199 protein-coding genes, 13 tRNA genes, 6 rRNA genes, 1 other RNA gene and 22 pseudogenes (2 of these 241 cut by a window edge) are annotated in these 230,686 nt (G+C 49.6%); 98 read left to right on the top strand and 143 right to left on the bottom strand.

The annotated features are described in order from the left end of the window. From NL324_RS04975 to trmB, 3 genes are all read right to left on the bottom strand, one after another. Positions 1 to 630: the start of a DHA2 family efflux MFS transporter permease subunit gene (locus NL324_RS04975; protein ID WP_253306573.1), read on the bottom strand. It extends 921 nt beyond the left edge of the window; 630 of the gene's 1,551 nt are visible here — the first part of the coding sequence; its start codon is at positions 628 to 630; its stop codon lies off the left edge, out of view. Beyond that, on the bottom strand, positions 620 to 1,771 hold the full coding sequence (locus NL324_RS04970) for an HlyD family secretion protein (protein ID WP_253306572.1): 1,152 nt from the start codon (positions 1,769 to 1,771) through the stop codon (positions 620 to 622). Before NL324_RS04970 ends, NL324_RS04975 begins: the two co-directional genes overlap by 11 nt. A 127-nt stretch (positions 1,772 to 1,898) precedes the next feature. Next, entirely contained in the window at positions 1,899 to 2,609 is a 711-nt protein-coding gene (gene trmB / locus NL324_RS04965) for a tRNA (guanosine(46)-N7)-methyltransferase TrmB (RefSeq protein WP_253306571.1), read from the bottom strand. 69 nt (positions 2,610 to 2,678) lie between these two features. Here trmB and mutY point away from each other — a divergent pair, with 69 nt between their 5' ends. From mutY to mltC, 4 genes are read left to right on the top strand one after another with little or no spacing between them, the layout of a single operon-like run. Then, complete coding sequence (gene mutY / locus NL324_RS04960; protein ID WP_253306570.1) at positions 2,679 to 3,731, top strand: A/G-specific adenine glycosylase; 1,053 nt, start codon at positions 2,679 to 2,681, stop codon at positions 3,729 to 3,731. Between the two features lie 6 nt (positions 3,732 to 3,737). After that, positions 3,738 to 4,013 carry an oxidative damage protection protein gene (locus NL324_RS04955; RefSeq protein WP_436298256.1) on the top strand — a complete coding sequence of 92 codons (276 nt, stop codon included), beginning with the start codon at positions 3,738 to 3,740 and terminating at the stop codon, positions 4,011 to 4,013. Positions 4,014 to 4,044: 31 nt separating this feature from the next. Further along, positions 4,045 to 4,686, top strand: coding sequence for a transglycosylase SLT domain-containing protein (locus tag NL324_RS04950; RefSeq protein ID WP_253306568.1), 642 nt, complete (start codon positions 4,045 to 4,047; stop codon positions 4,684 to 4,686). A gap of 3 nt (positions 4,687 to 4,689) precedes the next feature. Continuing rightward, positions 4,690 to 5,763 (top strand): membrane-bound lytic murein transglycosylase MltC, encoded by a 1,074-nt coding sequence (gene mltC / locus NL324_RS04945; RefSeq protein WP_253306567.1) that lies wholly within the window; start codon positions 4,690 to 4,692, stop codon positions 5,761 to 5,763. Positions 5,764 to 5,804: 41 nt separating this feature from the next. Here mltC and NL324_RS04940 read toward each other — a convergent pair whose 3' ends face one another. Further along, positions 5,805 to 6,233, bottom strand: a complete 429-nt coding sequence (locus tag NL324_RS04940) for a type II toxin-antitoxin system HicB family antitoxin (RefSeq protein ID WP_253306566.1) — start codon at positions 6,231 to 6,233, stop codon at positions 5,805 to 5,807. Positions 6,234 to 6,752: 519 nt separating this feature from the next. On the opposite strand from NL324_RS04940, the gene uvrY reads away from it, so the two are divergent. The 7 genes from uvrY to NL324_RS04905 all read left to right on the top strand — a co-directional run bounded on the left by uvrY (position 6,753) and on the right by NL324_RS04905 (position 13,909). Continuing rightward, positions 6,753 to 7,397, top strand: coding sequence for a UvrY/SirA/GacA family response regulator transcription factor (uvrY, locus tag NL324_RS04935; protein ID WP_253306565.1), 645 nt, complete (start codon positions 6,753 to 6,755; stop codon positions 7,395 to 7,397). A 6-nt stretch (positions 7,398 to 7,403) separates the two neighbouring features. Next, positions 7,404 to 9,284 (top strand): excinuclease ABC subunit UvrC, encoded by a 1,881-nt coding sequence (gene uvrC, locus NL324_RS04930; RefSeq protein ID WP_253306564.1) that lies wholly within the window; start codon positions 7,404 to 7,406, stop codon positions 9,282 to 9,284. Between the two features lie 62 nt (positions 9,285 to 9,346). Then, the gene (pgsA, locus tag NL324_RS04925) at positions 9,347 to 9,901 is read left to right on the top strand and encodes a CDP-diacylglycerol--glycerol-3-phosphate 3-phosphatidyltransferase (protein ID WP_253306563.1); all 555 of its coding nucleotides are present in this window, start codon (positions 9,347 to 9,349) and stop codon (positions 9,899 to 9,901) included. A gap of 151 nt (positions 9,902 to 10,052) precedes the next feature. Then, entirely contained in the window at positions 10,053 to 10,640 is a 588-nt protein-coding gene (rsxA, locus tag NL324_RS04920) for an electron transport complex subunit RsxA (protein WP_253306562.1), read from the top strand. After that, entirely contained in the window at positions 10,637 to 11,230 is a 594-nt protein-coding gene (gene rsxB, locus NL324_RS04915) for an electron transport complex subunit RsxB (protein ID WP_253306561.1), read from the top strand. The genes rsxA and rsxB overlap by 4 nt, the downstream gene beginning before the upstream one ends. Beyond that, positions 11,230 to 12,894 (top strand): electron transport complex subunit RsxC, encoded by a 1,665-nt coding sequence (gene rsxC, locus NL324_RS04910; protein ID WP_253307129.1) that lies wholly within the window; start codon positions 11,230 to 11,232, stop codon positions 12,892 to 12,894. The genes rsxB and rsxC overlap by 1 nt, the downstream gene beginning before the upstream one ends. Further along, entirely contained in the window at positions 12,884 to 13,909 is a 1,026-nt protein-coding gene (locus tag NL324_RS04905; RefSeq protein WP_253306560.1) for an RnfABCDGE type electron transport complex subunit D, read from the top strand. The genes rsxC and NL324_RS04905 overlap by 11 nt, the downstream gene beginning before the upstream one ends. A 63-nt stretch (positions 13,910 to 13,972) precedes the next feature. Here the strand turns inward: NL324_RS04905 and NL324_RS04900 are convergent. The 3 pseudogenes from NL324_RS04900 to NL324_RS04885 form a co-directional block, all read right to left on the bottom strand. Next, a pseudogene (locus NL324_RS04900) lies at positions 13,973 to 14,212 on the bottom strand (zinc ribbon domain-containing protein); the annotation flags it as partial. A gap of 37 nt (positions 14,213 to 14,249) precedes the next feature. Then, positions 14,250 to 15,415 (bottom strand): annotated as a pseudogene (locus NL324_RS04895) (IS3 family transposase). 78 nt (positions 15,416 to 15,493) lie between these two features. Next, positions 15,494 to 15,985: pseudogene (locus NL324_RS04885) on the bottom strand (RNA-guided endonuclease InsQ/TnpB family protein); the annotation flags it as partial. Between the two features lie 13 nt (positions 15,986 to 15,998). Here NL324_RS04885 and tnpA point away from each other — a divergent pair. Further along, positions 15,999 to 16,274, top strand: a pseudogene (gene tnpA, locus NL324_RS04880) (IS200/IS605 family transposase); the annotation flags it as partial. 164 nt (positions 16,275 to 16,438) lie between these two features. On the opposite strand, the gene NL324_RS04875 reads toward tnpA, so the two are convergent. The 8 genes from NL324_RS04875 to sctE all read right to left on the bottom strand — a co-directional run bounded on the left by NL324_RS04875 (position 16,439) and on the right by sctE (position 21,703). Next, positions 16,439 to 17,905 carry a hypothetical protein gene (locus NL324_RS04875; protein WP_253306559.1) on the bottom strand — a complete coding sequence of 489 codons (1,467 nt, stop codon included), beginning with the start codon at positions 17,903 to 17,905 and terminating at the stop codon, positions 16,439 to 16,441. A 223-nt stretch (positions 17,906 to 18,128) separates the two neighbouring features. Continuing rightward, complete coding sequence (locus tag NL324_RS04870) at positions 18,129 to 18,410, bottom strand: EscG/YscG/SsaH family type III secretion system needle protein co-chaperone (protein WP_253306558.1); 282 nt, start codon at positions 18,408 to 18,410, stop codon at positions 18,129 to 18,131. Further along, positions 18,407 to 18,634, bottom strand: a complete 228-nt coding sequence (gene sctF, locus NL324_RS04865) for a type III secretion system needle filament subunit SctF (RefSeq protein WP_253306557.1) — start codon at positions 18,632 to 18,634, stop codon at positions 18,407 to 18,409. Before sctF (NL324_RS04865) ends, NL324_RS04870 begins: the two co-directional genes overlap by 4 nt. 100 nt (positions 18,635 to 18,734) lie before the next feature. After that, positions 18,735 to 18,950 (bottom strand): type III secretion system needle filament subunit SctF, encoded by a 216-nt coding sequence (gene sctF / locus NL324_RS04860; protein ID WP_253306556.1) that lies wholly within the window; start codon positions 18,948 to 18,950, stop codon positions 18,735 to 18,737. Between the two features lie 20 nt (positions 18,951 to 18,970). Next, entirely contained in the window at positions 18,971 to 19,399 is a 429-nt protein-coding gene (sseE, locus tag NL324_RS04855) for a type III secretion system effector protein SseE (protein WP_253306555.1), read from the bottom strand. Beyond that, positions 19,396 to 19,806, bottom strand: a complete 411-nt coding sequence (locus tag NL324_RS04850) for a hypothetical protein (protein ID WP_253306554.1) — start codon at positions 19,804 to 19,806, stop codon at positions 19,396 to 19,398. The genes sseE and NL324_RS04850 overlap by 4 nt, the downstream gene beginning before the upstream one ends. Positions 19,807 to 19,849: 43 nt before the next feature. After that, complete coding sequence (locus NL324_RS04845; protein ID WP_253306553.1) at positions 19,850 to 20,383, bottom strand: hypothetical protein; 534 nt, start codon at positions 20,381 to 20,383, stop codon at positions 19,850 to 19,852. A gap of 27 nt (positions 20,384 to 20,410) precedes the next feature. Further along, positions 20,411 to 21,703: a type III secretion system translocon subunit SseC family protein gene (gene sctE, locus NL324_RS04840; RefSeq protein ID WP_253306552.1), complete on the bottom strand. Its 1,293-nt coding sequence runs from the start codon at positions 21,701 to 21,703 to the stop codon at positions 20,411 to 20,413. Positions 21,704 to 21,790: 87 nt separating this feature from the next. On the opposite strand from sctE, the pseudogene NL324_RS04830 reads away from it, so the two are divergent. After that, positions 21,791 to 22,956: pseudogene (locus NL324_RS04830) on the top strand (IS3 family transposase). 28 nt (positions 22,957 to 22,984) lie between these two features. Next, the gene (locus NL324_RS04825) at positions 22,985 to 23,713 is read left to right on the top strand and encodes an inverse autotransporter beta domain-containing protein (protein WP_253306551.1); all 729 of its coding nucleotides are present in this window, start codon (positions 22,985 to 22,987) and stop codon (positions 23,711 to 23,713) included. Positions 23,714 to 23,750: 37 nt separating this feature from the next. Here the strand turns inward: NL324_RS04825 and NL324_RS04820 are convergent, their stop codons facing one another. Then, positions 23,751 to 24,689, bottom strand: coding sequence for an IS3 family transposase (locus NL324_RS04820; protein ID WP_253307079.1), 939 nt, complete (start codon positions 24,687 to 24,689; stop codon positions 23,751 to 23,753). After that, a complete protein-coding gene (locus NL324_RS04815; RefSeq protein ID WP_253305847.1) occupies positions 24,617 to 24,916 on the bottom strand; it encodes a transposase in 300 nt (99 codons plus the stop codon). Before NL324_RS04815 ends, NL324_RS04820 begins: the two co-directional genes overlap by 73 nt. Before the next feature lie 119 nt (positions 24,917 to 25,035). Between NL324_RS04815 and NL324_RS04810 the strand changes: the two genes are divergently transcribed. Together NL324_RS04810 and NL324_RS04805 are read left to right on the top strand one after the other, a co-directional pair. Beyond that, positions 25,036 to 26,535 (top strand): Ig-like domain-containing protein, encoded by a 1,500-nt coding sequence (locus NL324_RS04810; RefSeq protein WP_253306550.1) that lies wholly within the window; start codon positions 25,036 to 25,038, stop codon positions 26,533 to 26,535. A 43-nt stretch (positions 26,536 to 26,578) separates the two neighbouring features. Next, a complete protein-coding gene (locus NL324_RS04805) occupies positions 26,579 to 26,995 on the top strand; it encodes a CesT family type III secretion system chaperone (RefSeq protein WP_253306549.1) in 417 nt (138 codons plus the stop codon). Between the two features lie 36 nt (positions 26,996 to 27,031). On the opposite strand, the gene ffs is transcribed toward NL324_RS04805, so the two are convergent. From ffs to NL324_RS04775, 6 genes and pseudogenes are all read right to left on the bottom strand, one after another. Continuing rightward, positions 27,032 to 27,127: signal recognition particle sRNA small type (gene ffs, locus NL324_RS04800), an RNA gene on the bottom strand. A 564-nt stretch (positions 27,128 to 27,691) separates the two neighbouring features. Then, positions 27,692 to 28,951 carry an FAD-binding oxidoreductase gene (locus tag NL324_RS04795; protein WP_253306548.1) on the bottom strand — a complete coding sequence of 420 codons (1,260 nt, stop codon included), beginning with the start codon at positions 28,949 to 28,951 and terminating at the stop codon, positions 27,692 to 27,694. 9 nt (positions 28,952 to 28,960) lie between these two features. Continuing rightward, entirely contained in the window at positions 28,961 to 29,485 is a 525-nt protein-coding gene (locus NL324_RS04790; RefSeq protein WP_301282740.1) for an IS630 family transposase, read from the bottom strand. Continuing rightward, the gene (locus NL324_RS04785; protein WP_253305868.1) at positions 29,452 to 29,970 is read right to left on the bottom strand and encodes a helix-turn-helix domain-containing protein; all 519 of its coding nucleotides are present in this window, start codon (positions 29,968 to 29,970) and stop codon (positions 29,452 to 29,454) included. Before NL324_RS04785 ends, NL324_RS04790 begins: the two co-directional genes overlap by 34 nt. A 34-nt stretch (positions 29,971 to 30,004) precedes the next feature. Then, complete coding sequence (locus NL324_RS04780; RefSeq protein ID WP_253306547.1) at positions 30,005 to 30,193, bottom strand: hypothetical protein; 189 nt, start codon at positions 30,191 to 30,193, stop codon at positions 30,005 to 30,007. 100 nt (positions 30,194 to 30,293) lie between these two features. Then, positions 30,294 to 30,485, bottom strand: a pseudogene (locus NL324_RS04775) (chorismate-binding protein); the annotation flags it as partial. 64 nt (positions 30,486 to 30,549) lie between these two features. On the opposite strand from NL324_RS04775, the pseudogene NL324_RS04770 reads away from it, so the two are divergent. Next, positions 30,550 to 30,768: pseudogene (locus tag NL324_RS04770) on the top strand (helix-turn-helix domain-containing protein); the annotation flags it as partial. Positions 30,769 to 30,840: 72 nt separating this feature from the next. On the opposite strand, the gene vapC reads toward NL324_RS04770, so the two are convergent. Together vapC and vapB are read right to left on the bottom strand one after the other, a co-directional pair. Beyond that, the gene (gene vapC, locus NL324_RS04765) at positions 30,841 to 31,263 is read right to left on the bottom strand and encodes a type II toxin-antitoxin system tRNA(fMet)-specific endonuclease VapC (protein WP_253306546.1); all 423 of its coding nucleotides are present in this window, start codon (positions 31,261 to 31,263) and stop codon (positions 30,841 to 30,843) included. Continuing rightward, the gene (gene vapB / locus NL324_RS04760) at positions 31,263 to 31,493 is read right to left on the bottom strand and encodes a type II toxin-antitoxin system VapB family antitoxin (RefSeq protein WP_253306545.1); all 231 of its coding nucleotides are present in this window, start codon (positions 31,491 to 31,493) and stop codon (positions 31,263 to 31,265) included. The genes vapC and vapB overlap by 1 nt, the downstream gene beginning before the upstream one ends. Before the next feature lie 372 nt (positions 31,494 to 31,865). Between vapB and metG the strand changes: the two genes are divergently transcribed. The 3 genes from metG to NL324_RS04745 are packed head-to-tail and all read left to right on the top strand — an operon-like array spanning position 31,866 to position 35,860. Continuing rightward, complete coding sequence (gene metG, locus NL324_RS04755) at positions 31,866 to 33,914, top strand: methionine--tRNA ligase (protein WP_253306544.1); 2,049 nt, start codon at positions 31,866 to 31,868, stop codon at positions 33,912 to 33,914. A gap of 52 nt (positions 33,915 to 33,966) precedes the next feature. Beyond that, positions 33,967 to 34,563: a 5'-deoxynucleotidase gene (gene yfbR / locus NL324_RS04750; protein WP_253306543.1), complete on the top strand. Its 597-nt coding sequence runs from the start codon at positions 33,967 to 33,969 to the stop codon at positions 34,561 to 34,563. Continuing rightward, complete coding sequence (locus NL324_RS04745; protein ID WP_253306542.1) at positions 34,550 to 35,860, top strand: anti-phage deoxyguanosine triphosphatase; 1,311 nt, start codon at positions 34,550 to 34,552, stop codon at positions 35,858 to 35,860. Before yfbR ends, NL324_RS04745 begins: the two co-directional genes overlap by 14 nt. Here NL324_RS04745 and hda read toward each other — a convergent pair. Beyond that, entirely contained in the window at positions 35,855 to 36,568 is a 714-nt protein-coding gene (gene hda, locus NL324_RS04740) for a DnaA inactivator Hda (RefSeq protein ID WP_301282775.1), read from the bottom strand. The genes NL324_RS04745 and hda overlap by 6 nt on opposite strands. 259 nt (positions 36,569 to 36,827) lie before the next feature. Here hda and purM point away from each other — a divergent pair, with 259 nt between their 5' ends. The 3 genes from purM to NL324_RS04725 all read left to right on the top strand — a co-directional run bounded on the left by purM (position 36,828) and on the right by NL324_RS04725 (position 39,897). After that, a complete protein-coding gene (gene purM, locus NL324_RS04735) occupies positions 36,828 to 37,874 on the top strand; it encodes a phosphoribosylformylglycinamidine cyclo-ligase (protein ID WP_253306541.1) in 1,047 nt (348 codons plus the stop codon). A 19-nt stretch (positions 37,875 to 37,893) separates the two neighbouring features. Then, positions 37,894 to 38,535, top strand: a complete 642-nt coding sequence (gene purN / locus NL324_RS04730) for a phosphoribosylglycinamide formyltransferase (protein WP_253306540.1) — start codon at positions 37,894 to 37,896, stop codon at positions 38,533 to 38,535. A 141-nt stretch (positions 38,536 to 38,676) separates the two neighbouring features. Continuing rightward, a complete protein-coding gene (locus NL324_RS04725; protein WP_253306539.1) occupies positions 38,677 to 39,897 on the top strand; it encodes an MFS transporter in 1,221 nt (406 codons plus the stop codon). Here NL324_RS04725 and hemH read toward each other — a convergent pair. The 3 genes from hemH to htpG are packed head-to-tail and all read right to left on the bottom strand — an operon-like array spanning position 39,886 to position 43,531. After that, complete coding sequence (hemH, locus tag NL324_RS04720; RefSeq protein ID WP_253306538.1) at positions 39,886 to 40,857, bottom strand: ferrochelatase; 972 nt, start codon at positions 40,855 to 40,857, stop codon at positions 39,886 to 39,888. The two genes, NL324_RS04725 and hemH, sit on opposite strands and share 12 nt — an antisense overlap. Before the next feature lie 33 nt (positions 40,858 to 40,890). Further along, complete coding sequence (locus NL324_RS04715; protein ID WP_253306537.1) at positions 40,891 to 41,544, bottom strand: adenylate kinase family protein; 654 nt, start codon at positions 41,542 to 41,544, stop codon at positions 40,891 to 40,893. Between the two features lie 34 nt (positions 41,545 to 41,578). Continuing rightward, positions 41,579 to 43,531 (bottom strand): molecular chaperone HtpG, encoded by a 1,953-nt coding sequence (gene htpG / locus NL324_RS04710; RefSeq protein WP_253306536.1) that lies wholly within the window; start codon positions 43,529 to 43,531, stop codon positions 41,579 to 41,581. A 383-nt stretch (positions 43,532 to 43,914) separates the two neighbouring features. On the opposite strand from htpG, the gene NL324_RS04705 reads away from it, so the two are divergent. From NL324_RS04705 to NL324_RS04665, 9 genes are all read left to right on the top strand, one after another. Further along, entirely contained in the window at positions 43,915 to 44,214 is a 300-nt protein-coding gene (locus NL324_RS04705) for a transposase (RefSeq protein ID WP_253305847.1), read from the top strand. Further along, complete coding sequence (locus NL324_RS04700) at positions 44,130 to 45,080, top strand: IS3 family transposase (RefSeq protein WP_366516351.1); 951 nt, start codon at positions 44,130 to 44,132, stop codon at positions 45,078 to 45,080. Before NL324_RS04705 ends, NL324_RS04700 begins: the two co-directional genes overlap by 85 nt. A 114-nt stretch (positions 45,081 to 45,194) precedes the next feature. Further along, positions 45,195 to 45,548, top strand: coding sequence for a hypothetical protein (locus NL324_RS04695; protein WP_253306535.1), 354 nt, complete (start codon positions 45,195 to 45,197; stop codon positions 45,546 to 45,548). Next, positions 45,529 to 46,953, top strand: a complete 1,425-nt coding sequence (locus NL324_RS04690) for a type III secretion system protein SepQ (RefSeq protein ID WP_253306534.1) — start codon at positions 45,529 to 45,531, stop codon at positions 46,951 to 46,953. Before NL324_RS04695 ends, NL324_RS04690 begins: the two co-directional genes overlap by 20 nt. A 35-nt stretch (positions 46,954 to 46,988) precedes the next feature. Beyond that, positions 46,989 to 47,321, top strand: a complete 333-nt coding sequence (locus NL324_RS04685; RefSeq protein WP_253306533.1) for a FliM/FliN family flagellar motor C-terminal domain-containing protein — start codon at positions 46,989 to 46,991, stop codon at positions 47,319 to 47,321. Continuing rightward, complete coding sequence (gene sctR, locus NL324_RS04680) at positions 47,308 to 47,958, top strand: type III secretion system export apparatus subunit SctR (RefSeq protein ID WP_301282758.1); 651 nt, start codon at positions 47,308 to 47,310, stop codon at positions 47,956 to 47,958. Before NL324_RS04685 ends, sctR begins: the two co-directional genes overlap by 14 nt. Continuing rightward, positions 47,955 to 48,224: a type III secretion system export apparatus subunit SctS gene (gene sctS / locus NL324_RS04675; RefSeq protein WP_253306532.1), complete on the top strand. Its 270-nt coding sequence runs from the start codon at positions 47,955 to 47,957 to the stop codon at positions 48,222 to 48,224. The genes sctR and sctS overlap by 4 nt, the downstream gene beginning before the upstream one ends. After that, positions 48,225 to 49,004, top strand: a complete 780-nt coding sequence (sctT, locus tag NL324_RS04670) for a type III secretion system export apparatus subunit SctT (protein ID WP_253306531.1) — start codon at positions 48,225 to 48,227, stop codon at positions 49,002 to 49,004. Further along, positions 48,997 to 50,049 carry an EscU/YscU/HrcU family type III secretion system export apparatus switch protein gene (locus tag NL324_RS04665; protein WP_253306530.1) on the top strand — a complete coding sequence of 351 codons (1,053 nt, stop codon included), beginning with the start codon at positions 48,997 to 48,999 and terminating at the stop codon, positions 50,047 to 50,049. The genes sctT and NL324_RS04665 overlap by 8 nt, the downstream gene beginning before the upstream one ends. Before the next feature lie 60 nt (positions 50,050 to 50,109). Here NL324_RS04665 and NL324_RS04660 read toward each other — a convergent pair whose 3' ends face one another. Then, entirely contained in the window at positions 50,110 to 50,364 is a 255-nt protein-coding gene (locus NL324_RS04660; RefSeq protein WP_253306529.1) for a hypothetical protein, read from the bottom strand. Positions 50,365 to 50,516: 152 nt separating this feature from the next. Next, positions 50,517 to 51,713 carry a type II secretion system protein gene (locus tag NL324_RS04655; RefSeq protein ID WP_253306528.1) on the bottom strand — a complete coding sequence of 399 codons (1,197 nt, stop codon included), beginning with the start codon at positions 51,711 to 51,713 and terminating at the stop codon, positions 50,517 to 50,519. Between the two features lie 706 nt (positions 51,714 to 52,419). Between NL324_RS04655 and NL324_RS04650 the strand changes: the two genes are divergently transcribed. From NL324_RS04650 to nhaA, 3 genes are all read left to right on the top strand, one after another. Then, a complete protein-coding gene (locus NL324_RS04650; RefSeq protein WP_253306527.1) occupies positions 52,420 to 53,100 on the top strand; it encodes a hypothetical protein in 681 nt (226 codons plus the stop codon). A 221-nt stretch (positions 53,101 to 53,321) separates the two neighbouring features. Next, positions 53,322 to 54,083 carry a 7-cyano-7-deazaguanine synthase QueC gene (gene queC / locus NL324_RS04645; RefSeq protein WP_253306526.1) on the top strand — a complete coding sequence of 254 codons (762 nt, stop codon included), beginning with the start codon at positions 53,322 to 53,324 and terminating at the stop codon, positions 54,081 to 54,083. Between the two features lie 580 nt (positions 54,084 to 54,663). Then, the gene (nhaA, locus tag NL324_RS04640) at positions 54,664 to 55,842 is read left to right on the top strand and encodes a Na+/H+ antiporter NhaA (RefSeq protein ID WP_253306525.1); all 1,179 of its coding nucleotides are present in this window, start codon (positions 54,664 to 54,666) and stop codon (positions 55,840 to 55,842) included. A 16-nt stretch (positions 55,843 to 55,858) separates the two neighbouring features. Here nhaA and NL324_RS04635 read toward each other — a convergent pair whose 3' ends face one another. Further along, positions 55,859 to 56,434, bottom strand: a complete 576-nt coding sequence (locus NL324_RS04635; protein WP_253306524.1) for a hypothetical protein — start codon at positions 56,432 to 56,434, stop codon at positions 55,859 to 55,861. 293 nt (positions 56,435 to 56,727) lie between these two features. Continuing rightward, positions 56,728 to 56,994 carry a 30S ribosomal protein S20 gene (gene rpsT / locus NL324_RS04630; protein ID WP_253306523.1) on the bottom strand — a complete coding sequence of 89 codons (267 nt, stop codon included), beginning with the start codon at positions 56,992 to 56,994 and terminating at the stop codon, positions 56,728 to 56,730. Between the two features lie 223 nt (positions 56,995 to 57,217). Between rpsT and murJ the strand changes: the two genes are divergently transcribed. The 10 genes from murJ (at position 57,218) to NL324_RS04580 (ending at position 69,539) form a co-directional block, all read left to right on the top strand. Beyond that, positions 57,218 to 58,795 (top strand): murein biosynthesis integral membrane protein MurJ, encoded by a 1,578-nt coding sequence (murJ, locus tag NL324_RS04625; protein WP_253306522.1) that lies wholly within the window; start codon positions 57,218 to 57,220, stop codon positions 58,793 to 58,795. Positions 58,796 to 58,908: 113 nt separating this feature from the next. Further along, positions 58,909 to 61,743, top strand: coding sequence for an isoleucine--tRNA ligase (gene ileS / locus NL324_RS04620; protein ID WP_253306521.1), 2,835 nt, complete (start codon positions 58,909 to 58,911; stop codon positions 61,741 to 61,743). After that, positions 61,743 to 62,237: a signal peptidase II gene (gene lspA, locus NL324_RS04615; protein WP_253306520.1), complete on the top strand. Its 495-nt coding sequence runs from the start codon at positions 61,743 to 61,745 to the stop codon at positions 62,235 to 62,237. Before ileS ends, lspA begins: the two co-directional genes overlap by 1 nt. Positions 62,238 to 62,313: 76 nt before the next feature. Then, positions 62,314 to 62,787 (top strand): GNAT family N-acetyltransferase, encoded by a 474-nt coding sequence (locus tag NL324_RS04610; protein WP_253306519.1) that lies wholly within the window; start codon positions 62,314 to 62,316, stop codon positions 62,785 to 62,787. Positions 62,788 to 62,880: 93 nt separating this feature from the next. Next, entirely contained in the window at positions 62,881 to 64,068 is a 1,188-nt protein-coding gene (locus tag NL324_RS04605) for a nucleotide sugar dehydrogenase (RefSeq protein WP_253306518.1), read from the top strand. After that, positions 64,065 to 65,165: a non-hydrolyzing UDP-N-acetylglucosamine 2-epimerase gene (gene wecB / locus NL324_RS04600; RefSeq protein ID WP_253306517.1), complete on the top strand. Its 1,101-nt coding sequence runs from the start codon at positions 64,065 to 64,067 to the stop codon at positions 65,163 to 65,165. Before NL324_RS04605 ends, wecB begins: the two co-directional genes overlap by 4 nt. After that, entirely contained in the window at positions 65,162 to 66,283 is a 1,122-nt protein-coding gene (locus tag NL324_RS04595; RefSeq protein WP_253306516.1) for a glycosyltransferase family 4 protein, read from the top strand. The genes wecB and NL324_RS04595 overlap by 4 nt, the downstream gene beginning before the upstream one ends. Beyond that, entirely contained in the window at positions 66,252 to 67,919 is a 1,668-nt protein-coding gene (locus NL324_RS04590; protein WP_253306515.1) for a glycosyltransferase, read from the top strand. Before NL324_RS04595 ends, NL324_RS04590 begins: the two co-directional genes overlap by 32 nt. Continuing rightward, positions 67,912 to 68,835 carry a radical SAM protein gene (locus tag NL324_RS04585; protein ID WP_253306514.1) on the top strand — a complete coding sequence of 308 codons (924 nt, stop codon included), beginning with the start codon at positions 67,912 to 67,914 and terminating at the stop codon, positions 68,833 to 68,835. Before NL324_RS04590 ends, NL324_RS04585 begins: the two co-directional genes overlap by 8 nt. Continuing rightward, on the top strand, positions 68,832 to 69,539 hold the full coding sequence (locus NL324_RS04580; RefSeq protein ID WP_253306513.1) for a polysaccharide deacetylase WbmS family protein: 708 nt from the start codon (positions 68,832 to 68,834) through the stop codon (positions 69,537 to 69,539). The genes NL324_RS04585 and NL324_RS04580 overlap by 4 nt, the downstream gene beginning before the upstream one ends. Here NL324_RS04580 and NL324_RS04575 read toward each other — a convergent pair. From NL324_RS04575 to miaB, 6 genes and pseudogenes are all read right to left on the bottom strand, one after another. Beyond that, positions 69,522 to 70,466: a 2-phosphosulfolactate phosphatase gene (locus tag NL324_RS04575; RefSeq protein WP_253306512.1), complete on the bottom strand. Its 945-nt coding sequence runs from the start codon at positions 70,464 to 70,466 to the stop codon at positions 69,522 to 69,524. The two genes, NL324_RS04580 and NL324_RS04575, sit on opposite strands and share 18 nt — an antisense overlap. A 304-nt stretch (positions 70,467 to 70,770) precedes the next feature. Beyond that, on the bottom strand, positions 70,771 to 71,952 hold the full coding sequence (locus NL324_RS08280; RefSeq protein WP_301282757.1) for an SEL1-like repeat protein: 1,182 nt from the start codon (positions 71,950 to 71,952) through the stop codon (positions 70,771 to 70,773). A gap of 163 nt (positions 71,953 to 72,115) precedes the next feature. After that, positions 72,116 to 73,630, bottom strand: coding sequence for an apolipoprotein N-acyltransferase (gene lnt, locus NL324_RS04560; protein ID WP_253306511.1), 1,515 nt, complete (start codon positions 73,628 to 73,630; stop codon positions 72,116 to 72,118). Next, positions 73,627 to 74,514 (bottom strand): CNNM family magnesium/cobalt transport protein CorC, encoded by an 888-nt coding sequence (corC, locus tag NL324_RS04555; protein WP_253306510.1) that lies wholly within the window; start codon positions 74,512 to 74,514, stop codon positions 73,627 to 73,629. The genes lnt and corC overlap by 4 nt, the downstream gene beginning before the upstream one ends. Beyond that, entirely contained in the window at positions 74,507 to 75,001 is a 495-nt protein-coding gene (gene ybeY, locus NL324_RS04550) for an rRNA maturation RNase YbeY (RefSeq protein WP_253306509.1), read from the bottom strand. The genes corC and ybeY overlap by 8 nt, the downstream gene beginning before the upstream one ends. 46 nt (positions 75,002 to 75,047) lie before the next feature. Continuing rightward, positions 75,048 to 76,367: pseudogene (gene miaB / locus NL324_RS04545) on the bottom strand (tRNA (N6-isopentenyl adenosine(37)-C2)-methylthiotransferase MiaB); the annotation flags it as partial. Positions 76,368 to 76,464: 97 nt separating this feature from the next. Here miaB and NL324_RS04540 point away from each other — a divergent pair. After that, the gene (locus tag NL324_RS04540; protein WP_253306508.1) at positions 76,465 to 77,649 is read left to right on the top strand and encodes an FAD-dependent monooxygenase; all 1,185 of its coding nucleotides are present in this window, start codon (positions 76,465 to 76,467) and stop codon (positions 77,647 to 77,649) included. Positions 77,650 to 77,719: 70 nt separating this feature from the next. Here the strand turns inward: NL324_RS04540 and NL324_RS04535 are convergent. The 7 genes from NL324_RS04535 to NL324_RS04505 form a co-directional block, all read right to left on the bottom strand. Then, positions 77,720 to 77,794: transfer RNA gene (locus NL324_RS04535), tRNA-Gln, on the bottom strand. Positions 77,795 to 77,815: 21 nt separating this feature from the next. Next, positions 77,816 to 77,890: transfer RNA gene (locus NL324_RS04530), tRNA-Gln, on the bottom strand. A gap of 37 nt (positions 77,891 to 77,927) precedes the next feature. After that, positions 77,928 to 78,013 (bottom strand) — tRNA-Leu (locus NL324_RS04525). 3 nt (positions 78,014 to 78,016) lie between these two features. Continuing rightward, positions 78,017 to 78,093, bottom strand: a tRNA-Met gene (locus tag NL324_RS04520). A 152-nt stretch (positions 78,094 to 78,245) separates the two neighbouring features. Continuing rightward, positions 78,246 to 79,880 (bottom strand): cation:proton antiporter domain-containing protein, encoded by a 1,635-nt coding sequence (locus NL324_RS04515; protein ID WP_253306507.1) that lies wholly within the window; start codon positions 79,878 to 79,880, stop codon positions 78,246 to 78,248. Between the two features lie 415 nt (positions 79,881 to 80,295). Next, positions 80,296 to 80,445, bottom strand: coding sequence for a hypothetical protein (locus tag NL324_RS04510; RefSeq protein ID WP_253306506.1), 150 nt, complete (start codon positions 80,443 to 80,445; stop codon positions 80,296 to 80,298). Positions 80,446 to 80,459: 14 nt separating this feature from the next. Then, positions 80,460 to 80,738: a sugar phosphate isomerase family gene (locus NL324_RS04505; RefSeq protein WP_253306505.1), complete on the bottom strand. Its 279-nt coding sequence runs from the start codon at positions 80,736 to 80,738 to the stop codon at positions 80,460 to 80,462. Between the two features lie 180 nt (positions 80,739 to 80,918). On the opposite strand from NL324_RS04505, the gene NL324_RS04500 reads away from it, so the two are divergent. The 4 genes from NL324_RS04500 to NL324_RS04485 all read left to right on the top strand — a co-directional run bounded on the left by NL324_RS04500 (position 80,919) and on the right by NL324_RS04485 (position 84,423). Further along, a tRNA-Ala gene (locus NL324_RS04500) sits at positions 80,919 to 80,994 on the top strand. Positions 80,995 to 81,147: 153 nt separating this feature from the next. Further along, a tRNA-Thr gene (locus NL324_RS04495) sits at positions 81,148 to 81,223 on the top strand. Between the two features lie 222 nt (positions 81,224 to 81,445). Further along, a complete protein-coding gene (locus NL324_RS04490; protein ID WP_253306504.1) occupies positions 81,446 to 82,252 on the top strand; it encodes a collagenase in 807 nt (268 codons plus the stop codon). 158 nt (positions 82,253 to 82,410) lie between these two features. Further along, complete coding sequence (locus NL324_RS04485; protein WP_253306503.1) at positions 82,411 to 84,423, top strand: leucine-rich repeat domain-containing protein; 2,013 nt, start codon at positions 82,411 to 82,413, stop codon at positions 84,421 to 84,423. 84 nt (positions 84,424 to 84,507) lie between these two features. Here NL324_RS04485 and speG read toward each other — a convergent pair whose 3' ends face one another. Together speG and NL324_RS04475 are read right to left on the bottom strand one after the other, a co-directional pair. Next, positions 84,508 to 85,044, bottom strand: a complete 537-nt coding sequence (speG, locus tag NL324_RS04480; RefSeq protein ID WP_253306502.1) for a spermidine N1-acetyltransferase — start codon at positions 85,042 to 85,044, stop codon at positions 84,508 to 84,510. A gap of 7 nt (positions 85,045 to 85,051) precedes the next feature. Continuing rightward, the gene (locus tag NL324_RS04475; protein ID WP_253306501.1) at positions 85,052 to 85,252 is read right to left on the bottom strand and encodes a hypothetical protein; all 201 of its coding nucleotides are present in this window, start codon (positions 85,250 to 85,252) and stop codon (positions 85,052 to 85,054) included. A 260-nt stretch (positions 85,253 to 85,512) separates the two neighbouring features. Between NL324_RS04475 and NL324_RS04470 the strand changes: the two genes are divergently transcribed. From NL324_RS04470 to NL324_RS04450, 5 genes are all read left to right on the top strand, one after another. Beyond that, positions 85,513 to 87,114, top strand: a complete 1,602-nt coding sequence (locus NL324_RS04470) for an NAD+ synthase (protein WP_253306500.1) — start codon at positions 85,513 to 85,515, stop codon at positions 87,112 to 87,114. A 114-nt stretch (positions 87,115 to 87,228) separates the two neighbouring features. Beyond that, positions 87,229 to 88,491, top strand: a complete 1,263-nt coding sequence (gene glyA / locus NL324_RS04465) for a serine hydroxymethyltransferase (RefSeq protein ID WP_253306499.1) — start codon at positions 87,229 to 87,231, stop codon at positions 88,489 to 88,491. A gap of 457 nt (positions 88,492 to 88,948) precedes the next feature. Beyond that, positions 88,949 to 89,419, top strand: a complete 471-nt coding sequence (gene ribH / locus NL324_RS04460) for a 6,7-dimethyl-8-ribityllumazine synthase (RefSeq protein WP_253306498.1) — start codon at positions 88,949 to 88,951, stop codon at positions 89,417 to 89,419. Next, positions 89,419 to 89,880 (top strand): transcription antitermination factor NusB, encoded by a 462-nt coding sequence (nusB, locus tag NL324_RS04455; RefSeq protein ID WP_436298240.1) that lies wholly within the window; start codon positions 89,419 to 89,421, stop codon positions 89,878 to 89,880. Before ribH ends, nusB begins: the two co-directional genes overlap by 1 nt. A gap of 31 nt (positions 89,881 to 89,911) precedes the next feature. Then, positions 89,912 to 90,394: a phosphatidylglycerophosphatase A gene (locus NL324_RS04450; RefSeq protein WP_253307125.1), complete on the top strand. Its 483-nt coding sequence runs from the start codon at positions 89,912 to 89,914 to the stop codon at positions 90,392 to 90,394. 438 nt (positions 90,395 to 90,832) lie between these two features. Here the strand turns inward: NL324_RS04450 and NL324_RS08275 are convergent, their stop codons facing one another. Beyond that, the gene (locus NL324_RS08275) at positions 90,833 to 90,964 is read right to left on the bottom strand and encodes a hypothetical protein (protein WP_301282756.1); all 132 of its coding nucleotides are present in this window, start codon (positions 90,962 to 90,964) and stop codon (positions 90,833 to 90,835) included. A gap of 371 nt (positions 90,965 to 91,335) precedes the next feature. On the opposite strand from NL324_RS08275, the gene gcvH reads away from it, so the two are divergent. From gcvH to recR, 19 genes and pseudogenes are all read left to right on the top strand, one after another. Continuing rightward, the gene (gcvH, locus tag NL324_RS04445) at positions 91,336 to 91,731 is read left to right on the top strand and encodes a glycine cleavage system protein GcvH (RefSeq protein ID WP_253306496.1); all 396 of its coding nucleotides are present in this window, start codon (positions 91,336 to 91,338) and stop codon (positions 91,729 to 91,731) included. Positions 91,732 to 91,962: 231 nt separating this feature from the next. Beyond that, entirely contained in the window at positions 91,963 to 92,436 is a 474-nt protein-coding gene (greA, locus tag NL324_RS04440; protein ID WP_253306495.1) for a transcription elongation factor GreA, read from the top strand. 81 nt (positions 92,437 to 92,517) lie between these two features. Then, complete coding sequence (rlmE, locus tag NL324_RS04435) at positions 92,518 to 93,144, top strand: 23S rRNA (uridine(2552)-2'-O)-methyltransferase RlmE (RefSeq protein WP_253306494.1); 627 nt, start codon at positions 92,518 to 92,520, stop codon at positions 93,142 to 93,144. A gap of 60 nt (positions 93,145 to 93,204) precedes the next feature. Continuing rightward, the gene (gene ftsH / locus NL324_RS04430) at positions 93,205 to 95,142 is read left to right on the top strand and encodes an ATP-dependent zinc metalloprotease FtsH (RefSeq protein WP_253306493.1); all 1,938 of its coding nucleotides are present in this window, start codon (positions 93,205 to 93,207) and stop codon (positions 95,140 to 95,142) included. 69 nt (positions 95,143 to 95,211) lie between these two features. Then, positions 95,212 to 96,030 (top strand): dihydropteroate synthase, encoded by an 819-nt coding sequence (folP, locus tag NL324_RS04425; protein WP_253307124.1) that lies wholly within the window; start codon positions 95,212 to 95,214, stop codon positions 96,028 to 96,030. Beyond that, complete coding sequence (glmM, locus tag NL324_RS04420) at positions 96,027 to 97,364, top strand: phosphoglucosamine mutase (RefSeq protein ID WP_253306492.1); 1,338 nt, start codon at positions 96,027 to 96,029, stop codon at positions 97,362 to 97,364. Before folP ends, glmM begins: the two co-directional genes overlap by 4 nt. A 203-nt stretch (positions 97,365 to 97,567) precedes the next feature. After that, a complete protein-coding gene (secG, locus tag NL324_RS04415; protein WP_253306491.1) occupies positions 97,568 to 97,900 on the top strand; it encodes a preprotein translocase subunit SecG in 333 nt (110 codons plus the stop codon). Positions 97,901 to 97,924: 24 nt separating this feature from the next. Beyond that, a tRNA-Leu gene (locus NL324_RS04410) sits at positions 97,925 to 98,009 on the top strand. 92 nt (positions 98,010 to 98,101) lie between these two features. Then, positions 98,102 to 98,178: transfer RNA gene (locus NL324_RS04405), tRNA-Met, on the top strand. A gap of 122 nt (positions 98,179 to 98,300) precedes the next feature. Then, positions 98,301 to 98,756, top strand: coding sequence for a ribosome maturation factor RimP (gene rimP / locus NL324_RS04400; protein ID WP_253306490.1), 456 nt, complete (start codon positions 98,301 to 98,303; stop codon positions 98,754 to 98,756). Positions 98,757 to 98,778: 22 nt separating this feature from the next. After that, on the top strand, positions 98,779 to 100,266 hold the full coding sequence (gene nusA, locus NL324_RS04395; protein WP_253306489.1) for a transcription termination factor NusA: 1,488 nt from the start codon (positions 98,779 to 98,781) through the stop codon (positions 100,264 to 100,266). 23 nt (positions 100,267 to 100,289) lie between these two features. After that, positions 100,290 to 100,587: pseudogene (locus tag NL324_RS08405) on the top strand (translation initiation factor IF-2 associated domain-containing protein); the annotation flags it as partial. A 233-nt stretch (positions 100,588 to 100,820) separates the two neighbouring features. Next, a pseudogene (gene infB, locus NL324_RS04390) lies at positions 100,821 to 102,995 on the top strand (translation initiation factor IF-2); the annotation flags it as partial. Positions 102,996 to 103,086: 91 nt separating this feature from the next. Beyond that, positions 103,087 to 103,497 (top strand): 30S ribosome-binding factor RbfA, encoded by a 411-nt coding sequence (gene rbfA / locus NL324_RS04385; RefSeq protein ID WP_253306487.1) that lies wholly within the window; start codon positions 103,087 to 103,089, stop codon positions 103,495 to 103,497. Positions 103,498 to 103,501: 4 nt separating this feature from the next. Further along, positions 103,502 to 104,431, top strand: a complete 930-nt coding sequence (gene truB / locus NL324_RS04380) for a tRNA pseudouridine(55) synthase TruB (protein WP_253306486.1) — start codon at positions 103,502 to 103,504, stop codon at positions 104,429 to 104,431. Positions 104,432 to 104,539: 108 nt separating this feature from the next. Next, a complete protein-coding gene (gene fldA, locus NL324_RS04375) occupies positions 104,540 to 105,079 on the top strand; it encodes a flavodoxin FldA (protein WP_253306485.1) in 540 nt (179 codons plus the stop codon). A gap of 4 nt (positions 105,080 to 105,083) precedes the next feature. Further along, complete coding sequence (fur, locus tag NL324_RS04370) at positions 105,084 to 105,551, top strand: ferric iron uptake transcriptional regulator (RefSeq protein ID WP_253306484.1); 468 nt, start codon at positions 105,084 to 105,086, stop codon at positions 105,549 to 105,551. Between the two features lie 28 nt (positions 105,552 to 105,579). Further along, positions 105,580 to 107,514: a DNA polymerase III subunit gamma/tau gene (gene dnaX / locus NL324_RS04365; protein WP_253306483.1), complete on the top strand. Its 1,935-nt coding sequence runs from the start codon at positions 105,580 to 105,582 to the stop codon at positions 107,512 to 107,514. A gap of 57 nt (positions 107,515 to 107,571) precedes the next feature. After that, entirely contained in the window at positions 107,572 to 108,174 is a 603-nt protein-coding gene (recR, locus tag NL324_RS04360; RefSeq protein ID WP_253306482.1) for a recombination mediator RecR, read from the top strand. 371 nt (positions 108,175 to 108,545) lie between these two features. Here the strand turns inward: recR and NL324_RS04355 are convergent, their stop codons facing one another. The 4 genes from NL324_RS04355 to NL324_RS08270 all read right to left on the bottom strand — a co-directional run bounded on the left by NL324_RS04355 (position 108,546) and on the right by NL324_RS08270 (position 111,289). After that, positions 108,546 to 109,520 carry an IS30 family transposase gene (locus NL324_RS04355; protein WP_253306481.1) on the bottom strand — a complete coding sequence of 325 codons (975 nt, stop codon included), beginning with the start codon at positions 109,518 to 109,520 and terminating at the stop codon, positions 108,546 to 108,548. A gap of 88 nt (positions 109,521 to 109,608) precedes the next feature. After that, positions 109,609 to 110,244 (bottom strand): IS3 family transposase, encoded by a 636-nt coding sequence (locus NL324_RS04350; RefSeq protein ID WP_253306480.1) that lies wholly within the window; start codon positions 110,242 to 110,244, stop codon positions 109,609 to 109,611. Positions 110,245 to 110,300: 56 nt separating this feature from the next. Further along, complete coding sequence (locus tag NL324_RS04345) at positions 110,301 to 111,155, bottom strand: IS3 family transposase (protein ID WP_253306013.1); 855 nt, start codon at positions 111,153 to 111,155, stop codon at positions 110,301 to 110,303. A gap of 11 nt (positions 111,156 to 111,166) precedes the next feature. Then, positions 111,167 to 111,289: a hypothetical protein gene (locus NL324_RS08270; protein WP_301282755.1), complete on the bottom strand. Its 123-nt coding sequence runs from the start codon at positions 111,287 to 111,289 to the stop codon at positions 111,167 to 111,169. A 49-nt stretch (positions 111,290 to 111,338) separates the two neighbouring features. Between NL324_RS08270 and NL324_RS04340 the strand changes: the two genes are divergently transcribed. After that, positions 111,339 to 111,515 (top strand): transposase, encoded by a 177-nt coding sequence (locus NL324_RS04340; RefSeq protein WP_253306479.1) that lies wholly within the window; start codon positions 111,339 to 111,341, stop codon positions 111,513 to 111,515. On the opposite strand, the gene NL324_RS04335 is transcribed toward NL324_RS04340, so the two are convergent. The 12 genes and pseudogenes from NL324_RS04335 to NL324_RS04275 all read right to left on the bottom strand — a co-directional run bounded on the left by NL324_RS04335 (position 111,479) and on the right by NL324_RS04275 (position 121,354). Then, a complete protein-coding gene (locus tag NL324_RS04335; protein WP_253306478.1) occupies positions 111,479 to 111,919 on the bottom strand; it encodes an IS3 family transposase in 441 nt (146 codons plus the stop codon). The two genes, NL324_RS04340 and NL324_RS04335, sit on opposite strands and share 37 nt — an antisense overlap. Positions 111,920 to 111,975: 56 nt before the next feature. Then, a pseudogene (locus NL324_RS04330) lies at positions 111,976 to 112,350 on the bottom strand (IS3 family transposase); the annotation flags it as partial. A gap of 45 nt (positions 112,351 to 112,395) precedes the next feature. Continuing rightward, a pseudogene (locus NL324_RS04325) lies at positions 112,396 to 113,561 on the bottom strand (IS3 family transposase). A 147-nt stretch (positions 113,562 to 113,708) separates the two neighbouring features. Then, positions 113,709 to 114,989, bottom strand: coding sequence for a FliI/YscN family ATPase (locus NL324_RS04315; protein WP_436298239.1), 1,281 nt, complete (start codon positions 114,987 to 114,989; stop codon positions 113,709 to 113,711). Between the two features lie 16 nt (positions 114,990 to 115,005). Beyond that, positions 115,006 to 117,024 (bottom strand): EscV/YscV/HrcV family type III secretion system export apparatus protein, encoded by a 2,019-nt coding sequence (locus NL324_RS04310; RefSeq protein WP_253306477.1) that lies wholly within the window; start codon positions 117,022 to 117,024, stop codon positions 115,006 to 115,008. Next, on the bottom strand, positions 117,021 to 117,404 hold the full coding sequence (locus NL324_RS04305; protein WP_253306476.1) for a type III secretion apparatus: 384 nt from the start codon (positions 117,402 to 117,404) through the stop codon (positions 117,021 to 117,023). The genes NL324_RS04310 and NL324_RS04305 overlap by 4 nt, the downstream gene beginning before the upstream one ends. Positions 117,405 to 117,423: 19 nt before the next feature. Then, the gene (locus NL324_RS04300; RefSeq protein ID WP_253306475.1) at positions 117,424 to 118,482 is read right to left on the bottom strand and encodes a TyeA family type III secretion system gatekeeper subunit; all 1,059 of its coding nucleotides are present in this window, start codon (positions 118,480 to 118,482) and stop codon (positions 117,424 to 117,426) included. Continuing rightward, positions 118,479 to 119,216 carry a FliH/SctL family protein gene (locus tag NL324_RS04295; protein ID WP_253306474.1) on the bottom strand — a complete coding sequence of 246 codons (738 nt, stop codon included), beginning with the start codon at positions 119,214 to 119,216 and terminating at the stop codon, positions 118,479 to 118,481. Before NL324_RS04295 ends, NL324_RS04300 begins: the two co-directional genes overlap by 4 nt. Further along, complete coding sequence (locus NL324_RS04290; RefSeq protein ID WP_253306473.1) at positions 119,213 to 119,875, bottom strand: type III secretion system domain-containing protein; 663 nt, start codon at positions 119,873 to 119,875, stop codon at positions 119,213 to 119,215. Before NL324_RS04290 ends, NL324_RS04295 begins: the two co-directional genes overlap by 4 nt. Next, complete coding sequence (sctJ, locus tag NL324_RS04285; RefSeq protein ID WP_253306472.1) at positions 119,868 to 120,680, bottom strand: type III secretion system inner membrane ring lipoprotein SctJ; 813 nt, start codon at positions 120,678 to 120,680, stop codon at positions 119,868 to 119,870. The genes NL324_RS04290 and sctJ overlap by 8 nt, the downstream gene beginning before the upstream one ends. An 8-nt stretch (positions 120,681 to 120,688) precedes the next feature. Beyond that, positions 120,689 to 120,991 (bottom strand): type III secretion system inner rod subunit SctI, encoded by a 303-nt coding sequence (gene sctI / locus NL324_RS04280; RefSeq protein WP_253306471.1) that lies wholly within the window; start codon positions 120,989 to 120,991, stop codon positions 120,689 to 120,691. A 141-nt stretch (positions 120,992 to 121,132) separates the two neighbouring features. Further along, the gene (locus NL324_RS04275) at positions 121,133 to 121,354 is read right to left on the bottom strand and encodes a hypothetical protein (RefSeq protein WP_253306470.1); all 222 of its coding nucleotides are present in this window, start codon (positions 121,352 to 121,354) and stop codon (positions 121,133 to 121,135) included. 144 nt (positions 121,355 to 121,498) lie between these two features. On the opposite strand from NL324_RS04275, the pseudogene NL324_RS04270 reads away from it, so the two are divergent. Next, positions 121,499 to 121,624, top strand: a pseudogene (locus tag NL324_RS04270) (ATP-binding protein); the annotation flags it as partial. Here the strand turns inward: NL324_RS04270 and NL324_RS04265 are convergent. From NL324_RS04265 to gmhB, 14 genes are all read right to left on the bottom strand, one after another. Beyond that, positions 121,599 to 124,172 (bottom strand): SEL1-like repeat protein, encoded by a 2,574-nt coding sequence (locus NL324_RS04265; protein ID WP_253306469.1) that lies wholly within the window; start codon positions 124,170 to 124,172, stop codon positions 121,599 to 121,601. The pseudogene NL324_RS04270 and the gene NL324_RS04265 overlap by 26 nt on opposite strands. A 320-nt stretch (positions 124,173 to 124,492) precedes the next feature. After that, on the bottom strand, positions 124,493 to 125,431 hold the full coding sequence (locus NL324_RS04260) for an IS3 family transposase (protein WP_253307079.1): 939 nt from the start codon (positions 125,429 to 125,431) through the stop codon (positions 124,493 to 124,495). Continuing rightward, positions 125,359 to 125,658, bottom strand: a complete 300-nt coding sequence (locus tag NL324_RS04255; RefSeq protein WP_253305847.1) for a transposase — start codon at positions 125,656 to 125,658, stop codon at positions 125,359 to 125,361. Before NL324_RS04255 ends, NL324_RS04260 begins: the two co-directional genes overlap by 73 nt. 74 nt (positions 125,659 to 125,732) lie before the next feature. After that, positions 125,733 to 126,836: an inverse autotransporter beta domain-containing protein gene (locus tag NL324_RS04250; protein ID WP_253306468.1), complete on the bottom strand. Its 1,104-nt coding sequence runs from the start codon at positions 126,834 to 126,836 to the stop codon at positions 125,733 to 125,735. A gap of 371 nt (positions 126,837 to 127,207) precedes the next feature. Then, positions 127,208 to 127,714: a PI-PLC domain-containing protein gene (locus NL324_RS04245; protein WP_253306467.1), complete on the bottom strand. Its 507-nt coding sequence runs from the start codon at positions 127,712 to 127,714 to the stop codon at positions 127,208 to 127,210. Between the two features lie 31 nt (positions 127,715 to 127,745). Next, positions 127,746 to 128,141 (bottom strand): glycerophosphodiester phosphodiesterase family protein, encoded by a 396-nt coding sequence (locus NL324_RS04240; protein WP_253306466.1) that lies wholly within the window; start codon positions 128,139 to 128,141, stop codon positions 127,746 to 127,748. 126 nt (positions 128,142 to 128,267) lie between these two features. Beyond that, the gene (locus NL324_RS08265) at positions 128,268 to 128,576 is read right to left on the bottom strand and encodes a ComEA family DNA-binding protein (RefSeq protein ID WP_301282753.1); all 309 of its coding nucleotides are present in this window, start codon (positions 128,574 to 128,576) and stop codon (positions 128,268 to 128,270) included. 97 nt (positions 128,577 to 128,673) lie between these two features. Further along, positions 128,674 to 130,554 (bottom strand): peptidylprolyl isomerase, encoded by a 1,881-nt coding sequence (gene ppiD / locus NL324_RS04230; RefSeq protein WP_253306465.1) that lies wholly within the window; start codon positions 130,552 to 130,554, stop codon positions 128,674 to 128,676. Positions 130,555 to 130,721: 167 nt separating this feature from the next. Continuing rightward, positions 130,722 to 130,994 carry an HU family DNA-binding protein gene (locus tag NL324_RS04225; protein WP_253306464.1) on the bottom strand — a complete coding sequence of 91 codons (273 nt, stop codon included), beginning with the start codon at positions 130,992 to 130,994 and terminating at the stop codon, positions 130,722 to 130,724. A gap of 127 nt (positions 130,995 to 131,121) precedes the next feature. Continuing rightward, the gene (lon, locus tag NL324_RS04220) at positions 131,122 to 133,494 is read right to left on the bottom strand and encodes an endopeptidase La (RefSeq protein ID WP_253306463.1); all 2,373 of its coding nucleotides are present in this window, start codon (positions 133,492 to 133,494) and stop codon (positions 131,122 to 131,124) included. A 183-nt stretch (positions 133,495 to 133,677) separates the two neighbouring features. Beyond that, on the bottom strand, positions 133,678 to 134,955 hold the full coding sequence (clpX, locus tag NL324_RS04215) for an ATP-dependent Clp protease ATP-binding subunit ClpX (RefSeq protein ID WP_253306462.1): 1,278 nt from the start codon (positions 134,953 to 134,955) through the stop codon (positions 133,678 to 133,680). Between the two features lie 59 nt (positions 134,956 to 135,014). Continuing rightward, positions 135,015 to 135,659, bottom strand: coding sequence for an ATP-dependent Clp endopeptidase proteolytic subunit ClpP (gene clpP / locus NL324_RS04210; RefSeq protein ID WP_253306461.1), 645 nt, complete (start codon positions 135,657 to 135,659; stop codon positions 135,015 to 135,017). A 102-nt stretch (positions 135,660 to 135,761) separates the two neighbouring features. Further along, positions 135,762 to 137,051, bottom strand: coding sequence for a trigger factor (gene tig / locus NL324_RS04205; RefSeq protein ID WP_253306460.1), 1,290 nt, complete (start codon positions 137,049 to 137,051; stop codon positions 135,762 to 135,764). Between the two features lie 202 nt (positions 137,052 to 137,253). Next, the gene (gene gmhB, locus NL324_RS04200) at positions 137,254 to 137,805 is read right to left on the bottom strand and encodes a D-glycero-beta-D-manno-heptose 1,7-bisphosphate 7-phosphatase (RefSeq protein ID WP_253306459.1); all 552 of its coding nucleotides are present in this window, start codon (positions 137,803 to 137,805) and stop codon (positions 137,254 to 137,256) included. Between the two features lie 187 nt (positions 137,806 to 137,992). Here gmhB and NL324_RS04195 point away from each other — a divergent pair, with 187 nt between their 5' ends. From NL324_RS04195 to NL324_RS04185, 3 genes are all read left to right on the top strand, one after another. Further along, positions 137,993 to 139,708 carry a proline--tRNA ligase gene (locus NL324_RS04195; protein WP_301282752.1) on the top strand — a complete coding sequence of 572 codons (1,716 nt, stop codon included), beginning with the start codon at positions 137,993 to 137,995 and terminating at the stop codon, positions 139,706 to 139,708. A gap of 83 nt (positions 139,709 to 139,791) precedes the next feature. Continuing rightward, on the top strand, positions 139,792 to 140,142 hold the full coding sequence (locus NL324_RS04190; RefSeq protein WP_253306458.1) for a diacylglycerol kinase: 351 nt from the start codon (positions 139,792 to 139,794) through the stop codon (positions 140,140 to 140,142). After that, entirely contained in the window at positions 140,130 to 141,692 is a 1,563-nt protein-coding gene (locus tag NL324_RS04185; RefSeq protein ID WP_253306457.1) for a phosphoethanolamine transferase, read from the top strand. Before NL324_RS04190 ends, NL324_RS04185 begins: the two co-directional genes overlap by 13 nt. A 303-nt stretch (positions 141,693 to 141,995) precedes the next feature. Here NL324_RS04185 and NL324_RS04180 read toward each other — a convergent pair. From NL324_RS04180 to NL324_RS04160, 5 genes and pseudogenes are all read right to left on the bottom strand, one after another. Continuing rightward, positions 141,996 to 142,181: pseudogene (locus tag NL324_RS04180) on the bottom strand (IS1 family transposase); the annotation flags it as partial. A gap of 170 nt (positions 142,182 to 142,351) precedes the next feature. After that, positions 142,352 to 143,884: an Npt1/Npt2 family nucleotide transporter gene (locus tag NL324_RS04175; RefSeq protein ID WP_301282751.1), complete on the bottom strand. Its 1,533-nt coding sequence runs from the start codon at positions 143,882 to 143,884 to the stop codon at positions 142,352 to 142,354. 395 nt (positions 143,885 to 144,279) lie between these two features. After that, complete coding sequence (recD, locus tag NL324_RS04170; RefSeq protein ID WP_253306455.1) at positions 144,280 to 146,148, bottom strand: exodeoxyribonuclease V subunit alpha; 1,869 nt, start codon at positions 146,146 to 146,148, stop codon at positions 144,280 to 144,282. Continuing rightward, a complete protein-coding gene (gene recB / locus NL324_RS04165; protein ID WP_253306454.1) occupies positions 146,123 to 149,686 on the bottom strand; it encodes an exodeoxyribonuclease V subunit beta in 3,564 nt (1,187 codons plus the stop codon). Before recB ends, recD begins: the two co-directional genes overlap by 26 nt. Positions 149,687 to 149,971: 285 nt before the next feature. Next, positions 149,972 to 150,115: pseudogene (locus NL324_RS04160) on the bottom strand (IS110 family RNA-guided transposase); the annotation flags it as partial. Positions 150,116 to 150,239: 124 nt separating this feature from the next. On the opposite strand from NL324_RS04160, the gene NL324_RS04155 reads away from it, so the two are divergent. Both NL324_RS04155 and NL324_RS04150 read left to right on the top strand, forming a co-directional pair. Next, positions 150,240 to 151,574, top strand: a complete 1,335-nt coding sequence (locus NL324_RS04155; RefSeq protein ID WP_253306453.1) for a hypothetical protein — start codon at positions 150,240 to 150,242, stop codon at positions 151,572 to 151,574. A gap of 192 nt (positions 151,575 to 151,766) precedes the next feature. After that, positions 151,767 to 152,531 (top strand): annotated as a pseudogene (locus NL324_RS04150) (IS982 family transposase); the annotation flags it as partial. Between the two features lie 39 nt (positions 152,532 to 152,570). Here the strand turns inward: NL324_RS04150 and NL324_RS04145 are convergent. The 5 genes from NL324_RS04145 to NL324_RS04125 all read right to left on the bottom strand — a co-directional run bounded on the left by NL324_RS04145 (position 152,571) and on the right by NL324_RS04125 (position 155,396). Continuing rightward, on the bottom strand, positions 152,571 to 153,509 hold the full coding sequence (locus NL324_RS04145) for an IS3 family transposase (RefSeq protein ID WP_253307079.1): 939 nt from the start codon (positions 153,507 to 153,509) through the stop codon (positions 152,571 to 152,573). Beyond that, positions 153,437 to 153,736 carry a transposase gene (locus NL324_RS04140; protein WP_253305847.1) on the bottom strand — a complete coding sequence of 100 codons (300 nt, stop codon included), beginning with the start codon at positions 153,734 to 153,736 and terminating at the stop codon, positions 153,437 to 153,439. Before NL324_RS04140 ends, NL324_RS04145 begins: the two co-directional genes overlap by 73 nt. A 102-nt stretch (positions 153,737 to 153,838) precedes the next feature. Beyond that, the gene (locus NL324_RS04135; RefSeq protein WP_253306452.1) at positions 153,839 to 154,207 is read right to left on the bottom strand and encodes a transposase; all 369 of its coding nucleotides are present in this window, start codon (positions 154,205 to 154,207) and stop codon (positions 153,839 to 153,841) included. 80 nt (positions 154,208 to 154,287) lie between these two features. After that, a complete protein-coding gene (locus NL324_RS04130; RefSeq protein ID WP_253306451.1) occupies positions 154,288 to 155,103 on the bottom strand; it encodes an IS3 family transposase in 816 nt (271 codons plus the stop codon). Then, entirely contained in the window at positions 155,100 to 155,396 is a 297-nt protein-coding gene (locus NL324_RS04125) for a transposase (protein WP_253306450.1), read from the bottom strand. The genes NL324_RS04130 and NL324_RS04125 overlap by 4 nt, the downstream gene beginning before the upstream one ends. Before the next feature lie 166 nt (positions 155,397 to 155,562). On the opposite strand from NL324_RS04125, the gene NL324_RS04120 reads away from it, so the two are divergent. From NL324_RS04120 to NL324_RS04110, 3 genes and pseudogenes are all read left to right on the top strand, one after another. Continuing rightward, positions 155,563 to 155,844: an IS3 family transposase gene (locus NL324_RS04120; protein ID WP_366516363.1), complete on the top strand. Its 282-nt coding sequence runs from the start codon at positions 155,563 to 155,565 to the stop codon at positions 155,842 to 155,844. After that, a pseudogene (locus NL324_RS04115) lies at positions 155,838 to 156,176 on the top strand (IS1 family transposase); the annotation flags it as partial. The gene NL324_RS04120 and the pseudogene NL324_RS04115, both read left to right, overlap by 7 nt. A 16-nt stretch (positions 156,177 to 156,192) precedes the next feature. Beyond that, positions 156,193 to 156,678 (top strand): annotated as a pseudogene (locus tag NL324_RS04110) (Mu transposase domain-containing protein); the annotation flags it as partial. A gap of 106 nt (positions 156,679 to 156,784) precedes the next feature. On the opposite strand, the gene rrf (NL324_RS04105) reads toward NL324_RS04110, so the two are convergent. The 4 genes from rrf (NL324_RS04105) to NL324_RS04090 form a co-directional block, all read right to left on the bottom strand. Continuing rightward, positions 156,785 to 156,900, bottom strand: a 5S ribosomal RNA gene (gene rrf / locus NL324_RS04105). 76 nt (positions 156,901 to 156,976) lie between these two features. Further along, positions 156,977 to 159,908, bottom strand: a 23S ribosomal RNA gene (locus NL324_RS04100). Positions 159,909 to 160,027: 119 nt separating this feature from the next. After that, positions 160,028 to 160,103 (bottom strand) — tRNA-Glu (locus tag NL324_RS04095). Between the two features lie 117 nt (positions 160,104 to 160,220). After that, positions 160,221 to 161,766: ribosomal RNA gene (locus NL324_RS04090) — 16S ribosomal RNA — on the bottom strand. The 16S, 23S and 5S rRNA genes sit together here with 1 tRNA gene alongside, the layout of an rRNA operon. Positions 161,767 to 162,241: 475 nt before the next feature. Between NL324_RS04090 and NL324_RS04085 the strand changes: the two genes are divergently transcribed. After that, positions 162,242 to 163,066 (top strand): hypothetical protein, encoded by an 825-nt coding sequence (locus NL324_RS04085; RefSeq protein ID WP_253306448.1) that lies wholly within the window; start codon positions 162,242 to 162,244, stop codon positions 163,064 to 163,066. Between the two features lie 27 nt (positions 163,067 to 163,093). Next, a pseudogene (locus NL324_RS04075) lies at positions 163,094 to 164,259 on the top strand (IS3 family transposase). Between the two features lie 179 nt (positions 164,260 to 164,438). On the opposite strand, the gene murI reads toward NL324_RS04075, so the two are convergent. After that, complete coding sequence (murI, locus tag NL324_RS04070; protein ID WP_253306447.1) at positions 164,439 to 165,287, bottom strand: glutamate racemase; 849 nt, start codon at positions 165,285 to 165,287, stop codon at positions 164,439 to 164,441. A 245-nt stretch (positions 165,288 to 165,532) separates the two neighbouring features. On the opposite strand from murI, the gene typA reads away from it, so the two are divergent. Beyond that, entirely contained in the window at positions 165,533 to 167,350 is a 1,818-nt protein-coding gene (gene typA, locus NL324_RS04065) for a translational GTPase TypA (RefSeq protein WP_253306446.1), read from the top strand. A gap of 303 nt (positions 167,351 to 167,653) precedes the next feature. Here the strand turns inward: typA and NL324_RS04060 are convergent, their stop codons facing one another. Genes NL324_RS04060 through purE form a run of 6 tightly spaced genes read right to left on the bottom strand, consistent with a single transcriptional unit; the run spans position 167,654 to position 174,128 of the window. Beyond that, complete coding sequence (locus NL324_RS04060; RefSeq protein ID WP_253306445.1) at positions 167,654 to 169,102, bottom strand: TrkH family potassium uptake protein; 1,449 nt, start codon at positions 169,100 to 169,102, stop codon at positions 167,654 to 167,656. A 3-nt stretch (positions 169,103 to 169,105) separates the two neighbouring features. Next, on the bottom strand, positions 169,106 to 170,497 hold the full coding sequence (gene trkA / locus NL324_RS04055; protein WP_253306444.1) for a Trk system potassium transporter TrkA: 1,392 nt from the start codon (positions 170,495 to 170,497) through the stop codon (positions 169,106 to 169,108). Between the two features lie 26 nt (positions 170,498 to 170,523). Continuing rightward, on the bottom strand, positions 170,524 to 171,831 hold the full coding sequence (rsmB, locus tag NL324_RS04050) for a 16S rRNA (cytosine(967)-C(5))-methyltransferase RsmB (RefSeq protein WP_253307123.1): 1,308 nt from the start codon (positions 171,829 to 171,831) through the stop codon (positions 170,524 to 170,526). Between the two features lie 13 nt (positions 171,832 to 171,844). Continuing rightward, on the bottom strand, positions 171,845 to 172,519 hold the full coding sequence (locus tag NL324_RS04045) for a Vat family streptogramin A O-acetyltransferase (RefSeq protein ID WP_253306443.1): 675 nt from the start codon (positions 172,517 to 172,519) through the stop codon (positions 171,845 to 171,847). Positions 172,520 to 172,557: 38 nt separating this feature from the next. Next, a complete protein-coding gene (gene purK / locus NL324_RS04040; RefSeq protein WP_253306442.1) occupies positions 172,558 to 173,631 on the bottom strand; it encodes a 5-(carboxyamino)imidazole ribonucleotide synthase in 1,074 nt (357 codons plus the stop codon). Next, positions 173,628 to 174,128, bottom strand: a complete 501-nt coding sequence (purE, locus tag NL324_RS04035) for a 5-(carboxyamino)imidazole ribonucleotide mutase (protein ID WP_253306441.1) — start codon at positions 174,126 to 174,128, stop codon at positions 173,628 to 173,630. Before purE ends, purK begins: the two co-directional genes overlap by 4 nt. Before the next feature lie 627 nt (positions 174,129 to 174,755). On the opposite strand from purE, the gene NL324_RS04030 reads away from it, so the two are divergent. Further along, the gene (locus NL324_RS04030) at positions 174,756 to 175,313 is read left to right on the top strand and encodes a hypothetical protein (protein WP_253306440.1); all 558 of its coding nucleotides are present in this window, start codon (positions 174,756 to 174,758) and stop codon (positions 175,311 to 175,313) included. A 189-nt stretch (positions 175,314 to 175,502) separates the two neighbouring features. On the opposite strand, the gene NL324_RS04025 is transcribed toward NL324_RS04030, so the two are convergent. Both NL324_RS04025 and NL324_RS04020 read right to left on the bottom strand, forming a co-directional pair. Next, positions 175,503 to 176,243, bottom strand: a complete 741-nt coding sequence (locus NL324_RS04025; RefSeq protein WP_253306439.1) for a UDP-2,3-diacylglucosamine diphosphatase — start codon at positions 176,241 to 176,243, stop codon at positions 175,503 to 175,505. 37 nt (positions 176,244 to 176,280) lie between these two features. Continuing rightward, positions 176,281 to 176,781 (bottom strand): peptidylprolyl isomerase, encoded by a 501-nt coding sequence (locus NL324_RS04020; protein WP_253306438.1) that lies wholly within the window; start codon positions 176,779 to 176,781, stop codon positions 176,281 to 176,283. 135 nt (positions 176,782 to 176,916) lie between these two features. Here NL324_RS04020 and cysS point away from each other — a divergent pair, with 135 nt between their 5' ends. The 4 genes from cysS (at position 176,917) to NL324_RS04000 (ending at position 179,422) form a co-directional block, all read left to right on the top strand. Continuing rightward, positions 176,917 to 178,314 carry a cysteine--tRNA ligase gene (gene cysS, locus NL324_RS04015; RefSeq protein ID WP_253306437.1) on the top strand — a complete coding sequence of 466 codons (1,398 nt, stop codon included), beginning with the start codon at positions 176,917 to 176,919 and terminating at the stop codon, positions 178,312 to 178,314. Between the two features lie 82 nt (positions 178,315 to 178,396). Further along, positions 178,397 to 178,636, top strand: coding sequence for a type II toxin-antitoxin system Phd/YefM family antitoxin (locus NL324_RS04010; RefSeq protein ID WP_253306436.1), 240 nt, complete (start codon positions 178,397 to 178,399; stop codon positions 178,634 to 178,636). Beyond that, entirely contained in the window at positions 178,636 to 179,022 is a 387-nt protein-coding gene (locus NL324_RS04005; protein WP_253306435.1) for a type II toxin-antitoxin system VapC family toxin, read from the top strand. Before NL324_RS04010 ends, NL324_RS04005 begins: the two co-directional genes overlap by 1 nt. A 133-nt stretch (positions 179,023 to 179,155) precedes the next feature. After that, positions 179,156 to 179,422, top strand: a complete 267-nt coding sequence (locus NL324_RS04000) for a type II toxin-antitoxin system Phd/YefM family antitoxin (RefSeq protein ID WP_253306434.1) — start codon at positions 179,156 to 179,158, stop codon at positions 179,420 to 179,422. 60 nt (positions 179,423 to 179,482) lie between these two features. Here the strand turns inward: NL324_RS04000 and NL324_RS03995 are convergent. Beyond that, a pseudogene (locus tag NL324_RS03995) lies at positions 179,483 to 180,648 on the bottom strand (IS3 family transposase). Between the two features lie 96 nt (positions 180,649 to 180,744). Here NL324_RS03995 and NL324_RS03985 point away from each other — a divergent pair. Next, a pseudogene (locus NL324_RS03985) lies at positions 180,745 to 180,999 on the top strand (type II toxin-antitoxin system RelE family toxin); the annotation flags it as partial. 729 nt (positions 181,000 to 181,728) lie between these two features. On the opposite strand, the gene NL324_RS03980 reads toward NL324_RS03985, so the two are convergent. The 20 genes from NL324_RS03980 to NL324_RS03885 form a co-directional block, all read right to left on the bottom strand. Then, positions 181,729 to 182,421, bottom strand: coding sequence for an AMIN domain-containing protein (locus NL324_RS03980; protein WP_253306432.1), 693 nt, complete (start codon positions 182,419 to 182,421; stop codon positions 181,729 to 181,731). Further along, entirely contained in the window at positions 182,421 to 185,822 is a 3,402-nt protein-coding gene (locus NL324_RS03975) for a type VI secretion protein IcmF/TssM N-terminal domain-containing protein (RefSeq protein WP_253306431.1), read from the bottom strand. The genes NL324_RS03980 and NL324_RS03975 overlap by 1 nt, the downstream gene beginning before the upstream one ends. 39 nt (positions 185,823 to 185,861) lie before the next feature. Then, positions 185,862 to 186,530 (bottom strand): DotU family type IV/VI secretion system protein, encoded by a 669-nt coding sequence (locus NL324_RS03970; RefSeq protein WP_253306430.1) that lies wholly within the window; start codon positions 186,528 to 186,530, stop codon positions 185,862 to 185,864. A 1-nt stretch (position 186,531) separates the two neighbouring features. Further along, complete coding sequence (gene tssK / locus NL324_RS03965) at positions 186,532 to 187,929, bottom strand: type VI secretion system baseplate subunit TssK (protein ID WP_253306429.1); 1,398 nt, start codon at positions 187,927 to 187,929, stop codon at positions 186,532 to 186,534. After that, positions 187,930 to 188,619: a type VI secretion system lipoprotein TssJ gene (tssJ, locus tag NL324_RS03960; RefSeq protein ID WP_253306428.1), complete on the bottom strand. Its 690-nt coding sequence runs from the start codon at positions 188,617 to 188,619 to the stop codon at positions 187,930 to 187,932. 7 nt (positions 188,620 to 188,626) lie between these two features. Beyond that, on the bottom strand, positions 188,627 to 189,031 hold the full coding sequence (locus tag NL324_RS03955; RefSeq protein WP_253306427.1) for a DUF4150 domain-containing protein: 405 nt from the start codon (positions 189,029 to 189,031) through the stop codon (positions 188,627 to 188,629). Positions 189,032 to 189,041: 10 nt separating this feature from the next. Beyond that, a complete protein-coding gene (locus NL324_RS03950; protein ID WP_253306426.1) occupies positions 189,042 to 189,686 on the bottom strand; it encodes a DUF3540 domain-containing protein in 645 nt (214 codons plus the stop codon). Further along, positions 189,683 to 190,747 (bottom strand): pentapeptide repeat-containing protein, encoded by a 1,065-nt coding sequence (locus NL324_RS03945; RefSeq protein WP_253306425.1) that lies wholly within the window; start codon positions 190,745 to 190,747, stop codon positions 189,683 to 189,685. The genes NL324_RS03950 and NL324_RS03945 overlap by 4 nt, the downstream gene beginning before the upstream one ends. Further along, on the bottom strand, positions 190,734 to 194,255 hold the full coding sequence (locus NL324_RS03940; protein ID WP_253306424.1) for a DUF2169 family type VI secretion system accessory protein: 3,522 nt from the start codon (positions 194,253 to 194,255) through the stop codon (positions 190,734 to 190,736). Before NL324_RS03940 ends, NL324_RS03945 begins: the two co-directional genes overlap by 14 nt. Positions 194,256 to 194,263: 8 nt before the next feature. Next, entirely contained in the window at positions 194,264 to 194,887 is a 624-nt protein-coding gene (locus NL324_RS03935; RefSeq protein WP_253306423.1) for a hypothetical protein, read from the bottom strand. An 86-nt stretch (positions 194,888 to 194,973) separates the two neighbouring features. Continuing rightward, on the bottom strand, positions 194,974 to 195,588 hold the full coding sequence (locus NL324_RS03930) for a hypothetical protein (RefSeq protein WP_253306422.1): 615 nt from the start codon (positions 195,586 to 195,588) through the stop codon (positions 194,974 to 194,976). Positions 195,589 to 195,620: 32 nt separating this feature from the next. Beyond that, positions 195,621 to 197,222, bottom strand: coding sequence for a type VI secretion system Vgr family protein (locus tag NL324_RS03925; RefSeq protein ID WP_253306421.1), 1,602 nt, complete (start codon positions 197,220 to 197,222; stop codon positions 195,621 to 195,623). Then, the gene (tssH, locus tag NL324_RS03920) at positions 197,219 to 199,861 is read right to left on the bottom strand and encodes a type VI secretion system ATPase TssH (protein ID WP_253306420.1); all 2,643 of its coding nucleotides are present in this window, start codon (positions 199,859 to 199,861) and stop codon (positions 197,219 to 197,221) included. Before tssH ends, NL324_RS03925 begins: the two co-directional genes overlap by 4 nt. Before the next feature lie 2 nt (positions 199,862 to 199,863). Continuing rightward, complete coding sequence (tssG, locus tag NL324_RS03915) at positions 199,864 to 200,832, bottom strand: type VI secretion system baseplate subunit TssG (protein ID WP_253306419.1); 969 nt, start codon at positions 200,830 to 200,832, stop codon at positions 199,864 to 199,866. After that, on the bottom strand, positions 200,796 to 202,499 hold the full coding sequence (gene tssF, locus NL324_RS03910) for a type VI secretion system baseplate subunit TssF (protein WP_253306418.1): 1,704 nt from the start codon (positions 202,497 to 202,499) through the stop codon (positions 200,796 to 200,798). The genes tssG and tssF overlap by 37 nt, the downstream gene beginning before the upstream one ends. A 9-nt stretch (positions 202,500 to 202,508) precedes the next feature. Further along, positions 202,509 to 202,925 carry a type VI secretion system baseplate subunit TssE gene (tssE, locus tag NL324_RS03905; protein WP_253306417.1) on the bottom strand — a complete coding sequence of 139 codons (417 nt, stop codon included), beginning with the start codon at positions 202,923 to 202,925 and terminating at the stop codon, positions 202,509 to 202,511. A gap of 35 nt (positions 202,926 to 202,960) precedes the next feature. Then, complete coding sequence (tssD, locus tag NL324_RS03900; RefSeq protein ID WP_253306416.1) at positions 202,961 to 203,455, bottom strand: type VI secretion system tube protein TssD; 495 nt, start codon at positions 203,453 to 203,455, stop codon at positions 202,961 to 202,963. Positions 203,456 to 203,508: 53 nt separating this feature from the next. Then, positions 203,509 to 204,993, bottom strand: a complete 1,485-nt coding sequence (gene tssC, locus NL324_RS03895) for a type VI secretion system contractile sheath large subunit (RefSeq protein WP_253306415.1) — start codon at positions 204,991 to 204,993, stop codon at positions 203,509 to 203,511. A 3-nt stretch (positions 204,994 to 204,996) separates the two neighbouring features. Beyond that, positions 204,997 to 205,491: a type VI secretion system contractile sheath small subunit gene (gene tssB / locus NL324_RS03890; RefSeq protein ID WP_253306414.1), complete on the bottom strand. Its 495-nt coding sequence runs from the start codon at positions 205,489 to 205,491 to the stop codon at positions 204,997 to 204,999. Between the two features lie 11 nt (positions 205,492 to 205,502). Next, on the bottom strand, positions 205,503 to 206,600 hold the full coding sequence (locus NL324_RS03885; protein ID WP_253306413.1) for a TssA family type VI secretion system protein: 1,098 nt from the start codon (positions 206,598 to 206,600) through the stop codon (positions 205,503 to 205,505). A gap of 314 nt (positions 206,601 to 206,914) precedes the next feature. On the opposite strand from NL324_RS03885, the gene NL324_RS03880 reads away from it, so the two are divergent. Further along, positions 206,915 to 206,989 (top strand) — tRNA-Arg (locus NL324_RS03880). 832 nt (positions 206,990 to 207,821) lie between these two features. Here the strand turns inward: NL324_RS03880 and NL324_RS03875 are convergent. The 11 genes from NL324_RS03875 to hemG all read right to left on the bottom strand — a co-directional run bounded on the left by NL324_RS03875 (position 207,822) and on the right by hemG (position 216,926). Continuing rightward, positions 207,822 to 208,760 carry an IS3 family transposase gene (locus tag NL324_RS03875; RefSeq protein ID WP_253307079.1) on the bottom strand — a complete coding sequence of 313 codons (939 nt, stop codon included), beginning with the start codon at positions 208,758 to 208,760 and terminating at the stop codon, positions 207,822 to 207,824. Next, entirely contained in the window at positions 208,688 to 208,987 is a 300-nt protein-coding gene (locus NL324_RS03870; protein ID WP_253305847.1) for a transposase, read from the bottom strand. The genes NL324_RS03875 and NL324_RS03870 overlap by 73 nt, the downstream gene beginning before the upstream one ends. A 285-nt stretch (positions 208,988 to 209,272) precedes the next feature. Beyond that, positions 209,273 to 209,761: a non-heme ferritin gene (gene ftnA / locus NL324_RS03865; protein ID WP_253306412.1), complete on the bottom strand. Its 489-nt coding sequence runs from the start codon at positions 209,759 to 209,761 to the stop codon at positions 209,273 to 209,275. Between the two features lie 48 nt (positions 209,762 to 209,809). Next, entirely contained in the window at positions 209,810 to 210,814 is a 1,005-nt protein-coding gene (gene hemB, locus NL324_RS03860) for a porphobilinogen synthase (RefSeq protein ID WP_253306411.1), read from the bottom strand. 66 nt (positions 210,815 to 210,880) lie between these two features. Further along, positions 210,881 to 210,956: transfer RNA gene (locus NL324_RS03855), tRNA-Trp, on the bottom strand. Positions 210,957 to 211,029: 73 nt separating this feature from the next. Continuing rightward, positions 211,030 to 211,106: transfer RNA gene (locus NL324_RS03850), tRNA-Asp, on the bottom strand. A 75-nt stretch (positions 211,107 to 211,181) separates the two neighbouring features. Further along, positions 211,182 to 211,297, bottom strand: a 5S ribosomal RNA gene (gene rrf, locus NL324_RS03845). A gap of 76 nt (positions 211,298 to 211,373) precedes the next feature. Beyond that, a 23S ribosomal RNA gene (locus tag NL324_RS03840) occupies positions 211,374 to 214,305 on the bottom strand. Between the two features lie 119 nt (positions 214,306 to 214,424). After that, positions 214,425 to 214,500 (bottom strand) — tRNA-Glu (locus NL324_RS03835). Between the two features lie 117 nt (positions 214,501 to 214,617). Then, a 16S ribosomal RNA gene (locus NL324_RS03830) occupies positions 214,618 to 216,163 on the bottom strand. Between the two features lie 232 nt (positions 216,164 to 216,395). Continuing rightward, the gene (gene hemG / locus NL324_RS03825; protein ID WP_253306410.1) at positions 216,396 to 216,926 is read right to left on the bottom strand and encodes a menaquinone-dependent protoporphyrinogen IX dehydrogenase; all 531 of its coding nucleotides are present in this window, start codon (positions 216,924 to 216,926) and stop codon (positions 216,396 to 216,398) included. 52 nt (positions 216,927 to 216,978) lie between these two features. On the opposite strand from hemG, the gene tusA reads away from it, so the two are divergent. Next, positions 216,979 to 217,260 carry a sulfurtransferase TusA gene (tusA, locus tag NL324_RS03820; protein ID WP_253306409.1) on the top strand — a complete coding sequence of 94 codons (282 nt, stop codon included), beginning with the start codon at positions 216,979 to 216,981 and terminating at the stop codon, positions 217,258 to 217,260. Here tusA and NL324_RS03815 read toward each other — a convergent pair. Continuing rightward, complete coding sequence (locus NL324_RS03815) at positions 217,243 to 217,899, bottom strand: DNA-3-methyladenine glycosylase family protein (RefSeq protein ID WP_253306408.1); 657 nt, start codon at positions 217,897 to 217,899, stop codon at positions 217,243 to 217,245. The genes tusA and NL324_RS03815 overlap by 18 nt on opposite strands. A gap of 80 nt (positions 217,900 to 217,979) precedes the next feature. Here NL324_RS03815 and glyQ point away from each other — a divergent pair, with 80 nt between their 5' ends. Together glyQ and glyS are read left to right on the top strand one after the other, a co-directional pair. Continuing rightward, complete coding sequence (gene glyQ / locus NL324_RS03810; protein ID WP_253306407.1) at positions 217,980 to 218,888, top strand: glycine--tRNA ligase subunit alpha; 909 nt, start codon at positions 217,980 to 217,982, stop codon at positions 218,886 to 218,888. 20 nt (positions 218,889 to 218,908) lie between these two features. Then, a complete protein-coding gene (gene glyS, locus NL324_RS03805) occupies positions 218,909 to 220,990 on the top strand; it encodes a glycine--tRNA ligase subunit beta (protein ID WP_253306406.1) in 2,082 nt (693 codons plus the stop codon). 89 nt (positions 220,991 to 221,079) lie between these two features. On the opposite strand, the gene NL324_RS03800 is transcribed toward glyS, so the two are convergent. The 4 genes from NL324_RS03800 to NL324_RS03785 all read right to left on the bottom strand — a co-directional run bounded on the left by NL324_RS03800 (position 221,080) and on the right by NL324_RS03785 (position 227,450). Continuing rightward, entirely contained in the window at positions 221,080 to 223,467 is a 2,388-nt protein-coding gene (locus NL324_RS03800; protein ID WP_253306405.1) for a tetratricopeptide repeat protein, read from the bottom strand. Further along, positions 223,454 to 223,732 (bottom strand): hypothetical protein, encoded by a 279-nt coding sequence (locus NL324_RS03795; RefSeq protein ID WP_253306404.1) that lies wholly within the window; start codon positions 223,730 to 223,732, stop codon positions 223,454 to 223,456. Before NL324_RS03795 ends, NL324_RS03800 begins: the two co-directional genes overlap by 14 nt. A gap of 177 nt (positions 223,733 to 223,909) precedes the next feature. After that, positions 223,910 to 224,830: a hypothetical protein gene (locus NL324_RS03790; RefSeq protein ID WP_253306403.1), complete on the bottom strand. Its 921-nt coding sequence runs from the start codon at positions 224,828 to 224,830 to the stop codon at positions 223,910 to 223,912. Between the two features lie 127 nt (positions 224,831 to 224,957). Beyond that, complete coding sequence (locus NL324_RS03785) at positions 224,958 to 227,450, bottom strand: hypothetical protein (protein WP_253306402.1); 2,493 nt, start codon at positions 227,448 to 227,450, stop codon at positions 224,958 to 224,960. 482 nt (positions 227,451 to 227,932) lie between these two features. Here NL324_RS03785 and NL324_RS03780 point away from each other — a divergent pair, with 482 nt between their 5' ends. Further along, positions 227,933 to 228,679: a phosphatase PAP2 family protein gene (locus tag NL324_RS03780; protein ID WP_253306401.1), complete on the top strand. Its 747-nt coding sequence runs from the start codon at positions 227,933 to 227,935 to the stop codon at positions 228,677 to 228,679. On the opposite strand, the gene NL324_RS03775 is transcribed toward NL324_RS03780, so the two are convergent. The 4 genes and pseudogenes from NL324_RS03775 to waaA all read right to left on the bottom strand — a co-directional run. Then, complete coding sequence (locus NL324_RS03775) at positions 228,666 to 228,920, bottom strand: hypothetical protein (protein WP_253306400.1); 255 nt, start codon at positions 228,918 to 228,920, stop codon at positions 228,666 to 228,668. The two genes, NL324_RS03780 and NL324_RS03775, sit on opposite strands and share 14 nt — an antisense overlap. Before the next feature lie 28 nt (positions 228,921 to 228,948). Then, positions 228,949 to 230,114, bottom strand: a pseudogene (locus NL324_RS03770) (IS3 family transposase). Positions 230,115 to 230,188: 74 nt separating this feature from the next. Continuing rightward, positions 230,189 to 230,638 (bottom strand): NlpC/P60 family N-terminal domain-containing protein, encoded by a 450-nt coding sequence (locus tag NL324_RS03760; RefSeq protein ID WP_253306399.1) that lies wholly within the window; start codon positions 230,636 to 230,638, stop codon positions 230,189 to 230,191. A 27-nt stretch (positions 230,639 to 230,665) separates the two neighbouring features. Further along, positions 230,666 to 230,686 carry the 3' end of a lipid IV(A) 3-deoxy-D-manno-octulosonic acid transferase gene (waaA, locus tag NL324_RS03755; RefSeq protein ID WP_253306398.1) on the bottom strand. Its footprint extends 1,242 nt past the window's final position, so the window shows 21 of its 1,263 coding nt (coding positions 1,243–1,263); the start codon falls outside the window, past its right edge — the gene reads right to left on this strand; its stop codon occupies positions 230,666 to 230,668.

Here is a 230,686-nt window from a genome sequence, read left to right as displayed (position 1 = left end):
GGTATCAATCGGCTGACGGGTGATCACCGATTCCCGATCTTTGAGTGTTAGCCAGGTCATAAGCAGTGCCAGGAGTCCTACCGGAATATTAATAAAAAAGATCCAACCCCAGTGATAGTTATCACTGATCCAACCCCCTAAAATAGGGCCACAAATAGGGGCGATCACTATCGTTAATGCCCATAATGACAAGGCCATCGCCCGCTTTAATGGCGGATAATTATTGAGTAATAAGCTCTGCGCTAGGGGCACTAGAGGCCCCGCTGCAATGCCTTGTAGTACCCGGAAAAACACTAAGCTCGCTAAGCTATTGGCCACACCACACAGCCATGAGCTCACAATAAATAACAGCATTGACCAGAGGAATAATTTGACTTCACCCAATTGCTGCGCCAACCATCCCGACAGCGGCACAGCAATGGCATTAGCCACACCAAAGGCGGTGATTACCCAAGTCCCTTGGGTGGTGGCCATCCCTAAATCACCAGCAATCGTCGGTAGAGCGACATTGGCGATGGTGGCATCCAGGACCTGCATAAAGGTTGCCAAGGACAATCCCAGGGTCATCCAAACCAGCGAAGCACCTTCCAAAGGTTTTCTTGTCGAGGACTCAGAGAGTTCACGCGACATTGCTAGTGATAATCTCAATAATTAATTGTTTAACCGGCGTTAAATCAATGGGGGGTATCGCTTGAGAGCAGCTTACTGGTTCTTGAACTTCAGTGGGCGTTACTTCGGTAGTCTGCTGAGTATGCACTTTGACTGTGGTCGATAAGCCAATGCGGAGGGGATAACGCTTGAGCTGCTGGCGGTCTAAGGCAATTTTTACGGGAATACGTTGCACCACTTTGATCCAGTTTCCCGTGGCATTTTGTGGCGGTAATAGCGACAAGCTACTGCCAGTACTAGCATATAGGCCAGTGACTACCCCGGCATAGTTGACTTGGATGCCGTAGAGATCGCTGGTAACCCCGACGGGCTGGCCAATACGCATCGCTTTTAATTGGGTCTCTTTAAAATTAGCCTCTATCCAGCGCCGCTCTAATGGCACCACCATCATCAGTGGTGTACCGGCAGCAATCTGGGTACCTAGCTGAACGCTCCGGCGGACCACCTGGCCAGTCACTGGAGTCACGATACGGGTGCGTTGTAACGTTAGCCAAGCCTGCTGGAGTTGAATGGCTGCCTCGAGTACTCCGGGCTGCTCTGCTAAGGGGGTATCCAGCAACAGCGCTTGACTCGCTCTCAGGGCTTCAGTGGCTATTTTTAACGAAATCTGTGCTTGCTGTACGGTTTCACGGGTATGTTGCACGGCTTCTTGACCAATGGCCCCTCGTCTTCCTAACAGGGTACGACGTTGGAGATCGCCCTCCGCTTGCTGTAATACCAATCGCTGTTGGACTACTTTAGCCGCTAGCTGTTGTCGCTCTAATAGCCGGCTATGCGTTTGCCGTACACACTGTGCTAAAGCTAACTTGGCACGTTCGAGGATTTGCTCAGCGTCCACAGGATCCAACTGGACCAGCAGATCACCAGCCTGCACTACATCAGTCGTATCAGCAGCCACCAGCTGCACCTTTCCGTTGATTTGGGCGGTAATTGGGATCTGATCCCCGACGACATAGGCATCATTGGTCTCTTGATAGTGTCGTGCGTTTAACCACCAATAGATCCCATAAATCAGCGCTGCTACAGCAACAACACTCCCTAGATAGCACAACGCCCGGCGACGCCGCTGAAATAACTGGGGTGAATTAATGTCAGTGACCATGCAACACTCCAGAGTGTGAACAAACGATGGTGAGTGAAAGGCAACCAGTAGCCAGGCATCACGCCAGTAGCCCCTGGTATTACTTTGGGGTGTCTCACAGCATCCTGCAATCCTTTTATCTGAACGATTAAAGCCGCTGAAATAAAAGATCCCACACATCATGACCTAACCGATGGCCACGCCGCTCAAATTTAGTGAGCGGCCGCCAGGCTGGACGAGGGAGATACTCCCCAGTAGCCGCTACATTTTGATAGCCACTATGTGTCTGCAGACTATCCAGCATCTGTTGTGCATAAGGGTACCAATCAGTCGCTAGATGGAGCAGACCGCCCACCTTAAGCTTTCGCTGCAGCAAGTCAATAAAAGGGCGTTGTACTAAGCGCCGTTTATGATGGCGCGCTTTGGGCCAGGGATCGGGGAAGAACAGCTGTAGTCGATCGACCACCTGATCAGCTAGCCGTTCAGTGAGCACCAGCACTGCATCCTGCTTGATCACGCGAATATTGGTCACCCCGGCCTGTTGTGCGGCCGCTAAACAAGCCCCCACCCCCGGTAAGTGCACCTCAATGCCTAGAAAATTATAGTGGGGCTGTGCACAAGCCTGGGTGACTAAACTCGCTCCCATGCCAAAACCGATCTCAACCACCAGCGGCGCTTCACGACCAAAATGGGCAGTGAGGGGTTCTAGGGGAAGCTGATCGTCAATACCCATCAAAGGCCAGTAGCGCTGCAACGCCTGCTGTTGCCCCTGGGTAAAGCGCCCTTGGCGACGTACAAAACTGCAGATGGCACGATGAGTCCGCAGTGGCGACTCATCGGCTGTAGGGTTGTGCTGCAAGTCACTATCCTCTAGGGTGGTTCCATGGAATAATAAGCCATTTTAACACCAAATCGGCTACCTGTTTCCATGCCATCCGCTGCTTTTTCAGCCCGACTACTGCAATGGGCACAACACCAGGGTCGAAAAGATCTTCCCTGGCAACGTGATCCTAGCCCTTACTCCATCTGGCTCTCTGAAATCATGCTACAGCAGACCCAGGTGATGACTGTCATCCCCTACTTTGAACGCTTCATCACTCAGCTACCCACCTTGCAAGCTTTAGCGCAAGCACCGCTCGATCAGGTGCTCCATCTCTGGAGTGGCTTGGGCTATTACGCCAGAGCGCGTAATCTCCATCGGGCTGCACACACTATCCTCAGCCAGTATCAAGGTCGATTCCCTGATGACTTTAATGCGCTGACTGCTCTGCCTGGGATCGGTCGCTCAACAGCTGGGGCCATCCTATCCCTCGCCTTTGGACTGCCCTACCCCATTCTTGATGGGAATGTTAAGCGGATCTTGGCCCGATATTATGCCATTGCCGGCTGGCCTGGCGACCCCCAAGTGGCACGACAGCTGTGGGCCAAAAGCAGCCAGGTGACCCCGCGCCAACAAGCTGGCCCCTTTAATCAGGCGATGATGGATTTAGGATCACTGATCTGCACCCTGCGGCGCCCTGGCTGTCACGACTGCCCTCTGCAATCAGGCTGTCAAGCCTATAGGACCCAGCGTTGGCAGGAGTACCCTGGAAAACCGCACAAGGTGAGCAGACCCAAAAAAGTGGCTTGGTTTGTACTACTCCAATACCACCACACCCTCTGGATGGTGCAACGACCACTCAGTGATCTCTGGGGTGGACTCTTCTGTTTCCCGCAATTCGACACTCCTCAAACGGTACTACAGTGGTTACAGCAACAGCAAATCCCCAGTAATGCTCAACCGCTCCCTGAGATACAACACCAGTTTACCCATTTTCAATGGATTATCCGACCGCTGCATCTACAGTTAACCGAAAAACCCAGGGCGCTAGAGTGTGCCTCTGGGATCTGGTATAACTTAGCCAAACCCGCTAGGATTGGCGTGGCAACCCCTATCCAACGCCTACTACAATCCTTAATGGCTGCTCGAGGAGTTCAGTGAGTCATGATGACCAATCGACTGATAGTCTGTGCCTATTTAAAACGTCAAAGCCCCGGATTAGACGCACCGCCCTATCCAGGTCCTCTAGGAGATCGTCTCTACCAGGAGATCTCCCAAGAAGCTTGGGCGATCTGGCAAGCGAAGCAAACCATGCTGATTAATGAAAACAAGCTGACGATGTTTAAACCAGAGCATCGGCGGCTGCTGGAACAAAAGATGGTTCAGTTTCTGTTTGAAGGAGAGCCTATCAACCTGGCTGGTTATGTCCCACCACCCGCTTGATCGCCAACAACCCGCACACTCAAGATTGGTGATGCTGATGAGACCGCTACTACCGCTCCTCCTAGGTCTGCTGTTATTAACACCAGCTTCGGCAATCAGCACCCCTAGACGAATAAACAATCGAACGCCGCACGCCCGTCCAGCAGCGGATACCCAACAGGCAGCAGCCCGCTATCGCCGCCTGGTTCATCAATCAGCCAAGCGCTATCAGGTTGATCCCCGCTTAATCTTAGCCATTATTGAAATTGAATCTAACTTCAACCCACGCGCCGTGGGGTTCCAAAACGGTTTTGGCTTAATGCAAGTGGTCCCCGATACGGCAGGGCGCGAGGTGTTTGCACACCTGAAAAAACGCTCTCACCAACCGACCCGTCGTTATCTGTTTGAGCCACAGCGTAATATCGATGTTGGAACCGCCTATCTTCACCTGCTACAAACACGCTATTTGGCCAAAATAAAGCACCCTCGTACCCGGCAGTATGCGGTGATTGCCGCCTATAATGGCGGGCAGGGCAACCTCTTCAAAACCTTCTCGAATCATCCGCAGAAAGCCATCCACGCGATCAACCAGCTGACACCCGATCGCTTTTACCAGCGGATCATCCAGCGTCATCCGCTGGCCTACACCCGAGCTTATCTGGCCAAAGTTACCCAAGCTCAACGCAGGTATTGACCGGTGAAAACAGCCTATACGCTCCTAATCAGCTGTTTATTAGCTGCCTGTGTCCCACTTCAAGAGCCGCTGCCCTTAGTAAAAGATACCCATGGCTTTGAGATCTTAGTGGGGCAATTGGCACATCATATCGAGGAGCAGTGGGGGCCGAATGAAGTGGTGATCGCTGGATCAAAAGATTATGTCAAATATAGCAACCACTACCAGACACGCGCCCATATCAATTTTCAAAAAGGCATCCTCACCGTTGAAACCCTGACAGGAGAGGACCCGCAGGCCTGTTTGCGCCGTGCCATGAGGCAGATCCTGTTAATGGGTGAAGAGGCTTGTCATCGTCATCTCTTTGATGATCAGGAGACGCTAACCAGCCTCCATCCTTTTCTCTACGAGCAGGTTCTCGATCACCAGCACCGACCGATAGCGACGCCAGCTCAGGCAGAGTGTTTTATCAATAACCTGCTGAAATATCGATTGAAGCAGCGCATCAGTCACGGGCGACCCATTCTCATGCTGAGAGTACCACTAGCCCCTAACCACCTGAATCAACGGGCACAGAAATATTTGCGGCCGGTACAACAAGCAGCACGCCATTATCGGCTTGATGAGAGTCTTATTTTGGCGATTATCCAGACGGAGTCGAGTTTTAATCCCTACGCCATCAGTGGAAGCCAGGCGCTCGGCTTAATGCAGGTGAAGCAGGAGAGCGCCGGTCGCGATGTCTTTACCCATATCAAACGGCGACACGGCAAGCCCTCCCGCAGCTACCTATTGAATCCCAGTAAAAACATCGATACCGGAGCAGCCTACCTTCACTTACTCCACACCCGCTACCTTGGCAAGATACGCCACCCGCTATCACGGCGCTATGCAGCGATAGCAGCCTATAATGGTGGAACTAGCGGGGTATTACGCACCTTTTCTGCGGATCAACAGACCGCACTGGCCATGATTAATCAATTATCACCTGATCAAGTTTACCAAACCTTGCTGACACGCCACCCCTCCTCTCAGGCGCGCCACTATCTTCACAAGGTACAACGTGCACAGCAACACTATCGACGGCACTTGCCCTCTTAAGTCGGCTGATAGACCTGGATCGGCTAAAATAGCCTGCCAGGTCATTTATCACGACTGACTTGTAACAATAGTTTTCGACCCAGTTGAGAGAGTGCAGACTCTACAGACTCGATTTTTGAGGAGTGCTGAACATTAATTAACCGATCAACCTGTGGGAGATGGACTCCCAACAGCCTTGCAAGATCGGTTTTACGAGTTCCACTTTCAATCATGGTATTCCATAACGCAGTTTTTGCGGCCACTAACACCGGCAAGACAATCACCCACTCACTTTTTTCTGGCGCAGAGGCTACCGGTACTGGACGACGATGCTCAATATAATTGGCGATAGTTGTCACCAGGTTATCGACCACTTTAAGTGATGCCTGCTCTTGTGTATTGCCTTCTGACAACATTTCTGGAAGATCACGACACGTCACTGAGTAAGCTCCCTGCGTATCCCGTTTTAATTTCACCGGGTAATTGAACATTCTCTCCTCCTGATACTGGACAAAGGTTCGCCAGCTTTTTTGTTTATTATTTCAACTAATTTCATAAATATCGGCGCTAGGTTATGAAATTCTTTATCTCGAACTGGATTGTATTCAACGACGGCGTGTTCACCTGGAGACGCTGATTTCCTCAACAAATTCGTTGTGCTGTACCCGTCAACAGAGGGCGGTATTGCCCCTCATCGGGAGAAACTAGCCGTAATATTCAAGCCTGGTAGCGATCCAATTGCAGTAACGCGTCAGTTTTCAAAAATACTTACTTAAACAAGTTATTAACAATAATTCATATAATCATTATCCTTTATAATAAGTATCTAAAACGCATTTTTAACTAATATCATACTGTACATACAACCCCCATATGTAACAAATTATTTAATAAACGTTAAAGAGTCGTCTCGGGCAGGCTGCTCGAGGTTAGTATTTAATAATCCTCAAAAATCAAGTAGTATAGCCGGGGCAACAGGGTCGGTACTGGTAGACTGTAAGGGAGGGATCTTGATTAACGTGTTTCTGGTGGATGATCATGAATTAGTCCGTACTGGCATACGACGCATCTTGGAGGAAATCCGAGGCATGAGTGTGATTGGCGAAGCCAAAAATGGCGAAGAGGCGGTCAGATGGTGTCGTCACCATCAAACGGATGTGGTGTTGATGGACCTCAACATGCCAGGCATTGGCGGCATAGAGGCCGCGCGCAAGATATTGCGCCATTCGCCGGAGGTCCGCCTGATTATTTTAACGATTTACACGGAGAACCCCCTGCCTGCTAAAATCATGCAGGCTGGTATCGCCGGCTATCTCAGCAAAGATGTATCACCCGAAGAGATGACCAATGCCATTCGTACCGTCCATTTAGGACAACGTTATATTGCGCCGACTATTGCGCAACAGATGGTCTTAAGTCAGTTTGCACCAGTAGTCGATAATCCCCTGAGCCTACTTTCAAAGCGTGAACTGCAAATTATGCTGATGCTGACCCAGGGACAAAAGGCGAGTAGCATCGCCGATCAACTGAATTTGAGCCCTAAAACGGTTAATAGTTATCGTTATCGCATGTTTACTAAACTCAACATCAGCAGCGATGTTGAGCTGACCCACCTAGCCATTCGCCACAGTCTGTTAATGTCCGAGCGCTTATAAGCTTGAATGATTCCCCGCTTTGATTTCCGACAATTTTTAAAGACTGTACCGACACAGCCTGGTGTTTACTGTATGCAGGATGCGCAAGGACGTATCCTTTATGTAGGGAAAGCCAATAATTTAAAGCAACGCTTAGCCCACTATGGTTATCAACAAACCAAGCACTCCGACAGTCACTCAAAGCCTGCTCCAACGACTAAAACCGCCGCCTTGGTCGCTGCCATTGCAGTCATTACCATCACGGTAACCCATACAGAAACTGAAGCGCTGTTACTGGAATACAACACCATTCAACAGCACAAGCCCCGTTATAATGTGCTGCTGCGTGAGGAGGGTGACTACCCGTTTATCGTATTGACTAGCGGTAAGCACCCACGTTTAATCTATCATCGAGGCTCCAAACGCACAGCCGGTGAGTACTTTGGCCCCTTTCCCAACCCCCAGGCCGTGCGTGAGACCTTAGCGTTATTACAGCGCCTCTTCCCCCTGCGACAGTGTGAAGATTCAGTCTACCGCAATCGAACTCGCCCCTGCTTACAATATCAGATAGGGCGCTGTTTAGGTCCCTGTATTCCTGGGCTGGTCAGTGAGTCTACCTACCAACAGCAGGTTGACTGTGCACGCCTGTTTTTACAAGGAAAAGATCAGCAGGTGCTCTCCACCTTGGTCGCACGCATGGCAGTAGCCAGCCAAACGCTGCAATTTGAAACTGCAGCCCGTTTGCGTGATCAGATCCAGGCCATTCGCCAGGTATTAGAGAAACAATTTGTTACAAATAGCCGTCACCAAGCGGCCGATGCGATCAGTATCGTGCAGCAAGCGGGGGTAGTCTGTGTGCAGGTGCTCATGCTGCGTCATGGAAAGCTGCTAGGGAGTCGTAGCTACTTCCCTATCGTGCCTCTAGACCGCACACTCTCCGAAATCGCTCAGACTTTTATCACGCTCTACTACCTGCCAAGCCAACGGGCCATCGTCTTGCCAGACCAAATCTGGCTTGATGTTCCCTTGCCTGACAGCCGCCCATTAGCACGCACTTTAAGTGCTATTCTGCAGCAGCCCTTGGTGATTTATCCCCAGCCGCGCGGGGACCGCGCCCGTTATCTGCAGTTGGCCCATACCAATGCCGTAGCGGCGCTTCAGAGCAGAGTCGCCCAACGCTCTACCCAGCAGCAGCGCCTGAAAGCACTGCAACAATTATTGGCGCTGCCGCCGCTAGAGCGACTGGAGTGTTTTGATATCAGTCACACCCTGGGAGAGAAGATGGTGGCCTCGTGTGTTGTCTTTAATGCGGGCAGCCCCTTAAAGGCGGAATATCGTCGCTACACCATTACAGCGGTCACACCGGGCGATGATTGTGCCGCCATTGCACAAGTACTCCAGCGCCGTTACACGCCCCCCCTGGATCCAGAAAAAATCCCCTGTGTCGTCCTGATCGATGGTGGCAAAGGACAACTCAACGCTGCGCAAGCAGTCTTCAATGGCTTGATAAACCGTTGGGGAGAACGCCCACCCCCCCGGCTGCTTGCCATCGCTAAAGGCCCAGGCCGTAAGCCTGGGCTAGAAACCCTGTTTTTGACCACCGATACTCAAGGCTGTCAGTTATCAGCCACTGATCCAGCGCTACACCTGCTGCAACACCTACGGGATGAAGCGCACCGGCATGCCCTGATGGGACATCGCCAGCAGCGGGCTAAGGGTCGTCGTACCAGTCGCTTACAGCAGATCCCCGGGATCGGCCCTAAAAGGCGGCAAGCCCTGCTACTCTACCTGGGTGGCTTACAGCCGCTACTCAAGGCCAGCGTCGAGGAGATCGCCGCCGTCCCGATGATTTCACGTCGATTAGCTGAAAAAATTTATACAGCCCTACAAGGTGAAATAGCGTTATAATCACTCTAAAATTAATCCAACCTTAGCTATATCATCGGATAGTGATTGACATCCCCTAGACTATGCAAACCAATATTCCAACGCTCCTCACGCTATTTCGCATCGGTTTGATCCCTTTTTTTGTACTATTTTTCTACCTGCCAGTGATCTGGGCCCCCCTGGCTTGCACACTGCTCTTTATCTTGGCGGCGCTCACCGATTGGTGCGACGGCTTTTTAGCCCGTCGTTGGCAACAAACCACCCCTTTCGGCGCTTTCTTAGATCCGGTGGCCGATAAAGTGATGGTGGCGGCGGCGATGGTGCTGGTGGCGGTTCATTACCACACGTGGTGGATCACCTTACCCAGTATCACTATGATTATTCGAGAAATTATTATTTCGGCGCTGAGAGAATGGATGGCTGAGCTTGGCAAACGCCGCACGGTAGCCGTGACCTGGATTGGCAAAATCAAGACCGCTACACAAATGGTCGCATTGGTGCTGCTGCTCTGGCGCCCGTCACTCCTGCTAGAGCGCTGTGGCTTTATTGCCCTGTATGGGGCGATGCTGCTCACATTCTGGACGATGTGCCATTACCTGCACGCTGCACGCCAAACGCTGATGACGCCCGATACCTAAAACAGTGCCAGGCAGCCGCTGCTGATCTAGTTTATTGGCTGGCTGTAGGCTTTGGGCCGCTACTAGGTTACAATCGGCTGCTTGGTCTCTCCCCTGATCGACCCTGCTGAGATAGACAGGTCTCTCTCAGTTTAACTAGGGCTGTTTCCACATGCGCGACACCCTGCTGCTGTTACTCAGTACAGTACTGGTCAATAATTTTGTGTTGGTCAAATTTCTTGGCCTCTGCCCCTTGATGGGGGTCTCTAAAAAACCAGAAACTGCCCTAGGTATGGGCGCGGCAACCACTTTTGTCTTGACGACAGCCTCTGTAGTCACCTATCTATTGGAGCGTTACCTGCTACAACCCTTTGGCTTGGTACCGCTGCGCACCCTGCTGTTTATCCTAGTCATTGCGGTGGTGGTACAATTTACCGAGCTGGTGGTACGACAAACGCACCCACTGCTCTATCAGCTGTTGGGGATCTTTTTGCCGCTCATCACCACCAACTGTGCGGTCCTGGGGGTGGCGCTGCTGAATAGTCGCTCCGCTCATACCTTCGTACAATCTATCGTCTTGGGCCTAGGGGAAGCGCTCGGATTCACCCTGGTCTTGGTGCTATTTTCCCTGTTACGGGAGCGACTGCGTGTGGCTGATGTGCCCTTGCCGTTTCGCGGCAACGCCATTGCTTTGATCACCGCCGGCTTAATGTCACTGGCCTTTATGGGATTTAGCGGTTGGGGCCGTCCACTAGGATGAGTTGGGCCACCGCGGTACTCGCCGTAGCCCTGCTGACTGGGCTTGCTGGGCTACTATTGAGCATAGCCGCACACGCCTGCCAAACGACCAGCGATCCACTCGTAGCTTCGATTGACGCCTTACTGCCACAGACCCAGTGTGGCCAGTGTGGTTATCCTGGCTGTCGCCCCTATGCTGCGGCGGTGGCACAGGGCGAAGCGATTAACCAGTGCGTGCCGGGTGGCCGGACCGTGGTGTTACAGCTGGCTGAGCTCCTCAACCGAGAACCACCCGCCGTGCCACTGAGCGATCCAGCCCCGCTCACGATACCGATTAAACGGGTCGCCTGGATTGATGAGGCGTTTTGTATTGGCTGCACCAAATGTCTGCAAGCCTGTCCGGTCGATGCCATTATCGGCGGTGCTAAGGTCCTGCATACCGTGTTGACCGACTACTGTACCGGCTGTGATCTCTGTGTAGCGCCCTGCCCGACTCAGTGTATCGAGATGTTACCGCTCGATCAGTTACTGATGAAGTGGCCTCTGCCGCCATCCTCCTCCACGGCAGTAGCCGATCCCCCGCCCGCCGCCAGCGCAGGACTCACCCCGTGATGCTACTGGAACAGACGGCGCTCAAGCGCTTATCAGCTGGCCTGCAACCGCCCGATCACAAAGCCTGTTCTACCCAGCATGCCATCCAGCGGCTGCCACTCGCTAAACAATTGGTTATTCCATTACAACAACATGCGGGGCCACCCGGCCAGCTAGTCGTCCAAGTGGGCCAACAGGTCCATAAAGGCACGCCATTCACTCAAGGGTTCGATCGCGCTACGCTACCCGTCCATGCACCCACTTCAGGCGAGATCACAGCGATTCGCCGCTACCAGGATCCCTTTCAGAGCAACTCGACCCTGCCCCCCCCGCTCTGTATTGAACTCCAAGCCGATGGCCAGGATCACGGTCAGTGGCTAGCGCCACTGCCACACTATCTGGAGCAGCCAGCGAGTGGGTTAATCACACGAATTGGTGCTGCCGGCATCGCGGGCTTGGGGGGGGGCGGTTTTCCAAGCAGTGCCAAGTGGCCGGGCGCGCCTCGACCACTGCCCTTACTGATCATCAATGCGGTGGAGTGTGAGCCCTATATCACTGCTGATGACTGTTTGATCCGGGAACAGGCTCAGGCGATCATTCAAGGTTGTCATATTTTGCAACATATTTTAGCACCACAGCAGTGTGTCATCGCCATTGAGGATAATAAACCGCAGGCGCTCGCTGCCCTGCAACAGGCCCTAGCGACCTCGAAGTCGCTAGGTGACTGGTTGCAGCTCCGTGTTCTGCCCACCCAGTACCCTTCAGGGGATGCACGGCAGCTGATCTGGATGCTGACTGGCCGAGAAGTGCCGCTAGGACAGCATAGCAATCAGATCGGGGTGGTGATGCATAATGTCGCCACGGTGTTTGCCATCCAGCAAGCGATCATCGCCGGCAAACCGCTGATTGAGCGGGTGGTGACGCTCACTGGTGAGGCGCTGCCACAGCCGGGAAATTTCTGGGTGCCGTTGGGAACCCCGGTCGCACACCTGTTGCAGCAGCTTGGTGTGCCCGATTTAAGCAGCGTGACCGTCGGGGGCCCCCTGATGGGACGACTGCTCGCTGATCACCAGGCACCAGTGATTAAAACCACCAACTGTCTATTAGTGCGCCCACCCCTTAGCCCCACAGCGCAGGCTGAGGAGCAGCCCTGTATCCGCTGTGGGGAGTGTGTGACGGTCTGCCCCGTGGGGCTACTGCCACAACAGCTCTATTGGTTCAGTCGTGGTCAACAGCATGAGGCAGCTCGTGCTCACCACCTCTTGGCCTGTATTGAGTGTGGCGCCTGTAGCGCTGTCTGTCCCAGCCATATCCCTTTGGTTCAGTACTATCAACAGGAGAAAGCCCAGTTGCGCACACTGGATCAACAAGTACAACAGGCACAGCAAGCTAAAACCCGCTTTGAAGCCAAACAACAACGCCTGGCAGCACAACAGCAGGCGCGCCAACAGCAACGGGCGGCGCTGGCGACAGCAGTAGGACCCGACGCTGCAGTGCTAGCCGCCACCCCGAGAGCTACCACGCCGCTCACCACTGCCGAGCGCCCAACAGCACCACACGCGGTGACCGCTACCGGGGATCGACAAGCAGCAGTGGCGGCGGCCATCGCGCGGGCTAAAGCGCGCCAAGCCAGGACTACCACGCTACCGCCTGTCGCCACCCTAGCGCCTCTAGATGTCCAGTAAGCCGCCACCCCTGCTGCAGCCCCGATCCACCCAGCAGCTCATGCGTTGGGTGCTGCTGGGCTGCCTACCCGCTATCGTGATCCAGATCATCTACTTTGGTTGGGGGATCCTGCTGCAGCTATTGATTGCCAGCAGTAGCACCCTCCTGTTAGAAGCAGCACTCCTGTGGCTGCGGGGCAGGCCACCGTGCCGTACACTAGCAGATGGTTCAGCGCTGCTATCCGGTGTGCTCTTAGCGCTGGCACTACCGCCACTAGCGCCCTGGTGGCTCGCGGTTATTGGAGCACTGTTCACCATCGTGATCGCTAAACAGCTGTATGGTGGCTTAGGGCATAATCTATTTAACCCCGCCATGGTGGGCTATGTGGCACTGTTGGTCGCCTTTCCTGGACCCATGGGCGCCTGGCCGCCCTCGCTACTGCCCGCCGGCGGTCGCCCAACCCTGGCAGCGACTAGCGCCCTTATTTTTCAAACCTCTGCCGCCAGATCCACCCCTAATAGTGACGCTGTAACGCAAGCGACCCCACTGGAGCGCCTAAAAAACCAACAACGGCTGGCGGCCACTGCTGGGGCACAGAGGTGCTCCTCACCGGATCAGCCGCCACTGGATCGCGCTTGGTTAGCACTCAATATCAGCTTTCTGCTGGGGGGGCTCCTGTTATTAGCCCAACGGATTATCCAGTGGCACCTTCCCGGCAGCTTATTAGCTAGTTTACTGCTGAGTGCGACTATGGGTTACTGGCTCAACCCGCTGGCCAGCGGCTCACCGCTGCTACAGCTGTTCAGTGGCAGTACAATGTTTGGGGCGTTTTTTATCGCCACTGATCCGGTGACTGCAGCGACCACCCCCCGGGGTCGGCTACTGTTTGGGGCCTTGATTGGGCTGTTAGTCTATCTTATCCGCCGCTTCGGCGATTACCCGGATGGCCTGGCTTTTGCCGTATTGATGGCCAATATGCTGGTGCCGTTGTTCGATCGCACCACACAGCCACGGATCTATGGACAAGCCCCTTAAGGGGGGGCTCAGGTGAACTTTGACATCCTCACCGCCCTAAAGGGCGATGATTCCTACTGCGGTTCAAGCTTGCGCCTGACTCACTTCGGCGGGTTCCTGCTTCATCGAGAGGCCTGACTGCGCCGTCTCTCCACAGGCTAACACGACATGCCCTGCCGCTAATATATTCATGGCAGCATTTAAATCAGCGTTCTCTGTATAGCCACAAACTATGCAGGCAAACTGTGATTGGCTGCTACGGTTCTCTTTGGCACTATGACCGCAGACTGAGCAGGTACGGCTAGTGTTCTGCGGCGGTACTGATCTTGCCACCTTTTTTTAGACACAGAGAAGAGAAACCTTAAGCGACCTGGGATAACCAATTTTTTTCAAAATTTACAGGAGACAGATAGCCTAGCGTTGAGTGCCGTCTCTGTCGGTTATAAAACACTTCTACGTATTCAAAAATGCTCAATTTGGCTTGTTCTCTGCTCTCAAAACGTTCAAAGTGGGTGTGCTCTGTTTTTAAGGTATGGAAAAAACTCTCTGCTACTGCATTGTCATAACAATTGCCCGTACTACTCATGCTAAGCGTTATCTGGTGATGCGCCGATACAGCCTTGAATCCTTTGCTGGTATACTGGCTGCCTCGGTCGGAGTGGTGGATGAGACCTGCAGCAGGCTTCCTCCGTGTTATTGCCTGGCGTAATGCTGCGGCTACTAACTCGGTGGTCATGTGAGCTTGCATATCCATCCCCACGATACTACGAGAGAACAGGTCCAGTACGATAGCAACATACAACCATCCCTCTTGGGTCGGAATATAGGTAATATCTGCTGCCCAGTATTGATCAGGGCGAGTGGCTGTGAACTTCTGCTTGAGTAAATTAGGCGCCACTGCGGCCTTTGGATCGACTATTGTGGTTACCTTAAATCGTTTTTTCATCTTAGCCGCAATATGGGCTGCTTTCATTAGCCGACAAACCCGTTTGCGTGAACAGCGCTCACCTCTAGCTCGTAACTCAGCATGGATACGTGGGCTACCGTAAATTTGGTTGCTTATGGTATAAACCTCTTTAATTTCAGATATTAAACGCTCATCCTCACAATAGCGCTTGGATGGCTCAGCCTTGATAAACTGATAATAGCCACTGCGGGATACACCTAACACGTTGGACATCCTCTCTACGCTGAATTCCCCAGCATGCTTTTGCATAAACTGGTATTTTACTTGCGGGCCACTGAGAAGATGCCCAAGGCTTTTTTTAGGATATCCCTCTCTTCGCGTGCTATCGCCAATTCTTTCCGCAATTGACTGAGCTCAGCATCAGACGCTTTCAGGTATCCTTTGCCCGGGAAAGCCTCTGCACCATCCTTGTTATGCTGATGGACCCACCCTGCCAATGTACTCTTGGGAACTCCCAATTCCTCGCTCAATTGACAGAGCGTTTTACCAGTGCTGTGATACAGCTTTACCGCATTCAGCTTGAATTCCTTATCATAGCTCCTTGATTCCCCTTGATTCATAACTTCACCTCAAAAAGTAACAAAAAATTATACGCTTTGTTCCTCTTCGTTGTGTCCGTTAAAGGGTAGCAAGATCAGTACCGCCAGCACCTGGCCCCCAAGCCACAACTGCTTATACTCCAGCTGTCTTCTGAGCTCGTACCAACCCTGGTCCAAAATAGATTTATTCAAGCCAGACTTAGCTTTAACCCTTTTCCCAGGTTCTGCCACTGTCCCAGTGGCCGATTTTGACATGTTTTTAATCTGCAAATCCTCAATCACTATCATCGCGTGGTTTTTGCTGATGGCACTTGAGGTTTTATGCAGATAGTCCTGTCGAATATTGGCAATGGTATGATGCAGCTGTTGAATTTTGCTTCGTTGTTTTTTCCAATGGGCACTGAATTTTACTTGGCGACTTAACTGTCGTTGCAGCCTTGCTAAACGCTGTTGCTGGGTACGGTAGCTATTAACGGGGGCATAGACTATACCATCTGACAAAGTGGCCAATCGAGCTATCCCCACATCAACCCCTACCATGCTAGTCGCCGGATGTTGTGGTGGCTCTACTGTATATTCAGTCTGCAAGGTATTTAACGAGATCTGCCGTGACTTAGAAGCAGAGCTCATAGAGATGGAAGGCGAGACTGAACATGTGCACCTGTTGGTGAATTACCCACCCAAAGTAGCGGTATCAACCTTGGTGAATAGCTTAAAGGGGGTTTCCAGTCGTATCCTTCGCAGAGACAGACCTGATATCGCCAAGCGCTACTACTATCAACAGGCCCTATGGTCTCCTAGCTATTTTTCCAGTAGCTGTGGCGGCGCTCCTATTGAGATTATTCGACAATACATTGAACAACAACAAAGACCACTGTAGGGCGCCTGATATCCTCGACCTGAAGGAGCAGGCTTTACGGCGTAATAGGGTAAAAAGCTGATAAAATCAGCGTCTATAGGGACGCTGATCCAGGTACTCTGGTCCATCATCGTAGTCTTGAGCAACCACTGCCGGACATCATCCAGGCCATACTGTCGATAGTGTTACAATACTCCCCCTTGATGTGTAATGCTGATCGCGGCTGTCTGCAAATGAGGCGGGGACGGTACCGTCCCCGATAGTGTGCTGTTATCCCCGTCTCCTAAATCACCACTCATGTGCATGGTCAGCTGTTCTACAGCACGCTCAGAAAACAGCGGCGTGGCGGACAAGCAGTCGTGCTGACTCAGCTTAGCCGATCCACTTTGCAGCGGGTATTCCAGAATCATCGAGACCGCCTCTCTCAGCTCCGGGCGCGCCTCAGCAAGGGCTTTAAACCATCTTTCGAAGCTGGATTTTAAGCTTCCATTATTTCCATACAGCTCATAGATCAGCGCTGACTGCCGTTCACACCAGGATTTTTGTGCCTCCTCATTGGGGTTGTTCAATAAATGAGCATACAACTCTAGCTGCAATAGAGCACTGAAACGTGGGTCTGGACGGCAACCCATAACGGTACTGAAGTGCTCAGTCAGCTGAGATTGTAGTACAGCAAAGCTACCATGCAGATGAACACTGCTGTCATTCAAGGAACCTAAGGCTAACAGTACCTTTAACGTAGGGGCTATTGAAAAGAGTGGCCTATCCTCCATCGGATCAATCGGGGGTACACGGGGAAATTGCTGAGGCTCATAAGCCACGCCGCGGCGGGCATTTTTAAAAGCTTCTACAAGGGTTTCTCGTTTATCTATGAAGTCAGGTAATAAGGCTCGGTAGGTGGCTTTTACATAGGGTCTACCTTCCACACATTGTTGACTCTCTACCACTATCTTCGCCAGCTGCTCTTCTCGCCAAATATCCGCGGAGGTTCTGATAGCCGTAGAGGGGGTATAGCCGCCCTCGGGGAGTAGGGCCTGCAGGGCTGGTAGTAGCGGCACCGAATAGTTCTCAACAAACCAGTGACGCGCTGAAAGCCCTTCGATGGCAGCTTCCTGAGGCATCAATCGTGCACACACCGACTCTCTAAAAGCAGCCAGTAAACCCTCTGGACAAACCGCTACCTGGGTCGTCTGCTGCCACTGTTCGATAAATCTCTGCTGCAATAACTCAACATATAAGGTGCCAACCAAAGCACTTTTTAAGGAGTCTGGCAGAGGCTCTGAGCTATCTAGATAGCTCCCTGAAGGGGTATCCTCCTCTGCGGGGAATTCGCCCAGAATACCATGCTCCACTCGGGCTGCCAGAACATTGGCTTGTGCCCGGACTGTCGGGGATGCTGGCCCCTCTTCTCCGCTAAAACCTGCATCCCATAAACTAAGCTCGAATGCCGGTTCTAAATTACTCTCCGTCACAAATTGATTAAACCGTTCTGCCAGTACTGTCTCGAGTGCTTTACCTTCTGGGAGCACGCCACCCCGGTTCATTTGTTCACCGTAAGCAGCTGCTAACCACGGATACTCTTTAAATAATTGTTGAGTGGCTTGAGACACTATCGCTTCTAAGGCTGATAACCCTTGATCAGGTGTGTTCATCTGTTCTATTCCCCCTACGCTTGCCCTCTTACAGTAATAGCTCAACCAGCAGGTTTTACTAAACCACTCCGATTGGCCGCTCTACTATTTAAGCTTTAACAGCTACTGACTCTGGGTGAGTGAGCTATACCCTGTCAATACTTCCCCATTGCAACGGCTAGACCATAACAGCTTACCAACCCTGAAGAGGCCGCATCAAAAAAGCGGGCACCCCTGGGATCTATTATTGGGGAGCTAAGCAAGCTAGCTCAGGATGAGCCTCGATAATCAATTGCCGTAACTGCAGCGCTTCAGGCGTCAGTAAAGTCGTTAAACAGAGCAGGGCGGCGGCGGGCTTTGATAGCCCAAACAGCACCAGTGCTTGGCAGATCGCCCGCGTCTCAGGCTCGGGGATCAACTCAGGAAAGGCCGCAACAATGCGCTCTGCCTGCAGGGTTAACCCATGATTAATCGCTGCGAAAGCAGTCGTCACAATCAATTGACGCGTTGCTGGCGGCAACTTCATAGTTTACTAATAATCCCGCCGATTAAATCACGAATAATCTTCACCATGGAGCTCTGATAATTAATAAAGTTAGAATATTGGTTCAGCATAAATTGGGTTTTCAACGTCTGCTGGGGATCATTTAAGCCATTCTCACTGTTCAGAGCTTCCATGGCCTGCTTAATAGCCCCCGCCGACTCCTCAGATAACTGTTCTAATTTATTAATAATTAGGGTTAAATCCATCCTACCCCCTGCATAATGACTGCTGCTATCCTAACTGGCATCGATGCCGATAGAGAGACAACCTGACTGCAGAATAAGCAGTATGTCGCAGGTTGCTTGATTATATTTTAGCGATAATCCCGCCGATAAGATCTTTATAAGTCTTTAATAGCGTACTCCCGTAGGTGAGATAGGTAGCATACTGGAACAGCTGAAATTGGTTGGCCAACATCTTCTCCGGATTGCTGATGAGACTCAGGTTTACACTGCTATTGACCCCTTGGATAGCTTGAGTAGCACCCTTTGAAACTTCTGAGACCATATTGTCTAAATCCATGAACTCTCTCCGCTAGGCTATTAATGGGTGGCCTGCCGTTGGCAGGGATAAATTAACCAGTGATCGCCCTCAATATCGGAGCGAGTCGCGCCCTGTTGTTCCAAGACTTCCGCTAACTTGCTCCGTAACCGCTGCTCGCGGGCAGTGCCAGTGGTGCGCAATAAGCCCCGTACCTCCTGAATCTCTGGGACCTGCTGTTCGATCTGGTGGATCAACGCCACAAATTCAGAGACAGCACTATGGACCCCTTGCGGCCCCTGCCGGGCCTGCAGATCACAGATCAATAACTGATGATGATCGACCTTAAAGACCAAATTTAGATAGTCGCCCTGCAGCGATCGTCCCATTTCAAAACCACTATTCGCAAAGTAAGCCACGCTAGTCTGGCACCCTTGGCTAGCGAGGTAATGGCTCAGGGCATCCAAGGCTGCCGGCTCACCTCTATTCACCAGCGCACCGCGGTGGCGATTTTGCCATACAGGTCGTTCATCTCCCGCTGAACGTCACGCATCTGTTGTGAAGCCGCCCGTGCCTGCTCATCCCGAATGCCTTGCTCGCGTTCATTGAGACTCTGCAGCCCTTTATCACGATCTGCATTGACTTTCGCCTGACTAGAGGCTGCAGTATCTTTCATGGAAACGACTTGGCCGATAGGGGTCAGTATGGCAGGGGCTTGTCCGCCTAGTTCCCCGAAACTACTTCGCGTATTATTTCTATTTATTTTTTTACTGATCGCTTCCATAGAGTCTGGGGTGCTTCCCCAGTTAGCCGGATTCTTCTTAGAATTTTTGATCTTTTGCCATTGAGAGGTGGCGTCTTTTTTATTAACTTCAGAGAAAGCCTCCCCTTCACTCATTCCTTCGTTTTTGATTAACTGATTGACTTTAAATTGCTTAGATTCAGCACTGCCTATTGCCAATAGCCCCTTTCACTTTCAGAGCCGATCCGGCTAACCCAGCAACCCCTCCAGCTATCCCTATAGCCATAGTCTTGGTGGCAGCGCTTTGGCTTTTCGTAATTGAATCCTGCTCTTTCTGATAGGCCTTCTCCTGCAGAGTGATTGCCTGTTGCTGCTGCTGGATGGCATGATCACGCTGCAGATCACGCATCTTGCTGAGCAATTTATTCATCTCTAGCATTAAACTGTTCATATCGAGGTTGGGTGCGCTTGCACAAAGGCTTAAACCTTTTTTGACCCCCTCAGCGGCAGCCAGGCTCTTCTCCAATTGCTGGCCTTTGGTGGTTTCATCCGGGCCATTCATAAAACCCTGGAAATTTTGCAAGGTATCCTGCATCTGCTGACGCAGCAGCGTGCCAGACTTTTTTGAAGCCTCTGGCGTGGCTGGCACTATTTCATCGACCTCATGAGTAGTCGTCATGGGATAATAGTCTGTAACTTTAGTGATTGTGGGTTCAGCATTAATGCGACTCATAGCAATAACCTCTCAATGATAAACCATTTAAGCTAAACTCCCGGCAATACGACTCTGTAAACCAGCGCTCTCTTTCAGTAGATCGCTGGCAATCGCAGTGGCATCCCCTTGCTGTCGATAGAGATCAGACATCCCTTGCTGTAGCTGTTTTCGTTGTTTTTGGTAATATTCTAAAAGGGTATCTAACAACCAGCTCTCATTTTGCAGTTTTTTGATCTCTGCTTGCAGCATGGCCCCTTTATAGTCGTAGTAAGTGTTCACCCCGCCTTCGACGGCTGTAGTGCCGACCGCAACGCCTTTGGCCACACCGGAGACCGTCTCCAGCCGATTTCCCGGGGCGACGAGCTTTTCGGTTTTTTTAACGATCCCTTGACCAGCTTGTTTCAGCGTTGCCCTCGGCTGTTTAATTTTATTGACCGCACTTTTCCCGAAATTTTTGATCTGATCCATGGTTTCAGTAGCCTGGGCTGGCAGTGCTTTAAACCACTCGACGAGTTTTGTTAAGGCTTTGGACATCTCTTTCAATATTCCTTGACCTAGCTGCTTTAAGGCAGCCTTCACTCCCTGTTGTCCTGCGGTTTTTACTAGAGCACTCCCCGCCGACAGGGCTGCTTTGCCTGCACTAGTCATCAACGAAGCACCACAACTCAGTATCGAACCAGCGATGGTTAGTCCTAAGGCCACTTTGCCCATCCACTCCGGAGCATCATCACCCATGGCAAGCTGTACGGTCTCGATAACCGCGGCCGCTAGGAGGGCTACGGCGCCAGCCATTGCCACTGGATTCATAGTAACGGCTGCCCATACAACACTCGCTACTGCCGTAATCCAGTTAAAAATTGCCCCGAATATCCCAGATTTTTTAGCTTTTTCCTGTGCCTCTAGCGCTTTAGCCGCCTCCTCAATCTGCTTTTGCAGCTGATTTTCCATGACTTGATTGCTCGCGGCCGCATTAATCTTTTGTGATTGCAGCATAAAAGTACCGCTAATATTATTGATCTTGATCATTAAGGTGGTCACCACCATCAACAACTGATCCATCGACGCTTGACCCACAAAAGTTTGTAATGAACCTTGAGCAGCCAACAGCGGAGAGTGCTTATCTACCAGGTTGTCTAATACTGCCTCAACTTGACTGGGTTTCACTGTGGCCGGAGCAACGCCTAGTCCAGACCACAGCAGTTCCGGGGCGAGTGAATCCTCATCCTCTTCGAACTGGCGCTCGCCCACTGTACCGTTAGCGATCGCCTGACGGGCGGCGATTAACCGCTCTGAGCGGTGCGACTGGTTGACCGAGGAGCCCGTAACCGCATGCTGCACGGAGTGCCCCTGATCTTGCTACCCTTTAACGGACACAACGAAGAGGAACAAAGCGTATAATTTTTTGTTACTTTTTGAGGTGAAGTTATGAATCAAGGGGAATCAAGGAGCTATGATAAGGAATTCAAGCTGAATGCGGTAAAGCTGTATCACAGCACTGGTAAAACGCTCTGTCAATTGAGCGAGGAATTGGGAGTTCCCAAGAGTACATTGGCAGGGTGGGTCCATCAGCATAACAAGGATGGTGCAGAGGCTTTCCCGGGCAAAGGATACCTGAAAGCGTCTGATGCTGAGCTCAGTCAATTGCGGAAAGAATTGGCGATAGCACGCGAAGAGAGGGATATCCTAAAAAAAGCCTTGGGCATCTTCTCAGTGGCCCGCAAGTAAAATACCAGTTTATGCAAAAGCATGCTGGGGAATTCAGCGTAGAGAGGATGTCCAACGTGTTAGGTGTATCCCGCAGTGGCTATTATCAGTTTATCAAGGCTGAGCCATCCAAGCGCTATTGTGAGGATGAGCGTTTAATATCTGAAATTAAAGAGGTTTATACCATAAGCAACCAAATTTACGGTAGCCCACGTATCCATGCTGAGTTACGAGCTAGAGGTGAGCGCTGTTCACGCAAACGGGTTTGTCGGCTAATGAAAGCAGCCCATATTGCGGCTAAGATGAAAAAACGATTTAAGGTAACCACAATAGTCGATCCAAAGGCCGCAGTGGCGCCTAATTTACTCAAGCAGAAGTTCACAGCCACTCGCCCTGATCAATACTGGGCAGCAGATATTACCTATATTCCGACCCAAGAGGGATGGTTGTATGTTGCTATCGTACTGGACCTGTTCTCTCGTAGTATCGTGGGGATGGATATGCAAGCTCACATGACCACCGAGTTAGTAGCCGCAGCATTACGCCAGGCAATAACACGGAGGAAGCCTGCTGCAGGTCTCATCCACCACTCCGACCGAGGCAGCCAGTATACCAGCAAAGGATTCAAGGCTGTATCGGCGCATCACCAGATAACGCTTAGCATGAGTAGTACGGGCAATTGTTATGACAATGCAGTAGCAGAGAGTTTTTTCCATACCTTAAAAACAGAGCACACCCACTTTGAACGTTTTGAGAGCAGAGAACAAGCCAAATTGAGCATTTTTGAATACGTAGAAGTGTTTTATAACCGACAGAGACGGCACTCAACGCTAGGCTATCTGTCTCCTGTAAATTTTGAAAAAAATTGGTTATCCCAGGTCGCTTAAGGTTTCTCTTCTCTGTGTCTAAAAAAAGGTGGCAAGATCACTATCGAGTTCCCCCGCCCCTCTGGCCAGTGAGCAGCAAATCGCTACCCTGCTGCAACAGAGCGCCAGTGTACGGGGCGAACGCTGGTTTAGTCAATTTGGACGCGCTCGAATAAACCTCGGGAGTAACTACCGCTTTAAACAGTTTCACGGGGAGCTAGCACTGCTGGTGCCCCTCGATGAGTCCTGCTCGCGACCGCTGACTTTTAGTCAATTGGGGATACACTACTATGATAGCCAACCGGTAGCCAATATTGGACTAGGGCGGCGTCATCTTATTCAAGATTGGCTCGTGGGTTATAACGCCTTTTTAGACCAACATCTGAAGCGCCCCCACTCGCGTTTAGGCGTTGGGGCAGAGCTGTGGCGCGATTATCTGAAATTTTCTGGCAATGGTTATTTTGCGGTTAGTGGCTGGAAAGAGTCTAAAAAGGTGGAGGGCTATCAAGAAAAAGCCGCCAGTGGCTTTGATCTCCGTGCGCAAGGTTATTGGCCGAGCTATCCCCATCTGGGGGCACACTTGCTGTTTGAAAACTACTTCGGCGACCAGGTCGCGCTATTTGACAAACAGCGTGAGGATCGGCAGAAGAATCCGCTGGCCGCTACCCTCGGCATCCACTACACCCCAGTGCCCCTGTTCACTATCGGCGTCGACCATAAAATAGGCCGTAAAAGCAAAAAAGAGACCCGATTGACCTTACAATTCGATTATCTCTGATCTTGCCACCTTTTTTTAGACACAGAGAAGAGAAACCTTAAGCGACCTGGGATAACCAATTTTTTTCAAAATTTACAGGAGACAGATAGCCTAGCGTTGAGTGCCGTCTCTGTCGGTTATAAAACACTTCTACGTATTCAAAAATGCTCAATTTGGCTTGTTCTCTGCTCTCAAAACGTTCAAAGTGGGTGTGCTCTGTTTTTAAGGTATGGAAAAAACTCTCTGCTACTGCATTGTCATAACAATTGCCCGTACTACTCATGCTAAGCGTTATCTGGTGATGCGCCGATACAGCCTTGAATCCTTTGCTGGTATACTGGCTGCCTCGGTCGGAGTGGTGGATGAGACCTGCAGCAGGCTTCCTCCGTGTTATTGCCTGGCGTAATGCTGCGGCTACTAACTCGGTGGTCATGTGAGCTTGCATATCCATCCCCACGATACTACGAGAGAACAGGTCCAGTACGATAGCAACATACAACCATCCCTCTTGGGTCGGAATATAGGTAATATCTGCTGCCCAGTATTGATCAGGGCGAGTGGCTGTGAACTTCTGCTTGAGTAAATTAGGCGCCACTGCGGCCTTTGGATCGACTATTGTGGTTACCTTAAATCGTTTTTTCATCTTAGCCGCAATATGGGCTGCTTTCATTAGCCGACAAACCCGTTTGCGTGAACAGCGCTCACCTCTAGCTCGTAACTCAGCATGGATACGTGGGCTACCGTAAATTTGGTTGCTTATGGTATAAACCTCTTTAATTTCAGATATTAAACGCTCATCCTCACAATAGCGCTTGGATGGCTCAGCCTTGATAAACTGATAATAGCCACTGCGGGATACACCTAACACGTTGGACATCCTCTCTACGCTGAATTCCCCAGCATGCTTTTGCATAAACTGGTATTTTACTTGCGGGCCACTGAGAAGATGCCCAAGGCTTTTTTTAGGATATCCCTCTCTTCGCGTGCTATCGCCAATTCTTTCCGCAATTGACTGAGCTCAGCATCAGACGCTTTCAGGTATCCTTTGCCCGGGAAAGCCTCTGCACCATCCTTGTTATGCTGATGGACCCACCCTGCCAATGTACTCTTGGGAACTCCCAATTCCTCGCTCAATTGACAGAGCGTTTTACCAGTGCTGTGATACAGCTTTACCGCATTCAGCTTGAATTCCTTATCATAGCTCCTTGATTCCCCTTGATTCATAACTTCACCTCAAAAAGTAACAAAAAATTATACGCTTTGTTCCTCTTCGTTGTGTCCGTTAAAGGGTAGCAAGATCACTCCTCGATCTCCCCTGGGAGTATCAAATTGATCCGCATAAAGTGGCCGCCTCTCGTACCCTCAACATTGGGAAGTATGACTGGGTACAGCGGAATAATCGTTTAGTGCTCCAATACCGTCAACTAGCACCCATTAGTTTACGCCTTCCCCCTTCGGATCAATTGGTAGGTTTTCCGGAGGAGAAGATCCCTCTAGCCGCTACGGTAGAGGCGCGTTTTGGCTTTAAAGCGATTAACTGGAACAGTGAGGCGCTCACCGCAGCCGGGGGAACTATTAAACACTTGGGGGATACCCGCTATGAAGTTATTTTACCAAAAAAACCGGGGCGCTACCCGCTGATCGGCATTGCCGTGGATCAACAGGGTAACCAATCCACGGCTGCCACCACAGAAATCACGGTAAAACAACTGATTACCTTAACGCTTCCCCGTCAGCTGTTTGGCGGACCAGAAGAGACACTCCCCCTCGAGGTTCAAGTGGAAGCACACTTTGGCTTTAAAGAGATCACTTGGGATGACCACGTGCTCACCGAAGCCGGAGGAGCCGTTAAAACCTTGGAGGATGGGCGCTATCAGATTACCTCCCCTAAAGCGCCGGGAAGCTATCTATTGACCGGCATTGCCGTGGACAAACAAGGGAATAAATCCAGTGCTGCCACTACCGAACTGGTCGTCAGTGATGTGGTGTTAAAACTACCGCCGCAAGTACACGGTACGCCAGACGGCACCGCTGATTTGCCTATAGAGGTGTTCGCATCCAACGGCTTCAAAGAAATTCGCTGGGAGGCCGCTGAATTTAAAAAAGATGGTGGCGCTCTTTTTGCAACGCCTGGTGAAGAGCATGAACACTGGAGTCTAGATTTACCCAACCAGGAAAAAACCTATATCATCACTGGTATCGCTGTTGACAAAGCAGGTAATCACTCCCGACCAGCCACGGTGCAAGTGATTGTTAAAAAAGAGCTTTCTGCAGTCAAAATCGAGGGCCCAGAAACTAAAGAGTTACCTGCTACCTGGCTGTCTGGAGAGACCATAGAATTGACGGCTAGCGGCGGTGATGGTACGTATGCATGGACAACTAGTGATGACACGGTAGCGTCCATTGATGATAAGAAGGATGGCCACTGTATCGTCACGATCAAAAAGACTGGGGCAGCGACGATTAAAGTCACTAGTGCCGGTGACACTGCATCCTATACAGAACTAGAGGCAGAGCAGCCTCTCTTACAAGCCATGGATAATACGCTACGCAATTACCTAGAGTCTGAGGCGTATTGTAAGGATAAAGGAGGTTCGCTCCCAAATGACCAGATTCTAAAGGATATTTTACAAGTCAGACTAAAAGAAGTTGAATCGTGGGCCAGAAAGACCTTTGAACCAGTCGAAAATAAAAAATTTATTTCCTGGGTAAAAGATGAAGAACCAGGTAAGGAAGGTGAAGGGAATTGGAAACGACCTGGATATGATTTAGCCACGGGCAAACCTTATATCCAACTGGAGGGTGCCCAAGAACTATGTACCATCTGTCAATTTAACCCTTAACTAACGGACTCGCGGCCACCGTACACGCTGTGAAGGACTCTCTATGTCAAGCCGTGCTGAAGCCCTACTGAGTGATCTGAGTCAATCGATTGGCATTAAAGATCTCGCCTTTGATGAGCAACGGATGTGCTCCTTTATTATCGATGATCACTACCGCGTCACCCTGCTCGCCAGCAGTGATGAGTCCCTATTGATCTATGGAATTTTAGGCAGTTATCCCGATCCCGACCCCGATAACTTCGCGCTAGAGCTGCTGACCACCAATCTGCTGTTTGCTGAGGTCAACGGGCCTTATGTCTCGTTTGAACCGATCTCACGGACCCTACTGCTGGCGATCTCTCTACCGTTGGATGAGCTGGACGTGGCCGCCCTGGAGGCGCAGATAGAGTATATGGTGCAAAATCAGGAGCACATCACTAAGACCTTGGCAGAGCGCAATATCGTGCTCACCCTGCGTTAGCCGGCTAGCCGTAGTAGACCTTTGAAAGGTGGGGGGGCTACCCAACGCATCTCAGCACCTGTTCAATTTACGACGGCTGCTTCCTTCCGGACCTGACCGAGTTGATAAATGAACAGTGCTGGAGGACCGATAGCTCCCCCATAGCGCACAACGCTTTACCGACTGTGCGGGCGCATTATCGCGCATTGCTATCGATAACGCAATCCCTATGCGCTTCCACAACAGTAGACCTCACGGCGTCGCGGCCTAAGCGTAGAAGTTTGCACTTACTCTGTTAATCCAGCTCAAACTGACTCCAGGCTAACGGGCTGCTCTTCTCCTCAAGGGGTGCTGGCGTGTTTGCTTCAATGGTCATCTTTGTGGTTAATCCTGCTGCGGCCATCCCAGCTATCGCGGAGAGTCTAGTGGCTTGGGTTGCGGTTATTGGGTTGATCGGAGTAAGGGCGTAGGAGAACGACATATTTTTATAAAAACGGGCGAACAGCAGTCGTCAATGATGGGGTGATGTTCGGTGACTGCAGTGCCTATTTCTTAAGGGGTTTAAAACCTGCCATTATACAGCAATAAACGATAATAGAAGCAGCTGCTTCTGGCCTTCAACCGTATGAACTGTGATTTAGAACACTTCTCTTCCGAAAGCCCACTGTGAAGATGGGTATAGCCAGCGGGTTGTCATGGTGGTAGTCAGTGGATTGGTCAATGATCGGGTAAAAGGATATCACCCAGGTAGTTTTTGTAAAATTGATTCATAAAAACGCCTTGGGGATTGTAGCGCTTGATCAACGTTTTAAACTGCTGCTGTTGGGGGTAAGCAGTGCTAAATTGCTGCTTGGTTTGATAAGCACGGTAGGGTAAGTAGTAGCTACCCCCTAACGCTAGTGCCCGATCAGTGATTTTTAAAACAGTGGTGCGGAGTTCACGTTCAAAAGCTACGGTTTTAGGACCACGGAAAAACATCACAAAAGCTATCCGCTCTTCCGGCGCATAACGCAGCAAACTTTCCTGATCGGGCTGTAGGTCCCTGATGGTGATATTCATCAGTGGCTTGCTGAGATCCGGGTGCAGTGACTGCAAAAAATCCACAAAAGGTTTAAATTGTTGCAGAGGAATAAAAAACTCTTGTAGGAGATCAACCTGTTCTGAGTTCTGGGTCACGTAGTTACTGGTCGTGTGATATAACAACTGGTTGCGTGATAAATACTGATAAAGTTTGCTCAACCAGCTACTGGACTCTAGCAGCCACCGTAGTTTTTTGAAAAAATTGCTGCCATAGGTTTGTGCGAAAAACCAGTTGGTGATGCCTTGGTACCATTGATGATCGGTCATGGTACTCCCGGTTAGCGGCTGATCCTGATTTTCGTAGAGACGCACGATAATGCTGCGCAGAAAATGGTCTCGATGTAAGGAGAAACGCCCAAAAAACAGCTCTGCTTGTTGATTTTGTTTGATCTGCTGATAGAGAGGTAAAAAATCGGTGGACTCAATGACCCACTGTTTAAGCTGGTAGGCGCCGTTACGGGTTACTTTCAGATCGACATCGATGATAATACCCAATAGACCATAGCCCCCTATCACCGCCTTAAAAAGCTCAGCGTGCTGGTGACGGCTACAATAGCGCAGCGTGCCATCGGCCAGCAGTAGGTGGAGACCTTCGACTGTGCCAATAATCGGCGGTTTATTGAACTGCCAGCCGTGCGCATTAACTGCAATGCTACCCCCCACGCTAAAATCACAGTCTGATTGCACTACCGCCAGTGACCATCCTAAAGGATCTAAGTACTCAATCACCTGTTTCCACCGAGCACCCGCTTGGATGCGGATAACATCCGGAGCAACCATACTCATATGATTGAGTGCTGAGAGATCAAGCACCACCCCATCATCGTTTAGGGTATGTCCGCCTTGGCTATGCTGTGTTCCCCGTAGAGAAATTGTACGGTGCTGCGCAGTACTCATTTTGATAAGTTATCGCGAAAAATTAACTGCAAAAATATTGCCATAAGAGCTCAACAAGCGGTTAATTTCTGTATTGATAGTTTGTTTACTCCAGGTTACCAAGCGGCGCCAATGATACTTAGCTTGTTTCCAAACTATCTCAATCAAATTAAGCTCTGGACTATAAGCGGGAAGATAAAGAAGTACCATATTGTTCTCCACGAACCACCGTTTCAATGTCTCTTGCTCAATGCCATGATGAATACTGGCATTATCTAATACCACAAAGGTATAGCGTTGCTCACCCTTCTGGGCAATATCCTCTAAAAAGTCAACGACCTCTTTTCTTGTCACATTTTGCTCAATAATCTTATGGGACAAGGTGTTAGCTGAAAAATCTAAAGCCCCCAGTACCGAACGTCTGCAGTGTGGTTTTGGTTCTACCCGATGCGGCTGCCCTCTAGGTCCCCAACCATTCTGAACAGGAGGGGTAGAGGAAAAACCACTTTCATCAAAATAGATCAAACGATATTTGTTGTCTTCACGGGAGAGCAATTTGAGCCTTGAGAGTACAGCTGATTTTGCAATGTAACAGGCTTCATCACGTTTTTTTTAAGTGAATAACGTGATCTTTTATAGGAGAGCCCTTGCTCTTTAAGCGCCGAAGCGAGTGTTTCTAGCGTGCAAGGTAAGGCACCATGTTCAGCTTCCACTCGTTTGGCTATGCCTGCTAAACTCAATGATTCCGAGCATGCAGCGTCGACAGCACTGGCAACCATTTCTGGCGACAGCGCTCGTGGTCGGCCGCCGTTATATTGACAAAGCAGGCCACAAATACCTGCTCGGCGCCACCTATGGATCCAGTTATACACCGCTCGAAAACTAACCAAAAGCTCCTTGGAAACTTCAACCGGTTTGAGTCCCTTGGCTAGTAGTAACAGTCCAGCTCCTCGCATCCTGGTCTCTCTATAATGATGGTTTAAAGATAGTTGTTGTAATGTAAAGCGCTCAGTTTCTGTCAATTTTATGGACAATTTCATTGGGCAACAGCATGCAGAGTGAAAATTCATATCTTTAGCATAACTCATTGCATTTCATTTTTATAGAGCACTTAACACGGCGCATAAACTGCACACTGTTCTGCTGAGGCACCATGATAATTTCAGGCGTTTGGGTCGACACACTCGCAGAGGTATCCTTGATCCCGTGTGCTTGGAAATTGATCACTAGGAGCGCTAACATCCCTAACAGGTAGTAGTTCATACTTTAGCTAACAGTTCCTTGTTTTTCCGGTTTGAAATAGGAGGAGACTCTGCTGAACGATACCAGAAAATTAACGGTTATTGGCATTTAAATTGTCCGGTTAAGCCAGTTTTCTGTTTCTCAGCTCCCCAAACTTCAGTAGCGGTAAGATTTTATTCAGCTTATCAAAGGTCTCTTGGTATTCAGCCTCCACCTCACTATCAGCGATAATGGCGCCACCAGCCCAGCAGTACAGCCGGTTTTTTTCGGCGAGCAGCGTTCGGATAGCGATATTCGTATCCAGCGTTCCGCAACAACGGTTATCCGTTTCGATAGTTGCACACACTAAACAACATCAAATTAAGCAGAATAACCTCATGCTGTACAGTACTGAAAAACTCATTAAAAATAAAGTTGGGCTACTGAATCTTGCTGAAGAGCTAGGAAATATATCCAAAGCTTGTAAGATCATGGGTTATTCTAGAGAGAACTTTTATCGGGACCAGGAAGCAGTGGCTGAGGGTGGCGTTGAAGCCCTGCTGGATAAGAGTCGTAGAAAACCCAATTTAGCCCATCGAGTTGATCCACCACTTGAAGATCATAACACCAATAGAAATTTATACCGGACGCCGTGTTGCGCTTATTGCGTGAATCCAGCTTTTAGCCGATCACTCCATGGGGCCATCACCTGAAGGGGTCCAGTCTACGGATCGTAGACCTGGGACACGTTCAAATTCACGTAGGTTGTTAGTCACTATGATCAACCCTTTAGAGCGAGCATGCCCTGCAATCATCTGGTCGTAAGGCCCTATACTCTTACCGTTCCTGGCTAATTCAGCTCTGAGTTGACCGCTATGCTGAGCAGCCGAAGCATCATAAGTGAGCACCTCAAGACGTGCTGAGAAGCCTTCTATAATATCTAGGTTCTTTTTTTTATTTGCCGATTTTTCAGCACCGTAAATAAGCTCCATCAACGTAATAGAGCTGATACAAATCTGCCCATGATGATATTTGAAAGTGTCACAGACTTCACGAGGTTTGTTTTTAATGGTGAATATACAGATATTGGTATCAAGCAGATACTGAAGCATCAAAATTCCTCGCGAATCTGATCGGTTGATTGTTCACGTATGGCCATGAAATCGTTATCAGCAGGTGGCCCATCAAACCAGGTGTCCCATATTTCTCCAGCAGGAGTAATGATACGAGTTCGACCTATAGCGACTATATCAACCCGTTTCACATCATCAGGCAAGGCTACCGCTTTAGGTAATCTTACTGCCTGGCTGCGATTGCTTTTAAAGATAGTAGTTTGTTCCATAGGTATCCTTTCATTATCTATGGGTCTCAGGTATATCCAATAGTAGCATATCTTTAGGATATGTCAAAGGGATATACATCAACTGGTTGCCACCATACTGTCGTAAAACAGTTGTTTTGCGACACCCTACCCCACCGTCCCGATTTTATCGAAAAAACCCCTCAAAAATAGATGGCAAACCAGGTTGCAAATTGATAGTGTAGGGAAATAAAAATTTTATGGTTTTCCGGCTAGGTTGGTTGGTTACTGATGAGTGTCATCCAATGCCGATCGTCAAAGCTAATCTCTCCCCGAACCAGTCCATACCGAGTTTACGCCACGGCTTCCTAAGCCATGGGTGAAAGATAACCCCGTTAAAATACCGTTAAACCGATGATTGACAAGACTAGAACCCTATTAGTAACCACGGCCCTCTCCTACGCCAATGGAGCGATTCATCTGGGACACCTGTTAGAGCAGATCCAAGCCGATATTTGGGTGCGCTTTCAGCGCCTACAGGGCCACCGGGTCCTCTTTATCAGTGGCGATGATACCCATGGCGCCCCAGTGATGCTCCAGGCCGAACGGCTGGGAGTGACTCCCGAGCAGCTGATTGCCCAGATGCAGGCGGAGCATCAGCGCGATTTTAAAGCCTTTTCAATCAGTTTTGACCACTACCACACCACCCATAGCCCGGAAAATCAGCAGCTGCTGGAAACCATTTATCACCGGCTACAACAACAGGGGGTGATCACCAGCCAGACCATTGAACAGCTGTATGATCCGCAACAGCAGCAGTTTCTCTCCGACCGTTTTATCCAGGGCCACTGCCCTCGCTGCGAAGCAGCCGATCAATATGGCGATCACTGCGAGCAGTGTGGCGCCACCTATGAGGCTACAGAGCTGCGCCATCCCCACTCTACCCTGACCGGTGCGGTGCCCGTGCTCCGACAGAGCGACCATTTTTTCTTTGATCTCCCCGCCTTCAGCGATTGGTTACAGATCTGGACCCGCTCAGGGAGTCTGCCCGATACGATGGTGAATAAACTGCAAGAGTGGTTTCACTGTGGTCTGAAACCGTGGGATATTACGCGGGATGCCCCCTATTTTGGCTTTGCCATCCCGGACGCTCCTGACCAATACTTCTACGTCTGGCTCGATGCGCCGATAGGCTATATGGCGATCTGCCAGCATTTTTGCCAACAACAGCCAACCCTCTCCTTTGAACAGCTCTGGAGCCCGGAGAGTACCGCTGAGCTCTACCACTTTATCGGCAAAGATATCGTCTACTTTCACAGCCTGTTCTGGCCGGCGGTCTTAAAGAGTGCCGGCTTCCGCTTGCCCACTAAAATTTTTGTACATGGGTTTGTCACGGTGAATGGCGCTAAAATGTCCAAATCCCGCGGTACCTTTATTACAGCACACACCTATCTCCAGCACTGTGATGCGGACTATCTGCGCTACTACTACGCGGCTAAAACCATGGCAACCATTGAGGATCTCGATCTCCATCTGGAAGATTTTAGGCAGCGCGTCAACAGTGATCTGGTCAATAAAATCGTCAACTTAGCCGCCCGCTGTGCCAGCTTTATTCAGCAGCAATTTGATCACCAACTGGCCGCCACCTTGTTTGATCCACCGTTATATCAGATCTTTATGGATGCTGAGCCGCTGATTGCTGAAGCTTATAACAGCCGTGACTGTGCGAAAGCGATTCGCCAGATCCAGCAATTGGCCGATCGGGCCAATGCTTTTATCGATCAACAAACCCCCTGGCAGCTGGCCAAACAGCCGGAACAGCGTGAACGACTCCACGCGGTCTGCTCGCTCGGTATCCACTGCTTTCGGCTATTGATGATCTATCTGAAACCAGTGGTCCCCTCGTTAGTCCAACGGGCCGAAGGCTTTTTAAACGAGGAGCTGACCTGGACAGCCATTCACCAGCCGCCCTTGCTCAACCACCGTCTGAACCCTTTTACACCGCTGTTACGGCGCCTGGAACCAGGACAGATCAAGGCAATTTTGGCGGAGAGCGCCTCGGGATCTGTGGTGACCACCGCGCCAACTCCCCCACCGGCCGCTGCGGATAGTTCAGCCTATGAACCCCAGGCCACGCCGATTACGCTGGATGACTTCAGTCGGGTCGATCTCCGAGTCGCGCGCATTCTGCAGGCGGACCTGGTGCCCGGTGCCGATAAGTTGCTAAAGCTGCAGCTCGATGTGGGAGCAGGAGAGACCCGCCAGGTGTTTGCCGGCATTAAAAGTGCTTACCCACCCGAGGCGCTGGAGGGGCGTTTAACCATTATGGTAGCCAACTTAGCGCCTAGAAAAATGCGCTTTGGGATCTCAGAAGGCATGGTGCTGGCCGCGGGGGCTGGTGGCAGCGAGATTTTCCTCCTGCAGCCTGACAGCGGTGCACAACCTGGGATGCGGGTGAAATAACCGCTACACGGGTGTTACCGATTGATTGCCATCTCTTGTGTGTGAGTCCACCATGAACCAGAGCCACTTTACTGCTTATCTGTTCCGCCTCAAGCTCATTAACCGTTGGCCCTTGATGCGCAATGTGCGCACAGAAAATGTGGCAGAACATAGCTGGCAAGTCGCTTGTGTTGCCCATCTGCTGGCACTGATTGATAATCGCTACTTTGATGGCGCACATCAACCGGCCGAGATAGCCCTACTGGCACTCTATCATGATGTGAGTGAAGTCCTCACCGGTGATCTGCCAACGCCGATTAAATACCACAATCCACAGATCGCCACGGAGTATCAAAAAATTGAAAAGATGGCACAACAGAAGCTGCTCACGCTGCTGCCAGAGGCGCTGCACGCCGATTTTCAACCGCTATTAACCACCCATCAGGATGAGGCGGCTCAACGGTTAGTCAAGCAGGCTGATATGCTCTGCGCCTATCTAAAGTGTTTAGAGGAGCTACAGGCCGGTAATCATGAATTTAAAGCGGCCAAAACGGTGATACAAACCAAATTAGCGACCTGGCAAAGCCCGGCGGTAGCGTACTTTATGCGCCACTTTGTCCCCAGTTTTAATCTCTCATTGGATGAGCTTAATCAAAATGAGAGCCTCTGATCATAACCCTTGGGCCGCCCGCTGGGGCCGCGAGCAGCACGCTCGCCGGGATGATTGGCGCTCCCCCTGTGAACGGGACTACAGCCGTATTTTGCACTCGGCTGCCCTGAGGCGGCTACAGGGAAAAACCCAAGTATTCGGCGCTGGACAGCATGATTTTTATCGCACTCGCCTAACCCACTCGCTAGAGGTGGCACAAATTGGCGTCGGCTTACTCACCCAGCTGCAGCACTGCTATCCAAATGAGGCCGCGCACCTGCCTGAGCCACGGCTTATCGAAAGCCTGGCACTGGCCCATGATATCGGGCATCCCCCCTTTGGTCATGGGGGAGAAACGGTACTGAATACCCTGATGCAGCCCTACGGGGGCTTTGAGGCCAATGCACAAACCTTGCGCATTGTCACCCAGTTGGAGCCCTATAGCGAGCAGCACGGGATGAACTTGACCCGGCGTACCCTGCTGGGGTTATTAAAATATCCACGACTACGAGCCCCTAGTCTGCCTGTGGATCGCCCGACCGTGCCCCCTCAACCCCCGTTGACACTGTGCAAACCGCTCAAAGCGCTCTATCAAGAGGAGGCAGCCTGCTTGGCGTGGATTCTCCAACCGCTGAGTCACCGTGATCAACAGCGCTTAACCCGAAACCCTGAGCCCTCAACCACCCCGCTGGTGATCTTAGATTGTGCAATCCTATCGCTAGCCGATGATATCGCTTACGGGATCCATGACTTAGAAGATGCCATTGTGTTGGGATTGATTACAGCACAGCAGTGGCAGTCGATTGCACAGCCGCTGATACTGTGTGGTGATCCCTGGTTAACAGCGCAGCTACCAACGCTCACCCAGCAGCTGTTTTCCGGCGAGCACCACCAACGTAAACAGGCCATTGGGGCCTTGGTCAACCGGCTGATCAGCGATGTGACCCTACAACCGTTCGAACCAGCCTTTGACACGCCACTGTTTGCTTTTACAGCCACCCTAACCCCGCCCCTCAATGAGGCGTTAATACTCTGCATGCAGCTGGTCGACCACTTTGTCATCCAGAATACGCTGGTGCAACGCTTAGAGTATCAAGGGCAGCAGCTGATTAGAGGGCTGTTTGCGGCCTTCAATAGCGAGCCGGAACGTCTGCTACCGGAGCATAGCCGCCAGCGTTGGCAGCGAGCTGCTGAACAGCCAGGCAATCCACAGCGGGTGATCGCCGACTATATCGCTGGAATGACGGACGGCTTCGCGCAGCAGCTCTACCAGCAGCTCTTCATGCCAACAACCGCCAGCGCTATCTGGCCCTTATAAATGAAGGATGGTTTTAACAAAGGGAATGGTGAGTTTACGATGGGCTACCATCGAGGCTTGATCCAGGCAATCCAGGACGCCAAATAGTGATCGCAGATCACGGCGTAACCGTTTAATCAAAAACTGCCCCACATCCTCGGGCAGTTCAAATCCCCGCCAGTGGGCTCGCAGTTGTAAAGCTTGTAATTTATCCTGATCGGCCAAGGGCTGCAGCTTATAAATTGGCCCCCAATCGAGCCTAGAAGCGAGATCAGCGAGCGTTAGTTTCAGTTGCCGTGGTGCTTGATTAGCCGCCATCAGCAGTCGAGTGCTCCCCTGCTCCCGGATGCGATTATAGAGATCAAACAGCGCTAATTCCCAAGCGCTATCTCCAGCAATCGCCTCTACATTATCAATACAGACCAAGGCTAAATGCTCCATACCCTCTAGTAGATCCGGTGAGAAACTCTGGCGTCTGTCTAAGGGAAGATAAGTGACGGCACTCCCTTGGGTTGACAGTTGTGCACAAGCAGCCTTTAATAGGTGGCTTCGGCCTGCACCGGGGTGTGACCAAAAATAGAGATAGCCACCGCGCTGCTGCAGGCAAGTGGTGATAGCCTCCAGTAACTGCCGGTTTTTCCCGGGGTAAAAATTAGCAAACGTCTCATTATCTGGGAAATAGAGCGGCAACGACAACTGTGTGGGATGATCCAGAGGGACCTCAGTCAATGACACTGTCATACCAGCGATTTTAACATGAACCTAGCAGACAGGAAAACAGCAGCCTCTTTTACACCCTGAAACGAAAGAGAGCAGTAGAGAATTCCCCCTATTTTGTTAGAATGAGCGCTCATTCAATCAGAGGCTAACCCCGCCCAGCGGTTGCCACCTGCTCGAATGAGCGCTCCCCACGCTATAGCTGCCCACGACGCGCTGAGGAGCTCATACTGACTTGCCAAAACGGCACCACCATCAGTAGGGGACCCTTGTGGCCACACCTCCGTTAAATTATAAACAAGCGGGTGTCGATATCGATGCCGGCAATGCGTTAGTCCGACGTATCGGGCCCTTGGCCAAAAAAACTCATCGACCGGAAGTCATCGGCGGGCTCGGCGGATTTGCGGCGCTCTGTGCCATCCCACCACAGTACCGTGAACCAGTACTGGTTTCGGCGACCGATGGGGTGGGAACCAAATTGCGCTTAGCCATTGCCCAAGCGCAGCATCACACCATCGGCATCGATCTGGTCGCTATGTGTGTCAATGATCTGATTGTTCAAGGCGCTGAACCCCTGTTTTTCCTCGATTACTATGCGACCAGTCGTCTAGAGGTTGAAATCGCCACCCAAGTGATTGCCGGCATTGCTGAGGGTTGCCAACAGGCACGCTGTGCGTTGGTCGGTGGGGAAACTGCTGAAATGCCCGGCATGTATCACCCTAGCGAGTATGATCTGGCGGGTTTCTGCGTCGGCATCGTCGAGCGCTCGCAGATAATGGATGGCAGCCAAGTCTGTGAGGGGGATCTCATCCTGGCGCTCGCTTCCAGCGGTCCCCATGCCAATGGCTTCTCCTTAATCCATAAAATTTTAGAAAGCGCCACGGTTGATCCCGCCACCGCACTGCTGGAAGGGCGGCCTTTAGTGCAGCATCTGCTGGAACCTACCCGGATTTATGTCGCTTCAATACTGAATTTGCTCAAACAGTGTGACATCCATGCCCTAGTGCATATTACCGGCGGCGGTTTTTGGGATAATATCCCGAGAATCTTACCCAATGGATTACAAGCGGTCCTTGAGCAAGCCAGCTGGTCATGGCCCGCCCTCTTTCACTGGATACAACAACAGGGGGAGATCACTTTGTATGAAATGTACCGCACCTTTAACTGTGGCGTCGGCATGCTGGTGATGCTGCCAGCCGCCCAAGTGGATAGCGCCCTGACGCTACTGCACGATTTAGGTGAGCAGGCTTGGATCATCGGTAATATTGTCAAACGCGAGGGGCCGCAACCGGTGATTATCCGCTCCAAAACCGCTTGATCAGTCGGTGAGCTTCATCATGAAAAAAATAGTGGTGCTGATCTCAGGCCAGGGCAGCAATCTGCAAGCACTGATCGAAGCCTGCCAACAGGGCCGTATCCCGGCACAGATCAGCGCCGTCATTAGCGATCAGCCACAAGCCTACGGCTTGACTCGGGCAGAACAGGCCGGGATCCCGGCGGTGGCGCTAAGCCGCCCAGCCCTTCTGAGCCGGGCCGAATATGATCACTTATTAACCCAGACGGTGGCGGCTTATCAACCTGATCTCGTGGTACTGGCTGGTTTTATGCGCCTCCTGGGGGCCACGTTTCTAGAGGAATTCCCTCAGCAGATCCTGAATATTCATCCCTCATTACTCCCGAAATATCCGGGATTGAATACACATCAGCGAGCCCTGGAGAGTGGTGATCGGCAGCACGGGGCGACCGTACATTTTGTCACCGCTCAGCTCGATGGGGGTCCTATTGTGTTACAAGCTCGAGTGCCGATTGACCCCCAGGATTCTCTGGAGACGATCAGCGCCCGAGTTCAACAACAAGAGTGGCAGATTTATCCCTTGGCAGTGCGTTGGTTTATCGAAGGTCGGTTGTGCATGCGGCAAGGATTGGCTTGGCTTGATCAGCAACCACTACCACCACTAGGATCATCAATAGTGCTCTAGTGGCGATCGATAAGGCATCCCTCACTGCTGTAAACGTTTGAAAACAGCTTCCCCCTCTAGCCTAGGCAATTTGTCCGCTAGATGGCCCAATCATGACTAGACTATAACAGCGGCCTACCGCTAATTTGGAATACAACACCTATGTCAAAGTCCCTGATGAGTAAGCCTCCTACAGCGTTGACTCTAGCCATTGTGGGCGGTATTAGCCTTGTTCACTTGCTTAACGATCTAGTCCAATCCTTAATTGTAGCGATCTATCCCCTATTAAAAAGCGAGTTTGCACTCTCCTTTAGTGATATCGGTTTGCTTACATTCACTTATCAAATGGCCTCCTCCTTTCTACAACCGCTCATTGGTTGGGTGATTGATCGCTATCCCCAGCCCTATGCACTGTTGGTCAGTATGCTGTTGCTATTGATTGGTCTCACTCTGATCGCTTGTTCTGCCGATTTTTACCTCCTAGTGTTCGCAATTACTTTAGCGGGGGTTGGATCCGCTATTTTTCATCCCGAAGCTTCACGACTCACCCGGATGGCCTCCGGTGGTCAGTACGAGTTAACGCAATCACTCTTTCAGCTCGGAGGTAACTTTGGAAGCATGCTCGGCCCTTTAGCAGCCCTAGTGATTATTCCTTATGGCAGACTGGCTATCCTGTGGTTTACGGTGGCGGTGCTCATGGCTTTCTCTATGCTGCTACCCATTAGCCACTGGTCAAAACAACCCACTCAACAGTTCGCGAACCTTAGCCATTGTGGACGCTACGATCCTGCTTTCAGGTGGTCTGCCGTGGCCTGGCCACTGGGATTGCTCCTGCTGCTCATGTTTACCAAATATATTTATTTATTCAGTTTTTATAGTTACTATATTTTTTACCTCATGGATCACTTTCAACTCCCTATCTCCGCCGCGCAACTTAAATTCTGCTACTTTCTGCTCTCTGTAGCCGTGGGGACCCTCATCGGTGGCCCCTTGGCGAAGCGCCTAGGTCGTAGAGTCGTCATCGTGGGATCTATGCTAGGAATTATTCCGTTGGCACTACTCCTTCCTTACGTTCACTTGGCGTGGACACTGCCGTTAACCCTACTGATTGGCGTGATTTTAGCCTCTGCTTTTTCAGCCATTTTGGTCTATGCACAAGAATTAGTCCCTGGCAGGATAGGGATGATTTCTGGACTGTTCTTTGGTTTTACCGCCGGAATGGGCGGCATTGGCGCAGCGCTCCTAGGCCAGTTAGCAGACAAAACAGGCCTTCAGTCTGTTTATCACTGCTGTTCCTATTTCACCCTTCTGGGACTCACTGCACTGCTGCTCCCCAAATCTGCGCCTAAGCGCCCAGTTATTCAGCCGCCATCAACCCGCTAAGGTCTCGGTGACCAAGGCCTGTAATAGTTGGATATGGGCCGAAGTATCATTGAGCGCCGGGATATAGTGGAAACTCGCTCCGCCAGCTTTTAGAAAAATGTCCCGCGCCTCCTGAGTGATCTCTTCTAAGGTCTCTAAACAGTCACTCGAGAAAGCAGGACAGATCACCTGGAGGTTCCGTACCCCCTGCTGAGCTAAACGGTGTAACTGTTCAACGGTATAGGGCTGTAACCAAGCAGCGTAGCCAAACCGAGATTGATAGCTCATGGCCCACTGCTCTGGGAGCAGCGATAGCTTAGCGACCACGGCCTCAGTGGTCGCTTGGCAGCGTTGTGGATAGTCATCCCCCTGCTGCACATAGCGCTGTGGGATGCCATGATAGGAAAACAGTAGCCGATCCGGTGCGCCGTGCTGTGAAAAAGCCTGCTGGATCGACTGCTGTAGTGCCTGAATAAACAGTGGGTGTGTAGCATAATCACGGATAAAGTGGAGTTTAGGCAAGCGACGATAACGCTGCAGGGCTTGTGCTAAACAATCCCACACCGCTGCGGTGGTGGTGCTAGAGTATTGCGGAAACAGCGGCAGCACCACTAGCGCTGTGATCCCTTGTGCCAACAAGCGCTCTAAGGCGCTGGCCAGTGAAGGCTCGCCATAGGTCATCCCTAACCCGACCGGGATCTCCGAACCTAAACAGGCGGCTAGCGCCTGTTGTTGACGGCGGCTATACACCAGCAGCGGCGATCCTTCGGGTAACCAGATTGCCTGATAGCGCTGAGCCAGCTTGGCGCAGCGCCGCGGCAGCACCACACCATACAGTAGGGGATACCATAAGCAACGGGGCAGATCGATCACCCGGCGATCACTTAAAAACGGCCCCAGAAAGGCTCTAATGGCCTTTGGCGTCGCCGCACTAGGGGTCCCTAAGTTGACCAGCAGTACACCCGCTTTGGTAAGACTCATTCCTCTTAGCTCCTACTCACTCACCTAGGGAAGTTAGGCTGTCTGCTGTGGGAAGAGTGCTAACAGCTGCGCACTGACAGCCACCGCTGGCTGATTAGCCTCAAGCGCTACATAACGCGTTCTGCCTTGTAAAGCCTGTTGCTGATAGTAGGCGATCAACGGGACGGTCTGTGCTTGGTAGATCATTAACCGTTGCCGAATGGTCGCTTCATCATCATCAGGCCGCGTGTTTAAGGGCTCTCCAGTGATATCATCTCTATCAGCCACCCGGGGTGGCTGATAGTCGATATGATAGAGCCGTCCTGAAGGCCTATGCACGCGCCGACCGCTCAAACGCCTGATCAAGACCGCCTCGGGTACCGCTAAGTGGACCACCTGATCGAGCTTGATCCCCGCCTGTGTGAGCGCTTCTGCTTGCGCTAAGGTACGTGGAAAGCCATCCAGCAGACAGGGGCGGTCGCCTGCTTGCTGCAACCGCTCCTCGACTAACGCAATCATCAGGCGATCAGGCACCAATTGTCCACTGGCCATCATCGCTTGCACTTGGATGCCCAGTGGACTCTGCTCACGAACTGCAGCGCGCAAGATCTCTCCCGTGGCAATGTGGATAAAGCCCAACCGTTCCACCAGCACCTGCGCTTGGGTGCCTTTGCCAGCCCCAGGAGCGCCTAATAAAACAACGCGCATATGCTCTCCTCTCTTCCGGCCAGCTTGACCGTCATCAGGCGCTCATTAACAGCCGGTTGAGTCGCTGAATAAAACGGTTAGGATCCTCTAAACTGCCCTGCTCCGTTAATAGCGCTTGTTCAAACAGCAGCTCTATCCACTCAGCAAAGAGATCTTCATCCGGGATCTCTGCCGCCCGCCGAACCAGGGGATGGCTGGGGTTGAGCTCTAAATTGTACTGAACCTCTGGGGCCTTCTGTCCTGATGCTGCTAATAATTTCGCCATCTGCGTGGACATAGCATCGCCTTCAGTCGTCACCACTGCTGGCGTATCGGTCAACCGTTGCGTCAAACAAACCCGTTTCACCCGTTTCCCTAACAGCGTTTTGACGCGCTCCACGAGTGGTGCCAACTCACTCTCTAAGCTTTTGTACTCCTCCGAGCTCGTTTCGGTGAGTTTGTTTAGCTCCAGATCTGCTTTGGTGATCAATTGAAAAGACTTGCCTTTAAATTCTGTCAAGTATCCCATCATCCACTCATCGATGCGATCACATAACAGCAGCACTTCCCAATTTTTCTTACGGAACAGCTCTAAATGCGGACTACTTTTGGCCGCAGCATAGCTGTCGGCAGTTAAGTAGTAGATCTTCTCCTGCTCAGCCGGCATGCGCGCTATATAGTCGTTGAGGCCCACCGTATAGCGTGCTGACAGCTCAGTGGTGCTGCTCTCATGCGTTGAGGCGAAGCGCAATAGCTGAGCCACTGCTTCCCGATTGCTATAATCTTCGGCAATCCCCTCTTTCAGCACACTGCCAAACTGCTCCCAAAATTGCTGATATTTCTCAGACTCCTCACCGGCCAACTTCTCTAACAGTTGCAATACCCGTTTAGTACAGGCGCTCCGTAGACTCTGCGTCATGCGATTATCTTGCAAAATTTCCCGAGAGACATTCAATGGCAGATCATTGGAATCGATGATCCCTTTGACAAAGCGCAGGTAGGTCGGCATAAACTGTTCGGCATCATCCATGATGAAGACCCGCTGAACATACAGCTTCAGGCCCTGTTTGCGATCACGATTCCAGAGATCCCAAGGGGCCTTGGCTGGAATATAGAGTAGGCTAGTGTACTCCTGCTTGCCCTCGACTCGGTTATGGCTCCAGAGGAGTGGATCGGTGAAATCATGGGACACATGCTGATAAAAGGCACGATACTCCTCATCGCTGATCTCACTTTTGTTACGGACCCACAACGCCTGAGCTTTGTTGATACGCTCCCAGACTATTTCCGTTTCGCTGCTGGAGGCTGCAGGCTCCTGAACTGCCTCGTCATCCCCCTCCACAGCACTGCTACTGTCGGTTTTTTGAGTTTTTAGCTCTACGGGCAGAGCGATATGATCGGAGTATTTGCCAATAATAGAGCGCACCCGCCAGTCATCTAAGAACTCCTCTTCCCCTTCACGCAGATGCAGGGTGATCTCAGTACCGCGATCCGCTTTGGTGATTTGCGCGACCGTATACTCCCCTTCCCCACTCGACTCCCACAACACCCCCTGTTCCGCAGGGAGACCTGCAGCCCGGGTAGCGACTGTGACTTTATCTGCCACGATAAAAGCGGAGTAAAAGCCCACCCCAAATTGGCCAATGAGCTGTTGATCTTGGGAAGCTGAGCTGCCCATAGAGGCCAAGAACTCTTTAGTCCCTGACTTAGCAATGGTTCCCAAATGGTCAATCACCTCTTCACGGCTCATGCCGACACCATTATCACTGATCGTCAAGGTACGTTCTGTCTTATCACACCATAAACGGACCCGCAGCTCCCCCTCACCCTCATACAGATCAGCATCAGAGAGCGCTCGAAACCGCAATTTATCAGCAGCATCCGAAGCATTGGAGATCAATTCACGCAAAAAAATCTCTTTATTAGAGTAGAGCGAGTGAATCATTAACTGTAGTAACTGTTTAACTTCGGATTGAAACCCGCGGGTTTCTCGTTCTGTCCCCTGCATTCCCCTACCTCAATTCATAATTGACCATTCGAAAGTGGCGGCCACTCAAAGCGCGCGCTAGAGTATATAGGGCCCGACTAGCGCTATTTCAAGCGATGTCGTGAAGTTGAAAGTGTTGCAGAGTCTTTTATCCACTAGGCCATGAGCCCAAAAGTGCTAAAAAGCTAACTGATCTTGACCCGATTTGATGGACACATCGAAAAGAAACGAAGTGGTCTGTCCCGGAAAAAGTTCGCACCGAATTTACAGTGTAAAATATCGTCGCTGACAATTATAAAATGATTTTATAGCGTCAAATATGTAAGCTGATCTTGCTACCCTTTAACGGACACAACGAAGAGGAACAAAGCGTATAATTTTTTGTTACTTTTTGAGGTGAAGTTATGAATCAAGGGGAATCAAGGAGCTATGATAAGGAATTCAAGCTGAATGCGGTAAAGCTGTATCACAGCACTGGTAAAACGCTCTGTCAATTGAGCGAGGAATTGGGAGTTCCCAAGAGTACATTGGCAGGGTGGGTCCATCAGCATAACAAGGATGGTGCAGAGGCTTTCCCGGGCAAAGGATACCTGAAAGCGTCTGATGCTGAGCTCAGTCAATTGCGGAAAGAATTGGCGATAGCACGCGAAGAGAGGGATATCCTAAAAAAAGCCTTGGGCATCTTCTCAGTGGCCCGCAAGTAAAATACCAGTTTATGCAAAAGCATGCTGGGGAATTCAGCGTAGAGAGGATGTCCAACGTGTTAGGTGTATCCCGCAGTGGCTATTATCAGTTTATCAAGGCTGAGCCATCCAAGCGCTATTGTGAGGATGAGCGTTTAATATCTGAAATTAAAGAGGTTTATACCATAAGCAACCAAATTTACGGTAGCCCACGTATCCATGCTGAGTTACGAGCTAGAGGTGAGCGCTGTTCACGCAAACGGGTTTGTCGGCTAATGAAAGCAGCCCATATTGCGGCTAAGATGAAAAAACGATTTAAGGTAACCACAATAGTCGATCCAAAGGCCGCAGTGGCGCCTAATTTACTCAAGCAGAAGTTCACAGCCACTCGCCCTGATCAATACTGGGCAGCAGATATTACCTATATTCCGACCCAAGAGGGATGGTTGTATGTTGCTATCGTACTGGACCTGTTCTCTCGTAGTATCGTGGGGATGGATATGCAAGCTCACATGACCACCGAGTTAGTAGCCGCAGCATTACGCCAGGCAATAACACGGAGGAAGCCTGCTGCAGGTCTCATCCACCACTCCGACCGAGGCAGCCAGTATACCAGCAAAGGATTCAAGGCTGTATCGGCGCATCACCAGATAACGCTTAGCATGAGTAGTACGGGCAATTGTTATGACAATGCAGTAGCAGAGAGTTTTTTCCATACCTTAAAAACAGAGCACACCCACTTTGAACGTTTTGAGAGCAGAGAACAAGCCAAATTGAGCATTTTTGAATACGTAGAAGTGTTTTATAACCGACAGAGACGGCACTCAACGCTAGGCTATCTGTCTCCTGTAAATTTTGAAAAAAATTGGTTATCCCAGGTCGCTTAAGGTTTCTCTTCTCTGTGTCTAAAAAAAGGTGGCAAGATCAAGGGGCGACTACCGCAGCCCTCATTATCAGCCCAGCGCTCCTTTTCTGGTTGGTTACAGCCGCCGCTTGAAGCAGTGGACAGCGCTTTACAGCAAGCGTTTGAGGAAGAGAGCGAATCCCAACGTCACCGGCGCCAGCAAATGATAGTACAGGCGCTACAACAACCGGGTGATCGCTACTGTGATGCCCTACGCGTGATCAGTCGAGGGGCAGGGATCAGTTTAACCTGGCAGTTGATCAACGGGCCGTTGGCTGGACTACTGATTAAGGCTGAATTGGCTGGCGGGCAGCTGCAGCTCTCATTATCGGTGAGTGAGTGGCGTCACTACCACTGTTTATTAGAACAAAAACCCCACTGGTTAACCCTACTCAACCGTGGTGTTTATGCTGTATCGGTGGAGGTGCACTATGTGGTGTCCGTCACATAGTTCAGCCTGGATCGCCTTGAGTCAACACATTGGTCATGGACGTGTTCAAGCTCAGGGAAGGCTACGATTGACGATGGAACGGCAGGGGGGGGTGGGACTGATATGGTCCTTGACGGTGGCAGGGCAGCGCTGTCGGGCTTGGTGTGAGGAGACTGCCTGGTGCCAGTGGATAGCGCCATTACTGTCTGTGCCGGCGTTAGCACAGATCGATCAATCGCTATTAACCCCGTTAGCACTCTGGAGTTGGCAGCCATTGCTGGGGCACTTGGCTGATGAGCCGGCGGATGGTGCGACGTCGCTGCAGATCAAACCACCCACCGAGGGTACTCTAGCTGAAGCGTGGGATCCCAAGCTGATCTTAGTGCGTGAGGATGAGGCAGAGCTGGCACTGCGTCTACTGGATTGGCCTGCCCAGTGGTTAATAGAGCACAGTCGCTCCTGGAAACCACTGACCGGCGGTGCCCGGGTGCCGCCACTGGCCATCAGTGTGGTAGCCGGGTGGTGCCGCCTGCCCGATCAAGCGCTAGAGAGGATAGGGTTAGGGGAAGGGCTGAGACTCAGCGGTCCGGTCGACTTATGGCACGGGGAAGCTTGGTTATTTCAGGAGCAGCCATTGGCCAGAGTACGCTTTACGAATACACAGCAAGCCGTAGTAGAGGCCATCATGGCAGAGCAGAGTGACTGGCCACCGGAGATCGGCAATGCTGTACAGGCCTTGTCGATCACCGTTGTGGCAGAGATTGGACAGCTGTGGGTGCCGTTAGAACAGCTGGCGGCGCTGCAGGTGGGCGAAGTCCTGCAAGGAGAGTCGTTGTTTGAGGGCGCCGTCCGTTTAAAGGCCAATGGTCGTTATCTGGGGAGTGGCCAGCTGATTGAAGTCGGCGGCCATTGGATCGTACAGATTGACGGCTGGTTTAACCAACCGCCGCTGCTGACAACCCCCCAGGAAGAGCCTCTAGAGAACGCTTCGATAGCGGCGGCAGTAGAAGTGGTAGAAGCAGTAGGAGAAAAGAGAGCAGCGGCAGCCTCGACGACCGAGGCAGCCACTGAAGCAGTAACGACCCTAGGCGATGACCTAGCAGAAAGCGGTGAAGAGGAGAGTACAGTGGAAAGAGAAGCGGCTAGGGTCGTTGAGCCAGGCGTCCCGGCCAGGAGATCAGCTCAGGGTACGGGGCTTGAGCAGCACGAAAAGCCCGTTAGTGCTCAGGTCCCATTAACGCCGCCTGTGCCTGCCACGGGGCAGAGCCTACCCGTCACCGCATTCGAACCGGCGGACACGCCTTCCCCACCGGTCGTGATACCCCCCAAGCCGCCGCGCGCCCCTAAAGCACTCCGATCGGCCATGAACAGTATGGCCAAGGCGGTGGTGGGGCGTCGTAAACCGGGTAAACCCTCAACGGTCTAGCCCAGCACTTTTTATGAAGAGGTCGATGAGCCCTTATGCAGTACTCTGATGAGCCGAGCAGCCCCCCAGCAGCATTGGATCCTGCTGACACCGCACGGATAAGGCACTCGACTGAGCAGCGGCAGGGCACCCCCCAGCCTGCGGTACGGTTTGCCGTGACAGTAGAGTGCCTGGTCACGCAGTTAACCCTGGAGCAGTTGCGATCGCTGGCGCCTGGGCAGCCGTTAGTGCCCTCGATGCCGCTAACGCCTGACGATCTGATCCTGCAGATCAACGGCAGCCGCTTGGGGCGGGGAAGCTTATTGACGCTTGATAAGCGCTGGGCAATACGAATTACTCAGCTAGGAGCTGCTGGTGAAGCTATTTGAACAACCCTACTCACTGATTGCCCTACTCACACTACTGTCACTGCTGCCGCTATTGATCGTCATGGGGACCACCTTTTTAAAAATAGCCGTAGTCTTGTCGCTGCTACGCAACGCCCTAGGGATCCAGCAACTGCCGCCGAATATGGCGATTTATGGCCTATCCCTGATCTTAACGCTGTTTATCATGGCCCCGGTGGGTCTAGAGATCAGCGATCACTTAGAGAAGCAGCCGTTGGATTGGCAATCCCCACAACTGTTTCAACGGCTTGATCGTGAGGTATTACAGCCCTACCGCCGGTTTTTAATACGGCATACTGATCCTAAGCAGATCTGCTTTTTTAGCAATGTTGGCCAGCAGGTGTGGCCGGAGCAGTATCGCGCACGGTTGCCTCAGGATTCGCTACTGGTTTTAATGCCCTCATTTACCCTCAGTCAGTTGGTAGAGGCGTTTAAAATAGGACTACTGCTCTATCTACCCTTTATTGCCATTGATCTGATTGTCTCCAATATTCTGCTGGCGATGGGGATGATGATGGTCTCGCCGATGACCATTGCTTTACCTTTTAAACTGCTGATTTTTATCTTAATTGATGGCTGGCAGCAATTGTTGAATCAACTAGTGTTGACCTACGCATGAGTGAACGACTCATTGTCCAGATGGCCATCCAGTTGTTGTGGTTGATATTACTACTGTCGTTGCCCATTGTGATCACCGCCTCGGTCGTTGGGTTGTTGGTGAGTCTATTTCAGGCACTGACCCAGCTACAAGATCAGACGTTACAGTTTTTGATTAAATTGGTTGCCGTGAGTATCACCTTAGTGGTGACCTACCCTTGGATGGGGGAGACTTTACTGAACTATACCCACTTAGTCTTTAAACAGATTGTGCAGATGGCGCCTTAGATGGAGCAGTGGCTCGCTCTACTGCCATCAGTGGCGTTGAGTACTCTTCGGCCGCTGGGACTGTTTCTGTTTTTACCGATGTTTAGCGCGCGTTGCCTAGGGGGGGCTTTGATGCGCAACGCCATCGCTTTAGTGATCGCTTTACCGGTGATCCCTTTGAATATGGCAGTGGCCCCTGTGGGTCCCCAAGATCTGGGGCTACTGCTGCACTATTATGGGCATGAACTATTCATTGGAATGTTGATTGGTTTTGCTGCTGCCATTCCATTTTGGGCCCTAGATATTGCCAGTTTTATTATTGACACGATGCGGGGGGCCTCCATGGGGACCTTACTAAATCCGTTGTTAGGGGCACAATCGTCGATTTATGGGCTATTGTTCTTACAGCTCTATGCTGTGCTATTCCTGGGTTTTGGCGGTTTTCACCAATTGTTAACCACCCTGTATACCAGCTACACTGTGTTAGCGCCGGGGCGCTGTTTAGTCCTGGATGAACACCTATTCCTGTTTCTCAAGCAGTGGTGGCTATTAATGTACCACTTAGGGGTTGGTTTTGCGCTACCAGCCATGCTGATTATGGTGCTGGTTGATGTCGCCATGGGACTACTGAATCGCTCGGCGCAACAGTTGAACGTATTTTTTTTAGCGATGCCGATTAAAAGTGTCTTAGTGTTGCTGTTATTGATAGTGAGTTTAGAGAATGCGCTACAACTCTATCGACGGCACACGATGACGATCACGGAACAGGTGTTACAGCTGCTGAGTTTTCTGCGTGAGTGAAAAAACCGAAAAGCCGACCGAGAAACGCATTCGAGATGCCCGTAAAAAAGGGCAGGTGATCAAAAGCCAAGAGTTGGTCGTGGGGGTGCAGCTAGCAACGCTGCTCTGCTACTTGATTTTTATAGGCCCCGATTTTTTTAGTGCTCTGCAGCGCTTCATTGAGACTGCATTAGAGGCCTTAAGCTTACCGATACGACCAGCGCTCTCCAAAGTGATGGGCGCTTTTTTCAGTGTGATGTTACGCTTTATCGGCGGCATGATAGGACTATTAATCCTAGTGACCTTAGCCGCTCTGCTGGGTCAAGTGGGCTTTTTGCTGTCTACCGAGGCCTTGACCCTCAAATTAGAGAAGCTCAACCCGGTCACCAACCTGCAGCAGCTATTCTCGTTACGCAGCTTGTTTGAGGTCGCCAAAGCGCTGTTTAAGTTCATACTCTTAGGGCTGATTTTTACCTATATTTTGCGTCAGTATATTGGCACTTTTCAATTTCTACCAGCCAGCGGGCTAGGGGCTGCCCTGCCAGTGGCCGCCACCTTGATAAGCTGGCTCTGGGGCACCTTGGTTGGCTGCTATGTGGTATTTGCCCTAGCCGATTACGCCTTTCAGCGGCATAGCATGATGAAGCAGCTGCGCATGTCGAAAGATGAGATCAAGCGCGAGTATAAAGAGTCCGAGGGCAGCCCGGAGGTGAAGTCACGACGTCGTGAAGTGCATCGGGAAATCCAGAGTGGTAGCCTATCGGTGAAGGTTAAGAAATCGACTGTTTTGGTCAAAAACCCCTCGCATATTGCTATCTGCCTCTATTATCGTTCGGGAGAGAGCCCACTACCCCAAGTCTTAGAAAAAGGAGTCGATCAGCAAGCCCTGCAGATGGTGGCATTGGCGCTGCAGTTCGGCGTACCGGTGGTTGAGGATGTCTCATTAGCCCGTACCTTGCTGGAGGAGGTTGAGGTGAATCACTACATTCCCGAACATCTCTTTGAGCCGGTCGCCGCGCTGCTCCGTCTGGTCATGGGCTTGAGCTATCGTAACCCGGAAGCGTAATCCTCTTTTGATCGGCAATTAACGTGCATCACAACCGTTAGTGGCGCGCGGCCGGGGGACTCAGGAGCAAGTCTGCTTAAATTGGCCTATCAGACGTGTCAGTTGCTGACGAGAGTCGCCAGTGATTTTTATGAGGTCAGCGATCACCATCCCCTTACTGCGCTTGTTGAGGCCACTGTAAGCGAATTTAGACAACGTCTTACTGATAGTTTGATAAACACTCCTCTTATCTTCATCGATACAGAAAATGACTGGCTGAGTGCCCGCCAGAAAGCTGGATAGTTGCTGAATGGTACTAACTTCATGAACGTTCATGATGGTTTTCATCTCTTCATCATGAGCAAAAATTGGCTTTTTGTCACTTTTGGGCTCATTTCAGGTTAGAAAGAACCCCGCCTTCAGACTCATTTCATATGGGATAAGACTACCAGTCGATAACAATTAGCCAACTCTTTTACTTAAAATGATCATTTCCATCTTTTTACTTCCTGTGGAATACCATCAGCACAGATTGCCAATATCCTCATACCACTACCACGCATTCCCATTAAAAACAAAGCTCCCTCCCGTTCTTTAGCGCCACATATCTCAACTATATCTTGTAAATGTCCGGATTGGTCAAATATCTCTATAAAAGGAATTTTTATATACTGATTGCCTACCTCACTAAAAAATCCTCGATAGTTACTGATTGTACCTCTACCCAATGTCGCATAGGGGTATATAGAGGTTTTTAGTGCCCAAGGAGTTATAGACGTAAAAACATTTTTATTTTTAACATTGATTGATGGATTTCTGTTATCTATTTTAATTTCATTACCATCACGAGCTATAGTAAATTCCAATCGATCACCACTTAGTAAAGATTCAATTCCACCAAAATCAGTATTATAGGTGTCTTTCATACTTAGCATAGGGGTACCATTGACATCTAAAGTAATTTTTTTTGTACTACTTTTGTTATAGGGGTTCTGTAAGGTAATAGTTCTCGAGGATACAGTAGATCGTGCTATTCCATCTTTCAAATTGAGTGAATGATTATCTATTTCTAAATCAGTTTCCATCCTATTGTATTCAGGATGATCGGGGAAATTTATGCGCCGCAAGAATTTCCCAGCATCCATCACATCATGATCACTGAAGACTAGATAGCTCGCTAGATGACCGGGTTTTAATGAAAAACCCTTTAAAAACCAATTTCCTTGGTTCCCGACAATTTTATCTTTATCAAGCGTAGAAACATAACCAGCAAAGCTGCCTGCTTGAGCAACAATTTGTCTCATTGATGATTCACTAATCGTTTGTCCTTGCTCAGTGGTGATCAGCACCTGCAATACACCTTTATCTTCAAAAGCGCTAATTCTATAGTCTTGATTGTAATTATTTTTTTTAATAAATTGATCAGACAAATAACCTTGCATGATCAAATCTGATAAATCAATGCTCCTAGGTAAATTTTCTTTAAAATATTGATAATGATCCTGCACATACTGTTGAGTGGCTTTTGTCAAATTATTCAACTGGTTGGCAGTGATCTGATTGATGCTACGTTCGGCATTCTGAATGATGTAGCGTGATCCAAGGCCCATGAGACTGATAACTACACTCATCCCGATAACGGCTTCAATTAAATAAAAACCTCGTTGCAGTCTATTTTTTATCACAAATGTTACCTTTCATTTACTATTAGACATAAGATACGAAAATATTTATCTTTTATCGAGTAATCGCTTATGACTTACCTTATTACACACACGTAACCTCTGCTGTCTTCAGGTAACCTTTACCAGAAAAGGATTCTCTATCTAATTGAGGTAAATCCAATACTATGAAATTAGTATATTTATATATTCGATTGTCCATAGAAGTCTATGTTGGCGCTTGATATTTTGTGGTGGTACCCTCTGTCGACTGATAGGTTATGATTTTTATCAAAAAATAAGGGGTAGTGGAGTATATTCCAATCCTTAATTCAACTACTTTGTAGTTAACCTATTCACTCCCGTTATCTGAAGGTAACCATTTGATAAAAAAGGAAAAGTATCAATCAGGTGTCGCAATACTGGCAGCAGATGCTCTTTGTTTATCCTTTTACAAAATAGTGTGATTGGGTAGTAGCGTAGGAGATAAAATAGGGACACCACCTGAGTGGTGAGTCATCCGCGCGGTCAGCATAATAGGGGCATCAGTTAACAGAAGTTATTGAATTCAAAGCGGTAAAAATAGGGTGTGGTCTGGACTAGTTGCTGATTGCAGGCCAACCGAAGATCAATCATACGCTTGAGAGAGCACGCCACCGATAGGTAAAGCCATGAGCACCCCTATCGCTGTTGTTGCTAAAAACAGTTTAATTTTAATGAGGAAACGGTTATGACCCAGAATGAGATCACGGTAGCAGTTTACCCTAGCTATGTTCCGACCTATTCACCCTCTGAGCCTGCTGATAGCTATGGCTATAGTGATTCTAGCGACAGAGTGTATCATCACCTTGATTCAGCCAATGGCTTACTGTGGGATCATAGCACCAGTGCCTCAGACTTGGGAGAGCAACGTCACAACCGCTCTTTAGAGCCTCGTCGAGTAAAAGCGATGCCGCCAGTAGAGAGTGCCACCCTACAGACTTTGAAAGAGCGTCTGGACGGTGTAGCACAGACAACCCGTCAGATGATAGCGGGTGCTCAACTGATTGGGCAAAGGGTGGGTGCCGTGACGACGCCTATTCTCGGTTCGTTAAGCCGAGGCGTGACGCAAACCGTGGTGGATGCCAAGAGTTATGAGAGCTGGGCTACGGATCATGTAGAGAGCTGGGGTTGGAATGAGACGAAGTTTGGTTATGCGTGTGGTTTAGCCGTTCGTGGTGCGAGCACCTTGGTTGGCGCTGCTGTGGGGCTGGCGCATGGTGTCTGGGCTGGCGGAAAACAGGCCCATGATAACTACCATAGTGAGGGTGTTCTGAAGGGGGGCTGGCAGGCGATTGCCAATGCTTTTTACGCCTGTGAACCGACCCGTTTTGCCAACGCCGCTGAGGATAGTCACGCTCACGTCTATTGACACTAGAGCGGTTTGCCACCGAAGGCTAGCTAATCTCAGGTTCAACTCAGTACCCTTGGCGGTTGGAACAGGGGCTAGAGAATGCATTGATTGTCCCCGGAGTCAGTCAGCTGCGCACTACTAGCACAGCAGTTCACAACAGTTCTGCTTTACGGGGGGCGCAGTCGTTCGGTAAGATCAACAGACACTGTATAGCCTCACTAAAAAAAGTTTTTAAAACTATGTCTTCTGATCACTCTCCAGCCACTCATCGTCCTCTGGTCGTCCTATTCAGCGGCGGCCAGGATTCGACCACCTGTTTAATCCAGGCGTTACAGCAGCCTGACGTGAGCTCCCCCCAGCAGGTTCACTGCCTGACGGTGGATTATGGCCAGCGCCATCAAGCAGAGATTGCGGTCGCCCAGAGACTAGCGCAGCAGTTTGGGATTATCCATCATCGACTGCTGGACGCTAGCATCCTGACACAATTTAGTGACAATAGCTTGACGCATCAACAGCTCGCGGTGCCGAACCAATTAGCGGGCGGCGTTCCTAACACCTTTGTTCCCGGGCGTAATATTCTATTGCTGACTTTAGCGGCCATTTATGCCTATCAAGTGGGGGCTGAGCGGATCATCACTGGGGTGTGTGAGATTGATTTTTCTGGTTATCCTGATTGTCGGGATGCTTTTATCCAAGCCTTGAATCCCGCCTTGAGCCTAGGACTAGGACGGCCAGTGCAGATAGAGACGCCATTGATGTGGCTGAGTAAGTCGGAGATCTGGGCATTAGCTGATTACTATGGTCAGTTGACGCTAGTGCGCCAGCAGACCCTGACCTGTTATCACGGCAAGCTGGGCGGCGGCTGTGGCTGCTGCCCAGCTTGCCAGCTCCGTGCCCGTGGCTTACAACAATACCTCAGTGATCCACAGCGTTATCGGGATAGCGTCACGGCTAAAATGGAGTTCGCAGGGTGTGCATCATCAGATCCCAGGAATTGTTAACAGACTAAACTGTAGGTTAATAGTTCCCGCGGAAGATGTTGTGGACGCCGGTTCTCCTCAAGGTGTGGCCGCACCAGGGGCTCACCGAGTTCGGGTAAACTCATTGCTGCTGAGGCTGCCTGAAGTGAGAGGATTGCTAAAGGGCTACAGAACAGTAACCTCTGGAACAGCCTCTTCCGTGAATTGTGCCGCGTCATCTTTTTGATTAATCCTCTCGGCATAACCCTAGAAGTCTAATCGGTCACAATAGGATTGAAACAGACCGCTCCGAGGGCCGCTGATCCTCCAGGGATCCTGGTCTATGGCGGGATTCACTTGTCTAACGCTACAGAGTAAAAGTAGTCGATGCCCTATGGAATACAAGATCCGGCCGTCATGTAGGTAAAATATTTTTTAAGATCATTAAACAGGGTTTAATCAGTTTATTATGGTGTTTTGTAGTGAATAAATTGGCCTGCAGCAGTGAAGTATGGACCTCCAGTCACCACAGCGGCCCCTAATGGGCCGCTGATCATCGGCTCTGGTGTGGGTTTGTGTTAGAATGACCTCCGTAAACGATTGCTAGGAGAAAGGAGTTGCAATGAGGGCTGTGATCCGTCGGTTTCTTAAATTAGAGGCCTCTGGCGGGATTTTGCTGATGATGGCCACCCTATTGGCCTTAGTACTCGCCAATAGTGCGGCGAAGAGTGGTTACCAAGCCTTCATTCAATATCCCATCGGTCTTACGATCACACACTGCCATCGGCCGTTACTCTGGTGGATTAATGATGGGTTGATGACCCTATTCTTTCTACACGTCGGTTTAGAAGTCAAGCGGGAGCTGCTGGTTGGTGCCTTAGCCAGCCGATCCCAAGCGGTCCTACCCGTCATGGCCGCATTGGGGGGCATGATCCTGCCAGCGCTCATCTATCTGGGCTTCAATGCCCAGGATAGCCTAGCACACGCTGGTTGGGCCATCCCAGTAGCCACAGATATTGCTTTTTCTCTCGGGGTACTGGCGCTACTGGGCAGACGGGTTCCCAGTGCCTTAAAGGTTTTTCTATTGGCGTTGGCGATCATCGATGATCTGGGGGTCATTGTCATCATTTCGCTGTTTTATACTCATCAGCTATCCCTACTGCCGTTAGCGGGTGTGCTGGTGATCCTGCTGTGGTTACTCTTGCTCAATCGCCGCGGGGTTACCGCCATTACCCCCTATCTGTTGCTGGGGGGAGTCCTCTGGCTGGGACTGTTGCTGTCAGGGATCCACGCTACCTTAGCTGGGGTTGTGGTGGGGTTTGTTATTCCGGTGTGTCGTCAACCCTCTTCCGTTGCAGTCGGCCCCGCTCAACGGTTAGAGCAGCGGTTACACCCCTGGGTCGTCGAGCTGATTCTGCCGCTATTTGCTTTTGCCAATGCAGGCGTTGCCCTGCAGGGGATCCAGTTAGAACAGCAGAATATCGCGCTGCCCTTAGGTATTATCCTGGGGCTACTGATTGGCAAGCCTTTGGGGGTTTTTAGTTTTAGTTGGTTGGCAGTCCGTTTACACTGGGCCAAGCTGCCTGAGGGCGTGCAGTTCTCCGAGATTTTTGCAGTTGCCGTGCTGTGTGGTATCGGTTTTACGATGTCGATCTATATCACCACCTTGGCCTTTGAATCACTCCCAATGGCCTACGGCGGCTATGCTCGTTTGGCTATCTTAATCGGCTCAACTACCGCCGCCGTGAGCGGCTACAGCTTGTTAAATCATCGGCTGCCGAAACCTGTCAAAACGCCTTGACCTCTCTACCGATTGTTTAGTGGCAGGATAATCCGAAGCATTGAGGATTGTTGAGGTCTATACGGAGAGAAACCTCGATACGAGCTGGTGTTTTGGTTGATTGTTTGCTTCCTATATTGACCTCATCCGGCACCTCAGTGGATAGGAAGTTTACCCTATGGAGGTTTATAGTGGTCATCAGTTGAAGAAGCGCGTTGAGTATTTCACTAGGATCATCCTTCGACAGCTGGATGGGTTGAGACCTTCCCCGGTCCATATCCATATAGATCGCCTCGGTAGAGTTCAGATCCGCCTCACGAATAGGCGCATCTCTATTACTGTTCAGAGTGGATTGAGAGCGGTTCATCTCCATATAAATCGGCTCGTCAGAATGGCGTATCTCCTCATAAATCGGCTCTTCAAAAGTGAGTGGCTCTTCATAATCAGCGTTTAGTGTTTCGTTATCAATCAGCCCGTCAGAATGGGATATCTCCTCATAAACTGGCTCCTTGCCAGTATTTTCCAGAAAGGTAGTCAGGGCTGCTCCACAGTTTTTTGAGAGTAATGATAAATATTTTCTTAACCCAAAGAGGTATTTTGTTAATAAATGCACTCTTTATTTATTTTTTAATTAAAAATTTGATAACAATAGTATCATTTTTAAAATATTTGTGTAACCTAAAACAATCAACTAATGGGATTATTTTTACACGCTGCTGATGACAAGAGATTTATCGAGGTAACGAGAGGGTACAGCACCATGATGACTAGCAGCGGCTGCTAGGCTCCTGATAGGGAGCTCATTCAGCCACGAGCTGTCACCAGCGGCCGTTCATTTACGGAAAGCAGGCTTTGACCCCTTCGGTTTGAAGTTCTCCTCGCCGACGAGGCTAGCGCCTTAGGAGACTAAGCACCCATGGCTTTGATATGCGCCATTAAAGTCGATTTGTGACGGGCGGCTTTATTTTTGTGAATCAACCCCTTGGTCGCTAGGCGATCGAGAATGGGTTGCATCGTGCTAAAGGCTTGCAGCGCTTGTGCTTTATCTTGGGAGGCGACCGCAGCGTAGACCTTCTTAATAAAGGTACGCATCATAGAGCGGCGGCTGGTGTTATGTTTCCGCTGCTCTTCCGATTGGATAGCGCGTTTCTTTGCAGACTTAATATTAGCCAAAGTGAGAACTCCTTACTGTGGTTCTAGCCCATTGTTTTCTTGGGGCGACAGCATGCCTGTTTTACCGCCGGCTGTCAATCGCTGCCGCCGCTACCGCCGCGGATCAGCCAGTCAGCCTGGTATAATCCATGGAGTCCCGTTATGATGTCGGGGATACAGTAGACAATGCCGGGCGCTCCTCACCATCAGCACTAGCGCCCACAACACTAATGAGAATGGTATCTTGAGTCAACAACTGATCCGCCAGGGCTTGGTGGTGAGCAGTATGACCCTGCTCTCGCGGCTTTTGGGCATGGTGCGGGATATGGTCTTTGCCCATGTGGTTGGCGCTGGGGCCTCGGCTGATCTCTTTTTATTTGCCAACCGTATTCCCAATTTTTTTCGCCGGCTGTTTGCCGAAGGGGCCTTCTCCCAAGCCTTTGTCCCCGTCTTAACGGAGTATCAGCAGCGGGGTGATCGGCACTCGACTCGCTGCTTGATCCAACGCGTTTCTGGCACCCTGGGCGGGGTAGTGACCCTGGTGACGCTGGGTGCCATGCTATTAGCACCCCTGGTGACGCTACTCTTTGGTTTTGGTTGGTTTATGGCGTGGTGGCAGGGGGGGGCGGAGGCTGCTAAGTATCCACTCGCTAATCAGTTATTGCGGCTGACCTTCCCTTACTTATGGTTTATTACGTTTGTTGCCTTCTCCGGGGCTATTTTAAATACCCTAGGAGTGTTTAGCGTCGCCGCTTTTTCTCCAGTGCTCCTCAACATCGCGATGATCGGCTGTGCCCTCTGGTTGGCGCCACAACTCGCCGAGCCCGCTATCGGCTTAGCCATCGGGGTGTTTCTCGGTGGGCTACTACAATTTCTGTTTCAATTGCCCTTTTTACGCCGCGCGGGACTGTTGGTTTGGCCTCGTTGGGATTGGCAGGATGCCGGGGTCCGCCGAATAGGCCAGCTGATGTTACCGGCGCTATTTGGCGTCTCGGTCAATCAGATCACCGTGTTAATCAACACTGCCATTGCTAGCTTTATGCAGACTGGCGCGATCAGTTGGCTCTACTATGCCGAACGGCTGTTAGAGTTACCTTTGGGGGTTATCGGCGCCACCCTGTCGACCATTTTACTGCCAACCCTCGCTCGCTTGCAGCGGCAGCCGACCGCTGATCAGTTTGTTGCTACCGTTGATTGGGGGATCCGCCTGGTATTTTTGCTAGGCGTCCCCGCGATGGTTGGCTTAGCGCTATTAGCTGAGCCTATTTTGATGGTGCTTTATCTGCGTGGCCACTTTACACTGGCCGATCTCCAAGCGAGCAAGGCGGCACTGCAGACTCTGAACTGTGGGGTGTTCACCATTTTAGTTGCTAAGGTGTTGGGGTGCGCTTACTACGCTCGCCAAGACACCAAGACGCCCGTACGTTATGCCCTATTCACTATGGGGAGCCATCTGTTATTGAATAACTTAGCCTGGAAGTTTGGCTATATTGGATTGGCTTTGGCCAGTGCGCTGTCGAGTATGGTCAATGCCACGCTGCTCTATCGGGGATTAGTGCACCAAGGGATCTACCGCCTAACGTCAGACAGTATCCAGGTGCTGCTGCGGCTGCTGTTAGGCAGTCTCGGGATGGCTCTGGCCTTGATGCTGTTCACCCCTGATCATGCCCATTGGCTGGCACTGTCGCAGGGGATGCGCATCGGCTGGTTAGCAGGGCTCATCGGTGGTGCGCTACTGCTGTATGGGGGGATCCTGCTCTGCTTAGGCATCCGCTGGTGCCATCTGCGCAGCCCATCGCTGGTGGACTCATCAGCCGCCTGATCCGCTCCTCACGGGTGACCGCTGGAGAGGGTGCGGCTCTGCAGAGACTCTCTTCTATGCTATCATCGAAAAAAATTTAATTGACGCTAGCTTAACCAGTGATTTGGGGCTGTATGAACGACTATAAAGCCACACTTAATTTACCGGCTACTGATTTCCCTATGCGGGCTTCCCTCAGTCAACGGGAGCCACAAATTCTTCAGCGCTGGGCCGCACAGAACTTATATGCCGCCATTCGTCAGGCCAAACAGGGCTGCCCACGCTTTATCTTGCATGATGGTCCCCCCTACGCCAATGGGGATATCCACGTGGGACATGCGGTCAACAAAATTTTGAAAGATATCATCATTAAATCCAAGGGGTTCGCTGGCTTCGACGCCCCCTATATTCCTGGCTGGGATTGTCATGGCTTACCCATTGAGTTAAAGGTGGAGCAGCAGTTAGGCAAAGCTGGAGAGCGCATCAGCATTGCCGCCTTTCAGCAGGCGTGTCGTGACTATGCTAGCACGCAAATCGCGCATCAGAAGCGGGATTTTGTTCGCTTAGGGGTGCTGGGAGATTGGCAACACCCCTATTTGACCATGGATTTTAAGACCGAAGCGGAGACGCTGCGGTTATTGGCGACCATTATCGCCAAAGGCCATCTCTACCGCGGGACTAAACCGGTGCACTGGTGTACCGCCTGTCGTTCGTCACTGGCCGAGGCAGAGTTGGAGTACCAGGATAAAACCTCGCTCTCATTAGAGGTGCGGTTTGTGGCGGCGGATAGGGCAGCGGTGTATCAGCGTTTCGCGCTCTCTGAGCCCGGTACAGCACCGCTATCGGCGGTGATCTGGACTACAACCCCCTGGACCCTGCCCGCTAATCGGGCGTTAGCGCTGAATAACGAGGCCACCTATCAGTTGGTTCAAATCGGCGAAGGTGAGCAGACAGAGTGCCTGCTGTTAGCAGCCGATCGGGTCGCCGCTTTGATGCAGCGCTGGCAGATTGCCCAGTGGCAGCTGCTGGGAAGTGCCGTCGGTGCCGCCTTAGTCGGGCTACAGTTCCGCCATCCCTTTTACGCCTTTGAAGTTCCGACCGTGGTTGGTGAGCATGTCACGACCGACAGTGGGACCGGAGTGGTCCATACGGCACCCGGGCATGGTCCGGAAGATTTTATCGTGGGTCAACAGGCCGGCTTGGAGATTGCTAATCCGGTGGGTGATGATGGCCACTATCTGCCAGGCACGGAAGCCTTGGCAGGGGTTTCAATATTGGCGGCTGATCAGCCCATCATAGCACTACTACAACAACGGGGGAGCCTACTGCACCAGGAGAGTATCCAGCACAGTTATCCGCACTGTTGGCGTCATAAAACCCCGGTGATTTTCCGGGCGGTTCCTCAGTGGTTTATCAGTATGAGCCAGCAGTCGTTGCGTGAAACGGCCTTACAACAGATAGCCACCGTCACTTGGGTGCCCGCTTGGGGTGAAGCCCGCATTCACGCCATGGTCGCTTCGCGGCCAGATTGGTGTATTTCACGCCAACGCACCTGGGGGGTCCCCTTGGCCCTGTTTACGCACAAAGAGACCGGTCAGTGTCATCCGAAGAGTGTGGAGCTGTTACAGCAGGTGGCCACTCGGGTAGAGCAACAGGGGATCAGCGCCTGGTGGGCACTAGAGGCAGCAGAGCTGCTCGGCGATGAGGCGAAAGACTACGATAAATCGGCGGATATCTTAGATGTTTGGTTTGATGCTGGCGCGACCCAGACCACCGTGATGGCCTCTCGGTCGGCCTGTGAGGTGAGTGATCTCTATCTTGAGGGCTCTGATCAACACCGTGGCTGGTTTATGTCCTCACTGATGCTGGCCACAGCAGCCTACGGCAAGGCCCCCTATCGGCAGGTGCTGACGCATGGTTTCACGGTGGATGCTAATGGGCATAAGATGTCTAAATCTTTGGGCAATGTGGTTAGCCCGCAGGAGATCGTAGAGAGCTTAGGGGCTGATGTACTGCGGCTCTGGGTGGCGGCCACCGATTACCGGGCCGAAATGAATTTTTCACCGAGCATTTTACCCAGTATGACCGATCTATACCGGCGGATCCGCAATACGGCACGCTTTTTGCTGGCCAACTTAAACGGGTTTGATCCCCAGCAGCACCAGGTAGCGCCACGCCAGCAGGTGCTGCTCGATCAGTGGGCAATGGCTCGGGCACAGCAGGTGCAGGAGAGTATCGTCGCCGCTTATGAGCGCTATGATTTTCATACCGTGGTGCAGCGGTTGATGCACTTCTGCTCGATCGAGATGGGCGCTTTTTATCTGGATATTATTAAAGATCGACAATATACCGCGCGCGCTGACAGCCTGGCGCGCCGCAGCTGTCAAACGGCGCTCTATCATATTGCTGAGGCATTGGTTCGTTGGATAGCCCCGATTCTCTCGTTCACTGCGGAAGAGATCTGGCAGCACCTGCCGGGCGCGCGCAGTAGCTCGGTATTGATGGAGCGTTGGTACCCAGATCTGGCGGTCACCGTGAGCCATCCGATTTTAGATGATAAGGGCTGGTCACAGCTGATGACCATCCGTGATGCCGTTAATGTCGCGCTGGAACAGGCGCGGTCACAGAAGATCATCGGTGGTGCCTTGGCCGCCTCCGTGGTGCTCTACGCCCAATCGCCGTGGGCCGAGTTATTACTAGCCTTGGAGGAGGAGTTGCGCTTTGTGTTGATCACCTCACAGGCTCGGGTTGAGATCATCACCGCGCCGCCTTCGGACAAAACGCTACAACCTACCAGTCTGCCTGGGCTCTTTATCACCGTCACGCCCGCTGCAGGCAGTAAGTGCCCACGCTGCTGGCACTATACTACGGATCCGGTGGTAGTGGATGCGCTAGGGGAGCCGAGTGGACTGTGTCAACGCTGCCATAGCAATGTGCAGGGGGTCGGTGAAAGCCGGCGGTTTGCCTAATGAGGCTGCTAGCGCTGCTGAAACGGGGAGAGGCGACTGGCTTGCGCTGGTTGTGGGTTGCGCTGCTGGTTGGCCTACTTGATCACTTCAGCAAGCAGTGGATTGTGCAGCACTTTATGTTGGATGAGGTTCGCTACTGTCTCCCCTGGCTCAATTGGGTTCATGTGCAAAACCCAGGGGCAGCTTTCAGCCTATTGGCCAACGATCCGGCCTGGCACTGGCTACTGGCCGCCGCCGCTGTGTTGGTGTGTGGAGTACTGTTGGTCAATTTAGCGCGGCAGTCGGCAAGCCAGCGATCGCTCAATCTGGCCTATACCTGGGTGATCGGTGGTGCGCTGGGGAATCTCAGTGATCGTCTGCAGACGGGTGCGGTCATCGATTTTATCGACCTGCATCTGGCAGGTTGGCACTGGCCCGCCTTCAATGTGGCTGATAGTGCGATTTGCTTAGGGTGTGCCTGGTTACTCTGGCTGTCGTTTCAGGGCGCAGAGTAACCTGGTGAGTGGTGGGTTGATCGACCCAGTACCCCAGTCTGAGATCAAACCAGGATTAAAATGCGAGGTCCTATAGATGATCCTCTCCGGCTGCCACCTGCGTCAGGCACTCCCTGCCGACATCCCTGCTCTGTTCAAGGTAAGAACCAGTGTGCGAGAAAACTACTTGTCCATGGAAGTGCTCGCCCAATTGAACATTACCCCTGAAACACTGCCAAACCTGCTAGCGGGGGCAGGACGGGGTTGGGTGGTGGAGTTTAGTCGTAAAATTGTGGCATTTGCTATGGCCAATGCCAGTGAAAAAACCATTTTCGCGTTGTTTGTGCTCCCTGAGCACGAAGGAAAAGGATTAGGCCGGTGGCTCATGAAAGAGGCCGAACAGTGGCTATTGAATCAAGGCTGTCAAGCTATCTGGCTGCTGACTGATCGGAATCCTCAAGTGAGAGCCAATGGTTTTTATCGGTATTTTGGCTGGCAGGATGATGGCGTGCAGGCCAATGGTCAAATTCGGTTGATTAAGCATTTGAAACTCAGCTGCCATCCTGGATAAAATTGGCGAGGAGCCATTGGATAATGTCCGCATCAGTAGGAGAAAGCAGTAGAGGGTTCAGAACGATAACAGGCGCTTAATAGGGAGGTCAAGATGTCCACTGTTCTGCAGCATAACCTTAAAAAACGGGTATGTATTACAGGGTTAGGTCGTGTAGGGCTTCCTATAGCTTGTCTCTTAGCCACTTCGGGTTATGCTGTTCTTGGAGTAGATACTGATGATGAAGTCGTCAGAAGCGTACAAGCAGCCAATTTAATCCATTCAGAAAAAAATCTACAAAATTTATTAATCAGCGCTCTCCGTAATCACTGTCTTGAGGTATCGAAAACAGTTTCGCCAGCCGAGATACATATCATTGCTGTTCCTACCCTTTTAAACTCAGAAAACCAGCCAGATATTGCTTATGTGCACCAGGCTATTGAAGCTCTGAAGCCGCATCTTCGATCGGGAGATCTCATTTTAATTGAGTCAACTTGCCCTATAGGAACCACCGACACGATAGCCAAAGCGTTACGAAGTGTCTGTTCTGATCTCTCTGTAGCTTACTGTCCAGAGCGTATTTTTCCAGGAAACACTCTGTATGAGCTGGTACATAATAGTCGTATTATCGGGGGAGTCGATGATACTTCGACCCTGCAGGCTGCAAATTTTTATCGCTCATTTGTTTGCGGAGAGATTATCACAGCTAATGTACGAGTGACAGAAGCGGTTAAGCTAGCTGAGAATGCTTATCGAGATATCAATATCGCTTATGCCAATGAGCTGTCAATGATAGCTGATCGTATTAATATAGATATTAATGAATTAATTCGACTGGCCAACAAGCACCCACGTGTGAATATTTTAAATCCAGGTCCAGGGGTCGGTGGTTATTGTATAGCGATTGATCCATGGTTTCTGGTACCCGCCGCGCCCGATCTGACCGTTCTCATTGCAAAAGCGCGAGCAGTGAACCTACAAAAAACAGAGTGGGTGATTCAAAAAGTAAGAGAGGCCATCAAAGACAATAACGCCCAGGTGATTGCTTGCCTAGGATTAACCTACAAACCAAATGTTTCAGATAGCAGTGCTTCTCCGGCATTGACTGTAGCAGAGACTCTAGAAAAAGAGATCGAGGTGCTTCGAGTTGATCCCTACCTGCCGAATACTCAGCCACTGTATGAAGCACTGATCCGTGCTGAGATTGTAGTCTGTCTTGTTGCCCATCGTGAATTTCAGAATATTCCTTTACACTGTCTTGATAAAAAAATTCTCCTAGATTTTGCAGGAGGTTTGACATGAAATCTGTTTTAGTGGTGATTGGCACCCGCCCTGAAGCGATTAAGCTTGCGCCAATTGTAACGGCCATGAGTAACAGTCGTTGCTTTAACTATCAAGTCTGTCTTACTCAGCAGCATACAGATTTACTGGAGCCTGTTCTATTGCCTTTAGGAATAAGCGCTCATTATAAATTGAAAAATAGTAGATCTCACCGTTCGCTGCATCAGAGTGCTGCTGATATTCTAAAACAGTTTGAAGCAGTTTTAATCGAATCAACACCCGATCTTGTCCTGGTGCAAGGAGATACTACCTCAGCATTTATCGCAGCACTGGCAGCGTTTTATTCGGGTATTCCAGTGGCACATGTTGAAGCGGGACTAAGAACAGGTGATATTGGATCACCCTGGCCTGAAGAGGGGCATCGCTGTTTAATTGATAAACTAACGACCTATTTCTTTGCCCCCACCTTAGCAGCACAGAAAAGCCTGCTTGCAGAAGGAGCCCCCCCTGAGAATGTTTGGGTTGTCGGTAATACCGCGATCGATGCTATCAGGCTAGCACGCGGTTCTTCAACATTAACTGAAGATTTTTCTCAATGGCGCGTGATCGTGGTGACGATTCATCGACGAGAAAACCATGGTGAACCGCTTCAAGCGATCTGTTCTGCTCTCCGATCGCTTGCTGAACAGTTTTTAGAGATACAGATTGTATTTGTACTGCACCCAAATCTTGCAGTGCGTCAACCTGTCATGGAGATGCTGTCAGATATACACAATATCAAGTTGCTTGAACCCCTCGATCATCGATCATTTATCCAGCTTCTAGAGAAGTGTACCTTTTTAATAACAGATTCTGGAGGTATTCAAGAAGAGTGCTCTTTTTTAGGAAAGCCTATTTTGATAACACGGAATACGACTGAAAGACAAGAGGGGCTGCAAGCCGGCACTGCCAGACTGATAGGCACTAAAGCCGATCATATTGTGGCTTGCTGTCAAGAGTTACTGACTAACGAAGCGGCGCTAACTGCCATGTCGAAAGTGCATTTTCCCTACGGTGATGGTTATGCGGCAGAACGTATTGTAGATATTTTAGAGTGCAAGCTTTGTGAGAATTTATGACGACTCCTCATAGTATTCTATTGTTTGCAGATCGTCTTCCGCCTCTTATTGGGGGGATGGAAATGCATGCGGCTGCCTTTATTGATTATTTTACTGACCATCAACACTTTCCCCTGTCTGCTGTTATTACTAAAAATGACAATGAACAAGATTGCATAGTATTAAAAGAAAATAAATATCCTATCGATATTAAAAATTTGCCAGAAAAGATTACTCCAGATTTTATTTTTTTTAACAGCGGCAGATGGATTGAAGAATTAGAAAAAATTCGAGCTCTATTTCCTAGAGCCCGATTTTTCTATCGTACGGGTGGCAATGAAATATTAAAAGCGTCGCTGACACATGATCTGATCCTTGATCATAAGCTAAGACAGTCTTACTGGATTAAAACGCTTAATCAGGTAATCGATACGCTGATCACTAATTCAGTCTATACGGAGAGACGTCTTCTTAAAGTAGGGATAACCTGTCCATTTTTACGTTGTGTCGGTGGGGTGACTATTTCTGCTTTAAAGCCGGTAGCATCAAACTCTCAACGACCCTTAACTATCTTCTGTGCTGCCCGTTTCGTCCCCTACAAGAACCATGACCTGTTACTCTTTATAATCCATCAACTTTTATTAAGAGGAAATCAATTTTGCGTCCGATTGGCAGGAGATGGTCTGTTGCTCGAGCAGGCAAAAGAGCAAGTTTTAAGCAACCATCTGACACCTGTTATAGAATTTTTAGGGGTGCTAGATAATAGAGAAACTTGTCATGAAATTGCTTGTGCAGATGTTTATATGCAGCTCAGTAGTGATCTGTTAACAGCAGTGCCTGGAGGCTCTTATATTCACTCAGAAGGTATGGGTCGCTCTATTTTAGAAGCTATTACAGCAGGTACTTTTGTGATCGCAGGCCGAAGTGGAGCGCTTCCTGAAATTATTACAGAGGCTAGGGGGATTCTGGTTGAACTGGATAATTTAAAGCACTTAATAGAGAGAATAGAAGCGGTGCTTTGTCATTTACCACCGCGCGGTGATTTTATTGAGGATTTTAGTTGGGAGAAAATTTTTAAACGCTACGAAGGATTATTTGAGAGATCTCATGAAAATATTATTGATCACAGAAAAATGTAGTCCAAATCTATCTCAACGGGATGGTGGATCTAGGTTGGTCAGTACGATTAAAGAGGCTTTTGGTGATGCTCTGAAGATTATGCAGTTTGGTCCTGTAACAGACTCCACCACCCCCTGGCACTTTGAGTATCCTTTTAATTTATCCAATCGGTTTGAAAGGCGACTCGCCAATAGTCACTTTATTGCAGAAAAAGTCAAAGCTGTTGAAAATCTCTTTACTCATTTTATTTTTATACATCTCTCTATGCAATTTAGTCTGGTCAATATTCCTGTACAAAAAGGAGTACACATTTGGACATTTCCGATGTTCCTGACCCCCTCTTACCTGGATTCTGGAGAGCGTGTTCCAGAAAGTTACCAGGAGATGGAGCGTTTGGCATTGGCACTGTCTACCAATATTTTAACGCCAAGTCCTTTAGAGAAGCGCCAACTGATAGAGGTTTACGCTATTCCAGAGGAGCGGATTCATATGATTCCAAGAGGTGTTGATAGACAATTTTTTACACCCAAAGTACGCTTGATTAATGGACCTCTCAGGTTTTGCAGTATCGGCAGTATAAAACCTCAAAAAAATACGCTGGGATTGATTCAACTATTTTACCGTCTGCAGCAACGCTTTCCAGACGCCACACTTCGCGTGATAGGCGCTACTCAAAATTCTGAATATTGTAGTCAAGTCCATGCTGAAATTCAACGTTTAAAGCTAACCCGTTTTATTGAGTTTTCTGGTTATATCTCTCCGGAAAAGCTTTCATTAGAACTTGAGCAAGCCCATTTTCACCTCTCTACATCCACCTGTGAAACCTTTGGCCGCTCAATATTTGAAACCCTGGCTTCTGGGATTCCAAATATTGCAAGAAAAAGTGGAAATGCTGCTGCTGAATTTTTAGAACACCTCCCTTATACTAGATTTACAGATAGCGATGATGAAGCCTTAAAGGCAATCGAGGAGATGCTGCCAAATTTTTCAAAGCTTTCATCGATGGCTCTTGAAATAAGTGATTTATATAACAATGAAATGCTCTCACAACTGATCGTGGCTAAAATTTCTAATCAAGCATCTATGGCAATCAGTGATTTTGATGGAACGCTTTTTCATAAAAATAATCCTGAAAAAACCCATCGATGTCTAGATGCTTTTAAGAAATTCCCAAGACGAATTATCTGTAGTGCCCGTGCCACTGATGATTTACTCCAACTTATGAATGATTATGATTTAGAGGTTGAATGGATTGTGAGTTACAGCGGGGCTGTTGTCACCAATGGACGGGGCGATTTACTGTGGCGTTTTCCTCTCCATTTAAAGGAGATCACCTGGTTAGAATCATTAATTCCACAAGCTAAACGTATAGAGCAAGCAGGAGAGATACTCCAGATCGCCATACCCATTGAAACGGTTCCACAGCGGTTAGGTCTTCGTATAGAAAAGTATCAAGAGCGTGCTTTTATTCTAAGTTGGGAAGCCTCTAAATTTAAGGCAATTCATAAACTTTTGCATTATATACGCTGGCCTGGGCAAGTCTGCGCCTTTGGGGATGGTCCTTACGATGCAGAGCTATTAACTTATTTTGATGGTACTTTTATTTCGGATTTTTCTAGTGATTATCGTTACAAACAGGAGTTTATCAATGACTAGATCTTATTATAAGGGTTATTGGATGGTGACTAATCGATGTAATTTACGTTGTAGCTATTGTGTGCTTGAGAACGCCCCTTATCAATTGAAATCTGAGCTTAATCTTAATGGAAAGAAAGAACTTGTTTCTCATTTGTACCATCACTTTGATTTTCGCAGATTAACACTCTCTGGTGGAGAAGTGGTTATTTTTGGAAAACATCCTCCAAGTGAATTTATTGAACTTCTACGACATCTACGCACGTTCCGTTCCTCTGATCCTCTCAAGAATTTAGAAATAGAGATCTATACAAACGGCACACGCCTTGATGAAACAGTTGCCTCTGAAATGCAAGGGGTGGTTGATACTGTTGCAGTGACCATAGATGGTGTTAAAAACAGCTTTTTGACTGATATTGGACGCAATCATAGAGGCTATAACAATTATTTTGACAATATTGTGGAGGTCTGTAGTTTACTGTCTAAAAAAGGTATTGAACTTAAACTTCATAGTGTTATTGGACAAAAGAATCATCTGTTTCTAGCAGAGGAACTTCCTTTTATTTTTGATGCGGTAAAAGCGGCTGGTGGTCACATAGCTTGTTGGAAGTTTTTTCAATATATGTCTTATGATTCTCCAGAACGAGATCAGTTACATGCTATTTCAGATGATTTATATAATCATTTCAAAGAACAGGCTAAGCGTGCTCTTGAGGGACGTCATCTTCGACTTCATTTTAAAGATAATCATGAAATGAATGCCTCGCTCTTTAATATTCTTTCGTATGGAAATGCTCAATATATGCGAGATAATGATAGTTGGTCAACCAGTCAACGTACAGAGGATCTACGTGCTTATGCTTCACTGTCAGAATTGTTTGCTAAGCATGATATTGATGAAAGTCGTTTCCGTCGTTTTCATGAGATATCCCGATGAGTCATCTAATTGTAACGGTTGATATTGATTGGGCTTGTGAGTCTGCTATTGAGGAAACCCTTGATTTTCTTAAGGATAAAAATATTTTACCCACAATTTTTTCGACACATCACTCCTCTCGAGTAGAGGCGAGCATGTCAGAGATAGAGATCGGTCTTCATCCCTATTTCGACTTAAATTCATCACAGGGCTCCTGTATAACAGAAGTTGTTAAGTATGTGATGGATTTGCCTCACAACCTGCCTGCTTATCGCTGTCATCGATTTGCTAGCTGTAATGTCTCTAGACAAGCGATGGCTGAAGCTGGTCTGTTGATCTCCTCGAATGTCTGTACTGATTTAGAAATTGTTCCCCCATTTAAAGATCGTTTTGGGCTTCTAGAAGTTCCTATCTTTCTGGAAGATGGTGGTTATTTATGGCAAAAACATCCCCTAGAAATTAAGCAACCGCTTATGGAGAAGATAGTCAGCAATGAAATAAAAGTAATCACCATACATCCTATGCATTTTGCTATCAATACGCCACACTTTCATTATATGCAGGATATCAAAAAATCGGTCAATCGTCAATCGTGGAGCACGATGAGAAAAAAGACTTTAAATAATCTCCGTTGGCCAGGAAGAGGGATTCGAGATTTGATGATTGATTTGTTACAGTGCTCACCTCAAACATCCTCTTTAGGTGTTTTACTGGCACCGTCTTAAAATAGCATAGTCTTTTTTTATGATGGCTTGAATGGCGAAGCTAGGTTGTCCCATCTCCAGGCATCGCTTAAAATCTTCATGAGGATATTGCCATTGATCTTGAGAGAAAAAATAACTCCCTGAACCTTTTCGAAGCGCAGGGATAAATTTTTCTATAGTTATTTTTTCGTTATTAATTAAAGTAGCGATAGAGAGAGCACACACATGATCTTCTAATGAAGGAGTCGTAGCCTCATGCCCCATTGGCGCTAGAGTAATCTTTGGATTAACGAGTTTACGAATATATTCAGCAGTGGCTTCAGCGTTCACAAACCCTGCTACCAGTATGATATCTGCATTCTGAGCAAGAAAAATTCCCTTGGCCCCAGCTTCTGTTCTGTGAAGGACTGAACGACCAGTGACTGAGAGCTCTGCGACACGTGTTGGAGAATTTGGAATATCATAAGCAAGTGCTGCACCTCTCTCAGACTTCCCAATGAGTAACGGGTGCTTACACGCTGAGGCTAATCGAGCAATGACCTCACTTTTTGTGGTTATCCTGTAGGAATTTGGGTGCTGTTCTAACACATAAGCTGCTGTTGTAAAGGCTCGAAAGGCATCAATAACGACGGTAACCTGCAGTTGGTTTGGTAGATCTGCTGCTAATTTTACAGCGTGATCTTGAAGATTGACCAATTGGATATTTTTATACTGAGTTAAAGCTAATTCAACTGTATGAATAAGCTCCTCTTCTCTTAAGAATCTAGCCTCTAAATCTATTGTACGACTACTCTTTTGCCACTGGTGTTTTTCTGCTGTTATCGCAGATTGTTGCATCGCTTGTAGGTTGACTAGCTTGCAAAAAAAGAAAACTATGGATAATAAAAATATATTTTTTAATAAATTGATGACGTTATAGACTAGAGTAATTTTTTTACTGAATATCATGGAACACTCCCGCTTTCTGGAACATCCTCTATTATTTTCTCTTCTTTGAACACCAAGAGACAAGTCATCTGTCTGAAAATGGTGTACAGATCTATGGTGAAATTCGGTTGATTAAGCCATTGTCCTCAGGAACGGAGCGCTTTGAGGCCCCAGGTGGTGATCAAAAAGAGTGTGCTGAATAGCCAGGCTGATCTTCAGGCCTAGGCTCGGCGAAGGCCATTAGAAAAGCCCCCGCCTTCAGACTCATTTCACAGTGGATAAGAGTACAGTTCACACGATATCTTGAGCTACTCCGTGCCCTCTGCTATATATCAACCCAATCATCCTCTTCAGAGACGCCACACCCTTTTTCAGTCACCAACCCAAGATTATTTTGTGCCTTGGGATGGCCTTTCTCAGCCGCCTTACGGAACCAACTCATCGCTAGCTCATTATTTTGAGGGACACCACACCCTTTGTAATACATAATCCCAAGATTATTTTGCGCATAAGCATTTCCTTGCTCAGCGGCCTTACGGTACCAAGTGGCTGCCAACTCATCTTTTTGAGGGACGCCGCGCCCTTTTTCAGTCATAAACCCAAGCCACGTTTGTGCATCAGCATTTCCTTGCTCAGCGGCTTTACGGTACCAAGTAGCTGCCAGTTCATCATCTTGAGGGACGCCCCGCCCATTGGCATACATAGCCCCAAGATTATTTTGCGCACTAGCTGAGCCTTGCTCAGCCCCCTTACGAAACCAAGTGACAGCCAGCGCCTCATCTTGAGGGAGGCCGCGCCCATGGGTATACATAGTCCCAAGATTATTTTGCGCCGTGGCATTCCCTTGCGCAACCGCCTTATGGTACCAATTCACTGCCAGTTCATCATCTTGAGGGAGGGCGCGCCCATAGGAATACATAAACCCAAGATTATTTTGTGCATTGGCATTCCCTTGCGCAACCGCCTTATGGTACCAATTCACTGCCAGTTCATCATCTTGAGGGACGCCGCTCCCCTCGACATACATAACCCCAAGATTATTTTGCGCCTCCGCATGGCCTTGCTCAGCGGCCTTACGGTACCAAGCGACTGCCAATGCATCATCTTGAGGGACGCCGCGCCCATGGGCATACATAACCCCAAGATTATTTTGCGCCTCCGCATGGCCTTGCTCAGCGGCCTGACGGTACCAACTGACCGCTAGTGCATCCTCTTGGGGTACTCCGTGCCCTTCTTGATACCTAACCCCAAGACTATATTGCGCCTCCGCATCTTGGGGAACACCTTGTCCATTCTTATCTGTAATCCCAAGGCTAGGATGCGTCAGAGTAGCCGATGGCTCATGAGCTCTGATCATCCCCTTTAAAGATTCGGCATAGGAGGCTAGTGGGTCCAACGCCTCCACCCCACTGCTTTGTGAGTCAGACCCACCTAGCTCAATGCTAGCTTGAATACCTCTACTGTTCCCTCCATGACCAAGGGTTAAAATCTTTGTACTATCTTCCATATCGCTCTTCTCTCCATGCTGTTCTGCTCCAGTAAAAGCAGATTATATTACCCATTTAATCTCATTCAAAAGCCTATCCTACTGGCACATCCTAGAGAACATTGATAATGTTTCTCCTGTGTGAGTCACTCTAGGGTGATGTTCGGTTTATAAGCTATTGTCCTCAGGGACGGAGCGCTTTGAGGCAGCAAGCACTGATCAAAGAGAGTGTGCTCAGTAGCCAGACAACGGTGTTGCCCCAGCGCGCATAGGGCGTTAGGCCAGTGGTCGGGATGACGGTAGCTTGTAGTACCCCTGCGGTGAATTGGGGCAACAGCGCACTCACCTGGCCTTGCGACTGCACAACAGCGGTGATGCCGGTGTTGGTCGCGCGGAGCAGTGGGCGACCTAGTTCTAATGCTCGCATCTGTGCCATCTGTAGATGTTGCCAAGGGCCATGGGTGTCGCCAAACCAGGCATCATTGGAGACGGTGAGTAAGAAATCGATAGAATTGGCAAAATTGGCGCGGATCTGCTCTCCTAGAATAATTTCGTAGCAGATGGCTGGGGTCAATTGGCGATTGGCCGTGAGGAGCGGTGCTTGCTGATAGGCGCCACGGCTAAAAGAGGACATCGGTAGATTAAACAGGGGCGCTAATGGGCGTAGTAGCCAAGCCAGTGGCACAAATTCTCCAAACGGTACCAGATGATGCTTATGGTAGTAGCGATAAGGGGTGGGTTCTCCCGCAGACGATCCGGTAAGCACCAATAGCGCATTAAAGTAAGCATCTGTGCTCTCGTGATGGCTGATCCCGGTGATCAAGCTCTGATGTGGATTTAGACGTTGCGCGAGCTGTTGTAAAAAAGCCCGTTGACTGTGATCAGTGGCTGGGATCGCCATCTCTGGCCAAATAATCACTTGTGCTTGTGACAGCAAGGGTTCTGTCAGTTGCCAATAGCGCTGCAAGGTCGCCTGGAGTTGTTCCGGTTGCCATTTTAGCGATTGAGCGATGTTGCCTTGGACTAACGCCACCGTGGTAGCGCGCTCGGGCAGCGGCTGCACCCAAGTATAGTGGCGTAACGGATAGGCCAGCAGTAGACCCAACGGCAGTAGCCAGAGACGCCGCCAGCGCTGATTAAACCAAGCCCAACACCCTAGGCCGCTTAGGCTGATCAGCACCCAGGTGATGAGGTTAACACCCCCGAGTGGCGCCAATCCGACTAACGGTCCGTCGATCTGGGTATAGCCCCATTGCAGCCAAGGGAAGCCACTCAGCAGGTGACTGCGCAACCATTCGGTAAGCTGCCAGAGGGCCGGCGAGGCCAGGAGAAAACGAGCGGCAGTCGGGCGCGGAAACCCCCGCGTCAGCAGAGCCGCGAATAACGCTGGATAGAGGGCCAAGTAGGCGATCAAGAGTAGCATCAATAGCACGCCAACCACCCCGGGGAGTCCGCCAAACTGTTCAATACAGTAGTCGATCCACCACAAGCCACAGCCAAAGAACCCCATCCCCCAAGCAAAGGCGATAGCCGCCGCCTGGCTCGGGGAGCGGTTGAGGATTAAGCCTAATAGACCCACTAGGGCTAGCAGTGCTGCCGGCCAGCACTCGTACGGGGAAAAGGCAAGAACCCCCACGGCCCCCAGCAGAGTGGCCAGTAGACCCGCCTGCCAAAGGGAGCGCTGAGAGAGGCTACTCATCGAGTGGCGAGGGTTTTATGCTGGCTAGTTTTTTTAGCGCATGGGCGGGTCACTTGTAGCTGAATGATATGGCGACTGTCTGCTCGCGTGACTTTAAAGTGGTCATTCGCAATCGTGATGGTTTCACCCGGTGTTGGCAGATGGCCAAAGGCCTGCATGACTAACCCGCCAATAGTGTCGACCTCTTGGGTCGGATAATGAGTCTTAAAAGCTTCGTTAAACACCTCGATAGGGGTTAAAGCGTGCACTGAAAAGGTATAGTCGTTGAGTTTCCGGATAGCCACCGCACTGTCATTAACATCATATTCGTCAGCAATGTCGCCAACGATTTGTTCTAAAATATCTTCAATAGTCACTAGACCAGAGATGCTGCCAAATTCATCGACAACCATCGCCAGATGATAACGCTGGCAACGGAACTCTTTGAGCATGCGCTCAACCCTTTTGCTTTCTGGCACGACGACCGCTGGGCGGAGCAGTTGATCGAGATCAAAGGGCTTGGCATCGCGCCGCATATAGGGAAGGAGATCTTTGGCTATTAACAAGCCCTCAATATGATCTTTATCTTCGCTAATGACAGGGAAACGGGAGTGGGCTGATTCAATAATCACCTTCAAGCACTGCTCAAGCGATTGCTGACGTTTGAGTGTCACGATTTGCGAACGCGGAATCATGATATCTCGCACCCGCAGCTCAGCGATGCCCATGACCCCCTCCAACATATCACGGGTATCATTATCAATCAGATCATTTTGTTCGGAGTCACGGATCAATTCAATCAGATCATCGCGATTCTTAGGTTCATCATGGAATAAATAGTTAAAGAGGGAGGCGAATATCCCCCGTTTATGAAGGGGTGAGGAAGCAGCTGGTTGATCATTCATAGGATGAGGATTGATCCATTGGAGGGTTTTCACCGCAGTAGGGATTAGCATAACCTAGGGTGTGTAGGATAGCAGCTTCCAGAGATTCCATCTCTTCTGCTGCTGGATCAGTGTCATGGTGATAACCGAGTAGATGCAAGCTCCCATGAATCACCATGTGCGCCCAGTGAGCCATTAAAGGTTTTTGCTGCTCACAGGCTTCGCGTTCTACGACTTGACGGCAGATGACCAGATCCCCTAGCAGGCAGGGTGTTAAAACGACGGTCGCCTCATAGGGAAAGGAGAGCACATTGGTTGGATACGCTTTTCCACGGTAGTCTCTGTTCAACTGCAGGCTTTCCGCTTCATCCACCAGCCGAATGGTCACTTCAGCCGTGTGATGATGCTGGTTGACGGTAGTCTGTAACCAATGCTGCAGAGTATCGACGGTGGGTAACCCCTGGGGATCACGGCAGGCAATCTGTAAATCAACTAGGATAGGGGGCATGATGAGGAGGTTAATGGGCTCGTTGATTCAAGGGGACTGTCGGAGTGATCACCTGGCCTCTCAGTGAGTTAGTATAGACGTCGGTGATGGCGACTTGAACGAACTGCCCGACCAGCTTAGGCTCACCTAGGAAGTTGACGATGCGATTATTTTCCGTACGACCGGTCAGCTCCATAATATTTTTTTTGGAGGGTCCCTCGACCAAAATCCACTGGTGGGTGCCTAACATTTGGCGACTAGTGATCTGGGCCTGTTGGTTAATCAGTTGCTGCAGACGGTACAGGCGCTGTTTTTTCTGTTCCAGGCTCACGGTATCCGATAGGGTAGCGGCGGGAGTGCCGGGTCGTGGTGAAAAGATAAAGCTATAGCTCAGATCAAAATTGATCTCTTTAACCAGTTGTAAGGTTTGCAGGAACTCCGCTTCTTGCTCGCCCGGAAAGCCGACGATAAAATCGGAGCTGATCTGGATCGTTGGACGGACTTGGCGTAGTTTGTGAATGATGACTTTATACTGCTCCACCGTATGGGTACGCTGCATCAATTGTAGAATAGAATCAGAACCGCTCTGGACTGGCAAGTGGAGATGGCTGACCAAGGCGGGGGTATCTTGATAGACTGCAATGATGTCGTCGGTAAACTCAATAGGATGGCTGGTGGTAAAGCGTAGCCGATCAATGCCCTCTAAAGCTGCTGTTAGCCGGAGCAATTCGGCAAACGAGCAGAGCGAGCCATCATGATGTAAACCCCGATAAGCATTAACATTTTGTCCCAATAGCGTGACTTCACGGACGCCTTGTTCTGCCAATTGGGCGATTTCAAACAGAATATCGTCGACTAGACGGCTGACTTCAGGCCCGCGGGTATAAGGGACCACACAGTAGGTACAGTATTTATCACAGCCCTCCATAATGGAGACAAAGGCGGTAGGACCTTTGGCATGGGGGGCTGGCAGTGCGTCAAATTTCTCGATGGCAGGAAAGCTAATATCCACGACGGCTCGTCGCTCGCCGGTGGCCTGTTGAATGAGTTCAGGCAGCCGGTGCAGTGTTTGCGGCCCAAAGACCATATCTACATAGGGCGCCCGCTGGAGGATTTGCTCACCCTCTTGCGAGGCGACACAGCCGCCAACCCCAATGATCAGCTCGGGACGCCGCTGCTTGAGGGTACGCCAGCGGCCTAATTGGTGAAATAGCTTCTCTTGGGCTTTTTCACGGATAGAGCAGGTATTTAATAGCAGGACATCCGCCTCTTCAGCCTCAGGCGTTAATTGATAACCCTGGATATGTGCCAGTATGTCCGCCATTTTTGACGAATCATACTCATTCATCTGACAACCCCAGGTTTTAATGTAAAGCTTTTTGGTCATGGTATTACTCGCTAAACTGGGACTAAGTCGCCTGCACCGTTGGGGTGGGTATAGTGTATTGTAATCGTTTGCTCAGGCAAATGTTAGAGGTGACAGCGTGGTACATTACGAGTGTGTCGTGGTCGGCGGGGGCTTGATCGGGGCAACGGCTGCCTTGGGTTTGGCACACCAGGGACGGTCAGTAGCCCTATTGGAAGCCATGACGCCCTTGCCCTTGATGCCTGCTGTGCCGCCAGATATCCGCGTTTCGGCCCTCAACAGCCGTTCGGTGGCACTCTTAGAGCGTTTAGGAGTTTGGAGTGCGAGGACTGCCCTGCGGGGTGCACCTTTCCGTCATTTGGCAGTCTGGGAGCAGGGTGCTCCATCGATAGTCTCTTTCTCTTCAGAGAGTCTACAGCAGCCTTACCTGGGCTATATGGTCGAGAATCGAGTGTTACAGTACGAACTGTGGCAGCAGTTGATCACGAATCAGCCGCTTACACTGTATACCCCAGTGACGTTACAACAGTTGATTAGGGCTCAGAAGGGCTGGCAGTTACGGCTGAGTGATGGACGGCAACTGACGACCTCACTGGTCATCGGCGCTGATGGCAAACACTCAGCGGTGCGTCAGCAGGCGGGCATTGGCATGAGTGGCTGGCAGTATCGGCAACAGTGTCTACTCATCACCGTACAGACGGAACAGCCGCAGCAAGCGATCACCTGGCAGTGTTTCTATCCCAGTGGCCCCCGCGCTTTTTTGCCCTTAACGGATCATTGGGCGTCATTAGCTTGGTATGATACGCCAGACAGGATTCGGGAGTTACAAGCGCTCTCTTGGCCACAATTGACCAATGCCATCCACCAGGCCTACCCGGAGCGCTTGGGAGCGGTTACAGCGACGGCTGCTCAAGCGTTTCGGTTAGAGCGACAGCATGCCGCCCGCTACTACTTGCCCGGATTGGTATTGATTGGTGATGCCGCCCATACGATTCACCCATTGGCTGGACAGGGCGCTAATCTTGGTTTTCGAGATGTGGTGGCACTGCTCAGTGTGTTGGATCCACTTCCCTCCCTAGAGGAGGCGATCAACTTAGAAGTGTCTTTAAAGCACTATCAGCGGCGGCGCCAGGATGATAATCGGTGGATGCAGCGTGCCATGGATCTGATCTATCAAAGCTTTAGCACGCAACGAGCACCACTACCTTGGATCCGCCAGCTGGCGTTGCGCAGCGTTTCGCGATGCACCTGGTTGAAACAGGGGCTGCTGCATTATGCCTTAGGATTATCGCTTGAAGGATGAGCCTGAACTCTTCCGAAATGGGATGATCACTGGCCATGAGGTCAACTGAGGAGCAGGCGGTTACAACAGATGGCTGGGGTACTAGGATTCGAACCTTCGCATGGCGGGATCAAAACCCGCTGCCTTACCGCTTGGCTACACCCCAATAACTGACAGGAGGCGCTGATGGCTGGGGTGCCAGGATTCGAACCTGGGCATGGCGGGATCAGAACCCGCTGCCTTACCGCTTGGCTACACCCCAAAGCGCCGATACTTCAACCAACAACTTTAAAAAAATCTGGTGCGGGAGGTGAGAATCGAACTCACACACCTTACGGCGCCAGAACCTAAATCTGGTGCGTCTACCTAGTTTCGCCACTCCCGCGAGTGGTGGCTACGACGGGAATCGAACCTGTGACCCCAGCATTATGAGTGCTGTGCTCTAACCGTCTGAGCTACGTAGCCAGAACAACTGTTTATGGGTGTTGCCATGGACACTGAGGGCCGAATTATGCGCATCTAGACACAGAGCGTCAACTGTTTTTTGCGCCCAGGGTTATCCATGCAGCATCATCGGCTGAACTGTTTCCAGTGCTTAGCGGGTTTCTCAGATAAAATTAGTCAGTAGGGCTGCTGGAGGCAGCCCTGGGATGATCTAACAGTAACTGATCAGTATTCAGCGTTGTGATGACGTGGCGAGCGAAACCACACCCAGCTTCACTATAAACATTAAAGCTCGCATCGATCCCTGATTCCTGTAGCGGCAGCATCTCATCTTCGAATTGGGCGATGGCAGCAATGCGACCTTTAAAGGCCTGTCGCTGCAGCTGTTGCAGTACAAACTGGGTCCCGCGCCAGCGAGGCATCGCCAGCAGAATTAAGCGAATATTAGATTGAGGGATGAGTTGTTGCCAAAAATCGGGATCGGCCGCATCTCCAACAATCACATTCCGGCCTAGATCATTATGACGTGGAATGCTATCTGCTGTTAGCTCAACCCCTAAAATCATCTCGCCATACCGGTGACGTAACTCATCGTAGGTGCTGGCGCCAATACGGCCCATTCCAAGGATCAATACTTGAGCAGGACCAGTGTCTATGAGCTGATCTTCTGGGCGTAATCTGTCGTTATGGTCTCGAGCACCCCAGTGGGCCAGGAGCACATAAAACCGATCGGTTAACTGGTTGATAGGAGCGGCCACTAGAAACGAGAGGGCTGTTGTTAGCGCCAGCACCAGTAACCATTGGTTGTCTAGTAGCCCCTGTTTGACCGCAATATTGCCGACGATCAAGCCGAATTCGCTGAAATTACAGAGCGTAATAGCGGTCTGTAAACTGCTGCGGACTCGAAAGCGGAAGCTGCGTACCACGATATAATAGAGAATGCCTTTGACTGGAAGCAGCAATAGTAACAGCAGCGCGATGTTCAAACTCTGCCAGTTTGGGGATTCTGCCAGGCCAATTTGCACAAAAAAGCTGACTAAGAACAGCTCCTTGATACCAAACAAGGATTTTGAGAGTTCGGAGGCGCGCGCATGCGGCGCTAATAATAGGCCGATGACCAGCGCCCCTAGATGAGCGTTTAATCCGCAGAAGTGAAAAAGTGCTGCCCCAGGGATTAGGGCTAAAGTGATGCCGCCGAGCACTAGGATCTCATCATGACCTAAAGCACTGAGAAAACGGAAGAACAGCGGTCGCGCCAGTGGGAGCAAAAATAGTGTCCCCACCCAGTAAGAGGGCAGCTCACCGGTCATCAGGGTTAAAAATAGAACGGCCAACAGATCTTGAATCACCAGGATACTCAGTGATAAACGGCCATAAGTACTGCTGATCTCACCCTTGACTTGTAGCGCTTTGACCGCCAAAACCGTGGAAGAAAAACTGAGGGCAACAGCGAGTAGCCCCCACTGACTCCAGTTTAATTGGCTGAGTCCTGGGAATTTTAAGACACTAAAGAGTGCCATGCAGAGGGTAATCGTGACGACACTGAGTAAGCCATACCCGGTGGAACTGAGCCAGACTTCACGCCTGACCAATAAGCGAGCATTTAATTTTAAGCCGATAGTAAATAACAGAATAGTCACACCAAATTCTGAAAGCTCTTCCAATAAATGAAAACTGTGAATACCACAACTACGCAGGCCGAAACCTGCCAGCAGAAAGCCAACCAAGGGGGGTAAACCGATGCGCTGGATGATAAAACCAGAGGCGAAAGCAACACTCAGAACGAGCAGTAAAGATGAGTCAAGCATAAGTATCCTGTTGTAAGGCCATCCCTAAAAGTGGGCAAGGAGCATAGGGTTAATCGATCGCTAACCAGGGTGCACAGCCACTCGTTAAGCGATAGTCCTGGAGGCTGTTAAAACTGCATTATAACAAATTGACCAATAATTAGTGATTGAATTCACTGATAATCACGCTTATGAAGGCAGACATTGACGGCAGCACAATCAGGAAAACCAGCAGGGATTAGCGCTCGTTTGGCTCGAGAAGAGTAGCGGTAGCTAGGCTTTTTTATACCCATGGATCATGCAACGTCAACAGCCCCGCATAGACTACAGTAAACTGCAACCAGTGATTGCCAGTCAGCGCCTTTTTAAACTATTTTCAATCATTGTACAAGAGGTTCACTATTCTAGCTGGTTTGACGCTACTGGGGATCGTCTCCTAAGGGTATCCCGTCATCAAAATCATGATCTCTTTCGCTTCTGGTGGCGTTCCTATACCGATAGTCAAGGTTTGTTTAGGGACCTGTTGTCGGGTGTTAGCAAACCAGTGAGTATTAGCCTGGGGGCTCTTTTCGGTTAAGGTTTTCATGCGTCTGCGTGAAGCTAATCAAGAGGTTGGTTCATTAAAAGCGATAGGGCCATCTCTGCCAACGTCCCCAAAAACAGAGGGGTGCTGCCATAGTGACGGATGCGCTCTTCATAATGATGGCAAGTTTGCGCTAAATCTTCTGCCATTTCATTCAGTAGAGGGATGCTTCCTGTGGGTAGTCCTAAGACAGAGGGTCGATCGGCTGTAGGTTTAACAGCTTGAATACATTGAACAATATGGTAGGACCCCCACCAGCCAACCGCTTGGTGGTCCTTTAATAAGATCAGCCGCATGAGGATACCTCGTTCCTATTATCCGTGGGGGGTTAAGCTGCTCTCATCAGATCGGGAGTGTAGAGGCGTCACCTGAGCAATGGGCTAGTGTTCGATCGATGAATCACCGTTCTATTGACTCCGCCTTCAATCTCGCCTACGATACGCCTCGTTTTGGAATGGACTATCCATCCATCGTTAGGGGCTATAGCTCAGCTGGGAGAGCGCTTGCATGGCATGCAAGAGGTCCGCGGTTCGATCCCGCGTAGCTCCACCATTTTCTTGGTTGATCAGTCACACTGTGCAACCCTTAGGCTATTCACTCACTGAGAGACCGAAAGCTCAGGGAGCTTGACCCAGCATCCTGGTCATGCTGAATAGTTTACCGCTGGATATTCCGGAGTATTGAAGCCAATCTGCTCGTTTAGTTGCCGGTATAGCTCAGTTGGTAGAGCAGCGCATTCGTAATGCGAAGGTCGTAGGTTCGACTCCTATTGCCGGCACCAAGGTTTCCGACTCTCCCACCCGCTAACCGATCTACTGGTTGAAATTTCCAGCCCTGCCTCAATTTGATCTCAAATCAAAAAGTTTACCACTAACAACCACTTAATTATCATAAAAGATAATTAAATTAATTTTTATTTATATAAATATTTATTTTTTGTTATTTTTTAGGTATAAAAAGGTCGGGTCACTGTGTAAGTGACTTCCTGATGGAGATTGAGAGGATGGCTACATTTAACCGAACTAATCAGAGACTGAACAATCCAAACCCTGCCGTTGCTAGCATCCACTATCGTACCAAAGAAAATTATTTTAACAACAACGGTCGAGGCTACCAAACCCCTGAGTTGATAACCCTACCCTCACATAATATCAAGGTAGAGCTCTACTGTAACCGGTTAAAACCAAATAAATTAACGACTATCCAGCAGGCTATTCAAGCAGTCGCCGCCGAATTTTCTAACGCAGTTAACCTACCCCTATCGCCCAGTGCTCCCCAAGAAACTTTTAGGATTTATCTCTTTGATAGAAAAGAGGATTATCAATATTTTGGGGGGGAGGAGCAGTTTAAGTGGGGACTGGGGTCTGAGGGGGGTAAAGCGCACTATAGAGGGCGCCCTGAGGTTCACTCTGAGCTCTATCTGTACCAACAAGGAGATACGCTGAATTTAAAGCATGAATTGACCCATGCGTTAACTTTTTATGTGACCAAAGGGCATAGCGCTAGCATTCCTACGTGGCTGATGGAAGGGATAGCGGAGTACTTTGAACATCAGAAGGGTGTGGTTCACGTTAGCCAGCAGGAGTCTCAGGCGCTGACTACCGAGGCGATCAACAATCTCGCTTACTCGGACGATCCTAAAGAAAACAATTTACTCTACCGGATGGGGCACGCGATGGTTAGTTATCTGCAGGATCAACATCCAACGCTATTAGGTCAATATTTATCTTTCCGGAATAACGCTCAGTCAGAGCAGGCGGATAGCTTATTACAGGCAATATTATCGGATTTGTCATCACGCTTCTTTTAGAAGTAGCTTACTGCGGACTCACGGTTAACTAACCAGGTATTGCTAGCGGCGGTTCGCTGTGAAAGGTACTGCAGCTGCTGTATTTATAAAAGTCTGTAGCTTGCGGCTTATCACTACGCCGTTATCCATGATAATGAGAATCCTATGAGGGATATACTATGGCTACTCCAACAGATCGTTCAAGCAGTACCAGCCTCTCCTCTGAGATAAAAACTCTCCTGCAGCCAGCCATTAATCAGTGGTTAATCCTGAAGAATTTACCAGTGGATGAACGGAAAGCGATCGGCCGAACTATTCGGTCAGCTTATCGGCAGGGTAAAACTATCGACGCTATTCAGGGAATGGAGCTCCCTGCATCCATTAAACAGCTGCTAAAACAACAAGCAGTGCATGTCCAGAAACCTCGGGAACGCTTAGAACGGCAGTTAAAAAAATGGAGTCGACAGGCCGCACTGAATACTATTCAGCAAGCGATTCGGCAGCTAGCTGCTGATAAAATGATGGCCGTTTACGATAATCAAGCCGATCAGTTAGATTTGCAAAATATGAGACTAACCAGCTTACCTGCTGCAGTAGGGAAATTAACCTCATTAAAAACTCTATTATTAAGCAATAACCAACTGCAAACAGTCCCACCACAGCTCAAGAAACTCAAACAATTGCAATATGTTGATTGTCGTCATAATCAGTTTTCTACGCTACCTGAGGTATTCAAGACGATAGCTCAATGGCCTAGCATGACTATACAGACCAATCATACCAATCATACCAATCATACCAATCATACCAATCATACCAATCATACCAATCATACCAATCATACCAATCATACCAATCATACCAATCATACCAATCATACCAAACAACCCCGTGTGCTTCTCAGTAATCATCCGTTTCAGCACAAGGCAGTCGGTGATCTTGAACAGGAACGGGAAAACTTTCTCAAGTCATTACAGCAATGGGCTACTGGCAATTTTACACCTGACGGAGAGTCTTACGACAGCATTGTAAACCGCATCTATCAAGCCTATATTCACCAAGCGACTGAGCTCGATCTCTCTCACTTAAACCTGACGTCTCTTCCGAGCGTATTAACTCAATTAACACCTCTAAAAACCTTAAAGATTAATAATAACCATCTCTATGCCTTGCCAGAAAATTTTAATCATCTCACCCAGCTAGAGTCACTTGATTTGGCAAATAATGGGTTTGATGAGATCCGAGAAATGCCCAAAATACCCGCAGTGCTTAAGACCATGAAACTCAAGCTAGATATCGTTGATCCCTGGGCTAAAAAATCTGCAGCGGAGTTAGAGGAATTAAAGGATCTCGAACAACGTCTAAAGCAATGGGTTCATGAAGCAGGTCAAGATAGCCATCAAAAATATTCAAGAGAGCAAGCCGCTTCAATCCTATTAAGCGCCTATGCCCAAAAAGACACTGAGCTCCAATTGAATAACCTACAACTGACTCATTTACCTGAAGGGGTTTTTCCTAAGTTATCGTCACTGAAATCAGTGGTGCTCATTAATAACCAGTTACAGAGACTACCTGAGGATTTTTCTCAGTTACCACTGGAGAACTTAGTACTAGCGTCTAACCAATTTTCTCAGTTCCCTCAACCATTGGAATCGATCACTACCCTAAAATATTTATCATTGAATCACAATCAATTAATAAAGCTTGATCAGCTAGCTGTCTCTAGGCTTCATCAGTTAGAACAGTTCAATATCAGCCATAATGCCTTAAAGGAGTTCCTGATTGGGCATGATTCTGTTGATCAACCTAGGAGATCGTTACAGAATCTGAGGGACCTTAACCTGGAGGCTAATGGTCTGAGTCAATGGCCTAAAGCGATTTTGAGCTTAACAGCCTTAGAAAAATTAAATCTTGAAAATAATCAACTCAGTGAGTCACCGGAATCTTTAAGAGCCTTGCCTGCTTTAAAGACTTTACAGATTAGGGGTAATCCAATGTTAACCGGGCCATCAGCAACAATGGCCTATCGACTGGTCAGGGATCTTTCAGGGTGGAAGGATAAGCACTATCGCCTGTCAGAGGGGATGAGCATTTTTCCGCCAGTGGATCAAATCAAGCTAGATGACCCATCAGATCGACGGTTATGGAGTGATACGACTACTGCAGCCCTCACCAGAACGCCTGGGCAATAGAAGCCAGGCAGGGTGCTGAGGCTAGGAGGGTGGCATGCTCTTGGTGCCATCCCAACAGATAGCTAGGGAGTAGAGCCCGGCGAGTTAGCTCTCTCCTGCTGGGCTGACTTGCAAAAATTGTGACTGGAAAATAGACAGGCGAACCGCATTGCGGTATTGACCATTGATAAAAAACTCATGCTTGAGTTCACCCTCTTTCTGGAACCCAATTTTTTGATAAATATGAATTGCTTTTTTGTTTTCGCTGTCCACCATCAGATAGAGTTTATAGAGATTTAAGACTGAAAAAGCGTAGTTCATGGCGAGTTGAGTAGCGATAGTGGCATAGCCATGGCCTTGGTGTACCGGGTCGATGATGAGTTGAAATTCGGCACGTCGATGAATATGGTTAATTTCAACCAACTCCACTAACCCTAGATTTTCACCCTCTTTTTCAATAATAAAACGCCGTTCACTCTGATCATGGATGTGTTTATCGTAGAGATCACAGAGCTCGACGTAGGCCTCATAAGCCTCTTCAAACCAGTAGCGCATGACGCTTTCATTATTATCCAGCTTATGAATAAACCGTAAATCATCTCTTTCTAAAGGGCGTAATCTCACTTTATTAATAGTCGTCATAATAGTATTAAGACAATCGTTGGCGATATTCGTTGAGTTTACTCATAAAATAGGGCTGAAGCGCTGCAGATTGCTGAGCAATCTGTTGCAGAACCTCCGCTGGACTCAGCTGCCCTTGTTGCTCCTGCCAAGCTAGGTAGGCCGCACTTTTTTCAGCTTGCAACTGTTCACGCTCGCTGTGTTGCCAATCAGACAAATTGTATCCCATCACTACTCCTCGCTATTAATAGGTGACGTCCGTCAGGGCGGGTTGTGGTATCAAGAATACCATAAAGTGCTATTGTGCACTCCCCGTTCTAGACAGAGCGTTAGACAATCCATCCATCCCAGGAAAAAGTAGCTGAGAAGGGGTTAAAAAGCTCCCCTGACCGGAAGCACTCTATGCTACACTGCCCCTCTTTAAGTGGGACCTCTTTAAGTGGGACTTAATCAGCAAGCAGGCAGAGCTGCCAACAACACCATAAGAACATGCGAACGCTGACTATTACCTTAGCTCAGCTCAACTGGCGAGTAGGCGCCATCGAAGAGAACGCCGAGCGGATGTTACACCTCGTCCATCAACAGCCCCCATCGGTTGATTTAATCCTGTTTTCTGAACTTGCCCTCACTGGCTATCCCCCAGAAGATCTGTTGTTTCGGGCCGATCTGCACACCCGCTGTCGGCAGCAGTTACAGCGTTTAGCGCAGGCTTCCCAGCAGACAGCCATTCTCGTGGGCCATCCTTGGCAAGCGGAGGGGCGGCTCTTTAACGCGCTATCACTCTTTTGGCAGGGGCGATTGCTGCTCCGCTACTACAAACAGCAGCTACCCAATTATGGGGTATTTGATGAGCAGCGCTATTTTACACCAGGAACCTTGGCGGGTGTCGTTGACTTTAAAAGTTACCGGTTGGGGGTGCTGATTTGTGAAGATCTCTGGGTTGATTCCCCCATCGAGGCATTAAAAGCGGCGGGTGTTGAGTTGGTGCTGTCACTGCATGCTTCCCCCTATGATCGAGACAAACCGCGTAGGCGACGTCAGTTAATGGCGCGCCAAACGCAGCGCACAGCCCTGCCGCTGATCTATCTTAATCAGGTGGGGGGGCAGGATGAACTCCTCTTTGATGGACAGTCACAGATCTATACCTCGCAAGGGCAGTGCTGCTATCGTTTAGTGGCCTTTGCAGAGCAGACAGCAGTGATTAGCCTGCAAGAGAAACAATTTGTTTCCGGACCTACGGCACCGTTACACCGCTCACCGCTAGCACAGATCTACCAGGCATTAGTGCTCGCACTGCGTGACTATGTTGATAAAAATAGGTTTCACGGGGTCATTCTAGGGTTGTCGGGTGGTATTGACTCAGCATTAACGCTGGCTATTGCTGTGGATGCTTTAGGTCACGCGGGCGTGCAGGCCGTGATGATGCCTTCCGAGTACACCTCACTATTAAGTCACCAGCTGGCAGAACAGCAAGCCAAACAACTTGGGGTAAGCTGCTCAGTCGTGTCGATTACCCCGCTATTTGAGGCTTTTAGGCAGCAATTGCACCCTTTACTGGGCAGTGATTCAGCAGGCAGTATCACTCAACAAAATTTACAGGCCCGTTGTCGAGGCACGCTATTAATGGCTTTGGCCAATCATCAGGGTAAACTGGTATTAACCACTGGCAATAAGAGTGAGCTGGCGGTTGGGTATACCACGCTGTATGGTGATATGGTCGGTGGCTTTGCCGTGCTCAAGGATGTATCAAAAACAGTAGTCTATCAATTGGCCCGTTACCGCAATCGACAGGGTGAGGTGATTCCTCAGCAGGTCATTGCCCGCCCGCCCTCTGCGGAGCTGGCGCCTGGACAGCATGATCAAGAGAGCTTGCCGCCTTATGAGATCTTAGATCGCTTGCTTCAGGGCTATGTTGAACAGGATCAAACGGCCGATGGGTTGGTCGCCCAGGGCTTTGATCCTCAGCTGGTGGCTCAGGTTATTCAGTTAGTCGATTATAATGAGTATAAACGTCGGCAAGCAGCAGTTGGTCCACGGATTACGGCCCGTAATTTTGGTAAAGATCGCCGCTACCCGGTCACTTATGGGTGAGGCGCAGGTTTACAAGCGGTTTCTACAGTCACCACAGATCCGCTGTGATAGCCGAACCTACCTGACCGTAGGCCGTGCGAGCAATGAGTCCATTGAGAGAAAGGAGAAGTATCGATGTCTGTATTCACTAGCCCGCTAGAAGAACAAGATAGTGAACTATGGCAGTTTCTGCAACAGGAAACCTGGCGTCAAGAGCAGCATATTGAACTGATTGCCTCAGAAAATTATGCCAGCAGAGCTGTGCTGCAGGCGCAAGGGTCACTGTTGACGAATAAGTATGCTGAAGGCTATCCCGGGAAGCGCTATTATGGGGGCTGTCAGTTTGTGGATGAGATTGAGCAGTTGGCGATCACCCGCGCCAAAAAATTATTTGCGGCCGATTATGTGAATGTACAGCCACACTCAGGTTCACAAGCCAATTTTGCGGCTTATATGGCGTTGTTAAACCCTGGGGATAAGATTTTAGGGATGGATCTGTCGCAAGGGGGCCATTTGACCCATGGATCACCTGTTAATTTTTCCGGAAAATTTTATCAACCCATCAGTTATGGGCTCAATCAGCAGGGCTACCTCGATTATGATGCAGTCGCAGCATTAGCCGAGCAGCACCGGCCTAAGCTGTTAATCGGTGGTTTTTCTGCTTATGCTCGCGTGATTGATTGGTCTCGGCTGCGGCAGATTGCCGATAGCGTAGGAGCCTATCTACTCGTTGATATGGCTCATGTGGCTGGTTTGGTGGCTGCTGGTCTCTATCCTAGCCCCTTGCCCCATGCCCACGTGGTCACCTCAACCACGCATAAAACCTTGGCAGGTCCACGGGGTGGTCTTATTTTAGCAGCGGGCGGCAGCGAAGCGCTGTATAAAAAGCTGAATGCCGCGCTGTTTCCTGGCGCGCAAGGTGGGCCTTTAATGCATGTGATTGCTGGCAAAGCGGTGGCCTTTAAAGAGGCGATGCAGCCTGAATTTGTTCAGTACCAACAACAGGTATTACACAATGCCCAACTCCTGGGGACCTGCTTGTTGTCCCGGGGATTCCACATCTTATCGGGTGGCACAGATAACCATTTACTCTTGATTGACTTAACGCCTCAAGGGTTAACAGGTCAAGCAGCTGATGCCCGTTTGGCGCAAGCGAACATCACGGTCAATAAGAACAGTATCCCTAACGATCCTCATAGCCCCTTTGTCACCTCCGGCATTCGCATTGGCACCCCCGCTATTACCCGTAGGGGTTTCAAAGCGCCGGAAGTTCGGCAGGTGGCCAGCTGGATTGGTGATTTATTAGAACGAGAGCAGGATAGTGATGAAATCCAGGCGATCAAACGGCAGGTTGCGGTGCTGTGTCAACAGTTTCCAGTCTATCAGCGCCTTGATTAACTCAATAGCTTGATACTGGCCAGGGTCTCCTGAAACCCATTCCTCGTCGTGAGCGAAGAGTGGGCACCCAGGCACCGGACTATTGGGGCATATTTGTGATTAAAGTCCAGGATTGCAGATCTCCGCTTGTTATCGCTATATAATCATCAGTAGTCTGTAGGGGTAGGTACCTAATCCTCCTAAAAAAGGAGTAATAGAGTATGTTTTTACCGAAGACGATTGAATCCTATCCTATTGTTTTTTAACTGTATTAGGCAAAAGTAGCGCTATTAAGTTCACTCATCTGGACAGGAGGTCCAGGGTGGTTCTGTGGCAAGGTAGCTGGAGTGCCCTGTGCTTTAGATCCTGGATCAAGTCCTTAACAGGATTAAGGTGCAAAACATAGTGGTTATCATGATAGATAAACTGGCGGAGTGGGTCACTCTATAAGCTGGTTTAATGGATCGCAGGAGAGCCTATGAAGATTATCGAAGGGGTGGTTGCTACCCCCTATGCGCGTATCGCGATTGCGCTAGCGCGCAACCATTTTATTAACCATGCCCTGCTGGACGGGGCACTAGATATCCTGAAGCGAATTGGTCAAGTGGCGGATGATAATATCCTGGTGGTCCACGTCCCTAGTGTGGATAAACTGCCATTGACAGCGTGTTGTCTCAGCAAGCAAGGAGATTTTGATGCGATAATCGCTTTAGGAAGTGTTATTCGGAGTGAGATAGAACAGTACCATGAGGTGATCACTCAATGTAGGCAAGGATTAGCTCACCTGGAATTGCATACTGAACTACCTGTTCTTTGTGGGATATTGGTCCTAGAGACGTTGGAACAGGTGACCACTCAGACTGGAATAAAAACGAGACACAACAAAGGCTCAGAGGCTGCACTGACCGCGCTTGAGATGATTAATGTGCTGCAAACGATTAAAAACTAATGGAACCACCGAAGCAAAATAACAAAATGATGGCCCGTCGTCAGGCACGCCAGTATGCCTTACAGGCGATTTATGCCTGGCAACTGTCAAACAATACGCTCTCTCAGGTCGCCGCGCATTTTTTAAGCGCACCGGGGATGCAGGAGATGCAGGAGACGGATAGTGCCTATTTTAACGATCTGTTAGCGGGGGTGGTGCAGACTCACACTACTTTAGATCAACAGCTGCAACCGCACTTGGCACGCTCCCTGCAGGAACTTGATCCCGTTGAAAAGGCAATTTTGCGTTTAGCCCTCTATGAATTAAACCAGCATCAGGAGGTTCCCTATAAAGTGGTGATTAATGAAGCCATTGAGTTAGCAAAATGCTTTGGGGCGCAAGAGAGCCATAAATTTATCAATGGGGTGCTCGATAATATTCAGAAATCAGCGATCAGACGGCAGACAGCAGACAGCAAGTAGTCGCGTGGTAAGCAGCGATTCAGCGCAAAGCCTGGCGTGCACGCGCTTCCGTTGGTCTAATCCTTGCCATCTGCTGGCCGTAGGATTGGGTTCTGGCTTCTGTCCGAAGATGCCGGGCACTGTGGGCACGCTGGCAGCACTACCGCTCTGGTGGCTGTTATCGAACTCCCCTGTGCTCCTGTATGGGGCAGTGCTGATCGTCGCGGCACTCTTAGGGATTGTGATCTGTGGCCGCACCGCAGCCGATTTAGGGGGTGGGGATCCCAGTGTGATTGTTTGGGATGAATTTGTTGGGTTATGGATCACACTCTGGGCAGTGCCCACACGACAGTGGCAGTGGGTGGTAATTGGTTTTATCCTGTTTCGAGTATTAGATATTAGTAAACCTTGGCCGATTCGTTGGATTGACCGCTCTGTTCATGGTGGGCTTGGCATCATGCTAGATGATATCCTCGCTGGTGGCTTGGCAGCACTGATTTTGCAGCGATGTGGTGGCTACTGGAGTTTTTGCTAGGGGTGATCTGAACTAGAGTAGCCGTTCACCCTCTGACAGATAATCGGCAGCGAACGGCGCGTAATTAGTCGCCGCTGATGGGAGAGGGTACAGGTTGTAGGTTTCTGATCGTTGTGGAGAGGTAGTGAGTATTGAGCCCTCGAGGCCATCATCGCTGTCATCTGAATCAGAAGATAGCTGGTGGGCTATCGACTGAGCGTTCGAATTGCTCCTCTGGCGTTGCAGGTTACTGGCGAGTGACCCTTGCTTTTCTAGAGCAGGAGGTTTGTCAGAGTCTATAGGGCTACTGGTTATGACGTTTTCTACGGCAGTCACTGTGGGTTCGGTTCGCGAGATCTCCAGGGTGATGAGTGGTTCTGGTTGCAGAACAATTTTTATTTGATTGCTTAAGGTGTCGATCCCTGTTTTGATACCATAACTGATCCAGTCAATCGCTTTTTAGGCGAGGCTACTCATGAGGTTCTTAGCCCATCCCGTCGCTTTTTCTATAGTTTTTGCTGCCATTGTGTACAGGGCATAGGCTGTTTCATTAGCGCTTTGTTCTGAAGATTTATCTGATGATGTAGGCATAATCGATCTCCTGCGGTGGTTAAACAGAATGGAGTAGGTTAAGAATCGATAAAGTCTTGGATAACCAATAATTCAATAAATAGTTATTAAAGTAAACAATAAATTTATTTATTTTAAATTTAAAGTTATTTTTTAGTTTATTTTTCTTAAAAAAGCAACCTAGTGCTTGGGATCTGAGCTTCCAGGCTGCGAAAAGTAAGGGATAGGTAGAGCGCCGTTAAAACTGCAAAAGAGAGTAGCCAGCGGGTGCCAGCCATAGCCAAGATAGTAAGGTCGTCAGATCTATAGATTGGGCGGTTTCTGCGACGAGTAGAAGCCTTGGTTTTGATAATCTAAACGTGCTGCTGGAACTTGAGAAAGAGAGGGTTGCAATGAGCCATATACCAGCTGAATTATACTATAGCCAAAACCATGAGTGGCTGCGAGTTGAAGCCGAACATCGCTATAGGATCGGGATCACTGATCATGCACAGTCCTTACTAGGAGAGATTATTTTTGTTGATCTCCCTGGCCTAGGTGAAATCTTTATCGCTGGAGAAAATTGTGCGGTAACGGAGTCGGTTAAAGCGGCCTCCGATATCTCTGCCCCGATCAGTGGCAAAATTGTAGCCATTAATGAAGATCTGGAGAGTGATCCTGAACTGATCAATCGTGACCCTTATGGGGCAGGATGGCTATTGGTCATCCAGAGTATGGATGACAGCGAGTTGAACAGCTTGTTAAGTGCTGTTGATTATCAAGAGGCTCTAGAGGAAGAGGCGTCATAGAGAGTTTATTCCGCCGCTTTAGGGAGTGCTGTAATCACCCTGTGTCATCGATTATCCCTACAGCGTTAATGAAAATTAACGGTGATTAACGTGTGGAACTGCGTTAAAATCGGTATAGTAATGCGCCTGCTGGAGTAGTCAGCCACAGGCGTGAATTTTTTACCTGAAAATAAGCAGCTGTTGGCCGTTTGAGTCATTCCTTGAGGCTGCTGTTAAGGAGTAGCGTCTCTTATGATTCCAATGACAGTCCGTGGCGCCGAGAAATTGCGTGAAGAACTCAACTATTTGAAAAAAGAGCGGCGGCCGCAAATTATTGCAGCGATTGTTGAAGCGCGTGCGCAGGGTGATTTAAAAGAAAATGCTGAATATCACGCTGCCCGGGAGCAGCAGAGCTTTTGTGAGGGACGGATTAAAGAGATTGAAAGCAAGCTAGCGCATGCCCAAATCCTCGATATTAGAAAAATTGCTTACTGTGGCCGAGTACTCTTCGGGACGACCATTACTTTGTTGCATCATGAGAGTGGCGAGCAACCCTGTTACCGTATTGTTGGTGATGATGAAGCAGATATTAAACAGGGCTTGATCTCGGTGAATTCACCGATAGCCCGCGGCTTAATTAATAAACCGTGCGGTGCGGAAATTTTCATCAAAACCCCAGGTGGTGAAGTGGAGTATAGCATTCTACAGATTGAACATTTGGGGTAGCGTGCGGAACGCCTCACTGATGAAACCCCTGGTGGGTAACCAACCCCAGGCCAGCTCACTGCTTATTCATCGAGAGATCGTGTGACCAAAAAAAACTCAGCCAGCTCTCAGCGCTGGTTGCAAGCCCATGTGAACGATCCTTATGTGCAGCAAGCCAGACGGCTTGGGTGTCGTTCGCGCGCCTGGTTTAAGCTAGAGCAACTGCAGCAACGAGATCGTTTATTAAAGCCAGGGATGACCGTAGTCGATCTTGGAGCAGCTCCGGGAGGGTGGTCACAGTATAGTGCACAGTGTGTTGGACCAACCGGCCGGGTCATTGCCTGTGATCGCTTACCCTTGGTGCCCATTGCCGGGGTTGATTTTTTGCTGGGTGATTTTAGTGATCAACCAGTGCTCGGGCAGCTATTAACACGGATTGGGACAGGCAAGGCTGCAGTGGTATTGTCTGATATGTCGCCTAATCTGAGTGGTCTATCCGTGGTGGATCAAGCCCGTTCCCTGCATCTAGCAGAGTTAGCGATCGAATGGTGTCAGCTGGTATTAGCCCCGAACGGCGCCTTTGTTGTTAAACTGTTTCAAGGGGCTGGTTTTGAGCACTATTTACGCAATCTTCGTGCTCTATTTAAAACAGTGAAAGTTCGTAAGCCTGTGGCGTCCAGAAAGAGCTCTAAAGAGCTTTATCTGGTGGCTAGTGGTTATAAACTATAGTAACCTACCCCTAGTAATGAAGTCTCTCTTGAATAGAGCAGCTGATATGAGGTTAATGGCTTGAGTGATCTGGTAAAGAACCTGATGATCTGGGTGGCCATTGCGGCCCTCTTGGTGTCGCTATTTCAGAATTTTAGAACCCATGATGTCCAGAGCCGGCCCATCACCTACAGTGAATTTATAGAGGAGGTTCATCAAGGGAGTATTCAGCGGGTTGTCTCCGATCCGCGTAAAGCACAACTAAAGGTCTCCAGAAAAGATGGCAGAGACTATGTGACGCACCTGCCAATGTCTGATCCTACCTTGCTGGAAAAACTTCTGGATAAAAATATCATTGTGGAAGGGGTCGCTCCAGAGGGGCAGAGCCTATTCTATACTATTTTTATCTCTTCTTGGTTACCGATGTTATTATTGATCGGGGTGTGGGTCTTCTTTATGCGGCAAATGCAGGGGGGTGGTAAAGGCGCTATTTCCTTTGGTAAGAGCCGTGCCCGCATGTTGAGTGATGATCAGATTAAAACCACTTTTGCTGATGTCGCCGGTTGCGATGAAGCCAAAGAGGAGGTCAGCGAATTAGTAGATTACCTCCGTGAACCGGCTCGCTTTCAAAAATTAGGGGGTAAGATCCCCAAAGGTGTGTTGATGATTGGGCCACCCGGCACCGGTAAGACCCTACTGGCTAAAGCGATAGCTGGTGAGGCCAAGGTGCCTTTTTTTAGCATTTCCGGCTCTGATTTTGTTGAAATGTTTGTCGGCGTTGGTGCCTCACGGGTGCGGGATATGTTTGATCAGGCTAAAAAAGCGGCACCCTGCATTATTTTTATCGATGAGATTGATGCGGTTGGGCGTCAACGAGGTGCTGGTTTAGGGGGTGGTCATGATGAACGTGAGCAGACATTGAACCAGATGTTGGTGGAAATGGATGGGTTTGAAGGCACTGAGAGCATTATTGTGATTGCTGCCACCAACCGTCCAGATGTACTTGATCCCGCTTTGCTGCGCCCAGGGCGCTTCGATCGGCAAGTCGTTGTGGGTTTACCAGATATTCGGGGTCGTGAGCAAATTTTAAAGGTGCATATGAAGCGGGTACCCTTAGGGTCTGATGTCAATGCTTCTGTCATCGCTCGTGGAACGCCAGGTTTTTCCGGAGCTGATTTGGCCAATTTAGTCAATGAAGCGGCGCTCTTTGCTGCCCGTAGTAGCCGACAGGCAGTGTCGATGGCAGAGTTTGAAAAAGCCAAAGATAAAATCATGATGGGTGCGGAGCGGCACTCGATGGTGATGACTGAAGCGCAAAAAGAAGCGACTGCTTACCACGAAGCGGGACATGCGATTGTCGGTCGGCTAGTCCCTGATCACGATCCAGTCTATAAAGTCAGTATTATTCCACGGGGGCGCGCTTTAGGGGTCACCATGTATCTTCCAGAACAGGATCGGGTCAGCCATAGTAAACAGTATTTAGAGAGTTTAGTCTCTAGCCTCTATGGCGGGCGGATTGCTGAAGCGTTAATCTATGGTGATGATCAGGTCTCTACCGGCGCCTCTAATGATATCGAGCGTGCTACCGATATTGCCCGTAAAATGGTAACGCTGTGGGGATTGTCCGAAAAATTAGGGCCCATACTCTATGTCGAAGAGGAGGGCGAAGTGTTCCTAGGACGCTCAATGGCAAAAGCTAAACGGTTCTCGGATGAGACCGCGCGGACTATCGACTCAGAAATTCGTGCGGTGATTGACCGCAATTACCAGCGTGCGTTAGCTATCTTAGAAAGCCATCGTGATGTCTTGGCAGCGATGAAAGAAGCTTTGATGAAATATGAAACGATCGGTGCCCTACAAATTGATGATTTAATGGCGCGTCGAGCCGTGCGTCCTCCGGCGGGTTGGCAGGAGGAGTCCACGGAATCGCCCCATCAACCGCCACCTAGCACGACTTCAACGGCTTCATCGACCTCCTCTGGGATGATTAGACAGCAGCCCAAGCCGGTGATCCAATAACCTGAGGTGAGTCAGGTGTACAGGTTAAGTAGCGGCAAACGCTCATTGGATCTCAGCTCCCCGCAGGTGATGGGGATTCTGAATGTCACCCCGGACTCTTTTTTTGATAGAGGCCGCTATCAATCGATAGCGGCTGCACTACGCCAAGTAGAGCAGATGATTGCAGCAGGGGCCAGCATCATCGATATCGGTGGGGAGTCTACGCGCCCGGGCGCGGTGCCAGTGCCGCTTCAAGAGGAGTTGCACCGCGTGATGCCAATCCTAGAGGCCATTGTAGCCCGCTTTGATGTCTGGGTCTCTGTAGATACCTACAAGCCAGAGGTGATGCTAGCGGCCGCCGCTGCCGGAGCGAATTTGATCAATGATATCATGGCATTGCGTTACCCAGGCGCCTTAACTGCCGCGGCCGCCACTGGTTTGCCAGTCTGTTTAATGCATCGATTAGGGGAGTCTGTGCCGATGCAGAAACCGCACTATCAGCGTTTATTGCCTGAAATCATTGATTTTTTTCATGAGAGACTCGCTTGTTGTGAGGCAGGGGGGATCCCACGAGCGCGTTTATTGCTCGATCCAGGGTTTGGTTTTGATAAAGCCTTGCAGCACAATTACCAGTTATTAGGTCAGCTCGCCACCTTAAAGATCTTAGCGTGCCCGCTGTTGATCGGACTCTCTCATAAATTAATGATTCGTCAGGTAGTACAGGGATTACCCGATCCGGGTCCATCCGGGAGTGTTGCCGCGGCAGTGATCGCGGTGATGCAGGGTGCACAGATTGTCCGAGTGCATGATGTGCGCGAGACCGTTGAAGCCTTGCGAGTTGCCTCAGCCGTGCTGGAGGCTCAATCATCAATAGCCCTAGACAGCTTACAGGAAGTTAACCACGCGTGAACCCCTGTCAATTTTTTGGAACCGATGGGATCCGTGGCAAGGTCGGCACTGCCCCCATTACGCCAGATTTTATTCTTAAATTAGGCTGGGCAGCAGGCCGAGTGATGGCACGCCATGGTTCGCGTAAAGTGATTATTGGCAAGGATACCCGTATCTCCGGCTATATGTTGGAATCGGCCTTGGAGGCAGGATTAGCAGCCGCTGGCCTCTCGGCTGCGTTGACTGGCCCCATGCCAACCCCAGCGATTGCTTATCTCACCCGGACTTTCCGAGCCGAGGCCGGTATTGTGATCTCCGCCTCGCATAATCCTTATGATGACAATGGGATCAAATTTTTCTCAATTGATGGCACCAAACTCTCTCGGGAGATAGAGATCGCGATTGAAAGCGAATTAACGCGGACCATGACCTGTGTGGGTGCTGCAGCGCTGGGGCGTGCTAGCCGGATTGTGGATGCTGCCGGACGGTATATTGAATTTTGTAAAAGTTGCTTTCCTGGAAAATTAGCTTTAAACGGTCTGCGACTCGTGGTGGACTGTGCGCATGGCGCCACCTACCATATCGCGCCTAATGTTTTCCGCGAACTGGGGGCTCAGGTGAGCACCTTAGGGTGTGAGCCTAATGGGCTGAATATCAATGCTGCCTGTGGGGCTACCGATATCCGTGCTTTGCAACAGCAGGTACTCGCCGAGCAGGCTGATGTGGGTTTAGCCTTTGATGGGGATGGTGATCGACTGATCATGGTCGATCACCAAGGCCAGCGGGTTGATGGTGATCAGATGCTCTACCTGATCGCCCGAGAAAGCTTGCAACAAGGCACGTTACAAGGGGGAGCGGTTGGTACCCTGATGAGCAATATCGGTCTTGAATTAGCCTTGCAGCGCTTGGGGATCCCGTTTATCCGAGCCGCGGTGGGTGATCGCCCTATCTTAGAGCAGTTACAAACCCTCGGTTGGCGGCTAGGGGCTGAAAATTCTGGCCATATTCTCTTATTAGATAAAAGCACGACTGGGGACGGTATCGTAGCAGCGCTGCAGATTTTAGCCGTGATGGTGCGGACGGGTCGCTCCTTGCTCGATCTCTGCAGTGGGATCACCCTATTGCCGCAGGTGTTAGTCAATGTTCCGCTCAATAGCCACAAGCAGCCGCTACAGAGTGAGGGGGTTAAACAGGCCATCTCTCAGGTAGAGCGCCAACTGGCAGGGCGTGGGCGGGTGCTGTTGCGCCAATCGGGGACGGAACCCCTGGTTCGGGTGATGGTCGAGGGGGAAGAGCAGGCCCGCATCGAGGGCATGGCTCATGGGTTAGCTGATGTTGTCAAAGCCGCGGTGTAGCCAAAAGGCTGAGGGAGTAATGAGCAGCAGATTGTCTATGAAACAGCGGTAGAGAAAGCGGTTGGATACCATTCCAATAAAAAGCGATAATCTATCGGTTGCTATTTTATTTTGCCGCTAGTGCGTGTATCATCTCGGCACTTCGGCAGGGATTCCGTCGTGCGGGATTTCAGCGCTTTGTCATCGGTCCATCGAGAGCCACTATGTATCAAACACTATTAGTGATTTATCTTTTGCTGGCTCTGAGCATCATCGTGTTGGTATTACTCCAGCAGGGGAAGGGTGCAGTGCTCGGTGCTGCTTCAGGGGGTGGTGCCTCGACCACGCTGTTTGGGGCAACCGGCAGCAACCGGTTTATGGGCCAATTGACGGCTGTATTGATGGGGCTCTTTTTTGCGCTCTGTTTACTGTTGGGTAATTTAAGCCATTCACGGGTGGTCAACAGCCCTTGGCACGATTTAAGTGAACCGGTGGTCGGGCCGGAGCAAGCGCCGATGCCGGCAGATTTACCACCAACAGAACAGCCGACAAAATAGTTCCATAAAGGGTTACACAATCATGCCGTGGTGGTGGAATTGGTAGACACGCTATCTTGAGGGGGTAGTGCTCTAGGGTGTGCGGGTTCAAGTCCCGCTCTCGGCACCATCGCTTGCAGTCAACTGTTCAGGCAAGCGAAATAAAGCAGTAAAAGGTATTGTTATAACGATAGTAACAGCGTACAATGCTTAGCATTCGGACGCGGGGTGGAGCAGTCTGGTAGCTCGTCGGGCTCATAACCCGAAGGTCGTTGGTTCAAATCCAGCCCCCGCAACCATGATTAGTCTTACTTAAGGCCCCGCACCATGGGGTTTTTTATTAGCTGGTCGTTGTGGTGATACAGCAGTTGTGAGTGTATTCAGAGGGCTTTAGGCCCTTTTTTATTGCACAGGAGTTTACTTGTCTAGTTTACAACAGCAGTTAATGCAGTTGCTTAAGCAACCCATTATCGATTTAGGCTACGAATTTATTGGGCTCCGCTGGTTAGCTACCCAGCGCCCAGCAACACTACGACTGTATATTGATAGCCCCCAGGGTATTTCAGTAGAAGATTGCGCAACGGTCAGCCGGCAGGTGAGTAGCTTACTCGATGTTGAAGATCCGTTACGTTCTCCTTATCAGCTTGAGGTCTCTTCACCTGGGTTAGCACGCCCACTCTTTACTCCCGAGCACTATCAGCGTTTTTTGGGATCGTCTGTCGCTTTACTGCTGCAGTCGGCGGTTGATGATCGGCGTAAATGGTGCGGGGTACTCCAGGCAGTCGAGGGGAGGATCATCCGGATCAGCGTTGGGGAGAACACTCAAGCGTTTGAGCTGAGTAACATCCAAGAAGCACATCTTATTCCACCGGTTTGATGGGATAATAGGAGGGAAGCGGATGAATAAAGAGATCCTAGCGGTCATAGAAGCGGTTTCCAATGAAAAAGCGGTGCCGAGAGAAAAGATCTTTGAAGCGCTGGAAATGGCATTAGTTATTGCCACTAAGAAAAAATATCAGCAAGAGGTTGAGATCTGCGTTAGTATCGATCGTAAGAGTGGTCAATTCCAGACCTATCGGCGCTGGCTGGTCGTACAAGCTGTCACCCAACCAACGCTAGAGTTTACGCTAGCGGCAGCCCAGCTAGATGATCCAGCCATCACTGAAGGCGATTGGCTTGAAGAACCTATTGAATCCATTGTTTTCGATCGTATTACCACGCAAACTGCTAAACAGGTCATTGTCCAAAAGGTCCGTGAAGCTGAGCGGATGATGGTGGTAGAGCAGTTCTACCAATCTATCGGTGAGGTCGTGAACGGCCTTGTAAAAAAAGTGAGCCGTGATAGTGTAGTCTTTGATCTGGGGAATCACGCTGAAGCCATCATTCATCGTGAAGAGCTACTGCCGCGGGACAATTTCCGTGTCGGCGATCGTATCCGGGGTATTCTGTATGCTGTGCGGCCGGAAGCGCGGGGGCCTCAACTGTTGGTCTCTCGTGCCCGTCCTGAACTGTTGATGGAGCTGTTTCGCATTGAAGTTCCGGAGATAGGCGAAGAGTTAATTGAGATTAAGGCAGCGGCCCGTGATCCTGGATCAAGAGCTAAAATTGCAGTCAAAACCAATGATAAGCGGATTGACCCCATCGGCGCCTGTATTGGCATGCGCGGTGCACGGGTGCAGGCGGTTTCTAGTGAGCTCGGAGGTGAGCGAATCGACATTGTTGTCTGGGACGATAACCCGGTACAATTTGTTAATAATGCCATGTCTCCGGCTGATGTGATCTCTATCGTGGTTGATGAAGACCGTCATGCCATGGATATCGCAGTGGCGTCCGACAATTTAGCGCAGGCGATTGGCCGTAACGGTCAAAATGTCCGACTGGCTTCTCAGCTGACGGGTTGGGAATTGAATGTCATGGTCATAGAGGCTTTGGAAGCCAAACGAGATGCAGAAGATGCGGCTGTAATCAATAACTTTGTTCAGCAACTGGCTATTGACCGCGATTTTGCTGGGCTATTAGTCAAAGAGGGCTTTGCGACCTTAGAAGAGTTGGCGTATGTCCCGCTAAAAGAGCTACTGGCTATAGCGGGTATGACCGAGCAGAAAATTACGCAGCTGCGCAGCCGGGTCAAGGAGGCATTAGCCGCCACACCAGTAGCACAAGAGGCTAATCGCGGCAGCCAGCCGCTAGAGAAGGCGCTGCTACAATTACCCGGTATGCACCCAGCACTGGCAAACCAGTTAAAGCAAAAAGGGCTGGAGAATTTAGAGAGCCTAGCAGAACAGAGCATCGATGACCTGTGTGATATCGAAGGCTTAAGTCGGCAGCAAGCGGGTGAATTGATTATGGCCGCACGTAATATTTGTTGGTTTAGCGATCAAGCTTAATAAAGGTTGCAGGAAGGAGCAACATGACAGAAGTAACCGTACAACAGCTCGCTGAGGAGAACCAGATCCCGGTTGAGCGCTTGCTGCAGCAGCTGGCAGAGGCTGGTATTCAAAAAAACAGCCTGTCTACCATCACTCAGCAAGAAAAGCAGAGATTACTAGCCTATTGGCAAGGTATCCCAGGCGAGTTTGCCACTTTACCGAGTCGTTTGACCTTACAGCGAAAAACCCACAGTACTCTGAATGTCTCTAGCAGCAGTGGTAAGAGTAAATCCATTCAAGTTGAGGTACGTAAAAAACGCACCTATGTGAAGCGCCCAGCTGTCGAATTGCTTGAGAGGCCTGAATCAGTGCAACCTGGTGAATTGAAAGCCATGCCACTCAAGGCCTCTCCTTACCAGGAGCCCAGGATCGAACCGAAACTGACCACCGCATCTGCTTCCCCGGCGGCTCGTTCTACGCCTGAACGGCCACTCATGCCACTGGCGGCTGCCTCGGTTAAGCAGGCTATCGAGATGCCGCGTAAGCCAGCATTGGTGTCCAAAAAAACGGAGGCTAGCACTGAAAAGGATCGATTGGCGGCACAATCCAGCGAATTACAACGGAAAGCCGAAGAGGAGGCGTGCCGTAAAGCGGAAGAAAACGCCAAACAGCTGGCAGAAGCAGCCTGTCGGTTAGCTGAAGAAAATGAGCAGCGCTGGGAGCAAGGTGAACAGCCAGAAATAGTTCAGGAAGAGTACCATGTCACGACCTCCCGTTATGCCCGTGAAGCGGAAGATGATGCTGATCTTCGGGATGAGACGGGGCGGCGTAGCCAGCTACGTAGCAGCAAACCCACTAAACAGAAGAAAAGCCATCGACTCTCTGAAGGGAAAGCGGCCCGTGAAGAGGAGCGTGCTAACGTCCGTAAAGGTAAAGCGAAGCCGAGCACTTTACAACAGGGTTTTAACAAACCGGTGCAACCTTTAGTGCGTGAGGTGATTCTCAATCAAAACATTACCGTTGCTGAATTAGCGGCAAAAATGGCGGTTAAAACCGCGGAAGTGATTAAAACTCTTATCAAGTTAGGGTTGATGGCCACGATTAACCAGGTGATCGATCAGGAGACCGCTCAGCTGGTGGTTGAAGAGCTTGGGCACCGAGTGATCTTGCGTCAAGAAAATCAGCTAGAAGCCGCTATCATGGGTGATCGGGACGTAGAGGATAGTGCAGCCCTAGCGCCAAGGGCGCCGGTGGTCACCATTATGGGCCATGTCGATCACGGGAAGACCTCTTTACTAGATTACATTCGTTCAACCAAAGTCGCGGCTGGCGAAGCGGGGGGCATCACGCAGCATATCGGTGCCTATCATGTTGAGACTGAGAATGGCATGATCACCTTCTTGGATACGCCAGGGCATGCTGCTTTCACGGCGATGCGGGCCCGGGGCACTCAAGTAACTGATATCGTGGTACTGGTCGTGGCTGCTGATGACGGCGTGATGCCACAGACGGTGGAAGCCATCCAGCATGCGCGGGCTGCTAAAGTTCCTATGGTCGTCGCTATTAATAAAATAGATAAGCCAGGGGCTGATCCAGAACAGATCCAACAAGCATTAGTCCAGTACGGCGTCTTATCAGAAGCCTGGGGGGGGGATACTCAATTTGTTCAGGTTTCCGCTAAAACTGGTGCTGGCGTAGAAGCGCTGTTAACAGCGCTGTTGTTACAAGCAGAGATATTAGAATTAACAGCAGTCCCTCATGGCATGGCGAGTGGTATTGTGCTTGAATCATTCTTAGATCGCGGACGTGGCCCAGTCGCTAGCATTTTGGTGCAGCAGGGGATGCTGAATAAAGGGGATATCATTCTTTGTGGCTTTGAGTATGGCCGTGTTCGGGCGATGCGTAATGAATTGGGCCAAACAATCACCACGGCGGGTCCTTCAATCCCAGTGGAGGTATTGGGGCTCTCCGGCATTTCAGCGGCAGGAGATCCCATGATGGTGGTGCGCGACGAGAAAAAAGCGCGCGAATTAGCCTTGCACCGCCAAAGCAAGCATCGGGAACTCAAATTAGCTGGCCAGCAGCGGGTTAAATTAGAAAATTTATTTACCCAAGCCGGGGATCCTATCGTCTCTGAAGTGAATGTTGTGCTTAAAGCGGATGTTCAAGGTTCAGTAGAAGCGATTTGTGATGCGTTACTCAAGCTCTCTACTGAAGAGGTCAAAGTTCGCATTATTGGTTCTGGTGTTGGTGCACTGACGGAGACTGATGCCACGCTGGCCGCCGCTTCCAAAGCGATTTTAATTGGCTTTAATGTCCGTGCTGACAGCACGGCTCGACGGATCATCGAGAGCGATGGACTTGATCTCCGTTACTACTCGGTCATCTACGACATTATCGATGAAGTTAAGCAAGCGATGAGTGGTTTGCTGGTCCCAGAATATAAACAGCAGATTACCGGATTGGCTGAGGTGCGTGATCTATTTAATTCACCGAAATTCGGGGCCATTGCAGGCTGTATGGTGGTAGAAGGCCTCGTGCGTCGGAACAATCCAATTCGGGTCTTGCGGGATCATGTCGTGATCTATCAAGGAGAGTTAGAATCCTTACGCCGCTTTAAAGAGGACGTGAGTGAGGTGCGCAGTGGGATGGAGTGTGGTATCGGCGTTAAAAATTATAACGACGTCCGCAGCGGCGATATGATTGAAGTCTATGAGGTGGTTGAAGTTCAGCGTTCAATGAGCTGATAATACGGCTCACCGAGGGATTGACTATTGGCTACAATCATTGCCAGGACACTAGGTTCTGGTAACCTAGCTTGGAAACGAGGGGATAGGCATGGTCATAGCAGTTAGCCGTCCCCAGCGGGTGGCACAGGCATTGCAAAAAGAGCTGGCCGTCATTTTACAGCGTGACGTCAGAAATCCACGGATTGGTACAGTATCGCTGATGGGCGTTGAGGTATCGCGCGATTTGGCGCATGCCAAGGTCTTTGTGACTTTTTTTGAACAACCTGGTGATACAGCTCGTATTCAGCAGGGATTGGCGGCTTTACAGCAAGCGGGCGGGTTTATTCGATCACGCCTCGGGAAGACCCTGCGGTTGCGGCTGGTGCCGGCATTACATTTTTTCCATGATCCTTCATTAGCCAACGGTCTGCATATTACCCAACTGCTGGCACAAGTCATTAAACCAGCACTGGAATCAACGCTTGACGCTGTTTTAGAGCCCAGTGCGGATGAAGAGTAGCCGCATGAGGTGTCGGCCGGTCAATGGGTTACTGTTATTAGATAAACCCATTGGTTTAACGGCTAATGCGGCCCTCCAGCGCGTTAAGCAGCGATTTAATGCGTGCAAAGCAGGCCATACTGGGGCCTTAGATCCCCTAGCCAGTGGCATGCTACCGATCTGTTTGGGTGAAGCTACTAAGTTTGCACAATGTTTATTAGAGGCTGACAAAGCCTATCAGGTCACCGCGCAATTAGGCGTCCGTACGGATACTGCAGACTCCGAAGGGAGCATCATCAGTGAGCGACCAGTCAGCGTGACTATCAGTGATGTCGAGCAGGCCTTGAGTCACTTTCGTGGCACCATCACCCAAAGCCCCTCCAACTATTCTGCCTTGAAATATCAAGGAAAACCGCTGTATTACTATGCACGCCGTGGTATAGAGGTTCCACCCAAAGTCCGTACGGTGGTGCTCCATCAAGTGATTTTAAATGATTTTAGTGGGACACAACTTTGCTTAACCATCCACTGTTCAAAAGGGACTTATATTCGAACGGTGATTGACGATCTGGGAGAACTATTGAGTTGCGGTGCCCATGTGATCGCATTACGACGTCTCAGGGTGGCTGATTATCCGAGCAGTGCCCTGGTCACCTTAGAGCAATTAGCGTCACTGGCCACGGCCTGCCCAGCGACGGGTGAGCCAGAGTTCACAGCACTGGATGCCAGGTTATTGCCAGTGGCCAGTTTGTTAGCACAGTTGCCAGAGCTCAATATCACAGCAGAAGAGGCCACTCAATTGCAGCAAGGGCGTGTCTTGCCGCTCCCGGAAAACCACCTGAATGAGCGAGTACGGCTAACAGTAGGTTTAGAGCGCCGCTTGTTGGGGGTAGGGGAGCGGTGCGCTCATCAACTACTGGCTAAACGACTACTCGCCTGGTCGCTGCCAGGATAACGGTAGTACCCCGGCAGAGGGTGCAGGGTGGTTACCTTCTGGCCAACAGTGTGGCATGATAGGGCTGCTGCTATAATCCCCCAGACGATTTAGTTAAGGAGCAGTCATATGATCCCTATCGGTATTTTTTTTGGTAGCGATACTGGCAACACCGAACAGATTGCTACCATGATCGAACAACAGCTGAAAGCACACCACATCAGTTGTACGGTGAAGGATATTGCCAGCAGCAGTGCTGCTGATCTAGTGGGCTTTGAACTGCTGATTTTAGGGATCCCTACCTGGTACTATGGGGAAGCTCAATGTGATTGGGATGACTTTTTCCCTACTTTAAAAACGATTGATCTGCATCATCAACAGGTAGCCCTGTTTGGCTGTGGTGATCAAGAAGATTATGCAGAGTACTTTTGCGACGCCATGGGAACACTCGCGAAGATTGTAACCTCCCAAGGTGGCAGCTTGATTGGTCGTTGGTCAACCGTAGGTTATACTTTTGAAGCCTCTAAAGCGTTAGCCGATGAGACCCATTTTGTTGGTTTAGCTCTGGATGAAGATCGCCAACCGGAGCTAACAGCCGAACGCGTGGAGGGCTGGGTAGCCCAGATTTGCCAGGAGAGTTCGTGTCTGTCAAAGTCAACTGGAATGTGATGATATGACCACCAATGACCAAGCTTTAAAAAAAGCGGGGTTAAAAATCACCTCTCCCCGTCTTAAAATTCTAGATATTTTACGACTGCCGGACTATCACCATGTGAGTGCTGAAGATCTCTATAAAAAATTGCTCAGTATGGGAGAGGAGATCGCTTTAGCGACGGTCTACCGGGTACTGAGTCAATTTGACGCGGCGGGAATTGTTACCCGTCACAATTTCGAGAGTGGTAAGTCTGTCTTTGAACTGTCACAACAGCAGCATCATGATCATCTTATCTGTTTAAGCTGTGGTAAGGTGATGGAGTTTCAAGATGACTTGATCAAAAAGCGGCAGTTTGATATTGCTCAGCAGCATGAGATCTGCTTAACCAATCATAGTCTCTATCTGTATGGCCACTGTACTAAAACTGATTGTCAGCAAAATCAGGCCGATTTGGCTCACCAAGCGCCCTGCCTGGAGCGCTTATGAGCTTGGTTGATTTGCCCAGTCGTTGCTCATGAGTTATCAAGTTCTAGCCCGTAAATGGCGTCCACAGTGTTACGCTGACGTCGTCGGTCAGCGGCATGTCTTAGCGGTACTGTCCAATAGTTGTACTCGTGATCGACTGCATCATGCTTACCTATTTTCTGGTAGCCGAGGGGTTGGTAAAACCACCTTAGCTCGTCTGTTTGCTAAAGGGCTAAACTGTGCGACTGGCATTACTGCCACACCTTGCAGGCAGTGCGGTCCTTGCCAAGAGATTGAGCAGGGGCGCTTCGTCGATCTACTGGAAATCGATGCGGCTTCACGCACCAAAGTAGAAGATACCCGGGAGCTGCTCGATAATATTCACTATGCCCCGGCCTCAGGACGTTTTAAGATTTATCTGATTGACGAAGTGCACATGTTATCGCGTCATAGCTTTAATGCACTCCTCAAAACACTGGAAGAACCCCCCCCTCACGTTAAATTTTTGCTGGCCACCACCGATCCACAAAAATTGCCGGCTACCCTGTTATCTCGCTGTTTGCAACTGCATCTACAGCTATTAAGCGTGGAAAAAATTGAGGCGCAGCTGCAAAAAATCGTGCAAGCCGAGGCCCTGGAGGCTGAGCCACAGGCTTTGCGCTTATTAGCACGGGCGGCTCAAGGGAGTTTACGGGATGCGTTGACGCTCACCGATCAAGCGCTGGCTATTGGAGAAGGGCGCCTGAGTGTCTCCCTAGTGAGCCAGCTGTTAGGAACCCTGGATACCCAGCAGGCCGTTGCTCTAGTCGAGGCGTTGCATCAAGCAGAGGCTGCCAGTTTATTGAAACTAGTTGATCAGCTCATCGCCCAGGGACGGGATTGTGAGCAGCTGCTGGTAGAAATGGCGGCTGTTTTGCATCAAATTGCGCTGCAGCAGTGGTTGCCGCAGCCGCTGGGAGAGCCGGGGACCGGCGCTGTGCGGATTCGTGAATTGGCACAACGGATAGCGCCACCTGATCTACAACTCTACTATCAAACCCTGCTAATGGGGCGTCAAGAGTTACCCTTGGCACCGGATCCTCGGATGGGCGTGGAGATGACGCTATTACGGGCTTTAGCGTTTCATCCTAAACAGATTGAGAGGGGTGATCCAGCGGGACCTTCCGGCTCTGCCGAGGCGAGCGTTGCTGATCCGGTGGTTGATTCACCGCTGGCCTCTAGGATTAGCACGAGTGATCGGCCAAAACGAGTAGCGCCTACCGAGCGGCCACGGTCATTAGCGCCTGTCAAGAACGTGTCAGTGATGCAGGAGAGGCAGGCTTCTGAGGAGTCCTCTTTAGTCACTCATGCTGAGTCGGAGCCCTCTGAGACAACACAGTTACTCGCGATTCATCAGCAGCTACGTGGGCAACAGCGGCAGCATCGTCAGCAGCGACAGCAGTCGACGACGATGATCTCATCCCCAGGGGCGCTCCCGCAGCCCCCTCTCTCAAAAACAGGACCGGCAGAGCGCGCGGCTGCTTCGCCCAGGCTAGCCCCAGCAGTGCCCAAGGTTCCACCAGATAACCGAGCAGCCCGCCCCTCCTCTTGGAAAGCTGCCGCCGAGCGAGATGAGTGGAGTGCCGAAGTGGCCCGTTTAACCTTACCTAAACGGATTGAGCAGTTGGCGCTCAATAGCGTCTGTGAAGCGATCTCGCCTCAGGAGATCCGCCTCCATTTGCGCACTGCTCAGCGTCATTTAAACCGACCTGAAGCGCCCGATCTATTAGCCAGCGCGCTCAGTGAGCTGAGAGGTCAACCGGTGACGGTGACTATTCTCGACAGTGAGGATGTCAGCCAACGAACGCCACTGGAGTGGCGCCAAGCGATCGACCAAGAGCAGCTGAGCGCTGCCCGGCAAGCGTTGCTAGCCGATGAGCATCTGCAGCGATTACAACGCGATTTTGGCGCCGAGATAGACGAAGCGACGATTCAGCCGCTGTAACAGATTGATTTCACAACGTTCAGCTATTCAATACTAGAGAGTAGGAGCCGCTAACTGATGATGATGAGTCCGCTATTAGAGCAACTTATCCAGGGTCTGCGCTGTCTGCCAGGGGTTGGGCCCAAGTCGGCACAGCGCATGGCTTTCCATTTGCTACAGCGTAATCGCCAGGGGGGGACGCTGTTAGCACAACGGTTGGCAAGCGCGATGGTAGACATTGGTCACTGTTCACGTTGTCGTAACTTTACGGAGCAGTCGCTTTGTCTGCTCTGTGCTGATCCACTCCGTGCACAGTGCCAACAGCTCTGTATTGTGGAGAGTGCTGCCGATATTCAGGCTATTGAACAAACTGGGCAATATACTGGACGTTACTTTGTATTGATGGGTCGATTGTCGCCGTTGGATGGGATTGGGCCAAAAGAGATTGGGCTTGATCAGTTAGAGCAGTGCTTGCGTAGTGATCCGCCACAGGAGTTGATCTTAGCGACGAATCCCACCGTAGAGGGGGAGGCCACGGCTTACTATATTGCCGAGATCGCGCATCGCTATCAGATCACTGTGAGCCGAATTGCGCACGGGGTGCCGGTGGGGGGCGAGTTAGAGCTCGTGGACGGGATGACGTTATCACATGCTCTCATCGGACGCCAACGTTTAGGGTAATAAACACTATGCAGAGGGTTATAGAGTCGAGAGGTAGCGTGGTGATGGTGTACTCGCTTAAATTTGATCTGACAGTTACTAGTTATCCATAGAGTGAGGATCAACTGCTGGATGACCGTTTCATCCATCCAGACGATTAACCTACAACTATTTCAAGGCATAGGATGACTCGGTTTTGCTATTTATTCAACAATACCTCAACCAAGAACTGGCAAAAGCTTCGAGCCCTCGTCAAACCAGAACTGATTGGCTCAATAACGCCATGAACTACGTAAGAAGGGAATTTTTATCTCTGGCAGTGGGGTTCGCTCGGTTTAGCAACGCCATCGGTTAGAGAATTTCAAAAAGTGCTTAAAAGCCTTAGGCTGGATTCACGCAATAAGTGCAACACGGCAGCCGGTATAAGCTTCCAAGGGAGTTAGACCCAAAAGCACTTTTCTGGGAGTCATATTAAGGCGTAATTCCATATCTCTAATCTCCTGTTTGCTCAGAGGCCCCATACACATTTTTTTAGGCCAGCATCGACGGATTAAACCATTAGTATTTTCATTGGTACCCCGCTGATAACTAGCATAAGGGCGTGCGAAGAATATCTGGGACCCAGTGGCTTTTGCAACCCTCTGGTGCTGAGCAAATTCTCCCCCATTATCCAGGGTAATAGTATGCACAGTATCAACACGATTTAGCATATTAATCATTATATTAGATACTGTTTCCGCTGTTTTATTGGGGACTTTTCCTATCAGTGTCAGTCGGCTCTTACGCTCAACTAGCGTCACTAAACTGGCCTCTTGTCCAAACACTGTATCTCCCTCCCAATCTCCTAAACGCGAACGCTGCTCAACCATTGCTGGGCGTTGGCTGATATCAACCCGTGCAGGGATCATTGAGCGACCCGCTTTGCGTTTACCGCCCTTCCAGCACCGCTTACCAAACCTAGGCAGCAGCTTGTATAAACAGCCACCAGCAGCCTTGTCCTCCCTTATCCTACGATAAATCGTCGTAGGACTGAGTGCAATACTCGGGATTTCTAGTTGCGTGCGAGCGCTCATGTTTTCCGGCGACCAACCCATTAACAGACCATTACGAAAAATTTTAGCATGACGTTCATCACATTTCTTAAACTTGATGGCCATCATCTTTCTTCTATCTTTCAATAGGTTAGCGCTTTTTGCACCGTAAATCCCCTGGCTCGAGTTACGTCTCAGTTCTCGGGAAATTGAACTGTGATGTACCTCTATAGATTCTGCGATACGCCGTTGGGCGAAACCATTGCTGTACAGGGCCTGTATCTGGTATCTTTGCCCTTGAGTTAACTGTCGGTAGTGTTTGTTTTGAGGCTTCATTGCAGGCACCTATTCCATGGCTTGAGAACTGTGCAATAGTCTGACAGTTAACTCACCTTTCAATCAATAGCCTGTTGCACTTACTCTGTTAATCCAGCGCTACTTCATAAGCCATGGGTGAAAGATAATTCAGTGTAGAATGTCTACGCTGACGATTATAAAACGATTCTATATAGTCAAATATTGCGTTAGATGCCTGCTGTTCCGTCATTAATTTCATGGTATAGATAAGCTCTACCTTAAGTGTGTGATAGAAGCTTTCCATGACGGCATTGTCATAACAGCATCCAGTACTGCTCATCGAGCAAACCATACCATAATTTTTAAGTGTTTTCTGATACAGAGCACTAGCATACTGGCTCCCTCGGTCAGAGTGAATCACCAATCCTGTTGGTGGCTGACGTCGAGTCCTAGCCATGGTCAGAGCATCGATTATTAATGGCGTTTTAAGGCTACCGCTTAGGCTCCAGCCAACGATCATACGGCTATAGAGGTCAATCACTGTAGCCAAATACAGAAAGCCCGTTTGGGTTGAAATAGTGCTGATATCACTGGCCCAAGCCTGATTAGCGCCTGGTGGAGAAAAATGTCGATTCAGCAAATTAGGAGCTATTGGTAACCGATGGTTACTGTCCGTCGTCACTTGATGTTGACGGGTGGCTGCTGCTTTTATACCTAGCTGTTTCATCAACTTAGCAATACGCTCCTTGCTGGTTCCGATCATATCCGAACACTGATTCTGATCTTGCCACCTTTTTTTAGACACAGAGAAGAGAAACCTTAAGCGACCTGGGATAACCAATTTTTTTCAAAATTTACAGGAGACAGATAGCCTAGCGTTGAGTGCCGTCTCTGTCGGTTATAAAACACTTCTACGTATTCAAAAATGCTCAATTTGGCTTGTTCTCTGCTCTCAAAACGTTCAAAGTGGGTGTGCTCTGTTTTTAAGGTATGGAAAAAACTCTCTGCTACTGCATTGTCATAACAATTGCCCGTACTACTCATGCTAAGCGTTATCTGGTGATGCGCCGATACAGCCTTGAATCCTTTGCTGGTATACTGGCTGCCTCGGTCGGAGTGGTGGATGAGACCTGCAGCAGGCTTCCTCCGTGTTATTGCCTGGCGTAATGCTGCGGCTACTAACTCGGTGGTCATGTGAGCTTGCATATCCATCCCCACGATACTACGAGAGAACAGGTCCAGTACGATAGCAACATACAACCATCCCTCTTGGGTCGGAATATAGGTAATATCTGCTGCCCAGTATTGATCAGGGCGAGTGGCTGTGAACTTCTGCTTGAGTAAATTAGGCGCCACTGCGGCCTTTGGATCGACTATTGTGGTTACCTTAAATCGTTTTTTCATCTTAGCCGCAATATGGGCTGCTTTCATTAGCCGACAAACCCGTTTGCGTGAACAGCGCTCACCTCTAGCTCGTAACTCAGCATGGATACGTGGGCTACCGTAAATTTGGTTGCTTATGGTATAAACCTCTTTAATTTCAGATATTAAACGCTCATCCTCACAATAGCGCTTGGATGGCTCAGCCTTGATAAACTGATAATAGCCACTGCGGGATACACCTAACACGTTGGACATCCTCTCTACGCTGAATTCCCCAGCATGCTTTTGCATAAACTGGTATTTTACTTGCGGGCCACTGAGAAGATGCCCAAGGCTTTTTTTAGGATATCCCTCTCTTCACGTGCTATCGCCAATTCTTTCCGCAATTGACTGAGCTTGATCTTGCTACCCTTTAACGGACACAACGAAGAGGAACAAAGCGTATAATTTTTTGTTACTTTTTGAGGTGAAGTTATGAATCAAGGGGAATCAAGGAGCTATGATAAGGAATTCAAGCTGAATGCGGTAAAGCTGTATCACAGCACTGGTAAAACGCTCTGTCAATTGAGCGAGGAATTGGGAGTTCCCAAGAGTACATTGGCAGGGTGGGTCCATCAGCCAGTACTGCTCATCGAGCAAACCATACCATAATTTTTAAGTGTTTTCTGATACAGAGCACTAGCATACTGGCTCCCTCGGTCAGAGTGAATCACCAATCCTGTTGGTGGCTGACGTCGAGTCCTAGCCATGGTCAGAGCATCGATTATTAATGGCGTTTTAAGGCTACCGCTTAGGCTCCAGCCAACGATCATACGGCTATAGAGGTCAATCACTGTAGCCAAATACAGAAAGCCCGTTTGGGTTGAAATAGTGCTGATATCACTGGCCCAAGCCTGATTAGCGCCTGGTGGAGAAAAATGTCGATTCAGCAAATTAGGAGCTATTGGTAACCGATGGTTACTGTCCGTCGTCACTTGATGTTGACGGGTGGCTGCTGCTTTTATACCTAGCTGTTTCATCAACTTAGCAATACGCTCCTTGCTGGTTCCGATCATATCCGAACACTGATTCTGATCTTGCCACCTTTTTTTAGACACAGAGAAGAGAAACCTTAAGCGACCTGGGATAACCAATTTTTTTCAAAATTTACAGGAGACAGATAGCCTAGCGTTGAGTGCCGTCTCTGTCGGTTATAAAACACTTCTACGTATTCAAAAATGCTCAATTTGGCTTGTTCTCTGCTCTCAAAACGTTCAAAGTGGGTGTGCTCTGTTTTTAAGGTATGGAAAAAACTCTCTGCTACTGCATTGTCATAACAATTGCCCGTACTACTCATGCTAAGCGTTATCTGGTGATGCGCCGATACAGCCTTGAATCCTTTGCTGGTATACTGGCTGCCTCGGTCGGAGTGGTGGATGAGACCTGCAGCAGGCTTCCTCCGTGTTATTGCCTGGCGTAATGCTGCGGCTACTAACTCGGTGGTCATGTGAGTGATCTTGCCACCTTTTTTTAGACACAGAGAAGAGAAACCTTAAGCGACCTGGGATAACCAATTTTTTTCAAAATTTACAGGAGACAGATAGCCTAGCGTTGAGTGCCGTCTCTGTCGGTTATAAAACACTTCTACGTATTCAAAAATGCTCAATTTGGCTTGTTCTCTGCTCTCAAAACGTTCAAAGTGGGTGTGCTCTGTTTTTAAGGTATGGAAAAAACTCTCTGCTACTGCATTGTCATAACAATTGCCCGTACTACTCATGCTAAGCGTTATCTGGTGATGCGCCGATACAGCCTTGAATCCTTTGCTGGTATACTGGCTGCCTCGGTCGGAGTGGTGGATGAGACCTGCAGCAGGCTTCCTCCGTGTTATTGCCTGGCGTAATGCTGCGGCTACTAACTCGGTGGTCATGTGAGCTTGCATATCCATCCCCACGATACTACGAGAGAACAGGTCCAGTACGATAGCAACATACAACCATCCCTCTTGGGTCGGAATATAGGTAATATCTGCTGCCCAGTATTGATCAGGGCGAGTGGCTGTGAACTTCTGCTTGAGTAAATTAGGCGCCACTGCGGCCTTTGGATCGACTATTGTGGTTACCTTAAATCGTTTTTTCATCTTAGCCGCAATATGGGCTGCTTTCATTAGCCGACAAACCCGTTTGCGTGAACAGCGCTCACCTCTAGCTCGTAACTCAGCATGGATACGTGGGCTACCGTAAATTTGGTTGCTTATGGTATAAACCTCTTTAATTTCAGATATTAAACGCTCATCCTCACAATAGCGCTTGGATGGCTCAGCCTTGATAAACTGATAATAGCCACTGCGGGATACACCTAACACGTTGGACATCCTCTCTACGCTGAATTCCCCAGCATGCTTTTGCATAAACTGGTATTTTACTTGCGGGCCACTGAGAAGATGCCCAAGGCTTTTTTTAGGATATCCCTCTCTTCGCGTGCTATCGCCAATTCTTTCCGCAATTGACTGAGCTCAGCATCAGACGCTTTCAGGTATCCTTTGCCCGGGAAAGCCTCTGCACCATCCTTGTTATGCTGATGGACCCACCCTGCCAATGTACTCTTGGGAACTCCCAATTCCTCGCTCAATTGACAGAGCGTTTTACCAGTGCTGTGATACAGCTTTACCGCATTCAGCTTGAATTCCTTATCATAGCTCCTTGATTCCCCTTGATTCATAACTTCACCTCAAAAAGTAACAAAAAATTATACGCTTTGTTCCTCTTCGTTGTGTCCGTTAAAGGGTAGCAAGATCATCAACGCTAATAGCTGATTTAACATGGCCCAGTCACTACTCTCTGTAGTAAGCGTAAAGTCTGCTCAAAATCACACAGGCCATCCCGCTCTTGGCAGAGAAACTGCCGGATCAGCGGCCAACGCTTCATCTGCCTCAGCATCCTGACCTTGCTGAAACTCCCCAACCCGGACCAGTAGCTCAATCTCTCGATATAAGGCCATTAAGCGTCGCAATTTACCTGCCAGCTGCTGATGTGCGGGTGTGGTGATCTGGTTCATCACCCGACTCACACTGGCCGCAATATCGATGGCTGGATAGTGATTGGCTTCGGCTAACTTGCGAGATAACACAATATGACCGTCTAAAATGGACCTAACCTCGTCAGCCACCGGTTCATTCATATTGTCCCCCTCCACCAATACGGTATAGATGGCGGTAATGGTCCCGCGAGCTGCCGGGCCTGCTCGTTCCAGTAACCGCGGCAGCATGGCAAAGACACTCGGGGGAAACCCGCCAGCAACCGGTGGCTCACCGCTAGCCAGCCCCACTTCACGGGCCGCCCGAGCATAACGAGTGAGGGAGTCCACCATGAGTAAGACTTCAAGCCCTTGGTCACGAAAATATTCGGCAATCGTGGTCGCGGTAAAAGAGGCTTTAAGCCGCTCTAAGGCTGGACGGTCAGAAGTGGCAATGACAAAGACACTCCGTTGTCGTGCGGCTGGACTCATCACGACCTCTAAAAACTCTCGGACCTCCCGTCCCCGCTCGCCGACTAAAGCCAGTACCACGATATCCGCGGCAGTACCGTCACACACCATACCCAGCAGCGTGCTCTTCCCACCACCCGCCGCGGCAAAAATCCCTAACCGCTGCCCACGACCACAGGTCAACAGGCCATCTAAGGCGCGTACCCCTAGTGGCAATGGCGTCTCAATCAGCTGTCGGCTCATAGGATCTGGTGCTGGGCCGTCTAGGGGACGCCACTGCTCTACCTCGCCGGGGGGGCTCCCATCGAGTGACCGGCCAAGACCATCAACGATATGCCCCAATAAAAAGGGGCCCAAGCCAATCTTATGCTGTGCCCCGCTGGCGTATACCTGCTGGCCACACTGTAAACCAGTGACTTGATCAAAGGGCGATAAAAAGGCGCTATCCCCCTGTAAACTCACCACTTCAGCCGGTATCTCCTGCGGCAAAATCTGACAGAGTTCACCTAGCCGTGCCCAGGGCAGATGCGCCTTGAGCAGCGTCGGGCCAACCTCCGTTAACCGGCCATACCGGGTGATCGCAGCGTAATCTATCGCTTGAGGGGCAGACACTCTATTCATCAATAGAGACTGTAACCGTTGTTGATCCAGGGGACGCATCATGTCACTCACTTCACCATTACGGGTTATCTAGTTGCTCGATGTTGCCTAACACCTGTAGCGCGACCTCATCCCCTAACTCCTGGTACGACAGCACCTGTAAGTCAAATAATTCACGCTCAACAATTTTTCGCAGATAACGTCGAACATCAATCGCGGTTAATAACACCCCCGATTTTTTAGCCCCTAAGGCCTGTTTGATTTGCGTTAAAATGGCGGTGGCGGTAGGTGGTTCCAAAGCAGAGTAGGAGCCAGCCGAGGTCTGGCGAATCGATTCGCGGATCTGATTTTCAATGGTATGACCAATCAACCAAACGCTGATCTCTCCCTGCTCATTACGGTAGTGGCCAATAATATGGCGCCGTAAAGCGACCCGAACATACTCCGCTAAGATCACCACGTCCTTCTCTTTGCTGCCCCAGACAATCAGGCTCTCAAAAATCGTCCGTAGATCGCGGATTGAGATCCCCTCTTCTACCAAACGCTGCAGGATGTCTGCAATGCGCCCTAGCGGTACCTGTCGTTGTAGCTCTTTGACTAACTCACCATAGCGTGTCTCCATGGCATCCATCAAGAAGCGGGTCTCTTGGATCCCGATAAACTCTTTGGCATAGCGGGTGACCGCTCGCCGCAGCGTGTAGATAATCCGTGCTTCCGCTGGATACACCACCAGCCCAGAGTGCTGCAAGGTAGGCACTAATGACTCAGCAACCCAATAGAGTCCTGCGCTGCCCAGTGGGATCTCTGCCACTTCATGCGCTTCACTGGGTGGGGCTTCTGGAGATTCTAGCAGGGCTTGATGACTGGGCAGCAGTACGCTACAGACCGGCTCTTGATAGAGCAAAATGGTGATTTGTCCTGGGGTGACCTGTTTTTTTTGGATCTCAATGTCTGGGAGGGAGATCCCCAACCGTTCAAACAGTTGCCAACGTAGCTGGATCACGGCTTCATCGAGCGCTGTCGTCGCCAACTCCGGAGAGAGGGAGAGAATGAGTGGGAGCGATCCTGGAGTCAGTTCCCCGGTTCCCTCTGCTGCAGCCGTTTCACTCCCCCCCTTGCCGCTGGTGCTAGCCGTCCGTTTTAGCTGATAACCAGCCCCCCCCAGCAGCAGGGCTAATAGCAGAAAAATGAGCGTTGGGAAGCCTGGCAATACCGCAAATAGCAGCAAGACGCTGCCAGCAACCCACAAGGGCTGTGGTTGCCGGCCTATCTGCTGAGCTAAGTCAGCCGCTAAGTTTTGTGGGACCTCCCCCGGTACCCGTGTCACGATGATCCCGGCAGTAATGGAGATCAGCAGTGCTGGGATCTGGCCAATCAGTCCATCCCCCACCGAGAGAATGGCATAGAGATTCATCGCTTCACCCGCCGCCATGCCCCGCTGAAATACCCCAATGGCGATCCCACCAAAAATGTTCACCAAGATCACAATAATTCCAGCAACGGCGTCACCCTTCACAAACTTCATAGCCCCATCCATCGCGCCGAACAGTTGGCTCTCTTTCTGGACCAATAAGCGCTGCCGCTTGGCTTCACGGGCATCAATAATGCCGGCACGCATGTCGCCATCAATACTCATCTGTTTACCAGGCATCCCATCCAGTGAAAAACGGGCCCCAACCTCAGCTACCCGCTCGGATCCTTTGGTGATCACCATAAACTGTACTATGGTAATAATGCTGAAAATAATGAGCCCGACCGCTAAATTACCCCCAACCACAAAGTTGCCAAAGGTGTAAACGATTTCACCCGCATCTTGATGTAATAAAATTAAGCGGGTCGTGCTGATAGTGAGTGATAAGCGGTATAGGGTGGTGATCAGTAGGACTGCGGGAAATGATGAGAACTCTAACGGCTCACGCAGGTAGATGGCGAGCATCAATAGAATAATGGAGAAAGTCAGATTAACGGCTATCAATAAATCTATCAATACTGTGGGCAGCGGCAGAATCATCATAAACACCGCGACCATTAACATGACCGCCAGCACAATATCTTGCCGACCAGACAATAGATTCAGCCATCGCAGGACTGCTTTCATTCTGCCACCTGTAGTGCTTGCTCCAGTAGCTGCCGCTGCAGACGATACAGTTGATACCACAGCGCCGCTTGACTCGCTTCTGGCAGCGCGCAGCTGATCACGACCGACTCATTCAACATAAAGACCCGCTGAACCACCCCCTGACAACGCTCCGGCATCCAATATTGCAATAACCTTGGCATTAACCGAGCCGCTCTACCGCCAGCTGCTTCATAAGAGGAGGTGAGTAACAGCCGTTCCTGCTGGATCTCTAGAAATAGCCCAAAGGGCCCCTCCCGAAACTCCAACGGCAACTCCAGTGGTTTCACCGATAGATTCAGCAGCTCTAAAAACTGCTCTAGATTGCGGAGGAGTTGTAAATTTAGCGACGCTCCTAACACCTGGGATCTCCTCCTCCTGCTACTGTTGCTCATCCAGCTGATCTTGGAGCGTCATCAGCGCTTTAAGCGTCTGCTCTTTCTGATCGGCATCTTTGTAACAGGGTTCTGGCAGCAGCTGCAGTAACTCCGTTAGGCGCCGCAAATAGTGTGCCTGCTGCTCCTCAGGGAGACCTAAGGCGGGCAACCGTCCCGCCAACCACTCTGGATAAATCCAGATCTGCTCAATAATCTCTAAAATCTCATTCAACACCTGTTCTTCACTGAGGTGTAGGGCTTGGGCTAATGCATTGCAGTGTGCTTCCATCCCCAGAAACAGCAGCAAGCGCTTCAGATCATTAATCGTAGCGGCTAAGCGATTTTGCTGGCTATGATCGGCAGTGATCGATAGATCAAAGGAGAGCGCCCGTAACAAGACACGAATGCGTTGCTGCCGATCCGGCCACGCTTTGATCTCCGCCAACCATTCCGCTATGCCCTGTTGCGGTTGATCATCACGCTGACTGCGTTGATAAATCCGCTTTAATGCTGGCAGGGCGCTATCAGTCAATTCACCTAGTTCTAAATGACCAAACAACTGCAATCCCCACGCCTCATCACCGGCCATAAGCGATGCCAGTGCCCGCTCTAGCCGGCGACGCCGCTGCTCGTTTGGCCGTTTATAGGCGAGTAGTGCTGCGACTAATAGCAGCTGTTTCCCCGCTGGGATCCCCGCCTCTTGCAACTGTTCCAATGGACTCTCCGATCCCTCTCCTAACTGAGAAAATTGCTCGAGCTCGTCAATGAGTTGGGGATCATCCAGGCTCTCCACCAATTCAATCACTGCCTCTTGTGTCGTTCGTATTCCCCTATTTTCATCACGGCGTTTCAGATCTTTTAATCGACTCCCCATGGCCAAGCTCATCTCCTCCAGAGTCTCTTGCAAGGCGACACCATCCACTTCTGATAAAGCAGCCTGGGTCTTCTCCATCATCGACTGGGCAGGGACTATCCGTTGCATCGACCCCGTCTGGGGCAGAGCACTCTCATTCAGTGGGGCTAGCAGCGGTGATTGACCCTGAATTTCATGAATACTGCTCATTCTGAACCTCCTGAGTGCTCAGAGGTGAGGGGGGTGGCTTCCGCTGCAACAGCGGCAGTGCTCTCCTCTAGATCGCTGGCCACTGCCAGCGGCGGGGGCACGAGTAGTTGCTCTATCAATAGGGTCATATGGTGTTCTAGATCAAGCTTGATCACCACCAATGGGCTGTCGAGGAATGCCTGTAACGGTTCTAACTGTTGATCAGGCACCACAGTGACGAGGTTGTTCGCAGTGAGCGATTGCTGTAAAGCCGTCACCTGCGTAGGGTGAACCCGCAGCGTTAAACTCCCATGAGGGTGTAACTCGCGAATGGAGGCGTGTAACTGCTGCACCAATAGTTGCGGTTGCTCCACCGCATCCACTAATTGCTTAAAGGCTTCTACCGCCCAGTGTGCGGCTTGTTGTGCTAAGTGATCAGCCAGAGCACTTTCAAGCTGCTCGGCTGGCACCAACCACTGAATAGTCTCTTGAATGGCTTGAGCACGTGTCTGCTCCAACAGCTGGGTGGTCTGTGCCTGACCCCGCTTACGCATCCGTTGAACATACTGTCTGGTGGCTTGTCGAATCTCTAGCCGCCGCTGGCGCACCCGTATCAGTCGTTGTGCAGCCCGCTGCCGGACCCAGCGGGTGAGATGATTAGTCTGCTGCCAGGCGCTCAGGGTTTCAGCCGTGAGCTGCACCGGCAGCGGTGCCGGCAGTCCAAGTCGCTGCAGGGGCAGATTAAAAGGATTCATAAAAAACGGGCTATTCTAAACAGTAGTGTCAGTGGATTATCCAGAATCACCGCGGCTGGCGCGCTGGCCGGCAGTGGTGGTGGTAAAATCACCGTCAGCGCTTGCCAGATGGGATCCGGTGTTAAATAGGTATTGAACACTTGATAAGCGCACTGCTGGGCCTGGCTCACTAACTTTTCCACTGGTAACTGTGCCGGCTGATCCCCCTGTCGCCATAAGGCCCACAGCTGATCCAGTGCCTGCCAGCCTAGCAGCGGTGCCAGCACCCGCCGATAGTGGCCACGCAACAAATAGTCTGGTGAACCCAATAAGTGCAACCCAACCGCCACCAGCAGTTTGCCCAATCTGGGCTCTAAGGCCAGTAACTGTTGCTGATCCGCAGAGAGCCTTGCCGGTAGCGGGGCCAATGGAAAGCGGCGCTTCTGGCAGATTAACTGATCCACTGCCTGTCGCAAGGGGGAGTGCAGTTGCTGAAAGCTCAGCGCGCTTGCAACAGCCTGGCAGGGCTCCTCCATCAGGGCTGCACCCTCTGCTGCCTGATCAGCCCAATAGTAAGGCCGCCAAGCCAGCAGTTGTAGCGACAACCACCACTGGCTATGCATAAAAGCACCAGGACGCCAGGCTAACTGATACAAACGGGTGATCTCAGCATTAATCATCAGCAAGGCTCGTAGCCGTACGCCGACGCAACCACCCATAGCCCCCAAGGCACAGCAGTACTAACCAAGCAGCACCCAGCAGCAACCACAGTGGATTGGCGACACTCCAAGCGAGCAGTTCAGCGAGTGCTGGCCGCTCAGACCACGATGACCAGAGGGTCGATACACCCGTCGCCGTGCTGGAGGCGGTCAATGACTTAACGGGCGAGAGATCTGGAATTTGTTGTTGCAAAAAACGGTAATTGGTGGCCTGTAATACTACCGTAATCGCCTCGTAACTGAGTCCAGGCACGCTATTATGAACCAAACTTTTGATCTGATTGATAAAATGTGCCATGTTAGTTTCTGGAGAGTACTTGACCAATACTGACGCCGATGGTGGAATAACCTCCCGACGATTCTCTGCTTGTGGGGGATCAGCGATGGAAACAGTGGCTCTAATCACCCCCTCCATCGCCGAAATCAACTGCTCTAACCGCTGCTCTTTTAAGTAAGTCAGTTTAGCCTGCTCTTGCAGTGGTGAAGTGACCAGCTGGTTTGCCGGAAATAGATCATTCACCGAGAAGAACTGTCGTTTGGGATAGCCATTCTGACGCAAAATTTCCACCGAGTTGACAAAATCGGCTTCAACCACCTTAATTTTTAGCAGCCCTCCTGGCTCATCCACTTTTTGTGCACTGATCCGGTTGATCATCAACAGGGCCAGCATCTGATTAGCCTCCTGTTCATGCAAACCTTTGTAGAGATCAATTTTACAGCCTGTTAGCAGTAGGCATAGGAGCAGAGTGCCATAGGGACTTCTCATCACCCTCATTACTGCATGGTCGCCAATCGATTCACTGTTTGGGTGAATGAACCAGCCATTTTAGCTGCAAGATCAACCGTTAAGGTGGCTTGCATGATCCCGTGCTGTATGGCCAACATCGTCTGTGGATCAGCCAATCGTGAGGAGCTGGGCTGTGCTGACGCCAGCAGCGCTGTAAAGTGTTGTTGTTGTTGAGCAATCGATTTAATCAACTGTTTTTCTGGCAAGACGGTCGTTTTACTCACTGAGGGGGGTTGATCAAAACAGTCTGTCAAGGCACCCAAGGTAAAATCTACTGCTGAGATAGGCATTATATTCCTCATTAGCCCCTGGACTGGTCGTTAGTGATTACTGCAAATCTGCGGTGGGCAGCATAAGCACGCCTGCTAACAGGGGTAAAGGATTAATCACACCTCTGATCCGGATATTAGCTTGTTGTAGGGTGATGTCGATCATCCCTGTTGGAGTGAGTGGAGGGATACATGGCTTTCTAACTGGCTGGCTGGGACTGGTCTGTCTGCTTCAACGGCTATCGGGAGCAAGGTGGCAGGCTCTGGCTGCTGGTATTGCAGGCGCCGTTTGGATAGCGCGGATGGACTGCCGCCCTGTTCTTGAGCAATAGTTGATAGTGAAAAACCGGGCTGATTGGCAGCTGCCGCCAGGCGTTGTTTCAACTCAGCGCTGTAATAAGAGGGCTTACGGCAGTTACTTGTCCCAGTAATTAGCAATCACGGTAGTTCCCAGTGGATTTTTAAATGGGAACTACTTTGACTGCATCAACGCCAATTTGCTACACGGTACTGGTTTGTCGCTTACAATGGGTCAGCGTATTTGGAGACGCAAAAATGACCACTGCTTTATTGGATCGCATAACCCATCATTGTGAAATCCTAGAGACTGGTAATGACGCCTATCGCTTCAAAAACCGCCGGAAAAATCTCTAAATGCCTGGTCAATTTTCAATACTGACAGGGGATCAAAATTCGATGCTGATTGACAATGCTGATTGACACCACCCTGCTCTGTAGTGACCCCTTGGAACGGTTGTTGCTGTTTATTAAAAGAGGCCACAGCTTCAGCAAGAGCGGCATGGTATGGAGCGGTGATTTGGTTTGAAAATATCTCTTCAATCCCCTGTTGACTCTTATTGACCGCTACGCCATTTTTAGTCATCCCCTCAATTTTGAATTGTGCCTGAGCATGCTGCTGGTCTGCAGCTAACTGGTAGAGTTGGTAGGCTTTTTCCTTATCCTCAGCCATTCCTTGACCATATTCATACATCCTCCCAAGGTTGAATTGTGCCCAAGCATGTCCCTGATCTGCAGCTAACCGGTAGAGTTCGCAGGCTTTTTCCTCACTCCGTTCAACGCCTTGACCCTTTTCATACATACCCCCAAGGTGGTACTGTGCCCAAGCATGTCCCTGATTTGCAGCTGCCTGGTAGAGTTCACAAGCTTTTTCATTACTCCGTTCAACGCCTTGACCCTTTTCATACATCTCCCCAAGGTTGAATTGTGCCCAAGCATGTCCCTGATTTGCAGCTGCCTGGTAGAGTTCACAAGCTTTTTCATTACTCCGTTCAACGCCTTGACCCTTTTCATACATCTCCCCAAGGTTGAATTGTGCCCAAGCATGTCCTTGCTCTACAGCTGACTGGTAGAGTTGGCAAGCTTTTTCATCACTCCATTCAACTCCTTGACCATGTGCATACATCTCCCCAAGCTTGAATTGTGCCCAAGCATGTCCCTGGTTTGCAGCTGCCTGGTAGAGTTCGCAAGCTTTTTCATCACTCCATTCAACTCCTTGACCCTTTTCATACATACCCCCAAGGTGGTATTGCGCCCGAGCATGTCCCTGGTTTGCAGCTAACTGGTAGAGTTGGTAGGCTTTTTCCTTATCCTCAGCCATTCCTTGACCATATTCATACATCCTCCCAAGGTTGAATTGTGCCCAAGCATGTCCCTGATCTGCAGCTAACTGGTAGAATCGGCAGGCTTCTTGCGCATCCCGAGCAACTCCTTGACCCTTTTCATACATCTCCCCAAGGTAGTATCGGTTGGCCTTAGGGCTCTCTTGGTTCATGGCTAATTCAAGCAGCCTAAGGGCTAATCGTATCAATTGCGGTGCTTGATCAGTCTGTAATTGAGTAACCTGGGCAAACAGCTCATGTAACTCTTTAGCAGTCAACAAACACAGTGCTTGATTAGTCTGTAATTGAGTAGCCTGGGCAAATAGCTCGTTTAACTCTTTAGAAGTCAACAAACACGGTGCTTGATCAGTCTGTAATTGAGTAACCTGAGCAAACAGCTTGAGTAACTCTTTAGCAGTCAACGAACGTTGATCTTCGCTATCCTCTTTACTTTGCCACCAGAACCAGTAGTTAGATAGGGTGTACAGTTCCCCTCCATCATCGTCATCCATCAGATGCCAATTCTCTTGAGGCTGTAGCCACTCTTGGTCTATCAGATATCGCGCCACCAGCCGCTCTAGTGGATGAGAATCCTTAAGAACATCAAAACGTCCGCTCTGTTCATCTTCTACAAATAGTGTATGTTGAATGAAACCCGAGTTGAAAAATGTTGCAATCGAAGAATTTGAAAAATGTTGCCAGGATTCGCCCTCAAACCGCCCCTCTCGCAGAGCCTGACAACCGGCTAAACGTAGCTCGTCAGTTAAAGAACTGACCAAGATAATCGGCAGTTTTTCAGTGAGGATTTGCCGAAAAGCGGGCATATTCTGCCTGACCAAAAAGTGATCTGGGGTTACTCCCTTTTCATGGGAACATTTATTAAGACCCAGATCATTTGCAAGATAGTTGATAAACGCGTTAACATAATGTACTTCCATTATATCCGGACAAAAATTTTTTTCACGGATAAATTCGATAGCCAATTGCCGTACTAGAATATCTTTCATCCTGGGAATAACATCGCCCTCGCTAGCTAGCGTTTGAATAGCTTGCTGCAGATAGCTCACAATACCAGTAGGGCAGTATTGCAGTTCACCACCTAGGTTTTTTATCACATCTAAGCGCTGCTCTTCTGGAATTCCGGGTTGACGTAGTAACATCACCACTACTTCTAAATGCTCCCGAACCATGTTCCATAGAATTTCTGGATCTGGATGAACATAACCAGGAATAAACAGCTTACCTTTAAACTCATCTAAATTGTCTATTAATTTGTCTAAATCAGGCCCAGCCAAGTTTAAAGAAATGGCTAAAATAGACAGTTGATCAACCAGATCATGATATTTATCACGAAACCGATTAAATTCATTGTAGTGGCGCCGGAACTCCCCGGGGATATTTCCATGCTGTTCCTCATTATAGGGAACACTAAATGGATTGAGAACCCTTGAGATATCCAATTCAGGTAAAATGGGCTCGCAAAATTTTTCAGTAATGCTAAGCAAATTTTCGGGCGGTTTTCTGAAAACACTACGGAGCTGATTATTGCTTATTGTGTTAGATGACGTAGGATTTCTGATCATATTTTAATTGACTCTCTTCCATGACTGGTAGGTGATTTTTTCTTGACTGACTCGACCACTGTCGTCCTCAGGCTGTGCCCATTTGATTATGGACAGCCAACTCATTAATTTGCTGATGGTCTCTAGGTTTAAAATAGCTGTCGAAATGCAACCGTAGCATTAATTCAACGTCCCCTGGAGCCAGGGTAGTGAGATTTTACTACTCCTTCCTTTTGTAATCTTCTTCTGCTTTTTCTGCTGCTGCTTTTCGTGCTGCTTTTCGTGCTGCTGTTTCTTGTGTTGATCTTGCCACCTTTTTTTAGACACAGAGAAGAGAAACCTTAAGCGACCTGGGATAACCAATTTTTTTCAAAATTTACAGGAGACAGATAGCCTAGCGTTGAGTGCCGTCTCTGTCGGTTATAAAACACTTCTACGTATTCAAAAATGCTCAATTTGGCTTGTTCTCTGCTCTCAAAACGTTCAAAGTGGGTGTGCTCTGTTTTTAAGGTATGGAAAAAACTCTCTGCTACTGCATTGTCATAACAATTGCCCGTACTACTCATGCTAAGCGTTATCTGGTGATGCGCCGATACAGCCTTGAATCCTTTGCTGGTATACTGGCTGCCTCGGTCGGAGTGGTGGATGAGACCTGCAGCAGGCTTCCTCCGTGTTATTGCCTGGCGTAATGCTGCGGCTACTAACTCGGTGGTCATGTGAGCTTGCATATCCATCCCCACGATACTACGAGAGAACAGGTCCAGTACGATAGCAACATACAACCATCCCTCTTGGGTCGGAATATAGGTAATATCTGCTGCCCAGTATTGATCAGGGCGAGTGGCTGTGAACTTCTGCTTGAGTAAATTAGGCGCCACTGCGGCCTTTGGATCGACTATTGTGGTTACCTTAAATCGTTTTTTCATCTTAGCCGCAATATGGGCTGCTTTCATTAGCCGACAAACCCGTTTGCGTGAACAGCGCTCACCTCTAGCTCGTAACTCAGCATGGATACGTGGGCTACCGTAAATTTGGTTGCTTATGGTATAAACCTCTTTAATTTCAGATATTAAACGCTCATCCTCACAATAGCGCTTGGATGGCTCAGCCTTGATAAACTGATAATAGCCACTGCGGGATACACCTAACACGTTGGACATCCTCTCTACGCTGAATTCCCCAGCATGCTTTTGCATAAACTGGTATTTTACTTGCGGGCCACTGAGAAGATGCCCAAGGCTTTTTTTAGGATATCCCTCTCTTCGCGTGCTATCGCCAATTCTTTCCGCAATTGACTGAGCTCAGCATCAGACGCTTTCAGGTATCCTTTGCCCGGGAAAGCCTCTGCACCATCCTTGTTATGCTGATGGACCCACCCTGCCAATGTACTCTTGGGAACTCCCAATTCCTCGCTCAATTGACAGAGCGTTTTACCAGTGCTGTGATACAGCTTTACCGCATTCAGCTTGAATTCCTTATCATAGCTCCTTGATTCCCCTTGATTCATAACTTCACCTCAAAAAGTAACAAAAAATTATACGCTTTGTTCCTCTTCGTTGTGTCCGTTAAAGGGTAGCAAGATCATGTTGCTTCTTGTACTGCTTCTTGTACTGCTTCTTGTATTGCTGCTTCGTCGACTACTCTAACGTTGTTTCGATATACTGCAGGCAGCGGTGGCACGTGCACTAGCATGGTATTAGACTGTGCGGTTACCCTCTGTGCTTTACTGGTCACGGGTGAGTGGCGCTGAATTAAAGCATAGTGATTGCTGGCCAGAGACTGGGCTACCTGTGTAGGATCCAGTTGTTGTCCCCACGGCACCCCTAAGCGATAGATCAGCCTGAGCTGCAATTGATGGTTCCTCAGGCCACCGCTAGCAAGTTGGTAGGCATAACTAGTGGTGAATAGAGGGATGGGGGTGTAATCAAGGCCTAACATGAAAGCGGTTGGCCGGGGTGTTTGTTGCTCATGAACAGAGACTAATGATTGATCAAAGTAGTGCTCCAGCACCGCATTCAGCTGCAGCTGAGGGTATTTCGGTAGCTGCTGTTGCAGCCGCAGATCGATCCCCTTGACTGAGCGACTTTGACTTCTCTGATCCTCAGAGATTCGCCAGCCACTTAACGGCAGGTAGCCATTCACTGCTACCGTGCGAGTAGCTCCACGCTGCTCTAGCCCCAGGCCGAGGCCGCCATGATTGCCTTGACGGTGATAGTCATAAAAAACATTGTAGCCCCAATAACTCTGAGCTTGATTGAAGAAGCGCTGACCGATACCAAAATCCAACGTAGTCTGTTGGCGATCACGCAGCACCCGCCATTGTGTCAAGATAAGCTGGTGTGATTGCTGGTAGAGTGGCAGTAGCAGTGCCAAGCGCCCAGTACGTAAAGCGGAGCCGGAGAGACGATCACTCAAGGCAATCTCCGCTTGGCCAAATTGGTTGAGCCACTGGCTAGTGAGCGCTCCCAGCTGCTGGCTCGCGGCAGTACGACCGCACTGTTGCTGCACTGGTTTCGAACATACTGGGTCCAGCGGTAGGGGAAGGAGCTCCTCAAGGCTTGGCCGCCCAAGAGGCTCACCGAGTTCTGGTAAATTAATCGCTGTTGGAGCCGCCTGAAGTGGAAGGATTGCTAAAGGGCTACAGAACAGTAACCTCTGGAATAGCCTCTTCCATGAATTTTGCATCTTCATCTCCTTGAATTACACTCCTAATCTAACCTAAAGTAGCACGTTCGTCTACTTCCATTAGGCGTTGTTGAATAAATCATCGAATGATCGCATCATTGACCCATAAGCAAGCCGGAATGCACAGGGATGGAAAGAGTCATGGGGGAAAGCATCAGAAGGATCAGCAACTGGAAGGAGTACAGTCAGTGAGCTCCCAGCTAGAGCTGACATCTGAAGAGGAAATTAGGTCAAAAACTGACCATTAACACGATCGAAATCCGGACATTTTATAAGATCGTTGACAGGCTGACAATAATTCAAAACAACGTCATAAGTCGCTTAAAAAAATAAGGGCCAGCCAAGGAGAGCAGTCAACAACAAGCAGCACCTCACCCGATAAGGGTTACTATACAATCATCGTGATCTAGGCTTAAATTTTTATAAAAAAATGCAGGAGAATCCACCATAACAGCATAGGCACCATCAGTACAAGCTTGTTGATAAGCGGCTAAGGTATTGACACCAAATAAGATTAATTTATTTTCTGGGACGCTTAAAACACAAGCAGGAAATGTATAATTCATGACCATTTTGGCTTTTGTTTTTCCTTCTCCTAATTTAAAATTTTCAGTAACAACATCACGCTCAATTTCAAATCCATGCACACCCCTCTCTGCTGTTGCAGCAATGCATTGATGATTGAGTAAATCTGTCACCAAAATTTCACGGGTGACCTCTCGTGCTACCATCCTACGCATGTCTTGATGAGCCTTAAAGGCATCGCTATAGACTGCATTAGTAGAGTAAACAACGATATGTTTTTGACTTTTATGCTGATGGACCACGTTAGAAACTGCAGCCGCTAATTGAACAGGATCGGCATCAGGTGATTTCAAATCTAGATAGAACTGTGCAGTCGGGAACCTCTTAAGGCTGGATTCCCTTGATCTGACTGATGATCTTCTGTTTATTCCGTGAAGAAAATTTAGAACAAGCACCAGGATTAATCATTTTTTTGTAACGGAGTGATGCTAGTTGTGAAGCTGTTTTATGGGAGACCAACCCCTCGCCAGTAGTGAACTCATTTAAATTATCTGGACGATACACAACCGGTTGACCATCTTTCGATAATTGTATAGAAACCCAAATAATATCGGAGCCACACTTTAAGGCCGAGTCTATTGCAGAAAGGCTGTTTTCTAACGCATCGGCAAGACCAGCACGATGAGCAATGATCAACGGCTTGATGGCAATGGCAAAACAGAGCGGATGCCTGAAACCAAGTAATACAATGAAATACACAATAACTCTTTTGTAGATCATGTGACTCTCTTTCACCGAACTACATCACCTAACAAAACTAGCACGCCCACGCTACCGGTAACCGAACTCAGCACAAGATCCCACGGGCCCTAGGGTTGCTACACGGTGGGATCCTGAGAGCAGCTTTTATAGCGTCAGCCGTGAGCGATTCTGCTCCAGCATGCCTACACTAATCCCTGGTACCTCCACTAACTGCTCTAGCGAGACGAAGGGCCCCTGCCTCTCCCGATAATCAACAATCGCTTGAGCACGTTTACGACCTATCCCTTTTAATTGGCTGGCAAGCTCTTCCACGGAAGCTTGATTCAAATTGATGACGACAGTGGCAGATTGAACTGCTTGACTAACGTTGCCGACTGGGGCCGCTGACACCACAATAGGCAAACCACAGAGCAGTAACAGTAGCAACCTAGGAGGAAAACAGCGCAGTTTCATAAGGCTCTCCTGAGTGAACAGGCCATCATGACCTGTGTTAAACCACCTTGCCCCATGGCGTGCCTATTAGCAACTTCCAAGCACTCTTTTGCGATACCTATTCCACTGCATCCAGAGAAAACCGTTTGATCTTAGCCTGTTTCCATAAGCTGGTCTGCAAAGTATGGATTAAAGCATTCACCGTATGTTCCAATAGTTGCTCTGGAAAATCAGGCTGATCTCGAGCGCTTTCACCCGTCGTGACCTTCAGGAGCTCAAACAAAATGATGTCGCCTTGCACACTCTCCGCCAGACCATAGGTTGGTTGATCAGCCTTAGGCTTAGGATGAGCAAAGAGCACTTCAACAAGCCGTTTTTCAGGCGATTCACGGGTTAATACCCGCTTTTCACTCCACGCTAATCCCGCACGCTCCAACGCTATTGCTTGATCTTGCGGCTTGTCCCGTAAGGTCAATAATAGGGCTTCCGCTTGTTGGCGAGCAGCCTGCTGTGCTTTTTCTTGTTGAACCAACCGGGTGATCTCTGATGATACCTGTTCAAAGGGCTTTTGTGCGGCTGCTTGGCGCTGCAGAACCTGCACAATGACGGCCTGATCCCCTCCCACGTTAATCAGCTCAACTAGCGGCTCACTGAGCGGGGGATCCTTATCAAATAACGTTTGAATGATCGGGGTAAACTCTAAGGCACTAGGAACCGACTGACGAGTGAACCAATCACTCTCCTGGGCTTTGATACCCGTAGCCGCTTCAACCTCAGATAACCCCTCCGGCTGTTCATTCACAACTTGCTGCACCCGCTGCTGTAGTACAGTAAATTGCTCTACCGCCTGCTGCTGCCGTAAGATCGTGCTGATCTCTGAACGGACCTGTTGGAGTGGCTGCAACGCTTCAGGTTGCTGCTGATTCAAACGCAGTAAATAATAACCATCTTCAGCCTGTACAACTTTGGATAGTTCTCCCGGTTGCTGTAGCGCAAAGGCCGCTTGATCAAAAGCAGGTGGCATGCCACCCTGCTCAATCCAACCCAATTCCCCCCCTTTAGCGGCGGTTAAAGCGTCCGTTGAATGGCGTTTGGCTAATGCAGCAAAATCACTGTCAGGGCCCTTTAATTGTGCTAGAACTGCTTCAGCTTGTTCCATGGTCGATAGACGGATCAGACTGACGTGCTGACGTGCCACGTGGGTATAACGCTGTGGATGCTGCTGGTAGTACGCCTCAATCGCTTGATTGCTAACTGAAATGCCTGTCTTCAAGGCCTCAGCGCTAAAAGTCAGGAAACGAGCTTTGATCCGCTCAGGAGCAATAAAATCTTGCAGATGCTGCTCATAATAGGCTTCAGCTTCCCCGGCTTTTAAGATCTGCTGGGCGATCAGGGGCTCAATAGGCAGCGTGGCCAGGCGCACCTCGCGCTGTTGCATCACTAAGGCCAACAGTTGCTGGCTCTCTTCTGGCAGCACAAATTCGCTATTCGCTAAAGCATCCCAGAACTGCTGCTGCAGGAGCTGCTGTTTTATCTGGTCCCGCAATGTTGTAGGGGTTAATCCCGATTTGTGGATCACCGCTTGATAACGTTCGTTATCAAATTTTCCCTCTTTTTGAAAGTTCGGGATCTCGCGGATAGCCGCTTTAATCTTGGTATCATCAACTTGTAAAGCTAATTGGTTGACGTAGTGTGCCAACAGCTTCTGGTTGATCAACTGCTCCAATGACTGCTGTTTTAACTGCTTAAAATAATCAGGATCGGCTGCCAACGAAGAGAATGAATCTCCCCATTCGGCCTGTAGCCGCTGCTTCTTGACTTGATAGTGCTGCTGAAAGGCTTGACGGGCGATTTTATCACCATTCACAATGGCCACCGCATCGTGACGATCAAGCATGAAATAGCCGCCAAAGCCCCCAACCAACAATGAGACCATGATTACAGCTAATAACAGTTTAAACACCCAGCCTTGAGCCCACTGGTGTAGGCGCTCCATCATCACTTAAGCACTCTCCGCACTGTTAGTTCCTCTTCTGAGACTAAACGATCGCTTCACCTTAAAAAACGCATCTAATTAGGATGCGTTTTAGTCTAACTATCTGCTGAACGCCGATCACGGCGCAGCCTGAAGTTATCACAGCGCTCACTGAACAGTGAGCTGGGAATTTAATTAATTTGCTCTTTGAGCATTTTTCCTGCACGAAACCCCGGGACCTTAGCCGCTGCCAGAGCAATCGCTTCTCCTGTCTTTGGATTACGGCCAGTACGCGCCGCACGTTCACGAACGACAAAAGAACCGAAACCTACCAACACCACCGGTTCACCAGCTTTGAGTGTGTCAGTGACTACCCCCATCAAGGCATCCAAGAAACGGCTAGCAGCTGCTTTAGAGAGATCAGCCTCTAAGACTAATTGATCCACTAATTGTGATTTATTCACACCTTATCCCCTTTAACAAGTTTTGTTGGATTTCGCACCTAGGCGTTATGAGAGCGTTCATTGTTATTGTTGCCATACAATGATTATTATCGCCATTATTGAGCAGAGAGTGCTGCTATCACCCTCTTTATTTGATCACGGTATCCGTTGCAGCAGCACCAGTGGGAGTGCTAAAGGGCTGATCTTGTAGTGCTAGCATCAAGACCTCTTCAATTTGATGAACTGGGCAGATAGTTAACTTCTCTTTGATATTATCCGGAATCTCTTCCAAATCACGGATGTTCTCCTGCGGGATCAGCACGGTCTTGATACCACCCCGGTGAGCCGCCAGCAACTTCTCTTTCAAGCCGCCAATCGGCAATACCTGGCCCCTTAAGGTAATTTCACCGGTCATGGCCACATCAGCCCGTACCGGATTACCCGTTAGGGTTGAAACCAAAGCAGTACAGACGGCAATCCCGGCACTTGGGCCATCTTTAGGGGTAGCACCCTCTGGAACATGCACGTGAATATCTCGCTGCTCATGGAAACCGGCACTGATCCCTAATTTGTCCGCCCGGGCACGCACGACGGTTAAAGCGGCTTGCATCGACTCCCGCATCACCTCGCCCAATGATCCCGTATAGGTTAGCTTGCCTTTTCCTGGTACCGCGGCAGTTTCAATGGTGAGCAGATCACCACCAACTTCAGTCCAAGCTAATCCAGTCACCTGACCAATACGATTCTCCTGATGAACTAGGCCATAGTCAAAACGCTGTATGCCTAAATAGTCCTTTAGGTTCTCTTGATTGATTTTGATCGATTTCAGTGCGGGGTCAAGCAGTAATTTTTTAACAGCTTTACGACACAACTTAGAAATTTCACGCTCTAAATTACGTACACCGGCTTCGCGCGTATAGAAACGGATAATCCCCAAAATAGCGCTATCTTCAATGGTCAGTTCGCTACTTTTCAGTGCATTGTTACTAATCTGCTTGGAGAGAAGATGCTCTTTGGTAATGTTTAATTTTTCATCTTCAGTATAGCCAGAGAGCCGAATAACTTCCATACGGTCCAACAAAGGCGCCGGAATATTCAGTGAGTTGGAAGTGGCGACAAACATCACATCCGAGAGATCGTAATCTACCTCGAGATAATGGTCATTGAAAGCGATATTTTGCTCTGGATCTAACACCTCTAATAACGCAGCGGCCGGATCACCCCGCATGTTCAAGGCCATCTTATCAATTTCATCCAGCAAGAATAGCGGATTTTTAACGCCAGCTTTAGCCATTTTCTGAATAATTTTTCCTGGCATCGATCCCACATAAGTTCGGCGGTGTCCGCGGATCTCCGCCTCATCATGAACCCCACCCAAGGCCATCCTGACATATTGGCGTCCTGTAGCCTGGGCAATCGATTGACCTAGTGAAGTCTTGCCCACACCAGGGGGGCCCACTAGACAAAGAATCGCCCCTTTCACTTTATTCACACGACTTTGTACCGCTAAATACTCTAATATGCGCTCTTTTACTCGTGATAATCCGTAATGATCAGCATCTAAAACCGCTTGAGCCTCCGGGAGAGATTTCTTAATACGGCTGCGGCGATGCCAGGGAACTTGGACCATCCAGTCGATGTAACCACGGACCACCACAGCTTCGGCCGACATGGGAGACATCATTTTTAATTTTTGTAATTCGGTCTCTGCTTTAGTTTTAGCCTCTTTGGGCATTTTGGCAGCATCGATTTTCCGTTTAAACAGCTCATGCTCATCTGGCGTATCGTCCAGATCATTGAGCTCTTTATTAATAGCCTTAATCTGCTCATTTAAGAAATATTCACGATGGCTCTTCTCCATCTGCTTTTTAACTCTTCCCCGGATTCGCCGCTCCATCTGCAGCAGATCGATCTCCTCCTCCATCATCGCCATCAGATATTCTAATCGATCGACGATCTCCTCCATCTCTAATACCTTCTGTTTATCGGCAACCTTCAAGGGCATATGTGCCGCTATGGTGTCTGCTAAACGGGAGGTATCTTCAATACCGTTCAGTGCCATGAGCACTTCAGGGGGGATTTTTTTATTCAACTTTACATAAGATTCAAACTGATTCAGCACAGCACGAACTAACACCTCTTGTTCCTGCTCATCTAGCTCTCCCGTGGGAAGAGGCTGTGCTTTCGCTACAAAATATTTTCCATTGTCTGCCAGATCATGTAAATAGGCCCGCTGTTGACCCTCCACCAGCACTTTGACCGTGCCGTCCGGCAACTTGAGCATCTGTAAAATCGTCGCAATGGTACCAACCAGATATAACTCTTCAAGGAGTGGCTCATCCGTGGTGGCCTCTCTCTGTGCCGTTAGTAATACCCGCTTGTCCTGCCTCATAGCGGCTTCCAGACAACAAACCGACCTTTCCCGGCCAACAAAGAGAGGAATCACCACATGAGGATAAACCACCACATCGCGTAACGGCAATACAGGCATTTCAATACGTTTAGAACACTCAAGTTCCATGTCATCTCTCTTAAACGACGATCCTTAACCGCTGCAGGAGCGCTATCACTGTAGAGCGGCCCCTGCAGGAGTTCAATCGGTTGCTACAATTTGGTGATAATAACCAGAGAGGCTATCAGCACAAGAGCTGGCACCCCCGCCGAGGCGCTTAGGATCACACAAGCCCCTGGCGCCGCCCGACGTTTAATCACGACCAGATGCCTGGGCTTCCTGCTGAGTATAAACCAGTAATGGTGGTGTTTGTTGGTTCACCACTGATTCATCAATGATCACTTTGAAGACTCCGGTTTGTGAGGGTAACTGATACATGGTTTCTAATAAAATCTCTTCAATAATGGAGCGTAATCCCCGAGCACCAGTCTTACGTGCCATCGCCTTTTTAGCAATAGCCCGCACCGCTTCATCATGAAAATCTAAAGTCACGCCTTCCCAATTGAGCAACGTTTGATACTGTTTCGTTAAAGCATTCCTAGGCTCTTGTAAAATCTGCACCAAAGCAGCTTCATCCAATTCACTTAAAACAGCAACAACCGGTAAGCGGCCTATAAACTCTGGAATCAGTCCAAATTTAATGAGATCTTCTGGCTCGACTTGGCGTAATAGATCGCTCTCGCTCTTTTTATCCCGCTCCCCTTTGACCTGTACCCCAAAACCAATGCCGGTACCCGTGTTAACCCGTTGCTCAATCACTTTGGATAAACCAGCAAAAGCCCCGCCACAGATAAAGAGAATTTTTCCAGTATCTACCTGCAAAAATTCTTGTTGAGGATGTTTACGCCCCCCTTGCGGAGGCACTGAAGCAACCGTTCCCTCAATCAGCTTTAATAACGCCTGTTGAACCCCCTCTCCAGAGACATCTCGTGTAATAGAAGGGTTCTCTGATTTTCGAGAAATTTTATCAATTTCGTCAATATAAACAATGCCTTGTTGCGCTTTCTGCACATCATAGTCGCACTTTTGCAACAATTTTTGAATAATATTTTCCACATCTTCGCCGACATAGCCCGCTTCCGTGAGGGTGGTCGCATCCGCCATGGTAAAAGGCACATCGAGCAGTCGTGCCAACGTCTCAGCCAGCAAGGTTTTACCACTACCGGTAGGACCAATCAGTAAAATATTACTTTTACCCAACTCAACTTGGTTTCCTACCCCCTGATGACGCAGACGTTTGTAATGATTATAAACAGCGACCGCCAACACTTTTTTAGCATGCTCTTGGCCAATAACATAGTCATCAAGATGGCGGCAAATCATTTGTGGGGTGGGCAATGGATCATGACTGCGTGACGGCGCCATCACTTTTTTAGATTGCTCATGAATCAGGTTATTGCAGGATCCAATACACTCATCACAAATATACACAGAGGGCCCAGCGATGAGTTTATGGACCTCGTGCTGATTTTTACCGCAGAAAGAGCAGTATAAGGGTTTATCAGAATTATCTTTATGGCGATCGGTCATAGGTCTCCCCTCTTGGCAGCACCAACATGGCTCCTTTGTGATAACTTTATATCAGTATATCAGTGATCAACCGTTACGTTTGGCTTACGGTGGGTGATCTGAGCGTCCACTAAGCCATATTGGACTGCTTCGACGGTAGACATAAAATTATCCCGATCAGTGTCACGGTCAAGTCGCTCAATAGGTTGTCCGGTATGCAAGGCTAGGAGAGTATTCAGCATCTGTTTAGTTTTAAGGATCTCTTTGGCATGAATCTGAATATCGGAGGCTTGCCCCTGAAATCCCCCTAACGGCTGATGAATCATTACTCGGCTGTGTGGCAGACAGAACCGTTTCCCTTTGGCACCACCGGCCAGCAAAAAAGCGCCCATGGAGCAGGCTTGACCAATACATAAGGTACTGACATCAGGCTTGATAAACTGCATGGTATCGTAAATAGACATGCCAGCAGTCACCGAGCCTCCTGGCGAATTGATGTAGAGAAAAATATCTTTCTCTGCATTTTCAGACTCTAAAAATAGTAGTTGTGCCACAATGAGGTTGGCCATGTGATCCTCAACCGGCCCGGTCAGAAACACCACCCGCTCTTTCAGTAGACGTGAATAGATGTCATAAGCACGCTCTCCACGAGGGGTCTGTTCTACTACCATGGGGACCAAAGTCGCCTGGGCTCCCCCAAAAGAGGCGTTTGTGTTGTTATCCATACTGTTCTCTAAACTCGTCTAAGCGTGTGCCATCCGATGATGCTACGCTGGATGAAAATGATAAATAGCGACCGCTTGCTGGCCATCTATTCTATAGTTTAATTAATCTGTTTGTCTAATTAATTCATCAAAAGTGTATGATTTTTCAATCATCGTCACCTCTGCTAACAGCATTTCTACGGCTTGATCTTCCAACACTTCGCCACAGAGACGCTCCATCAACTCTGGGTTCTGACGGTATTGTGCTGCAATCAGTTCTGGTTGCTCATGATCACGCCATTTTTCTCGAAAATACTGCTCCAAGCGGGCTTCATCCAGTGTCACTGATCGCTGTTTTATCACTTCCGTCATCAGCAAGCCAACCGCTATTCGCTGCTCAATCCGCTGACGTAACTGTTCACGAGCAGTAGCCTCTAGCTTCCTACCGGTTTTTTCTATTTGAAAAGCTGAGTGGGCCAGTTGTTCACGCACTAACGTGCCTGGGACCGGTATCGCCCTATGGGCCTCGAACCATTTGTTAATGAACTCTTTCTTCATGCGCTGCTGAATAAATTTATGCAGTTGACTCTCCAGACTCTCCTGGATTATCGCTTTTAAACGCTCTACAGTGCCCTCCTCGATCCCCAGTTTTTGAAGTGTCTCAGAGTCCCACTCAGGCAAAGTACAAGCTTCAACCTGCGTTAACTGAATTAAAAATTGGGCGGTTTTCCCCTGTAGTGCTTCTGTAGCATAATCGGTGGGAAAGGTGATTTCCAGAGTAAATTCATCACCCGCCTGATGACCAAGGATGCCTTCAGCAAAACCAGCGATCAACTGGCTTTTTCCTAAGTTCAACAGGAAATTCTGAGCACTGCCACCCTCAAAGGGCTCACCATCGATGGTTCCCTTAAAATTAAGGGTCACGCGATCTTCTAAAGTGGCACTGCGCCCTACAGGATGCCAAGTGGCTAATTGATGACGCATCTGCTGTAAGTGTTCCTCAACATCGCGCTCGGTGATCGCTACCTGTGGCTTTTCTACTACAATCTCGGTCACAGCCTGCAAGGTGATGTCTGGATAGATTTCAAAATTAGCCTGATAGCTGAACGTTAAACCTTCTGACTGTACATTGGGGATAAAACGGACCTGTCCTGCTGGGTGGAGTGCGTGCTGTTCGGTAGCCTGTTCAAAATGCTGCTCCATCAACTGATTGAGTACCTGCTGTCGTACTGCAGCACCCTGCTGCTGCCTAACGATGGCTAGGGGAATTTTCCCAGGACGAAAGCCATTGAGGCGCATAGATTTCGCTTGGCGTATCAGCTCTTTATCCACAGCCTGGTCAATCTGCTCCGCCAACAAAGTAATGGTCATTCGTCGCTCCAGGCCTTGGATACTTTCCACAGAAACTTGCATGTTGTTTCCTCAAATTGGGTGTTCAATCACGGTTGAACGGGGCTTCAGTCATTTGAAGCGGCATTATAACCAGGCAAACCGAGGGCGTCGAGTGACCTGACCACGGGAAGGAATAAATAGCAACGACTGTTCAAGGGTGCGCTTCCTCCCGCATAGTGCCGCCCTCGGTGATGCCATCGAACTAGAGCACATGATCGGCTGTTTAGCCGCTGCGAATCCTGTCAGGCAGTGCTGCTAGCGTATCCAACACCCAATTCGCTTCGGCTACCGCCTGCGGCGTGATCCTGTGGCCACTGCGAACGAGGACTTTGGTTCCGATCCCTGCTGCAGTGGCTGCTTGGAGATCGGCCAAAGTATCTCCCACCAGATAGGAGCGCGCCAGATCTACCGTCAGCTGTTGTTGAGCAGTCAACAACAGTCCCGGTTGCGGCTTACGGCAGTGGCAATGCTGACGATAGACCCCCGTGCCCTCTGGGTGATGTGGGCAGTAGTAGGTGGCCGCCAATCGCACCCCGTGCTGTGCCAACACCTGCGTCATCCAATCGTTGAGTGTGTGGAATTGTGCTTCGCTAAAGTAGCCCCGAGCAATCCCTGATTGGTTAGTCACCAGCACCAGGAGGTAATCCAGCTGTTGCAACTGTAAACAGGCTTCAATGACACCCTCAATAAACTGAAACCGGCTGATCTCTCCGACATAGCCGTAATCAACATTCAAGGTCCCATCTCGATCTAAAAAAACGGCAGCTTGCGACATCAGAGTCTCCATTCAGCAGGGGCGACCCAACGCTATCAGCATAGCACAGCCTAGGATGAACCCCTATGATCCGCTACAATCTGCCTTCGATGAATGACTAGCCAATCAATTTTTGCACCCTAATAGCGCACTTTGTTACACTGCACTTTCATTCCTCTTAAACGAATCACTCTCTGGAGTATCTGCTATGCGCGCCAGCCAATATTTGCTCTCTACTTTGAAAGAGAGCCCCAGCGATGCAGAGGTGATCAGCCATCAGTTGATGCTCCGTGCTGGATTAATCCGTCAACTGGCCTCGGGTCTCTATACCTGGTTACCCACCGGCCTTCGGGTACTGAAAAAAATAGAAGCGGTAGTCCGTGAAGAGATGAACCATGCTGGTGCGCTAGAGATCGCCATGCCCATGGTCCAACCAGCCGATCTCTGGCGTGAAACGGGCCGCTGGGAGCAGTATGGCCCGGAGCTACTAAGAGTCAGTGATCGTCATCAGCGTCCTTTTGTACTGGGACCCACCCATGAAGAGGTGATCACCCATTTGATGCGCAGTGAAATCATCTCTTTTAAACAGTTGCCACTCAATCTCTACCAAATTCAGAGCAAATTTCGTGATGAAGTTCGTCCACGTTTTGGTGTCATGCGGGCGCGTGAATTTATGATGAAAGACAGTTACTCCTTTCATACGAGCGCGGAATCCCTTCAGCAGACCTATGAGATCATGTTTCAAACCTACTACCGTATCTTCACGCGACTAGGCCTCAATTTCCGCGCTGTCCAAGCCGATAGTGGTGCCATTGGCGGTCACTACTCCCATGAGTTTCATGTACTGGCTAAGAGCGGTGAAGATCAAATCGCTTTTTCTACCCACTCTGATTATGCTGCCAATGTCGAATTGGCGGAAGCCATTGCACCTTCTCCAGCGGACACCACTGTGCTGCAACCGCTGTGCCAACGCTCCGTGCCCAAGGCGCATGACTTACCTGCTGTCGCCCAAGCACTTGAACTGCCAGTGACGGGCTTAATTAAAACCATCGTCGTTCGTGGTGCTGATCCTCAACAGCCTTGGATCGCACTGTTACTTCGCGCCGATCACCAACTGAACCCTATTAAAGCCGAGAAATTAGCGCAGGTGGCTGTCCCATTAACCACTGCAACCGCCGAAGAGCTCCACACACTGTTCGGGGTCACTGCCCACTGCTTGGGGCCGCTGAACCTGCCACTCCCTATCATCGCCGATCGCACGGTGGCCACTTTGTGCAATTTTGCAGCGGGGGCCAATAGTGAAGGAGCGTATTACGTTGGACTCCATTGGCAGCGTGATCTTCCATTGCCAACGGTGGCTGATCTACGTAATGTGGTCGCTGGCGATATCAGCCCCGATGGCCAAGGGGTATTGCAGATTAAACGGGGCATTGAGGTGGGGCATATTTTTCAACTAGGCAGCCACTATAGTGAGGCGATGCAGCTCTCCATCCAAGGGGAATCAGGCACTCGGCAGCCCCTGTTAATGGGCTGCTACGGGATTGGTATTTCACGACTGGTGGCTGCTGCTATTGAACAGCAGCATGATGAACAAGGGATCTGCTGGCCAGAAGGATTAGCACCTTTCCAGGTCGCGTTGTTACCGATCAACGCCCTAAAATCACCCGCCCTACACGCTCTGGCCGAAAAATTGTACTATGACCTACAACAAGCTGATTTTGAAGTGCTACTAGACGATCGCCCGGTGCGTGCCGGCGTGATGTTCAGCGATATGGAGTTGATTGGCATTCCCTGGAGAATCATCCTTAGCGAGCAGTTACTACAACAGCAGCAGGTGGAGTGTCAACACCGTCACCCAAAAACAACACAGCAGGTCCCGATTGCACAATTAGTGACCTTTTTAAAAGAGCGCATGATTGGCTAGAATGAGTCCCTGTTGACGGCTACGGGTGGTGTATTCAACCGTCCCAGGGCGGCTACCCCTCTAAACAGTGATAAAGGAACCCGATGTTAGGCTTAATCCGGCTACTCAAAGCCACCCAATACTCACTCAAAGGGTTGAAAGCCGTGTGGCAGCAAGAAACCGCCTTTCGCCAAGAGTGTTTGCTGTTACTGCTCGCGGTCGGTATCGCCCTCTCGCTGGATATTAGCCGCACCCAACAGCTATTGCTGATTGCCTCTGTGGTGCTTATTCTCATTGTTGAGATTATTAATAGTGCCCTCGAAACTATTGTTGATCGAATTAGCCCAACGCTCCATCCGCTCTCTGCTCAAGCCAAAGATATGGGATCAGCCGCGGTGTTCTTAACCCTATTTTTAGCAATTTTTATATGGTCTACTATTTTATGGAAACGATAGTCTCATACTTCAAAAATGACCAGCTCTCTCAACGAGCCACCTACTTACTGCTTTTTCTATTTTCTTTTGGCGTTGATAGATCCTTCGGTTACTGTTTAAGAATTTTCTATCCACTGACCTTGCTGTTTATTTTACTATTACTATTGCAATTTGTTCGACCTCTCTACAGGATTGTGATCGTTGCCCTGACGTTGATCAGCGCACTCTATTTTCCGATTGGCAGACTTTTTGGGGATCCGAGTTATAATGCTCTAGTCTCAGCAGTTTATACCAATCCGGAAGAGGCTCAAGGATTTCTGAAGACCATTCCCATTAGTTATTATTTCGGTAGCTTTGTTCTGCTCCTATTAGGAATCATTGGACTTCGCCGTCGTTTAACGGTTCCTTTTAAACAAGGCCACACTGTTTTTATGCTGGTGTTTGTGTTAACGAGCATTTTTTATAAACCGATCAAGCAAGTCATAGTCAAAGGAATCTTTGAAATAACAGAAATAGGGTTTACGCCTGTAAGATTTTCACGAGAACTCTATCAAGTCGCTCATTCTATCTATGATGATCATAAAAAAATTAAAACCTCTTTAGCTATAAAAGATACTTGGAATGTTATCTCAGCCACACCAAAATACCAGAATTATATCCTGGTGATCGGCGAAAGTGAGCGAAAAGATTTGAGACATAATTATGGTTTTAGTATTAAAAACACCCCTTTTGCCACCGCCACTAACGGAATTTTCTTTGATAATTATCTTTCAGCTGGCCCCTCGACAGTACTCTCTTTAACGAACACCTTGGCTAAACGTCATGAGAATGGCTTACAGCTGCACAATAATGTGATTTCTCTGGCAAAAAAAGCGGGTTTTTACACTTACTGGATTTCTAATCAGCACTATTTAGGGGAACATGATACGCCAATCTCTGTAATAGGTAAACGCGCTGATTCACCCCTATTTGTTAAAATGGTTGATCCAGTAAGGTTTGGCAATGCCAAAGACACCGTATTACTGCCATTTATTCAATCCGCACTAGCCGATACAACAACAACTAAACCTAAATTAATCGTTGTGCATCTGATTGGTTCCCATCCTCCTTGTCGTGATAGAACTGATGGTCAATTTGATGCTTATTTTTACTCTAAAACTCTATCCTGTTATATCCAAAGTATTCGCAATACTGATCAGTTATTAGAAAACATGACTCATTCGGCGAAATCAACCGGCGACAGCTGGTCGCTACTCTATTTTTCCGATCACGGGTTAGCGCTTCTTAAAAACGATGTTTTTGGTCACAGCGATCGCTACCAGGAAAATTACCGGGTGCCACTGTTTATTACCTCTTCTAACGATATCAAACAAGAGCGTATTACTGCCTACCGCTCTGGGCTACACTTTCTTACTCTATTTTCACAGTGGAGTGGGATCCAAGAGCCCTCTCTGCAATCAGGCTGTCACTATCTCTCTAATACACCCTGTCAAGATCAAACTTCCATCATTTTAGCGAATAGAACCCGAACAGATATTAGTAGCCTGGCTTTAAACCCCATTAAAGATTAGTCCGCAGCCTCATAGGGCTTGAAGCCCTATGAGCGAGTCGTGTGTTGTTCGAGACAATGACTTTGGTGGATGATGTGGCTTTGAGAGGCCTGGTATCTTCTAGCATCGTAGAGGAGCTTTGGCGCTGAAAAAAAATGGCGAGCTGCGCTCAACCCGGTTTCACCAGAAACGTTTGAAAACAACAGGCAAAAGCAACTAGGGGCCTGCTTAGGGTCCGAAAAAATGGAGCAGGATCAAGGCTTACCTGAGTAGTTTTTTGGATGGTGGATCATTGGCTGTTATGGTAGTTATCGGGGTAGTGGTCTACACTAGTTGGTAGTGAAATTTGTCGATATCAGCACCCCTTACTTTTTCATGGATCGCTATGGATTTGGAGAAGCCAGTAGTGCGTCTAGCCAAGCGTTTGATAGGTATTCGTAGTGTTAGATGATAACGCTCAATACGTTGAGTAAACAGCTTGCCTACAAGATGCTTGGGCTGGGGGATTTGGTATCGAAGGCATAAAACAGCCAGTTCGGGTAGACAACCTCTCAGTTCATCAGAACGGTCCTCAAACGAACAGCCCCCGCTCTGATGCAGAGCAGGGGCTGTGGTAAAGATAAAAAATCCTCAGCTATCAGCAGAACTGCCCCACTAACCTAGGGCAGCTGTAGGCAGAACTAACTAGAAGAAGTGCAGGCGGTTTTAGCTTCGTGAGGTGAAGCAGGCGGTTGCTTGTTGGTCTTGTTAAAAGCACGCCCTAAGTTGGTGGCTGATAAAATCCAGATCAACATCACAGCAATGAAGATTACCTCGATATAAGGCAGCATGAACCCTATAGTTCCGAAGGCAAACAGCACTTGCTGGATAACGGATCCGCCCGCTTTACCTAAGCGTGCGCCGACAACATCAATCGCGGCCTTACCCTTCACCTTAGCCTCCTCATCCAATGGGATGTATGCCATCTCTTTGGTGGGATCAAAGAGCGCATATTTACAAGCCTTACTTAAAATATTTTGAATAGTCCCGAAGACTACAGCAAGCCCTAAAACATTGACACCAAAACGTGCGAACCAAAGATCAAAGCTCTCTTTAAAAATAATCAAATTGAAAAAAGCAAACCCCAAAATTAGGAGCACCACTGGCGTAACTAGCGCAGCGACCGTCCAACCAAATTTTCGTAGAACATTACCAGCCACGAATAACATCATGATAATCGTTGACCAACCTAAATATAAGCTATAACTCCCCATAAAATCCAAATAGTCAGAAGCGTTTGGATATTTAATACTGATATAGTTTTTCCAGGTCACTTCAACCAAATTAATGCTGATTCCATAGCAAATGACCAACAGAGCGATGCAGATGAGGTACTTTGACTTGATCAGCATTTTAATACTGTCCAATAAGCCCATCTTCAGTTTTTTATTTTTCTGTTTCAGCAACGCCGGATCATAAAACCGAGCATCAGTCAAGATATAACGATTGATCCCCCAGTAAATTCCCATGATCGCTAGGCAGCAGAGCACAAAGAGCAACGAGAGGTTATTGAGCTTAAAGGCCATTGAAGTCTCTTTTGCTAGCTGCTGGCACTTAGCCAACCCGCTCAAGGTTCCTATAGCTGATCCAGCTGCAATCAGTGCCAAGTTAGCGCCGATACCAAACAGCGAGTAGAAGCGCTTAGCTTCACTGATTTTAGTGATCTGGTTAGCAAACTGCCAAAACAGTAAGGATAGCGCTACACTACCCCAGATCTCTGAAAAGATGTAGAACAGTGAAAATGTCCACAATCTTAGGACTTCAGTAAAACCCGGTGGCAAAAAAGCGATGGTTAACTGTTCCGGGTGTAGTAGGTGGTGGTAAGGGTATAAAAACAGCGCAAAGAGTGAAAAAAACCCCACAAAAAAATAGATAGATAAATAAAATAGGGTCGTTTTACTGACCAAATTACTCAGTTTAGAATAGATAATAATAAATAGAATGGCTGCCGGCGTTACCCCCCAAAGTTTAATATAAGGAATAATCACAGCCTTATTTTGAGCGGCATTAATGAGCAACGCATCTTTTATGTTTCGCATGATGCTGTAATTGAAGGAGATAAAGAAGAACATCAGGAACATGGGAATGAATTTTTTTAATTCATAAAAATGGATCGGCCAAAACATCGACCGCAATTTCCCAAAAGAGGGTTCAGCAGTTTGAGTAGATTTCATAGTCAAGGTAAAAGTCCAAATGGAAAGGTTACAGGAGTTATGATCCGGGATCACTGAACAGCACAACTATCGCGCTGATTTCTGAACGTTGACTTAGCAAGGCCTACTATGCACTGAAAGCTCGAAATTTCAGCCATCTCTTTGCAAAAGCGTGTGTAGCACGGTGTGAACTTAGTAACCCAAAACGCCTTTGCAGCTTCTCAGCCAACCTCTTAACAACAGCCTAGCGAAAACAAAAAATGCGCGTTAGCAACTTGTACAGGATACCTAAAAATTAAAAAATTTCAATTTTTTATGTGCTGGTTCGAAAAAATCACTCGCATTCTAACGCTATAATCCTACTTCATCAACGATTATTAACAACCCATTTTCAATTAAAAGCCAAGCAGTACCTATCACTTCAACCGTTGTGCTAATCGGCTGTACCGCTCCCCGCGGGTGTTAACCATGGTTTGTAATATCGTCATATCCGCATACAACAGCAGCCGGTTTTTAGTCCGTGTGATCGCTGTATAGAGTAATTCCCGAGTCAGTAACGGTGACCAAACGGGGGGAAGCAGCAGTAGGACCTGCTCAAATTCTGAGCCTTGGGCCTTATGGACGGTTAAAACATAGCTAGTCTGATGTGCAGGCAAGCGGCTAGGGATAATCGCGGTCACCGACTGATTAGGACCGATAAAATAGACCCGTAAGCGACCCTGCTCATCGGGTAGGGTTATCCCAATATCGCCATTAGAGAGGCCTAAGGGGTAGTGGTTAGCAGTAATCAGAATCGGGCGTCCAATATACCAAGGATTGTTGGGTGTCCGTGTAATGAAACCCGCTTGCTGCAGTGCCTGTTCAAGATGATGATTCAACCCGTTAAGCCCAAAGGGCCCCTCGCGTAATGCACAGAGCAGTTGAAAACGCGCAAAAGCCGCTGCTACTTGCCAGGCCGCTTCCCCACGTCTAGCCTGTTCTAAATAGTCTCGATAACCTTGCACGCCCGCCTGCAGGACTACAGCGTAATTCTCAGGGGTCACTGCTTGCCACTGCAGTGCCGAAGAGCGCTGCGGTAGTATGGTTAATAGGGCTGCCGCATCGCCCTGTTGGATCGCACTGGCCAAGCGAGCAATCGGCGAATCGGCTTGAAAACGGTAACGGGTGCGGAGATGACAGAGTGAATCGCTCAGGCAGGTGGTGGATTGAGGAGTAGTCGCTTGCAGTGAGTAGCCCGTCAATAAGCTCAGTTCAGCAGCGCGGGGGGCACTGTAACTGTGATCAGTCGGTTTGACTAAATCACTGAGCAGTGCCCCAGTTTCCACCGCAGCCAGCTGATCACTATCCCCCAGCAACAGTAAATGGGTATGCTCCGACACTGCCTCTACCAGACGTGCCATCAATGGGAGTGCTATCAAGGAGACTTCATCGATGATTAACAGATCGAGCGCTAATGGGTTGCCTCGGTGGTAACGCCATGACTGCTGATCACTCTGCGCACCGAGTAACCGATGCAAGGTGATCGCTTCGGTAGGCATTTGGGTGCTAATAGCAGCCTCCACCGGTAACGTTTGCCGGGCATGGGCTAAGGCCTCACTGAGTCGTGCAGCCGCCTTACCAGTTGCCGCTGCTAACTGGATGCGTAAGCGTGGCCACCCCCCTATCCCGGCATGCCTCGTAGCTGTCGAAGAGTAAAGTGCTATCCAGCCTGCCAATAGCCGAGCAACCGTCGTGGTTTTCCCACTGCCAGGCCCGCCGACAATCACTGCTATCTTGCGAGTGAGTGCGACCGCCACCGCGACTTTTTGCCAATTAATCTCTGGCGACTCTGGGCAATCGGCAAATAGTGGATTCAAAATCGATTGTAATAGCACCGGATCAGGCGCTCTGGGTAGCTGAGTTTGACGAAAAAAATGGGCGATATTTCGCTCATCGCACCAGAGCCGATGTAAATAAAGATGCTGATGCTCTAACACTAGCGGTGTCGAGGTGTGACCATCGCCCACCGCATCACACTGTTGGAGCCAGGACTCCCAGGTCGCCTGATCGGGCTGCTGAGCCTGTTGCCAGAGGCTCTGGGCTAATGACGGGAAGTGGCCATCAAACCACCGTTCCGGCTGGCTCAGCCACTGCAGCGGACAGCAGACATGACCCATCCGGCTCGCACGGCTTAGCAGTGCAGCCGCTAGCGCTACCGGACCCTGTGGGGCGATAAAGTGTGCAAAATGATAGTCGAGTGCGCTCAAGGCCCCCAGGCGTTCAGCCTGTTTTAATAGTATTAACATCCTTCGTGCCTCGATTGGCAAACCAGGCATCCAGTGAGCTGATAAGTGCCATGGCTGGTCGATGAAAAAACACGCCATGGTCATCCTGCTGACCGGTCATTCCTCGTAAAAATAGATAAAAAACCCCGCCAAAGTGGGTCTCATACTGGTAATCTGGGAGACAATAGCGTAAATAGCGGTGCAAGGCTAAGGTATAGAACTGATATTGCAAATCATAACGGTGGTGACACAGGGCAGTTGCCATCGCTGCCGGTCGGTAAGCCTCAATTGTCTCTCCTAACCAGTTCGATTTATAATCGAGCAGATAGTAGCGCCCCTGCCAGACAAAGACCAAATCAATAAAGCCTTGTAACATCCCGTGGACCTGTTGAAAAGAGAGGGCGCTAGCTTGCTGTGATAACGGATCATAACGCCGCATCAGCGCCTCTAAGGCAGAGCAGTGGAGTACCCCTTCAATCGGCAGATAGAAGTGCAGTTCACACTGCTTATGCTCAGCCTTTAACTGCTGCAAACAGAGCCCCTGATCATTCAATGGTGTCTGGAGAATACTGGGTAACCACTGCTCCAGTAGCGAGTACCACTGCGGATCAAAGCCCTGTTGGGTGAGTTGCTCCAGTAACCAGGCGGGTTGAAGTGGCGCTGTGAAATCAAGGTGTTGTAATAAATGGTGTAAAAAAATACCTGCTGAGGAACCACGTGGAAAGTGATGGCTCTCCAGGACACCTGGCGTCTCTGCCAGCAGTACAGAGGGGGGTAAGCTGCTCAGCAGTGGCTGTTGAGTGCTAGGCGTAGCTTCTTCAACTGTGACCTGGGCTTGGCGCTGTAAGGCTGAGTAGCTGGTGATCCGCCAAATAGGGGTGAATGACCGGTTAAACGATCGAGCGCTCAGCAGTGCACTGTCCGTCGTTGCTTTTAGTGGTATGGCAGACGGCAGCGTTGCTAGCGGCACCATCGCAATCTCTGGGCCTTGTAGGGCCTCGAGCGCCTGCTGTAGCTGTTGAGCCTCGCAAGCTTCACCCCGCTGTAACAAATAACCGATCGCACTGCGATGGAGATCAGTGGTTGCTGATGCTCGCGCTCGCCCCGAGATCACCGGAGCGATACCCACACTACAGTGGAAAATGGCACGGGTTAAGGCCACGTAGAGCAGTCGAACGGACTCTGCCAGCTGCTCCTCTGCGGCCCATTGCAGCGCCTGGGGGCTGCCACAAAGATCAAGGATTGCCCGATGGCTGTGCCGATCATGGTAATAAGCAGTTTTGGTTTGACGAAAGGCAGCAGGAAAGGGGATCCACACCAGTGGGTACTCCAAGCCTTTAGCTTTATGAATGGTAATTATCTTGACGAGGTGGCGATCGTTTTCTAAACGCAGTTGCTGGCTCTCTACGCCACGGTTTGGTTGATTGATTTGTTGGCTGAACCAGCGGACCAGGGCTTGTGGACTCTCTAAGCGTTGTGCAGCCTCTTGCAACAGCTCCCCAAGGTGCCGTAAATCAGTCAACCGTCGTTCGCCCTCTGGCAGCGTTAATAGTTTTTCAGGCAGCTGATGGCGAAACATCAGCCGCTGCAACATCGGTAATACCCCCTGCTGCCGCCAGAGCTGTTGATACTCGGTAAATTCATTGAGCGTCTCTTCCCAACGCTGATCATCCTGATGCCACTGCTCCAAAGCAACGGCATCGAGCATCAACAGGGAACCGGCCAGCACAGCCAATAAGGATTCTGGCTGTAGGGGATAAGCAAGCGCTTCTAGCAGGCGCAATAGCTCTGCTGCTTCTAGTGTTGCAAAAACGCTCTGGCGTTCAGAGAGATAAACTGAAGGAATGGCTAAGGCAGTCAGTGCCTGGCGAATGAGCCTCGCTTCATCACTGGTACGGACCAACACTGCCATATCGCCAGCAGTCACGGCGCGAGAGTGGGTGCCCTGCAGCAGCAACGCCTGCTGTTGTTGGCCGGCTGCTAACCAATCACTAATCTGTGCCGCACAAGCGGCGGCCATAGTCTCTCCATACTGCTGGAGTGTCATCATCTCAGTCGAATAATAAAATTGTAAGGGGGGTTGCCGTTCACCCCGAACACTCCAGTGAGTCTGATCAGCACTATCAGGGGTGTGCAGCGGTACAAAAGGGATATCTTGATCAAAGATAAAAGGCGCTTTCGCCTGTTGAAACAGCCGATTCACTGCCAGCACGAGCAGGCTAGAGGAGCGCCAATTGGTCTGCAAAGTATAATGGCGATGAATCGTTCGCCGTGCTTGAATGTAGGTAAAGATATCAGCCCCACGAAAGGCATAAATCGCCTGTTTGGGATCCCCAATTAAGATTAACAGTGTTTCCGGTTGCTCATCATACAGCCGCCGAAAAATTCGGTATTGCAAGGGATCGGTATCTTGAAACTCATCGATCAAAGCGGCAGGATAGCGTTGCCGAATCGCTGCCGCCAGGTTCGCACCGCAGTTTTGCTGTAGGGCTTGATCCAACTGGCTTAACAGATCATCAAAGGCGACTTCAGCACGCTGCTGTTTGCTATTGGCGATGGCTTGGCGAATTTCTGGCAAGGCTTGGGCAATCACCAAATCATGGATCGTCAAGGGCAGTGTACAAAGCTGCTCAATCGCTTTAAACAGCGGATGTTGTGGGGGTTCGCCCTGGAGCGTGGCACTGCTCAAGATCGTATAGCGAAACCGAGGCAGGGCCTCCGGCAGCTGATAATCTTCGGTCGCTTGTTGTGCCCAAGTATCGATTTGCTGAATCCACTGTGTAAGATAACGGGCTGGATAGCGTCGTTTATTGAGGGCGACCTGATTCAGTAGAGCATCCACTGGTTCTTCTAACTGCCGCCACTGCTGTTTCACCGTACTGATGGTCTCAATCAGCCGTTGATGACGAGCCATAATGCGCTCATTCACTGGAGGATGTAGCAGCAATTGAGGCAGATCTCCCGATAAGTAGGGCGCTAACTCACTCAGCAGTGCCTGGGGTCCAGACCACTGCTGCTGAATCACTCGGGCGAGGGCAGCGGGGAGTGGATAAAAGTGGCGGCGCCAGAAGTCGGCGACTGCTTGCTGTTGATCAGCATCGTCATTGGTGACCAATGCGTGTGACAATAGGGTTCTGGCTTCGATAGCCTGCTGAATCAGCATGCGTTGACAGAACGCATGGATCGTCATGATAGCCGCTTCATCGAGCTGACGTTCCGCAGCTAACAGCCAGGCGGCCGCCACTGGTGGTTGCTCAATCGCCGCCAACAACTGGTTTAACGCTTCGTCCTCTCCTGGCCCCTGCTGACAACACTGTTGTAGCGCTCGAATGCGGCGGCGAAGTCGTTCACGCAGCTCTTGGGTTGCTGCTTCAGTGAAGGTGACCACTAAAATTTGGTCCACCCTGAGTGGCGATCTTAGGGGGGTATCTAGACCCAATAATAGCCGCAAATAGAGAGTAACCAGCGTAAACGTTTTGCCAGTGCCCGCTGAAGCTTCAATCAGGTGCTGGCCCTGTAATGGTAACCACAGTGGATCGTTATGCAGCGTCACGTTCATCCAAGCATCCCGAGTAGATCGTCAGTGGCCCCCAGTAGCCCCTTTAGGATCGCTCAGTGTCACATGATTGTTTGAAGCAGGCAAGGAGTTGGTATTAGTTGGTTTGCATGACTAATTTAAGTTATTATTTTGTTTATAAAAAGATAATTAAAAGTTACAACAGCATTGCTGTAACTCAATACTATACCTAAGAGGAAAATAATATGGAATGTGGATCATTTGAAGTGGCTGTGAGAGGTCAGTTGTTAGAAGCTGGATTCACGCAATAAGCTACCGTCTTGGTTGTCAACTCTTAACAGCATGATTTTCATCATAGGGTTGCTGGGTATGCAAAACACCATAGCAAAGGTGAACCAGCTTGCGCATTGCTGCACCAAGTGCCAACATTTTTGCCTTTCCTTTATTAATCAATCTCTTGTAAACTCGGCGCGAACTTTTTCCGGGACAGACCAGTTGCCATAGCACCCGCTATTTTAAGATTTTTATATTATATATTAGTCTATTATATATATGGTAACGTTAGTATCCTCTAGTCAATTCGGAGAATTTAGTCATGGAAAATAATGAAAAACCGCATCGTCCGCGGAAAGGTGTAACGCCTGTACAATATGGTCAGTTATTGTCATCCCCTGATCGGCCACGCAGTAATAGAGAGGGTGTTTCACAAACTGAGCAGCCCTATCAAACCTCTTCAGCAGACTTTGAACGTAATGCTAGGGGGCACAGAGATTCGGAAACCTACCGAGGGGAGCAGGTTAGCTATGGCAGTTACCGCACTGAAAGACCAGGGGAACCTAATCATCCTGGCGCTGCTATTCATGCCTCTAACAGAGGCGGTAACAGCTTTTCCCAATATCCTCAGCACCATAAAACGGCCACAGATTTTGGAAGGAGTGAAGGGCGTTCAAGCAATAGGGTACCATTCGTAGCGTATCAGAATGTTTCTCTCGCTGAATTGGCATTCAAATGTAATCGTTTATCAAAACCGATTAAGAATAACCGAGAAAAAGAAGAGGCCTTTGAATTTTGTCAGGGAGCTGCTAAGTATATCCAAGCACTGGATATTGCTGAGCAACCGTATCAACCCAAGGATATGGCGTTATTAGCCAACGCTTTTAGCAAATTTCCTCATGACAGAGACTGTAGAAGCGCGATAGCGCGGATTGCTCAATACCTAACAGATAAAACTTTGGGCGAGGCGCCGTGTAACTTTAACGCACAAAAGTTGGCCAATTTAGCCAACGCTTTTAGCAAACAGCCTGATGACAACCACTGTAAAAACGTGATAGGGCAGATTTCTCAATACCTAACAGGTAAAACCTTGGGCGAGGCGCCGTGTGACTTTAACGCACAAGATTTTGCCAATTTAGCCAACGCTTTTAGCAAATTTCCTCATGACAGAGACTGTAAAAGCGCGATAGAGCGGATTGCTCAATACCTAACAGGTAAAACCTTGGGCGCGGCGCCGTGTGACTTTAACGCACAAGATTTTGCCAATTTAGCCAACGCTTTTAGCAAATTTCCTCATGACAGAGACTGTAAAAGCGCGATAGAGCGGATTGCTCAATACCTAACAGATCAAACCTGGTGCGAGGCGCCGTGTGACTTTAACGCACAACAGTTGGCCAATTTAGCCAATGCCTTTAGCAAACAGCCGGAGACCATCGCCTGCAACAGCATGGTAGAGCAGATTGCTCGATACCTAACAGGTCAGACCTGGGGCGAGGCGCCGTGTGACTTTAACGCACAACAGTTGGCCAATTTAGCCAATGCCTTTAGCAAACAGCCGGAGACCATCGCCTGCAACAGCATGGTAGAGCAGATTGCTCAATACCTAACAGGTCAAACCTGGGGCGCGGCGCCGTGTGCCTTTAACGCACAACTTTAAATCACTGTCGAATGCGGTAAACTATCTCAAACCAGGCGTTTCTTTAGCGGCTCTTGATAAGTTAACCTCAGTTCGGGATAAGTGGTTGTCCTATTTTTAGTCTAATTTATTGTTATAAAACAAGAAAGTGCCCCGTATTTCAAGGATAGTGGTGCTGCAAACGCAACCAACCGAGAAAAAACGAGGCACTTCATGGACGATCTTACCGAACTTTTCTGCAGAATCGATGATTTTTGTAAAAAATTTGAGCCAGAGATGTACTCACGATTGCTCGCTGACAAACAACGCTTTCGACGACGCAAAACTCAGCTATCTCTATCAGAAATGATGACTCTACTGGTCCTTTTTCATCAGTTACGCCATCGGCAATTCAAGAGATTCTATTTGAATTATGTCTGCCAATATTTGCGCGCAGAGTTCCCAAAACTGCCCTCTTATTCGCGTTGTATTGAGCTCATGCCCCGCTGTGCCTTAGCTTTCGCTGCCTTTTTCCAATCGCTAAAAGGTAAGCCAACAGGTATCAGTATTGTCGATTCTACGCCACTAGCGGTTTGTGATAACTTGCGTATTAAGAGACATCGAGTTTTCCACGGTCTGGCCGAACGGGGTAAATCTTCGACAGGGTGGTTTTTTGGTTTCAAGTTACACATCGTTATCAATCACCTGGGAGAGATCCTTAACTGTCGTCTCACTCCAGGCAATGTGAATGATCGTAAACCATTACCCAGGTTGCTTCAGGGCATCGTAGGCAAGCTTTATGCTGACAAAGGCTATCTCTCCAAATCTTTAACAGAAACATTAAAAGTGCTAGGCGTAGATTTAGTGACTAAAGTCAGAAAAAACATGGCACCAATTACTCATTCAGCTTTTGATAAAGCATTACTGAGTAAGCGTTCATTGGTTGAAACAGTGTTCGATCAACTAAAAAATCTGTGCCAAATAGAACATACTCGACATGATCTTGCCACCTTTTTTTAGACACAGAGAAGAGAAACCTTAAGCGACCTGGGATAACCAATTTTTTTCAAAATTTACAGGAGACAGATAGCCTAGCGTTGAGTGCCGTCTCTGTCGGTTATAAAACACTTCTACGTATTCAAAAATGCTCAATTTGGCTTGTTCTCTGCTCTCAAAACGTTCAAAGTGGGTGTGCTCTGTTTTTAAGGTATGGAAAAAACTCTCTGCTACTGCATTGTCATAACAATTGCCCGTACTACTCATGCTAAGCGTTATCTGGTGATGCGCCGATACAGCCTTGAATCCTTTGCTGGTATACTGGCTGCCTCGGTCGGAGTGGTGGATGAGACCTGCAGCAGGCTTCCTCCGTGTTATTGCCTGGCGTAATGCTGCGGCTACTAACTCGGTGGTCATGTGAGCTTGCATATCCATCCCCACGATACTACGAGAGAACAGGTCCAGTACGATAGCAACATACAACCATCCCTCTTGGGTCGGAATATAGGTAATATCTGCTGCCCAGTATTGATCAGGGCGAGTGGCTGTGAACTTCTGCTTGAGTAAATTAGGCGCCACTGCGGCCTTTGGATCGACTATTGTGGTTACCTTAAATCGTTTTTTCATCTTAGCCGCAATATGGGCTGCTTTCATTAGCCGACAAACCCGTTTGCGTGAACAGCGCTCACCTCTAGCTCGTAACTCAGCATGGATACGTGGGCTACCGTAAATTTGGTTGCTTATGGTATAAACCTCTTTAATTTCAGATATTAAACGCTCATCCTCACAATAGCGCTTGGATGGCTCAGCCTTGATAAACTGATAATAGCCACTGCGGGATACACCTAACACGTTGGACATCCTCTCTACGCTGAATTCCCCAGCATGCTTTTGCATAAACTGGTATTTTACTTGCGGGCCACTGAGAAGATGCCCAAGGCTTTTTTTAGGATATCCCTCTCTTCGCGTGCTATCGCCAATTCTTTCCGCAATTGACTGAGCTCAGCATCAGACGCTTTCAGGTATCCTTTGCCCGGGAAAGCCTCTGCACCATCCTTGTTATGCTGATGGACCCACCCTGCCAATGTACTCTTGGGAACTCCCAATTCCTCGCTCAATTGACAGAGCGTTTTACCAGTGCTGTGATACAGCTTTACCGCATTCAGCTTGAATTCCTTATCATAGCTCCTTGATTCCCCTTGATTCATAACTTCACCTCAAAAAGTAACAAAAAATTATACGCTTTGTTCCTCTTCGTTGTGTCCGTTAAAGGGTAGCAAGATCACTGTGTCTAAAAAAAGGTGGCAAGATCAGACCTGTAATGCATTGGCATCAACCAAGCCATTAATTCGGATCTTAGCTTGTTGTAGTGTGATCTCGATCATCCCCATTGGCGAGGCTGTTATCTCTACAGGCGGAGATCCCTTACTTTCTAACTGGCTAGCTGGAAGGAGTGGACTGTCTGCTTCAACTGCTATCGGGAACAAGGTGGCAGGCTCTGGCTGCTGGTATTGCCTTCGCCATTTGGATAGAGCAGATAGGCTGATGCCTTCTTTTTGAGCAATAGTTGAGAGTGAAACCCCCGGCTGACTGGCATCTGCCGCTAGGCGTTGTTTAAATTCAGGACTGTAATAAGCTGGCTTACGGCGGTTATTCGCCCTAGTAATGTTAGCGATCATGGTAGTTCCCAGCAGGATTTTAAAAGAGAACTACTTTGACGGCATCACCGTCCATTTTCTACACGGTACTGGCTTGTCGCTTACAGATAATTCAGTGTAGAATGTCTACGCTGACGATTATAAAACGATTCTATATAGTCAAATATTGCGTTAGATGCCTGCTGTTCCGTCATTAATTTCATGGTATAGATAAGCTCTACCTTAAGTGTGTGATAGAAGCTTTCCATGACGGCATTGTCATAACAGCATCCAGTACTGCTCATCGAGCAAACCATACCATAATTTTTAAGTGTTTTCTGATACAGAGCACTAGCATACTGGCTCCCTCGGTCAGAGTGAATCACCAATCCTGTTGGTGGCTGACGTCGAGTCCTAGCCATGGTCAGAGCATCGATTATTAATGGCGTTTTAAGGCTACCGCTTAGGCTCCAGCCAACGATCATACGGCTATAGAGGTCAATCACTGTAGCCAAATACAGAAAGCCCGTTTGAGTTGAAATAGTGCTGATATCACTGGCCCAAGCCTGATTAGCGCCTGGTGGAGAAAAATGTCGATTCAGCAAATTAGGAGCTATTGGTAACCGATGGTTACTGTCCGTCGTCACTTGATGTTGACGGGTGGCTGCTGCTTTTATACCCAGCTGTTTCATCAACTTAGCAATACGCTCCTTGCCGCAATAGCGCTGTTCAGCCTGTAAATCAACCCTGATTCGTCGAACACCGTAGGTTTTTCTACTGGCCAGATGTAGCGCCAGAATGCGTTCACCTAAGACTTTATCTTCCTGACCACGCTGGCCAGGTCGGCGATTAAGCCAGGCGTAAAAACCGCGCCGACTGACTGATAATAAAACACATAGCCGTTTAAATGGGTGGAAAGCTTGTTGTTTCAGTATCATAGCGAACCTCTCCTGCTTTCCCTGGAAAAGAGCGCTGCCACTTTTTTTAAAATTAATTTATCTTCTTCTAATTCAATGACCTTCCTCTTTAAACGCCTTATCTCTAGCGCTTGCTCAGAGCATTGTGGCTGGCGAGTAAAGCTTTTATCAGCCTTGGCTGTGTGCCGCCAACCATACAACGTATTGTCACTGATCCCCAACTCGCTAGCCAGTTGGGGATCAGATTTGCCGCTCTCCGCCAGCAATTCCAGAGCCCGTCGTTTAAACTCAGGCGTATACTGCTGTCTTGACATACTAACCTCATTTTCAATCTTACATTTGAAAACAAGGTGTGCACTAATTCAAGGGCAGATCAGTACATTGTTGGACTAGCAATGCAAGCTCATATGACGGCTTCTCTAGTTATAGCCGCTCTACAACAGGCAGTAACACACAGAAAACCCTCGGGGAGCCTGATTCATCATTCCGATCAGGGTAGCCGAACAACAGGGTATTTTACTGAGCATGAGTGGGATTGGAAATTGTTATGATAATGCAGCCGCTGAGAGCTTTTTCCATACCCTAAAGACCGAGCATGTCTACTTTGAGTCCTATGAGACCCAGGAACAGGCTAAACAGAGTATTTTTGAGTACATCATGGTGTTTTATAACCGTAAAAGACGGCATTCAACACTCAACTACGTTTCACCAGTAGAGTTTGAAAATAGCAGGCAACAGCAACTAGAGGGTTTCTCTTCTTAGTGTCCGTTAAAACGGGTCAAGATCAAAAGGTGCTTGCTCCTGTTTTTGGGCCAAGAACCACTGAAACCTTACGACGCTGACTACAACTGCTTAAGAGATTTTCAATGGGGAGGTTCACTACCGATGGTTGGCCAAATTATCAGCAACAGCTTTCCCAATTGAAGCACCTAGTTGGTAAGATTTTGACTCAACGCATTGAACGCCATCATCTAACGCTGCGTACGCACATCAAGCGCTTGGCTAGACGAACTATTTGCTTCTCTAAATCTATAGAACTTCATGAAAAAGTTATCGGTGCTTCTATCGATAAATTTCACTATCAGTCATTATGACCCACTACCCTTTAACTTTAGGGGTGGCGTGAAGACTGTTTTGGTTGATAACCAGAAGGCTGCAGTATTGAAGCATAGCCCCAAAGGGGAGGTTCAATTCAACGAAGGTTTTCTACAGTTGGCTGGCCATGATGGGTTTACCGCTAAAGCTTGTAGGGTTCGTCGAGCACAGACTAAGGGCAAGGTAGAACGAGCAGTAGGTTATGTGAAAGGTAATTTTTTTGTCCGTTATCGGCGATTTGAGAGCTATAGTCTTCTCAACTTGCTATTGGCACAGTGGCTGGAGACGGTTGCCGACCAACGTCAGTTACGCTATTTTGAACAAACTCCGCAAGAGCGCTTTGCCCAAGAATGTCATGCTCTAACCCCTTTACCCGCCAGAGATTTTGATACTAGCTACTTTGATGTCAGGAAAGTTGCTTGGGATAGCTATATTGAAGTCAGAGGTAACCGTTATAGTGTCCCTGAGCGCTGGTGTGGTCAAACAGTTAGTATTCGTATGTAGAAGTCGACAATTTAAACATCACCTGACAGTCAATCGCAGCTAGAAAAACGGCTAACTGTCACATCAAGTTCAAACTTCTACCTATAAATGTTTGTGTTTATTTGCTCGGCGGTGACCTACTCTAACATGGGGAGACCCCACACGACCATCGGCGCTGCAACGTTTCACTTCTGAGTTCGGAATGGATTCAGGTGGGTCCATCGCGCTATTGCCACCAAGCAAATAAATACAAACACTCTAACCACCTCTGGATATTAGCGATAACTCCCTGCCCCTAAAGTCACTCTGGTGTTGTAGGGTTAAGCCTCTCGGGCTATTAGTACTGGTTAGCTCAATTCATTACCGAACTTACACACCCAGCCTATCAACGTCGTCGTCTTCAACAACCCTTCCAGAGCTTTTCGCTCAGGGATGACTCATCTTGGGGCAAGCTTCCCGCTTAGATGCTTTCAGCGGTTATCTCTTCCGCACTTGGCTACCAGGCGATGCCACTGGCGTGACAACCCGTACACCAGCGGTGCGTCCATTTCGGTCCTCTCGTACTAGAAATAGCTCCCCTCAATCATCCAACGCCCACGGCAGATAGGGACCGAACTGTCTCACGACGTTCTAAACCCAGCTCGCGTACCACTTTAAATGGCGAACAGCCATACCCTTGGGACCTACTTCAGCCCCAGGATGTGATGAGCCGACATCGAGGTGCCAAACACCGCCGTCGATATGAACTCTTGGGCGGTATCAGCCTGTTATCCCCGGAGTACCTTTTATCCGTTGAGCGATGGCCCTTCCATTCAGAACCACCGGATCACTAAGACCTGCTTTCGCATCTGCTCGACTCGTCCGTCTCGCAGTTAAGCGGGCTTTTGCCTTTGCACTAACCTCACGATGTCCGACCGTGATTAGCCCACCTTTGCACTCCTCCGTTACTCTTTGGGAGGAGACCGCCCCAGTCAAACTACCCACCAGACACTGTCCTTATCCCGGTTAACGGCAACAAGTTAGAACATCAAACTTCAAAGAGTGGTATTTCAACAACGGCTCCCCGCAGACTGGCGTCTACAGCTCTCAGCCTCCCACCTATCCTACACATCAAAGTTCAATGACCAATGTCAAGCTATAGTAAAGGTTCACGGGGTCTTTCCGTCTTGCCGCGGGTACACTGCATCTTCACAGCAATTTCAATTTCACTGAGTCTCGGGTGGAGACAGCGTGGCCATCATTACGCCATTCGTGCAGGTCGGAACTTACCCGACAAGGAATTTCGCTACCTTAGGACCGTTATAGTTACGGCCGCCGTTTACCGGGGCTTCAATCCAGAGCTTCTCTTCGCAGATAACCCCTTTTATTAACCTTCCGGCACCGGGCAGGCGTCACACCCTATACTTCCACTTACGTGTTTGCAGAGTGCTGTGTTTTTATTAAACAGTTGCAGCCACCTGGTCTCTGCGACCCGCCAAAGCTCAAAGCGTCTCAGCTCATCACCCCAGCAGGCGTGCCTTCTCCCGAAGTTACGGCACCATTTTGCCTAGTTCCTTCACCCGAGTTCTCTCATACGCCTTAGTATTCTCTACCTGACCACCTGTGTCGGTTTGCGGTACGATTCATCATAGCCTTTCGCTTAGAGGCTTTTCCTGGAAGTCCAGCATCAACTACTTCAGCTCCTAAAAGCCTCGTCTTAACGCCTCAGTGTTCACAAATGTGCGGATTTTCCTACACACTCCACCTATACGCTTGAACCAGGTTCCCCCTCGCGGGTTACCAACGCCTGGATAGCCTAGCTCCCTTCGTCCCCCCTTCGCAGCTACAACAAGTACGGGAATATTAACCCGTTGTCCATCAACTACGCCTTTCGGCCTCGCTTTAGGGGTCGACTCAACCTGCCTCGAAAATCGTTGGACAGGAACCCTCGGTCTTTCGGCGAGCGGGTCTTTCACCCGCTTTATCGTTACTCATGTCAGCATTCGCTCTTCTGATACCTCCAGCTCGCCTCACAGCTCACCTTCAACAGCCTACAGAACGCTCCCCTACCCATCAGGCAGTGTCAATCACTCAACACCACCCAATGCCGCAGCTTCGGTGGATGGCTTTAGCCCCGTTAAATCTTCCGCGCAGTCCGACTCGACCAGTGAGCTATTACGCTTTCTTTAAATGATGGCTGCTTCTAAGCCAACATCCTGGCTGTCTTCGCCTTACCACCTCGTTTCCCACTTAGCCATCACTTCGGGACCTTAGCTGGCGGTCTGGGTTGTTTCCCTCTCCACGACGAACGTTAGCACCCGCCGTGTGTCTCCTGCAGTAAAATTTGTCAGTATTCGTAGTTTGCATCAGCTCGGTAACCAAGGTTGGCCCCTCACAGAAACAGTGCTCTACCCCCAACAATTACCCGCAAGGCGCTACCTAAATAGCTTTCGGGGAGAACCAGCTATCTCCCGGTTTGATTGGTCTTTCACCCCTAGCCACACGTCATCCGCTACTTTTTCAACAGTAGTCGGTTCGGTCCTCCAATTGGCTTTACCCAACCTTCAACCTGCACATGGCTAGCTCACCGGGTTTCGGGTCTATATCAAGCGACTAATTCGCCCTGTTAAGACTCGGTTTCCCTACGGCTCCCCTAACGGTTAACCTCGCCACTCAACATAACTCGCTGACCCATTATACAAAAGGTACGCAGTCACCAAATTACTCCTCAGCTCCCACTGCTTGTACGTACACGGTTTCAGGTTCTATTTCACTCCCCTCCCGGGGTTCTTTTCGCCTTTCCCTCACGGTACTCGTTCACTATCGGTCAGTCAGGAGTATTTAGCCTTGGAGGATGGTCCCCCCTTCTTCAAACAGGATTTCTCGTGTCCCGCCCTACTCTTCGAGTCCAAATAGTCACGCCATTTCAGGTACGGGGCTATCACCCTCTATCGCCAGCCTTTCCAGACCATTCCCCTATAACATCACTACATACAGACTCCGGGCTCTCTCCCTTTCGCTCGCCACTACTCAGGAGATCTCAATTGATTTCTTTTCCTCTGGGTACTGAGATGTTTCAGTTCCCCAGGTTCGCCTCTACACCCTATCTATTCAAGTGCAGATACCGTCCAATAACGGTGGGTTTCCCCATTCGGACATCGTTAACTCAAACGCTTCTTCTCAGCTCGCCAACGCTTTTCGCAGAGTAGTACGTCCTTCTTCGCCTCTGACTGCCTAGGCATCCCCCGTGTACGCTTAGTCACTTAACCCTACAACCCACAATAACCTTCAGGGCTATATCGCTAATATCCAAATTGTTAAAGAACTCACAAAAATCACAGATCACAATACAGGCTCTCCCATACCCCAACCTCTGACTTCTGCTATATGGCGTCCCCTAGGGGAGTCGAACCCCTGTTACCGCCGTGAAAGGGCGATGTCCTAGGCCTCTAGACGAAGGGGACAATCAGAAGCTAGACCTCAGTCGCTTAGCCAACTTCTGGCATAACCCCTAACAAACAATCTCTGTGAGCACTCAACTTCTCATCACCCTACGTCGTAGCACCTGCTTTTAACTTCAGTAAGGAGGTGATCCAACCACAGGTTCCCCTACGGTTACCTTGTTACGACTTCACCCCAGTCATGAACCACACCGTGGTAAGCGCCCTCCCTTTCAGGTTAAGCAACCCACTTCTGGTACAGCCCACTCCCATGGTGTGACGGGCGGTGTGTACAAGGCCCGGGAACGTATTCACCGCGACATTCTGATTCGCGATTACTAGCGATTCCTACTTCATGGAGTCGAGTTGCAGACTCCAATCCGGACTATGACTAACTTTATGAGATTCGCTCACCATCGCTGGTTCGCAGCCCTTTGTATTAGCCATTGTAGCACGCGTGTAGCCCTACTCGTAAGGGCCATGATGACTTGACGTCATCCCCACCTTCCTCCGGTTTGTCACCGGCAGTCTCCTTTGAGTTCCCACCATAACGTGCTGGCAAAAAAGGATAGGGGTTGCGCTCGTTGCGGGACTTAACCCAACATTTCACAACACGAGCTGACGACAGCCATGCAGCACCTGTCTCAGAGCTCCCGAAGGCACAATCACATCTCTGCAATCTTCTCTGGATGTCAAGAGTAGGTAAGGTTCTTCGCGTTGCATCGAATTAAACCGCATGCTCCACCGCTTGTGCGGGCCCCCGTCAATTCATTTGAGTTTTAACCTTGCGGCCGTACTCCCCAGGCGGTCGACTTAACGCGTTAGCTCCGGAAGCCACAGAACAAAGTCCGCAACCTCCAAGTCGACATCGTTTACAGCGTGGACTACCAGGGTATCTAATCCTGTTTGCTCCCCACGCTTTCGCTCCTCAGCGTCAGTCACTGTCCAGGGGGCCGCCTTCGCCACCGGTATTCCTCCAGATCTCTACGCATTTCACCGCTACACCTGGAATTCTACCCCCCTCTACAGCACTCTAGCTCACCAGTCTTAAATGCCATTCCTAGGTTGAGCCCAGGGATTTCACACCTAACTTAATCAACCGCCTACAAGCCCTTTACGCCCAGTAATTCCGATTAACGCTCGCACCCTCCGTATTACCGCGGCTGCTGGCACGGAGTTAGCCGGTGCTTCTTCTGCGGGTAACGTCAATGAATCAGGCTATTAACCCCACCCACTTCCTCCCCGCTGAAAGTGCTTTACAACCCGAAGGCCTTCTTCACACACGCGGCATGGCTGCATCAGGCTTTCGCCCATTGTGCAATATTCCCCACTGCTGCCTCCCGTAGGAGTCTGGGCCGTATCTCAGTCCCAGTGTGGCTGGTCATCCTCTCAGACCAGCTAGAGATCGTCGCCTAGGTGAGCCGTTACCCCACCTACTAGCTAATCTCATCTGGGTTCCTCTAATGGCAAGTGGCCCGTAGGTCCCACCCTTTGCTCCTCAGAGTTCATGCGGTATTAGCCACCGTTTCCAGTGGTTATCCCCCTCCATTAGTCAGATCCCCAGACTTTACTCACCCGTCCGCCACTCGTCGGCAGAGAGCCTAAACTCCCCCCGCTACCGTTCGACTTGCATGTGTTAGGCCTGCCGCCAGCGTTCAATCTGAGCCATGATCAAACTCTTCAATTTAACTTCTATTCATCGTAAAACCCTTCAGTCCTACAACGCAGAAGTCACTCAAAATTAAGTGCCCACATAGATTGTTTGTCAATTTTTTAAAGAACCCTGCTACTCAACTTACCTTGAGTACTTTCACGTCAGACGATTTTTTTAGACCGCCTCACCAAGCCCGCTCTCAGTAAGAGGGCGTATTATAGGACTTTTTGCTCGACTTGCAAGCAGAAAATGATACTGTTTCAAGAATAAATTTATGACAAGCGTGCACTTTGATTGGAAGTTGAGGGGCAAGATCAGGCATCTTATGGGAAGAACCCCTTTTTTCAGACCCCTGTCATATTGGATAAAACTCCAAATGGTAATTATTCCTAAACACTTGACAACTTAAAACCAGTGACACAAAAGTGGGTGTAACACATCCTGTTTGGCCATTGATGTGTTGGAAATTAACGACCACTAAACTCACTTAAAATACTAGGGTGTTACTATGAACGAAGACAAAGAAGCCAGAGATTTTAAAGACCGCACTTATCTGATAGATACTTTGAAACAAAACACCAGAGACCTCAAAAGTTCTTATAAGGGACCAGATACAGAAGATGGTATGAATTGGCTAAATACTGCAGGTAGTGCTGAATTATTTGAGCGACTCATTAAAGTTAAGCCTACTCATAGTAACCACCGTGAGATTTTGGACATCCTGGATGACGTCTCTCAAAAATATAAAGACAAGGAAAATTGGTCCACCATTCAAAATAGAAGCCCAGTCATCAATGAGATGCACAATTTTATTGCCGATATCATGCATAACGGTAGTAAAAATTTTGAAGATAAGGAGGCCCTGCTAGACGCGCTACAAAAATCTCTAGCCTTTGAAAGTCCGGGGGAAAACAATGTACAGTGGACAGATACAGATGCTGTTCTGGCAACTCGGCTACGGGATACCCTCGGGATTGCCATCAAGAGCTTACATACTGAGGTCATCAACCGGTTAAAAGATCCACAGTATAGCTATCTAAAAAATTTGATTGACTGGAATGATTTTCTAGGTGTTGGCCCGGGCGGCAAGAATTCTCTGCAATCTGTTGATTCTAACCGTTTCTTACTTGAAACCCCCACGCTTCAACAGTCGCCTAACTTTGCATCGGCAGCAAGAGTCGGACACATTATAGGAGCTGCTACTTTTATGTTTGAAACCAATGCTTGCCAAGCGCGGCAAGAGAAAAATTCGTTCGCAACTGCCTCACCAATGCACAATTTTCTGATCTTGCTACCCTTTAACGGACACAACGAAGAGGAACAAAGCGTATAATTTTTTGTTACTTTTTGAGGTGAAGTTATGAATCAAGGGGAATCAAGGAGCTATGATAAGGAATTCAAGCTGAATGCGGTAAAGCTGTATCACAGCACTGGTAAAACGCTCTGTCAATTGAGCGAGGAATTGGGAGTTCCCAAGAGTACATTGGCAGGGTGGGTCCATCAGCATAACAAGGATGGTGCAGAGGCTTTCCCGGGCAAAGGATACCTGAAAGCGTCTGATGCTGAGCTCAGTCAATTGCGGAAAGAATTGGCGATAGCACGCGAAGAGAGGGATATCCTAAAAAAAGCCTTGGGCATCTTCTCAGTGGCCCGCAAGTAAAATACCAGTTTATGCAAAAGCATGCTGGGGAATTCAGCGTAGAGAGGATGTCCAACGTGTTAGGTGTATCCCGCAGTGGCTATTATCAGTTTATCAAGGCTGAGCCATCCAAGCGCTATTGTGAGGATGAGCGTTTAATATCTGAAATTAAAGAGGTTTATACCATAAGCAACCAAATTTACGGTAGCCCACGTATCCATGCTGAGTTACGAGCTAGAGGTGAGCGCTGTTCACGCAAACGGGTTTGTCGGCTAATGAAAGCAGCCCATATTGCGGCTAAGATGAAAAAACGATTTAAGGTAACCACAATAGTCGATCCAAAGGCCGCAGTGGCGCCTAATTTACTCAAGCAGAAGTTCACAGCCACTCGCCCTGATCAATACTGGGCAGCAGATATTACCTATATTCCGACCCAAGAGGGATGGTTGTATGTTGCTATCGTACTGGACCTGTTCTCTCGTAGTATCGTGGGGATGGATATGCAAGCTCACATGACCACCGAGTTAGTAGCCGCAGCATTACGCCAGGCAATAACACGGAGGAAGCCTGCTGCAGGTCTCATCCACCACTCCGACCGAGGCAGCCAGTATACCAGCAAAGGATTCAAGGCTGTATCGGCGCATCACCAGATAACGCTTAGCATGAGTAGTACGGGCAATTGTTATGACAATGCAGTAGCAGAGAGTTTTTTCCATACCTTAAAAACAGAGCACACCCACTTTGAACGTTTTGAGAGCAGAGAACAAGCCAAATTGAGCATTTTTGAATACGTAGAAGTGTTTTATAACCGACAGAGACGGCACTCAACGCTAGGCTATCTGTCTCCTGTAAATTTTGAAAAAAATTGGTTATCCCAGGTCGCTTAAGGTTTCTCTTCTCTGTGTCTAAAAAAAGGTGGCAAGATCATTCCCATGAACCCCTAGTAAGCAATCGACTTTTTATATTTTTTAAGGATTGACCGCCCTGCTACTCAATTCTTGAATTGAGTAGTGCCGGTTTATCGAAAGCTACTCTTATAATACTCACGCCCACTTTTCCTCACTACCTAATCTAGTGATATAGCTTGTAGTGTCATCAGTTGATAATCGTGTAATGTCCCCCGTAAAGCGGCGGCTGATGCATCCAAACGAGTACAATAGGCTTTATTAACCTGCCTAGAGAGATCGTATAGTTTGTTTCTCAAGGCCTGCTGTTGGTCATTACAGTATGGTCGCAATAACTTCTCAACCTGACGGACGACCGCGGTGGCTGAGTCGATCAAAACGACTTCTGGTGATAAAACTTTTGATAACTCTGCAGACAGTAAGGGGAAATGGGTACATCCAAGGACAATGGTATCAGGAACCTGACTTCGGCATAACCAAGGAGCTAAAATCTTCTCTATAACCGCCGTAGAGACCGCCTGATCTCGTACCTTAGCCTCGGCTAACCTGACCAACTCAATGGATCCCAGACGTTCCACCTGGCAGTGCGCGGCGAATTGCTGAATTAACTCATCAATATAAGGCCGTTGAATGGTAGCAGGGGTTGCCAGCAAGCCGATCACACCACTACGTGTGATCGCAGCCGCTGGTTTAATGGCAGGGACCACACCAACAATAGGAACAGAAAATCGTTGGCGCAAAAGAGGAAGGGCGGCCGTACTGGCTGTGTTACAAGCAACCACCACCAAGTGAACGTGCTGGCGCTGCTGAACAGCATCGATCAGTGCAATCAAGCGACGACTCACTTCATTGGCGGAGAGATCCCCATAAGGAAAGCCTGCATTGTCAAAGGCGTATAGGTAGTGCAGTGCCGGCCAACGCTGCCATAAGGGCTGATAAATCGATAATCCACCGACCCCAGAGTCCACCACCAAGAGCGTCGGTCGTGTCTGGAGATCCTGTAGGGACATGAAGACCTAGCTATCAAAACAAAAAACGACACGACAAGGCCAACACCCTACACAAAAACGGGAAGCACTTCAAATGCAATCTACCCCTCAAGACTTCCCGCTATTTTGGGTGATCTCTCTCAGTGACTGGGAGTATCCAGCCCCTGTTCATGGCATGCTGATTAAACAGTCCATTCTATCCCCTGATAAGGGGTGTTACAATAGACCATGATAGCTCCACTTCATCGATTATTTGAGAAACCTTTGTGATAGAAAATTTGCGAAATATTGCCATTATTGCCCACGTCGATCATGGTAAAACTACCTTAGTAGATAAGCTGCTGCAGCAATCTGGAACGCTGGGAGACAACAGCCACCCAGTTGAGCGCGTTATGGATTCCAATGATATTGAAAAAGAGCGCGGCATTACGATCTTAGCCAAAAATACCGCCATCCTATGGCGTGATCTGCGGATTAACATCGTCGATACTCCCGGACATGCCGACTTTGGTGGTGAAGTTGAACGCGTCTTGTCTATGGTTGATTCGGTGCTCCTGCTGGTTGATGCCTTCGATGGCCCGATGCCACAAACCCGTTTCGTCACTCAAAAAGCGTTTGCCCATGGTTTGCAACCCATTGTGGTGATTAATAAAATTGATCGCCCAGGGGCCCGGGCAGAGTGGGCGGTTGATCAGATTTTTGATCTCTTTGTTAATCTTGGAGCCACCGATGAGCAACTCGATTTCCCCATTGTTTATGCTTCTGCACTGAATGGGGTGGCGGGCTATCAGCCTAATCAATTAGCCACTGATATGACACCGCTGTTTGAAACCATTGCTCAACAGGTCAGAGCACCGGTCGTTGATCCTCAAGGTGCCTTCCAGATGCAGATTTCTCAACTCGATCATAATAGTTATGTTGGGGTCATCGGTATCGGGCGTATCTCACGAGGCAGTATTAAACCACAACAATCAGTGACCATTGTCGACAGCCAAGGTGCCCAGCGCCCAGGGAAAGTGGGCCAAGTACTGCGTCATATGGGTTTACAGCGTTATGAATCTGAAAGTGCCCAAGCAGGAGATATTATTGCCATCACCGGTTTAGGCGCTCTGAATATCTCTGACACCCTGTGCCATCCTAGCCTGGTTGAAGCACTCCCTCCGCTCTCCGTCGATGAGCCGACGGTCACCATGCTATTTTGTGTTAACACCTCGCCCTTTTGTGGCCAGGAGGGCAAATATGTGACCTCGCGCCAACTGCTGGAGCGCTTAAAACGAGAGCTGGTGCATAATGTGGCGCTGCGGGTCAATGAGACCCAAGATCCGGATGCTTTTTCGGTCTCTGGACGGGGTGAGCTTCATTTGAGTATTTTGATTGAGAATATGCGTCGTGAGGGCTATGAGCTGGCAGTATCACGGCCGAAAGTGATCTTTCGCCTGCTGGATGGACGCCGTCAGGAGCCCTTCGAGCAGGTCACTGTCGATATTGAAATCGCCCACCAAGGGAGTGTCATGGAGCTGCTCGGGCTACGTAAGGGAGAGATCCGCGATATGCAGCCCGATGGCAAAGGCCGTATTCGTCTAGATTATCTGATCCCTAGCCGTGGTCTGATCGGTTTGCGCACTGAATTTCTGACGCTGACCTCCGGTAGTGGCTTAATCTATGCGACCTTTAGCCACTACGATGATGTGAAACCTGGAGAAATTGGGCGGCGGATCAATGGGGTGCTGATCGCTAATGCTACAGGTAAAGCACTCGCTTATGCGCTATTTGGATTGCAAGAGCGCGGACGCCTGCTCATCGACCATGGAGCCGAAGTGTATCAGGGGCAGATCATCGGCATCCATAACCGTGCCAATGACTTGACGGTCAACTGCCTACAAGGAAAAAAATTAACCAATATGCGCGCCTCCGGTAAAGATGACGCGGTCACCTTAACGACAGCGGTTAAGTTCTCCCTGGAGCAGGCGTTAGAATTTATTGATGATGACGAGTTAGTCGAGGTCACCCCGCACTCTATCCGACTGCGTAAGAAGTTATTGACCGAAAACGAACGCAAGTGCGCGCAGCGGGGTAAATCCTGATAGCAGGCTATCACACCTGTCAATCACCCTCTAGCGCTATTCATCCTCATGAATAGCGTTTTCGGGTTGGGCTCATGTGATCCCGCTGCTGATCTCAAAAATTAATACAGTTGATAGGCTTCGTTGCGCTTCAATGTGTCCATCAAAATGGGTCAAGATCAGTAGTGATCTTGACTGCATAAATGCTCACCAGTCGCCACCCAACCGACCGGCGAGGACACATTCGGTTGAAAGTGAAGCGTGTAAAGTGGCGCAGATCCTATTCAGTTCGTCCATTACGGTAATTCTACCCCGTTTTGAGGCTCACTGCTTCCAAAACGTCGGGGACAGCAGCACCAAGACTGTCATGATCTCTAAGCGACCGAGCAACATCCCTAAGGCTAAGATCCATTTTGCTAGACTCGGCAGATCAGCGAAGTGTCCATTGGGGCCAACCTGTGGACCCATCCCAGGGCCGACATTAGCCACCGTGGCCATAGCGCCAGTCAAAGCGGTCAGGGGATCAAGGCCACAGAGCGCTAACATCAGGGCAATCACCATGATCACGCCGAAAAAAGCCACCATAAAAGCAATCACCGAACGCTGGACCCCCTCCGAAATTGGCTGGCCATTGTAGCAGGGGGTGGCCACTGCATTGGGGTGAATCAGCCGTTTAATGTGGGCCGTAAATAACCCTAGACAAATCTGTAAGCGAAATAGCTTGATGCCGCCAACTGTCGAACCGGAACAGCCACCAACCACTAAAATCAAGGCAAACACTACTGTAGAGAAGGGGCTCCACTCATGACACCGTCCCAGAGTATACCCCGTTGTCGAGAGTATATTCACGAGATTGAAGCAGACCAAGCGAACACTGTCAGTGAGTGAAAAATGACCTTGACTCCATAACCGCACAGAAAGTATTAGGGCCAACACGAATAATAGTCCTAAAAAACCCCTGACTTGTTGATCACCCATCAGTTCACGCGGCGTGCGCTTCGATAGGGCTTGCATCAACAGTAATAAAGGCAGTGACGCCAGTAGCATAAACAGAGTGGCATTCCAATGGGCTGCCGGTGGGAACTCTGCTATGGAGCCCTCTATCGTTGAAAAACCACCGGTAGAGATGGTGGTCAAGGCGTGGTTAATGGCTGCAAACTGGGGCAGACCTGAGGCATAAAACCCCAGGTAACAGAGGCCGGTCAACAGCAGATACACCCCTACAATCTGTTGTGCGACCCCCCGCATCCGCGGCACCCTTTTCTCAGACCAATCGGAAGATTCAGTATGAAATAGCCTGATACCGCCGACGTCGAGAACTGGCAATAGAGCCACCGCCATCACCATAAAACCAACCCCGCCCACCCACTGTAGCAAGGAGCGCCATAACAGCAGCGGGGGCGCTAGTGTTGACAACTCCTGTAAGACCGAGGATCCCGTGGTGGTTAGGCCTGACATACTCTCAAAAAAAGCATCCGTCAGGCTGAGCTGTGGAACTAAGCGTAAAAAGGGTATGGCACTGAGCGTCGCTGCCAGTAGCCAAGCGGCGGTCGTGCTCATAAACAGCTCTTGTACTCGCCAATGCGGTGGCGGCTCTCCCGCCACGTATTGAAATAGCCCGGCCATACCACACACAACCAATAGTAACAGTAGAAAACTAACCCCACTGGCACTACCAATCACCCAGGCATACAGGATGGGGATCAGGAGCAGCAGGGCTAACTTGACTAATACAAATTTCAGGATAAAAGCAACAGCTCGCCAATGAATCATACTCTATCGTGCCGGCTGCGGTATCACGGTGGGTTGTAGCTGTTTCTCTAATGCCCCCAACGATTTTTTATCGAAGAGTAGTAAGATCAAGTGGTCACCGGCTTGGATCTCCTGTTGATCATCCGCGATGGAAACCAGCTTGCCGCGGGCTAAGGCAATCAAGCGACCCCCCTCTGGGAGCATAATTTCCCCAACTTGTCGACCTATCACTTGAGAGGTGGAGATCTCACCCTCTATCTGCCACTCCATCACCTCAACCTCACCTTGTTGTAGTGAACAAACAGCCTTGATCGCCGGACAGTGCAGGTGGGTAAGTATCGCCGATATCGTGATCTGTTGCGGGGTAATCACCCGATCGATTCCCTGATCTTGGATCAGATCATGATAGATAGGCTGTTGGATCAACACCAGCGTCTGTTTCGCCCCTAAATGCCGTGCCAATAGCGCTGATAAGATATTATCTTCATCATCATTGGTCACAGCAATAAAGAGATCACTCTGTTCAATGTGCTCTTCTAACAGCAGGGTCTGATCGGAGCCATGGGTGCAAAAAACGAGTGCTTCCGGCAACAATGCTGACAACTCCGTTGCACGCTGGGCATTCCGTTCTATCACTTTGACGTTGTAGTGTGGTACCAGTTGACGGGCCAGTGCAGCACCTATGTTTCCTCCGCCAACAATCACTACCCGTCGGGTGGGCTGAGCTGTTGTGCTACCCTCCCAAGCCGTTATCAACGTATGCAGCTGTTCACTGGCGACGACAAACCATAATTCATCTCCAACTTCAATCAGTGTGCTAGGCGCTACCGGCAGTAGGCGCTGTTGCCGACCCAAAATCACCACACGCCGCTCACAGGGGGCGAGCTGCTGATCCAGCTCTGAGAGACTCCGATTGATCCAGGGTTGGTCGGGGGTTGCTTTCAGGACCAATAGGGCTAATTGTCCTTGGGCAAAAATCCATAGTTGATGCGCGCCTGGATAGTGGACTAACTGGGCGATGTGATTCGCCACCAAGCGCCCTGGGTTGAGTAGGTGATCAATCGGGATAGCCTGCGGATTAAACAGGGTCTCCTGATGGTGGAGGTAGGCGGAGGCACTTATCCGGGCAATGCGTTTCGGCGTTTTAAACAGGGTGTAGGCGATTTGGCAAGCCAGTAGGTTGACCTCCTCCGAGGCAGTGACCGCCACGATACTGTCCGCCTCAGCAGCCCCTGCCTGCTGCAAAATATCAGGGTAAGTGGCCTGCCCAACCACACAGCGCAGATCCAATTTCTCTTGCAGCCGCTTCAAACAGGCGTCATCACTATCCACAACCGTGATCTCATGGGACTCTTTGACCAGTTGTGCAGCCAAAGTGCTGCCTACCTGCCCCCCCCCTAAAATGATAATTTTCATGGCTTGCTCCGCCTAGTCAGCCCGCTTCAGCGCTGTTTAATCAACTTAGCGTAAAAAAATCCATCACCACCCAGTGGGTGTGGTAACACTTGCCACCCTAACGTGCTGCCCTCACCGACGGCGACACCGCAGGCAGTCGCTTCGTGATGCAAGAACCTTTGGATCTGTTGTTGATTCTCCTCAGGTAATAGAGAGCAGGTGGCATATAGTAGCACCCCTCCCGGTTTTAAGTAGGGCCAGATGGCCCGTAAGATAGCCTGTTGTTGCTCTACCAGCAGGGTAATGTCACTGGCACGACGTAACCATTTAATATCGGGATGACGCCGTATAACGCCAGTGGCTGAGCAGGGGGCATCCAGTAAAATGCGATCAAATTGGCGGCCAGCCGCCCACGTTTGCGGCTGCAGGGCATCCCCACAAATCCACGTTACCCGTTGCTGTAATCGCTGTACATTCTCAGCTAGGCGTTGCAGACGCGCAGCATCCTGATCAACGGCCATCACCTGTGCCTCAGGGGCATACTCTACAAGATGGGTGGTCTTACCACCAGGCGCAGCACACAGATCGAGCACCCATTCGCCCGCTTGTGGATCCAGCAGGGGCACACACTGCTGGGCGGCACTATCTTGGACCGTGATCAGCCCTTCGGCAAACCCCGGAAGCTGCGTCACTGCCATCATCGTGGGTAAAGCGATCGCTGTGCTGAGGGTAGGATGCGGTATCCCCTCTATACCGCAGGCCTGCAGTTGTGCCCTATAGGCTTCTCGCGTCGTGCGTTGTTGATTGACGCGGAGCCACAACGGCGGCTGTTGATTATTACTCTCTATAATCGGTTGCCACTGCTGGGGGTAGGCCTGCTGCAGACGCTGCACGAGCCAGTCTGGATGTAAGGTATGATAAGCCTGCGGTTGATCAGTTCGTTGATTCAGCAACGCCTGCTGCCGTACCCACTGCCTCAACACCCCATTGATCAACCCAGTCAATTGAGGTCGCTGTAGCGTTCTGGCAGCATTGACACTCTCATGAATCACCGCATAGGGGGGGATCCGCATCTGCAGCAGTTGATAACCGCCAACGAGTAGTAAGTAGTGCAACAAGGGCTGCTTTTTTAATAAGGAGATCGCCATTAATTGCTGCAGTGACCACTCCAAGCGTGGCAACCATCGCAGAGTTCCATAACAGAGCGCTTGCAGTAAACTGCGATCGGCTGCTGAATAATCGCATGGTGACTGTTGCAGTAGCGGCCTCAGTGACCGACCCTGCCGAATCACTTGGTCAATCAGCTGGGCGGCGGCCGCACGAACATTGGGTTTTACAGGCGCTTTAGGTGGCATCATGCGCCTGTGGTTAAGGGCTGCTCGAGACACCGGATCGGCTCAGAGATCCCAGATCAGCGGCTGTGCTTAAAGCCTTAAGATCACCAGAGACAACAGCAGGAAGCTGTTGCGTAATCTTTTCGATAGGCCAATCCCACCAGGCCAGCGCTTCCAGACGAGCGATCTCCTCTGGCGAAAACCGGGTTTTGATCGGTTTGGCGGGGTTCCCTCCGACAATAGTGTAGGCCGATACATCAGTGGTAACGACCGATCTTGAGGCCACAATAGCGCCATTGCCAATCTTGATTCCTGGCATGATAAGCGCTTCATAGCCTATCCAGACATCATTGCCTAGGATGGTATCTCCTTTGTAAGGGAAATCACCCAATGCTGGCCTGATTTTTTCCCAACCTTGGCCAAATATCTGAAAGGGGTAGGTTGAGAGCCCCGCAAGCTGATGATTGGCCCCATTCATAATAAATCTAATCCCTCTAGCTAGCGCACAGAATTTACCAATGATCAATTTATCGCCAATAAACGGGAAATGGTATAAAACGTTCCGCTCAAAATGCTCTGAATCTTCAGGATCGTCATAGTAGGTGTAGTCCCCAACCACAATATTCGGGTTGGTGATCGTATTTTTGATAAAGCAGACTTGAGGAAAGCCCTCCAGTGGATGCTTTGTCTGTGGGTTAGGGCCATGCATACTATCTTCTCATCAAAGTCAGCTGGCTAGGGGGAGTCTTAGGCGTCAACAAGTTGCTCTTGTGCCCACTGAAGGCTACTAGGATAAGGCTCTGTCGGCAGCAACGGCTCTAAGCTACCCACCGCTTGCTGTAGTCGGGATCGATCAGCGTGGCTGAAATTCAGGTGCCCTACTTTGCGCCCCGGACGCACTGTTTTACCATACCAATGGAGCTGTGCTAACGGATGAGAGAGCCAATCGACATTAAACGGGCTGCCGATTAAGTTGATCATCACGCTGGATTGGTTCACAACCGGCGTCGGCAGCGGCCAGTCACACAGTGCCCGCAGATGTAGTGCAAATTGACTGATAGAGGCGCCCGCTTGGGTCCAGTGGCCGCTATTGTGCACGCGAGGGGCTAACTCATTGATCATCAGCGCTCCGTCGACGATGAAACACTCCATTGCCATCACCCCGAGGTACTCTAAATGATGCATTAAGCACTGCAGCAGCTGCTCGGCAGCCGCTTGCAGCCGCGGCTCCGGTTGTGGCCGTGCGACACTCGCCCGCAGGATCCCAGCTTGATGCAGATTCTGCGTCAGCGGATAAAAAACCACCCGACCTTGGCGCTGACGAGCGCCCACCAGCGAGCACTCTCCAGAAAAAGGAATCCAAGGCTCGACAATAGCCTCGCCATAGAGCTCGCTTGGCAGCTGCAGTGACTGATCGGCGGTAACCCGCCATTGGCCATGACCATCATAGCCACCCCGGCGGCATTTCACGACAATCGTGTCGCCCCACTTCGCGAATAGTGCCGGCCACTGCTCAGGGCTACTGAGCAGTGCCCAAGGCGCCGTCGGTAACCCTAACGTCTCTAGCAGCTGTTTTTGTGTCAGTCGATCGGCCAGCAGTGGCAAAACTGCCCGGTTGATCAATCCAGGATGCGTAGCTAACTGCTCAGTTAACGGGGTGTTAGGCCACTGCTCAATTTCACTGGTGATCAGCGCACTCTCCGGCAAGGGGGGAGGCAGTTCCTCAAAACCCAAGGGATAGACCCGGATCCCCATCGGCTCTCCGGCCTGGCGTAGCAGCTGCCCTAATTGACCATTGCCTAAGACCCAAACGGATTTCATAGCGCCTCCTGAGGATCGGCTTGCAGCAAGACTGTGGCCGTTTGTACTTGGCGCCAGGCGACCAACCGCTGATGTAACAGCGTATCGTTTAAGGCGAGGATTTGGGCGGCTAACAAAGCCGCATTCGCCGCCCCCGCCGGTCCGATGGCCAGGGTACCCACTGGGATCCCTTGGGGCATCTGCACAATGGAATAGAGGCTATCGATCCCATTCAGGGCACTACTGACTACCGGGATCCCTAACACTGGCAGCAAGGTTTTACTGGCCAACATGCCGGGCAAATGGGCCGCTCCACCCGCACCAGCGATAATGACTTTAAAGCCTCGGTCAGCCGCCTGCTCGGCAAACTGCATTAATTTATCGGGAGTACGATGGGCTGAAATGATCTCAGCATGAAAAGGGATCTGCAATTCAGTCAGTAGTTGTGCAGTCACCTGTAGGGTCTTCCAATCACTGCTGGATCCCATGATGACGGCAACGGTAGGAGGTGTAATCATGTTGGGTGTCAAAGGGTGTCGGTCGTTCTGATAACAGAGCGTTACTATACACTGAACCCCGCATCAGGAACAGAAGATCACCGTCACCTCATGAGATCACGCTACCCCAGGGTAGAAGCAGTCAATCTAACGGGATTCTTTTTCTGAAAAAAGGAAACCTGAATGGATACCACTGACTTATAGAACGAGAGCCAGAATCTATAAAAAATAAAATTATTAAGATTAAATAAAAATTATATTAATTACTAATATTAATACTAATGGTTTTATTTTAAATAGATATTATAAAAATAGTACTATTAATAATTTTTAAATAATAATATTATTTAAATAAGTTATAATTAAAGTATTAATAAAAACTATTTTAGTTTTTATATTCATGAATTGAATTTATAAAACTTATTTTAAGTAAAGTCTTGAATAATTTATAAAACAATCTATTATAGCCCGAGGTAATGTAGCTTAGGGATACCGCTTATACTTCAGGAGTCAGAGTTGGTTTACCGTCGTCTTGCTTTTTCAGTATGATTTAATTCTGAGAATACAAGATCATTTGCTCAGCTAGAGTTAGATTATCTAGCAAGAAGTAAAATTAAAGAATTTCATCACAACTCAAAGGAAATATTTATGTCAACTTTTAAAGAGAGATTTTTTTCATCGTTTGCTGAAAACCCTCCACTGCCAGGTGTGAGAATTAATAGTAATATGGTAAGGAGTAATACGATAAGGTCGATGGGTAAAGAAACAGATAGTTCAACTTCTTCGGAAGAAACAGATAGCTCTGGTGAGAAACTCTATGTTATTCCTCTTCGTGGCAGAGCTACAGTACCTAGCCCACCTCAACAAACCGAGCGCTCAACGAGCCTTTTAGTCACGGCAATCACTACCGTATCAACAATAGTATCAACAACGCTTGCTCCTCTGACAACGGGGATTACTCATCAAGTCACACATAACATGACTCCTGCTGATAATACATCCCTTGTAGAGGTAAACCTAGTTCAAAACATGGTATCTGATACTTCTACTGATGAAAGCACAGGGTGGATGGTTGGTGTTGGAGTAACAGCGGGAGTAGTTATTTTAAGCGGCCTAGTTATAGGCGGGGTATGCCTCTTTTCGAAAATGAACAGACCTCTGAACAATTATTCCTCAGAGGTAATGCCCTCAGTGGATACTGTCTAAAGCTATTCTTGATCACTCCATTGAGCGGCTGGATTTTCCGGCCGCTGGCAGGGCAATGCAGACACCCCTGGATTCACGCTACCCTCTTCTATTCAAAGTGTTCTGGTCTAAGCGTTTTAGCCCGGCATGGGGACAAGGTTGATTGTTTTATGTATTATCTCACCTCTCCAGGCTAAACCTAGACTGAATCTAAGTGCTGTAAAAGGGTAATTCCAGTAGTTGAGCGCCGCTGGCATCGATCTGCAGTACCGAGGCGCTCTGCTCCCAAGCGCCCAGCACAATACGCTCTGCTTGGCGCTTGGGAGTTTGATCACGCTGTTCTAGGGTGATAGTGTGCCGTCCTGCTCGATGGGTATGCCCATGAATCAAGCGCGCCGCACCACTCTGTTCTAATAACGCCACCACCGCCTGTGGGCTGACATCCCTGATCTGCTGGGCTTTCTGTTGGTTGGCTACATGACTTTTCTTCTGGAGTTGTTGGGCCAGGGTCTGCCGCCAAGCCAGCGGCAAGCTCAGAAATAGCCGTTGTAGCCAGGGTTGGTGTACCCAATAACGTAACCGCTGGTAGGCTCTATCCTCCGTACAGAGGCTGTCTCCATGCAGGATCACGGTAGGAACCTGATAGAGGGTGATTAACTGAGGCTCTGCTAATACAATCAGGTGACTCGTGTTGGCAAAACGCTGGCCCAGCAAAAAATCGTGATTCCCCGCCATAAAGTAACAAGGTATCCGTAGTTGACTCAGCGCTTGCGCCACCACTCGGTGCAGCGGTTGCTGATCATCATCACCCAACCAAAGGTCGAATAGATCGCCTAAAATATAGAGCGCTTCCGCTGCGGCTGCAGAGTGGCGTAAAAAATCGAGAAAAGCGGCAGTTCTAGCCTCTTCATCCTGCCGCAGATGCAGATCGGCAATCAACAGCGTGCTCATGACGGCTACTCTCCCTCACCCAGCAACGATAGCATGGCTATTCAGCGAGGGTAATGTGCGTTAGTAGCACCGCCTCTAGCGGAACATCTTGGTGACCTGAGGGATGATTCCCCGTTTTCACTTGACTGATATGATCCAAAACCTCTAGACCGGAGGTGATCTGCCCGAAGACACAGTAGCCCCAGCCCTGCGGAGTGGGTTGTTTAAAATTAAGAAAATCATTATCACTGCTGTTCATAAAGAATTGTGAGGTGGCAGAGTGCGGATCATTAGTCCGTGCCATAGCGAGACTCCCTCGTTGATTGAGCAACCCATTATCAGCTTCATTGGTAATCGCCGCATGCTGAGGCTGCTTTTGCTGCATTTCTAAAGTAAAACCGCCGCCTTGAATCATAAATCCTTTAATCACCCGGTGAAACAGCGTATTGTTATAAAAACCTTCACGGCAATAGGTGAGGAAGTTCTTGACTGTCATCGGCGCCTGTTGTTGATGTAACTGCACAATGATGTCGCCGTGGTTCGTGTGTAGCGTGACCATAAAAATCTCTCTTGTCCTGAAAAATGCAGATTGTAACGGAATGATGCGCTCAACACGATCTTAATGCCGATTAAATCCTCTCAGCCACGGGCTGGGTGCCCTAACGGTCACTATTTTTAAAGATAATTAATCACTATGTTAACTATTTATAACAGTCTAAGTCGCCAAAAAGAGCCGTTTAAACCCCTGAAAGCTAAGCAGATTGCCCTCTATGTCTGTGGTGTGACGGTCTATGATCACTGCCACATTGGACATGGTCGTACCTTTGTAGTCTTCGATATGGTGGTACGCACCCTGCGTTATCTAGGCTACTCCGTACACTATGTTCGCAATATCACCGATATTGATGATAAGATCATTCAGCGGGCGGCAGAGCGGGGAGAGCCCTGTGACGCGTTAACACAACGGATGGTCGACGTGATGCATCAGGACTTTGCGGCGCTGAATATTCAGCCGCCGGATCAGGAGCCCCGGGCGACCCAGCATATTCCACAGATGCTGCAGCTGATTCAGCAATTATTAGACCGTGATCACGCTTATATCGCTGCCAATGGCGATGTGCTGTTCTCGGTGGCGAGTTATCCCACTTATGGGCGGTTATCCCAACAACCGCTTGAACAGCGGCAAGCAGGCGCCCGAGTTGATAATCTTGCTGATAAACACGATCCTTTTGACTTTGTCTTATGGAAACCCGCCAAAGCTGGGGAGCCCGCTTGGGACTCTCCCTGGGGAGCAGGCCGCCCAGGGTGGCATATTGAGTGTTCAGCGATGAACAGCCACTACTTAGGAAGCCATTTTGATATTCATGGTGGTGGTGCCGATTTACTATTTCCCCATCACGACAATGAGATAGCCCAGTCCTGCTGCGCCCAAGAGACCCCCTATGTCAACTACTGGATGCACAGTGGGATGGTGATGGTGGATCAGGAGAAAATGGCCAAATCACTCGGGAATTTTTTGACTATCCGTGAAGTACTAGCCCAGTACGATCCAGAGACCGTGCGCTACTTTTTGTTATCTGCCCACTATCGCAGCCCATTAAGTTATAGCCCAGCGCCTCTGCAACAAGCGCGGGCTGCCTTAGAGCGCCTGTACACAGCCCTGCGTGAGCTAGAACAGGTTCCAGTCAGTGAAACCGAGTCCGTCGATCCAGCTTGGGAGACGCCCTTTCAGCAAGCGATGTCCGATGATTTTAATGTGCCACAAGCCTATGCCGTGCTGTTTGCACTGGCCCATGAGATCCATCGAACCAAGCGTCACGATCCGCAGCAAGCACGGCACTTGGCCAACACATTGCGCTGCCTAGGTGGCGTGTTGGGGTTATTACAGCAAGATGCTGCGACTTTTTTACAGGGGAGGCCCACTATGGACGCTGAGATTGTTGAACAGATTGAACAGTTGATGGCCCAACGGCAGCAAGCCCGTGAACAGAGCGATTGGCCTGCTGCCGATCGTGCACGAGAGCAATTAACTGCCTTAGGGATCACCCTACAGGACGGCCCTCAAGGGACGACGTGGCAGCAGAAGCGATAAGGTAGGTTTCACTGATCCTTGGCATTACTGGCGGATTGTTATAAACTAACCTAATAAGACTTAGTTCATTTAGAAGGTTATCATGCACACCGTGAATATTCATGAGGCTAAAACGCATTTATCACGCTTGATTGAACAGGCTGCCCAGGGAGAGTCTTTTATCATTGCTAAAGCGGGAAAACCGTTGGTAAAAGTGATGCCATTGCAAGCATCAACAGCGAAAATCCGTAGGCTAGGTTTTATGTCTGGGCAGTTCACCGTCCCTGATGATTTTGATCACCTGGGCGGTCGTGACATTGAACAGTTATTTGGCAGCGAATGATGAAATGGTTGCTAGATACTCACCTGTTGCTATGGGCCGCAGCAGAGCCTCAGAAGCTGCCCATGACTGCTCAAAAGCTGCTCAATGATCCCCAGTATACCCTGATTTTCAGCGCTGTCAGTTTATGGGAGGTGGCCATTAAAAGTGCGTTGGGAAGAGCAGATTTTCAAGTCGATGCTCGGTTGCTGCGCCGTGGGCTACTAGATAACGGCTATCAGGAGCTAGTCATGACCAGCTTGCATGCAGTCACTATCACTTCTCTGCCAGCGATTCATCGAGATCCATTCGACCGACTGTTAATCGCACAATCTATGGCGGAGGGGATAACCCTGCTGACGGTAGATCCCGTGGTGGCCCAGTATCCTGGATCTATTCAGCAAGTATGAAACGATGACGGCGATCAGGATGATTCCCCGTTTTCCACGGCAACCCCTTCACAAAACCCCGGCAGTTGGCCGGGACAATAACCGGGTTTGAATAAAATTATAATAGGATACAAGTCCTATTGGAGCTCGTACCATGTTACTTGAGCGTGCTGACCAAGCTATCTCTTCCACTGAACTTCAAAAGAATACCCGCTGGCTACTGGATCGGATGGCTAATGGTCAGCAGGATCGCTATGTAGTCATTCGGGATAATCGGCCAACGGCCTGCTATGAAGCACTCATTGATGAGCTAGAGGATCTACGTATTGATGCAGTGGCACGTGAACGACTCGTGGCCATTGACCAAGTGACACTGCTGTCTCATGCCGATCTGCTGGCGCGACTTGGCAGTGCTGGTTGATGGCGTGGACGATCCTCTACTGATCTTGCCACCTTTTTTTAGACACAGAGAAGAGAAACCTTAAGCGACCTGGGATAACCAATTTTTTTCAAAATTTACAGGAGACAGATAGCCTAGCGTTGAGTGCCGTCTCTGTCGGTTATAAAACACTTCTACGTATTCAAAAATGCTCAATTTGGCTTGTTCTCTGCTCTCAAAACGTTCAAAGTGGGTGTGCTCTGTTTTTAAGGTATGGAAAAAACTCTCTGCTACTGCATTGTCATAACAATTGCCCGTACTACTCATGCTAAGCGTTATCTGGTGATGCGCCGATACAGCCTTGAATCCTTTGCTGGTATACTGGCTGCCTCGGTCGGAGTGGTGGATGAGACCTGCAGCAGGCTTCCTCCGTGTTATTGCCTGGCGTAATGCTGCGGCTACTAACTCGGTGGTCATGTGAGCTTGCATATCCATCCCCACGATACTACGAGAGAACAGGTCCAGTACGATAGCAACATACAACCATCCCTCTTGGGTCGGAATATAGGTAATATCTGCTGCCCAGTATTGATCAGGGCGAGTGGCTGTGAACTTCTGCTTGAGTAAATTAGGCGCCACTGCGGCCTTTGGATCGACTATTGTGGTTACCTTAAATCGTTTTTTCATCTTAGCCGCAATATGGGCTGCTTTCATTAGCCGACAAACCCGTTTGCGTGAACAGCGCTCACCTCTAGCTCGTAACTCAGCATGGATACGTGGGCTACCGTAAATTTGGTTGCTTATGGTATAAACCTCTTTAATTTCAGATATTAAACGCTCATCCTCACAATAGCGCTTGGATGGCTCAGCCTTGATAAACTGATAATAGCCACTGCGGGATACACCTAACACGTTGGACATCCTCTCTACGCTGAATTCCCCAGCATGCTTTTGCATAAACTGGTATTTTACTTGCGGGCCACTGAGAAGATGCCCAAGGCTTTTTTTAGGATATCCCTCTCTTCGCGTGCTATCGCCAATTCTTTCCGCAATTGACTGAGCTCAGCATCAGACGCTTTCAGGTATCCTTTGCCCGGGAAAGCCTCTGCACCATCCTTGTTATGCTGATGGACCCACCCTGCCAATGTACTCTTGGGAACTCCCAATTCCTCGCTCAATTGACAGAGCGTTTTACCAGTGCTGTGATACAGCTTTACCGCATTCAGCTTGAATTCCTTATCATAGCTCCTTGATTCCCCTTGATTCATAACTTCACCTCAAAAAGTAACAAAAAATTATACGCTTTGTTCCTCTTCGTTGTGTCCGTTAAAGGGTAGCAAGATCACTACTATCCTGAGGTTGAAAAGGATCTGCTTAGACTGGGCAGGGTAGAAGCTGAAGCCGTTATAAAGGTGATTGAAAAACGCAGCGGCCAAGGAGAACCAGACAAATTAGGGAAACCACTCTTGGGACAACTGGCCAGCTATCGCCACATCCGTACGGGCCAAACGAGGGTTGTTTATCGTATTCATGATAACCGGGTTGAGGTGTTGATCATTGCAGTGGGAATGCGCCGTGATAATCAGATCTATGATGCGGCATCCAGTAGAGTGGGGTGATCCACTCCTTCCTCTTGTCACTGAACCTTGGTGTTACTGACGGATTGCTATCAGCCAGACTAATGAAACTTAGTTTATTGAGAAGGTTATGATACAGATAATTTAACATTAATATTTAATTTATCAACTGTATAATGATTTGGCCATTGCAAATTTTATGAAGTTTTTTTTAATTGAATCTACGTGTGAGGTAACTTTATGATCAGTGCTCCAAGAGTAAGTTTATCGGCCAAAAAAATTATAGGTTCCGGTTTAGAGATGTACAACTTGGATATCCTGCAGGAACTCGTACAGAGCAATACTGAATCGCCTATTAATTTGACTCCCTTAATACGGGCTCATAAACTCCAGCGACTAGAATTTAAGAATTGCTCTGGGTTGACTCCTTCAAATGAGAATTTTGAAACTTTGAATCTCCTCCAAACAAGGGGAGTGACTATCGTACTATCGGATATGCAAGGATTCCAAGAGGGATATGCTGCTTATCGCTCATCTAACGGAGTAGATCATACACTACCGCAAACGATGGCATCCTTCCCGCAGGATCAAGCTGTGCTGCAAAGTACTCCTAGTGACCGGTCTCAATCCTCTGTAGGTAATGTAGGGAATATCCCGGCGCATACTTCAGACCGCTCCATAACCTGAGTTCGGTGTCAGCAGTCGCAGCAATATGGTCAGGCTATCAGCCCTCGCGACAACCCTGAATTCTAGCCGTGATACTGCCCTCTGCTAAGTTCCCGTGCTTTGGGGCAGTGTCGCCGGCGATGCCGTAAACTTAATCACTAATTGTCCTGCCTCTAGGGTGATCACCGGGATTGACACCCCTTTTTTAATCCAGAAGACCACCCTTAAGTGCTGCGGATGGTAGCCCACCACAATGCTCTGCACGGGACCTTTGGAAAAATGCTGCGCTTTCGTGTCTTGTATCTGCCAACAGCCTGGAAGATCCAGCACCCAACGTGCTGGCGCTGTTAAGGTAAACTGGCGATAGTCCGAGAGCTCAACAGTAGTCTTGAGCCGATAGTACCAATCGGTGCCTGACCGACTGGTACTGATCTGCTGTAGCGTCGAAACAGTGGGCGCCCCCGCTGAGGTTATGGATGCAGCCACCGGCAACTGGCTGGTGTTGGGGAGCGCGGTCCCGGGGGGTTGCTGAACTGCTACAGAGTGAGTCTCCGCTAGGGACCCAACTCCCTCCCCCGCCTGCGACAGGAGCGGCGAGACCTGGTGACTCGTCAGAGTGGCCCGTGGGGGGGCCAATAGCTGCTGGGGTAGCTTTAGCAACCGTTGCAAAATCAGATTCCCCCGCAAATCAGTTAAATTTCTATGGGTTCTCTGCAGCGTGATGAAGACCACGGAGATGACCAACACCGCCCAGAGGGTAAACAGTAACAAGGCAAGTTTTCTGGCATAAGTCATCATCAACCTCGTCTATCATGGAGCGTGGTGATCGTTAATGGAACCGGCAACCGAGAGCTCGCTCGCTGGTTCAAAATCGCCTGCTGCCCAGCGATTTGATAACTGACTTTAAGCCATTCAAATCCCTTTTTCTGCAATTGTGCTTGCTGTTGCGGAAATTGCGCGGCAGTCAATTGCAGCGTTCCATGGCGAAAGTCCGCTAGGAAATCGGCAAAGCCCAAGCTACCAGGCCACACCTTGCGCAGGGTGAGATCCTGGAAATCAATCGCTAGCTCCACTGCACCACAATGCTCCGGTCGCCAATGAAAGATCTGGCTCACCGGATAGTTATAGTTCACGAGCTGCTGGGGCCCAGTGACACACTGCAAGATCACAGTAGCCGATAGCGGCTTGTCCACCAGTTGACGATTCACCTCTAGCGGCCGAGCCTGTAAAGTCACCGGATACTCCGTTTGGATCTGCTGTAACAACCGGGTCCCCTGTTCCACAAACTCAAAAAAATCGGCACTTAAGGGGACGGACAATCCCTGATAACGCGCCGGGTGCCACCCATCAGCCTGACGGGTAATAAACGGTTTTGCGGGCCCCTGCATAAATTTGGTCAATAGCCCCCCTTCACTAAACAGGCGGAAGCTCTGCTGCTCTGGGGCAATATATTGGAGAGCACCATAGATCTCTGCTTCCCACTGATCTTGTAGATAGTGTGCCGTTAACGCCAGCTCAGTCTCTAATAAGAAGCGATAAAGATCCTCAAAGAGAGCGGCACCCGCTATCTGCTGTTGGTCAACCACTAATAATTTTTGCAGTCCGGCAACAGCCTCCCACCCTTTAAAAGCCACCTCATCAGTAGAGACCGTGGTCAAGAGATCCGCCACTTTTTTAGCAGCGGTGGCTTCGCTCTGTAGCGTTGGTAGCAGCGCTTGCAGACTCTGCTGCAACTGCTCATAAAGTTTGATGCCGAGGGTTATCTTTTCGAGATAGTCTGGTGACCGACCGGCCTGCTGTTGAGCCACCGCATCCGCTAACAACCGCTCTCCCTGCTGTAGTAACCCTTGGGCACCCGCTTTATTTGAATCTTGCTGCCTAGCAATCATGGCATTAGTCAGTTGCAATGCGCTGAGATCCAGCGGTAGTAGATCCGCCACAGCGGCCAACTCACGCTCAGCCTTACGTTGAAGAAGAAAAAATGGATTATTGAAGGAGGCCAAGCTACGAGCAATTAAACAGCGCTCACTCGTTTTCAATTGCGCTGCTGTTTTAGGAAAGTTCTGTAGAAATTGGATCCAGCACTGCTGATACTGTAGCGCATAGCGATTCCAAAAACGCTGTAATCGGTGGTCAAAATCGGCACGCGGGCTATTGAGCTGTAGCTGTTGAAGTAACCGTTGGATAATCCGCCGCCCTTGAGCGGTGTAAGCTCCCGGAATAGCCGCCGGATCTTTAATGGGGAATTGCCAAAAATTATCGGCCTTGATAGCGGCGACATTGGTTGGATCACTAGCCCACTGAATGATCCAGGACCAGTCATGGTGGGTATTTAATAGCCAATTAAGCGATTGACGGCTGCTACTCACTAAATCATGCAGTGACTGTGTATCCTGCTGCCACCAGATAAAGGCTTGATAGAGTAGCCAAAGCTCATTCTGATACTCAATATCAACGCCAATTAACTCACGATTCATCGTCATATCATCGCGTTGAATGGCTGAGAGATTCCCAGACAAGCGGGCTTTAAGCGCCTCTAACAACCAAGCGAGATGCCCAGCAGCATCACCAACCAGCGCCGCTGGCAGCACCGCACCCTGCTGATTTAATTGATGCCAGAAATAATGCTCTAAGGGTTGTCGTACCTGGGTAGTGAATCGTTTAACAAAGTAGTCGCGCGATTGCTCAAGGGCTTCATCAACGGGTTGCTGCAGGACCACTCTAAACAGATGCCATCCACGGCGCTCCTGTTCAAAACGTAAGATAGTTTGCCGCAAAGCATCGAGTGCTAAAATCTCTTGCTCAACCGAGCCGCTCACTGCTCTGACATGGTTCAGGGTCTTCTGTAGTTGATAAATTTGTTGCTCGCCATCTAAATAGTTCGCCCCCAAGAGGGTAATGCTAGCAAAAGAGAGCAGCAGCACCGTAATCAACAATAACTGATCAGTCAAGGTGCGCCAGCGTAACAGCTCTTTAATGGGTTGATAGCGGGTGCGATCGCCCGGTAGTAGTCGGGCAAACAGATCATATAAAAAAAGTCCTTGGTTGTTTTGCTGCGCATAACTTTGGGGCGCAAACTCCTTGAAAACCTTGTCCAGGGTCATGCCAGGTTGACAAGCGCTAGTGAAATAGAGGCCGCGTAACATCACAGGTTCATGATAGTGCTCATGTGAGAAAGCAGCTTCTACAAAACGCTGTAGTGGCTCAGCCAGTTGACTCAACTCAGCCGCTAACACGAGATGGCAGCGGCTTGCAGAGCACTCCCCTTGAAGTAATCCTTGCTGTAATCGAGCGACTATTTTTGACAGGATACTGGCCATGGAACCCTGAGAAGAGAGCGTGTCTGGTACCGTGTAGCCAAAGGCTTGTCGACGACTTTTAAGCGGCAACGTATTAGCATAGTTTACAAATCCGTTGATCTGATCCGCTTTGGTAATCATTAAATAGACGGGAATACGCACGCCTAACTGCTGAATCACCTGATTAATGCGATCACCAATATGACGTGCCGTGTCATACAGTGATTCGCTGTTAGCTTCCAATAGCTGATCGGCAGGCAGGGCCACAATGATTCCATTGAGTGGCTCTCGACGTCGATAGTGCGCTAATAGGGTTAAAAATTCATGCCACTCGCGCTCATCCTCTACCCCATTGACTGGCTTAGCATAGCGACCTGCGGTATCGATCACCACCGATTGCTCGAAAAACCACCAATCACAATGACGGGTTGCAGCAATACCTGGAATAGGTCCTACCGGTGACAAGATCGCGGTTAGCTCTGAACGAGCGATAGCCGAGGATTTTCCCGACTGACTCTCTCCTAGCATCAGATACCACGGCAAGACATAGAGCGGGTTACCCCGGAGGCGCAGACGTGACTGGCGTAGCGTGGCCATAGCATCCAGCCAGCGCTGCTGCAATTCACGAAGCCGCTGACGGCTATTAGCACTCGCTTGTTGAATTAAGCGCTCATCTTGCGCCACCACCCGTTCAACAAAGGCACGCTCTTTGCGACGCTGCAGTGAGCGGTGTATTAACATGACCAGTAGCATGACGCCCGCCAAGGCTGACAAGAGTGCCGCTCCTCCCCACCAAGGCCAGGCCAGCCTGTTGACCAGATAAAAAACGGCGGCGCTGAGGGCACCGACCACTAAACAGATCATGAGCAATTTAAATAACCCGCGAAACACTGTACGCATAGTTTTTCCTAAACCCTGTGGCTTTAAGACGAAGCAAGACTAATCTGGCCAGACTAATCGATCGATGGCTAATAGATCTTGATAAATAAGCATGACCAACAGCACGCCCAATAACGCCGCAATAATCAGTAGCACACTCCAGGGATCAAAGAGTCGCCCAGGATGAATCAGCGGATGGTGGGTGGTGGCCTTAGGGAAGACCTCAAAAACTACTGGCCCTTGAGGCAGAGCTAACTGCTGGCTGATACGCTGACGTAATTGCTGTATAGGCTGTTCACCGACATGATAATAGTGTCCTTTAAACTGGGTCGCTAAACAGGCACCAAATACCGCTAACACCTCATCCAGCAAGGTGCGTGAGGGATGATTTTGCTCGATCAAATCGTAGCGAGAAAATAGCGTTTCTAAACGACTAAAAAATTCTTCACCCCCACAATGGGTCTGATAGAGTTGGCTCTGTAGTGGTATCCATGCTAGCGCCGACGCTTGAGGTGAGAGCAATAAACGCTCATCAGCCCACACACAGACCGCAAAGGCTGCTTCAGTGGTCCAAGTTTTTGACCACCCCTGCTTAGCAATCGCCTCCTCCGTTTCTAACCACAACTGCTTTAACTTCTGACAGAGTGGCTCCGGTTGCGATGGCTTGGCTTCCTCACTAATCAGTAATACAGCACCCATAAAAGGTTGATAGAGTTGCAATAATTGCATCTTAACCTCGTGTGATATACAGAATCACCTGCGCCTGCTCAGGCGCCTCCCAGAACAGCGCCATCTCACCACTCTGTGCTACTGGCTCCCAGAGATCTTGGCCAGCCTCGATGGCACAACAGTGGGTATCGATGGCGCAATAGAGGCCGTCAGTCAGTCGCGGCAACCCTGCTGGTTTATCTGTTTGAGGAATTAACGGAATGCCCGAGATACTGCGGGCCAGCAAGGTCGCTAACTGTGGACCCGCCGCCAATTTAGCGAGCCGCTCAAATCCGGGTGCCAGCTGCAGCGAAGAGACATTACAAAAAGCCAACCAATATTGAAATGGGGACCGCAATGCTCGTTTTGGCAGCTCCACACGCCAAATGGCGCCCTGACGCTGCAGTCGTAACGTATACTCTGGACCCACGACAACGCTATTCAGTGCCTGCTTAATTTGCGTGACTAATCGGTTAAAAACTTCTGACAGCTTTAAATGGTCATAATTGGGCCAGCGGTCGACGCCTGCTTCTCCGGCAACCGATAGCGTGGGAACTAAGTAACTCAGTTCAGCAAACAGGCTTGCAAGCCCAGCCCAAGCTTGACGCGGCGACAACTGTGGCGTATCCATTAACAGCTGGATAATGCAGGCACACCGGGTTAACGCCTGTAACGCCAGCATCAGTGAACGATCCGAGGCGTTATCCCCTGGATTGATCTGCTTAAAACTCTCCAGTTGCCGAGCGCGGGAAATCGCTTGATCATGAATATCGGAGAGCATCGACTGCAAAAAGGGCCAGGCATGGACATTGAGGATTGGCGGAATAAATTGCTCATTCAACAAAATCCGTGGGCCATCACGCTCTAAACTGGCGACTGGCATCACCATATAATCACCAGCGTGCGCTAGTTCGCTCTCCCAGAAGATGCGTAACTGATAGTGCAGTAGGCGGACCTGCCCTGCAATCCCATTACCATGGCAGTCGGGGATGCTGGTTGGCGTGATGGCAGCTCGCATCCGGCGCTCCGGAGTGGCGTCCAGTGCTTGACTATCCTCGATCTCTGCTACATTCTCGCAATCTTGCCACTGCTTAAGTCCCAGGTAGATCACAAACGGCTGGCCCGCTTCAACCCAAGCATCATCAAATGGTCGGCTGGCCAGCAGCGCATTGTTGGGGATATGGCATAAGCTGCCGTCGGGAAATAAAAATTCGCCACTGCTGATCACTAAACGTTTCTCAGCCAGGGCATCTTCACGCAGGGTGATGGCTAGCACCCCCCAGGGTTCGTTGTGCAGCAGTTGGATCAAGCGCTGCATCGTGACTTGGTGAAAGCGGCTCTCCAGTTGCAAGTGCTGTGGCTGTAGCGGTAGCCCTTGGTACCAAAAAACCGGGCAGTGTTTACTAGTAGTCGTTTTCATTTAGGGATCAACACTCTGTAGTGATTGTTCCGTGAATACCAGGTTAATGGTCAGTTCACCGGGCCAATATTGATTTTTTTTCCAAAATAGTAGCCCCTTGGTTGAATGCTGAACTGGGAAACTAAAAATGGGGCTGATCCGCTGGGCGGTCGGGTGTGCGTAGCCCGCGACAAACGCCACATAACGCCCTTTTTCTAAACGATCTAAAGTGAGCTGACGCTGTTCCCCCGGTTGTATGAATAACCGCTCACTCTGTACCACCGAGTTATCAAACCCTTCGCATTTCAGCAAATTTTTCACGCCGGCAGGGGTTTTAGCCAGCTCGCCCCAGGCGGTGGCTGAACTTAACTGGTAGAGGCAGAGCATCAACGCATGCGGCTGCTCCTCATAGCGATTGAGATCCTGATCAGCGGTGATCGCCAGATGTAGGGCTTTGGGCTGCCAACTCCAAACCAGTTGATTGGGATCCTCGACAGGAACAGGTGGTGCTACTGCGGTAGCCACTGTTGCTCGTCGCTGTCGACGCTTGGGTGCGTTTGCCGATTTAGCACAGCTATTCAAAAGCAGCACTAGGAGTACCGGGAGTCCGTAAGCCCGCAACCAGTCGCTGTGTTGCCCTCTCTCAAGATGAGGTAGGCGAAGCTTGAGCTGACGGCCGTACTTCATTAGGGAACGATTCAGACTATTCATAGGGGTGTTATTTCATCACTACGACTTTGATTTGCGCCGGAATTATCACCACCCCAATTCCATTGGGGCTGGTGCCATTTTGCGCGGTCGTACTGGTTAAGCGGGTAGCCGGCATCCCCTTCAGCAGCACTGCTGTACTGCCTTGGGTAAAACGGGTGGGGCCCATCATCATGCCGGAGACCGCGCCACCGAGGGTGCCAACATTATCACCATTACTGACCGGAATTTGTGAATTCAGATGCAGGGTGGGCATACCGCCTACCAACACTTTGAGTGCTACCGTGCCTGGATTAGCCATATTCCCGTTAGAGATATTAGGGTAAGGTATCGGCACCGGTCCCGCAGGCGTCGGGGTATTACAGACATCGGGAAAGGCGGTATTCATGCCCCCCATCGTGGTATTCATAAACATACGCTGCTCCCTAACCGAGATGGATCTGCTGGCCATCGATGCTGACATGGCCACGGGCTTTTTGGATGACGGTTTCCGCCTGCAGCAGGGTACTTCCTTGAACCAGATGGCGATGGCTACCACTGCGCTGCTCATCATGCTCCTTGATAGTGCAGAGACGCTGACCAAACCGCTGTAGTACCCGGGTGGCCACCTGCTCAATCTGCTCAGCCCAGTGGCTTAAGGTCCCGGTGGTGAGCTGCACGGCCCGCATGATCAGAGTGGCCCGTTGGCAATGCACCTCGACACGCTGGCTATCCAGCTGCCAAGCTTCAGCGATCACCTGCTGGGTGCCAGCGCTGCACAGTAGGAGATCCTCTCCGCTGTTTAGGGTTAACGGGCCGCTCGTCTGAATCGTCAGGGCCCCCTTGATCTGAAGTTGCGCTGCCTGCTGATCGCCCCGCTGCAAGATAGACAGCAGCCAATAGCGCTCTGGTGAACCGGCCAACAGCACCTGATCACCAGGAGTCGCTTGCAATAAGCAGCTCGCTGCTGTCTGCACTACCTCGACGCCAGCCTGCAGGCGAACCCAGACGCCCTCGGGATCAATTTTAAAGACACGAGCGGACAGTAGCGCCCAGGGGGTAGGTTGCTCTTTGAATCGTGGTTGAGTCATGAATCTCTCCTTCTGCGAGGCCAATTTTCTGCCGCTAAACGCTCTGGATCAGTTCCAGAACAGCCGGTTCGATCACTATCGCGCCAGTGGACCTCCTCTTCTAAGATCTGATGCCACTGGCTATAGCGCAGGCTGGCCTGATAAAAATTCACCTGCTGTAAACGGCTCTGTGAAAAATCGGCATAATCGAGCGTAGCGCCCTGGAACAGCACCTGATTGAGCGCTGCCTGGGTAAACTGACTTTGGGTGAGCGAGGTCTCTCTGAAATCACACTGCTGCAGTCGTGCCTGCGCAAAATTGGCACCCTGTAAACGAGCCCCCCGTGCGTCCACACCGATGAAATGTGCTCCTGTGAACACAGCGTATTGCGCCTCTGTCCGGTTTAAACAGGTACCTTTCAGGGATGAGTGCATAAAATAGCAGTGGTTCATTGAGATCCCGCTCAAATCTTGATGATCTAAACAGCAGTGGTTGAGCTGTAGTGCCAGTAAGTCGATCTCTCGTAAACAGGCGGTGGATAGATCGAGTTCGGTAAAGTAACTTTTGGTCAATCGCGAACGGCTGAGATCTAATGAGTGGGTGATCACCTCCTCCCAGACACACAGCTCTATTTGCTGCTCACTGAAATCTGCTTGGGTGAGATCACACTCCTTCAGCAGGCTGTTCTGTTGTCTTCCTTGGGACCAGGAGAGCTCGGTTAACTGGCAACGCTCTAATAGGCAGAGATCACTCACCAGCCCACTAGCCTTGGCCTGATGGAAATTACAGTCACTCGCGTTCAGAGTATCCCAATGGCCATGAGTCAACGCTGCCTGGGTAAAATCGCACTGCTTGAGCAGCACCTGTTCAAATCGCACCCCGCTTAAACAGGCCTGATTAAACTGGCATGCCTGAAACAGGGTTCCTACCGCCACTAGACCGGTGAAATCACAGCCTGAAAAGTCACAGCGCTGAACAATAGAGTCCCCTAAACAGAGGTTCGTCAACGCTAACCCGCGACAGTCCAAGTCACTGAGCACTGGATGCATTGCCGCTAATTGCATGAATTCATCGCGGGTCATCAAAGATCTCTTGATAGTGCTTTAGTAGTGTCCGGCGCAGATTGGCACCGGCAAATTGCGTCTCACCCACCACCACTTTCCGGAGATCGGCATTAAAAAAATTGGCCTGTCGGCAGTCAGCCCCCACTAACCGGCTCTTGAGTAAACTGGCTTGCAGACAATTAGCGCCTTGCAACTGTGCTCCCTCTAAATCTGAGCGTAATAGCTGGCAGTGACGCATATCAATATCCTGTAAGTTAGCCTGCTGCAGGTTAGTGTCGTTGATATAGGCCTCTCGCAGGTTACTGCCGCTAAAATCGGCCCCCTGGGCTTGGGCGTGCATCAGATTGATCCGCGGCAGCTCTGCCTCACACAGCTTTGCCCCGGTTAAACAGGCCGGTCCAAATCGCGCATTGGGTAGCTGGGCACGACTAAAGTCTGCGGCCGTCGCCTCCACCCCCCATAAATTAGCGCTTTCACCAACACTACCCACCCAACAGCTGTTGTTCAGCTTGGCCTCATTGCCGATCAGCTGCTGCACCCGCGCTTCGGTTAAATCGGCTGCGGTTAAATCCGCCCCCAGCAGTATCGCTTCGGTTAAATCCGCTCCTCTAAGCGAGGCTTGTTGTAACTGGGCTCCTTCTGCCATCATCCCGGCTAATTGGGAGCAGGAGAGATCGGCCCCTGGCAGCAGCGCCCCTTTCAGCAGTGCCTCGGTCATCCGGCAGCCTGCCCCATGAATCTGTGAGAGATCAGCTTCACTTAACAGGGCTTGGTGCAGATTGGCCCGTTGCAAACCAGCACCGGTAAAGCAGGCGTGATTAGCGATAATCCCTACCAGTTGTGCATCACTGAGATCACTGTGGGAAAAATTACTCTTATTTAAAATGGACTCAGTCAGATCGATTCCTGGAAGAGTGAGTTCCGATAAATCCACACCACTCAGGTTGACACGAACCAGCGACTCCCCAGCTTGATAAGCGGCTATCACCTGTTCACGATCCAGTGGTCGATAGTCGTGCTGGGGCTGTTCATCCGGTTTGGGGAGTTGAGCCATGCCCTCACTGAGCAGCTGCTCAGCCTGCAGCAGCAGCGCCTGTATCTGCTGCTGAAAAGGCTCCAATTCCGGCATGGCCGGAGCATCAGGATGACGACCCGCTAGCTGCTTTAGTTGGCTAAACGCCTGCTCGACCTGAGTTTTAGCGGTTTGTAACTGCGCCAGTGGCGTGGTTGAGGGCGCTCCAGATGTAAAATTTTGTAGTGCGTGGTTGATGAGTGCTTGGGCCGAAGCAGGTAGCGTTGCGATAGTCGGTTGGAGATCTTGTAACTGCTTTATCAGCAGCGCTTCAATCGCCAAGGGATCCGCCAAGCCCACCTGATCACCGATCTGCTTCACTGTGGCCTCCATAAAGGCCGCTGGATTGGGCTCAGGACTGAGCGGCGGCATCACGGCTTGAGGCAGTGCTGTACTCAGCCATTGGCACTGATCGACCCCAGCATCCAAGCGCGCCTGTAGATCGGCGTAATCGCCGATCCACAGCGGCTGGGCCTGAGGATAGTGCCGCTGCCAGGGTTCAATGGACTGTTCCGCCGTGAGAGGGACCAAGATCAGCGGCGCTTGCTGCAGTGTCTGCAGGCGCTCAGGGGCAAGCTCGGTCTCTGGCGTTGCTAGCAACAGAACATCTACTAGGTGGTCCACATCTTGTGCTAGGCGCCAGCCCAACACCAACTCCGGAACGATGACTGTAGCCCAATCGGGGTGCTGGCCACTGCACCAGGGCCCCGGTTGGCTCCCTTGAACACGATACTCCCCGGTAGGATCCTGCAGGGGACCTGGACGAACCGTTAAGGCGGTAAAAGTAGCGCCCTGGAACTCTGGCAATAGCCAGCCCGGACCGATCATCTCCCGCTCGGAGGGCTCAAGCAGCGCCCACGCCTCTGGAATAAAAGGTATTGCGTTCGGTAGGTAACCGGGTAGATAGCGCTGTTGGGTCAATAGCCGAAGACCCAATGCCTGCAACGCTGCCTGTGGTGATGCTGCCGTCATCCCGTGTTGCGCTAGACTCACCAAACGTCCCGCTTGTGCCTGCCAACTGTTTTCTAGCGCCGCAAAATTGGCCAACTGCGACAGCAGCTGTTCTACCGGCTGTAAGGGGAGAGTAACCGACTGAGGGACCACCTGCTGCTGCAGCTGCTGCCCGGCGTCATGAACCTGCTGAGCAATCTCACTCAGTTGTGCCGGTAACTCCCCCAACCGTTGCTGCATTTTGACTAACTGTGCACAGCCACTCTCTACCGAAGCGCTCACCTCTGCTGAGACCGGTTGGGTCGCTAACCACGTTTTGGTCTCTGCTAAACGCGCTAGGTGACCCTCCAGTTGCTGCTGGACGATCCCCTGCTGCTCCAGCAGGCTGGCTTGCGGTTTGGGCGCGTGCCCACTGATTTGATCTTTTTTAAACTGCAACAGTTTAGGAATATCCGCGATGGTTTTTTCCGCTTGCGCCATGTGTGCGGCGGCTTCAGCCGCCAGGGGCGGGTTCATCTCAGCCTCTACGGCATCGTACTGGCTCTGTGCTAGATAATCTGTGGCTGTTAACGGAACACTATCGGCAGCTTCCAGCCCTAAGAGGATCTGCTTGATATCGAGTGCTTCATCCTCTTCAATCGGTGCTACACCGTGATAGATCATCACTCCGAGCAGCTGCTCAGAAAATAGCCAGACGGTGTCGCACCGTAGGCTTAACTCCGCCAATTGACCCGTATGATACTCAATAAAAGCCCGGGGACGGTGACTGGGCAGTGTGCCACTGATCTGCGACTGTTCAGGATGTAAATTCACCAGATGATAGGGATCACCGGCTTGAAAAAAGCCAGGCAAGCGCTGATCGAGTGGAGCGACGTTGAAATAGCGCCAATCGAGATCGGGGGGGTAGCCTGGCCAGTGATCACGAAGCCAGATCTCATCATAACGGCCTTGATAACGAGCCCGGGCAGGATGATCAAAGGCCAGTGGTAGAAAACTGGCTGGCGGAACGGCTTGATCACGGTAGATCTGCTGTTGCTGGGGATAAAAAATAGCCGCCGGTTTTTGCTGACTACTGCCCTGGGGATTGTCGGGGATCTTGGCTCCACCGAAAGCGCTCTGCCAGCGCAGCGGCTGGCGCTGGAAAGGGTTTGGTTCACTGGCTCGCCCACTGGTTAACCACTCACGGGGACCATAAACCTCTAGACTCTTTTCAATCCCCGCCACCGCAGCAGAGACTCGAATAGTGGGACGCGCCATAGGGCTGCAAGCGGCCCCATAGAGTAACCATTCACCCTGCTCTTTCGGCAGGGCTAAATCCAATACCAGATCACCCTCGATCTCCAGCACCGGCAGCAGCCGTTGCCATAGCTGCTGCTCTGTCAGCACAACCTCAGAGGCCCCTAACTCAAAGGCAATCAGCGTAGCGACCCCTAAGCGGTGCTGCTGTCGAAAAATAAAGGGGGCAGACAGTAGCCCTTGGTATAAGCTTTTGACTACCCGCATCGATTCTGCTATCCCAACATCAGTAAGTTGTTACTTTGAATGACAGTGCGCTGTTTAGAGAGGCTGCTACCACATTGTTTGACCTCACCGCCGCGTTGACTCACTGCGGTTTGTGAGCGCTCCAATTGGCTATCTACTGTCATCACTTGCGCTCCACACTTTGCCACGATAGTCTCCACCTGAGTCAGCTCAGTGCCGGTGCTGGCAATCGTCGTGCCGCTCCGTTCCACTGGGGTATTATTGACAGACACAGAGGCTTGGATGGCTGACAGTTCCGATTGTTTGGCCACCACTTGGTTATGGGTGACTTCGAGCTTATCGCCTAAGGTGGCTTGTGCCTCATCCATGGAGGCCTTAATCGCCTCAACGTCGATTTCAATCTTTCTTTTTCTACAGTACAGACTCCCTAAACTAATAATTTTCTCTTCAGATAACCGATCAAATTTAAGCTGAACAGTCGCTGGCAAAACCATACCGAGTTCAACCAGCGCTTTGGCTCCGATATTGACTAGCGTCTCCACCCCGCCTTTCAGCAGGAAGCATTTGCCTTTAATGAAGGTAAACAGCGCATTAACCTTGATGTTGGCCCCAGTCGCAAACTCTGCTTTTACTTTTTTGTCAAATAAATCCATAATACTACCTAACAATGGTTAAACATTTATAGGAAAATAATAAACAATTTTGATTTAAGTTAACATTAATTTAAATTAAAGTAAAATCATCCTAACATCAAAATCGCGGAATTTTGAATGGTAGTACTGGCTTTACTCAGACGACTCTGACAATTCTCTATGGAGCTACTTTTTTTACTGATTTCGGAATCCACTGACTCCAAGCGAGAGGTGGTTTTGGTCACTTCAGCACCCACTTTTGCTACCTTAGTTTCGCTACTCTCGATCTGAGCTGTGTTACTGGTAATCGCCGATGAATTGCGCTCTACCTTAGAGCCTTTAACAGCTACGTTACTCCCTTGGGCAGACACCTCACTCGCAGAGGCTTCAACCTGGCTTGAGGAGACCTTGACCTCGTTACCCAGCGTCGCCTGAGCCTCACTCAAACCGACCTGATTGTTGCTGACATTCACACTACCCTTAAGCAGTGAACACTCTAACTGCTCCAAGGTTATCCTGTTATCAATAGCACTGACTGTCAGGACTATGCTGGGTTTTATACGGTTATCCACCCCCGCACACACCTCTAGATTGGCTCCCATCCTAATCTGCGTATTCGCCCCTGCCACCATATCTAGCTTGCTTCCCAGAGTTTTATCAATTCGATCATTCGCTTCGATCTTTAGACCCCGGTGGGCAATGGCATTTTTTAAAATATCCAAGATAAAACCTCCGCAACTCGCCTCATATCAGATCACAGATCACCTAAAGTGATAGTACCGCCTCCATTACCAAGCGTAATCCTTCGCTGACCTGCCGTATCCTCTAAACTGATCTCGTTACCACTAGGGGTACACAATTTATTAACTGCTGCATTTTTCTCGGTAACGACACTGGGATTATCAGCGTTCGGCAAAGTAGACTGAATAATCGGTCGGTCCGGATCGCCCTGAATAAAGGCGATCAAGACCTCAGTGCCTTTACACAGCGGAAAGTGCATCCCCCCTTTTTTTCCGCCATAGGGTTGCGCCAGACGCAGCCAGTGAGAGGCTTTACCAGAGTGCTTACCCGATAAATCAAAGGGGAGAATCACTTTATAACGTCCCTGCTTATCCAGCATCGCCTGTTTTCCCTTGCCAGAGGCATCGATGGTGCCAATCAACAAACCGCTGATCTGTGGACGTGGCGTTCTACAAGGATGGCGATATTGATAATGTGAATGAATAGCTACAAACGAATTACTATAGTGCGGATTGCCGGTCGTCATCGACGGGGTTGTTAATTCAGATAATTGATCACCCTGATGGATCACCTGAGTCACTAAGTAAGTTTGGTTGAATGAGTCGAGAAAATGACCTGCTACCGAGAAGAGATAACCTGCTTGTAACCCAGGCACCCTACTCTCTCCCTCAAAGTAATTCGCTTGATGTTGCAGCTGCTGAATAATATGGTTGACCAACTGGTCACCCGCACTCCGCTGAGTAAAATGTTCACCATAACGATAATAAGCGCCCAGGCCCTCAGGAACCGCTTCCTCCTGTTTCATCAGCGATTGATAGATTTTGGAAAACACCGCGGGATGCTCAACGCTGTTTTTACTAATAACCACTTGTGAGGGGCGCTCATGGTTGTAACCTTTGAGCAGTATTTTATTCGGCAGATGCCCCATAATGGCGGTAAATTGTGTTAATAGATTTTCAGTGTCTGTGGCGCCCTGTGCTGGACAATAGCTTAACGGCTGGGCCTTCGGCTTAGGTTGATGGGTCATCCGATGATCGGTGATAATTAAGTGCTCCTGCTGTTCTCGCTGCTCAAAGTAGTAGTAGAGACCCGCTTGCTCCATGAGTCGTGCTATAAAGTTCAGGGAAGATTCGTTATATTGGCAGACAAATTCACGCGCCGGATAGCTACTCATTAACTTCAGTGTGAATGCCGGACTCACCCCATGCTGCCGTTGATCGGTTAATACGGTTTTTAGAATCTCAGGTAGCGATTGATTCAGAAAAACTTTGCATTGATAGCCTAAGGAGAGTGCCCACAATCGCGGAACTAGGGTCACCTGTAGATAGAGTATTTCATAGGTGCTGGAGAGAATGCGTACTTCACTCAGCATTCCATGAAAATCTTGAGGTTGCTTCTGCTCCTGATAAATACGCAAGCAGCAGGAGGCTTTGAGTAGTTTTGATAACTCCAATCCTGGATCATGACAGGCTAGGGTCACCACAAATTGATAGGGCTGTGAGAGCCCCTCTTCTCCCTGAAACCTCACCACCTCAAAAGGATTGCGCTTCCACCCCTGAACCAGCCATTCAAATTTCAGTGGGCTACTGTTAGCTGAAGCTGATTCACCACTCATGCTACCACCTGCTCGTGAGTAGCCTCATCAAACTGGCAGATAAATTGTCCCTGTTCGTTCAGTGCTAGACGGACCTGTTGTGGCTGTTCACCTTGGCTTAGCCGACTCAATACCCCATAAGAGAGCGCTGGCAGCAGAGAACCCTGCAGAATGAAATCGATGTTCCGTGCGCCGCTCTCGGTATCTAAACAGCGCTCAGCAATCTGTGAAGAAACACGCTCCTCATAGATCAACTGGATCTGCTGGCTCTCCTGCAAGGAGACCGCCAAGCGTGCTAATTTCAGCTGCACGATGCTGCGAAGGACCGACTCAGGCAGGCGCATAAAGGGAACCACCTGCAGACGTGCCAATAGTGCTGGCTTCAAGTGGGCACTCAGCAGCGGCCGAATCGCTTCAGCCACGGCGGCAGCGTCCGTGATCTGCTGACTATTCAGCTGGATAATCTGCTCGCCACCCAGATTACTGGTCATCACAATGACAGTATTGGCAAAGGAGATCACTTTGCCCTCGCCATCACTCAGCACCCCTTTATCGAAAATCTGATAAAACAGATTCAACACCTCAGGGTGGGCCTTTTCTACTTCATCAAAGAGCACCACACTGTAGGGCTGCTGGCGTACGGCTTCCGTTAATAGCCCCCCTTCACCATAGCCCACATATCCTGGAGGCGACCCAATCAAACGACTTACTGTATGTTTCTCTTGAAACTCGGTCATATTGATGGTCACCAGGTGGCGTTCAGCCCCAAAGAGCTGTTCGGCTAATGCCAGTGCACACCCTGTTTTACCCACCCCCGAAGGACCCACCAATAAAAATACGCCTCGAGGCTGTTCAGGACGCGTCAATCCAGCCCGTGCAGCGCGCAATCCAGTGGCCAAAGTGGCCAAGGCTTGATCTTGTCCTTTAATACTCTCCTGTAGTTGTTCCTCTAGGTTGAGGAAGATGGAGATCTGGTCGCGCGCTACTTTACCCAGTGGAATACCGGTCCAATCGGAAATAACTTGGGCGATGAGATCAGGGGAGACTTCGTAGTGCAGCATTGGTTGATCACCTTGAAGCTGGCTCAGCCGCTCTAACGCCTGCTGTAGCAGACTGTGTTGCTCAGCTTGCGCCGCAGCTGTGGCTTCAGAGGATAACGCCGCCCGGGCTGCCAAGAGCTGCTCGACCGCCTGCTGCTCTTGCTGCCAACGTACAGTCAACGCCACACACTGCTGATCCGCCTGGGCTAAAACCTCTTCCAGCTCCGTGAGCTGTGCGTCTGCAATCTCCAAGCCATGGTCACGATCGCGGTAGAGTGCCTTGAGTTGTCGTTGCAACGCCTGCTGGGTTCGCCGCGTGGCCTCCAGCTCGGACGGTGCCGCTTTGAGGTTCACTTTAACCCGGGCACAAGCGGTATCGATTAAGTCAATCGCTTTATCAGGCAGAAAACGGCCACTGATATAGCGATCACTCAAGGTGGCCGCGGCCATGATCGCATCATCGCGGATCACCACCTGGTGGGCGGCTTCATAACTGCTTCGCAACCCCCGCAGTATCAAGCCAGTGGTGGTCACATCAGGCTCTGCCAAGCGTACCAATTGAAAACGGCGCGCTAAGGCGGGATCTTTTTCAAAATATTTTTTATATTCCCCCCAGGTGGTGGCAGCACAGGTTTTTAACTCTCCACGGGCCAGTGCTGGTTTCAGCAGATTGGCAGCATCCGACGTGCCAGCGCTGCCACCAGCGCCAATCAAGGTATGCGCTTCATCGATAAATAGAATAATAGGCCGCTCACTGCTGCGCACTTCGGTGATCAACCCCTTGAGTCGATTTTCAAACTCCCCCTTCATACCAGCGCCTGCCTCGAGCAGTCCCATATCGATGCCTAATAACCGCACCTGAGCCAAAAGCTCTGGAACATCTCCTTGGTGAATACGCAGCGCCAACCCCTCGATCACCGCCGTTTTACCCACCCCCGGCTCCCCAACTAAGATTGGGTTGTTTTTACGCCGGCGGGCCAAGATGTCGATCATCTGGCGGATCTCAAAATCACGACCGAAGACCGGATCCAGCTGGCCAGCCGCTGCTTTGGCGGTGAAATCGACACAGAAGCGCTCAATAAAGCTGCCCGCCTCACCACGACCTAGGGGTTGACCCGGCAGATCGGAAGGCTTTGATACAGGCTGCTCCGCTGATCCCGTGGTGAGGCTGGTGAAATTGCGCAGCACCCCGGCCTCATTCAACGAGCTAAGCTGCTCAAACCAACGCTCCTGACCATACACCATCGGGTGAGCTAGCAGGGCTGGAATCAAGGCGCCAGAACGCAAGCAAGTGTCCCCTAAATCGACACTGGTGAGTAGCCACGCCTCTTTGATCAATTCGGTTAACCGTGGAGAGAACACCGGTTTGCTACCATTCCCGGTCGGAAAGCTCTCTAAGGTGCTATTCAGGGCCACAATCAATGCCGCAGTGGGGCGCCCTGAGTGTCCTAACATCACGGCGATATCTCCCTCACTGGCCTCCAAGCATTTAAGCAACCAATGCTCGACCGTCACCTCATAATGAGTACGGGCCATACAGAGCCCTACAGCATTGTGCAGCGTATTGCTACAGTAGGGATTAAGCTTAGATAACAGCGCTTTTAGATCGACGTTGACCATCTTTAATGAACTCCTAGCGGTAACTGGGTCACCCAGGGGGTAGCAGCAGGACACTGCGCCAGATCACCCAGCCAGCAGTTAATGCCCAGCAAGGGTGCGCTGTCGCCCTGCAGAATGGCGGGCGGGATCACCTGTGGTTCAGGCCATAACCATAACTGCAGATCGAGTGGATCGAGTAGATAGTGACGCAAAAAGCGCACCATCGTTAAATAACGGGGTTGATTAGGCAGCAACTCAGCAAAAGTAAGTGAATCGCTGATCCGGATATGCAAACGACAGGTGCTACTGCTATCGAGACAGTGCGTCCCTAGATAGCACTCCTCACCTAACCAGTGTCCCTGCACCCCTAAACCACACTGCTGCGCTGGGGGGATCGTCTGCCAGCAGGCGATAAAAGGTTCAATCTCAACGGGGCAACCGACAACCTGGGTTAATAGTGTCTCCAATCCTAGGCTGCTACGGGATAATAGATTTAACAGGCCGGCATAGGGGAGCTGCTCAGCAGCCGCAGCCTGCGCTGATGGCAACGCGCCTAACCCTACTAAAGCGTAGAGCCGTTCGATGAGCGTCTCATCCCGCCGCTCCACCCAACGCAGCATCAGCTGATATTTGGTCCAGGCTTGAAAATAGTGGTGATAGAGCGGTTGATTCAACAGATCATAGAAGTCGCGGGTGGCACAGCCATCCTCTGCAGCCTCCTCTAGCAACTCTTCAGTATAAAAGGTGGGCAAGGGCGATGAAGCGCCGTAAAGCCCTAATAGCGTCGTGGTGATCACCATCTGATCACCCTGATCGGCTAGCGATACCACATCAACCGCGGGAAACCCCAGAGAGAGATGAGGCCGGGTCTGCGGCTTGGCGATCCCTTGCCACTGTAGTAGCCGGACCACCTGCTCGTAACTGAAGCGCTGCGGCTGTGCTAACAACGCCTTAGTTACAGGAGATGGCGCTTGCCGGCTCGAGGTGGCCATGGGTAACTCCGCTGATCATGGATATTGTCGATAGTGACCTGGGTATAACTGTTGATCGTACTGTAGGCCGCCAACAGTTGGTTGAGCACCCATCCGAAGAGAAACAGATCGCCTGGGCAGGGAAACCCATCAGGATCTAATTGAACCCTAATTGTTGAACCTCGAATTAAAGCGCCTTGATAAAGCATTTTCTGGCTATTATCCAGGGAAACCCCTTTAATCGCCTCAACACGCTTGGTATTAGCCAACAGCCCAGCCCGATCGGGGGTGTCGGTAAACAGATAGAGTTTTAACAGTGCCGTCAGAGACGACTGTTGTGCTAGGGTGCGCTGATTGAGATAGAGGTGCGACAGTAATCGCCAGAGGAGATTGCCACCTAAAGGCGCGGTGACTGGGGGACTCAATAAGGTGATATTGGTAAAATCCGCCATCAGGGGTGAACTTTCAGTGGCGAGTGAGATATCCCCATAACGCAGCTGCTGTACTAGGGCTACCGTGTTGGTACAGCGCACCTGGATGGCTAAAGTCTCCTGAGGAGAGGCCTGCGTGGGATCGGGGTAAGCGACTGATAGATAAGCTTCTGTCCCACTCTCTAATTTGGCCGCCCGTCGGCGCACCGAATAAACCGGTGTCTTCGTTGCCTGCGGGTTAAATAGGGTAAAGGGTTGGTAGCATCGCTCTTCCATACTCCCCTGCTGAAACCCAGTCACCCGATCCACCGCATAAATTTGATAATCCTCACCCCCACTGGGATTAATGCGATACTCCGGCAGGGTATGGTTTAATAGGATGGTTTCGGCATGATGCCGAAACAGATTGACCACCGGTACACAAAATAGCTCCAGATGACAGGCTCCCGCTAAACGTTCACTCTGTGGCGTGAATTCCAAAGTGATGGTTAACTGACTGGAAGCGGTTCTGATCCGTTGTAACCCAAGAATATCAAAAAATAGAAATTTCTGGGGCAGCTGAAAATACTCTTGAATCGATTGAAAGGCTGGAAAAGCCTGCGCTGGATAGGGATAAATCGCCGCCTGCTCTTGCGCACCCAAGCCATCAAAACCCTCCCTAGCGGAGAGTGTCAAGGTGGTTTCACCAGCGGTCAAGCGGACACCTGAGAGGGAGTGATTCAAGCGTGCAAATAGATTAGCCGACTGATGATACTCCCCTGAAAGATAAAAACGCAGCCGGTGTTGTGGAATTTCTTCCCAGAGCATCCCGTTCAGTTGCAGTTGGATCTGAATGGCGTGTTCCAGAATTTTGATATGGCGGATCTGTAGCGGTAGTAGAGGCACATCAGCACAGGTCGTAAAGAGTGCTTGAACCCCATTGATCTCACGCGCTGCTAACTCAGTTCCGGCAGCGATCACCGTCGGTTCTTGACAACTCGCTTTCGGTGTAAAGCGTACAATGGCCGCAGCGGGTAGTGGTCTCAGGTAGTGAGGAAAAATCAGCTCTGTTAAGCTATGGATAATCTCTGGAAAATTATCATCCAGCCGCTCTTGCACTAAACCACTCAGAAAAGCAGTGCCCTCGAGTAGCCGCTCTACATCGGGATCGGCGCTCCGACCTGCCAGCATCGGCACCAAGGCTGGGTGCTTCTTCGCAAACAGCGTCCCGAGCTCCCGTAGAGAGGTCAACTGCTGCTGGTAATAGCTATTGATCATGCGCTTGTCCTAGGTCCCCATGACCGAAATTCGCCCATCGGCATCGAGAATGGTCTCAAAGACCACCGGCACCACCCGTTGTTGGTATACCAGGTTCAGGTTAATACGAAACATCAGCGAGAGTGGATCAGCCTCTTGTGGTACAAAAGCCACCTGCACCTGCTGTACCCGTGGCTCATATTTCAAGATTCGATCGGCAATCACCCGTTCTAACCCCCGCAGATCCTCCAACCCCTCCCCAAAACGGATATGGTTCAGATCGGGCATGCCGAAATCCTGAACCGTTTGGGCATCTCCCTGCTGAGTGTTCAACATCAGTGATAGATAGCGAGCCACCGAGGCGGTAAAGCGGGCCACATCACTACCCGGTGGTTGCCGACCCAACCCACTAGACTGGATCCGTTCTAACAGCCGCTCCGTACGCACTGCAGCGCTTTAATAAACCCAGAAAGTCTCCAAGGTTATTTTCCTTGAGGGGTTTCGGTATATTCGATATTACCGTCGGTGTAGCGCTGCGTCAGCTTAGCGTAGCTAAAGTAGAGCCGCTCCATATCTTTATAGGGTTTATTTTGCTCCAAAAAGGTCATCGGTGTGAAAGAGTCTATTTTATAGAGGTAGGCATCCTCCAATTTGTAGCTATAGTAAACGCCATCTTTTGCATTAATGGTGCGGAAGAAGAAGAGCTCCATCGTGCAGATCTCTCGATCACAGCACAATTGGAATAGTTTTGGGGAGGTCACATCTTTGGCTTTAGTGACCGACAGCAACCGGCTAAAACTCCCTTCCGGGATACCGGTACTGCTATTAATTTCGCTAGCGGTGGTATGGTTAAATTCATAAACTAAGGTACGATCTTTACGATCGGGATGCTCGTTACTACTCGAGAGTGTTTCACTCTTCGCTTTAATATCGCCTTGATTCTTACCCGTAATAGCCATATAAATGGTCATTGACATATGATTACTCCTCTAAACTTCAACGTTAAAAAGAACCCGCGAATCGGATAGCGCTAAGCTTTATCCAATTTTCCTACCAATGAGAGGGTGAAAAAAGCGCCCATATATTTAAAGTGTGGACGCGCCTTGATGGAGACCTGATACCAGCCTGGATCACCAGCAACATCATTCACCTGGATCTCCACTGCCCGTAACGGACGTCGACTCCGCACACTAGGCGACGGGTTATCCATCTCCGTCACATATTGACTCACCCAGTTTTTCAATTCGCGTTCCAAATCGGCACGCTCTTTCCAAGTGCCGATATGTTCACGCTGCAGCACTTTGATATAGTGGGCTAAACGGTCCATGATCATCATGTAGGGGAGCTGGGTGGAGAGCTTATAGTTGAGCTCTGCCTCTTTGCCAGCTGGGGTGTTGCCGAAGTTTTTGGCTTTCTGGCAGGAATTGGCCGAGAAAAAGGCGGCATTATCACTCCCCTTGCGCATGGTTAAGGCAATAAAGCCCTCTTCAGCCAGCTCATACTCGCGTCGCTCCGAGATCAGCACTTCGGTCGGAATTTTGCTCCGGGTCTCACCCATCGACTCAAATTGATAGAGGGGTAGATCATCCACAGCACCACCGCCCTGGGGTCCAATGATATTGGCGCACCAGCGATACTTAGCAAAGCTGTCGGACAGACGACTGGCAAAGGCAAACGCGGTACTGCCCCAGCAGAAGTCCTCACTGGCTTCCGAGACCATTTCGTTGTAATTAAAACGCTTACTAGGCGTGGTATTCTGTCCATAGGGAAGACGTAATAAGAACCGTGGCAGTGTCAACCCAACATAGCGGGCATCTTCGCTCTCCCGAAAAGCATTCCATTTGATGTACTGTGGGCTTTCAAATACTGAGCGGAGATCTTTGAGGTTCGGTAGCTCTTCCCAACGTTGGATCCCAAAAAATTCTGTTGAAGCAGCCGCGATAAATGGGGCATGAGCCATTGCTGCCACGGAGGCAATGTTCTTGATTAACCCCATATCCTGCGGGTTAGGTCCAAACTCATAGTGACCGATCACCGTACCGTAAGGCTGACCACCAAATTGTCCATATTCGCTGGTATAGAGTAGGCGGTAGAGTCCTGATTTAACGACCTCTGGGCTATCTTCAAAATCATTCAGCAGATCTTGTTTACTCAGATTAAGTAACTCTATCTTGATGTTTTCTCGAAAATCGGTTCTATCTACCAGGAACTTTAGACTACGCCAACTGCTCTCTAGGCTGCGAAACTGGCTATGATGTAAAATTTGATCCACCTGTGCAGAAATTTGTTGATCAAGCTCCCCTATCAATAGATCGATCAACTCTCCTGAAATTTTTACCCCTTGATATTCCGGTTTCACCAGATCAGCAATCAGTGCGTGCAAACCACTGCGTGTCACGGAATAGGCCGCATCAGCGGGTTTCAGTCGAGTCACCTCGACAATTTCATCTAATAAAGGACTGCTTAACGGGGACTGCACAGTGGTGTCAGGTACAATCTGCTCTTTTAGACTCATGCTCTATTCCTCACCCATTCCGAGCTCTGTTAACAGGGCCTTCCGTGACGCATCATCCTGAATAATCGCCTGAATTTTTTTACGAAATTCGGGGATATTGCTGAGTGGACTTTTGAGGGCTTTGAGGGCTTCACGGAGTGCTTGTAATTTTGCCAATTCAGGCACCTGCTCAACCAGTTGATCAGGTTCAAAATCGCGTAAACTACTGAACTTCAACTGGAGAGCTAATTGATCATCCTCCCCTGCTCCAGCCAGCTTACTCGGTACATTCAGATTGAGGGTTAGCCCCTGGCCTTTGAGGACCTCATTGAAATTATCTTTATCGATCGTGATGGGAGCCCGATCTTCCACCAGTCGTTGGTCTTCCGCTTGCGTGAAATCGCCGACGACTAGCATCTTGAGAGGTAGCTCTACCTCTGATTGAGCCCCCTCGGTTGCCGGTTTATAGACAATATTGACCCGTTCTTTGGGTGCGACAGAGCCTTCGCTGTTTGCCATGGCTAGTTTCCTTATTGTGCTGAGAATGACTTATAGAGCGCTCGTCCGGCATCTAACAAGCAGAGACGAGCCAAAATCTCGGAAGCGGCTTCGGTTTTACCGAGCCTATTAAAAAGGTCGAACGCGCTCTCTAACACCTGCTGTGCCAGGGGTGGATCCCAGCTTTCCAACTGATGTTGTTCCACCAGTGCTAAGGCCTGCTGTATCTGGACGTCAGCTAGCCTCGCATAGCCAGCTTCCCGTAAATAATCAGCCAAACGACAGGTGAGCTGCAAACGTTCACTACCGATCAACCGCCTTTGGCCCTGCTGTAACTGCACCACGGCCTCTCGGTAATTACCAGACGCCGCGGCGCTGTCAGCACGATCAAGCACTGCTTGTACCTCACTCACCACAGTCAGCGGCTCCGTCGCTATTGACGTTGGGTCTGGATCGGCGATTGCCGAAGGGGATGCCTCAGCCACCAGGTGCTCGACTGTTACAACAACACTAGCAGTAGTCGTCTCATCCAGATCTTCAGCAGGGATCAGGGTCGGTTCAGACGACTTGATCTCCCCTAGATCCAAATCGGTCGCCAACACGGCGGACTTGATTGAACCCTCTTCGGCTACGGGTGGCAACACCACCTCAAGCTGTTTCAGACAATTGATTAGGGAGGCCATGACGGGTGCCGACTCACAGCGCGCAGCGAGTATCTGGTCACACTGCATCACCGCAGTCATCGCACGTTCCAACACTTCACTCTCTAAGGGCTTGTGGATGGATTGCTGAATCCAAGTGATACTGCGTTCTAACCACCACTCAACAATACTGAGGCGTCCTCGTAACCGTTTTAAAGGAGGCAGCGCCTGTTCCCAGTAGTGTTCGACCAAAACAGTTAACTGTTCAGCGGTCTCCGCGAGGGCACTAAAACCCTGATGATGGAGGCGAGCGACCCCCCAATAAAGCAGTACCTGAAAATGCTTGGTGTCCTGATTCAATAGCTGGCCGGCCAGCTGTTCGACGGATAACCAATCCACTGAGCTATCGCTGTTGACACCATAGGATTGATTGATCAGCGCTTGCAGTGTCGCCAAGGTCGCTTCTACAGAGAGGCCTGCATCACTCATGCCTGTTGAAACTGGTACTGGTAACATTGCACCCTTTTTCTGGTGAGTTAATGGATTTAATGCTTCTATCCAAAACACTAAAGTTAAATATTTTGGTCAAAATAAACAGTTTGTTGATACAAAGTTGCAGGCATTATCACGAAAATAGAATAAAAATCAACAATAAAACACCAATAATTTAAATTTTTAGTATTTTTGATTACTTTTTATTAACAAGATTAAGGCCAGGAAAATCACTTTTTTCAAGAAAAATTCGGTATACTGTGCCCTTCATTGAGAATGGGAGTGGTGGCACGGCAGTGCAGCATGACTCTCTCGCCGTAGTTCAACGGATAGAACGTATGCCTCCTAAGCGTAAGATGTGGGTTCGATTCCCGCCGGCGAGACCAAACGAAGCCTTGAACCTAGTTCAGGGTCATCTATTTTTCAGATCTTGACCTAGCGCTTTTAACAGCACTTTTTCTCAATGCTGACCAGCCCCGCGTTTAACTAACACAGGTTGAGAGGGTTTGAACTGCCCTCGGCGGTTCTACCCACCTCTCTGACCAGGCGTCTAGTGCAATGATTGATCCCTGAAGAGGTTCACCTCTTCGGCAGACTAAAAAGTCAGTTGTGATTCATCAATCGTGAGCGCGACGCTCTGTTTTAAATGAAAATTTGGTAGTGGGTCCAACTGACTGATAGCAGGAATTATCAACTCAATCCTCATCAATTTTATCTAAGATGTATGCTTGGTTTCGGAAGTCTACATGAGCCCGGCATTTTGCTTCATCAGTCAGTTGGACCCAGCACCACATCCATCAAGAACCCAAGAAAAATAGTTCAATTTAATAATATTTAAGTTTTACCACTCTGTTAATCCAGCAGCACTATAGGCCCGTCATGCGTTAACGATCCAACGAGGGGCTGTTGACGTTTCACACGGGCAACCGGGAACAGTGGCAGACCCTACTGAGTGAGTGCCACTATCAGAATTTCACAAGTATTGTTAAAACAGCTCTGGTACGGCATTGCCCTCCAGCCCCAGAGTGAACTGCTCGCTAGTCAATGTGGTCGAGGCAGCAGGCTACTCAAAGCCTCATCCCCCTGCCAGACTAGGCTTTGCCCTCTCCTGACTCTTGCGGCACATCCAGAACTGCATGTACTCCTCCCTTGGTTTTCTCACCCTATAGGAGGACGTATGATCTTGCCACCTTTTTTTAGACACAGAGAAGAGAAACCTTAAGCGACCTGGGATAACCAATTTTTTTCAAAATTTACAGGAGACAGATAGCCTAGCGTTGAGTGCCGTCTCTGTCGGTTATAAAACACTTCTACGTATTCAAAAATGCTCAATTTGGCTTGTTCTCTGCTCTCAAAACGTTCAAAGTGGGTGTGCTCTGTTTTTAAGGTATGGAAAAAACTCTCTGCTACTGCATTGTCATAACAATTGCCCGTACTACTCATGCTAAGCGTTATCTGGTGATGCGCCGATACAGCCTTGAATCCTTTGCTGGTATACTGGCTGCCTCGGTCGGAGTGGTGGATGAGACCTGCAGCAGGCTTCCTCCGTGTTATTGCCTGGCGTAATGCTGCGGCTACTAACTCGGTGGTCATGTGAGCTTGCATATCCATCCCCACGATACTACGAGAGAACAGGTCCAGTACGATAGCAACATACAACCATCCCTCTTGGGTCGGAATATAGGTAATATCTGCTGCCCAGTATTGATCAGGGCGAGTGGCTGTGAACTTCTGCTTGAGTAAATTAGGCGCCACTGCGGCCTTTGGATCGACTATTGTGGTTACCTTAAATCGTTTTTTCATCTTAGCCGCAATATGGGCTGCTTTCATTAGCCGACAAACCCGTTTGCGTGAACAGCGCTCACCTCTAGCTCGTAACTCAGCATGGATACGTGGGCTACCGTAAATTTGGTTGCTTATGGTATAAACCTCTTTAATTTCAGATATTAAACGCTCATCCTCACAATAGCGCTTGGATGGCTCAGCCTTGATAAACTGATAATAGCCACTGCGGGATACACCTAACACGTTGGACATCCTCTCTACGCTGAATTCCCCAGCATGCTTTTGCATAAACTGGTATTTTACTTGCGGGCCACTGAGAAGATGCCCAAGGCTTTTTTTAGGATATCCCTCTCTTCGCGTGCTATCGCCAATTCTTTCCGCAATTGACTGAGCTCAGCATCAGACGCTTTCAGGTATCCTTTGCCCGGGAAAGCCTCTGCACCATCCTTGTTATGCTGATGGACCCACCCTGCCAATGTACTCTTGGGAACTCCCAATTCCTCGCTCAATTGACAGAGCGTTTTACCAGTGCTGTGATACAGCTTTACCGCATTCAGCTTGAATTCCTTATCATAGCTCCTTGATTCCCCTTGATTCATAACTTCACCTCAAAAAGTAACAAAAAATTATACGCTTTGTTCCTCTTCGTTGTGTCCGTTAAAGGGTAGCAAGATCAGTATGCCTGTTGGATGGAATAGATAATCTAAATAATCATTTTCCGGATATTTTAGACGATCGTTGACAAAAGCAGCGTGTCAATGACGCTCCTTGGGTGATGGGTGGTTGTACTGTAAATGTAATCAATCGAGAAATAACAAGATACTGCATGGACGATATTATCGCCCAAAGTAATTGACGCGAGACAAGTCACCTAGAGACGGCGTTCAACCTGTGTGCTGCAGCGACTGATCAAACAAGAACAGTGCTTTGCTCTCATTGCCTAACCACTCCAATTGATCAAGGATCCGCTTCCATTGCTTCTCCTCTTGACACTGTTCAGAGACAAACCACTGTAAAAAATTAAACGTGGTATAATCTTGAGTCATTAGCGCCTGGTGTACCAAGGTATTAATACGATCACTGATCGCCTGTTCATGCTCATAGATCTGCTGAAAAAGATCTGGCAGCGATGGAAATTCATCAGGAGGCGCGCTGATGGTTCCAATCAACGGCAGTGCCCCAGTATCGCTAATGTAATTGAGTAGTTTTTCAAGGTGTTTTTGTTCACTTTGAGCAGCGAGGCGCAAAAAACCGGCACTGCCAGGAAAGCCCTGAGCGGCACACCAAGCACTCATTTGCCAATAAAGATGATAAGAGTAACACTCTAGGTTAAGCTGGCCATTGAGTTGATCGAGCATGTTTTTTTCTAACATGGGTGGGCTCCTAAAATTAACCTAAATGCCTAACTATTCACTCACCGCTCACTGCAGCCATTCAGCAACCTGTTTAGCAAAATAGGTAAGAATACCATCCGCGCCAGCACGCTTAAAGCAGCCGAGTGATTCTAAAATAGTAGGCCGTTCTGGCAACCATCCTTGCTGAATGGCGGCCTGATGCATAGCATACTCCCCTGAGACTTGATAGGCAAAAGTAGGAACCTTGAAGGTCTGTTTAACCCGATGCAGGACATCTAGATAGGGTAGTCCTGGTTTCACCATGACCCAATCTGCTCCCTCTTGGAGATCTAAAGCCACTTCATGAAGCGCTTCATCACTATTGGCAGGATCCAGTTGATAGCTCTTTTTATCGCTTGTCTGTAGAGCAGTCGTTGAACCAATGGCGTCACGGAAGGGGCCATAGTAACTGGATGCATACTTGGCAGCGTAGGCCATGATGAGGGTGTTGCTACAACCATGTCTCTCTAACGCCTGACGAACAGCACCAATCCGACCATCCATCATATCGCTAGGGGCTATAATATCTGCACCAGCATGCGCATAAACGAGTGCCTGACGGACTAAAATAACATTGGTGGCATCATTTAATACTTGACCATGCTCATCGACGATCCCATCATGGCCATGGGTCGTAAAGGGATCAAGGGCCACATCCACCATGAGACCCATCTCCGGTACCGCAGCTTTTAAGGCCTGGAGTGCTCGGGGAATCAGCCCCTCTGGATGATAAGCCGCTTCAGCCTGTAAACTTTTATCAGCGGGATCAACGACCGGAAACAGCGCCACGGCTGGAACGCCCAATTTAGCTAACGCTTCAACCTCCTGTTGTAACTGATCGATAGAGAGCCGTTCAATGCCAGGCATCGATGGGATAGCCTCTCGGCGTCGCTCTCCGGCTATCACAAATAGAGGCGCTATCAGGTCATTGACTGTCAGTAGCGTCTCAGCCACCAGCCGACGGCTAAATGCAGCATGGCGTGTTCGTCTTAAGCGGCGTTGGGGGAAAGTAGCCTGAATGAATGAAATCATTGGATCCCAGGAGTCAAGAATCAGGAGCCAAAAATCCACTTGATCTGATTTCTTGCTCCTGGTATGTGGCAGGGGCGGAGGGACTCGAACCCCCAACACCCGGTTTTGGAGACCGGTGCTCTACCAATTGAACTACGCCCCTCTAGAACAGAAGTCAACCATCAGAAAAAAATAGCGGGTTGTTTTCTGATGGTTGACTCCTGGTTTTTGATGTGTGGCGGAGCGGACGGGACTCGAACCCGCGACCCCCGGCGTGACAGGCCGGTATTCTAACCAACTGAACTACCGCACCACATGTTTTTTACAGGCTACTGTATCAAAAAAGCTAAAAACCATCTCTTTTTTGACTGAATGGCTGTGTTTATTTGCTCGGCGGTGACCTACTCTAACATGGGGAGACCCCACACGACCATCGGCGCTGCAACGTTTCACTTCTGAGTTCGGAATGGATTTAGGTGGGTCCATCGCGCTATTGCCACCAAGCAAATAAATACAAACACTCTAACCACCTCTGGATATTAGCGATAACTCCCTGCCCCTAAAGTCACTCTGGTGTTGTAGGGTTAAGCCTCTCGGGCTATTAGTACTGGTTAGCTCAATTCATTACCGAACTTACACACCCAGCCTATCAACGTCGTCGTCTTCAACAACCCTTCCAGAGCTTTTCGCTCAGGGATGACTCATCTTGGGGCAAGCTTCCCGCTTAGATGCTTTCAGCGGTTATCTCTTCCGCACTTGGCTACCAGGCGATGCCACTGGCGTGACAACCCGTACACCAGCGGTGCGTCCATTTCGGTCCTCTCGTACTAGAAATAGCTCCCCTCAATCATCCAACGCCCACGGCAGATAGGGACCGAACTGTCTCACGACGTTCTAAACCCAGCTCGCGTACCACTTTAAATGGCGAACAGCCATACCCTTGGGACCTACTTCAGCCCCAGGATGTGATGAGCCGACATCGAGGTGCCAAACACCGCCGTCGATATGAACTCTTGGGCGGTATCAGCCTGTTATCCCCGGAGTACCTTTTATCCGTTGAGCGATGGCCCTTCCATTCAGAACCACCGGATCACTAAGACCTGCTTTCGCATCTGCTCGACTCGTCCGTCTCGCAGTTAAGCGGGCTTTTGCCTTTGCACTAACCTCACGATGTCCGACCGTGATTAGCCCACCTTTGCACTCCTCCGTTACTCTTTGGGAGGAGACCGCCCCAGTCAAACTACCCACCAGACACTGTCCTTATCCCGGTTAACGGCAACAAGTTAGAACATCAAACTTCAAAGAGTGGTATTTCAACAACGGCTCCCCGCAGACTGGCGTCTACAGCTCTCAGCCTCCCACCTATCCTACACATCAAAGTTCAATGACCAATGTCAAGCTATAGTAAAGGTTCACGGGGTCTTTCCGTCTTGCCGCGGGTACACTGCATCTTCACAGCAATTTCAATTTCACTGAGTCTCGGGTGGAGACAGCGTGGCCATCATTACGCCATTCGTGCAGGTCGGAACTTACCCGACAAGGAATTTCGCTACCTTAGGACCGTTATAGTTACGGCCGCCGTTTACCGGGGCTTCAATCCAGAGCTTCTCTTCGCAGATAACCCCTTTTATTAACCTTCCGGCACCGGGCAGGCGTCACACCCTATACTTCCACTTACGTGTTTGCAGAGTGCTGTGTTTTTATTAAACAGTTGCAGCCACCTGGTCTCTGCGACCCGCCAAAGCTCAAAGCGTCTCAGCTCATCACCCCAGCAGGCGTGCCTTCTCCCGAAGTTACGGCACCATTTTGCCTAGTTCCTTCACCCGAGTTCTCTCATACGCCTTAGTATTCTCTACCTGACCACCTGTGTCGGTTTGCGGTACGATTCATCATAGCCTTTCGCTTAGAGGCTTTTCCTGGAAGTCCAGCATCAACTACTTCAGCTCCTAAAAGCCTCGTCTTAACGCCTCAGTGTTCACAAATGTGCGGATTTTCCTACACACTCCACCTATACGCTTGAACCAGGTTCCCCCTCGCGGGTTACCAACGCCTGGATAGCCTAGCTCCCTTCGTCCCCCCTTCGCAGCTACAACAAGTACGGGAATATTAACCCGTTGTCCATCAACTACGCCTTTCGGCCTCGCTTTAGGGGTCGACTCAACCTGCCTCGAAAATCGTTGGACAGGAACCCTCGGTCTTTCGGCGAGCGGGTCTTTCACCCGCTTTATCGTTACTCATGTCAGCATTCGCTCTTCTGATACCTCCAGCTCGCCTCACAGCTCACCTTCAACAGCCTACAGAACGCTCCCCTACCCATCAGGCAGTGTCAATCACTCAACACCACCCAATGCCGCAGCTTCGGTGGATGGCTTTAGCCCCGTTAAATCTTCCGCGCAGTCCGACTCGACCAGTGAGCTATTACGCTTTCTTTAAATGATGGCTGCTTCTAAGCCAACATCCTGGCTGTCTTCGCCTTACCACCTCGTTTCCCACTTAGCCATCACTTCGGGACCTTAGCTGGCGGTCTGGGTTGTTTCCCTCTCCACGACGAACGTTAGCACCCGCCGTGTGTCTCCTGCAGTAAAATTTGTCAGTATTCGTAGTTTGCATCAGCTCGGTAACCAAGGTTGGCCCCTCACAGAAACAGTGCTCTACCCCCAACAATTACCCGCAAGGCGCTACCTAAATAGCTTTCGGGGAGAACCAGCTATCTCCCGGTTTGATTGGTCTTTCACCCCTAGCCACACGTCATCCGCTACTTTTTCAACAGTAGTCGGTTCGGTCCTCCAATTGGCTTTACCCAACCTTCAACCTGCACATGGCTAGCTCACCGGGTTTCGGGTCTATATCAAGCGACTAATTCGCCCTGTTAAGACTCGGTTTCCCTACGGCTCCCCTAACGGTTAACCTCGCCACTCAACATAACTCGCTGACCCATTATACAAAAGGTACGCAGTCACCAAATTACTCCTCAGCTCCCACTGCTTGTACGTACACGGTTTCAGGTTCTATTTCACTCCCCTCCCGGGGTTCTTTTCGCCTTTCCCTCACGGTACTCGTTCACTATCGGTCAGTCAGGAGTATTTAGCCTTGGAGGATGGTCCCCCCTTCTTCAAACAGGATTTCTCGTGTCCCGCCCTACTCTTCGAGTCCAAATAGTCACGCCATTTCAGGTACGGGGCTATCACCCTCTATCGCCAGCCTTTCCAGACCATTCCCCTATAACATCACTACATACAGACTCCGGGCTCTCTCCCTTTCGCTCGCCACTACTCAGGAGATCTCAATTGATTTCTTTTCCTCTGGGTACTGAGATGTTTCAGTTCCCCAGGTTCGCCTCTACACCCTATCTATTCAAGTGCAGATACCGTCCAATAACGGTGGGTTTCCCCATTCGGACATCGTTAACTCAAACGCTTCTTCTCAGCTCGCCAACGCTTTTCGCAGAGTAGTACGTCCTTCTTCGCCTCTGACTGCCTAGGCATCCCCCGTGTACGCTTAGTCACTTAACCCTACAACCCACAATAACCTTCAGGGCTATATCGCTAATATCCAAATTGTTAAAGAACTCACAAAAATCACAGATCACAATACAGGCTCTCCCATACCCCAACCTCTGACTTCTGCTATATGGCGTCCCCTAGGGGAGTCGAACCCCTGTTACCGCCGTGAAAGGGCGATGTCCTAGGCCTCTAGACGAAGGGGACAATCAGAAGCTAGACCTCAGTCGCTTAGCCAACTTCTGGCATAACCCCTAACAAACAATCTCTGTGAGCACTCAACTTCTCATCACCCTACGTCGTAGCACCTGCTTTTAACTTCAGTAAGGAGGTGATCCAACCACAGGTTCCCCTACGGTTACCTTGTTACGACTTCACCCCAGTCATGAACCACACCGTGGTAAGCGCCCTCCCTTTCAGGTTAAGCAACCCACTTCTGGTACAGCCCACTCCCATGGTGTGACGGGCGGTGTGTACAAGGCCCGGGAACGTATTCACCGCGACATTCTGATTCGCGATTACTAGCGATTCCTACTTCATGGAGTCGAGTTGCAGACTCCAATCCGGACTATGACTAACTTTATGAGATTCGCTCACCATCGCTGGTTCGCAGCCCTTTGTATTAGCCATTGTAGCACGCGTGTAGCCCTACTCGTAAGGGCCATGATGACTTGACGTCATCCCCACCTTCCTCCGGTTTGTCACCGGCAGTCTCCTTTGAGTTCCCACCATAACGTGCTGGCAAAAAAGGATAGGGGTTGCGCTCGTTGCGGGACTTAACCCAACATTTCACAACACGAGCTGACGACAGCCATGCAGCACCTGTCTCAGAGCTCCCGAAGGCACAATCACATCTCTGCAATCTTCTCTGGATGTCAAGAGTAGGTAAGGTTCTTCGCGTTGCATCGAATTAAACCGCATGCTCCACCGCTTGTGCGGGCCCCCGTCAATTCATTTGAGTTTTAACCTTGCGGCCGTACTCCCCAGGCGGTCGACTTAACGCGTTAGCTCCGGAAGCCACAGAACAAAGTCCGCAACCTCCAAGTCGACATCGTTTACAGCGTGGACTACCAGGGTATCTAATCCTGTTTGCTCCCCACGCTTTCGCTCCTCAGCGTCAGTCACTGTCCAGGGGGCCGCCTTCGCCACCGGTATTCCTCCAGATCTCTACGCATTTCACCGCTACACCTGGAATTCTACCCCCCTCTACAGCACTCTAGCTCACCAGTCTTAAATGCCATTCCTAGGTTGAGCCCAGGGATTTCACACCTAACTTAATCAACCGCCTACAAGCCCTTTACGCCCAGTAATTCCGATTAACGCTCGCACCCTCCGTATTACCGCGGCTGCTGGCACGGAGTTAGCCGGTGCTTCTTCTGCGGGTAACGTCAATGAATCAGGCTATTAACCCCACCCACTTCCTCCCCGCTGAAAGTGCTTTACAACCCGAAGGCCTTCTTCACACACGCGGCATGGCTGCATCAGGCTTTCGCCCATTGTGCAATATTCCCCACTGCTGCCTCCCGTAGGAGTCTGGGCCGTATCTCAGTCCCAGTGTGGCTGGTCATCCTCTCAGACCAGCTAGAGATCGTCGCCTAGGTGAGCCGTTACCCCACCTACTAGCTAATCTCATCTGGGTTCCTCTAATGGCAAGTGGCCCGTAGGTCCCACCCTTTGCTCCTCAGAGTTCATGCGGTATTAGCCACCGTTTCCAGTGGTTATCCCCCTCCATTAGTCAGATCCCCAGACTTTACTCACCCGTCCGCCACTCGTCGGCAGAGAGCCTAAACTCCCCCCGCTACCGTTCGACTTGCATGTGTTAGGCCTGCCGCCAGCGTTCAATCTGAGCCATGATCAAACTCTTCAATTTAACTTCTATTCATCGTAAAACCCTTCAGTCCTACAACGCAGAAGTCACTCAAAATTAAGTGCCCACATAGATTGTTTGTCAATTTTTTAAAGAACCCTGCTACTCAACTTACCTTGAGTACTTTCACGTCAGACGATTTTTTTAGACCGCCTCACCAAGCCCGCTCTCAGTAAGAGGGCGTATTATAGGTCTTCTTTCTCAACTTGCAAGCAGAAAAAACGTCAGTAGGTGATTAACTCTCCGATAAGTGAGAAAATTGCCGAGCAAACGCGTCCACTTGCTGCCAATCTGTATACTCAATCGATTGGGTCGGATCCGTTTCGCCCTGAGTAAACGACATAATCAATTGGATCAGCAGTCGATCAAACCAACGATAGCGCGGATAACAGAGCGCACCGGCAAAAGCACTACACAGCGTCGGCTGCCACGGTGATCGTTGTAAAAATTTCCGCAAATAGGGGTTGCTACTCGCTGTACGCTTTCCTGGTTTACGGGCTACCAAATTAACACAGAAAAAAGCACTGGGGCGCTGATTGAGTGGTTCCGCCTGTTGCTGCACAAAGCGCCAAAACAGGGGATGAAAATGGCCATAACGAATGGATGCTCCCAGCATGATCCGTTGATAACGATCCCAATCAGGCGTGGCTAACTGATGTAAATCAGCCACCTCACACACTAGCTGCTCGGATAATAGCTGTGCCATTCTCTGCATAATCCGCTGTGTATGGCCATCGCGGCTTGAGTACAGTAACAGGGCTGTCATATAATAGTACTCGGCTACTGCTTCATGCGATTCTTGATTATCACTTTATAAGATGCCCATCTTACCACCGTTAGCGTTAAAAACCAGGCTGCCAGATCCGTTGGCACACGCTGATCACACACTAGATACTCGCGGCTTGCGCTGTCCAGAACCCCTGATGCTGGTACGCGGTACTGTCCGGGCATTAGCCGCTCAGCAAACGTTGTTGGTTTTAGCAGATGATCCTGCTACCACCCGTGATATCCCGAATTTTTGCCGCTTTATGGGGCACCAGCTACTCGGTAGTGATACGCGCGCTCCAGTGACTTATCGCTACTTAATTCGTAAGCGTTAACTGGCTGTGCCAGCTCCAGAGATAACGACACGCGCTGCTCCGATAAGGCTCCCACTGAGTAGCGATCTGCTGCAGTTCTCTTCTTAATAAGCTGCCTTGTGACGCCTCAGGGCTGTAGAGCCGTTGCATGGCACGACGGATGATCAAATCCTCTAACGGCAATACGTCTGGTCTGTGCAGACAAAAAATGAGTAACATCTGCACAGTCCACTCTCCAATGCCATGAATACCGGTTAACTGCTGTATCATTTGCTGATCACTCAAGGCTTCTAAGGCTGCAGCACTCAAATCGTGTTGTTGGGCGTAAAGCGCGATGGATTGCAGGTAGCACACTTTCTGCCGCGATAGGCCACTGGATTGTAGTTGCTCTGCCTGCAGGAGCAGTTGATCAGGTGCTAGATCGCTGCCTAATTGATTGAGCAGTCGTTGCCAAATTCGCTGGGCGGTTGATCGCGCGATCTGTTGGTTCACCACGGCGCGTAGTAAACTTAAGTAGGGTGTGGCTGGCTCCGGTAATGGGGGTAAGGTAGTCTCTGCTATCACCGTTGCTAACCGGGCATCGCGTTGTTGCAAATGGTTTATCACCGGGGTGTATCCCTCAGAGGGACTCCTAGCAAAATCACCTCGCGTTATCATCATCGTTAAAGGCTGCCTGATATCAGTTGACACGGTATACTGTCTCTCTCCAATTTGTTGAATAGAGCGGCCCTTTAAATATCATGAAACCACACTGCGATGTCACTACTTTTCAGGGTTTGATCTTAAGTTTACAGCACTATTGGGCGGATCAGGGCTGTACCTTGGTACAGCCCCTCGATCTCGAAGTCGGCGCTGGCACCTCACACCCACTCACTTTTTTACGCGCCATTGGCCCGGAGCCGATGGCAGTCGCTTATGTCCAACCCTGTCGGCGACCGACCGATGGTCGCTACGGCGATAACCCTAACCGTTTACAACAGTACTACCAATTTCAGGTGATGCTCAAGCCTTCACCGATGAATATCCAAGCGCTTTATCTGGAATCACTGCGTCATATCGGAATTGACCCTACCCAGCAGGATATCCGTTTTGTCGAAGATAATTGGGAAAATCCTACCCTAGGTGCTTGGGGGATGGGCTGGGAGGTGTGGCTCAATGGTATGGAGATCACCCAATTTACCTACTTCCAGCAGGTAGGGGGGCTGCCCTGTAAACCGGTCACTGGCGAAATCACTTACGGCTTAGAGCGGCTAGCGATGGCACTGCAAAAAGTTGATTCTGTCTATGAGCTACTGTGGAGTGAAGGGAGGCTTGGCAGAACCACCTATGGTGCTATTTTTCAGCAAAATGAGCGTGAACAGTCGACTTATAATTTCGAACAAGCGACTATCGCCAGACTGTTCGATCACTTCCAGCTCTATGAAGCAGAAGCACAGCAGTTACTGGATTTACCGATCCCGCTGCCTTTGCCCGCCTATGAGTGCATCTTGAAAGCGGCCCATCAGTTTAATCTGTTGGATGCCCGTAAAGCGTTGTCGGTAACTGAACGGCAACGGTTTATTTTGCGGATCCGCTCCTTAACCAAATTAGTAGCACAAGCCTACTACAATGCCCGCCAATCCCTTGGCTTTCCAGGCTGCCACGCCTAACCTTTGGTGAGAATAATTGGATGACGACCCACACCTTCCTCATAGAGCTGACGACCGAAGAGCTACCGCCGCAGGCGCTGCGCACAGTGGCCAAAAATTTTGCTACCGAATTGGCCCTGGCTTTACAACAGGCTGAGTTAGCCTACGGCCACCTACAGTGGTTTGCCACACCCCGTCGCTTAGCCCTCAAAGTACAGCAGTTGGCCAGCCAACAACCGGATAAAATCGTCGAGAAACGGGGGCCGGCACTAGCCCAAGCCTTCAATCTCCAAGGAGAGCCCACCCAGGCGGCCCAAAAATGGGCGCAAAGTTGCCAAATATCCCTTGAACAGGCAGAGCGCTGGCACTCTCCCAAAGGCAGCTGGTTGCGATACTGTGCTCAAGTGACCGGAGCCCCCGCCTCTTCCCTGCTGTTAAATCAGGTCAATCAAGCGCTCAAAAACTTGAAATCTGTTAAATTAATGCACTGGGGTGATCACCCTTTCCCTTTTATTCGTCCGCTGCACGCTGTGGTCGCCCTGTTGGATGAACAACTCCTTGAAGGAGAAGTACTCGGGATAGCCACTTCCCGCACCCTGACTGGTCACCGTTTTATGGGTGAGGCTAGCTTCACCATTAGTCATGCCGAAGAGTACCCGAAAATCCTGTTAGAACGGGGTCGAGTCCTCGCCGATTTTGCAAAACGACAAGCGATGATCCGCCGTGAGATCAGCAAAACGGCGACTCAGCTCGGCAGTCAGGTAGACCTGGATGAGTCGTTGTTGGAGGAGGTCACGGCACTGGTCGAATGGCCAGTGGTACTCAGCGCCCGTTTTGATCCACAATTTCTCTCAGTCCCCGCAGAGGCACTGGTCCATACCATGAAGAGAGACCAGCGTTATTTCCCCTTGTATGACCACCAAGGAGAACTGCTGCCGCAGTTTATTTTTGTAGCCAATATCGATCCCCTAGATCCTAGCGCTATTATTCATGGCAACGAGCAGGTGATCCGCCCCCGATTGGCCGATGCACAATTCTTTTTCAATAGTGATCGCCGCCAACCACTCGCTGCTTTACTACCCCGGTTGCAGACGATGCTCTTTCAACAGCAGCTGGGGAGCCTCTATGATAAAGCTCAGCGCTTACAAACCCTTGCAGGCCTGATTGCTGCAGAGCTCCAAGCTGATCCTCTGCAAGCTTCGCGGGCGGCGCTGCTGGCCAAATGTGATCTAGCCAGTCATATGGTCTTTGAGTCTCCAGCCACCCAAGGTACCATGGGCATGCACTACGCTCGGGCAGATGGCGAAGGGGAAACTATCGCTCAGGCCATCCAGGCTCATTATCAACCCCGCTTTGCCGGTGATGCTCTCCCTCGTGAGTTGATCGCCTGTAGTGTGGCGATAGCCGATAAACTCGACACACTGGTGGGTATTATTGGTATCGGTGCCCAGCCCAGTGGTGATAAAGATCCCTTTGCGCTGCGACGAGCGGCGCTGGGGCTACTCCGTATTCTCATTGAAAACCGTTTGCCCTTAGCCCTACCGCCGATCATTGAGGCCGCCATCACCGGCTATGCGGATCAGTTGACACAGCCCCAGTTGGCTACCACGGTGCTTGACTTTATTCTCAACCGGCTGCTCTATTGGTATCAGGAACAGGGGTTCTCTGCTGCCCTGGTTCAGGCGGTCTTAGCCCGTCAACGGGCCTTACCCTCTGATATTGATGCACGGATTAAAGCCTTGGCGACCTTTTATACCCAGCCGGCGGCTCAAGCGTTAGCCGCCGCCCATAAACGGGTCTCACATTTACTAGCCAAAGTTGATCTTGCCCTATTGCCCGCTTCGATTAACGTTAACCTACTCCAGGCCCCCGCTGAACAGTTGCTAGCCCAACAAATCCGGCAACTTCAGCACACGCTACCGCCGCTTCTCAACACGCAAGCGTATTCCACGGCCTTAGGTCAACTGGCGGTACTGCAGCCGCCGCTTGAGCGGTTTTTCACTGAAGTGATGGTGTTGGTTGAGGATCTCCCGCTACGCCTGAATCGCTTAAGGCTGCTTGACGAAATCCGCGAACTGTTTTTACAGATTGCTGATATTTCACTGCTGAGTGCCAGCCATTAGGTCCTGTTGAGGTGCTGTCGGTAGGGAGCCTATATTAAATTCACTATAAAACGAGCGGTTCAACAAAGCCCGATAACAGCACTCCCCGTTCATTTTTTTGAATTGGGCTTACTCTTGGATAAGAACCTTTCCAACCGCTCCAACCGCTGCTGTGCCTCTTTAACCCCCTGGTTGGCGGCCTTCCTATACCATTCTGCGGCCAGCTTTTGGTTTTTCTCAACCCCGAGTCCTACCTCGTACAGTGTCCCAAGGTGGAACTGGGATGCCCTGTGGCCCTGTTCTGCAGCCTTGTGAAACCACGCTGCTGCTTGCTGTTGATCCCTTGCCACGCCATATCCCCCCTGATACGCCAGCCCGAGGTTGTATTGGGCCACAGATTCACCCTGTAAGGCTGCTTTGCGAAGCCACTGAACTGCCTCTGCATAATCTTGCTTAACACCTTGGCCGACTAAATACCTATAGCCCAGTGTCGTTTGGGCGGGTGAATGATTCTGCTTCGCAGCTTTGTAGTACCACTCCGTGGCGAGGGTTTCATCCTTGGGAACTCCTCGACCCTTTGAGTACAGATGCCCAAGTTCGGTCTGTGCTGAGGCCTCTCCCTGATCAGCGGCCTTGCGATACCACTCGGCCGCCTGCACATCATCCTGTACCACCCCCAAGCCTTCTTCATACCTCCTGCCAAGATCGACCTGGGCCTTAACTTCTCCCCGCTCTGCCGCTTTGCGGCACCACTCGCTAGCCCGCTGCTCATTTTTTGCGACACCCAGGCCCATCTCATACATCGTCCCCAGGTGGTATTGGGCTCGACGGTGTCCCTGTGTCGCAGCCTTAAGCAACCATTGTACAGCCAACGTATAGTCTTTAGGCACCGCATGGCCCACTGCATACAGATTACCAAGCCTGAATTGGGCCTCTGGCTCGCCCTGCTCCGCAGATTTTTTATACCACTGGACAGCAAGTTGATCATCTTTTTCCACTCCAAGACCATTCACATACATCCACCCTAGCTGACATTGGGCTAGAGTATGGCCCTGTGTCGCAGCCTTAAGAAACCATTGTGCGGCCAACGCATAGTCTTTAGAAATCGCACGGCCCCCTTCATACAGCTTACCAAGCCTGAATTGAGCCACCGGATCGCCCTGCTCCGCAGATTTTTTAAACCACTGGGCAGCGAGTGGTTCATCTCTCTCTACTCCGAGGCCATCCTCATACATCATCCCTAGGTGGCATTGGGCTAGCGTGTGCCCCTGTGTTGCAGCCTTAAGATACCATTGCGTGGCCAATGCATAGTCTTTAGGCACCACACGGCCCACGGCATACAGCTCGCCGAGACTGAATTGGGCCTCTGGCTCGCCCTGCTCCGCAGATTTTTTATACCACTGGGCAGCGAGTTGCCCATCTTTCTCCACTCCAAGGCCATCCTCATACATCATCCCTAGGTGGTATTGGGCTAGAGTGTAGCCCTGTGTTGCAGCCTTGAGAAACCATTGCGCGGCCAACGCATAGTCTTTAGGCACCGCACGGCCCCCGGCATACAGCTTACCGAGCCTGAATTGGGCCACTGAATCGCCCTGCTCTGCAGCTTTTTTAAACCACTGGAGAGCGAGTGGCCCATCTTTCTCCACGCCGAGGCCATCCTCATACATCGCCCCCAGATAACGCTGGGCCATGGGATAGTCCTGCTCTGCAGCTCTGGATAGCCAGTGTGCCGCAATGGCGTAGTCTTTGGGCACGCCATCGCCATAAAAATAGAGGCGTCCCAACTGCCCTTGGGCTGACTCCACTCCTTTCTCCGCAGCTTTTTTGAACCACTTAGCTGCCGCCACATCATCTTTTGGAACCCATTCACCTAATAAATATTGGAAACCCATGAGCTCCTGGGCGTCGACCTGCCCCTGCTCTGCCGCCTTGAGGAGCCACTGCACAGAGAGTGAATGATCTTTAGGTACCCCCTCCCCATTGGCATAGAGCGTTCCAAGAATAAACTGAGCGGCAGGGTATCCTTTCTCCGCAGCCTTTCGCAGCCACTCTGCAGCGACCCCGTGATCCTGCGGCACACCCAGCCCTTCTGAATAGATCTTAAACATCTCGTATTGTGCCAACGCGAAATCTTGTTTTGCAGACTTGCGGAGCCATCTGACGGCAGTTGCATCATCCTGAATGACCCCTAGACCGTCCCGATAGAGGATGGCAAGATCAAACTGTGCTTTCGCAGAGCCGTTTGTGGCCGCCTGGTGAAGTTGTTTTAGGGCTCTGCTCCCCGGCACACGCCCCTCTAGAGATCTACTCTTTAGAGCGTGTTGGTTCTCCGGCGCACCCTCTCGACTGGAGACGTGCCCTGACAGCGACAACGTTAACTCCTGGACCTTGGGTTCACGACTCCATCCGGGGTGGCTGCTGAGTAACCCCAGCAGCAGTATTGTGACCATTGAGCTAGCGTGTGTATTCCGGTCCAGATTGTTGTTATGGCGCGACATGCGGCGTCCGCTGTTTTTTTCCAGCAGAGGATAGGGAGCGTATGGAACTATCCGAATCGGAGTCAGTTGTTAGCGCTAGGCTACCGACTGCTAACGCCTCATTGCTGCTGCTAATTGCCTGTGACAAACAATCTAGTCTGTAGTCAATTGACTCGACTGCATAGTGTCTCCTTTGAAAATCCCTAGAGCGCTCAAGAGCAACGGCAGCGTTATGCTTATCATCCTTCTCTTTTACTTGCAATACTTTCTGGTCAATCTTATCCATAGGATACTCAATAAGCCATTGGTTAGCCGTTGGACCAACGGGTCCAAAGGCAAGGAGGCTGGATATTTCAGTGGCACTTTTTATGCCTTGATCAGTCGCTGGATTAACGCAACAAGTGCAACATGGCTCCGGTATAAGCTTCTATAGGAGATTAGGCTCCATGGCTTCGAGGTTTCCTCAAACCAGAACTGATTTGCTCAACAACGCCTTTGCAGGCTGGACAATCTTAACGTAGGCCATTCCATAGTAAATCATTATTAAACTGAAAATTATCAGCCCAAGCGTGTAGTCCAATAAACAGATTGCTACGGGGCTAAGTGTGTTATGTGAAAGACTCACAATAATCAGAGAGCACCCTGTATTTATTAACGCGGTAGTGCTACAAAATATTAGCGTGCCAACTATTAGCGGTTCCCAGTGGTTACGGATCAGGTGCCAACTGCGACGTAAGCTAGTAAACACAGCACCATCAAAATCTTCTAAAATATAAGCAGTAAATGAGAAATATGTTAACGGCCATGACATTAGAAAGAAGACTATAAAGTAAATATTGTACTGGATAGGATGAATATATGTAAAATTTTCTACAGATCCAGCAATCCCAAGCCAGGATGCACCTGTCGCAATTCCGAAACATATGGCGAATATTATAACTATCAGCACTACTCCCATCAGAAAGAAAGCTATAGTTAGTTTTAACAGTGCAGGAAAACGTTTTATACCTTGCAATACTACTTGCTTTATTTTGTATTGTGGTTGCTGTGCATTGTGTCGTACCAAAGAAATAAGTATGGAGGTGAATAAAACTTTACCTAAAAAATTGAACAAAATATCACCTAAATAGGTTGCTTTGAAATTCACAGAGTTAATGATAGAAGGCAATGATTTACCTACCATATCGTTGGTGGGTATTTGTATATTAATTCCAGAATTAAAGCGTATAAAATATAACTCAAATGGCATGTAAGAGGTCCACCATATGCCTCGTAGTGTCATGATCAACCCTGTTATAGCAACCACAAAACACAAAATCACTATAGCCTGGTGACGGATAAATTTAACCATTTCTTGTGGTAAGAATAAATCTCTGAATACCATGTTACTTCCTTAGGAAATAGAGCAGTTCACAATTAATTCGTAGGCATTAAGCGCCTTCACGCTACCGTTATCAAAATCGATAACACAACATTGAACAATAACGGCAGCAGGCGCTAGATTGGTTAGTTTAACGACTCCTGCTACTTTTTGGTGAGTCTCTATCGGAGTATGCTGGGACTATCTCATTATGTTGGTTTTGTGAGTCAGCCTTTGTACAAGTTCCCGCAACACGGCTGTCATTATTTGAAAAGGCACTTATTTCTTGTGGTAGGTGATTAATTATATTTTTCTTTTCATTATTAACATCTTTGGATTGAATTTTATTACTAGGTTTAAGCACTGCTTCTGCTGATACTCTTATATCAACGTCACGATTGTGTATGTTTTCATGTTCTTCCGCTAATTTAAGAGTAACGCATGTACCTACGTATCCCGTTGTTAGTTTTCCTTTGGTAACGGCACAGTCAATGGCAGCAGTTATTGGGGTCAATACTTGTCTTGCTAGCGGATCACACAGTGTTTTTTTTACAAAACTGTCACTATTGGTTTCAAAGCTCTCAACATAAAATTCATTACCCTGATTTTTTAAGAAATTAATGGGAACTTCCTTATCACTAGATATGTTATGGTTGAAAGGCACGTCCATATTACTATATTCAAACTTTCTATTGTGTTCTAATAAGATAGCTTGGTTAATTATCTCTTCCGATTGTTTTTTTACCGCTGCGTATCCCATTTCAGTTTCTGAAATCTGGGGGATTTTTTCAGGTTTTTTTTCGGAAGGAAGAGATTCCTCTTCTGCTCCAAACGTTCTGAGAAGATGTCTAACCCCCTGTTTACTATCTGGATTAACTTTAAAAACAATATAATTTGCTATTTTTATTTTTTCTGGCGTCGACAAATCTAAGATGGACTTTTGCTGTTCTTTCTCGATTCGTGCTAAATTTCCAGCAGTATCCATTTTGCTTAATTCCACTGGAACTTCCTTGATGGTACTGCTTGAATTACTCTTTGATGATAATTGACTGGTTTTTTCAGTTACCACAGGTTCTTTAGCAATTTCCCCAACATTGATCCTCTCCCCAGGTAAGTTCTCTATCTGATTAATCTCTCTATTTATGAGATCCTGCAAGAACGTTTTTTCAGGGGGTGCGTTTCTATATTCCCTTGCAATGACCATGTACCTATGTTGGTTCTCTGTATCAACATCTTTGGATTGCATTTTATCACTAGGTTTAAGCACTGCTGCTGCTGATACTCGTAGATCAACGTCACGATTGTGTATAATTTCATGTTCTTCCGCTAAATTAAGAGTAACGCATGTACCTACGTATCCCGTTGTTAGGAGTCCTTTGGTAACGGCACAGTCAACGGCAGCAGTTATTGGGGTCAATACTTGTCTTGCTAGCGGATCACACAGTGTTTTTTTTACAAAACTGTCACTATTGGTTTCAAAGCTCTCAACATAAAATTCATTACCCTGATTTTTTAAGAAATTAATGGGAACTTCCTTATCACTAGATATATTATGGTTGAAAGGCACGTTCATATTACTATATTCAAACTTTCTATTATGTTCTAATAAGATAGCTTGGTTAATTATCTCTTCCGATTGTTTTTTTACCGCTGCGTATCCCATTTCAGTTTCTGAAATCTGGGGGATTTTTTCAGGTTTTTTTTCGGAAGGAAGAGATTCCTCTTCTACTCCAAACGTTCTGAGAAGATGTCTAACCCCCCGTTTACTATCTGGATTAACTTTAAAAACAATATAATTTGCTATTTTTATTTTTTCTGGCGTCGACAACTCTAAGATGGACTTCTGCTGTTCTTGCTCGGTCCGTGCTAAATTTCCAGCAGTATCCATTTTGCTTAATTCCTCTGGAACTTCCTTGATAGTACTGCTTGAATCACTCTTTGATGATAATTGACTGGTTTTTTCAGTTACCACGGGTTCTTTAGCAATTTCCCTAATAGTGACCATCTCCCTAGGTGAGTTCTCTGTCCTATTAATCTCTCTGTCTATGAGCTCCTGCAAGAATTTTTTTTCAGGTTGGGCCACAGGTTCCCTAAGCACTGACCATCCCGGTTGGCTATTCGAGCTTTTGCTAGCTTCTTTAGAACTAGAGGGGATTTTGCCTAATTCCGCTGGTACTTCCTTGATAGTACTGCTTGAATCACTCTTTGATGATTGACTGGTTTTTTCAGTTCCCACCGGTTTTTTAGCAATATTTTTATCACTTTCAAGCGTAGTAGATGCCTTTGTCTTTTTTTCGTCTGGTTGTTTTGCTTCAGAGGTAGGAGTGATTGCATTCGTAAAGTCATGCTTTGATTCCCTGTTATTCCCCCTATCTTCCCCTGCTTCCCTGACAGGTTCCCTAACACTAACCCTCTCCCTAGTTTGGTTCTCCGTCCTATTAATTTCTCTATCTCGGAGTTCCTGCCAGGCCGTTTCTCTAGGTTGGCTCGCCTGTTCCCTAACAGTGACCATTTCCCTAGATTGGCGCTCTGTCCTATTGATTTCTCTATCTAGAAGCGTGCTCCAGGCTAGTTCTCTAGGTTGGTTATTTGAGCTATAGTCCCTGCTATCTCTGTCATTGTCTCTACTCTCTTTATTGCCCATCGGTCATGCACTCCATTGGCTATCACAAAATTCTCAAATCATCTTTCGGGTCTTATTGGTTCCTAAAATAGCGACAGGTTGATCAACCGATATAGCACCCCAACTAACCTTGAAAGTATCATTGCACAACATAAATTTAAAATCAAAAATAAGTTAACCTCAGTTCGGGAGTGCGCCGTGCAAAGGCCCGCTCTTTCAGCGAGTACGAATAACGAATCCCGTTCGGTAGCAATCGGAGCAGTCGTGGAGGTAACGAAACGGCTGAAACCTTCGATGGAGAGGATCATACAAGTGACTCAGCCAGGGCAATCGCGCTTTAAAAAATATTGTAAATTTTCCTGGAATGAAGCGAATTTTAGGTGAACATAATCATGATTGCTCTGTTAATCCAGCTTTACGTGAGCTTGAAAAATTTTATAATAACCTTGATAGCGTAATTACCCTGGGTATCTCACACTCCCTACTCTTTCGAGGCGATTTTTATGGTACTAGATGGCATTGTAGTAGCCAAAACCTTACTGATTTTTAGTCATGATCCCACCTTGGCGCTGCTGATTGTGCTGGGATTTATTTGGTGGAGTCGACAGACTTTTTATCACATCACTAGCCTCATGTTGCTAGCCGGTATCGCCACCGCAGCGCTAAAAGCCACGTTTAAGATCCCACTGCCTCCGGCATTGGGGATCCCAGGATTTGGATTTCCTAGCGGGCACATGCTGATGGCAACGGTTTTATACACCTCAATAGCCTATAAAGCTAAAAGGCCCAGTGTTACCCTATTGATCTCACTACTCCTGGTAGGCGTCGGGTATAGTGTTGTCTATATGGGTTATCACTATTATAGCGATGTTTTCGGCGCGTTAGTTTTTGCGTTATTACTCGTGATCGGTTACAACTTTTGCGGTAAAAAAATCCCTGAAACTATGCCCTGGTTAACACTGGCGCTCGCTACCGCGATGGTATTCTATCTACACCTGAGAACTCTCGGGATCCCATTTTATGCCTGGAGAAATTACTACGCACTATTCGGGCTAGTGGTCGGTTCAACCATGGTTCAATCAACCAGCAGGGCCCAGCCTGTAGCTCAAAAAATCTTGGCCACTCTATTCTGGGTGCTCGCTGTATCAGCGCTGTCACTCTACCTGCAAAAGCTGTTTTGGCAAGGCACCCCCCGCACCAAAACCTCACAAATCAAAGGAGTATTAGAGCCTGTACCTAAGATTGTGTAATTGCCTGGAGTGCCAGGGCCAGCTTCGCGTGACGTTCAACTACTCGCTGCGGTAACTCAATTTCACCCAAGCGTGCAGGTGCGTAGCATTGCAAGCCATCAGTCATGGCAACAATATAGCGCACTTGCTCGCTGTCAGGATCACAGTCGGGGACGATGGCTTCCGGCAGAGCAATCTGGCTCTGCCCCCGGGCTTTGTCCGCCTGCGCGTGTGGGATAATTTGCAGACCTGATCTTGCCACCTTTTTTTAGACACAGAGAAGAGAAACCTTAAGCGACCTGGGATAACCAATTTTTTTCAAAATTTACAGGAGACAGATAGCCTAGCGTTGAGTGCCGTCTCTGTCGGTTATAAAACACTTCTACGTATTCAAAAATGCTCAATTTGGCTTGTTCTCTGCTCTCAAAACGTTCAAAGTGGGTGTGCTCTGTTTTTAAGGTATGGAAAAAACTCTCTGCTACTGCATTGTCATAACAATTGCCCGTACTACTCATGCTAAGCGTTATCTGGTGATGCGCCGATACAGCCTTGAATCCTTTGCTGGTATACTGGCTGCCTCGGTCGGAGTGGTGGATGAGACCTGCAGCAGGCTTCCTCCGTGTTATTGCCTGGCGTAATGCTGCGGCTACTAACTCGGTGGTCATGTGAGCTTGCATATCCATCCCCACGATACTACGAGAGAACAGGTCCAGTACGATAGCAACATACAACCATCCCTCTTGGGTCGGAATATAGGTAATATCTGCTGCCCAGTATTGATCAGGGCGAGTGGCTGTGAACTTCTGCTTGAGTAAATTAGGCGCCACTGCGGCCTTTGGATCGACTATTGTGGTTACCTTAAATCGTTTTTTCATCTTAGCCGCAATATGGGCTGCTTTCATTAGCCGACAAACCCGTTTGCGTGAACAGCGCTCACCTCTAGCTCGTAACTCAGCATGGATACGTGGGCTACCGTAAATTTGGTTGCTTATGGTATAAACCTCTTTAATTTCAGATATTAAACGCTCATCCTCACAATAGCGCTTGGATGGCTCAGCCTTGATAAACTGATAATAGCCACTGCGGGATACACCTAACACGTTGGACATCCTCTCTACGCTGAATTCCCCAGCATGCTTTTGCATAAACTGGTATTTTACTTGCGGGCCACTGAGAAGATGCCCAAGGCTTTTTTTAGGATATCCCTCTCTTCGCGTGCTATCGCCAATTCTTTCCGCAATTGACTGAGCTCAGCATCAGACGCTTTCAGGTATCCTTTGCCCGGGAAAGCCTCTGCACCATCCTTGTTATGCTGATGGACCCACCCTGCCAATGTACTCTTGGGAACTCCCAATTCCTCGCTCAATTGACAGAGCGTTTTACCAGTGCTGTGATACAGCTTTACCGCATTCAGCTTGAATTCCTTATCATAGCTCCTTGATTCCCCTTGATTCATAACTTCACCTCAAAAAGTAACAAAAAATTATACGCTTTGTTCCTCTTCGTTGTGTCCGTTAAAGGGTAGCAAGATCAGTTGTATTCGATAGCCTCAAGTTCGGCGGTGGGAACCGGATAGTGGTTGGCTCCCCACAGCGGCTGCTTTAAAAATTCTTCTAACCGGGTGATCTGTTGCTGTTTGATCTGCTCAACACTGGCAAAGTGATTGCTGCCGTTCCAGGGGGAGAAGTAGCGTTGTAGAAAAGTGTGGGTTAACGCAGCTTGTGCTTTTTCAGAGATCAGGCGCTGCGATGGCCGTATGCTGGGACCCAGATACTCCACAGCGTTTTGCGAAATAGCCTCTAATGCGGAGTAAAAGTAGCGGGGGGCCTCTTGGGTTAGAGAGCCCTCGACTACATTAGCATGGTTGCTAAAAGCAGTTAATAGGCTAGTAAGCAGTAGCAGATAATGGATCATAAAACGCCAAGGTCTCCTTGAATCATGATGAGCAAAGGGTAAGCTATTTTTTAACAGTACAGCCATAGCCTAAGCCTTAACGGTAGGATTTTTTTAAGGCAAGTAGGGTTTTAA

The organism is unidentified bacterial endosymbiont (genome assembly GCF_918320885.1).
Taxonomy (GTDB): Bacteria; Pseudomonadota; Gammaproteobacteria; order Enterobacterales.
Note: the sequence above shows the minus strand (reverse complement) of the source record. Positions and strands in the feature narration are given on the sequence as shown.

What these genes read in the sequence shown, in the direction of transcription:
- NL324_RS04725 (WP_253306539.1), top strand. Translation starts at nt 38,677, where the DNA reads ATGTCAAAGTCCCTGATGAGTAAGCCTCCTACAGCGTTGACTCTAGCC.
- gcvH (WP_253306496.1), top strand. Translation starts at nt 91,336, where the DNA reads ATGAGCCATATACCAGCTGAATTATACTATAGCCAAAACCATGAGTGG.
- rsxB (WP_253306561.1), top strand. Translation starts at nt 10,637, where the DNA reads ATGAGTTGGGCCACCGCGGTACTCGCCGTAGCCCTGCTGACTGGGCTT.
- NL324_RS04310 (WP_253306477.1), bottom strand. Translation starts at nt 117,024, where the DNA reads ATGAAAGCAGTCCTGCGATGGCTGAATCTATTGTCTGGTCGGCAAGAT.
- corC (WP_253306510.1), bottom strand. Translation starts at nt 74,514, where the DNA reads ATGAATGATCAACCAGCTGCTTCCTCACCCCTTCATAAACGGGGGATA.
- vapB (WP_253306545.1), bottom strand. Translation starts at nt 31,493, where the DNA reads ATGGAACAAACTACTATCTTTAAAAGCAATCGCAGCCAGGCAGTAAGA.
- sctF (WP_253306556.1), bottom strand. Translation starts at nt 18,950, where the DNA reads ATGGATTTAGACAATATGGTCTCAGAAGTTTCAAAGGGTGCTACTCAA.
- NL324_RS04940 (WP_253306566.1), bottom strand. Translation starts at nt 6,233, where the DNA reads ATGTTCAATTACCCGGTGAAATTAAAACGGGATACGCAGGGAGCTTAC.
- tssH (WP_253306420.1), bottom strand. Translation starts at nt 199,861, where the DNA reads ATGGTCAACGTCGATCTAAAAGCGCTGTTATCTAAGCTTAATCCCTAC.
- folP (WP_253307124.1), top strand. Translation starts at nt 95,212, where the DNA reads ATGGGGATTCTGAATGTCACCCCGGACTCTTTTTTTGATAGAGGCCGC.
- NL324_RS03760 (WP_253306399.1), bottom strand. Translation starts at nt 230,638, where the DNA reads ATGGCTGTACTGTTAAAAAATAGCTTACCCTTTGCTCATCATGATTCA.
- NL324_RS04060 (WP_253306445.1), bottom strand. Translation starts at nt 169,102, where the DNA reads ATGATTCATTGGCGAGCTGTTGCTTTTATCCTGAAATTTGTATTAGTC.
- NL324_RS04660 (WP_253306529.1), bottom strand. Translation starts at nt 50,364, where the DNA reads ATGAACGTTCATGAAGTTAGTACCATTCAGCAACTATCCAGCTTTCTG.
- NL324_RS04845 (WP_253306553.1), bottom strand. Translation starts at nt 20,383, where the DNA reads ATGAGTCGCATTAATGCTGAACCCACAATCACTAAAGTTACAGACTAT.
- pgsA (WP_253306563.1), top strand. Translation starts at nt 9,347, where the DNA reads ATGCAAACCAATATTCCAACGCTCCTCACGCTATTTCGCATCGGTTTG.
- tssF (WP_253306418.1), bottom strand. Translation starts at nt 202,499, where the DNA reads ATGATCAATAGCTATTACCAGCAGCAGTTGACCTCTCTACGGGAGCTC.
- mutY (WP_253306570.1), top strand. Translation starts at nt 2,679, where the DNA reads ATGCCATCCGCTGCTTTTTCAGCCCGACTACTGCAATGGGCACAACAC.
- NL324_RS04485 (WP_253306503.1), top strand. Translation starts at nt 82,411, where the DNA reads ATGGCTACTCCAACAGATCGTTCAAGCAGTACCAGCCTCTCCTCTGAG.
- sctJ (WP_253306472.1), bottom strand. Translation starts at nt 120,680, where the DNA reads ATGAGAAGTCCCTATGGCACTCTGCTCCTATGCCTACTGCTAACAGGC.
- NL324_RS04190 (WP_253306458.1), top strand. Translation starts at nt 139,792, where the DNA reads ATGTTAGGCTTAATCCGGCTACTCAAAGCCACCCAATACTCACTCAAA.
- trkA (WP_253306444.1), bottom strand. Translation starts at nt 170,497, where the DNA reads ATGAAAATTATCATTTTAGGGGGGGGGCAGGTAGGCAGCACTTTGGCT.
- NL324_RS04870 (WP_253306558.1), bottom strand. Translation starts at nt 18,410, where the DNA reads ATGAAGTTGCCGCCAGCAACGCGTCAATTGATTGTGACGACTGCTTTC.
- NL324_RS04955 (WP_436298256.1), top strand. Translation starts at nt 3,738, where the DNA reads ATGACCAATCGACTGATAGTCTGTGCCTATTTAAAACGTCAAAGCCCC.
- NL324_RS04475 (WP_253306501.1), bottom strand. Translation starts at nt 85,252, where the DNA reads ATGGGATACAATTTGTCTGATTGGCAACACAGCGAGCGTGAACAGTTG.
- NL324_RS03785 (WP_253306402.1), bottom strand. Translation starts at nt 227,450, where the DNA reads ATGGGCAATAAAGAGAGTAGAGACAATGACAGAGATAGCAGGGACTAT.
- NL324_RS04030 (WP_253306440.1), top strand. Translation starts at nt 174,756, where the DNA reads ATGTCAACTTTTAAAGAGAGATTTTTTTCATCGTTTGCTGAAAACCCT.
- lnt (WP_253306511.1), bottom strand. Translation starts at nt 73,630, where the DNA reads ATGAGTAGCCTCTCTCAGCGCTCCCTTTGGCAGGCGGGTCTACTGGCC.
- htpG (WP_253306536.1), bottom strand. Translation starts at nt 43,531, where the DNA reads ATGCAGGGGACAGAACGAGAAACCCGCGGGTTTCAATCCGAAGTTAAA.
- gmhB (WP_253306459.1), bottom strand. Translation starts at nt 137,805, where the DNA reads ATGTCGCAAGCTGCCGTTTTTTTAGATCGAGATGGGACCTTGAATGTT.
- nusB (WP_436298240.1), top strand. Translation starts at nt 89,419, where the DNA reads ATGGAACCACCGAAGCAAAATAACAAAATGATGGCCCGTCGTCAGGCA.
- NL324_RS04650 (WP_253306527.1), top strand. Translation starts at nt 52,420, where the DNA reads ATGACCCAGAATGAGATCACGGTAGCAGTTTACCCTAGCTATGTTCCG.
- NL324_RS04295 (WP_253306474.1), bottom strand. Translation starts at nt 119,216, where the DNA reads ATGAATCCTTTTAATCTGCCCCTGCAGCGACTTGGACTGCCGGCACCG.
- NL324_RS04020 (WP_253306438.1), bottom strand. Translation starts at nt 176,781, where the DNA reads ATGGTCACGCTACACACGAACCACGGCGACATCATTGTGCAGTTACAT.
- NL324_RS04490 (WP_253306504.1), top strand. Translation starts at nt 81,446, where the DNA reads ATGGCTACATTTAACCGAACTAATCAGAGACTGAACAATCCAAACCCT.
- tssG (WP_253306419.1), bottom strand. Translation starts at nt 200,832, where the DNA reads ATGGCCACCTCGAGCCGGCAAGCGCCATCTCCTGTAACTAAGGCGTTG.
- tssK (WP_253306429.1), bottom strand. Translation starts at nt 187,929, where the DNA reads ATGAAAACGACTACTAGTAAACACTGCCCGGTTTTTTGGTACCAAGGG.
- NL324_RS04595 (WP_253306516.1), top strand. Translation starts at nt 65,162, where the DNA reads ATGACGACTCCTCATAGTATTCTATTGTTTGCAGATCGTCTTCCGCCT.
- nhaA (WP_253306525.1), top strand. Translation starts at nt 54,664, where the DNA reads ATGAGGGCTGTGATCCGTCGGTTTCTTAAATTAGAGGCCTCTGGCGGG.
- NL324_RS03885 (WP_253306413.1), bottom strand. Translation starts at nt 206,600, where the DNA reads ATGAGTGATGCAGGCCTCTCTGTAGAAGCGACCTTGGCGACACTGCAA.
- NL324_RS04355 (WP_253306481.1), bottom strand. Translation starts at nt 109,520, where the DNA reads ATGAAGCCTCAAAACAAACACTACCGACAGTTAACTCAAGGGCAAAGA.
- speG (WP_253306502.1), bottom strand. Translation starts at nt 85,044, where the DNA reads ATGACGACTATTAATAAAGTGAGATTACGCCCTTTAGAAAGAGATGAT.
- NL324_RS03935 (WP_253306423.1), bottom strand. Translation starts at nt 194,887, where the DNA reads ATGGATTTATTTGACAAAAAAGTAAAAGCAGAGTTTGCGACTGGGGCC.
- glyQ (WP_253306407.1), top strand. Translation starts at nt 217,980, where the DNA reads ATGAAACCACACTGCGATGTCACTACTTTTCAGGGTTTGATCTTAAGT.
- tusA (WP_253306409.1), top strand. Translation starts at nt 216,979, where the DNA reads ATGCCCATCTTACCACCGTTAGCGTTAAAAACCAGGCTGCCAGATCCG.
- rsxA (WP_253306562.1), top strand. Translation starts at nt 10,053, where the DNA reads ATGCGCGACACCCTGCTGCTGTTACTCAGTACAGTACTGGTCAATAAT.
- hemB (WP_253306411.1), bottom strand. Translation starts at nt 210,814, where the DNA reads ATGATTTCATTCATTCAGGCTACTTTCCCCCAACGCCGCTTAAGACGA.
- NL324_RS04795 (WP_253306548.1), bottom strand. Translation starts at nt 28,951, where the DNA reads ATGAGTACTGCGCAGCACCGTACAATTTCTCTACGGGGAACACAGCAT.
- NL324_RS03795 (WP_253306404.1), bottom strand. Translation starts at nt 223,732, where the DNA reads ATGGATAAGATTGACCAGAAAGTATTGCAAGTAAAAGAGAAGGATGAT.
- NL324_RS04715 (WP_253306537.1), bottom strand. Translation starts at nt 41,544, where the DNA reads ATGCGCGTTGTTTTATTAGGCGCTCCTGGGGCTGGCAAAGGCACCCAA.
- NL324_RS04265 (WP_253306469.1), bottom strand. Translation starts at nt 124,172, where the DNA reads ATGATCAGAAATCCTACGTCATCTAACACAATAAGCAATAATCAGCTC.
- murI (WP_253306447.1), bottom strand. Translation starts at nt 165,287, where the DNA reads ATGTCCCTACAGGATCTCCAGACACGACCGACGCTCTTGGTGGTGGAC.
- NL324_RS03945 (WP_253306425.1), bottom strand. Translation starts at nt 190,747, where the DNA reads ATGACCCGCGATGAATTCATGCAATTAGCGGCAATGCATCCAGTGCTC.
- ybeY (WP_253306509.1), bottom strand. Translation starts at nt 75,001, where the DNA reads ATGCCCCCTATCCTAGTTGATTTACAGATTGCCTGCCGTGATCCCCAG.
- rsxC (WP_253307129.1), top strand. Translation starts at nt 11,230, where the DNA reads ATGCTACTGGAACAGACGGCGCTCAAGCGCTTATCAGCTGGCCTGCAA.
- nusA (WP_253306489.1), top strand. Translation starts at nt 98,779, where the DNA reads ATGAATAAAGAGATCCTAGCGGTCATAGAAGCGGTTTCCAATGAAAAA.
- NL324_RS04690 (WP_253306534.1), top strand. Translation starts at nt 45,529, where the DNA reads ATGTGGTGTCCGTCACATAGTTCAGCCTGGATCGCCTTGAGTCAACAC.
- NL324_RS03975 (WP_253306431.1), bottom strand. Translation starts at nt 185,822, where the DNA reads ATGCGTACAGTGTTTCGCGGGTTATTTAAATTGCTCATGATCTGTTTA.
- NL324_RS04300 (WP_253306475.1), bottom strand. Translation starts at nt 118,482, where the DNA reads ATGAGCAGTATTCATGAAATTCAGGGTCAATCACCGCTGCTAGCCCCA.
- NL324_RS04470 (WP_253306500.1), top strand. Translation starts at nt 85,513, where the DNA reads ATGCGAACGCTGACTATTACCTTAGCTCAGCTCAACTGGCGAGTAGGC.
- ppiD (WP_253306465.1), bottom strand. Translation starts at nt 130,554, where the DNA reads ATGATGGAGCGCCTACACCAGTGGGCTCAAGGCTGGGTGTTTAAACTG.
- NL324_RS04185 (WP_253306457.1), top strand. Translation starts at nt 140,130, where the DNA reads ATGGAAACGATAGTCTCATACTTCAAAAATGACCAGCTCTCTCAACGA.
- sctS (WP_253306532.1), top strand. Translation starts at nt 47,955, where the DNA reads ATGAGTGAACGACTCATTGTCCAGATGGCCATCCAGTTGTTGTGGTTG.
- hemG (WP_253306410.1), bottom strand. Translation starts at nt 216,926, where the DNA reads ATGACAGCCCTGTTACTGTACTCAAGCCGCGATGGCCATACACAGCGG.
- NL324_RS03790 (WP_253306403.1), bottom strand. Translation starts at nt 224,830, where the DNA reads ATGGTATTCAGAGATTTATTCTTACCACAAGAAATGGTTAAATTTATC.
- hemH (WP_253306538.1), bottom strand. Translation starts at nt 40,857, where the DNA reads ATGAGTCTTACCAAAGCGGGTGTACTGCTGGTCAACTTAGGGACCCCT.
- truB (WP_253306486.1), top strand. Translation starts at nt 103,502, where the DNA reads ATGAGGTGTCGGCCGGTCAATGGGTTACTGTTATTAGATAAACCCATT.
- NL324_RS04240 (WP_253306466.1), bottom strand. Translation starts at nt 128,141, where the DNA reads ATGATCTACAAAAGAGTTATTGTGTATTTCATTGTATTACTTGGTTTC.
- NL324_RS04585 (WP_253306514.1), top strand. Translation starts at nt 67,912, where the DNA reads ATGACTAGATCTTATTATAAGGGTTATTGGATGGTGACTAATCGATGT.
- ribH (WP_253306498.1), top strand. Translation starts at nt 88,949, where the DNA reads ATGAAGATTATCGAAGGGGTGGTTGCTACCCCCTATGCGCGTATCGCG.
- NL324_RS04505 (WP_253306505.1), bottom strand. Translation starts at nt 80,738, where the DNA reads ATGCGGCTGATCTTATTAAAGGACCACCAAGCGGTTGGCTGGTGGGGG.
- NL324_RS04515 (WP_253306507.1), bottom strand. Translation starts at nt 79,880, where the DNA reads ATGCTTGACTCATCTTTACTGCTCGTTCTGAGTGTTGCTTTCGCCTCT.
- dnaX (WP_253306483.1), top strand. Translation starts at nt 105,580, where the DNA reads ATGAGTTATCAAGTTCTAGCCCGTAAATGGCGTCCACAGTGTTACGCT.
- wecB (WP_253306517.1), top strand. Translation starts at nt 64,065, where the DNA reads ATGAAATCTGTTTTAGTGGTGATTGGCACCCGCCCTGAAGCGATTAAG.
- NL324_RS04005 (WP_253306435.1), top strand. Translation starts at nt 178,636, where the DNA reads ATGAAATGGTTGCTAGATACTCACCTGTTGCTATGGGCCGCAGCAGAG.
- recD (WP_253306455.1), bottom strand. Translation starts at nt 146,148, where the DNA reads ATGTTAATACTATTAAAACAGGCTGAACGCCTGGGGGCCTTGAGCGCA.
- NL324_RS04510 (WP_253306506.1), bottom strand. Translation starts at nt 80,445, where the DNA reads ATGAAAACCTTAACCGAAAAGAGCCCCCAGGCTAATACTCACTGGTTT.
- NL324_RS04025 (WP_253306439.1), bottom strand. Translation starts at nt 176,243, where the DNA reads ATGAGCACGCTGTTGATTGCCGATCTGCATCTGCGGCAGGATGAAGAG.
- NL324_RS04125 (WP_253306450.1), bottom strand. Translation starts at nt 155,396, where the DNA reads ATGTCAAGACAGCAGTATACGCCTGAGTTTAAACGACGGGCTCTGGAA.
- NL324_RS04140 (WP_253305847.1), bottom strand. Translation starts at nt 153,736, where the DNA reads ATGAATCAAGGGGAATCAAGGAGCTATGATAAGGAATTCAAGCTGAAT.
- NL324_RS04805 (WP_253306549.1), top strand. Translation starts at nt 26,579, where the DNA reads ATGTCAAGCCGTGCTGAAGCCCTACTGAGTGATCTGAGTCAATCGATT.
- glyA (WP_253306499.1), top strand. Translation starts at nt 87,229, where the DNA reads ATGTCTGTATTCACTAGCCCGCTAGAAGAACAAGATAGTGAACTATGG.
- rbfA (WP_253306487.1), top strand. Translation starts at nt 103,087, where the DNA reads ATGGTCATAGCAGTTAGCCGTCCCCAGCGGGTGGCACAGGCATTGCAA.
- rsmB (WP_253307123.1), bottom strand. Translation starts at nt 171,831, where the DNA reads ATGCCACCTAAAGCGCCTGTAAAACCCAATGTTCGTGCGGCCGCCGCC.
- NL324_RS04850 (WP_253306554.1), bottom strand. Translation starts at nt 19,806, where the DNA reads ATGAGTGAAGGGGAGGCTTTCTCTGAAGTTAATAAAAAAGACGCCACC.
- NL324_RS04175 (WP_301282751.1), bottom strand. Translation starts at nt 143,884, where the DNA reads ATGAAATCTACTCAAACTGCTGAACCCTCTTTTGGGAAATTGCGGTCG.
- NL324_RS04135 (WP_253306452.1), bottom strand. Translation starts at nt 154,207, where the DNA reads ATGATCGCTAACATTACTAGGGCGAATAACCGCCGTAAGCCAGCTTAT.
- tssJ (WP_253306428.1), bottom strand. Translation starts at nt 188,619, where the DNA reads ATGAATAGTCTGAATCGTTCCCTAATGAAGTACGGCCGTCAGCTCAAG.
- NL324_RS04580 (WP_253306513.1), top strand. Translation starts at nt 68,832, where the DNA reads ATGAGTCATCTAATTGTAACGGTTGATATTGATTGGGCTTGTGAGTCT.
- NL324_RS04315 (WP_436298239.1), bottom strand. Translation starts at nt 114,989, where the DNA reads ATGATGCGTCCCCTGGATCAACAACGGTTACAGTCTCTATTGATGAAT.
- NL324_RS03870 (WP_253305847.1), bottom strand. Translation starts at nt 208,987, where the DNA reads ATGAATCAAGGGGAATCAAGGAGCTATGATAAGGAATTCAAGCTGAAT.
- fldA (WP_253306485.1), top strand. Translation starts at nt 104,540, where the DNA reads ATGATCCCTATCGGTATTTTTTTTGGTAGCGATACTGGCAACACCGAA.
- NL324_RS04610 (WP_253306519.1), top strand. Translation starts at nt 62,314, where the DNA reads ATGATCCTCTCCGGCTGCCACCTGCGTCAGGCACTCCCTGCCGACATC.
- NL324_RS04950 (WP_253306568.1), top strand. Translation starts at nt 4,045, where the DNA reads ATGCTGATGAGACCGCTACTACCGCTCCTCCTAGGTCTGCTGTTATTA.
- NL324_RS03925 (WP_253306421.1), bottom strand. Translation starts at nt 197,222, where the DNA reads ATGAGTGGTGAATCAGCTTCAGCTAACAGTAGCCCACTGAAATTTGAA.
- NL324_RS04970 (WP_253306572.1), bottom strand. Translation starts at nt 1,771, where the DNA reads ATGGTCACTGACATTAATTCACCCCAGTTATTTCAGCGGCGTCGCCGG.
- purN (WP_253306540.1), top strand. Translation starts at nt 37,894, where the DNA reads ATGAAAAAAATAGTGGTGCTGATCTCAGGCCAGGGCAGCAATCTGCAA.
- NL324_RS04335 (WP_253306478.1), bottom strand. Translation starts at nt 111,919, where the DNA reads ATGATCGGAACCAGCAAGGAGCGTATTGCTAAGTTGATGAAACAGCTA.
- ileS (WP_253306521.1), top strand. Translation starts at nt 58,909, where the DNA reads ATGAACGACTATAAAGCCACACTTAATTTACCGGCTACTGATTTCCCT.
- NL324_RS04010 (WP_253306436.1), top strand. Translation starts at nt 178,397, where the DNA reads ATGCACACCGTGAATATTCATGAGGCTAAAACGCATTTATCACGCTTG.
- tssD (WP_253306416.1), bottom strand. Translation starts at nt 203,455, where the DNA reads ATGTCAATGACCATTTATATGGCTATTACGGGTAAGAATCAAGGCGAT.
- NL324_RS03955 (WP_253306427.1), bottom strand. Translation starts at nt 189,031, where the DNA reads ATGTTTATGAATACCACGATGGGGGGCATGAATACCGCCTTTCCCGAT.
- NL324_RS04685 (WP_253306533.1), top strand. Translation starts at nt 46,989, where the DNA reads ATGCAGTACTCTGATGAGCCGAGCAGCCCCCCAGCAGCATTGGATCCT.
- cysS (WP_253306437.1), top strand. Translation starts at nt 176,917, where the DNA reads ATGTTAACTATTTATAACAGTCTAAGTCGCCAAAAAGAGCCGTTTAAA.
- secG (WP_253306491.1), top strand. Translation starts at nt 97,568, where the DNA reads ATGTATCAAACACTATTAGTGATTTATCTTTTGCTGGCTCTGAGCATC.
- NL324_RS04590 (WP_253306515.1), top strand. Translation starts at nt 66,252, where the DNA reads ATGAAAATATTATTGATCACAGAAAAATGTAGTCCAAATCTATCTCAA.
- sctT (WP_253306531.1), top strand. Translation starts at nt 48,225, where the DNA reads ATGGAGCAGTGGCTCGCTCTACTGCCATCAGTGGCGTTGAGTACTCTT.
- purK (WP_253306442.1), bottom strand. Translation starts at nt 173,631, where the DNA reads ATGAAATCCGTTTGGGTCTTAGGCAATGGTCAATTAGGGCAGCTGCTA.
- greA (WP_253306495.1), top strand. Translation starts at nt 91,963, where the DNA reads ATGATTCCAATGACAGTCCGTGGCGCCGAGAAATTGCGTGAAGAACTC.
- NL324_RS04875 (WP_253306559.1), bottom strand. Translation starts at nt 17,905, where the DNA reads ATGAACACACCTGATCAAGGGTTATCAGCCTTAGAAGCGATAGTGTCT.
- NL324_RS04345 (WP_253306013.1), bottom strand. Translation starts at nt 111,155, where the DNA reads ATGCAAAAGCATGCTGGGGAATTCAGCGTAGAGAGGATGTCCAACGTG.
- lspA (WP_253306520.1), top strand. Translation starts at nt 61,743, where the DNA reads ATGAGGCTGCTAGCGCTGCTGAAACGGGGAGAGGCGACTGGCTTGCGC.
- uvrC (WP_253306564.1), top strand. Translation starts at nt 7,404, where the DNA reads ATGATTCCCCGCTTTGATTTCCGACAATTTTTAAAGACTGTACCGACA.
- NL324_RS04705 (WP_253305847.1), top strand. Translation starts at nt 43,915, where the DNA reads ATGAATCAAGGGGAATCAAGGAGCTATGATAAGGAATTCAAGCTGAAT.
- NL324_RS04745 (WP_253306542.1), top strand. Translation starts at nt 34,550, where the DNA reads ATGAGAGCCTCTGATCATAACCCTTGGGCCGCCCGCTGGGGCCGCGAG.
- NL324_RS04575 (WP_253306512.1), bottom strand. Translation starts at nt 70,466, where the DNA reads ATGATATTCAGTAAAAAAATTACTCTAGTCTATAACGTCATCAATTTA.
- NL324_RS08275 (WP_301282756.1), bottom strand. Translation starts at nt 90,964, where the DNA reads ATGCCTACATCATCAGATAAATCTTCAGAACAAAGCGCTAATGAAACA.
- queC (WP_253306526.1), top strand. Translation starts at nt 53,322, where the DNA reads ATGTCTTCTGATCACTCTCCAGCCACTCATCGTCCTCTGGTCGTCCTA.
- clpX (WP_253306462.1), bottom strand. Translation starts at nt 134,955, where the DNA reads ATGACCGATCGCCATAAAGATAATTCTGATAAACCCTTATACTGCTCT.
- yfbR (WP_253306543.1), top strand. Translation starts at nt 33,967, where the DNA reads ATGAACCAGAGCCACTTTACTGCTTATCTGTTCCGCCTCAAGCTCATT.
- lon (WP_253306463.1), bottom strand. Translation starts at nt 133,494, where the DNA reads ATGGAACTTGAGTGTTCTAAACGTATTGAAATGCCTGTATTGCCGTTA.
- recR (WP_253306482.1), top strand. Translation starts at nt 107,572, where the DNA reads ATGATGATGAGTCCGCTATTAGAGCAACTTATCCAGGGTCTGCGCTGT.
- NL324_RS04255 (WP_253305847.1), bottom strand. Translation starts at nt 125,658, where the DNA reads ATGAATCAAGGGGAATCAAGGAGCTATGATAAGGAATTCAAGCTGAAT.
- NL324_RS04350 (WP_253306480.1), bottom strand. Translation starts at nt 110,244, where the DNA reads ATGATCGGAACCAGCAAGGAGCGTATTGCTAAGTTGATGAAACAGCTA.
- NL324_RS04780 (WP_253306547.1), bottom strand. Translation starts at nt 30,193, where the DNA reads ATGAACTACTACCTGTTAGGGATGTTAGCGCTCCTAGTGATCAATTTC.
- NL324_RS04340 (WP_253306479.1), top strand. Translation starts at nt 111,339, where the DNA reads ATGAATCAAGGGGAATCAAGGAGCTATGATAAGGAATTCAAGCTGAAT.
- NL324_RS04785 (WP_253305868.1), bottom strand. Translation starts at nt 29,970, where the DNA reads ATGAAATTGTCCATAAAATTGACAGAAACTGAGCGCTTTACATTACAA.
- clpP (WP_253306461.1), bottom strand. Translation starts at nt 135,659, where the DNA reads ATGGATAACAACACAAACGCCTCTTTTGGGGGAGCCCAGGCGACTTTG.
- NL324_RS04085 (WP_253306448.1), top strand. Translation starts at nt 162,242, where the DNA reads ATGAACGAAGACAAAGAAGCCAGAGATTTTAAAGACCGCACTTATCTG.
- NL324_RS03800 (WP_253306405.1), bottom strand. Translation starts at nt 223,467, where the DNA reads ATGTCGCGCCATAACAACAATCTGGACCGGAATACACACGCTAGCTCA.
- NL324_RS03970 (WP_253306430.1), bottom strand. Translation starts at nt 186,530, where the DNA reads ATGCAATTATTGCAACTCTATCAACCTTTTATGGGTGCTGTATTACTG.
- ftnA (WP_253306412.1), bottom strand. Translation starts at nt 209,761, where the DNA reads ATGTTAGAAAAAAACATGCTCGATCAACTCAATGGCCAGCTTAACCTA.
- NL324_RS03780 (WP_253306401.1), top strand. Translation starts at nt 227,933, where the DNA reads ATGGTACTAGATGGCATTGTAGTAGCCAAAACCTTACTGATTTTTAGT.
- vapC (WP_253306546.1), bottom strand. Translation starts at nt 31,263, where the DNA reads ATGCTTCAGTATCTGCTTGATACCAATATCTGTATATTCACCATTAAA.
- tssC (WP_253306415.1), bottom strand. Translation starts at nt 204,993, where the DNA reads ATGAGTCTAAAAGAGCAGATTGTACCTGACACCACTGTGCAGTCCCCG.
- tig (WP_253306460.1), bottom strand. Translation starts at nt 137,051, where the DNA reads ATGCAAGTTTCTGTGGAAAGTATCCAAGGCCTGGAGCGACGAATGACC.
- NL324_RS04045 (WP_253306443.1), bottom strand. Translation starts at nt 172,519, where the DNA reads ATGCATGGCCCTAACCCACAGACAAAGCATCCACTGGAGGGCTTTCCT.
- sctI (WP_253306471.1), bottom strand. Translation starts at nt 120,991, where the DNA reads ATGCCTATCTCAGCAGTAGATTTTACCTTGGGTGCCTTGACAGACTGT.
- NL324_RS04250 (WP_253306468.1), bottom strand. Translation starts at nt 126,836, where the DNA reads ATGCAAAATTCATGGAAGAGGCTATTCCAGAGGTTACTGTTCTGTAGC.
- NL324_RS03950 (WP_253306426.1), bottom strand. Translation starts at nt 189,686, where the DNA reads ATGACTCAACCACGATTCAAAGAGCAACCTACCCCCTGGGCGCTACTG.
- NL324_RS04000 (WP_253306434.1), top strand. Translation starts at nt 179,156, where the DNA reads ATGTTACTTGAGCGTGCTGACCAAGCTATCTCTTCCACTGAACTTCAA.
- NL324_RS04815 (WP_253305847.1), bottom strand. Translation starts at nt 24,916, where the DNA reads ATGAATCAAGGGGAATCAAGGAGCTATGATAAGGAATTCAAGCTGAAT.
- purE (WP_253306441.1), bottom strand. Translation starts at nt 174,128, where the DNA reads ATGATTACACCTCCTACCGTTGCCGTCATCATGGGATCCAGCAGTGAT.
- NL324_RS03815 (WP_253306408.1), bottom strand. Translation starts at nt 217,899, where the DNA reads ATGATGATAACGCGAGGTGATTTTGCTAGGAGTCCCTCTGAGGGATAC.
- sctF (WP_253306557.1), bottom strand. Translation starts at nt 18,634, where the DNA reads ATGGATTTAACCCTAATTATTAATAAATTAGAACAGTTATCTGAGGAG.
- glyS (WP_253306406.1), top strand. Translation starts at nt 218,909, where the DNA reads ATGACGACCCACACCTTCCTCATAGAGCTGACGACCGAAGAGCTACCG.
- fur (WP_253306484.1), top strand. Translation starts at nt 105,084, where the DNA reads ATGACCACCAATGACCAAGCTTTAAAAAAAGCGGGGTTAAAAATCACC.
- NL324_RS04130 (WP_253306451.1), bottom strand. Translation starts at nt 155,103, where the DNA reads ATGATACTGAAACAACAAGCTTTCCACCCATTTAAACGGCTATGTGTT.
- NL324_RS08265 (WP_301282753.1), bottom strand. Translation starts at nt 128,576, where the DNA reads ATGAAACTGCGCTGTTTTCCTCCTAGGTTGCTACTGTTACTGCTCTGT.
- recB (WP_253306454.1), bottom strand. Translation starts at nt 149,686, where the DNA reads ATGAACGTGACGCTGCATAACGATCCACTGTGGTTACCATTACAGGGC.
- NL324_RS03940 (WP_253306424.1), bottom strand. Translation starts at nt 194,255, where the DNA reads ATGCGGGTAGTCAAAAGCTTATACCAAGGGCTACTGTCTGCCCCCTTT.
- metG (WP_253306544.1), top strand. Translation starts at nt 31,866, where the DNA reads ATGATTGACAAGACTAGAACCCTATTAGTAACCACGGCCCTCTCCTAC.
- NL324_RS03980 (WP_253306432.1), bottom strand. Translation starts at nt 182,421, where the DNA reads ATGATGACTTATGCCAGAAAACTTGCCTTGTTACTGTTTACCCTCTGG.
- NL324_RS04195 (WP_301282752.1), top strand. Translation starts at nt 137,993, where the DNA reads ATGCGCGCCAGCCAATATTTGCTCTCTACTTTGAAAGAGAGCCCCAGC.
- NL324_RS04155 (WP_253306453.1), top strand. Translation starts at nt 150,240, where the DNA reads ATGGAAAATAATGAAAAACCGCATCGTCCGCGGAAAGGTGTAACGCCT.
- NL324_RS08280 (WP_301282757.1), bottom strand. Translation starts at nt 71,952, where the DNA reads ATGGAAGATAGTACAAAGATTTTAACCCTTGGTCATGGAGGGAACAGT.
- NL324_RS04905 (WP_253306560.1), top strand. Translation starts at nt 12,884, where the DNA reads ATGTCCAGTAAGCCGCCACCCCTGCTGCAGCCCCGATCCACCCAGCAG.
- tssB (WP_253306414.1), bottom strand. Translation starts at nt 205,491, where the DNA reads ATGGCAAACAGCGAAGGCTCTGTCGCACCCAAAGAACGGGTCAATATT.
- NL324_RS04605 (WP_253306518.1), top strand. Translation starts at nt 62,881, where the DNA reads ATGTCCACTGTTCTGCAGCATAACCTTAAAAAACGGGTATGTATTACA.
- NL324_RS04290 (WP_253306473.1), bottom strand. Translation starts at nt 119,875, where the DNA reads ATGATTAATGCTGAGATCACCCGTTTGTATCAGTTAGCCTGGCGTCCT.